At 62.7% G+C, this 229,873-nt stretch carries 214 protein-coding genes, 3 tRNA genes, 1 pseudogene and 2 riboswitches (1 of these 220 cut by a window edge); of the genes and pseudogenes, 108 read left to right on the plus strand and 110 right to left on the minus strand.

Annotated features, from left to right (window positions below; all coding sequences use genetic code 11):
* Positions 1–278, plus strand: a pseudogene (locus tag F561_RS30450) (IS630-like element ISAva6 family transposase); the annotation flags it as partial.
* A 137-nt stretch (positions 279–415) separates the two neighbouring features.
* Here F561_RS30450 and F561_RS0101275 read toward each other — a convergent pair.
* From F561_RS0101275 to F561_RS0101285, 3 genes are all read right to left on the minus strand, one after another.
* A complete protein-coding gene (locus tag F561_RS0101275) occupies positions 416–1,336 on the minus strand; it encodes an NAD-dependent epimerase/dehydratase family protein (protein WP_019008120.1) in 921 nt (306 codons plus the stop codon).
* Entirely contained in the window at positions 1,333–2,367 is a 1,035-nt protein-coding gene (locus F561_RS24490) for a MerR family transcriptional regulator (RefSeq protein ID WP_019008121.1), read from the minus strand. Before F561_RS24490 ends, F561_RS0101275 begins: the two co-directional genes overlap by 4 nt.
* 93 nt (positions 2,368–2,460) lie before the next feature.
* Positions 2,461–2,841: a hypothetical protein gene (locus tag F561_RS0101285; protein ID WP_019008122.1), complete on the minus strand. Its 381-nt coding sequence runs from the start codon at positions 2,839–2,841 to the stop codon at positions 2,461–2,463.
* Positions 2,842–3,028: 187 nt separating this feature from the next.
* On the opposite strand from F561_RS0101285, the gene rlmN reads away from it, so the two are divergent.
* The 6 genes from rlmN (at position 3,029) to F561_RS0101315 (ending at position 14,084) form a co-directional block, all read left to right on the plus strand.
* Positions 3,029–4,069: a dual-specificity RNA methyltransferase RlmN gene (rlmN, locus tag F561_RS0101290; protein ID WP_019008123.1), complete on the plus strand. Its 1,041-nt coding sequence runs from the start codon at positions 3,029–3,031 to the stop codon at positions 4,067–4,069.
* Positions 4,070–4,345: 276 nt separating this feature from the next.
* Positions 4,346–5,974 carry a tetratricopeptide repeat protein gene (locus F561_RS0101295; protein ID WP_157451462.1) on the plus strand — a complete coding sequence of 543 codons (1,629 nt, stop codon included), beginning with the start codon at positions 4,346–4,348 and terminating at the stop codon, positions 5,972–5,974.
* Positions 5,971–7,176 (plus strand): SPOR domain-containing protein, encoded by a 1,206-nt coding sequence (locus tag F561_RS0101300; RefSeq protein WP_026298508.1) that lies wholly within the window; start codon positions 5,971–5,973, stop codon positions 7,174–7,176. Before F561_RS0101295 ends, F561_RS0101300 begins: the two co-directional genes overlap by 4 nt.
* 4 nt (positions 7,177–7,180) lie before the next feature.
* Complete coding sequence (locus tag F561_RS0101305; protein ID WP_019008125.1) at positions 7,181–7,876, plus strand: redox-sensing transcriptional repressor Rex; 696 nt, start codon at positions 7,181–7,183, stop codon at positions 7,874–7,876.
* Positions 7,873–8,547, plus strand: a complete 675-nt coding sequence (locus F561_RS0101310; protein ID WP_019008126.1) for a hypothetical protein — start codon at positions 7,873–7,875, stop codon at positions 8,545–8,547. The genes F561_RS0101305 and F561_RS0101310 overlap by 4 nt, the downstream gene beginning before the upstream one ends.
* Positions 8,548–8,597: 50 nt before the next feature.
* Positions 8,598–14,084 (plus strand): Ig-like domain-containing protein, encoded by a 5,487-nt coding sequence (locus tag F561_RS0101315; RefSeq protein WP_019008127.1) that lies wholly within the window; start codon positions 8,598–8,600, stop codon positions 14,082–14,084.
* Between the two features lie 60 nt (positions 14,085–14,144).
* Here F561_RS0101315 and cpdB read toward each other — a convergent pair whose 3' ends face one another.
* From cpdB to glcF, 4 genes are all read right to left on the minus strand, one after another.
* Entirely contained in the window at positions 14,145–16,073 is a 1,929-nt protein-coding gene (cpdB, locus tag F561_RS0101320; protein ID WP_019008128.1) for a 2',3'-cyclic-nucleotide 2'-phosphodiesterase, read from the minus strand.
* A gap of 63 nt (positions 16,074–16,136) precedes the next feature.
* Entirely contained in the window at positions 16,137–16,808 is a 672-nt protein-coding gene (locus F561_RS0101325; RefSeq protein WP_019008129.1) for an FAD-binding oxidoreductase, read from the minus strand.
* An 81-nt stretch (positions 16,809–16,889) separates the two neighbouring features.
* Positions 16,890–18,335 (minus strand): FAD-binding oxidoreductase, encoded by a 1,446-nt coding sequence (locus F561_RS0101330; protein WP_019008130.1) that lies wholly within the window; start codon positions 18,333–18,335, stop codon positions 16,890–16,892.
* A complete protein-coding gene (glcF, locus tag F561_RS0101335) occupies positions 18,332–19,609 on the minus strand; it encodes a glycolate oxidase subunit GlcF (RefSeq protein ID WP_019008131.1) in 1,278 nt (425 codons plus the stop codon). The genes F561_RS0101330 and glcF overlap by 4 nt, the downstream gene beginning before the upstream one ends.
* Positions 19,610–19,747: 138 nt before the next feature.
* Here glcF and F561_RS0101340 point away from each other — a divergent pair, with 138 nt between their 5' ends.
* Complete coding sequence (locus F561_RS0101340) at positions 19,748–20,170, plus strand: YybH family protein (protein ID WP_019008132.1); 423 nt, start codon at positions 19,748–19,750, stop codon at positions 20,168–20,170.
* 93 nt (positions 20,171–20,263) lie between these two features.
* Here the strand turns inward: F561_RS0101340 and F561_RS0101345 are convergent, their stop codons facing one another.
* The 3 genes from F561_RS0101345 to F561_RS0101355 are packed head-to-tail and all read right to left on the minus strand — an operon-like array spanning position 20,264 to position 21,653.
* Positions 20,264–20,761, minus strand: a complete 498-nt coding sequence (locus tag F561_RS0101345) for a MarR family winged helix-turn-helix transcriptional regulator (RefSeq protein ID WP_019008133.1) — start codon at positions 20,759–20,761, stop codon at positions 20,264–20,266.
* Positions 20,758–21,216: a DMT family transporter gene (locus F561_RS0101350; protein ID WP_019008134.1), complete on the minus strand. Its 459-nt coding sequence runs from the start codon at positions 21,214–21,216 to the stop codon at positions 20,758–20,760. The genes F561_RS0101345 and F561_RS0101350 overlap by 4 nt, the downstream gene beginning before the upstream one ends.
* The gene (locus F561_RS0101355) at positions 21,213–21,653 is read right to left on the minus strand and encodes a DMT family transporter (RefSeq protein ID WP_019008135.1); all 441 of its coding nucleotides are present in this window, start codon (positions 21,651–21,653) and stop codon (positions 21,213–21,215) included. The genes F561_RS0101350 and F561_RS0101355 overlap by 4 nt, the downstream gene beginning before the upstream one ends.
* A gap of 58 nt (positions 21,654–21,711) precedes the next feature.
* Here F561_RS0101355 and F561_RS0101360 point away from each other — a divergent pair, with 58 nt between their 5' ends.
* Entirely contained in the window at positions 21,712–22,098 is a 387-nt protein-coding gene (locus F561_RS0101360) for a hypothetical protein (RefSeq protein ID WP_019008136.1), read from the plus strand.
* Here the strand turns inward: F561_RS0101360 and F561_RS0101365 are convergent.
* The 8 genes from F561_RS0101365 to F561_RS0101395 form a co-directional block, all read right to left on the minus strand.
* The gene (locus tag F561_RS0101365) at positions 22,080–23,300 is read right to left on the minus strand and encodes a 23S rRNA (cytosine(2499)-C(5))-methyltransferase (RefSeq protein WP_019008137.1); all 1,221 of its coding nucleotides are present in this window, start codon (positions 23,298–23,300) and stop codon (positions 22,080–22,082) included. The genes F561_RS0101360 and F561_RS0101365 overlap by 19 nt on opposite strands.
* Positions 23,301–23,408: 108 nt before the next feature.
* Positions 23,409–24,608, minus strand: a complete 1,200-nt coding sequence (locus F561_RS0101370; protein WP_026298510.1) for a thiolase family protein — start codon at positions 24,606–24,608, stop codon at positions 23,409–23,411.
* A gap of 32 nt (positions 24,609–24,640) precedes the next feature.
* Complete coding sequence (locus tag F561_RS28540; RefSeq protein WP_157451464.1) at positions 24,641–25,174, minus strand: hypothetical protein; 534 nt, start codon at positions 25,172–25,174, stop codon at positions 24,641–24,643.
* Entirely contained in the window at positions 25,171–26,352 is a 1,182-nt protein-coding gene (locus F561_RS0101375; RefSeq protein WP_019008139.1) for an alpha/beta hydrolase family protein, read from the minus strand. The genes F561_RS28540 and F561_RS0101375 overlap by 4 nt, the downstream gene beginning before the upstream one ends.
* Positions 26,353–26,401: 49 nt before the next feature.
* Positions 26,402–27,034 carry a dihydrofolate reductase family protein gene (locus tag F561_RS0101380; protein WP_019008140.1) on the minus strand — a complete coding sequence of 211 codons (633 nt, stop codon included), beginning with the start codon at positions 27,032–27,034 and terminating at the stop codon, positions 26,402–26,404.
* 79 nt (positions 27,035–27,113) lie between these two features.
* The gene (locus F561_RS0101385; RefSeq protein WP_019008141.1) at positions 27,114–29,474 is read right to left on the minus strand and encodes a 3-hydroxyacyl-CoA dehydrogenase/enoyl-CoA hydratase family protein; all 2,361 of its coding nucleotides are present in this window, start codon (positions 29,472–29,474) and stop codon (positions 27,114–27,116) included.
* 541 nt (positions 29,475–30,015) lie between these two features.
* Positions 30,016–30,285 (minus strand): hypothetical protein, encoded by a 270-nt coding sequence (locus F561_RS0101390; protein WP_019008142.1) that lies wholly within the window; start codon positions 30,283–30,285, stop codon positions 30,016–30,018.
* Complete coding sequence (locus F561_RS0101395; protein ID WP_019008143.1) at positions 30,282–31,049, minus strand: sulfite exporter TauE/SafE family protein; 768 nt, start codon at positions 31,047–31,049, stop codon at positions 30,282–30,284. The genes F561_RS0101390 and F561_RS0101395 overlap by 4 nt, the downstream gene beginning before the upstream one ends.
* Before the next feature lie 265 nt (positions 31,050–31,314).
* Here F561_RS0101395 and F561_RS0101400 point away from each other — a divergent pair, with 265 nt between their 5' ends.
* Both F561_RS0101400 and F561_RS0101405 read left to right on the plus strand, forming a co-directional pair.
* Positions 31,315–32,544 (plus strand): MFS transporter, encoded by a 1,230-nt coding sequence (locus tag F561_RS0101400; protein WP_019008144.1) that lies wholly within the window; start codon positions 31,315–31,317, stop codon positions 32,542–32,544.
* A gap of 61 nt (positions 32,545–32,605) precedes the next feature.
* Positions 32,606–33,451, plus strand: a complete 846-nt coding sequence (locus F561_RS0101405) for a hypothetical protein (RefSeq protein WP_157451465.1) — start codon at positions 32,606–32,608, stop codon at positions 33,449–33,451.
* A 73-nt stretch (positions 33,452–33,524) separates the two neighbouring features.
* Here the strand turns inward: F561_RS0101405 and F561_RS0101410 are convergent, their stop codons facing one another.
* On the minus strand, positions 33,525–34,424 hold the full coding sequence (locus tag F561_RS0101410; RefSeq protein ID WP_019008146.1) for a LysM peptidoglycan-binding domain-containing protein: 900 nt from the start codon (positions 34,422–34,424) through the stop codon (positions 33,525–33,527).
* 784 nt (positions 34,425–35,208) lie between these two features.
* Here F561_RS0101410 and F561_RS0101415 point away from each other — a divergent pair.
* From F561_RS0101415 to F561_RS0101475, 12 genes are all read left to right on the plus strand, one after another.
* The gene (locus F561_RS0101415; protein WP_019008147.1) at positions 35,209–35,637 is read left to right on the plus strand and encodes a hypothetical protein; all 429 of its coding nucleotides are present in this window, start codon (positions 35,209–35,211) and stop codon (positions 35,635–35,637) included.
* A 360-nt stretch (positions 35,638–35,997) separates the two neighbouring features.
* A complete protein-coding gene (locus F561_RS0101420) occupies positions 35,998–36,396 on the plus strand; it encodes a hypothetical protein (protein WP_019008148.1) in 399 nt (132 codons plus the stop codon).
* Between the two features lie 376 nt (positions 36,397–36,772).
* Positions 36,773–37,270, plus strand: coding sequence for an SMI1/KNR4 family protein (locus F561_RS0101435; protein ID WP_019008151.1), 498 nt, complete (start codon positions 36,773–36,775; stop codon positions 37,268–37,270).
* Positions 37,271–37,401: 131 nt separating this feature from the next.
* Entirely contained in the window at positions 37,402–38,001 is a 600-nt protein-coding gene (locus tag F561_RS24495) for a hypothetical protein (protein WP_211214787.1), read from the plus strand.
* Between the two features lie 87 nt (positions 38,002–38,088).
* On the plus strand, positions 38,089–38,682 hold the full coding sequence (locus F561_RS0101445; RefSeq protein ID WP_157451466.1) for a HEAT repeat domain-containing protein: 594 nt from the start codon (positions 38,089–38,091) through the stop codon (positions 38,680–38,682).
* 284 nt (positions 38,683–38,966) lie between these two features.
* A complete protein-coding gene (locus tag F561_RS0101450; protein WP_157451467.1) occupies positions 38,967–39,428 on the plus strand; it encodes a hypothetical protein in 462 nt (153 codons plus the stop codon).
* Positions 39,428–39,880: a hypothetical protein gene (locus F561_RS0101455; RefSeq protein ID WP_019008155.1), complete on the plus strand. Its 453-nt coding sequence runs from the start codon at positions 39,428–39,430 to the stop codon at positions 39,878–39,880. The genes F561_RS0101450 and F561_RS0101455 overlap by 1 nt, the downstream gene beginning before the upstream one ends.
* A gap of 15 nt (positions 39,881–39,895) precedes the next feature.
* Complete coding sequence (locus tag F561_RS30455; protein WP_425386911.1) at positions 39,896–40,081, plus strand: hypothetical protein; 186 nt, start codon at positions 39,896–39,898, stop codon at positions 40,079–40,081.
* Positions 40,078–40,623: a hypothetical protein gene (locus F561_RS0101460; protein WP_019008156.1), complete on the plus strand. Its 546-nt coding sequence runs from the start codon at positions 40,078–40,080 to the stop codon at positions 40,621–40,623. Before F561_RS30455 ends, F561_RS0101460 begins: the two co-directional genes overlap by 4 nt.
* A gap of 66 nt (positions 40,624–40,689) precedes the next feature.
* Positions 40,690–41,133 (plus strand): hypothetical protein, encoded by a 444-nt coding sequence (locus F561_RS0101465; RefSeq protein ID WP_245556402.1) that lies wholly within the window; start codon positions 40,690–40,692, stop codon positions 41,131–41,133.
* On the plus strand, positions 41,127–41,846 hold the full coding sequence (locus F561_RS0101470) for a GAD-like domain-containing protein (RefSeq protein ID WP_245556403.1): 720 nt from the start codon (positions 41,127–41,129) through the stop codon (positions 41,844–41,846). Before F561_RS0101465 ends, F561_RS0101470 begins: the two co-directional genes overlap by 7 nt.
* A gap of 134 nt (positions 41,847–41,980) precedes the next feature.
* Positions 41,981–42,559, plus strand: a complete 579-nt coding sequence (locus F561_RS0101475; RefSeq protein WP_019008159.1) for a hypothetical protein — start codon at positions 41,981–41,983, stop codon at positions 42,557–42,559.
* A 260-nt stretch (positions 42,560–42,819) separates the two neighbouring features.
* Here F561_RS0101475 and F561_RS0101480 read toward each other — a convergent pair.
* Positions 42,820–42,894 (minus strand) — tRNA-Ala (locus F561_RS0101480).
* Positions 42,895–43,000: 106 nt separating this feature from the next.
* On the opposite strand from F561_RS0101480, the gene F561_RS0101485 reads away from it, so the two are divergent.
* Positions 43,001–44,317, plus strand: a complete 1,317-nt coding sequence (locus tag F561_RS0101485) for an HD domain-containing protein (protein ID WP_019008160.1) — start codon at positions 43,001–43,003, stop codon at positions 44,315–44,317.
* Between the two features lie 69 nt (positions 44,318–44,386).
* A complete protein-coding gene (locus tag F561_RS0101490) occupies positions 44,387–45,871 on the plus strand; it encodes an alpha-amylase family glycosyl hydrolase (RefSeq protein WP_019008161.1) in 1,485 nt (494 codons plus the stop codon).
* A gap of 199 nt (positions 45,872–46,070) precedes the next feature.
* Here F561_RS0101490 and F561_RS0101495 read toward each other — a convergent pair whose 3' ends face one another.
* The gene (locus F561_RS0101495) at positions 46,071–47,033 is read right to left on the minus strand and encodes a homoserine dehydrogenase (RefSeq protein WP_026298512.1); all 963 of its coding nucleotides are present in this window, start codon (positions 47,031–47,033) and stop codon (positions 46,071–46,073) included.
* A 239-nt stretch (positions 47,034–47,272) separates the two neighbouring features.
* Between F561_RS0101495 and prfA the strand changes: the two genes are divergently transcribed.
* Both prfA and F561_RS0101505 read left to right on the plus strand, forming a co-directional pair.
* Positions 47,273–48,391 (plus strand): peptide chain release factor 1, encoded by a 1,119-nt coding sequence (gene prfA, locus F561_RS0101500; RefSeq protein WP_019008163.1) that lies wholly within the window; start codon positions 47,273–47,275, stop codon positions 48,389–48,391.
* Complete coding sequence (locus F561_RS0101505; RefSeq protein ID WP_019008164.1) at positions 48,378–48,872, plus strand: NUDIX hydrolase; 495 nt, start codon at positions 48,378–48,380, stop codon at positions 48,870–48,872. Before prfA ends, F561_RS0101505 begins: the two co-directional genes overlap by 14 nt.
* A 174-nt stretch (positions 48,873–49,046) precedes the next feature.
* Here the strand turns inward: F561_RS0101505 and F561_RS0101510 are convergent, their stop codons facing one another.
* The 5 genes from F561_RS0101510 to F561_RS24505 form a co-directional block, all read right to left on the minus strand.
* Positions 49,047–49,751 carry an anti-sigma factor gene (locus F561_RS0101510; protein ID WP_019008165.1) on the minus strand — a complete coding sequence of 235 codons (705 nt, stop codon included), beginning with the start codon at positions 49,749–49,751 and terminating at the stop codon, positions 49,047–49,049.
* 72 nt (positions 49,752–49,823) lie between these two features.
* Complete coding sequence (locus F561_RS0101515; protein WP_019008166.1) at positions 49,824–50,390, minus strand: RNA polymerase sigma factor; 567 nt, start codon at positions 50,388–50,390, stop codon at positions 49,824–49,826.
* Between the two features lie 90 nt (positions 50,391–50,480).
* The gene (locus tag F561_RS0101520) at positions 50,481–50,738 is read right to left on the minus strand and encodes a Sec-independent protein translocase subunit TatA/TatB (RefSeq protein ID WP_019008167.1); all 258 of its coding nucleotides are present in this window, start codon (positions 50,736–50,738) and stop codon (positions 50,481–50,483) included.
* 112 nt (positions 50,739–50,850) lie between these two features.
* The gene (locus F561_RS26965) at positions 50,851–51,582 is read right to left on the minus strand and encodes a ferritin-like domain-containing protein (RefSeq protein WP_019008168.1); all 732 of its coding nucleotides are present in this window, start codon (positions 51,580–51,582) and stop codon (positions 50,851–50,853) included.
* 94 nt (positions 51,583–51,676) lie between these two features.
* Entirely contained in the window at positions 51,677–52,441 is a 765-nt protein-coding gene (locus tag F561_RS24505; protein WP_019008169.1) for a ferritin-like domain-containing protein, read from the minus strand.
* Between the two features lie 474 nt (positions 52,442–52,915).
* Between F561_RS24505 and F561_RS0101535 the strand changes: the two genes are divergently transcribed.
* The 13 genes from F561_RS0101535 (at position 52,916) to F561_RS0101595 (ending at position 68,927) form a co-directional block, all read left to right on the plus strand.
* Positions 52,916–53,938 (plus strand): RluA family pseudouridine synthase, encoded by a 1,023-nt coding sequence (locus F561_RS0101535; protein WP_019008170.1) that lies wholly within the window; start codon positions 52,916–52,918, stop codon positions 53,936–53,938.
* Positions 53,939–54,180: 242 nt separating this feature from the next.
* Entirely contained in the window at positions 54,181–54,684 is a 504-nt protein-coding gene (locus F561_RS24510; RefSeq protein WP_019008171.1) for a DUF6022 family protein, read from the plus strand.
* A gap of 111 nt (positions 54,685–54,795) precedes the next feature.
* On the plus strand, positions 54,796–57,030 hold the full coding sequence (locus tag F561_RS0101545; RefSeq protein WP_019008172.1) for an ATP-binding cassette domain-containing protein: 2,235 nt from the start codon (positions 54,796–54,798) through the stop codon (positions 57,028–57,030).
* Positions 57,031–57,369: 339 nt separating this feature from the next.
* Positions 57,370–59,205 (plus strand): DEAD/DEAH box helicase, encoded by a 1,836-nt coding sequence (locus tag F561_RS0101550; protein ID WP_019008173.1) that lies wholly within the window; start codon positions 57,370–57,372, stop codon positions 59,203–59,205.
* A gap of 491 nt (positions 59,206–59,696) precedes the next feature.
* Positions 59,697–61,412, plus strand: a complete 1,716-nt coding sequence (gene ilvB / locus F561_RS0101555; protein WP_051096800.1) for a biosynthetic-type acetolactate synthase large subunit — start codon at positions 59,697–59,699, stop codon at positions 61,410–61,412.
* Positions 61,409–62,029, plus strand: coding sequence for an acetolactate synthase small subunit (gene ilvN, locus F561_RS0101560; protein WP_019008175.1), 621 nt, complete (start codon positions 61,409–61,411; stop codon positions 62,027–62,029). The genes ilvB and ilvN overlap by 4 nt, the downstream gene beginning before the upstream one ends.
* 199 nt (positions 62,030–62,228) lie before the next feature.
* A complete protein-coding gene (gene ilvC, locus F561_RS0101565; RefSeq protein ID WP_019008176.1) occupies positions 62,229–63,239 on the plus strand; it encodes a ketol-acid reductoisomerase in 1,011 nt (336 codons plus the stop codon).
* An 88-nt stretch (positions 63,240–63,327) separates the two neighbouring features.
* Positions 63,328–65,100 carry an SWIM zinc finger family protein gene (locus tag F561_RS0101570; protein WP_157451470.1) on the plus strand — a complete coding sequence of 591 codons (1,773 nt, stop codon included), beginning with the start codon at positions 63,328–63,330 and terminating at the stop codon, positions 65,098–65,100.
* A 233-nt stretch (positions 65,101–65,333) separates the two neighbouring features.
* Positions 65,334–66,893 carry a 2-isopropylmalate synthase gene (locus F561_RS0101575; protein WP_019008178.1) on the plus strand — a complete coding sequence of 520 codons (1,560 nt, stop codon included), beginning with the start codon at positions 65,334–65,336 and terminating at the stop codon, positions 66,891–66,893.
* A 63-nt stretch (positions 66,894–66,956) separates the two neighbouring features.
* Positions 66,957–67,268: an antibiotic biosynthesis monooxygenase family protein gene (locus tag F561_RS0101580; RefSeq protein ID WP_019008179.1), complete on the plus strand. Its 312-nt coding sequence runs from the start codon at positions 66,957–66,959 to the stop codon at positions 67,266–67,268.
* A gap of 189 nt (positions 67,269–67,457) precedes the next feature.
* Entirely contained in the window at positions 67,458–67,820 is a 363-nt protein-coding gene (locus F561_RS0101585) for a hypothetical protein (protein WP_019008180.1), read from the plus strand.
* 16 nt (positions 67,821–67,836) lie between these two features.
* A complete protein-coding gene (locus tag F561_RS0101590) occupies positions 67,837–68,541 on the plus strand; it encodes a metallophosphoesterase family protein (protein WP_019008181.1) in 705 nt (234 codons plus the stop codon).
* On the plus strand, positions 68,538–68,927 hold the full coding sequence (locus F561_RS0101595) for a low molecular weight protein tyrosine phosphatase family protein (RefSeq protein ID WP_019008182.1): 390 nt from the start codon (positions 68,538–68,540) through the stop codon (positions 68,925–68,927). The genes F561_RS0101590 and F561_RS0101595 overlap by 4 nt, the downstream gene beginning before the upstream one ends.
* 84 nt (positions 68,928–69,011) lie before the next feature.
* Here the strand turns inward: F561_RS0101595 and F561_RS0101600 are convergent, their stop codons facing one another.
* The 3 genes from F561_RS0101600 to F561_RS0101610 all read right to left on the minus strand — a co-directional run bounded on the left by F561_RS0101600 (position 69,012) and on the right by F561_RS0101610 (position 72,512).
* On the minus strand, positions 69,012–69,449 hold the full coding sequence (locus F561_RS0101600; protein WP_019008183.1) for an META domain-containing protein: 438 nt from the start codon (positions 69,447–69,449) through the stop codon (positions 69,012–69,014).
* 86 nt (positions 69,450–69,535) lie between these two features.
* A complete protein-coding gene (locus F561_RS0101605) occupies positions 69,536–70,672 on the minus strand; it encodes an META domain-containing protein (protein WP_019008184.1) in 1,137 nt (378 codons plus the stop codon).
* 142 nt (positions 70,673–70,814) lie between these two features.
* Positions 70,815–72,512, minus strand: coding sequence for a VanW family protein (locus F561_RS0101610; RefSeq protein ID WP_026298514.1), 1,698 nt, complete (start codon positions 72,510–72,512; stop codon positions 70,815–70,817).
* Positions 72,513–72,655: 143 nt separating this feature from the next.
* Between F561_RS0101610 and F561_RS0101615 the strand changes: the two genes are divergently transcribed.
* Entirely contained in the window at positions 72,656–73,072 is a 417-nt protein-coding gene (locus F561_RS0101615; protein ID WP_026298515.1) for an ACT domain-containing protein, read from the plus strand.
* 90 nt (positions 73,073–73,162) lie between these two features.
* Entirely contained in the window at positions 73,163–73,510 is a 348-nt protein-coding gene (locus tag F561_RS0101620; protein WP_019008187.1) for a hypothetical protein, read from the plus strand.
* Between the two features lie 103 nt (positions 73,511–73,613).
* On the opposite strand, the gene F561_RS0101625 is transcribed toward F561_RS0101620, so the two are convergent.
* From F561_RS0101625 to map, 5 genes are all read right to left on the minus strand, one after another.
* Positions 73,614–74,717, minus strand: coding sequence for a polyamine ABC transporter substrate-binding protein (locus tag F561_RS0101625; RefSeq protein WP_019008188.1), 1,104 nt, complete (start codon positions 74,715–74,717; stop codon positions 73,614–73,616).
* Entirely contained in the window at positions 74,714–75,535 is an 822-nt protein-coding gene (locus F561_RS0101630; protein WP_019008189.1) for an ABC transporter permease, read from the minus strand. The genes F561_RS0101625 and F561_RS0101630 overlap by 4 nt, the downstream gene beginning before the upstream one ends.
* Positions 75,532–76,359 carry an ABC transporter permease gene (locus tag F561_RS0101635; RefSeq protein ID WP_019008190.1) on the minus strand — a complete coding sequence of 276 codons (828 nt, stop codon included), beginning with the start codon at positions 76,357–76,359 and terminating at the stop codon, positions 75,532–75,534. Before F561_RS0101635 ends, F561_RS0101630 begins: the two co-directional genes overlap by 4 nt.
* A gap of 85 nt (positions 76,360–76,444) precedes the next feature.
* On the minus strand, positions 76,445–77,518 hold the full coding sequence (locus tag F561_RS24515; RefSeq protein ID WP_169389477.1) for an ABC transporter ATP-binding protein: 1,074 nt from the start codon (positions 77,516–77,518) through the stop codon (positions 76,445–76,447).
* Between the two features lie 325 nt (positions 77,519–77,843).
* Complete coding sequence (gene map / locus F561_RS0101650; protein WP_026298516.1) at positions 77,844–78,605, minus strand: type I methionyl aminopeptidase; 762 nt, start codon at positions 78,603–78,605, stop codon at positions 77,844–77,846.
* Between the two features lie 88 nt (positions 78,606–78,693).
* Here map and F561_RS0101655 point away from each other — a divergent pair, with 88 nt between their 5' ends.
* Together F561_RS0101655 and F561_RS0101660 are read left to right on the plus strand one after the other, a co-directional pair.
* Positions 78,694–79,551, plus strand: a complete 858-nt coding sequence (locus tag F561_RS0101655) for a M55 family metallopeptidase (RefSeq protein ID WP_019008194.1) — start codon at positions 78,694–78,696, stop codon at positions 79,549–79,551.
* Between the two features lie 321 nt (positions 79,552–79,872).
* On the plus strand, positions 79,873–80,298 hold the full coding sequence (locus tag F561_RS0101660) for a hypothetical protein (RefSeq protein ID WP_019008195.1): 426 nt from the start codon (positions 79,873–79,875) through the stop codon (positions 80,296–80,298).
* 246 nt (positions 80,299–80,544) lie between these two features.
* Here F561_RS0101660 and F561_RS0101665 read toward each other — a convergent pair whose 3' ends face one another.
* Both F561_RS0101665 and F561_RS0101670 read right to left on the minus strand, forming a co-directional pair.
* The gene (locus F561_RS0101665) at positions 80,545–81,048 is read right to left on the minus strand and encodes a hypothetical protein (RefSeq protein WP_019008196.1); all 504 of its coding nucleotides are present in this window, start codon (positions 81,046–81,048) and stop codon (positions 80,545–80,547) included.
* 5 nt (positions 81,049–81,053) lie between these two features.
* Positions 81,054–81,455 carry a DUF4259 domain-containing protein gene (locus F561_RS0101670; RefSeq protein ID WP_019008197.1) on the minus strand — a complete coding sequence of 134 codons (402 nt, stop codon included), beginning with the start codon at positions 81,453–81,455 and terminating at the stop codon, positions 81,054–81,056.
* Between the two features lie 100 nt (positions 81,456–81,555).
* On the opposite strand from F561_RS0101670, the gene F561_RS0101675 reads away from it, so the two are divergent.
* Positions 81,556–82,722, plus strand: coding sequence for a hypothetical protein (locus F561_RS0101675; protein WP_019008198.1), 1,167 nt, complete (start codon positions 81,556–81,558; stop codon positions 82,720–82,722).
* Between the two features lie 175 nt (positions 82,723–82,897).
* Here the strand turns inward: F561_RS0101675 and F561_RS29425 are convergent, their stop codons facing one another.
* The 4 genes from F561_RS29425 to F561_RS0101695 all read right to left on the minus strand — a co-directional run bounded on the left by F561_RS29425 (position 82,898) and on the right by F561_RS0101695 (position 86,750).
* Complete coding sequence (locus F561_RS29425) at positions 82,898–83,047, minus strand: DUF7710 domain-containing protein (protein ID WP_169389478.1); 150 nt, start codon at positions 83,045–83,047, stop codon at positions 82,898–82,900.
* 20 nt (positions 83,048–83,067) lie between these two features.
* Positions 83,068–84,297, minus strand: coding sequence for a flavodoxin-dependent (E)-4-hydroxy-3-methylbut-2-enyl-diphosphate synthase (gene ispG, locus F561_RS0101685; RefSeq protein ID WP_019008200.1), 1,230 nt, complete (start codon positions 84,295–84,297; stop codon positions 83,068–83,070).
* Between the two features lie 140 nt (positions 84,298–84,437).
* A complete protein-coding gene (locus tag F561_RS0101690; protein ID WP_026298517.1) occupies positions 84,438–85,550 on the minus strand; it encodes a BMP family lipoprotein in 1,113 nt (370 codons plus the stop codon).
* 138 nt (positions 85,551–85,688) lie between these two features.
* Positions 85,689–86,750 carry a BMP family lipoprotein gene (locus tag F561_RS0101695; protein ID WP_019008202.1) on the minus strand — a complete coding sequence of 354 codons (1,062 nt, stop codon included), beginning with the start codon at positions 86,748–86,750 and terminating at the stop codon, positions 85,689–85,691.
* 396 nt (positions 86,751–87,146) lie between these two features.
* On the opposite strand from F561_RS0101695, the gene F561_RS0101700 reads away from it, so the two are divergent.
* Positions 87,147–88,979, plus strand: a complete 1,833-nt coding sequence (locus tag F561_RS0101700) for an alpha-amylase family glycosyl hydrolase (RefSeq protein ID WP_051096791.1) — start codon at positions 87,147–87,149, stop codon at positions 88,977–88,979.
* Here the strand turns inward: F561_RS0101700 and F561_RS0101705 are convergent.
* On the minus strand, positions 88,970–89,545 hold the full coding sequence (locus F561_RS0101705; RefSeq protein ID WP_051096801.1) for a P-loop NTPase family protein: 576 nt from the start codon (positions 89,543–89,545) through the stop codon (positions 88,970–88,972). The two genes, F561_RS0101700 and F561_RS0101705, sit on opposite strands and share 10 nt — an antisense overlap.
* A gap of 136 nt (positions 89,546–89,681) precedes the next feature.
* On the opposite strand from F561_RS0101705, the gene F561_RS0101710 reads away from it, so the two are divergent.
* Positions 89,682–90,062, plus strand: a complete 381-nt coding sequence (locus tag F561_RS0101710; protein ID WP_019008205.1) for an NADH-quinone oxidoreductase subunit 15 — start codon at positions 89,682–89,684, stop codon at positions 90,060–90,062.
* 103 nt (positions 90,063–90,165) lie between these two features.
* Here F561_RS0101710 and F561_RS0101715 read toward each other — a convergent pair whose 3' ends face one another.
* From F561_RS0101715 to F561_RS0101730, 4 genes are read right to left on the minus strand one after another with little or no spacing between them, the layout of a single operon-like run.
* A complete protein-coding gene (locus F561_RS0101715) occupies positions 90,166–90,624 on the minus strand; it encodes a divergent PAP2 family protein (RefSeq protein ID WP_019008206.1) in 459 nt (152 codons plus the stop codon).
* A 55-nt stretch (positions 90,625–90,679) separates the two neighbouring features.
* Complete coding sequence (locus F561_RS0101720) at positions 90,680–91,585, minus strand: bifunctional 5,10-methylenetetrahydrofolate dehydrogenase/5,10-methenyltetrahydrofolate cyclohydrolase (protein WP_019008207.1); 906 nt, start codon at positions 91,583–91,585, stop codon at positions 90,680–90,682.
* Positions 91,582–92,094 carry a transcription antitermination factor NusB gene (nusB, locus tag F561_RS0101725; protein ID WP_019008208.1) on the minus strand — a complete coding sequence of 171 codons (513 nt, stop codon included), beginning with the start codon at positions 92,092–92,094 and terminating at the stop codon, positions 91,582–91,584. Before nusB ends, F561_RS0101720 begins: the two co-directional genes overlap by 4 nt.
* Complete coding sequence (locus F561_RS0101730; RefSeq protein WP_019008209.1) at positions 92,091–92,462, minus strand: Asp23/Gls24 family envelope stress response protein; 372 nt, start codon at positions 92,460–92,462, stop codon at positions 92,091–92,093. Before F561_RS0101730 ends, nusB begins: the two co-directional genes overlap by 4 nt.
* Positions 92,463–92,815: 353 nt before the next feature.
* On the opposite strand from F561_RS0101730, the gene F561_RS0101735 reads away from it, so the two are divergent.
* Entirely contained in the window at positions 92,816–94,384 is a 1,569-nt protein-coding gene (locus tag F561_RS0101735; protein WP_026298521.1) for a subtype B tannase, read from the plus strand.
* Positions 94,385–94,443: 59 nt separating this feature from the next.
* On the opposite strand, the gene ligA is transcribed toward F561_RS0101735, so the two are convergent.
* Positions 94,444–96,516 (minus strand): NAD-dependent DNA ligase LigA, encoded by a 2,073-nt coding sequence (ligA, locus tag F561_RS0101740; RefSeq protein WP_019008211.1) that lies wholly within the window; start codon positions 96,514–96,516, stop codon positions 94,444–94,446.
* 266 nt (positions 96,517–96,782) lie between these two features.
* Here ligA and F561_RS0101745 point away from each other — a divergent pair, with 266 nt between their 5' ends.
* Positions 96,783–97,883, plus strand: a complete 1,101-nt coding sequence (locus F561_RS0101745; protein WP_026298522.1) for a BMP family lipoprotein — start codon at positions 96,783–96,785, stop codon at positions 97,881–97,883.
* Between the two features lie 177 nt (positions 97,884–98,060).
* On the opposite strand, the gene F561_RS0101750 is transcribed toward F561_RS0101745, so the two are convergent.
* The 3 genes from F561_RS0101750 to F561_RS0101760 form a co-directional block, all read right to left on the minus strand.
* A complete protein-coding gene (locus F561_RS0101750) occupies positions 98,061–98,855 on the minus strand; it encodes an amino acid ABC transporter permease (protein WP_026298523.1) in 795 nt (264 codons plus the stop codon).
* Between the two features lie 241 nt (positions 98,856–99,096).
* Positions 99,097–99,867 (minus strand): ABC transporter substrate-binding protein, encoded by a 771-nt coding sequence (locus F561_RS0101755; protein WP_019008214.1) that lies wholly within the window; start codon positions 99,865–99,867, stop codon positions 99,097–99,099.
* A gap of 226 nt (positions 99,868–100,093) precedes the next feature.
* On the minus strand, positions 100,094–101,296 hold the full coding sequence (locus F561_RS0101760; RefSeq protein WP_026298524.1) for an ABC transporter ATP-binding protein: 1,203 nt from the start codon (positions 101,294–101,296) through the stop codon (positions 100,094–100,096).
* Between the two features lie 265 nt (positions 101,297–101,561).
* Between F561_RS0101760 and F561_RS0101765 the strand changes: the two genes are divergently transcribed.
* The 4 genes from F561_RS0101765 to F561_RS0101780 all read left to right on the plus strand — a co-directional run bounded on the left by F561_RS0101765 (position 101,562) and on the right by F561_RS0101780 (position 106,462).
* Positions 101,562–101,876, plus strand: coding sequence for a hypothetical protein (locus tag F561_RS0101765; RefSeq protein WP_026298525.1), 315 nt, complete (start codon positions 101,562–101,564; stop codon positions 101,874–101,876).
* A gap of 86 nt (positions 101,877–101,962) precedes the next feature.
* Complete coding sequence (locus tag F561_RS0101770) at positions 101,963–104,050, plus strand: transglycosylase domain-containing protein (RefSeq protein WP_040379502.1); 2,088 nt, start codon at positions 101,963–101,965, stop codon at positions 104,048–104,050.
* 149 nt (positions 104,051–104,199) lie between these two features.
* Positions 104,200–104,901, plus strand: a complete 702-nt coding sequence (locus tag F561_RS0101775) for a VWA domain-containing protein (RefSeq protein WP_019008219.1) — start codon at positions 104,200–104,202, stop codon at positions 104,899–104,901.
* A 1-nt stretch (position 104,902) separates the two neighbouring features.
* Complete coding sequence (locus F561_RS0101780) at positions 104,903–106,462, plus strand: hypothetical protein (protein WP_019008220.1); 1,560 nt, start codon at positions 104,903–104,905, stop codon at positions 106,460–106,462.
* 158 nt (positions 106,463–106,620) lie between these two features.
* On the opposite strand, the gene F561_RS0101785 is transcribed toward F561_RS0101780, so the two are convergent.
* Complete coding sequence (locus F561_RS0101785) at positions 106,621–106,905, minus strand: DUF1905 domain-containing protein (protein ID WP_019008221.1); 285 nt, start codon at positions 106,903–106,905, stop codon at positions 106,621–106,623.
* Between the two features lie 142 nt (positions 106,906–107,047).
* Here F561_RS0101785 and F561_RS0101790 point away from each other — a divergent pair, with 142 nt between their 5' ends.
* Positions 107,048–107,266: a hypothetical protein gene (locus F561_RS0101790; RefSeq protein ID WP_019008222.1), complete on the plus strand. Its 219-nt coding sequence runs from the start codon at positions 107,048–107,050 to the stop codon at positions 107,264–107,266.
* Between the two features lie 974 nt (positions 107,267–108,240).
* Here F561_RS0101790 and secA read toward each other — a convergent pair.
* The gene (gene secA, locus F561_RS0101800; RefSeq protein ID WP_019008224.1) at positions 108,241–110,850 is read right to left on the minus strand and encodes a preprotein translocase subunit SecA; all 2,610 of its coding nucleotides are present in this window, start codon (positions 110,848–110,850) and stop codon (positions 108,241–108,243) included.
* 186 nt (positions 110,851–111,036) lie between these two features.
* Between secA and F561_RS24525 the strand changes: the two genes are divergently transcribed.
* Positions 111,037–111,420 (plus strand): hypothetical protein, encoded by a 384-nt coding sequence (locus tag F561_RS24525; RefSeq protein ID WP_019008225.1) that lies wholly within the window; start codon positions 111,037–111,039, stop codon positions 111,418–111,420.
* Positions 111,421–111,423: 3 nt separating this feature from the next.
* Here the strand turns inward: F561_RS24525 and F561_RS0101810 are convergent, their stop codons facing one another.
* From F561_RS0101810 to F561_RS0101850, 9 genes are all read right to left on the minus strand, one after another.
* Positions 111,424–113,556, minus strand: coding sequence for a S8 family serine peptidase (locus F561_RS0101810; protein WP_019008226.1), 2,133 nt, complete (start codon positions 113,554–113,556; stop codon positions 111,424–111,426).
* Positions 113,557–113,666: 110 nt separating this feature from the next.
* A complete protein-coding gene (locus tag F561_RS0101815) occupies positions 113,667–115,694 on the minus strand; it encodes a carboxypeptidase-like regulatory domain-containing protein (RefSeq protein ID WP_019008227.1) in 2,028 nt (675 codons plus the stop codon).
* A gap of 547 nt (positions 115,695–116,241) precedes the next feature.
* The gene (gene tsaD / locus F561_RS0101820; protein WP_019008228.1) at positions 116,242–117,303 is read right to left on the minus strand and encodes a tRNA (adenosine(37)-N6)-threonylcarbamoyltransferase complex transferase subunit TsaD; all 1,062 of its coding nucleotides are present in this window, start codon (positions 117,301–117,303) and stop codon (positions 116,242–116,244) included.
* A 200-nt stretch (positions 117,304–117,503) separates the two neighbouring features.
* Positions 117,504–117,902, minus strand: a complete 399-nt coding sequence (locus F561_RS0101825; protein WP_019008229.1) for a barstar family protein — start codon at positions 117,900–117,902, stop codon at positions 117,504–117,506.
* Positions 117,899–118,405, minus strand: a complete 507-nt coding sequence (locus F561_RS0101830) for a guanyl-specific ribonuclease (RefSeq protein ID WP_245556404.1) — start codon at positions 118,403–118,405, stop codon at positions 117,899–117,901. Before F561_RS0101830 ends, F561_RS0101825 begins: the two co-directional genes overlap by 4 nt.
* Positions 118,406–118,422: 17 nt before the next feature.
* Positions 118,423–119,454 carry a heme-dependent oxidative N-demethylase subunit alpha family protein gene (locus F561_RS0101835; RefSeq protein WP_019008231.1) on the minus strand — a complete coding sequence of 344 codons (1,032 nt, stop codon included), beginning with the start codon at positions 119,452–119,454 and terminating at the stop codon, positions 118,423–118,425.
* Positions 119,455–119,552: 98 nt separating this feature from the next.
* Positions 119,553–120,380 (minus strand): undecaprenyl-diphosphate phosphatase, encoded by an 828-nt coding sequence (locus tag F561_RS0101840; protein ID WP_019008232.1) that lies wholly within the window; start codon positions 120,378–120,380, stop codon positions 119,553–119,555.
* Between the two features lie 98 nt (positions 120,381–120,478).
* Positions 120,479–121,936 carry a molybdopterin-dependent oxidoreductase gene (locus F561_RS0101845; protein WP_019008233.1) on the minus strand — a complete coding sequence of 486 codons (1,458 nt, stop codon included), beginning with the start codon at positions 121,934–121,936 and terminating at the stop codon, positions 120,479–120,481.
* Between the two features lie 177 nt (positions 121,937–122,113).
* On the minus strand, positions 122,114–122,803 hold the full coding sequence (locus F561_RS0101850) for a DUF4397 domain-containing protein (RefSeq protein WP_040379505.1): 690 nt from the start codon (positions 122,801–122,803) through the stop codon (positions 122,114–122,116).
* 144 nt (positions 122,804–122,947) lie between these two features.
* Between F561_RS0101850 and F561_RS0101855 the strand changes: the two genes are divergently transcribed.
* On the plus strand, positions 122,948–123,754 hold the full coding sequence (locus tag F561_RS0101855; protein ID WP_051096793.1) for an alpha/beta family hydrolase: 807 nt from the start codon (positions 122,948–122,950) through the stop codon (positions 123,752–123,754).
* A gap of 101 nt (positions 123,755–123,855) precedes the next feature.
* Here the strand turns inward: F561_RS0101855 and F561_RS0101860 are convergent, their stop codons facing one another.
* The gene (locus tag F561_RS0101860) at positions 123,856–125,160 is read right to left on the minus strand and encodes a hypothetical protein (protein ID WP_019008236.1); all 1,305 of its coding nucleotides are present in this window, start codon (positions 125,158–125,160) and stop codon (positions 123,856–123,858) included.
* 159 nt (positions 125,161–125,319) lie between these two features.
* Here F561_RS0101860 and F561_RS0101865 point away from each other — a divergent pair, with 159 nt between their 5' ends.
* From F561_RS0101865 to F561_RS26970, 5 genes are all read left to right on the plus strand, one after another.
* On the plus strand, positions 125,320–126,066 hold the full coding sequence (locus F561_RS0101865) for an SDR family oxidoreductase (protein ID WP_019008237.1): 747 nt from the start codon (positions 125,320–125,322) through the stop codon (positions 126,064–126,066).
* Between the two features lie 104 nt (positions 126,067–126,170).
* Positions 126,171–127,835 (plus strand): DNA repair protein RecN, encoded by a 1,665-nt coding sequence (gene recN / locus F561_RS0101870; protein WP_019008238.1) that lies wholly within the window; start codon positions 126,171–126,173, stop codon positions 127,833–127,835.
* A 108-nt stretch (positions 127,836–127,943) separates the two neighbouring features.
* Positions 127,944–129,041, plus strand: a complete 1,098-nt coding sequence (locus F561_RS0101875) for a protease complex subunit PrcB family protein (protein ID WP_019008239.1) — start codon at positions 127,944–127,946, stop codon at positions 129,039–129,041.
* A 253-nt stretch (positions 129,042–129,294) separates the two neighbouring features.
* Entirely contained in the window at positions 129,295–130,959 is a 1,665-nt protein-coding gene (gene pckA, locus F561_RS0101880; protein WP_019008240.1) for a phosphoenolpyruvate carboxykinase (ATP), read from the plus strand.
* Between the two features lie 299 nt (positions 130,960–131,258).
* Positions 131,259–132,023, plus strand: a complete 765-nt coding sequence (locus tag F561_RS26970) for a glycine-rich domain-containing protein (protein ID WP_157451473.1) — start codon at positions 131,259–131,261, stop codon at positions 132,021–132,023.
* A gap of 121 nt (positions 132,024–132,144) precedes the next feature.
* Here F561_RS26970 and tilS read toward each other — a convergent pair whose 3' ends face one another.
* Positions 132,145–133,758 carry a tRNA lysidine(34) synthetase TilS gene (tilS, locus tag F561_RS0101890; RefSeq protein WP_019008242.1) on the minus strand — a complete coding sequence of 538 codons (1,614 nt, stop codon included), beginning with the start codon at positions 133,756–133,758 and terminating at the stop codon, positions 132,145–132,147.
* Between the two features lie 34 nt (positions 133,759–133,792).
* Between tilS and F561_RS0101895 the strand changes: the two genes are divergently transcribed.
* Entirely contained in the window at positions 133,793–134,287 is a 495-nt protein-coding gene (locus F561_RS0101895) for a peroxiredoxin (RefSeq protein ID WP_019008243.1), read from the plus strand.
* Positions 134,288–134,334: 47 nt separating this feature from the next.
* Here F561_RS0101895 and F561_RS0101900 read toward each other — a convergent pair whose 3' ends face one another.
* Complete coding sequence (locus tag F561_RS0101900) at positions 134,335–134,868, minus strand: hypothetical protein (RefSeq protein WP_019008244.1); 534 nt, start codon at positions 134,866–134,868, stop codon at positions 134,335–134,337.
* Between the two features lie 154 nt (positions 134,869–135,022).
* Between F561_RS0101900 and F561_RS0101905 the strand changes: the two genes are divergently transcribed.
* Entirely contained in the window at positions 135,023–136,201 is a 1,179-nt protein-coding gene (locus F561_RS0101905) for a class I SAM-dependent rRNA methyltransferase (RefSeq protein WP_019008245.1), read from the plus strand.
* 124 nt (positions 136,202–136,325) lie between these two features.
* Here the strand turns inward: F561_RS0101905 and F561_RS28555 are convergent, their stop codons facing one another.
* On the minus strand, positions 136,326–136,487 hold the full coding sequence (locus tag F561_RS28555) for a hypothetical protein (RefSeq protein ID WP_157451474.1): 162 nt from the start codon (positions 136,485–136,487) through the stop codon (positions 136,326–136,328).
* 38 nt (positions 136,488–136,525) lie between these two features.
* Positions 136,526–137,218, minus strand: coding sequence for a Crp/Fnr family transcriptional regulator (locus tag F561_RS0101915; RefSeq protein WP_019008247.1), 693 nt, complete (start codon positions 137,216–137,218; stop codon positions 136,526–136,528).
* Between the two features lie 145 nt (positions 137,219–137,363).
* On the opposite strand from F561_RS0101915, the gene F561_RS0101920 reads away from it, so the two are divergent.
* Complete coding sequence (locus F561_RS0101920; RefSeq protein WP_019008248.1) at positions 137,364–138,071, plus strand: ABC transporter ATP-binding protein; 708 nt, start codon at positions 137,364–137,366, stop codon at positions 138,069–138,071.
* A 15-nt stretch (positions 138,072–138,086) separates the two neighbouring features.
* On the opposite strand, the gene F561_RS0101925 is transcribed toward F561_RS0101920, so the two are convergent.
* Positions 138,087–139,166 carry an NADH:flavin oxidoreductase/NADH oxidase gene (locus tag F561_RS0101925; RefSeq protein WP_019008249.1) on the minus strand — a complete coding sequence of 360 codons (1,080 nt, stop codon included), beginning with the start codon at positions 139,164–139,166 and terminating at the stop codon, positions 138,087–138,089.
* Between the two features lie 590 nt (positions 139,167–139,756).
* Between F561_RS0101925 and F561_RS29845 the strand changes: the two genes are divergently transcribed.
* Both F561_RS29845 and F561_RS0101940 read left to right on the plus strand, forming a co-directional pair.
* On the plus strand, positions 139,757–140,746 hold the full coding sequence (locus F561_RS29845; protein ID WP_019008251.1) for an excalibur calcium-binding domain-containing protein: 990 nt from the start codon (positions 139,757–139,759) through the stop codon (positions 140,744–140,746).
* A gap of 7 nt (positions 140,747–140,753) precedes the next feature.
* Positions 140,754–141,053: a hypothetical protein gene (locus F561_RS0101940; protein WP_157451475.1), complete on the plus strand. Its 300-nt coding sequence runs from the start codon at positions 140,754–140,756 to the stop codon at positions 141,051–141,053.
* A 95-nt stretch (positions 141,054–141,148) separates the two neighbouring features.
* Here F561_RS0101940 and F561_RS0101945 read toward each other — a convergent pair whose 3' ends face one another.
* From F561_RS0101945 to F561_RS0101955, 3 genes are all read right to left on the minus strand, one after another.
* A complete protein-coding gene (locus F561_RS0101945) occupies positions 141,149–141,937 on the minus strand; it encodes an ABC transporter permease (protein ID WP_019008253.1) in 789 nt (262 codons plus the stop codon).
* 76 nt (positions 141,938–142,013) lie between these two features.
* Positions 142,014–142,817, minus strand: coding sequence for an ABC transporter permease (locus tag F561_RS0101950; RefSeq protein ID WP_019008254.1), 804 nt, complete (start codon positions 142,815–142,817; stop codon positions 142,014–142,016).
* Positions 142,818–142,913: 96 nt separating this feature from the next.
* Positions 142,914–143,957: an ABC transporter ATP-binding protein gene (locus tag F561_RS0101955; protein ID WP_019008255.1), complete on the minus strand. Its 1,044-nt coding sequence runs from the start codon at positions 143,955–143,957 to the stop codon at positions 142,914–142,916.
* A gap of 169 nt (positions 143,958–144,126) precedes the next feature.
* Here F561_RS0101955 and F561_RS0101960 point away from each other — a divergent pair, with 169 nt between their 5' ends.
* Genes F561_RS0101960 through F561_RS0101970 form a run of 3 tightly spaced genes read left to right on the plus strand, consistent with a single transcriptional unit; the run spans position 144,127 to position 145,987 of the window.
* Positions 144,127–144,771, plus strand: coding sequence for a chromate transporter (locus tag F561_RS0101960; RefSeq protein ID WP_019008256.1), 645 nt, complete (start codon positions 144,127–144,129; stop codon positions 144,769–144,771).
* The gene (locus F561_RS0101965; RefSeq protein WP_019008257.1) at positions 144,758–145,282 is read left to right on the plus strand and encodes a chromate transporter; all 525 of its coding nucleotides are present in this window, start codon (positions 144,758–144,760) and stop codon (positions 145,280–145,282) included. Before F561_RS0101960 ends, F561_RS0101965 begins: the two co-directional genes overlap by 14 nt.
* Positions 145,283–145,309: 27 nt before the next feature.
* Positions 145,310–145,987, plus strand: coding sequence for a spermidine synthase (locus tag F561_RS0101970; protein ID WP_019008258.1), 678 nt, complete (start codon positions 145,310–145,312; stop codon positions 145,985–145,987).
* A gap of 126 nt (positions 145,988–146,113) precedes the next feature.
* On the opposite strand, the gene F561_RS0101975 is transcribed toward F561_RS0101970, so the two are convergent.
* The 5 genes from F561_RS0101975 to F561_RS0101995 form a co-directional block, all read right to left on the minus strand.
* Positions 146,114–146,893, minus strand: a complete 780-nt coding sequence (locus F561_RS0101975) for an alpha/beta hydrolase family protein (protein ID WP_019008259.1) — start codon at positions 146,891–146,893, stop codon at positions 146,114–146,116.
* 131 nt (positions 146,894–147,024) lie between these two features.
* The gene (locus F561_RS26975; protein ID WP_019008260.1) at positions 147,025–147,525 is read right to left on the minus strand and encodes a DUF6630 family protein; all 501 of its coding nucleotides are present in this window, start codon (positions 147,523–147,525) and stop codon (positions 147,025–147,027) included.
* A 33-nt stretch (positions 147,526–147,558) separates the two neighbouring features.
* Positions 147,559–148,749: a GGDEF domain-containing protein gene (locus tag F561_RS0101985; RefSeq protein ID WP_083922247.1), complete on the minus strand. Its 1,191-nt coding sequence runs from the start codon at positions 148,747–148,749 to the stop codon at positions 147,559–147,561.
* Positions 148,750–149,052: 303 nt separating this feature from the next.
* Positions 149,053–150,390: an aspartate--tRNA(Asn) ligase gene (gene aspS / locus F561_RS0101990; protein ID WP_019008262.1), complete on the minus strand. Its 1,338-nt coding sequence runs from the start codon at positions 150,388–150,390 to the stop codon at positions 149,053–149,055.
* Between the two features lie 220 nt (positions 150,391–150,610).
* A complete protein-coding gene (locus F561_RS0101995; protein WP_019008263.1) occupies positions 150,611–151,318 on the minus strand; it encodes a class I SAM-dependent methyltransferase in 708 nt (235 codons plus the stop codon).
* Between the two features lie 92 nt (positions 151,319–151,410).
* On the opposite strand from F561_RS0101995, the gene F561_RS0102000 reads away from it, so the two are divergent.
* The 5 genes from F561_RS0102000 to F561_RS0102020 are packed head-to-tail and all read left to right on the plus strand — an operon-like array spanning position 151,411 to position 155,900.
* Positions 151,411–151,953 carry a TetR/AcrR family transcriptional regulator gene (locus F561_RS0102000; protein ID WP_425386909.1) on the plus strand — a complete coding sequence of 181 codons (543 nt, stop codon included), beginning with the start codon at positions 151,411–151,413 and terminating at the stop codon, positions 151,951–151,953.
* Complete coding sequence (locus tag F561_RS0102005) at positions 151,941–153,251, plus strand: MFS transporter (protein WP_019008265.1); 1,311 nt, start codon at positions 151,941–151,943, stop codon at positions 153,249–153,251. Before F561_RS0102000 ends, F561_RS0102005 begins: the two co-directional genes overlap by 13 nt.
* Before the next feature lie 33 nt (positions 153,252–153,284).
* Positions 153,285–154,337, plus strand: coding sequence for a 3'(2'),5'-bisphosphate nucleotidase CysQ family protein (locus F561_RS0102010; RefSeq protein WP_040379562.1), 1,053 nt, complete (start codon positions 153,285–153,287; stop codon positions 154,335–154,337).
* 10 nt (positions 154,338–154,347) lie between these two features.
* A complete protein-coding gene (locus F561_RS0102015) occupies positions 154,348–154,932 on the plus strand; it encodes a GNAT family N-acetyltransferase (RefSeq protein ID WP_019008267.1) in 585 nt (194 codons plus the stop codon).
* Positions 154,933–154,976: 44 nt separating this feature from the next.
* Complete coding sequence (locus F561_RS0102020; protein ID WP_019008268.1) at positions 154,977–155,900, plus strand: NAD(P)-dependent oxidoreductase; 924 nt, start codon at positions 154,977–154,979, stop codon at positions 155,898–155,900.
* A 265-nt stretch (positions 155,901–156,165) separates the two neighbouring features.
* Here F561_RS0102020 and mnmA read toward each other — a convergent pair whose 3' ends face one another.
* Positions 156,166–157,353: a tRNA 2-thiouridine(34) synthase MnmA gene (gene mnmA, locus F561_RS0102025; protein WP_019008269.1), complete on the minus strand. Its 1,188-nt coding sequence runs from the start codon at positions 157,351–157,353 to the stop codon at positions 156,166–156,168.
* A 107-nt stretch (positions 157,354–157,460) separates the two neighbouring features.
* Positions 157,461–159,053, minus strand: coding sequence for an HD-GYP domain-containing protein (locus F561_RS26980; protein WP_211214788.1), 1,593 nt, complete (start codon positions 159,051–159,053; stop codon positions 157,461–157,463).
* Between the two features lie 518 nt (positions 159,054–159,571).
* Between F561_RS26980 and lysA the strand changes: the two genes are divergently transcribed.
* Together lysA and F561_RS0102040 are read left to right on the plus strand one after the other, a co-directional pair.
* Positions 159,572–160,741: a diaminopimelate decarboxylase gene (gene lysA / locus F561_RS0102035; RefSeq protein WP_019008271.1), complete on the plus strand. Its 1,170-nt coding sequence runs from the start codon at positions 159,572–159,574 to the stop codon at positions 160,739–160,741.
* A 482-nt stretch (positions 160,742–161,223) separates the two neighbouring features.
* A complete protein-coding gene (locus tag F561_RS0102040) occupies positions 161,224–161,793 on the plus strand; it encodes a TetR/AcrR family transcriptional regulator (protein ID WP_019008272.1) in 570 nt (189 codons plus the stop codon).
* A 29-nt stretch (positions 161,794–161,822) separates the two neighbouring features.
* Here the strand turns inward: F561_RS0102040 and F561_RS0102045 are convergent, their stop codons facing one another.
* From F561_RS0102045 to F561_RS0102065, 5 genes are all read right to left on the minus strand, one after another.
* A complete protein-coding gene (locus tag F561_RS0102045; RefSeq protein ID WP_245556405.1) occupies positions 161,823–162,581 on the minus strand; it encodes an endonuclease III domain-containing protein in 759 nt (252 codons plus the stop codon).
* 64 nt (positions 162,582–162,645) lie between these two features.
* Positions 162,646–163,242 (minus strand): DedA family protein, encoded by a 597-nt coding sequence (locus F561_RS0102050; RefSeq protein ID WP_019008274.1) that lies wholly within the window; start codon positions 163,240–163,242, stop codon positions 162,646–162,648.
* 68 nt (positions 163,243–163,310) lie between these two features.
* Positions 163,311–163,901 (minus strand): hypothetical protein, encoded by a 591-nt coding sequence (locus F561_RS0102055; protein ID WP_019008275.1) that lies wholly within the window; start codon positions 163,899–163,901, stop codon positions 163,311–163,313.
* Positions 163,902–164,102: 201 nt separating this feature from the next.
* The gene (locus F561_RS0102060; RefSeq protein ID WP_026298534.1) at positions 164,103–165,338 is read right to left on the minus strand and encodes an MFS transporter; all 1,236 of its coding nucleotides are present in this window, start codon (positions 165,336–165,338) and stop codon (positions 164,103–164,105) included.
* Positions 165,339–165,421: 83 nt separating this feature from the next.
* Positions 165,422–167,560 carry a molybdopterin oxidoreductase family protein gene (locus F561_RS0102065; RefSeq protein WP_019008277.1) on the minus strand — a complete coding sequence of 713 codons (2,139 nt, stop codon included), beginning with the start codon at positions 167,558–167,560 and terminating at the stop codon, positions 165,422–165,424.
* Between the two features lie 297 nt (positions 167,561–167,857).
* Here F561_RS0102065 and nirB point away from each other — a divergent pair, with 297 nt between their 5' ends.
* The 4 genes from nirB to F561_RS0102085 all read left to right on the plus strand — a co-directional run bounded on the left by nirB (position 167,858) and on the right by F561_RS0102085 (position 173,370).
* Positions 167,858–170,452 carry a nitrite reductase large subunit NirB gene (gene nirB / locus F561_RS0102070; protein ID WP_019008278.1) on the plus strand — a complete coding sequence of 865 codons (2,595 nt, stop codon included), beginning with the start codon at positions 167,858–167,860 and terminating at the stop codon, positions 170,450–170,452.
* Between the two features lie 112 nt (positions 170,453–170,564).
* Positions 170,565–170,939, plus strand: a complete 375-nt coding sequence (nirD, locus tag F561_RS0102075; RefSeq protein ID WP_019008279.1) for a nitrite reductase small subunit NirD — start codon at positions 170,565–170,567, stop codon at positions 170,937–170,939.
* On the plus strand, positions 170,918–171,751 hold the full coding sequence (locus F561_RS0102080; protein WP_026298536.1) for a uroporphyrinogen-III synthase: 834 nt from the start codon (positions 170,918–170,920) through the stop codon (positions 171,749–171,751). The genes nirD and F561_RS0102080 overlap by 22 nt, the downstream gene beginning before the upstream one ends.
* A gap of 329 nt (positions 171,752–172,080) precedes the next feature.
* Positions 172,081–173,370 carry a hydroxyacid-oxoacid transhydrogenase gene (locus F561_RS0102085; protein WP_019008281.1) on the plus strand — a complete coding sequence of 430 codons (1,290 nt, stop codon included), beginning with the start codon at positions 172,081–172,083 and terminating at the stop codon, positions 173,368–173,370.
* 183 nt (positions 173,371–173,553) lie between these two features.
* Here F561_RS0102085 and F561_RS0102090 read toward each other — a convergent pair whose 3' ends face one another.
* The 3 genes from F561_RS0102090 to F561_RS0102100 are packed head-to-tail and all read right to left on the minus strand — an operon-like array spanning position 173,554 to position 175,587.
* Complete coding sequence (locus tag F561_RS0102090) at positions 173,554–174,663, minus strand: quinone-dependent dihydroorotate dehydrogenase (protein WP_019008282.1); 1,110 nt, start codon at positions 174,661–174,663, stop codon at positions 173,554–173,556.
* Between the two features lie 46 nt (positions 174,664–174,709).
* Complete coding sequence (locus tag F561_RS24545; RefSeq protein WP_051096795.1) at positions 174,710–175,084, minus strand: DUF952 domain-containing protein; 375 nt, start codon at positions 175,082–175,084, stop codon at positions 174,710–174,712.
* 32 nt (positions 175,085–175,116) lie between these two features.
* Positions 175,117–175,587: an RrF2 family transcriptional regulator gene (locus tag F561_RS0102100; RefSeq protein ID WP_019008284.1), complete on the minus strand. Its 471-nt coding sequence runs from the start codon at positions 175,585–175,587 to the stop codon at positions 175,117–175,119.
* 221 nt (positions 175,588–175,808) lie between these two features.
* Between F561_RS0102100 and F561_RS0102105 the strand changes: the two genes are divergently transcribed.
* Both F561_RS0102105 and F561_RS0102110 read left to right on the plus strand, forming a co-directional pair.
* Positions 175,809–177,668 (plus strand): chorismate-binding protein, encoded by a 1,860-nt coding sequence (locus F561_RS0102105; protein WP_083922253.1) that lies wholly within the window; start codon positions 175,809–175,811, stop codon positions 177,666–177,668.
* Positions 177,665–178,378 carry an aminotransferase class IV gene (locus F561_RS0102110; RefSeq protein ID WP_157451477.1) on the plus strand — a complete coding sequence of 238 codons (714 nt, stop codon included), beginning with the start codon at positions 177,665–177,667 and terminating at the stop codon, positions 178,376–178,378. Before F561_RS0102105 ends, F561_RS0102110 begins: the two co-directional genes overlap by 4 nt.
* A 433-nt stretch (positions 178,379–178,811) precedes the next feature.
* Here the strand turns inward: F561_RS0102110 and F561_RS0102115 are convergent, their stop codons facing one another.
* The gene (locus F561_RS0102115) at positions 178,812–179,330 is read right to left on the minus strand and encodes a DUF6174 domain-containing protein (protein WP_019008287.1); all 519 of its coding nucleotides are present in this window, start codon (positions 179,328–179,330) and stop codon (positions 178,812–178,814) included.
* A gap of 108 nt (positions 179,331–179,438) precedes the next feature.
* On the opposite strand from F561_RS0102115, the gene F561_RS0102120 reads away from it, so the two are divergent.
* From F561_RS0102120 to F561_RS0102140, 5 genes are all read left to right on the plus strand, one after another.
* Positions 179,439–180,317 carry a 1,4-dihydroxy-6-naphtoate synthase gene (locus F561_RS0102120; RefSeq protein ID WP_019008288.1) on the plus strand — a complete coding sequence of 293 codons (879 nt, stop codon included), beginning with the start codon at positions 179,439–179,441 and terminating at the stop codon, positions 180,315–180,317.
* 295 nt (positions 180,318–180,612) lie between these two features.
* Positions 180,613–181,884 carry a PQQ-dependent sugar dehydrogenase gene (locus F561_RS0102125; RefSeq protein WP_019008289.1) on the plus strand — a complete coding sequence of 424 codons (1,272 nt, stop codon included), beginning with the start codon at positions 180,613–180,615 and terminating at the stop codon, positions 181,882–181,884.
* A gap of 1 nt (position 181,885) precedes the next feature.
* Complete coding sequence (locus tag F561_RS0102130) at positions 181,886–183,331, plus strand: superoxide dismutase family protein (RefSeq protein ID WP_245556406.1); 1,446 nt, start codon at positions 181,886–181,888, stop codon at positions 183,329–183,331.
* 366 nt (positions 183,332–183,697) lie between these two features.
* A complete protein-coding gene (locus F561_RS0102135; protein ID WP_019008291.1) occupies positions 183,698–184,636 on the plus strand; it encodes an ABC transporter ATP-binding protein in 939 nt (312 codons plus the stop codon).
* Positions 184,636–185,409, plus strand: coding sequence for an ABC transporter permease (locus F561_RS0102140; RefSeq protein ID WP_019008292.1), 774 nt, complete (start codon positions 184,636–184,638; stop codon positions 185,407–185,409). Before F561_RS0102135 ends, F561_RS0102140 begins: the two co-directional genes overlap by 1 nt.
* Before the next feature lie 192 nt (positions 185,410–185,601).
* Here the strand turns inward: F561_RS0102140 and mglA are convergent, their stop codons facing one another.
* Entirely contained in the window at positions 185,602–186,192 is a 591-nt protein-coding gene (mglA, locus tag F561_RS0102145; RefSeq protein ID WP_019008293.1) for a GTPase MglA, read from the minus strand.
* A 103-nt stretch (positions 186,193–186,295) separates the two neighbouring features.
* Positions 186,296–186,781, minus strand: coding sequence for a GTPase-activating protein MglB (gene mglB / locus F561_RS0102150; protein WP_019008294.1), 486 nt, complete (start codon positions 186,779–186,781; stop codon positions 186,296–186,298).
* A 248-nt stretch (positions 186,782–187,029) separates the two neighbouring features.
* On the opposite strand from mglB, the gene F561_RS0102155 reads away from it, so the two are divergent.
* Positions 187,030–188,946 carry a phosphodiester glycosidase family protein gene (locus F561_RS0102155; RefSeq protein WP_019008295.1) on the plus strand — a complete coding sequence of 639 codons (1,917 nt, stop codon included), beginning with the start codon at positions 187,030–187,032 and terminating at the stop codon, positions 188,944–188,946.
* 191 nt (positions 188,947–189,137) lie between these two features.
* Here F561_RS0102155 and F561_RS0102160 read toward each other — a convergent pair whose 3' ends face one another.
* Complete coding sequence (locus tag F561_RS0102160) at positions 189,138–189,683, minus strand: 3'-5' exonuclease (protein WP_019008296.1); 546 nt, start codon at positions 189,681–189,683, stop codon at positions 189,138–189,140.
* Between the two features lie 92 nt (positions 189,684–189,775).
* Between F561_RS0102160 and F561_RS0102165 the strand changes: the two genes are divergently transcribed.
* The 3 genes from F561_RS0102165 to mqnB all read left to right on the plus strand — a co-directional run bounded on the left by F561_RS0102165 (position 189,776) and on the right by mqnB (position 194,469).
* Positions 189,776–190,735 (plus strand): AAA family ATPase, encoded by a 960-nt coding sequence (locus tag F561_RS0102165; RefSeq protein WP_019008297.1) that lies wholly within the window; start codon positions 189,776–189,778, stop codon positions 190,733–190,735.
* 10 nt (positions 190,736–190,745) lie between these two features.
* Entirely contained in the window at positions 190,746–193,637 is a 2,892-nt protein-coding gene (locus tag F561_RS0102170) for a transglutaminaseTgpA domain-containing protein (RefSeq protein WP_019008298.1), read from the plus strand.
* A gap of 178 nt (positions 193,638–193,815) precedes the next feature.
* Positions 193,816–194,469, plus strand: a complete 654-nt coding sequence (mqnB, locus tag F561_RS0102175; protein ID WP_019008299.1) for a futalosine hydrolase — start codon at positions 193,816–193,818, stop codon at positions 194,467–194,469.
* 77 nt (positions 194,470–194,546) lie between these two features.
* Here the strand turns inward: mqnB and F561_RS0102180 are convergent, their stop codons facing one another.
* Together F561_RS0102180 and F561_RS29435 are read right to left on the minus strand one after the other, a co-directional pair.
* The gene (locus tag F561_RS0102180; protein ID WP_019008300.1) at positions 194,547–194,975 is read right to left on the minus strand and encodes a hypothetical protein; all 429 of its coding nucleotides are present in this window, start codon (positions 194,973–194,975) and stop codon (positions 194,547–194,549) included.
* A gap of 81 nt (positions 194,976–195,056) precedes the next feature.
* Positions 195,057–195,218 carry a hypothetical protein gene (locus F561_RS29435; RefSeq protein WP_019008301.1) on the minus strand — a complete coding sequence of 54 codons (162 nt, stop codon included), beginning with the start codon at positions 195,216–195,218 and terminating at the stop codon, positions 195,057–195,059.
* Positions 195,219–195,437: 219 nt separating this feature from the next.
* Between F561_RS29435 and tdh the strand changes: the two genes are divergently transcribed.
* The 3 genes from tdh (at position 195,438) to F561_RS0102200 (ending at position 199,199) form a co-directional block, all read left to right on the plus strand.
* Complete coding sequence (gene tdh, locus F561_RS0102190) at positions 195,438–196,463, plus strand: L-threonine 3-dehydrogenase (RefSeq protein WP_019008302.1); 1,026 nt, start codon at positions 195,438–195,440, stop codon at positions 196,461–196,463.
* A gap of 402 nt (positions 196,464–196,865) precedes the next feature.
* Positions 196,866–198,002 (plus strand): molecular chaperone DnaJ, encoded by a 1,137-nt coding sequence (gene dnaJ / locus F561_RS0102195; RefSeq protein ID WP_019008303.1) that lies wholly within the window; start codon positions 196,866–196,868, stop codon positions 198,000–198,002.
* Positions 198,003–198,200: 198 nt separating this feature from the next.
* On the plus strand, positions 198,201–199,199 hold the full coding sequence (locus F561_RS0102200) for a ribose-phosphate diphosphokinase (protein ID WP_019008304.1): 999 nt from the start codon (positions 198,201–198,203) through the stop codon (positions 199,197–199,199).
* A 73-nt stretch (positions 199,200–199,272) separates the two neighbouring features.
* Here the strand turns inward: F561_RS0102200 and F561_RS24550 are convergent, their stop codons facing one another.
* The 7 genes from F561_RS24550 to F561_RS0102235 all read right to left on the minus strand — a co-directional run bounded on the left by F561_RS24550 (position 199,273) and on the right by F561_RS0102235 (position 205,173).
* Entirely contained in the window at positions 199,273–199,737 is a 465-nt protein-coding gene (locus tag F561_RS24550; RefSeq protein WP_019008305.1) for an NUDIX domain-containing protein, read from the minus strand.
* A 96-nt stretch (positions 199,738–199,833) separates the two neighbouring features.
* Positions 199,834–200,445: a VOC family protein gene (locus F561_RS0102210; RefSeq protein ID WP_019008306.1), complete on the minus strand. Its 612-nt coding sequence runs from the start codon at positions 200,443–200,445 to the stop codon at positions 199,834–199,836.
* Positions 200,442–200,735 carry a hypothetical protein gene (locus F561_RS0102215; RefSeq protein ID WP_019008307.1) on the minus strand — a complete coding sequence of 98 codons (294 nt, stop codon included), beginning with the start codon at positions 200,733–200,735 and terminating at the stop codon, positions 200,442–200,444. The genes F561_RS0102210 and F561_RS0102215 overlap by 4 nt, the downstream gene beginning before the upstream one ends.
* Before the next feature lie 231 nt (positions 200,736–200,966).
* Entirely contained in the window at positions 200,967–202,232 is a 1,266-nt protein-coding gene (locus F561_RS0102220; protein ID WP_019008308.1) for an NAD(P)/FAD-dependent oxidoreductase, read from the minus strand.
* A gap of 301 nt (positions 202,233–202,533) precedes the next feature.
* Positions 202,534–204,168: an MDR family MFS transporter gene (locus F561_RS0102225; protein WP_019008309.1), complete on the minus strand. Its 1,635-nt coding sequence runs from the start codon at positions 204,166–204,168 to the stop codon at positions 202,534–202,536.
* Positions 204,165–204,653, minus strand: a complete 489-nt coding sequence (locus F561_RS0102230; protein WP_051096803.1) for a MarR family winged helix-turn-helix transcriptional regulator — start codon at positions 204,651–204,653, stop codon at positions 204,165–204,167. The genes F561_RS0102225 and F561_RS0102230 overlap by 4 nt, the downstream gene beginning before the upstream one ends.
* A gap of 49 nt (positions 204,654–204,702) precedes the next feature.
* Positions 204,703–205,173: an NUDIX domain-containing protein gene (locus F561_RS0102235; RefSeq protein ID WP_019008311.1), complete on the minus strand. Its 471-nt coding sequence runs from the start codon at positions 205,171–205,173 to the stop codon at positions 204,703–204,705.
* A 65-nt stretch (positions 205,174–205,238) separates the two neighbouring features.
* Positions 205,239–205,335: riboswitch (TPP riboswitch) on the plus strand.
* Positions 205,336–205,427: 92 nt separating this feature from the next.
* On the opposite strand from F561_RS0102235, the gene F561_RS0102245 reads away from it, so the two are divergent.
* The 6 genes from F561_RS0102245 to F561_RS0102270 all read left to right on the plus strand — a co-directional run bounded on the left by F561_RS0102245 (position 205,428) and on the right by F561_RS0102270 (position 212,199).
* Positions 205,428–206,462, plus strand: coding sequence for a thiamine ABC transporter substrate-binding protein (locus F561_RS0102245; protein WP_019008313.1), 1,035 nt, complete (start codon positions 205,428–205,430; stop codon positions 206,460–206,462).
* Between the two features lie 48 nt (positions 206,463–206,510).
* Positions 206,511–208,016, plus strand: coding sequence for an ABC transporter permease (locus tag F561_RS0102250; RefSeq protein ID WP_051096804.1), 1,506 nt, complete (start codon positions 206,511–206,513; stop codon positions 208,014–208,016).
* Positions 208,017–208,105: 89 nt separating this feature from the next.
* The gene (locus F561_RS0102255; RefSeq protein WP_019008315.1) at positions 208,106–209,221 is read left to right on the plus strand and encodes a serine hydrolase; all 1,116 of its coding nucleotides are present in this window, start codon (positions 208,106–208,108) and stop codon (positions 209,219–209,221) included.
* Positions 209,218–210,231, plus strand: a complete 1,014-nt coding sequence (locus F561_RS0102260; RefSeq protein ID WP_019008316.1) for an ABC transporter ATP-binding protein — start codon at positions 209,218–209,220, stop codon at positions 210,229–210,231. Before F561_RS0102255 ends, F561_RS0102260 begins: the two co-directional genes overlap by 4 nt.
* Positions 210,232–210,431: 200 nt before the next feature.
* Positions 210,432–211,478, plus strand: coding sequence for a hypothetical protein (locus tag F561_RS0102265; RefSeq protein ID WP_157451479.1), 1,047 nt, complete (start codon positions 210,432–210,434; stop codon positions 211,476–211,478).
* An 82-nt stretch (positions 211,479–211,560) separates the two neighbouring features.
* Entirely contained in the window at positions 211,561–212,199 is a 639-nt protein-coding gene (locus F561_RS0102270) for a thiamine diphosphokinase (protein WP_019008318.1), read from the plus strand.
* Between the two features lie 79 nt (positions 212,200–212,278).
* On the opposite strand, the gene F561_RS0102275 is transcribed toward F561_RS0102270, so the two are convergent.
* Complete coding sequence (locus F561_RS0102275) at positions 212,279–213,670, minus strand: alpha/beta hydrolase (protein WP_019008319.1); 1,392 nt, start codon at positions 213,668–213,670, stop codon at positions 212,279–212,281.
* Between the two features lie 127 nt (positions 213,671–213,797).
* On the opposite strand from F561_RS0102275, the gene F561_RS0102280 reads away from it, so the two are divergent.
* The 4 genes from F561_RS0102280 to F561_RS0102295 all read left to right on the plus strand — a co-directional run bounded on the left by F561_RS0102280 (position 213,798) and on the right by F561_RS0102295 (position 217,534).
* Positions 213,798–214,460, plus strand: a complete 663-nt coding sequence (locus tag F561_RS0102280; RefSeq protein ID WP_026298540.1) for a hypothetical protein — start codon at positions 213,798–213,800, stop codon at positions 214,458–214,460.
* A 214-nt stretch (positions 214,461–214,674) separates the two neighbouring features.
* The gene (gene hemL / locus F561_RS0102285) at positions 214,675–216,081 is read left to right on the plus strand and encodes a glutamate-1-semialdehyde 2,1-aminomutase (protein ID WP_019008321.1); all 1,407 of its coding nucleotides are present in this window, start codon (positions 214,675–214,677) and stop codon (positions 216,079–216,081) included.
* Positions 216,078–216,506 carry a CoA-binding protein gene (locus F561_RS0102290; RefSeq protein ID WP_019008322.1) on the plus strand — a complete coding sequence of 143 codons (429 nt, stop codon included), beginning with the start codon at positions 216,078–216,080 and terminating at the stop codon, positions 216,504–216,506. The genes hemL and F561_RS0102290 overlap by 4 nt, the downstream gene beginning before the upstream one ends.
* Entirely contained in the window at positions 216,503–217,534 is a 1,032-nt protein-coding gene (locus F561_RS0102295) for an NAD(P)/FAD-dependent oxidoreductase (protein ID WP_019008323.1), read from the plus strand. Before F561_RS0102290 ends, F561_RS0102295 begins: the two co-directional genes overlap by 4 nt.
* 162 nt (positions 217,535–217,696) lie before the next feature.
* On the opposite strand, the gene F561_RS24555 is transcribed toward F561_RS0102295, so the two are convergent.
* Entirely contained in the window at positions 217,697–218,017 is a 321-nt protein-coding gene (locus tag F561_RS24555; RefSeq protein WP_019008324.1) for a nuclear transport factor 2 family protein, read from the minus strand.
* 296 nt (positions 218,018–218,313) lie between these two features.
* On the opposite strand from F561_RS24555, the gene ilvA reads away from it, so the two are divergent.
* Positions 218,314–219,864 carry a threonine ammonia-lyase, biosynthetic gene (gene ilvA, locus F561_RS0102305; RefSeq protein ID WP_019008325.1) on the plus strand — a complete coding sequence of 517 codons (1,551 nt, stop codon included), beginning with the start codon at positions 218,314–218,316 and terminating at the stop codon, positions 219,862–219,864.
* A 344-nt stretch (positions 219,865–220,208) separates the two neighbouring features.
* Here ilvA and F561_RS0102310 read toward each other — a convergent pair whose 3' ends face one another.
* The 10 genes from F561_RS0102310 to F561_RS0102350 form a co-directional block, all read right to left on the minus strand.
* Positions 220,209–221,186, minus strand: coding sequence for a hypothetical protein (locus tag F561_RS0102310; protein WP_051096806.1), 978 nt, complete (start codon positions 221,184–221,186; stop codon positions 220,209–220,211).
* Positions 221,183–221,905, minus strand: coding sequence for a M23 family metallopeptidase (locus F561_RS0102315; RefSeq protein WP_051096796.1), 723 nt, complete (start codon positions 221,903–221,905; stop codon positions 221,183–221,185). The genes F561_RS0102310 and F561_RS0102315 overlap by 4 nt, the downstream gene beginning before the upstream one ends.
* A gap of 294 nt (positions 221,906–222,199) precedes the next feature.
* Positions 222,200–222,679, minus strand: a complete 480-nt coding sequence (locus F561_RS24560; RefSeq protein ID WP_157451480.1) for a hypothetical protein — start codon at positions 222,677–222,679, stop codon at positions 222,200–222,202.
* A gap of 181 nt (positions 222,680–222,860) precedes the next feature.
* Positions 222,861–222,945: riboswitch (cyclic di-GMP riboswitch) on the minus strand.
* A 337-nt stretch (positions 222,946–223,282) separates the two neighbouring features.
* Entirely contained in the window at positions 223,283–223,612 is a 330-nt protein-coding gene (locus tag F561_RS30460; protein ID WP_425386910.1) for an IS1/IS1595 family N-terminal zinc-binding domain-containing protein, read from the minus strand.
* Between the two features lie 100 nt (positions 223,613–223,712).
* Positions 223,713–223,973, minus strand: coding sequence for a hypothetical protein (locus F561_RS0102330; protein WP_019008330.1), 261 nt, complete (start codon positions 223,971–223,973; stop codon positions 223,713–223,715).
* Positions 223,974–224,092: 119 nt separating this feature from the next.
* Entirely contained in the window at positions 224,093–224,479 is a 387-nt protein-coding gene (locus F561_RS24565) for a response regulator (RefSeq protein ID WP_019008331.1), read from the minus strand.
* Between the two features lie 80 nt (positions 224,480–224,559).
* Positions 224,560–224,979 (minus strand): response regulator, encoded by a 420-nt coding sequence (locus F561_RS0102340; protein ID WP_019008332.1) that lies wholly within the window; start codon positions 224,977–224,979, stop codon positions 224,560–224,562.
* A gap of 723 nt (positions 224,980–225,702) precedes the next feature.
* Positions 225,703–225,837 (minus strand): hypothetical protein, encoded by a 135-nt coding sequence (locus tag F561_RS30270; RefSeq protein ID WP_281166567.1) that lies wholly within the window; start codon positions 225,835–225,837, stop codon positions 225,703–225,705.
* 221 nt (positions 225,838–226,058) lie between these two features.
* A tRNA-Val gene (locus tag F561_RS0102345) sits at positions 226,059–226,133 on the minus strand.
* Between the two features lie 18 nt (positions 226,134–226,151).
* A tRNA-Cys gene (locus tag F561_RS0102350) sits at positions 226,152–226,225 on the minus strand.
* A 157-nt stretch (positions 226,226–226,382) separates the two neighbouring features.
* Here F561_RS0102350 and F561_RS0102355 point away from each other — a divergent pair.
* Positions 226,383–227,510, plus strand: a complete 1,128-nt coding sequence (locus F561_RS0102355; protein ID WP_019008333.1) for an AI-2E family transporter — start codon at positions 226,383–226,385, stop codon at positions 227,508–227,510.
* Positions 227,511–227,525: 15 nt separating this feature from the next.
* Here F561_RS0102355 and F561_RS0102360 read toward each other — a convergent pair whose 3' ends face one another.
* Positions 227,526–227,903, minus strand: coding sequence for a VOC family protein (locus F561_RS0102360; protein WP_019008334.1), 378 nt, complete (start codon positions 227,901–227,903; stop codon positions 227,526–227,528).
* Between the two features lie 22 nt (positions 227,904–227,925).
* On the opposite strand from F561_RS0102360, the gene F561_RS24570 reads away from it, so the two are divergent.
* Both F561_RS24570 and F561_RS0102375 read left to right on the plus strand, forming a co-directional pair.
* A complete protein-coding gene (locus F561_RS24570; protein WP_245556408.1) occupies positions 227,926–228,576 on the plus strand; it encodes a hypothetical protein in 651 nt (216 codons plus the stop codon).
* A 410-nt stretch (positions 228,577–228,986) separates the two neighbouring features.
* Positions 228,987–229,873 carry the 5' portion of an aldo/keto reductase gene (locus F561_RS0102375; RefSeq protein ID WP_026298543.1) on the plus strand. It continues 145 nt past the right edge of the window, so only the first 887 of its 1,032 coding nucleotides appear in the window; the start codon lies at positions 228,987–228,989; its stop codon lies beyond the right edge, outside the window.

The raw sequence follows: 229,873 nt of genomic DNA on the forward strand, positions 1-229,873 counted from the left end.
TTCTCTTGCTCGATCAGGCGGGCTGGCATACCAGCCAGAAACTCCAGGTGCCGCCGAATCTCTTCCTCTTGCCCTTTCCGGCGTATACGCCGGAACTATCCCCCGCTGAACCCATGGTGACCAAGCTGAAGCTGCCCATCGCCAACCAGACGCTCAACACCCTTCAAGAGGTGGAGGATTTGATCGCCGCAGAGTGTGTCCGGCTCCAGCACAACCCTCAGGAAGTTAAATCGCTGACCCTCTTCCCTTGGATCAAACATGTTTTGGACTCATTTTAAGCTCGTATCAATACCTCGGCCCTGACGCCCACCGCATGCAAGACAGGCAACAACGCTCTTTGGGCTGAAATCTCAGTTTTTACAGCTCTGGTCAACAAATAAGGAAGCGCCCCTCTGAACGAGTGGACGCTTCCTTATTACTCTGGACCGCTTACCCCGACGTTCCTGCGGCGCTGGAAGGCTTGCCGCACGATGTCAGGCAGATACTCGCGTAGGTGCAGCATGGGCAGGCCGAAAGTGCTGCGGGCAGGTTCATTGGGCGCGGTGTTTCCTTCCTTGAGCATGGCGTACTGGTCGGAGGTGATGGGCGGCTTGGGCAGAATCTGCATGGCAGGCACGGCCAGATTCATCAGGGCCAGTGGCACGGCCAGGATAGGTTTCTTTTTGCCCAGCGCTGCCAGTTCGAGTTCCAGCAGGGCACGGAAGGTAAATTCATCGGGACCGGTGAGGGCGTAGGTCTGGCCTACACTGGCAGGCAAGTCCAGCGCACCCACGAAAGCCCGCGACACATCCTGCACACTGATGGGCCGGAAGGGAAACTGCCCGTTACCGATCTGGGGCACGATGGGCGCGGCGCTGACCAGCTCGCGCAGAACTCGGCCAAAGAAGTCGTCTCCGATACCGAAAATCAGGCTGGGTTGAAAAATGGTGAAGGCCGTGCCACTGGCCCTGACCAACGCCTCGGCCCGCGCCTTGGAACTGCTGTAGCGGCTGCTGCTGTCCTCACGTGCGCCGAGAGCGCTCATATGCACGTAACGTGCACCGCGTGGCAGGGCGGCCAGTACGTTGCGGGTGCCTTCCACATGCACGCGCTCAAAGGTCTGCGTACCCTGCTGCGTGATGATGCCCACCAGATGAATGACGGCGTCGGGGTTGGCCTGCCCCACGGCCCGCAGAACGCTGCCGGGATCGGATACATCCAGCGGCACACCCACTGCACCTGCGTTGCCCGCTGCGCCGCTGCGACTGCCCGCAAACACCTCGTGGCCCCGGTTCTGCAATTCTTTGACCACTGCTTTGCCCACGAATCCCGTTGCCCCTGTCACCAGTACCCTCATGCTTTTTCCTCCGTCGTGTTGGTCTGGATCTGTCCTGCAAAAGATTCCTGAACTGAAGAGGTCGTCGGCTTCCCGCCTGCTCCAGACAGCCGCTCCAGAATGATCTGCGTGGCCTGCGCCGCATCTGACCCAGCATAGATGCCGCCCAGGGTCGCTGCCAGTTCGGGCCGGGCATTCAGCAACCCGCCGCCCAGAAACAGAGGCAATTCCAGAGCATTCAGGTCAGGCCACTGGCCCTGTGTGGCGTCCAGCGCCCAATCTCCGTTCATTGCCAGCAAAACGCCCTGCGCCCCGACCTGCCGCGCGAAAATGGCAAGGTCGCCCAGAGGTGTATTGGCCCCCAGATAGGTGACCCGCACCCCCCGGCGGCGCAGCACCAGCACCAGCATCATCAGCCCGAGTTCATGCTGCTCGCCAGGAGCGCAGGCGGCCACCAACAGCGGCCCAGTGGTGCTTTCTCCCTCGGAATCCAGCAGGGCCGTGATACGGGAGCGCAGGAAGGCGCTGGCATGATGCTCGTGCGCGATCGTAATTTCTCCGCGTGCCCACAGTTCTCCCACGCTGACCAGTGCAGGAGACATGACGCCCATCAACACGTCTTCTACAGAGAGGTGCAGTTGCGCCTCGGCCAGAATGCGGCTTGCTGCAGCCATATCGGGAGCCATCAGGGCACGCAGCAGCGCCCCCGACCAGGCCTCGCCCGCCCGTTCGCGCTCGGCGGGCGAGGTGGCCGGGTTGTCTGTGGGCTGACCCTCTCCGGGTAAAAAGCCGCGCACCGTCAGTTCGGCAGCGCGGCCAGCAGGCACACCATCTCGCAAAAAGGCCTGCATCACCTCTATACGGGCCAGGTCATGCGGAGAATACAGGCGGTAACCGCTCTCGCTGCGGGCAGGCGACGGAAAGCCGTAACGCCGTTCCCACTGGCGCAATGTCACGGCAAGAACACCCGTGCGGGCCGAGACTTCAGAGGCGGTAAACATGGCCGTCGAGTCCTGTTCCGGCAAAATAGGTTGAGCGCCGGAATCGTTCATTGCTCCCTATCTTGACTGCTCAGCTGTCTCTTGATGGTAAGCGATGCTGAGTTGAGCCGAATTCTGGGTTTGACCAAGTGGTTTGATAAGTGTCTACTTGTCGGTGCCGGGCAAAGGTTTGCTTCTCACGGGGCCGCCGTCTACACCGCCACTACGGGTGGTGCCGAGGCCGCCCTCCGCTGCTCCGCCCAGATCACTGTCGCCATCGTTGTTGGGCGTGCCCTGACGGTCCTCAAAATCGCTTCCGCCGAGGCGTCCATCATCGAAGCCCGGCTGATCGTTGGGATTGCGGCTGTCGTCGTCTACATCGGCCCGCAGAATGCTCTCTACCGCCATCTTGTCCTGCAAAAGTTCTCCTGTCGTGCCTTCATCGACGGGTTCGCCGCGGGTCTCGGCAGACTGGCGGGCTTCTCTGGACATGTCGTCGGTCTGGGCCTGTCGGTCGTTGGTCTGATCGTCGTCGCGCTGCGTCATGGATGCAGGCTAGTCCTGGCGTGTGGGTCGGCGCTGAGTGAGCCTTGATGAAATCTACTTGATGAATGTTCGGCTGGTCTCGGCTGGGCAAATTTCAGGCGGGCAACCTCCGGCTGTCCAGCACCCCTGGCCCCATAACGTGCCCCAACTCCTTCCGCGTTCCGTCTATACCCCGTAGACTGGCCGGATGCGTTTACTGCTTGACCTCCACCCCGATGCTTACCCCCTTGAGGGCTTCCGAAAGCGGCAGCTGCTGGAGTGGGTGTTTGTTCAGGGCGCGGGCAGCTTTGAAGCCATGACCAACCTGCCCGCCGACCTCCGCGCAGAGCTGGCAGGCGAGTTCGCGCTCAACCCTTTCCGGGAAATAGAAACGGTTCGCAGCACCGACGGATCGGTCAAGTACCTGTTCACGCTGCACGACGGACGGCAGATGGAGGCGGTGTACATGCCTTATCTGGATCGCCGCACGATCTGCGTGTCCACGATGGTGGGCTGCCCGGCCAAGTGCGCCTTCTGTGCCACGGGCGCGATGGGCTTTGGCCGCAACCTGACCCCCGGCGAAATCGTGGGGCAGGTGTTGGCCGTTGCAGGCGGCGAGGGCATCGCGCCCCGTGAGCTGCGAAATCTGGTGTTCATGGGCATGGGTGAACCGCTGCTGAACTACGACCACACCATGCTGGCCGCCCGGATTTTGCTGCACCCACAGGCACTGGGCATGAGCAAACGCCGAGTCACCCTCAGCACGGTCGGGCTGCCCAAGGGCATTCGCCGCCTCGCCGCCGAGGATGATCTGGGTATCAAACTTGCCATCAGTCTGCACGCCCCCGACGAAGAAACCCGCCAGCGCATCATCCCCACCGGGCACCGCAACTCGATTGCCGAAATTATGGCCTCGGCGCGGGAATATCAGGCCGTGACCGGTCGGCGCGTTACCTTTGAATATTCCATGCTGCGCGGGGTCAACGACCAGTTGTGGCAGGCCCGCGAACTGGCCTCGCTGCTGCGCGGTCTGGTCAGCCACGTCAACCTGATCCCCATGAACCCCTGGGATGGATCCGGCTTCGAGAGCAGTACCGAAGAAGAGATTCAGGCGTTTTACGACGAGCTGGAGGCGCGTGGCGTGGACGTGAGCGTGCGCCGTTCGCGTGGCAAGGATGCGGGCGCGGCCTGCGGACAACTGGCCCTCAAGCGCCCCGACGCCGTCACCGGGAGTGTAGCAAGCATTTAAAGCCCGACAAAAATTCTGCTCTTACTGGCCGCCCATCTTCATGTAATGGGCGGCCTTCACGCTATCAGGGGGGATTTCTCACGTCCCCGCACCGAGCTGTGAGAAACCCAGCGGCTTTCCCATCACGCTGCCCCGTCAGTCATGAGACAATTTGGTGCGCCCAGCGCAGTTCAGCCCACCTGGCTCCTTCAGGCACTGTACCCTTGAAAAAGTAAGGGTTTGGAAAGAACCCGATGATTAGGCTCAATTCGTTTCCGACTCTCAGGAGGCTCTTAAGTGACGCAATCCACTCGCCCGGCCTTGACATTGTTGCTGCTCGCCCTCACCTCGAGCGCGGCGGGGCAGACACTGATCGACACTTCGACCAGCATCGGCATTCAGAACACTCTCCAGCAGGGAAGCACGGGCAGCATCGGCTCAACCCTGAAAGCGGCACAGAATGTGGCCCAGACAGTGCAGACCGTACAGCAAGCTGAACAGGCTGCTGCCGTGCCTGCTGTGCCTGCACCCACGCCCTTTACAGCGGCCCAGACCACTCAGCTTCTGGCGGCCCAGAGCCTTCTCAAAGAGAACAACTACCCGCAGGCCCGCGCCGGATTCGAGGCGCTGGTTGCTCAGAACTATGCCCAGCCAGAGCCTCATTTCGGCCTCGGGTTGGCATTGTTTGCACTGGGCGATTTCAAGGGGGCAAACTTCGAGTTTACGCAGTTGAGCCTGCTGGCCCCCGACCGCTTCGAGGGGCCGTATAACCTCGGTGTGATCGCCACCCGCGAACGCCGCTACGACGATGCTCTCAGGCTGTACGGCAGCGCGGCAACCCTGGCGCGTGGCCGCGTCTCTCTGACCGTGCAGCGGCAGGTGCTGGACGCCCTGGCTGCCGAGCAGACCCGCGCCGCTGCTTACGCTGCTCTGGTCACGACCCTCACCGAAATCGCGGCGCTGGCCCCCGACGACGCTGCCGTGCAATTCCGGCTGGTACAGGCACAAACGCTGGCTGGACAGAGTGCACAGGCTTTGCCCGGAGCGTACGCTCTCATGCAGCGCGAACCGTCACGGGCCGACGTAGTGCTCCTGATTGCCGATATCTATGTGGCGCAGGGCCTGCCTGACCGCGCTATTCGGGAACTGGACGCCGCCGCGCCGCGCATGGCAACGGGAGCAGACCGCGCCAGCCTGCTGCTGAGAAAGGCCAACCTGCTGAGTGCAGGCGGCGATACTCGCGGAGCAGTGGTGGCTGCCCAGGCTGCCGCCGATGCCGATGGCCGCTCGGCCTCTACATTCGCGGCATTGGGGACATTCCGGGTCGCCCGCAACGACCGCCCCGGCGCACTGACCGCGTACCTGAACGCGGTCAAACTGGCCCCCAAAAATGCCGCCTACCGCACCGATCTCGCCGCCGTACGCCTGACGCTGGGGCAAAATGCCCAGGCTTTTGCCGATGCTGTGGCCGCCATCAGACTCTTTCCTGAAGCCGCAACCCTGGCCCGTGCCCAGTACGTGCAGGGGATCGCCGCCTACCGTCAGGGGAACTTTGCCGATGCCCGCGCCGCCCTCAGGTCCAGTGCCCTGAAGGCCGCAAGTGCCGATACCTACTTCTGGCTGGGTCTGAGCCAGTACGCCCTCAAAGATTACGTGGGCGCGGCAACAGCCCTGAGCGAAAGTGTGAAGCTGGAACCGAGCGTGAATGCCCGCCAGAATCTGGCCTCAGCACTCCTCGCCAGCGCCCGCTACCCTGAAGCCGAAGCCATTTTGCGCGGCCTGGTCAGCGACAATCCCAAAAACGATGAGGGATGGTACCTGCTGGGCGTGACCCAGCGTGCCCAACGCCGCGAAAGTGAGGCGAGACAGGCCCTGAAGACGGCGGCCAACCTAGGCAACGTCCGTGCTGTGGCGGCCCTGAAATGACCTCGCCGCAGACCAATGGCAGAGGCAACGGCAGCAAAAGCAGCGCCGCACGCTGGCCCGACCTTCTGATCGGCCTGCTGGTGCTGCTGCTGCTGGGCGGCTTCGGCTTCTTGCTGTTCGGGCAACGTTCGGGCAATACCGGCACGACCGCCAACACGCCGTCCCCAACAACGCCAGCCGAATCCGTTCCAGCACCCGCAGAAACCGCCGAGATTCCCGCCGCGCCAGGCGCAGTAGTCACGCCTCCGGAAACCACGACTGCTGCACCCACCCAGACGCCCGCCGAGACTCCGGCAGAGATTGCTCCAGTAACCGGACAGACGCCTGAGCAGACACAGACTCCTGCCGTTCCTGAAACGGCTGCACCTGAAACAACCACGACGCCCGCTGCCACAGCACCCACAGCGGCGACCCCGGCCACTCCGGGTGCGGCGGCCACAGAAGCCACCACATCTCTGGGCGATATTCCGACCATCGTAGCCGCGCCTGTAGAAGCGGTGCCCACAGAAACGCCGACCACCGCAACGCCCGCTGCGCCAGCAACCACTGATCCGGTGGCTCCCGCTGCCCGTACAGGCGGAGCGGTCGCCACCAGCGAAACGCGCACGCCCCTGCGTTCCGATTACCGCATCAGCCTCGGCAGCTTTTCTTCAGAAGCTACCGCCACCAGCCGCACGGCAGGCGTGAGCGGCCTCGGCTACCGCGTGTATCCCATCGACCTCGGTTCCGAAGTGGTGGCCCAGATCGGCCCCTTTGCCGACGAAGCCACGGCGCGGCAGGCTCTGGCCGACATCGTGCGGGCGTACCCAGGGGCAATTCTGTACCCGCCCCGCAACCGCACTCTGACCGGAGGCTCGGGCAGTGGCACCAGCCCCACCTCCGGCAGCACCGCACCCAACACCGCCACGGAAAGCGCCGCACCCAACGTCACGGCCCCTGCTGCCACTCCACCCGCCGCCACACCTGCGCCCCAGGCTGCCGCGCCCGATGGCCCGGTGTACCTGCAGGTGGGGGCATTCGACCGGGTAGAAGGCGCTCAGAATCTGGTGGGCACGCTGCGCGATCAGGGCTTCGCACCCACCGTAAATGCCCCCGAAGGCCGCAAGGTGACCGTGTTGGTCGGCCCTTTCAGCGGCGACGCCCTGATCCGTGCCGAAGAACGCCTGTCGAGCAGCGGCCTCGATTCCTTCCGGGTGCGCTGAAGCTATGGCTGATATTCCCACCGCCGCCATCAGCCGCCTCGTGACCTACCTGCGAATTCTGGAGCAGTTGGAAACCCAGGATGTGAGCCGCACCAGCAGCAATGATCTGGCTGAACGCGCCCAGGTGAGTGCCTTTCAGGTTCGTAAAGACCTGGCCTATTTTGGGCGCTTCGGCACACGCGGCATGGGCTACACCGTGCCGATTCTGAAGCGCGAACTGGTGCGGGTGCTGGGTCTGAACCGTACCTGGAGCGTGGTCATCGTGGGTATGGGGCGGCTGGGGCAAGCGATTGCCAACTATCCGGGAGCCAGCGATTACCGCTTTCAGTACGTGGGGCTGTTTGACGTCAATCCCCAGATCGTGGGCCAGAACATCCGCGATTTGCGGGTACAGCACACCGAACAGTTGCCTGACTTCGTGAGTGCCACGCCCGTAGATATGGGTTTCCTGGCCGTTCCCCCCGACCGTGCCCAGGACGCTGCACAGGCGCTCGTAGATGCGGGCGTGCGCGGCATCCTGAATTTTGCTCCAGTCGTCATCCAACCACGCACCACCGAACGCGGCGGCGTCAGCGAACCCGGCGACGAGTGGCGCAACGTGACCATTGAAAACGTCGATTTTTTGGCAGGCATGAAGCGCCTCGCCTTTTACATCCTGAATCCCACCTTGAAAGCTGCCCTGACGGAGGACACCGAATGAATACACGTATGAACGCCCTGATGAACAACCGATCTCTAGCAGCCCTGATTGCCCTGCCACTGCTTTTGGCCTCGTGCGGCAGCGTCACCGGGTCACAATTTTCTTCTCAGGCCAGCGTGTCTGGCGCACGGATTGACGTCACTATCGAGCGGGTGTACGACAAAACAAGCAAGCAGCTCAAGCGGATCGACAGCACCTTTGTCATGACCCAACCACAAGTCAGTTTTATTACGCGGGCAGGCAGCGTGGGCGGACGGATCGTCAGTGCCCAGATCACGGTGAACGATGAAAGCGGCAACCGGTACGCCGAGAACAGCGGGCAATATATACAGAACTTTGGTGACCGCCTGTGGCAAGGGTACGCCTGCAAAGCGACCGATGGCACGGTAAATACCGCCGTCGATCCTGAGACCTGTACCTTCGTCAACCGTGTGGAATACACCCGCCAGCAGACTTTCCCTAACGGCAGCAATGCAGGCACTGTGCAACTGCTCGCTCCACGTATTGGCGAAACAGCGACGGGCGACTGCATTGAGGGCCCCTGCCCAGCCAACCTCTCTATGAACATCACATTCAACATCGTGGACGATCTGGGCCGCAGTCAGACTCTGCCCGTCGTCAAAGCGCCTATTCCAGTTTTCCGTATTAGTGACACCGGAGTTGAAGAATGAATCCAGCACGTACTGTTCTATCCCACACTTTTTCGCCTCAGCGTAGCCCCGTGTTGTGGCTGCTGACTGCCGCCCTCACTGCCTGTGGCGGCGGTAGCACGCCTGCACCCGGCGGCAACACTGCGCCTCAGATCGTTGTCAAAACTGCGGGTGGAACAGTTATCGGTGCAGATACCTATGTCGCCAGCGGTGGGCAATTCATAGTTACAGCTTCCGATCTGGAAGGCAGCATCAAGAAAGTGGTGTACAGCATTGATGGCGGTACCGACACCGATCTGACGCCAGCCAGCCGTATGATCCTGACGCTCCCTGCACTGACGGGCGGCACCCACACAGCTAAAGTGGTCGCCACCGACGATGCGGGGCTGACCACCACGCTCAACGTTCCCTTTCTGGTAGACAACGCCGCGCCCGTGCTGAACAGCGTGACCCTGAACGGTACTGCTGCTGCCACCGCCACGACCTTTACCGTGGGTGACGCCGCAACCCTGGTCGCGCGGGCCAGCGATACGCGGGGCGACGCGGCGAATACGCCAGCAAGCGTCACGGTCAACATTCTGGAAGGCAATACAGTGCGGGCAAGTGGAAGCAACGTCGCCACTGCCGACCTCAGCAAAAATGCAGATGGTACGGCCCGCACCGCTGGAACCGTCACCGTGACTATTCAGGCCGTAGACAGCGTGGGCTTTGCCACCAGCCGCACCGTCAATCTGACCTTCCTGGCAGCAGCTACGGGAGGCGCAGACGGAACGACCACCACGCCTCCAACCCTGACCTGGCTTACGCCCGCCGCCGAGTTCGTGAGCGGGAACGGCAGCGTGAATCTGCGGGCCAGCGCTGTCCGCAACGGCCAAGACGTAACGGGCAGTCTCACCTATTCCGCCACCTGCGGCACAGTCGTAGGCAACATCTGGACGCTGGGGGCCGATTGCGCCGATGGCAGCAAACAGGTTCTGACCGCTACTGTGCTGGACGGCGGCAAACAGTATTCCCTCTCCAAAACGGTGACGGTAGACAGCGCCAATCCCAGCGTGCAGCTCACCAGCCCGCAGCAGGGCCAGAGCGTCACCACCAATCCGGTAACCGTCAAGGTGAATGCCACCGATTCGGGTAGCGGTGTGGAAAAAATTGATGTGATCGCTACCGACGCCAGCGGCACAGTCACCCGCGTGGGCAGCTTGCAGGCTGCGTCGGGCGACGTGATCTGGGCACCTATGAACGGTACCTATACCCTGACCGCCACCGCGACAGACAAGGTAGGCCGCACCAGCAGCAGCACCGTGACGGGTATCCAGGTGCAGCTCAGCAGCACCGACGCCATCAATCCTACGGTGACGGCCGTGACCCTGCCTTCTGGAATTCTGCGCGGCACACAAACTGTCACCGTAGATGCAACCGACGCCGCCCCCACCAGCGGCATCGCCAAAGTGGAGCTGCTGGACGGCAGTACCAGCCTCGGCGCACAGAGCACGGGCGTGAATGGCCGCTATACCTTCAGCCTCGATACCAGCAAGCTGAGTGACGGTACACATACCTTGCGGGCTGTGGTCACCGACAACGTGGGGCGTTCCGGCGAAAAGACTGCCGCTGTAACGGTAGACAACACTGCGCCAGTGGTGACGTGGCAGTCTCCGGCAGCGGGCAGCGTGACCAAAGGCCGCGTGACCCTGAACGCCAGCAGCAACGAAGGCACAGTGAGCTATCTGGTGGACGGCACAGCCACATCAGACGTAGATGCCGCCACCGCTGGTGTGCAGGTCGATCTGGCCGACGGGACGCGTCAACTGACTGCTGTGGCCAGCGACGCCGCAGGCAACAAGAGCAGCGTAGCCATCAGCGTCACCGCCGACGGCACCGTACCTACTACCAGTATCACCAGCCCCGCCACTGGTAGCACGGTGACCCAAAATCCAGTAACCATTCAAGTGACCGGGGCAGACACTGGAAGCGGTATAGAGCGTATTGAAGTGCGGGCCAACAACATCTTGGTCGGAACGGTACAGGGCAATACGGGCAGCGTGACCTGGGTGCCTACCAACGGAACCTACACCCTGATCAGCACAGCTATCGACAAGGCAGGGAACAGCACCGTCAGCACGGCCAACATCGTGACGGTGAGCCTGACGGCCAGCGATACCTCTGCGCCCATAGCGGGCACAGCACCGACCGTTCCCGCTGGCCCGCTGCACGGCACAGTGGTACTGGGCAGCGACTTTACTGACCCAGAAAGTGGTGTCGCAAGCATCGAGTTGTATGACGGCCCTACACTTCTCCCTTTGACTGCTCTGCTGACCCGCACGGCAGGTGGCAAGACAAGCTATGAATTTAGTCTCAACACCAACACGCTGGCCGACGGCGTCCGTAATCTCCGTGTGCGGGCCACCAACGGGGTGGGCCTCACCACGGACCAACTGGTCAACATCACAGTAGACAACACTGCGCCAGTGGTGACGTGGCAGTCTCCGGCAGCGGGCAGCGTGACCAAAGGCCGCGTGACCCTGAACGCCAGCAGCAACGAAGGCACAGTGAGCTATCTGGTGGACGGCACAGCCACATCAGACGTAGATGCCGCCACCGCTGGTGTGCAGGTCGATCTGGCCGACGGGACGCGCCAACTGACTGCCGTGGCCAGCGACGCCGCAGGCAACAAGAGCAGCGTAGCCGTCAGCGTCACCGCCGACAGCACCGCACCTACGGCGCAGATCACCAGCCCTACCATCAATCAGACCTTTACCAGTGGCCCCATCAGCGTGGCAGTGCAGGCGCAGGACATCGGCAGCGGCGTCAGCAACATCGCGGTGTATGCCAAACCCGCTACGGGCAACGAAGAACTGGTGGGTATCCTGACGGCCAGTGGCAGCCTTTCCTGGTATCCACAAAAAACCGATAGCACTGCCTATGAACTTCGTGCCGAAGTGACCGACAAAGCGGGCAATACCAGCCTCAGCACGTTGGTCAGCGGCGTGAAACTGCAGACGGCGAGCAGCATTATTCCGCAGGCCGTGACCGTGACCGTGCCTGCTGCTGCACCTCAGGGGAAAACCGTCAATCAATCGGGGCGCGACTATGTGCGCGGCTACCTGAATGTGAATGCCAGCGCCACCACCAACGCCGTCAGCGGCCTGAAGTCGGCAGAGCTTCTGATAGACAACACTGTCGTTGCCACCGAAACACAGAGCACGGGCAATCCGACTTTCAATTTCAACTTCGATACCCTGAATGATGGCCTGCACGACGTTGCCGTGCGCTTTACCGACAATGTCGGCACAGTCAATGCGCCCAAGATCAGCGTATTCGTGGATAAGACCGCACCTGTTGTGGCCTGGACGGCTCCGGTCAATGGATCAGTCACCAGCAACGCCTCACCCACGCTCACGGCTACCGCTACCGACGCTGTGTTTGGTGCGCTGACACCCACATACACAGTAGACGGCGGCCCAGTACCTGCCAGCTTCAGCGAAGGCGCACATCAATTGGTCGCCACCAGCACCGACCTACTAGGAAATACCGCCCAGAGCAGCATTAGCCTGACCGTAGATCAGACGCCGCCCGACATGAACGTGACCAGCCCGACTGCAGGGCAAGAATTTACTGCCGCACCCATCACGATCAGCGGAACGGCCACCGACAAATTCAGCAGCGTGGTCAGCATCAGCGCCACTGTCACCAACCCAGACAACAGCAAGACCGTTCTGGGCCAACAAGCAGGGGGCACCTACTCCGCGCCGTTCACTCCCAGCACACCCGGTACATACAGCGTGGAATTTACGGCTACAGACGCCGTGGGCAAAACCCAGACTGCTTCACGCACGTTCACTCTGCGCGATGCCGAAGCGCCCACCATTACTCTGAGCAGCCCAATTGAAGGCCAGCTTATTGAGGGCGATAGCTTCACCTTGAGCGCCACTGCCGCTGACAATGTCAAGGTGGATAGCGTCAAGTTCTATGCAGGTGGGGAAGAATTACCAGCTACCTCAACAAGCGGAAGCTTTACAGCCACTTGGAATACCAGCACTGTTCGTAATGGCGCAAACAAAGTCTATGCCGTGGCTATAGATGCTGCTGGAAATCGCACGACCAGTACAGCGGTGAATGTCACAGTGGCCCGTAAACCCACCGTCAGCATTACCTCGCCTACCACTTCGACCGCCCTCCTCAGCAACTTTATCAACGTGAACGTCAGCGCCATTGATAATAATGGCATCTCACAAGTAGAGCTATTCGCCGATAATGTCCGTGTTGGCATGCTGACCAGCGCTCCCTATAGCTTCTCGTTGAATACTGCGAACTATGCGAATGGTGAGATTGTGCTGTTTGCCCGCGGCACAAACACAACAGGGCAAGTGAAAGACAGCGAGAAAGTCAAGATTCAGGTCAAGAACGATGTCGCCCCAACACTGGCTATCTCCGCTCCAGCCAACGGTGCTCTGGTCTTAGCCCCTAACATACCCGTACAACTGACAGTCACACGGCGCAGCAGTGATTTTGATATTCAGCCGATGACCTATCCAGACCCCTCCGATTCAACCAAGACAATTACAGAAGATGCCATCCGTGTCGATATGCTGGATTACCGAGGCAGTTTGGTAGCTTCCCGTTACATCGCGGCCAAGGACAATGTGGACGGTGTGTACACCACTCCAGCGTTTGACCTCGCTGGCTTACCCGCCGATGTCTACACCCTCCGCGCTAGCATGATGGTGAAACTGAACGGCAACCTGAATCCTCAACCCGTTGAACAAACGATTCAGTTCACCACACGCAACCAGAGCAGCAATCCCCCAGCGGCGATTATTCGTCTGCCTGTACGCTTGAATGCAGATCAAACTCAGCTTCCTGTTCTTAACCGCGACTCTGCGATATTTGTTCAAGCCAGCGATGACACCGGCCTGAAATACATCCAGATACGCTTTATTAACGAGGATGGCACTCCTACCAACGCTTACTTGCTGAATGAAACCCTCAACGGCCAGCCGGGACCGTTTGACCGTCTGATTCCCACCCTTGAGATTGACGGCTCGCAGTATGTGAGGGATCAAAACTATGTCTTGCGTATCACGACGGAAGATGTAGATGGCAACCGCAACATTCAGGAAGTGAAGGTCAAGGTAGACCGTGGTCAACGTCTCCCTACATATTCCACCACCACAGATGGCGCGGATGCTGGAGGGGTCAGTGGTGGCGCTTTCAATGATCCCACAAACCTCATTTCTGGACAGCTGAATCACAACAGCGCCAGTTGGGGCTTGGGGTGCAGCACCACGACTTTTACAGCAGCCCCCACAGTTGGCCAACAGCAGTTAGTGCCTTTGACTTGTGCCTCTCTGAGCAGTTCAAGTCGAGTGATCGGCTTGGTGTACAGGAATGGCATTCTGATTGCCAGCGATGTTCGTCCCCAGACCACGGGAGAGCAAAAACTGTCTTACGGCTTTACGGAGCCTGGCGTCTATCAGGTAGACTGGATCGTTCAGGATCTATCCTCGGGCGTAGTACAGCGCTACCGGGGCGAAGCGAAGTCTGTTACCCGGAACGAATAAAGCTATCCACCAAAAGCCCCCCGCCTATTACAGGCGGGGAGCTTTTTTATCTGTTGCAGTTCAGAACTTGATGGTGTATTCCGCAAATCCGTCTTCACGGGTACGCAGCAACGTCGCGCCTGCGGGGAGCGCCTTGCTGGCGTTCGGGCTGGTGGCATACAGCAACGTCGCGCCGGGGATGGGCGTCAGTTTCCAGTTGCCGTCAGCGGTGGGGTTCACAGTTTGTTGCTGCGTAAAGTAGCCGATCAACGCCTGACGGGTTTCATCCGGGGCCTGAAGGATGATGTTTTTGCCGTCTAGGCCGGGGAAAGAGCCGCCCCCTGAGGCACGGTAATTGTTGGTCGCCACGACAAACTGGGCAGCCGGGTCGATGGCCTTGCCGCCAAATTGCAGATTCTTGATGCGGTGGGCATCTGCCTTAGCAAGTTTTCCAGCCGTATCGTAGCGGGCAGGCTGAGACACGTCGATTTCGTAGGTCACGCCATCGATGATGTCGAAGTTGTAGGTGGGGAACGACTCATCGACCAATGCCTGGGGTTCAGTCTTGGTCGGGTCGATCTGCTTGAACTGCCCAGCGGCGCGTTCCAACCATTCCTGCACCTGCGCCCCCGTCACCAGCACGGCCTGCACGGTGTTGGGATAGACGTACAAATCGGCCACGTTCTTGATCGCCAGGGTTCCGGCGGGAATATCGGTGTAGTAGCTGGGGCCGCTGCGTCCACCCGCCTTGAAGGGTGCAGCGGCGCTGAGCACGGGCAGGCTGGCGTACTGGCCGCCCGCCAGAGCGGCTTTCACGTAGGCGATCTGCGCGTTGCTGACCAACTGCACGCTGGCATCGTCCTGGGTCAGTGCCCAGTAGGACGTGATGGGCGCAGTCAGGTCGGCCACCTTGCCACGCACGTAGGCCAGCGTGCCCTCGTGGGCGGCCTTCACTGCGGCGGCGATGCGGGGGTCGGGCTTCACGATGCTGGCTTTGGCGGTCTTATCCCAGATGGGACGAATGCTGCCCACGCCGTCCTGAATCGTCCACTTCTGGGCCTTACGGTCAAAATTCAGCTTCAGATCTACGATGCCCAGGTCGTTGCCCCAGAATCCGGCCATGACCACAGGTTTGCCGTTGATGGTGCCCTTGGTGATGTCGGCACCGGGAATGCTCTTGTACACCGGGCCGGGAAATTCCTGATGGCTGTGGCCCGACAGCACCACGTCGATGCCCGCCACTTTGGTGAGTTCGGTGGCGACGTTTTCCTGTCCGGGCTGGTAGTCGGCAGCAATACCCGAGTGCGCGATGGCGACCACGATGTCGGCTCCCGCCGCCTTCATTTGCGGCACAAACTTACGGGCCGTTTCCACGATGTCGCGGGTCGTGATCTTGCCGTCCAGGTTGGCCTTATCCCACTGCGTAATCTGGGGCGGCAGCAACCCGATGATTCCCACGTTGAGGTAATACGGGCGGCCCGTGGTGTCGTAGACCAGCTTGCGCTGAATCAGGTAGGGCGTAAAGGCGTTGGGGTCGTTGTCGGGGTTGCTGTCTCCATCGGTGGCATACGCGTTGGCATTCACGTAGGGCATGGGCGCAGCCTTCAGCACGCCCTGCAAAAAGGGCAATCCGTAATTGAATTCGTGGTTGCCGAGGTTGCCCGCGTCGTATTTCAGGACGCCCATCGCTGCATGCATGGGGTGCAGTTGGCCGTCTGTCAGGGGCTTGATCTTGGCGACGTAATCGCCCAGCGGATTGCCCTGAATCAGGTCGCCGTTGTCGTAGAGCAGCGTATTGCGCTTCTCGTTGCGGGCGTTCTGAATCAGGGTCGCCGTGTATTCAAAGCCAAATTCCCCGGTGGGCTTGTCCTGGTAATAGTCGTATCCCAGCGCGTTGGTATGCAGGTCGGTCGTTTCGAGGATACGCAGATCCACAGTCTGTGCGCCTGCCGCCGTAAACAGCGCCGCACCCAGAAGGAGCGGGGCCGTAAGTGTGCTGAATTTCTTCATGGCCTGCAGGATACAGCCCCCATTTGGGGGAATGCTAGACAGGTTGCACAGTTAAGGACGAGCCTACAAGTTGGCGGCCAGCCGTGCAAACAGCGCCGGAACGGGCGGCACCTCTCCCCCATTGATCCAGCTCTGGCCCAGGCGATTCATCCGCAGGTCGCGGAGGTGGCCGCCTGTGCCGACGCCTACGCCCTCTGGAAAAAAGTGGCGGAGGTCTACTGATCCGGTCACTTCTGTGCCGCCGAACACCCCGGACAGGGCGCGGTCTACTTCACGGGCAGGGCCAAAATGCATCTGATGAATGCTGGGGCCGTCTTGCCACACGAAACGGGCCGCACCGGGCAGTGTTTCCAGCGTGCCGGGGGAGGCCACATGGCGCATGCTCAGGCCGGGGCGCAGTCTGAGCGTGACCGTTTCTGCCGTGCCCAGCGCCCCGAAGCTGCCCACAAAAGGCCGGGTCAGGTCGTACCCCTGCACATTTTTGACGGTGCGCCCACCTGCCACGATGCGCCGCCCACTCGGAGAAATGAAAGTCAGACCCAGGATTTCGGCGGCAAAAAAGAAATTCTGCCCAAAGCCGCCGCGACTGACCAACCCGCCCACTCCACCGGGCAATTCTACGGGCGGAAAGGGCGGATACAGGCCAGCAGGCAGGGCCGCGTAGACGTCCAGCAAGGGCGTATCGCCGCTGACGGTAACGGTCTGATCGCCGGGAGAAAGCTCAAGAATGGGCATGGGGGGCCTTTGGCGGAAGTGGGAAATGGGAAGTGGGAAAAACGCGGGATTCCGAGCCTGCCTTTTCTTTGGACGATGCGTTCACGCCAACTCCGGTGGCAGAACCTTGCCGGGATTCAGTGCCCCCTGCGGATCAAGGGCGTGTTTGACCCGCCAGAGGGCGGCCAGGGTTTCGGCGTCCACGGCCTCGCGCATAAAGGCCAGTTTCATGGAGCCGATGCCGTGCTCACCGCTGAGAACGCCGCCATGCCGGATGGCGACTCGGGCCACCTCATGGGCCAGCTCATGCACCGCTTCCAGGGATTCGGTACGCGGATCGAACAGGATGTTGGGGTGCAGGTTGCCGTCTCCGATGTGCCCAAACTGCACCAGATGCAGGCCCGAGGCGTCGCCCAGCGCCCGGATTTCGCGCACCACCTCGGGCAGGACGCTGCGGGGCACCACGATGTCTTCGTTCATGCGCTGCGGGCGAATGCGGCCCAGCGCGGGCGATACGCTGCGGCGGGCCTGCCAGAGCTGGGCGGCCTCTGCGTCGCTTTCGGCGCGGCGCACGGTGCCCCCGGCGTTCCGGCAGGCGGCTTCCACCAGCGCCCGTTCTTCTTCCACGGTCTCCAGATCATCGCCGTCGGTATCGACCAGCAGCAGGGCTTCGGCCTCTCTGGGCAGGCCCAGATGCAGATAATCTTCGATGGCATTGGTGCAGGCGCGGTCCATAAATTCCAGTTTGCTGGGTACGGCTCCGGCGGCAATGGCCGCGCTCACGGCTTCGGCGCAGGCCCCCACTTCGGCAAAGTGGGCCATCAGCGTTCGGGTAAATCTGGGCGGCACGGTGAGGCGCAGCGTGGCTTCGGTGATCAGGCCCAGCGTGCCCTCGGAGCCGATCAACAGGCCCGCCAGATCGTAAGTGTCGCGGGTGAGGGTATGCACATCGCCCTCTGCATCCACAAATTCCAGGCCCTGCACGTAATCCCCGGTCACGCCGTACTTGAAGCACAGCGGCCCCCCCGCGTTTTCTCCCAGATTGCCGCCGATGGTGGAGGTGCGGAAACTGGCCGGATCGGGCGGATAGATCAGGCCGTGTGGCCTGGCCGCCTCCGTGACCGCCAGCGTAATGACTCCCGGCTGTGCCCGCGCTTCACGCCGCGCCGCATCGATCTCCAGCCGGGTCATGCGGGTAAACGAGATGACCAATCCCGGTTCCGTGGGGGCCGCGCCGCCCGACAGGCCGGAGGCTGCCCCCCGCCCGACAATGGGCACGCCCGCCGCCCGCGCCGCCTTGACTGCCGCCACCACATCCGCCGTACTTTCAGGCAACACCACTGCCAGCGGCGTGGCTCCGAAGGCGATGGCGTCGTACCGGTAATTCAGGCGCTCGGAGAGATTGGACAGCACCTTGCGCGGGCCGAGAGTGCGGGTCAGGGTGGCAGCCAATGGATGCAACGAGCCTCCCTTGGATCTGGGTAAACCAGTCCCCACCGCTGGAGTCAGCGCCTGTTTTTCGGGCTGGGCCACTTTTCCAGAGGTCACAGCTCCCCCCGGTACGCCAGATCCAGCACTTCGATGGTGTGCATCACCGGAACCGGGCTGCCCTGCCTGCGGGCGTGGCTCTGAATCTGGGTGTGGCAGCCGATGTTGCCGCTGGCGATCAGGTCGGGCTGGGTCGAAAGGATGTTTTTGGCCTTGCGAATGCCGAGCTGGGTGGCAAGTTCCGGCTGCTCCAGGTTGTAGGTTCCGGCGCTGCCGCAGCACAGGTCGCCTTCCGGCACCTCCAACACCGTGACGCCGGGAATGGCCCGCAGCAGCGCACGCGGCGCAGACCGGACGCCCTGCGCGTGGGCGAGGTGGCAGGCGTCGTGGTAGGCCACCGTCAGCGGGCGCGAGGCGGGCAGCACGGGTTCGAGTTCTCCGTCCTCCAGCAACCCCCCGAGGTATTCGCTGATGTCCTGCACCTTGGCCGCAAAAGCCCGCGCCTGTGCCTCGTCGGGAAGGCCGTGCAGGATGGCCGGATATTCCTTCAGACCCGCGCCGCAGCCCGCCGCGTTGCTCAGGATGGCATCAAAATCATCGGGATTGAAGGCCGCGAGATTGGCCCGCACCAGTTTCAGTGCTTCGTCCCGTGCGCCCGTGTGCAGGGCCGCCGCGCCGCAACAACCCTGCCCTTCGGGGATGACCACTTCTATGCCGTTGCGGGCCAACACGCGCAGGGTGGCCGCATTGAAATTGGGGGTCAGGGCCTGCTGGGCGCACCCCACGAGGAATGCCACCCGGCCCCGGCGTTGGCCGCGTGCAGGCGTGAAGGCCGCGCTGGGCTGCATGGCGGGCACGTGTTCGGGCAAGAGATCCAGCGGCGAACGCAGGGCATTGGGCAGCAGCGGGGCCAGCGGCTTGGCAAACTGACCCACCCGCGCCGCCAGACTGAAGACCCTGGGCGCAGGCAAAATCTTGAGGATGGCCGCACGCTTGGCCCGGTCCAGGGGACTCCGCTGGCGCTGAGGTTCGCTCCAGCCGCGAAAACTGGTGATGAGTTCGCCGTAGGGCACGCCGCTGGGGCAGGCCGTGACGCAGGCCTGACAGCCAAGGCAACGGTCTAGGTGCGGCGCGGCGTCGTAGAGCGGGAGCGCTCCTTCCAGCACCTCTTTCATCAGCACGATGCGCCCGCGTGGGCTGTCCATTTCATCGCCCAGCAGGGCATAGGTGGGGCAGGCGGGCAGGCAAAAGCCGCAGTGGACGCAGGCATCTACGGCGTGCGCCATCACTTCGCCCTGTCCGTCCGGGTGGTGGGTCAGAATGTCGTTGTTCACGGGTACCTTGCCCTCATACCCCACAAGATAGGCGTGTGGGCGCGGGACAATTGGGAGTGAGGCGAACTTGTCTGACTGTGTGGGCGCAGAGGGCAGGGGTGGCAGCAAAACCAGGCCAATCGGGTTAAGGTTGGACGTATGGCACAACTTGACCCCCAGCAGGTACTTGACGCCTATATCGCCGCCGTCTATGCCAAAGACGTGGAGGCCTTCGTGGACCTCTACGACGATCAGGTTTCCGTGTTTGACATGTGGGGCGAGTGGACTTATCAGGGTGTGGAGGCCTGGCGCGGCATGGTCACGGGCTGGTTCGGGTCGCTGGGCAATGAGCGCGTGCGGGTAGAAATGCAGGACGTTCAGACCGTACTGACCGATCAGTTGGCCCTGATCCACGCCACCGTGACCTACAGCGGGCTATCGGCAGAGGGTGTCAAGTTGCGCTCCATGCAAAACCGACTGACCCTGGTGTGCCAACCCAAGAACGGGGGCTGGAAAATTATCCACGAGCACTCGTCGGCCCCGGCAGACCTGACGACTTCCAAGGTGATTCTTCAGCGTTGAGTGCTGCCGGAGGGGGCCGATTTAGCAAAGTCCGTCGGCGTGGCAATGAAGCTTGACTCTATCCGCCATGTGGCATCAGGCGAAGTGGGGTTGCTACGACGGACTTAAGGGCAAATCCAACTTGCCCAGCAAAGCCCGCAGTTGCCCACGCTCTGGCTCAGTCAGATTTGCCAGCAGGCGGCGTTCGTTGGCGAGGTGCAGCGGCAAGACCTGATTGACCAAGGCCAGCCCCTCGGCAGTAAGAACGACCAAAGAGGCGCGGCGATCTGTGGGATGGGCCTGACGGCTGACCAGCCCACGCCCTTCCAGCGCGTCTATCCGCTTGGTGACGGCGGGCGGCGTAATCGCCATCAGTGCGCCCAGTTGCGAGAGTGGCAGGCCCTCTGGCGGCGCAGAACGGCGCAGGGTCGCCAGCACATCGAAACTGGACGGCGTGAGGCCATGTCCGGCAAAAAAGGCCTCCAATTCTTCGCCCAGCAGGACACCTGTGCGCTGAATAGCAATAACGGTCAGCATGGGCGTGGGGTCGAGATCGGGCCGGGCCTGACGCCAATCATGCTCTATAAGGGCCAGAAGGTCGGGGGTTTTCATGGCTTCACCGGGCTGGTTTCGCGCTCGCGGGCCAGGATCAACACCGCCGCCACCAACAGGGCCGCCCCCAGAATCGCGGTCAGGCTGACCGGGCGCACGGGCTGGCCCAGCAGTCCAAAGGCGTCGATTATTCGCGCCCCCAGAATCTGGCCCAGCGTGACACCTGCGGTACTGGCCGCCACGCCCAACAGCCGCGCCGTAAAGAGCGTGAGCACCACGTATCCGGCTCCAACTGCGCCGCCCAACCACATCCACGCCTCGGCCCCGACTGGAAAGCTGGCCTGCCCCAGCACGCCCAGCAACGCCAGCGCCAGCGTGACGGTCATGCCCACCAGGAAGTTGATCAGACTGGCAAGCACCGGCTGACCGCTGTGGCCCGCCAGGCGCACATTCAGCACCAACCCCAGCGAGAGGCCCAGGCCCGCGCTGATTGCACCGATCAGAGGAACGATCACCGGAGAACCTGAAGGCCGAGTCCGGCCAGCACGAGAACGAGGACGGCGGCCCGCTGCCTGTTGAACGGGCGTCTAGGCAGCCCCAGCACACCAAAATGATCGAAGGCAAGGCTGGCGATCACCTGTGCCGCGATGACCAACGACACCGCCAGCGCCGCGCCCAATGAACGGGTCAACACCACGCTGGACACCACGTAGGCGCTTCCCACCAGACCGCCCAGAAAGCTCCAGACCGGAGCGCCGCGCAGAGGGGCAAATGACAGGCGGCCCCGCCCCGCGATCAGCAGGCCCACTGTCAGAAAGAGTGCGCCCACGCTGTACGACACGGCAGCCGTTGCCACTGGGGAATGCGTGTATGGCGTCAGGGCACTGTTAAGCGCGAACTGTACAGGCAGCAGCAGGCCCACCGCCACGGCATAGAGGAGGCGCAGATTCATAAGGTAGTGTACCAGTTAAAATTAAACCGGTGAAGTAGTTTGGGACATTTGAGTGGCTATGATCAGCAACATGGCCTTGCCAAAAAAGATGGCAGGATATCGCCCTCTTGTCCATGCGGGTGGGCGCTACCGCTGGCGCTTCTCGCATTTCATTCAAGGATGGATAAGAGGCGACGCCAATGCAGTCACGACGGTCACCGCGATTCACGAACAGTACCCGGCATCCCCCCTACTCATCCAACTGCCGGAATATCGAGACCCCTGGCTGCTCACTGACGCCAAGCAGCTCCTCTCTATGCCCGCGATCACACCCGCATTTGTGGCACAGGCGATTGCTTTTGCACAGGCACAGGGGTGGGAACCTGCACAACAGCGCAAGGCATTTAAGCTCACCTGGCAGGCCGCCAAGTTCCGCACTCTCTCCCCTCAGTTCACTTCCAGATAAATCGCCTTCAGATACTCGGCCTCTGCAAAGGAGGCGTGGTGGTCGGGGGCGTGGCGGGTGGTGCGCTGCTCGCGCCAGCCCCGGCCACTTTCATCGGCGGCCCGGCGCACAGCGTCCCAGAATTCGTCGGCGCTGACGTGGGCGCTGCACGAGGCACTGACCAGAATGCCCCCCGGCGACAGGTGGCGGATGGCGTCGGCGGCCAGCTTGCCGTAAGCGCGGATGGCCCCTTCCCGCTCGGTTTCGCGGCGGGCAAGGCTGGGCGGGTCAAGAATGATCAGGTCGAAGGTGCGGTCTGTATCGGCCAGCCAGTCGAACACATCGGCCTGAATGGTTTCGTGGGTGGCCCCTTCCATGCGCGGATTGCCCGCATTCATGGCAAAGTTGCTTTTGGCACTGGCAAGTGCGTGGGCGCTGAGGTCGAGGCTGACCACATCGGTGGCCCCGCCCCGCGCCGCGTACAGGCTGAATCCACCCGAAAACGAGAAGGCATTCAGCACGCGCCGTCCCCTCGCCAGCGCTTCGACCCGGCGGCGGTTCTCGCGCTGATCGAGAAAAAACCCGGTTTTCTGGCCGCGCACCACATCGGCCTCGAACAGGATGCCCGTTTCAGAAAAGACGACGGTGGATTGGGGCAGGTCGCCCTGCATGAGTTGTCCATCGGCCAGTCCCGCCACCCGTGCCCGGTCCTGAATATTGCGGCTGAGGCGCAGCACCACGGCAAAATCGGGGAAACGCTCGGCCAGCAAGTCCAGCACCCGCGCCAGATGGGGAAACCACGCCGCCGTGTACAGCTTAAGCACCAGCACTGAGCCGTAACGGTCCAGCACCAGCCCCGGCCAGCCATCGGATTCACCGTTGATCAGGCGGTAGCCGTCGGTATCGGGGCCGAACAGCGGCGTGCGGAGATTCAGCGCCTTATCCAGATGGGCGGCCCACCAAGCATCGTTCAGCGTGACCGGAGAACCCGCGTGCAGCACGCGCACCCGCAGCGGCGACTGTGGATCGAACAGCCCGATGGCGAGAAAGCGGTCACGGCGGTCATAGATGACGGCCAGTTCTCCGGCGGCCCCATCGCGGTTTTGCTCACGCACGCTGGATTCGTAGACCCACGGATGGCCCGCCCGCACGTAGCCTTCTGCCGCCGCTGTAATACGGAGGCGCAGGCGCGGCGGAGTGGGGGCAGATTCGGGGGAAGACATCCCTAGAGGGTAGCGCAAGCAGTAGGACAACAACGGCACGGAAGAAACGGCAGAGAAGAATGGGCGGCGGCCCTCACTCTGGCCGTCCGCCCATGTTCAAATTCTTTCTCAGTCAGCCGCTTGCGCCACGTCTGCCGGGTAGACCTCGATAATTCCCGCTGCGCCCATGCCGCCGCCGATGCACATGGTGATCAGGGCTTTGCCGCCGCCGCGCCGCTGAAGTTCGTAGATGGCGCTGGTGGCGAGTTTGGCCCCCGAGCAACCCAGCGGATGCCCCAGCGCAATCGCGCCGCCGTTTACGTTCATGATGTCCTGATTCAGCCCCAGTTCACGGGCCACCGCAAGGCTCTGGGCCGCAAACGCTTCGTTCAGTTCGATCAGGTCAATGTCGGCCAAGGTCAGACCCGTCTGGGCCAGCACTTTGGGCACGGCTTTCACGGGGCCAATGCCCATCAGCTCGGGTTCCACGCCCGCCACCGCAAAGCCGAGGAATTTTGCCAGCGGCTTGATACCCAGTTCCTGCGCCTTCTCGCTGCTCATGATCAGCACGGCTGCCGCGCCGTCTGAAAAGGGGCTGGAATTGGCCGCACTGACGCTGCCGCCCATCTTGAAGGCGGGGCGCACTTTCGCCATATCCGCGAGGTTGGCGTCACGGCGGATCAGTTCGTCTTTGTCGAAGTTGATGGTCGTGGACGTAATTTTGGTGCCCTTCACCTTATCCACGCGCACGGGCACGGCGATGATTTCGGCGTCGAACTTGCCCGCATCCTGCGCGGCGGCGGCCCGCTGGTGGCTGCGGAAGGCAAAGGCGTCCTGATCTTCACGCGATACGCCGTATTTGGCGGCCACGTTTTCGGCGGTCAGGCCCATGCCGATGTACGCGCCGGGGCGCACGTCGACCAGTTCAGGGTTCGGGCTGGGGTTGTGGCCGCTCATGGGCACCATGCTCATGCTTTCCACGCCACCCGCCAGCATCACTTCGGCCTGCCCGGACTGGATGGCCGCCGCCGCCATAGCGATGGTTTGCAGCCCGCTGGAGCAAAAGCGGTTCACGGTCACGCCGCCCACCGTATCGGGCATTCCGGCCCGCAGCGCGGCCATTCGCGCCACGTTCAGGCCCTGTTCGGCTTCGGGAATGGCGCAGCCAAAATACACGTCTTCTACAAGGGAAACGTCTACGCCTGCCCGCCGCACGGCTTCATTCAGCACAAGAGCAGCCAGATCATCGGGGCGAGTGTTGGCGAGCGTGCCTTTGACGCCCCGGCCTACAGGGGTACGAACGGCTGAAACGATAACTGCATCTCTCATGGTGATTCTCCTTTTAAATGTTGTTGATAACATCACGACTTGGACGCGAAAGCTCTGGCATAGATACCAAGAAAGCTATCTAAACTATGGACACCCATCAAATCATCTAAAGTCTTACTGATAAGCACATTTATCGATGGTAGAAACTCCTCGACGCCGTTTTTTCCATTAAAGTAGAATCTAGGCAAACGGCACAGTAGGTAAGATTCACTTTCCTCTTCCCTGACACCTTTCGAATTGAATGGTGCTTTTCTACCGCTAATCACAATTTTTGACCTTATGTGTGGCTGCTTAATATGATTGAGTTCGTCGGTCATCTTTAAAACTTCGAATGTTATACTCCAAATCAACCACTTGCTATATCCCATCCAATCCCTACCATCTGAGCCAACACAGAACGATATTTGCGCGGACACAAGGGCACTCTTCGGCATATAAAAACTTGTGTCCTTATATGAATAGGAATCAATTCCTAAAGAGATTAGATGCTTAGCAAGCTCAACTTCTTGGAGACGAGTCCTTAAGGTTGCGACTCTTTCGAAAACCAAATCTTCGGGAGACGTCATAAAGTATTTTTTTCTCCCAACACCCTCTCCACAAAGCCCTCAACCGCTGCGTCGTACTTGTCCGGGTCTATGTTCCAGACCCGAATATGTTTGCCGCCTTCTACGCGGTGGTATTCCACGATGTCGGGGCGGGCGGCGGCCAACGCATCGGCCTGAGCAATAGGAATGGTACGGTCACGCGTGCCGTGGAACAGCAAAATCGGCACGTTGAAACTGGAAGCGGCCTGAATCTGATCCACAGCGTCGAAGTCCTGCCCACTGCGGCGGGTGACGAGGCGCTGCACCAAACGGGCGGTCTGGCGGGCCATGAAGGGCGGCAGGCCAAAGCGTTGCCCCTGCCAGCGGATCGTATCGCGCCAGTCGAGGGCCGGACAGTCCAGCATCACGCCCAGCACGGGAACGGGCAGGGGGTGAAACTTCTGGCGCAGCACACTCAGGGCCACGTTGCCGCCCATAGAAAAGCCGTACAGCACGGCGCGGCGGTAGCCGTTGGCTTTGGCCCATTCCAGCGCGGCCAGCACGTCTTCGGCCTCAGTGTCGCCCAAGGAGTGATAGCCCCGGCCCACCTTCGGCGCACCAAAGGCATTGCGGAAGGTGACAAACAGCGAACCCGCGCCCGTGCGCCGCAACGCCGGAAGCATCCTGAGCGCCTGAGAACGCTGGCCACCGTGTCCGTGAATCACGACGATCAGGGTGTCGGACTCGCCTTTCCCGGTGGGCGGGATGTGCCACGCGGGCATCTCCCCCACGGGCGTAGACACGGTGGTGTCGGTGTAGTCCACGCCCAACTGAGCAGGCGTACCGTTGTAGACGAACGTGGAGGCCCACGCCAGCGCTCCATGCGGCAGCACCCCGCTTTCGTCCTGCACGCCGCGCCGCACCAGAGTTCCGGCCATCCGGGGCGGCCCCAGCAGCGCATGACCCTTGTTGGGCTTCAGCGGCACCACCCCGATCACGCCACGCGATAGGGTTTCGGGCAGGGCAGGCAGCCAGATGTCGTTGCCCCGCCGCCCCACCGGAACAAACACGCCCTTCACCCGCCGAGTTTTGGAACGCAGGGTAATCTCCGCGCCCGCCAACATGCCGAGGCCGAGAGCGAGGGCATAGGCCGCCGCCGCCCAGCCCAACACGCGCCGCTTGCGAAGCTGGCCCAATTGAGCCAACCTGACCCGATTCATCTGCCTGATTGCCATCCTTTTTTCACCTCCCCGGCCCAGAGTGCCGAACTCATGATTCTTCCGTGCCGCTGACCTGACTGACCGCGTAACAGGCCAGTACATTGCCCGAACCCTGCCAAGTGCGCGTCTGCAAAAGCTTGAACGATACGGGCGGTCGGCCCACGAACAGCGGCGTTCCCTCGCCTGCCAGCACCGGAAAAGTGGTGAGGTGCAGTTGATCTACGAGGCCGTGTGCCAGCAGGTGATTCCACAGCACCCGGCCCGCGAACATGAAAATCTCCCGCCCATCTTGCGCCTTGAGAGCAGCCATTTCCCGAGCGGCGTCGGCCACGCTCACGATCCGGGTGTTGGCGTCCCACGGGGCCAATTCCTGCGGGGTGAGCTGATCGGACACCACGACCTTATCTATCCGGCGCTGTAGGGCAGCCAACTCACGCCGGATGGGGGTAGCGGCAGGGTCGTCCACCACACTTTCCCAGTAACGCATATTGTCCAGAAAGTTCCGGCGGCCACTCAGGATCAGCGTATCGGCGGCCCGCAGTCGCTCGGCGTTGTAGTGGTCGAAGTGCTGATCATTCCGGTACTCAGGATGGAAATACTCGAAAATGGCGTCCAGGCTGCGGCCCTTGCCCTCGTAATATCCGTCCAGAGTGACCAGATTGCTGACGATCAGTGTTCGCATTCACTCCCCCTCCGTGCAACTACTGCTTACCGCCCATCACTGAAGCTTTTCCTACGCCCGACAACCCACGTCCTACACCCTAGTTCCGCAGCGGCTTGCCCGTTTTGAGCATGTGCGCGATCCGGTCCTGAGTGCCTTTCTTGCCCAGCAAGGTCAGGAAGGCGTCGCGCTCCAAGTCCAGCAGGTGCTGCTCGGACACCTTGGCGGTGCGGTTGTTGCCCACGCCGCCTGACAGGATGCGGGCCAGTTGGGTGGCAACCTGAGCGTCGTAGGCGCTGGCATAGCGGCCCTCGGTCATGCCGTACAGAGCGCTCTTGATGGCCCCGATGGCCGCGTCGCCCATCACGGGAATATCGGTGCGGGGGGTGGGCTGGATGTAACCGGGCGCGAGGGCCAGCACATGGCGCTTGGCTTCCATCAGCAGGTGGCCCCGGTTCATGGCAACCGTGTCGGTAGGCCGCAAAAAGCCCAGAGTGCGGGCTTCGAGGGCGCTGGTGCTGACCTTGGCCGTGCCGATCAGCTCAAAGGCACGCTGCACGGCGGGCAGCAGGGTGGCTCCGGTCTGCTGGCTGGGCTGCAACTGGTCGGTAAAACGCAGCAGCATTTCTTTGGTGCCGCCGCCGCCGGGAATCAGGCCCACGCCCACTTCCACGAGGCCCATGTAGGTTTCGGCGCTGGCAACCACATGGTCGGCGTGCAGGGTAAATTCTGCGCCGCCGCCGAGGGTCAGGCCAAAGGGCGCGGCCACCACGGGATGCGGGCTGAAGCGCAGGCTGGTCGTGGTCTGCTGAAACTGCTTGATGGCGTCGTCGAGTTCGTCCCACTCCTCGGCCTGAGCCTGTGCCAGCACCAGCGGCAGGTTGGCCCCGGCGCTGAAGTTCTCGCCCTGATTGCCGATCACGAGGCCCGCGTAGCCCATGCTCTGCACGGCTTTATGGCCTTCCTGCACCATCCGCAGTTGGTCTTCGCCCAGTGCGTTCATCTTGGCGTGCCATTCCACCAGCAGCACGCCGTCGCCCAGATCCACGAGGCTGGCCCCGGCCTTCTTCTTGATGATCTTGGTGGCGTCTTTTTTCAGGTCGGTCAGGATGAAATACGGCGCGGCGTAGGGCGTCGGCTCGCCCGCAGGCGTGACCACCTCGTCTGTGCCGTAAAAGCGCTCCTTCCCGCTGGCTTTCATGGCGGCCAGCAGCGGGGGCAGGGTGCGACCCTCGGCTTCCAGATTAGCGATCACGGTCTGCACGCCCAGAGAATCCATCGTCTCGAAGGGGCCTTCTTCCCAGCCGAAGCCCCATTTCAGGGCGTTGTCGATGTCCTGCAGGCGGTCACTGACGTTTCCGGCCATCTTGGAGGCGTACCAGAATCCGTCGTTCATCACGCCGCGCAGGAAGTCGCCTTCCTTGCCCTCGGCGGTATACAGCGCCTTCACGCGGGCGGCCAGCGGCTGATTTTTTACGGCCTCCACGGCGGCCACACTGACTTTGCCCCGGTCTTCGTATTCCAGCGTGTCCAGATTCAGGCTCAGAATCTTGGTCTTGCCCTTTTCATCCTTGGTCTTCTTATAAAAACCGCTGCCGGTCTTGTCGCCCAGCCACTTTTTCTCTTCGACCAGCTTGCGGAAGGTGTCGGTCAGCGTGAAATCTTCGTCGGCGGGCGTGGCTTTGCCGAGGTCGTTGGCGACGTGATAGATGATGTCCAGCCCGCTCAGGTCGGCGGTGCGGAAGGTGGCACTCTTGGCGCGGCCCAGCGAAGGCCCGGTCAGCACGTCCACCTCATCGGGGGTCAGACCTGTCTTTTCCATGTGCTGCATGGCCCGCACGATGCCGTAAACGCCGATCCGGTTCGCCACGAATCCGGGCACGTCGTTGGCAATCACGATGCCCTTGCCCAGCACGCTCTCGCCAAAATCGCTGAATTCCTGCAACACGGCGGGGTCGGTTTTGGCGGTGGGAATGACTTCCAGCAGGTGCAGGTAGCGCGGCGGATTAAAGAAGTGTGCGCCCACGAAGCGGCGCTGGAACTCCTCGGAGCGGCCCTCGATCTGGAGGTGCATGGGAATGCCGCTGGAGTTGCTGGAAATGATCGCCGTCTTCTTGGCGACGCCTTCCACCCGCGCCCACAGGTCACGCTTGGCGTCCAGCTTTTCGATGATGGCTTCCAGAATCCAGTCGGCGTCCTTGAGTTTTTTCAGGTCGTCTTCGAGGTTGCCGGGGGTAATCAGCGCGGCGCGGGAAGCGTCCATAAACGCCGCCGGACGTGCCTTGAGCGCCCGCGCAATGCCCTGCTTGGCGAGGAAATTCCGGTCAGGATTGTCCGGCAACACGATATCCAGCAGCGTCACGGGAATGCCCGCGTTGGCAAGTTGCGCGGCGATGGCGGCACCCATCACGCCCGCACCGATCACGGCGGCCTGACGAATGTTCACGGGTAATTTCTGCATATGTCCTCCGGTAAAAAGAGAAGGCGGGCCACCAAGGCGATCTATGACTGTGACCCTCAACATGGGCCAACAGTCTGAACCCGGCTGGATTATTGAACTCGGTTCAAAGTTTAGGGCGCGGCGGGGGCATTTGTCTATCGGATGAGGGTAGGGGAAGAGCAGTCTAAGGGCCTGAACAGTTTAGGGGGCCGGGGCGAGGGCAACAATTACGACGCCCATTCCGGTGATCCCCTTGGAGACAGGCGATAAGGGCAACCCCCCCGTTGCTGTGCAACGCCCCCCTTAGAAGGTTAGAAGGGAGGACAAACACACCGCCACCCCACACCGTCCCCGCCCAAATGCGTGTGAGGCCGTCGTCCACGCAGTGGGCGGGCCAATTCCATTTCGGAATGAACTGGCGATTCAGCTTCAGGAGAGCGAGAAAGCCGAGCGAGAACGCAACAAGATCACTCCTGCCCAGTGCAACGTAAGCTCCCCTGACCCCTTTGGGGGCGGGGGCTGGGGGGTGGGGGAAAACGCCGCAGCAACGCAAGAAACCCCCTCAGATAAACCCCTTCACCACCACCACCAACCCCAGCCCCGCCAGCGCCGCCAGAGCCGCCAGGCTGAGGCGGCGGTCAAGTTTCCATGCGCCAAACGCCACCCACACGGCGGCCAACACAGGAACCAGCGCCACACACGCCACCCCCACAAAGGCGTAATCGGGGAAAAACACGCCCACGGCCAGCAGCGCCACTGCCAACCAAAACCCAGCGGGATACAACCATGCGGGCAGGCCTGCCAGTTCAGATTTCTTTCCCTCAGATGTCATCCATTCCCCCAGTACTTCCAGAGCAGTTGCCCCGCTGTAAAAATGAGCAGCAGACTGAAAAACAGCTTGAGTTGCGCGGCGGGAATGCGGCTTTGCAGGCCCGCTCCGGCTCTCGCCCCGATCAGGACGCCCAGCGCGATTCCAGCGGCCAGCCGGACATCCAGCAGCCCGCCTGCCTGATACACCAGCGCGTTGCCCACGGCAGTCAGGCCCATGATGAAGGTACTCGTGGCAATCGCCTGACGGATCGGCACACCTGCCAGCAGATTCAACACTGGCACCTGCACCGTGCCCCCGCCGATGCCCAGCAAGCCGCTCATGATTCCGGCAAAGGTCATGGCAGGTGGCACGAGGCGCGAGGGTTCCCGCTCCACTTCAACCCGTTTCAGGCCGCGCAGCAGGTTGTAGGCGGAATACAGCAGCAGGCACGCGAAAACGGTAGCCACTGCCCGCGCAGGCAGGATCAGCCCCAGAAAACTGCCCGCTGCGCCGCCCACGATGGTATACGGCGACAGCAGATACCCGGTACGCGCCCGCACCAACCCCTGACGCAGATAACTGGCGGCCCCGCTGAGGCCCACCGCCAGCACCCCGATCTGGCTCACGGCCACCGCCTGCCCGATGCTGATGTCGCGGCCAAAGTGGGGCAGCACGAATTCCAGCGCCGGAACGACGATTACGCCTCCGCCGAGGCCGAGAATGGCCCCCAGCACGCCCGCCAGAAGGCCGATGCCAATGACGGCCAGAGTCAGGGCAGAAATCATGGGCGGGTTCTCTGGGAAAAAACAGGAAGGAGTGAGTGGTCGGTGGTCAGTGGGAAAAGCGTGGGGGGCGCAACATCTCCCCTGTCAGCGAGTTCAGTGGTCTGCATCCAAGCTGTCTGCCTCCAAGTTGTCTGCATCCGAGTTGTCTGGGTCACAGGGGCGAGGCTAACACGGTCTGAAGGCCGGGCGCTCCACTTGGCGGGCCGAAAGGAGTCAAATAAGGCGCTATGTTCTTTGCTCTCCTCGCCTGCCGCCCGCCGCGCCCATGACCGCCCCCGCTCTGACCACGCTGCGCCGCCTGCCTGCCGCGCTGCCCATGCTGATCGCCGCCTTCATGATGGGGCTGGCGACGTCTTTTGCCGCGCCGTTCATGCCGCTGTTCGCGGTGGAGGCGGCCCATATGTCGCCGCTGAAATTGGGCCTGTATCTCACGGTCACGGCAGTGTGCAGCATTACCCTGAGTACCTTCATAGGCCGGTGGTCTGACCGTCTGCCCAGCCGCCGCCCTGCCGTGCTGCTGAGTATGGGCAGCGCCGCGCTGGGCTTCGTGATGCTGACCACCACCACCGCCTATCTTCCGCTGCTGCTGATCGGGGGGCTGCTGCTGGGCACGGGCGCGTCGTCGTTTCCGCAACTGTTCGCCTATGCACGGGTACAGTTCGGCTCCGCGGGGGCCGAGGCTGCCCAGAACGGCCTGACCACCCTGCGCTCGGTGTTTTCTCTGGCGTGGGTGGCGGGGCCGCTGCTGGGGTCTGTGCTGGTGGGGGCACTGGGCTTCCGGGGGCTGTTCTTGTGCGCCGCGGCGGCATATGTGGGGGCGGCCCTGCCAGTGGTCCTCAGCCGGGGGCGTTCGCGTTCGGCACTGGCCGCCGCCTCTGCTGCCTCCAACCTCACCGAAACACCCGCACCCGTCGGCCCACGCCAGTTGCAACTGATCTCGCTGAGTTTCGTGCTGTACGGCACGGCTTTGGCCATGGGCGCGGTGGCCCTGCCGCTGTTCATCACGCAGGAACTCGGGGGCAATACCGGACAAGTGGGGCTGCTGGTGGGCCTGTGCGCTCTGCTGGAAATTCCGGTGATGCTGAGTTTCGTGCTGCGCCCCCCGCGCTTCCGAACCGCCACGCTGATGGTGGTGGCGTTCGGGCTGCTGGCCCTCTACAGCCTCCTGACCGGACTGGGCGGGCTGGTGGGCGGCGCTTGGCTGGGGCTGATGCTGGTGGCCCAGATCATCCGCGCCGTGGTGATCGCCATCGCTTCCTGCCTTGGCATGGCCTATTTTCAGGAACTGATGCCGGGAAGGGTGGGGGCGGCCACGACCCTGTTTTCCAACACGAGCAGCGCCGGGAATCTGGTGGCGGGCCTGCTGTCGGGCGCGTGGGCGCAGGCGTTTGGCTACGGCAGTGTGTTCGGGCTGTGCGGTGTGCTGGCCGCCCTCGCATGCAGCCTGATGGTGGTCAGTCGGCGCATGGGAGGCAGGCGGGGGCTGGGGGTGTGATGGATCAGGCGAGGATCTGTTGAACCCCAAGCAGCAAAACACGGTTGCCTATGATGGTTCCATGACGGCGCTGATCCTGAGAAGCAAGGCCATCCGGCAACTGGTTCACCTGATCATCGACGGGCCTGCCGGATACCGGGAATTGCTAGCCCTGGACACCTTTTTCCATCACCTCGGTTACCCGATTGATTACCTTCAGGCCGAATCCAGAAGCAAATACACCACGCGGGTGCTGGCACAGGTGCAGGCAGATGGACAGCTTTCACGCTTGCTACTCCAACTGGTGCAGTCCGGTAGTTCAGAACAGGTGCAGCGGCAGGTGCAAGCAGCCATCAGCGAGATCCTGCTGCCTTACGGCTTTACGCTCGGACAGGACAGAGGAACGGCTGAATTCCGTGTTGCCCCTGCAACGGTTCCTGTGTCCTCGCCCACGACAGAGGAGTTAAGTTTGCCTTCTTTCCAGCATCTTCCCCTTTCTGAAGAAGAGGTGGCTTTGTTGGAAGACCGCTGGAACGAGGCCGTGACCCTGCACAGGGCCGGAGCATTCAGGATGACTCTTCTGGCCCTCAGCCTCATTCTGGAGCATGTGTTGTCGGCCTCTCTCTACTATTTCCCCAAACAAGCCCGGTCTTCCGATCACGCTTCACATTTCTCGCTGCCCTTCGGGGACTGGAAACTGGACGCCATGCTGAACGTAGCTGCCGAGAGAAGTTGGATCAGCCTGAAGAAAGACGATCTGCCCCACCGGGTGCGGTACTACCGGGATTACCTGTCTCCCGGTAGAGAACTCCGGGAAGCGCCGCTGCTAGACGAAGAGATGAGCAACCGGGCATGGCAGCAGGTCAAACGGGCCATTGAAGACTTACAGGCCACCCACGAACGGGCTGGAATCCGGGTTGCAGAATGATCGAGAGACGTGAATCCTCACCTCTGGCCCTCCTTCATGCACTCCTCCCGGGAATGGTCCGCCCCTTGACAACTCAGCCGTCTTTGGCAACCAAGCCGCGCACCAGACTGTCGTAGCCATTGGGATACACCGGGAACATCTGGCGGCCCTGCGTATTCCAGAGGGCGTCGAAACTGGTGTAGGTCAGGTAGGTTAGTGGGCCGACCATGCTGTCGCTGACCCAGAACACCCGCGCCTGATCGTCGTAGCCGCGCACCACCCGGAAATGATCGATGTGGCCGGGGCGGTCGTACCATTGCAGCACGATGACGGGAATGCCCAGTGCCAGCAGACGCTTGACCTGAGACAACTGGCCGCCCCGAATCGCCAGCGTCTTGAGCTTGAAACGGGCCAATTCAGGGGCAATGGCGCTGATCTGCATATAGCCGCCGTTGGGCCGCGCCGTGCGCCGAATCACATCTTGACTGATCTTGACCTGGTAAAACCCCAGCACCGACGAGAGGGCGCTGGGGCCGCAATTGTTGTAGGTCTGATGATCGAAGGCCAGCCCCTGAAGATAGGTACGAACCGGCAACGCATCACCGATAGGTGAATTGGCCGTCAGGGGCAGCCACCCGATAAAACTGGCGACAGTGGCAGCGGGCGGTGTGGACCAGGCCACCGGGCCGGAAATTCTGGACAGATCGGGCCGGGGCAGATGCAGGGCAGACTGGGAGGATACAGATCGGGGTAAAGCAGGGCGGGAGGACGCCACCGACACAGGGCGCACCACCGCCGCTGGGCTGGGCCGGGTGGTCGCAGGCAACCGAATGACCTGACCCAATTTCAGGGCCGGACGAGTCAGACCGTTGAGCTGAAGAACCGCCTGAACACTGCTGCCGGAACGCTGGGCGAGGCTAAACAGCGTGTCGCCTGCCTGCACGGTGTAGGACGTGGACGAACCCACAGCAGCAGCCGTACCAAGCAGGGTCAAGAGCGCCAGAGATTGAAGCCTCAGCGCAGGCAGGAACGTCTTTGAACGCCGCCCAACTCCTCTTTGCCGGTCAGCCTGTTTATGCATCATTCGGGTGCATCCTATGTCACCAATTTTAAAGCCTCCATAAAGAAAACGACACCGCTGGAAAACAGCGACGGAACAGGAGAAAAGGGGCCAGTTTGCCCAGTCAGTATGGCGACGGCCTGATAAGGATTCTGCATTGCCAGTCTTGCCCTCCAGACTGCGCCAGATGTCCAGGGGACGCCTTGGAGAATTACCCTCAGACGCTGTTTTTTCGGGAGGGGCTTGGAGATTCCAATTCCAGACCTCCGGCTGTAGAGGTAAGGCCCGATACGCCAGAGCAGGGAAAACAGGCCAAGCAGGGGCCTTGTCGGATACGAGAACTGATCCGAATTCTGTAGTATCTGGAATTCAATCCGGCCAGCACAGCCCTGGGAGGCAAGGCACTGGGATTCAGGTGGTGGCGGAATGAAGCGGAACCCAGATGAGACAGATTATTTTCTGGCAACTTGTGATATTCGGAAACACCGGCTTTCATTTGAAAGCCCCACCTGAGGGGTGACCCACGTTGCCAAGTGTTGGCACACGACCGGAAACTCTGCATTCTCGCTGCGGCGGCCTCCTTGAGGACGGACGCAGAGCCGAGCATGACCGCTGCATTCTCTTACGCTTCAGCCCCACGCCCCTGCCGTTCAGCCTGCGGCGGCACTCCCTCCCCCCTCCATTGCGGAAGAAAAATGCAGACTTCACACTTCAGGATATGAGCAAAAAATTAGGTCTTCTGATCGCTCTTTCCATCCTGCTGACGCCCTCCGCCCTTGCTACAGATTTCGTCACTGAATCCAACCTCACGGGATTCCAGTTGCCCAAAGGGGCTCTTGAGCTGACCGACGACGACTTCTCTGAAGAAATGGTCGAAATTCTGGATACCACTGCGGCGGAATTGAACGGCAAATGCAAGTACCACGAGTTGCTCTATTGGGAAGGCAATCCCGAGGCCATCGCCAAAGCACTGAACGCAAAGATTCCCAAGGAGTTCAAGTACAAGAACCTTGATGTGGGCGAGATGTCGGACGGCGGCGCATACGAGCAGTTCGTGCTGACGACGCCGAAGATGTGGGTGGCCGGAACCTGGTTTCAGGGCGAGGCCGACGTGATCCTGGCCTGGTGCACCGTCGTCCAAAAATAAGCTCCCGACCCGCCCCCGCCTCAGCCTCCTCCGGCGGGCGGGGGCTGTTCGTTAGAAAACGCCAGAACCTTTCCATTCCGTCTGATGCCGCCGCCTAGTTACGCACGCCAGAGTTATCTACAGCCTCTCCCCTGCCCTGTAGACAAAAAAAGCCCTTACCCACGCATCAGCGCAGGTGAGGGCTTGTCGTTCGTTTACGTCGAAGGGTGCGAATAGACGGCTGGAGGTTGTGGTGGTTTGGGCGGTGGCGGCTTGGATGGCGGGGACATGGTTCAGCCCACACCAGAACCAGGAACCTCACCACGCTCTGTTCCCCATCTTGTCGGGAGCCTGTCAGAGGCGGATCGCTACCCTGCTTCCATGTGGAGAAATGGCCTGATCACCGTAGCCATCTTGTTGTTGCTGCTGTGCAGTCTGGCTATCGTGGTGTTCTGTCTCTTGGCAGGTCAGACGATGGGCGCGGCCCTCACACATCAATCCGGTGACGCGGCCTTCTCCTGGGGAGCGGCAGCTGTCTTCACCGCCCTCAGCCTGTACTCCCTGCTGGCCGTCATCTGCCTGGGCGGCGTGATTGGGGAAGCGTGGCACAGCCGTGACATCCGCCGGGGCCGCACGTGGCCGGTGTTGATCCGCATGACCACGCCGAAATGGATGCTGCTGCGCCCCTGGGTCTGGTTCCTGACGGCGGCCCCGCTCCTGCTCGAAACCCTACAAACTCAGGCGTGGCGCGAAGAGGCCCGGCCTGCCAAAAAGCGCTGAGCCTGCTGGCTCTATGGGAGGGGTAGCGTCAATTCTCCCCACGAATCCAAGCCAATCAGGTCCTTCAGGGCAAGACTCTGACGTTCGATGCCAGTCAAAGCGCCCGAACCGGTGGCGGCGACAAACTCAATAAAATACTGCGTAAACATGGCCTGAACGTGGAAGGCAGCCGGTTCAACGCCGATCACGTTCTGGAGCGACAATTGGGCGGCCCAGACACGGTGGAGAACCTGTGGCCGCTTGACCGAGCGATCAATGGTTCAGGCAACTCCATCCTTTCTCGCGTGACGTTCACCTTGCACAACGGCGCTCAAGCCTAGATTTCCGACTTCGAAAACACAGACAGAACATACTTTCTGAAGGTGGTGTCCACCCCATGACCCTGGAGTCGAGCGTAACAGAAATAGAACGGTGGCTTGAAGGCCAAGGCGTTCCACACAAGGAATTGACCTCACCGATCACTGCAGACCGACTGGCGGCTCTCAGGGCTACCTTTGCCCTGCCCCTGCCGGAAGAGTTCTTGGCACTGTATTCGCGGCATGACGGCTTCCCTGGTTGGTTGATATTGGAGGACACCTGGCATCTGCTGGACAGCGAGATGATCTTGGAGCTGTACCGAGAGAACCAAGATGTTTTTGATGACATCGTCGCCACCGAACCCTGGCGGGCGGAGTGGCTCCCCCTGTTGTCCAACGGTGCAGGAGATTACCTGCTGCTTGACCTGAAAACGCGCGAAGTCAGGAGTTACTTTCATGAGGGCGGGGAATACGAAGTCGTGTATTCGGATCTGACCGCCTATTTCAACCATGTGGTAGAAGGATTCCGAGCGGGCCGCTATCAATTCTCCGAAGATGAGGGCATAACCTTTGTGTGAAGGGCACGGGCAGAACGCAGAATGTCGGCCCACCCTGGCCATGTGGCTCGTATAGATACTGCTTCCCTAGAACAACATCCCTGCACCTTTCAGACAGACATTGTGAGCGTCCTGATGTCATGAGGAGCCTGATGCAAGAAAAAGTGATGGTGCTTCGGTCATCTGCTGGAAAACTCCTCACAGGTGGGCGAGTGACCCAGTTGGCCAGTGCATCTGATGTCCATCAACTGAACTTTCAATACATGGGCGAGAATGAAGTCTCCGAAGACTACGTCCATTACGTCTTTCTTGATCCTGAGCAGGGCGTCCAACTTGTCCTGGTCGACGACTATCTCGAAGATATCGCCTACCTTTCATTTCAACATGTTCCCGAGCAAGCTATAACTGCGATGCAAGCCTGGCTGTCAGAGCACATCGGGCTTTTCACACTGGAAGAAGTCAGGGCAGCGCTGACGGCAGACCTGGAGGGCAACGCTTCTTTTTTGACCCACCTCGGGCTTATGGAACATCGTGAAACGCCTGATGCCGCAACGGCCATTCTTCTAAAAACTGCTCTGAACTCATCGGTGACTGAAACGGTGGAAAGGGCATTAGTGGCCGCTCAACTGCTTGGATGGCCCGAATTGCACAACGCGGTTCAGGCCCTCGCTGTGCACTCGCCTGATGCTCACCTCCGGGATTTTGCCGGGAAGGTGTGGGTACAGTTGGAGAGCTCCAGCATCTTGATATGATTTTGAACCTCAACGCAATGTTCCGATGGTTGGAGTGAATTTCTCCTCTCAAGGCTCGCCATGAACCTACATCCGTACTTTTTCCGCATGCCCATCCGAATGGAATTCAGCCAGGACGAGTTTGAAAGGTTCATCTATTTTGAACGAATCTATGGCGGGATTGGTGGAATCATCCCCGATACCGTTCCATTCATCAATTACGAGGCCACCTATGCCAACGATCCGGAGACGATCGCGATCACCTACCGGGACGATGGACTGATTGGTCTGAATTGGGTTCAGGTCACGTATTTGCAGCCTGACCACCCCCAAGCGGCCTCGGCCTTCGAGACCATCGTGACCCGCCTGAAAGAGAAAGTGCCGACTTACCCGCTTCAGGAACTGCTGGAGCTGTACCGAACTGCACCTGTGGAAGAAGATGGTCAGCGTCTCTTGGCGGTGTACGCCACCGCCGTCGGTGCGCCGTGGACTTACGATCCAGAAGTGTTTCAGGCGATGCAGGAGTACGCCCGCGATCCCAAAGCGACGGTCCGGACCGGGGTGGTCGTGGGCCTTGGCTACCTGGGTCAGATCGAATACGAGCCTGTGCTCCATCAACTGAGTCGAGATTCCAGCCCAGAGGTTCGGCAGCGTGCCCAGGACATGCTCAACCGCTTCGCGCAGTTATCAGCAGTGAGTTAGAGTGCTTGTCCGGGTTCAGGTCAATCATGAAGAAGTCTGAGCTGACAGGAGAGTGGCTTACAGATGCCGAACTTTCTCTGATCCACCGGAACGCCTAGAACCTGATGAAATTCTGTTTTGGCTTTTGAATATGCTTCTCTGGCGCTTACCCGAGTGGTCGTCAAGTCGACTCAGTCAAAGTGGCGCAACAGTACTGAGTCACTTGAGATCTCTGAACTTAACCTGAGGTGAATGTGGATCAGTCAAGTCTGAGCCGAGAACAGCTGGAGCAGCGGGCGTCTGTGATGGAACTGCTGGTCAATGCGGGATGGCAGCTCAAGAATGTCGAGGCGTTTGAAGACGACCTCTGGCTTCCTGCGGAGGTAACAGCTCGAAAACGCGTTCCAGCCTGCATCATGGAACTCGGCTACAGTTTTGAAGACGCCTACGTGAGTTTTGCAGCCGCTCAGTTCCACGAGGGACGTGCCGAATACGTCATTTATGTTGATAGCTTCGAAGAATCTGTGGAGGTGATTCAGACTCTTCTAGCAGCATCTGAGCAAATGACTGTGGCCGGTGCAGCGCGACTCTCTCGACAGCTCGCTGCGTCCTATCCAGGCGAGGTCTTCTTTTTCACAGGCGCTGAGAGTGTTGAATTGACAGCAACCAATGCACTTGATGTGTTCCACAGATCTAACAGTGAAATGGCCTGCTCCACCGGGGTGTGCGTGGCAAACAGAAGAAATCCCGTACGTGAGTTGAACTAATGGCAAATAGAAAACGGGCTGAGTTATCGCTGGATCAGAACGCCGACTTGCTCCTGTTCCAGCGGGAGATGTTGAACCGTAACTGGCAGTCCACAGGAACATTTACGACCCTTTTTGAGCAAGGGTGGGGAGTACCTTACCAAGCAGAATTCATTCAAAGGCAACGCAGATGTTCTGCCATCGTGCGCTATAGCTGCGGCGGTGAAGGCGAGCTGAATCTTTTGAACGTGACGCTCCACAGCCATCAGGACAATCAGATGGTGGCTCTCCAATTTGATCGCTTGCGAGCCGACACCCTCAACACCCTCCTGGATTCCCTAGACCTCTTCCCCGAGCAGGGTGTCCGGGCTACCCTCGAAACCTTGGCAGCGAGTGACCTCCACATCACTGTCAATATCTGTGACGACTACTTTCCATTAGAAGAAGCGAGTCTGAAGCGTTTGTACTCATAGGCCGACCAAGCTGCACTGCACGCCCCAGACCAGATGGCAGGATTGAGGGCGCAAGCTAGTGTTGCTCTTGGAAGGCGGGAAACCAATGCCTTAATCGGCAGAAGTTGGCCGAGTAACATTGACAGTATTGACACCGCCATAGACGGTTTTTGTACCGCTCACGCACCCCTTAACCCCTCCGATGTGAAACTGTCCTCATGACCCACGATGAACAAGTGTTGGCGTACTTTCACAAGCACTTTGGCAACCTCACAGACTCAGTCTTCGCAGAGACAGGCCAGCTCGACGGGTACCCAGCATTCTTGCAGTTGTTTTGGCAACGGTTCGGCTTTGGTGCACGGGCCGACGGCTTTGTGTGGCTCCTTGATCCTGCGGAGCATGTTTGGGTTAACGCTTTGTTCGACTTGGATCGGCGCTTGATCCCCTTCGCCCGAACCTCGTTCGGTGATCTCCACTTCTTGGATCCTGAAGGTGAGGGCTACAGCTTTTCGCCGTCCTATCAAGAACTTCAGCCGATGGCCGTGTCGCTGCACTCCGCCGTGATGTCTTTGGGCGAGCCGGGCTACATCAATGACGATCCGTTCTATGAACGTCACCAAGAATTGTGGGCCGCAGGCGAGCGAATTGACCGCTCCAGTTGTTTTTGCCTGACGCCTGCTCTGCCTTTGGGCGGAGATGAAGTCACCTCAGAGGTGTACAGGGGCGACTTCCAAGCTTATTTGACTCTCCTCAGCCAGGCGTAGGACAGCCGCTTGAACCTTAGCGGTGGCAGCACACCAATTGCCCTCTGCTCACGCAGGCTTTGGTGGGTGGCTCAAGATATGCAGATGCAGGCCTTCATCGAAAATTACTTGGCCGCCGAGTATGCCCTGTGGGTCATGGCGCACACGGAACCCAGCGATGAGCGATTCTTTGCGGCCGCCGAGACGTTTGAAGCGCTGTATTTCGGACCAGACCTTTACAGCGATATTTCCCGTCCTAGACATCTCGATACCGAGCAATTCACACACTTTCGAGGGTTGTTGGCGGCCAAGCAAAAGCGTCTCCTCTACTGCGTTCAAGAAGAGCCGGGGCTAGGGAGAGCAGTAATCGGCTCTGTTGATGCAGGATCGACGCAACGCTTTGAGCTGCTTCGCATCCGCATGTTGCAAGGAAAGCCGAAGATCGTGTCGTCCTACCTGACCAATTTTGACGGAACGTTCAGCTACAGCGGTGGAGAAGATGCGGGCGAGACACTACCAGACCCTTGTTGAGCGGCTTTGCGGCGAGAAGCTCTTCGGCGCACTTCGGAGGATGCTCACAACCCTTTGAAGATGGATTTGATGCTGAGGTGAAGATGTACGAACATGTCGATCTCTTTGATTATGAACGGCTTTGCAATAAGCATGGCAGCCAAAAGTACGCTGATGTGACCCTTGAAACACTGGAAAAGTACCAGGGCAAGGTGCCGGAGCTGCTGTTGGCCATCTGGGAACGGCACGGGTTGACCTCACATGGTCAGGGTGAGCTGTGGTTCACCAACCCCGACGACTTCACCGACATCGTTCAAGCGTTTTTCGGGGATCAATACTCGTTCATCGTGTATGCCCGCACATCTTTCGGTAGGTTGTGGGCCATCCTGGATGACCGTCTCTATACGATTCACCCGCAAATCGCGCGGGCCATCTACGGCCACAAGCTCGAAGTCTTCGACACCCTGATGTCGAGCGGCTTGGTATCAACCAGTTCCGACTTTCACACGGAGCACTTAAAGGCGCTCAAGAAACTTGGCCCCCTGAAGGCCGATCAGATGTACGGGTATGTCCCAGTGCTGGCCCTCGGTGGGAACGGCAGTCTCAAAGAAACAAAGATTGTTCAGATGCGCGAATACCTGTTCATGGTGGCCGACATCACCACCTCAGCGGTGCGTGAAGGCGGGGCGAAGCTCTATAACCCTGATGGGCCTTCGGCAGTCTCCACAGATTGACATGGATACAATCAGAGATGCCAGAACAGTTCTGGCAGAGTTTTCGAAAGCAGGAGATCAGGTGGTCAACACCAGGATGACCAGGGCCGTGGAGTACGCCACGGGAGGGCGGTGAGTCCTCAAGTGAGAAGACCATGACCCTAGACAAGATTGCTCAGGCCTATACCGACTGGGTGGCCTACGAAACCAATCCAAGCCCAGAACTGAAAGACCAGCTGGCCAGGCTTAACGAGCGCCCGACAGCGGAAGCCGATCGCTTCTTCGCCGACCTCGTCAAGAAGTACAGCGAGGCCACTGATGTGTTCTGGATTCAACAGGCCATCGCTTACGCTCAAAGCGCCACAGACAAGGCTGTTGCTCAGCAGTATTTGGAACAGCTCCTGTCAGATTACTCCCGCTATGGCGTGCTGGGACCCGTCCTCAATACAGCGTGCAGCCGCCTGGGGATGATCGCCAAGTACCCAAATCAGGTACTCGCCCAGACGATCGAGGCCGAACATCCAATCTCCTATCCGGGGGAAGAGATCGTCATTTTCGGCCTTCGGACGGCAGCTTACGGCGGGTACATCATGACGGTGGCGGGCTTCCAACCCGGCTTTGACGCAGGTCAGGCCATGAAAGCCAGTCAACGTCGGCCAACGTTGGCCCAGGCGGAAGAGGTGATTGCCAAGTGGCGTGCCGCGCATCCTGGGAGCAAACCCTCCAAAAGCTAAGCGGGTGCGCTTGAGCCGATCGGCAGCTCGCAACCGCCCAATCACGGCCTGGCACACGCACCACAGCGATGCCCTGCTGGCTTTCGCATCCGCCGCTGCCGCCCCTCGTCTTTCCGCTCAAAATTATTGACAGACCTTCTGAGACGGCTCACGAGAGCTACACACGCTCTCCCGTTACACGCCTACTACACGCAAGAAGCGCCTGAGTGGATTTCTCCCTCAGGCGCTTCTTGTTTCTGCCGTCTAGGACGGCTTCAAATTGGTGGAGGCTTGGGGATTCGAACCCCAGACCCTCCGCTTGCAAAGCGGATGCTCTCCCGCTGAGCTAAGCCCCCTCAGCGGGCGTAAGGTTACCAGAGGTGAGGCCGCTTGGCAACCCCCACCCACAGGCATAGGCCAATGCGCCCTCCCAAACTCCAGCCAGAGCCGCTAGCATGGGCCATGTTTCGCCGTTCCCACGCTGCGTTTTCCCGGCTTCCCACAGGGGTCTGGCCTGCGGGTGGTCTGCTGGTGGGCGGCGCGGCGCGGGATACGTTGCGAGGAGTGACACCCGGAGATTACGACTGGGCTGTACCTCATCCGGCAGAGGCAGCCAGTGCCCTGGCCCAGGCTCAGGGCGGCTCGGCCTTCCCGCTGGATCAGGAGCGGGGATATTGGCGGGTTCATCTGCCGGGCAGCGTTCAGCATGACTTTGTGCCACTGCCGGATGACCTGACTAGCGATCTGCTGAGGCGAGATTTCACGGTCAATGCGCTGGCACTGGACGAGGCCGGGCGGTGGCATGACCCCACGGGCGGGCAGGCTGATCTGCGGGCGCGGCGGCTGCGAATGGTCTCGGCGCACAACCTGCACGCCGATCCCCTGCGGGCGTGGCGGGCAGCGCGGTTCGAGGTCACGCTGGGATTCCGGATGGACGCTGCCACAGAGCAGGCCGTGCGGCAGGTGGCCGCCGATCTATCTGCCCGCTGGCTGCCCCTGCCTGCGCCTGAGAGGGTGCGGGAGGAGTTGCACGCCCTTCTGGGCCACCGCGAGGCCGCACGGGGCCTGCTGAGGCTGGAGGAGCTGGGGCTGCTGGCCCTGACCGTACCGGAGCTTCGGGAAGGCATAGGCGTGGTTCAGGGCGGGTTTCATCATCTGGACGTGTTTGAGCACAACGTAGAAGCCCTGCACCAACTGCTGGCACGGTTTGCCGACGCGCCGTTGCCGCTGCGCTGGGCAGCCCTGCTACACGACGTGGGTAAGCCCCGCGCCTACGCTCTCAGTGACGGCCAAAACTTCTATGGGCACGACAAGTTGGGTGCCCAGATCACTCGGGAAGTGCTGGCGCGGCTGAAATTGCCCGCAGACGACACGGCGCGGGCCGCCTCGTTGGTGGGCGCACACATGCTGCCTCTGCCCCAGAACGATACCGAGGCGCGGCGATTTGTGCACCGTCGGCGGGCGCTGTTGCCCGATCTGCTGGCGCTGATGCTGGCCGACCGGGAAGCGGCGCGGGGGCCAAGCAGCAGCCCGGCTTCCCGCCACGCCTATGCCGCCGCCATCGACCGGGTCCTAGCCGCGCTGGAAGATCAGCCCGCCGCACCCAGACCCCTGCTGACAGGCACTGAACTCATGGCCCTGCTGGGCATCCAACCCGGCCCGGAGGTGGGGCAGGCCCTCCGGGCACTGAACGAGGCCGCTGCACTGGGCGACGTAAAAAACCCGGAAGAGGCCCGCGCTTTTGTGCAGAACTGGGCAAACCTTCCCCCCAGCGGATGAAGCTCCCGGAGTCCTCACAAATGAGAAAAACTTCATTTGATGTTGAGCTTTGGGGTATGCTGATTCACCATGCTCGCCGCCATCTCCCCCGAAGCTCGCCTCCGCCAGCCCATCACGCCCGACTGGGTCAAAAACGCCGTGTTCTACCAGATTTTTCCGGACCGATTCGCCCGCAGTGGGCGCGTCACGGGACTGAATCTGCAGACGTGGGGCGACCAACCCCATTTTCATAAATACATGGGCGGCGACCTGTGGGGCGTGATCGATAAGCTGGATCACATCGTGAGTCTGGGCGTCAACGCCATCTACTTCTGCCCAGTGTTCCAGTCGGCCAGCAACCACCGCTACCACACGCACGACTACTACCAGGTCGATCCGATGCTGGGCGGCAACGAGGCGCTGACGGCGCTGATCAAGGCCGCCCACGAACGCGGCCTGAAAGTGGTTCTGGACGGCGTGTTCAACCATGCCAGCCGGGGATTTTTCCAGTTCAACGACCTGCTGGAACAGGGCGACGCCAGCGCCTACCGCGACTGGTTCCACGTGGAAGGCTGGCCCCTATCGGCCTATGACGACGCCCGGCCTGCCGGATACCACGCCTGGTGGGGCAACCGCGCCCTGCCCAAATTCAATACCAGCAACCCCGCCGTGCGCGACTTTCTGTGGGACATCGCCGAATACTGGATCAAGCAGGGCGTGGACGGCTGGCGTCTGGACGTTCCCAACGAGATCGACGACGATTCCTTCTGGCAGGAGTTTCGCCGCCGCGTGAAGGCCATCAACCCCGACGCCTACATCGTGGGCGAGATCTGGGGCGACGCGCACCGCTGGCTTCAGGGCGATCAGTTCGACGCCGTCATGAACTACCATTTCACGCGACCCTGCCTGGCGTTTTTTGGCGCTCACACGCTGGATCACCCCATGAACGAGCGCAGCGGCACCGGCTTTGTGCCGCCCATGAGCGCCCCCGAATTCGGCCAGCGCATGACCGAGGTGACCCAGATGTATCACCCGGATGTGGTGGCTGCACAACTGAACCTGCTGGACTCGCACGACACGGCCCGCTACCTGACCGCCGTCGGAGGAGACGCCACCGCCTACCGCCTCGCCACCATCTTCCAGATGACCTACGTGGGCGCACCCTGCATCTACTACGGCGACGAGATCGGCCTGCCCGGTGGCCCCGACCCCGATTGCCGCCGCGCTTTCCCGTGGGACCGTCAGCAGGAGTGGGACACGGCCACGCTGAATCTGACCCGCCAACTGGTGCAGGCCCGCCATAGCACAGTGGCCCTGCGCCACGGCACGTTCGACGTGACCTATGCCCAGGGCGATCAGATCGCCTATACCCGCGCCCACAACGAAGGGAACGCTTACGTGGCCCTGAACTGCGCCCACCACGCCACCCGCATTCCGCTGACGGGGGTGCAGCCAGGCACCTACACCGATGTGCTCACGGGCCGCACACTGGAACTCGGCGGCAACACCGACATCGAGGTGCCCGCACGGGGCGGCGTGGTGCTGATACCTGCGCGGGCAGAGGGAACTGTCTGAGGGTCAAGCGCTGAGGGTCTGGGGGTCTAAGGAAGGGCAATCGCTGACACTTATCAACCCCCAAAGCGAGAAGGTGTGAAAGGCCCACGAAATACACTGTTTTTTGCAACCAGAGGGGGCGACAAGGTCAACACCAAGTCGCCCCATATCTTTGCCCTATACCCTTCAGCCCTTAGATCAAGCGCCGAGAAAAACCAGATCAGTGCAGGGGCACATGCCCCGGAAAGCCGATCAGCCAGTCGAGCAGGTCGCCCACCATGGCCGACGCCGTGACCATGCCGCCTGCGCCGCCACCCGCGAAAATCAGGGTGCCGCTCTCCTCTCCCTCGTAGACCAGCGCATTTCGGCTGTCTCCGGCGGTGCACAGCGGGTGCGTGTCGGGCAGGCTCTGGGGCGAGACGGTCGCTTGCCACTCGCCGTCCACTTTCACCAGTTCGGCCACCAGCTTGATGCGTTCGCCGCGTTCACGGGCCGCAGCAATATCGGCCAACGTCACGTTCTCGATTCCAGTGACCTGTACGGCACTGAAAGGGTAGTTGCCGTCGGCGCTGAAGCGGGCCAGCACGGTCAGTTTGTGGGCCGTATCGAAGCCGCCCACATCCAGCGTCGGTGGGTCTTCGGCGTAGCCCAACGCCTGAGCTTCGGCCAGGGCAGCGGCGTACTCCCGGCCCGCTTCCATCTGGGTCAGGATGTAATTGCAAGTTCCGTTCAGGACGGCCTGAAGGCCCACAAAGGTGCTGGCCCGCAGTACGGTACTCATCGGGCCGATCACAGGTGTTCCGGCCATCACGCTGGCTTCGTAGTACAGGCGGCCAGCCAGTGCATGGTCACGCAGATCGTCCCAACGTTCGGCCAGGAGCGCCTTGTTGGCCGTAATCACGGGCCGCCCGCTCCTGAGGTAAGGGGCCAGGAGTTGCAGCGGACGGTCGATGCCGCCCAGACATTCCATGACCACCGCACATTCCTGCAAAAAGGCGGGATCGTTGGTCAGGGTGATACCCGCTGGAATATCGCGCACGCGGGCCTGATCGCGCACCAGCACACCCGCAACCACCACTTCTACACCCAGATTGTCAAAGATGTCTTTGCGCTTTTGCAGCAGCCGCAAGACGTTTTCGCCCACGGTTCCACAGCCCAACAAGCCCACGGTCACGGTTCTCATGGCGTGAATGTAACGCAGGCACGGGACGGGGGCCGGGGGGTGGGATAGGTGTGGGGCCAAAAGCTGGGGGCGATATACCCCCCTCTTGTTGCTCCCCATCTTGACTTTGCGCTCAGTCGTCTAGTTGCCCGGACGCTACACTGGGTTCATGTTGCCCGTGTCAAGAACTTGTCTGCCTTTCCGTATTCCGCCGTGGTCATCTGCCGCGCGGCCTGAGTCCATCACGTGAGGTCTGAAGCATGAGTGGCCGTCTGGAAGAACTGGCGGCTGAATTCAGCATGGTGGAGCGGGCATTGGGCGATCCGGCGATGTTGGCTGAACCCCGCGAATACGCCCGCCTGACCCGCCGCCACCGCGAACTGACGCCGCTGGTCACGCTGCTCCGGGAGCGCGACAGCCTGACCACCGACCTCGCGGGCGCCCGCGAATTGCTGGCCGATCCAGATATGCGCGAACTGGCGGCAGGAGAAATCGAGAGTCTTACAGCGCGGCTGGCAGGCATCGAAACCGATCTGGAAGTGTTGTTGCTGCCCACCGACCCGGACGACGGCAAGAATGTGATTCTGGAGCTGCGGGCCGGGGCGGGCGGAGCCGAAGCGGGCCTGTTTGCCACCGACCTGCTGCGGATGTACACCCGCTACGCCGAGGGCGCGAACCTGAAACTGAACGTGCTGGACGCCTCCGAAAGCGATTTGGGCGGCGCGAGCAAGGTGGTGGCCGAAATTACGGGCGACTTCGCCTACCGCGCCTTCAAGTGGGAACGGGGCGTTCACCGCGTTCAGCGCGTGCCCGCCACCGAATCGGCGGGGCGGATTCATACCAGCACCGTGACGGTGGCTGTCTTGCCCGAAGTCCAGCAGGATGAGGTGCATCTCGATCTCTCGGAAGTACGGATTGATGTGTACCGCTCTCAGGGCGCGGGCGGGCAGGGCGTGAACACCACCGACAGCGCGGTGCGGGCCGTGTACCGCGCAGGCACGCCCGACGAGATCATGGTGGTCTGTCAGGATGGCCGCAGCCAGATCAAGAACCGCGAAAAGGCCCTGATCGTGCTGGCATCGCGTCTGGCCGAGCGTGAACGGGCCGCCCGTGAGGAACGCGAACGCTCGGAGCGGGCGTCGCAGGTGGGCAGCGGAGACCGATCCGAAAAAATCCGGACTTACAACTATCCTCAGAACCGCGTGACCGACCACCGGCTGGAGGGCGACACCAAAAACTTTGCGCTGGACAGCGTGATCGAGGGCCAGTTGGCTCCGGTGGTGGCGGCCCTCGCACGGGCCGAGCGCGAGCGGCAACTGGTCGAAATGGGCAGCCGCGATACAGGTAGGCAGCCGGACGGACAGTATGGCGCGGCGTGATCTGCTGGTCGCGGCAGGTATTTTGCGAGATCGGTTCGGAAGGGTGCTGTTGGTCGGCAACGACTGGCAGGGGCATGGGCGTGTGCGCCACACCCTCCCCGGCGGCGTCGTGGAACCCGGCGAAACCCTGCCCGAAGCCCTTTACCGCGAAATCATAGAAGAAACGGGCCTGAAACTGACCGGAATCAAGCACATGGCCTACACCGTGCATATCGAGGATGAGCGCCGGGGAGAACGCGCCATTGCCGTGGCCTTCGAGGCCACCTGGGAGGGGCTGCTGAACCCCGCCGACCCGGACGGCTTCATTGTGGAGGCCAAATTCTGCTCACTGGAGGAGGCGCTGGACAAACTGGATTCACCGCCGATGCGTGAGCCGCTCAGCGATTACCTGAAGACCGGGGAGCCGGGGCGCTTCTACGCCTTCAAAGGTTGGGATGGGCGCGGGGGACTACGGATTCCGGCCCTGAAGGCCAAAGTCTAAGAATCAGACAGAGGCCCGTCTTCGCCCTGTTGTCCTGCAACTGCACAGGACTGCGGGACACAGCGGAGGACGGAACTTAAGGCAGGCAAAAAGCTTGAAGTCTCGACCAGATCGAAGCGCCGCCCCTTCTTCAGGGACGGCGCTTGCCCTTGCCCAGCTTGCTCATTTTCAGCCTCAGAGCTGACGCACCAGAATCGGCGTGGTGGTGGGCTGTTCGCTTCCGCCCGTGGGTTCCACGCTCACGGCGATGGTGGCCCCGGCTTCCAGCCCATTGATCAGGATGCCCTGCCCGTCAAACACTCCCAGCGAGGCGGGTTTGCCCCCCACGATCTGCCACAACTGATAGACGCGGCCCGTGTCGGCGGCACTGGACAGGTAGAGGTAAGCGCGGCCATCCGGCAGGCGCACCAGTTGCCCCAGATTCTGTCCGTCGGCGGCAACCGTTTCGGTCACTGCGCCGGGCGTGCGGGCATATTGGCTGACCGGGTCGGCAGGGCGCAGCAGCAGGACGGCGGTTACGGCGGCGGCCAGTCCCAGCGTGCCCAGCAGCGGCCACAGGGGGCGGCGGGCCGGTGCAGCAGAGGCCTGAGCCTCGGGAGCCTGCCCAGCAACGTCTTCTGTCTTCAGGAGCAGCGGGGAGGCAGCCATGCCGCCAGCACCTCGTTCGGCGTGCAGCCGGGCCATCAGGCGGTCCTCGGCTCCAGCAGGCACGGGAGTATCGGGCAGGGATTCGCTCAGGGCCACCAGCGCCGCAAGGTCAGCGTCCAACTGCGCCCGGAGGGCCGGGTCGGCTTCTATGGCCGCCCGAACGCGCACTTCTTCTTCAGGGGGCAAGATGCCCAGGGCATAGGCGGTCAGTTGATCCTGATCAATGGTCACGCGTGTTCACCTCCTCAAGAGCGCAAACTGAAAGCACATAGGGAAAATGGGGCGGAAGAGGGAGGAGTGGAGTCAAGCTCCCGACTCTGGGTGGGCAGATTGAGCAGGAACGGCCAAAGCGGAGCGCATGCGGTCAAGGGCCAGCCGCAATCTCGATTTTACAGTGCCAATGGGTAACCCTGTCAGTACCGCCAACTCGCTGTGCGAATGTCCCTGATAGTAGGCCAGCTCCACGAGGTGCCGTTGGTTAGCATCGAGGACATTCACAGCGCGGGAGGCCAGAATCCGGTCAGTGGGATCGCTGGCTGCCACGGGGGCATCCCAGTCTTCTATCTCCAGCGGGGTATCGGGGCGGTCTCGCAGCTCCTGCAAAAAGCGGTGGTGGGCGATACTGACCAACCAAGTCTTCACGCTGGCACGGGCAGAATCGAAACGGGCGGCATGCTTCCAGGCATTCATGAAGGCGTCCTGTACGCAGCTTTCCACATCGTCGGGTTGCCGGAGCATCCGGGTTCCCAGCGCATACAGCAGGCGCGAATGCCGGGAGTGCAGTTCTCTGAAAGCGTCCTCGTCACCCTGAGCCATGCGGGCGATCAGGGCCTCGTCGGGCGGATCAGGGATTGGACTGGGGGAGGTCATAGATTCGGAATGCAGCCTAACAGCCCAGCAGCCGAATCCTATGTATGCACTTCTACGCTGATCTTAACCTGTACTGAAGAGCCTGAAAGCTCAGGCCTGGGGAGCGCGGGGCGTCACGGCGCTAGGGGCGACAGCGGCGGCGACAGGTTGAACATCCATCACCACGGGCGCAGGCACAGACTCACGCAGACCGCCGTCCAGTTCGGCCTTCAGGCCAGCCGTACCTTTGCGGAATTCGCGCAGGCCGTTGCCCAGGCTTTTGCCCAGTTCCGGCAGTTTGCGGGGGCCAAAGACCACCAGGGCGACAATCAGAATCAACAGAATTTCAGCGGGGCCGATGTTGGGCATAGGGATGACCTCTTTGGGAAAGCCGCGGAAAACGGCCAGAGAAAGGTATGAAGTTGGAGGCCGCCAGGACTACACGGCCTCCAGACAGTGCCGGACTTCTGAATTCTGGTGCTTAAGCCTTGATCAGTGGCCCGACGATAGCCAACGTTTCTTCCATCGTCAGGGGAGTCCACAGCGCGGTGGGCGTGGGCGAGTAGTTGGCATCGAAGTCGGCAGCGGCGGGGCTGGTGGGCTTGGCGTCACTCTGGGGCGCGATGGCCGTCTGGCGCGTGGGGGCCGAGTTGTAGCCCAGGTACACGCGCAGTTCCTGAATGCCCGAAACGTGGTTGGCTTCGACGGCCAGAATGCTGGCGGCGGCGGTCAACACAGCGCCGTTCTGAACGCTGGCGGCCTGCCCGAGGTATGCACGCACGCCCACAGGCTCGATGCTGGCGGCCAACTGCAAGAACACCTGATCATTCACGCCGCTGCCGTCACCGATCAGGGGGCTGAAATCGAAGGTGGGCTTGGCGACCGGCGTACCGCCCAAAGTGCGGATGGTGGCCGAGAGGCCGTCCACATGTGCCCGCTCATGGCTGGCGAGTTGCTTGGCGTATTCCTTCACGCGCAGGTTGGTCAGCTTGCCTGCCAGCGCACCCGTATCGAAGGCCGTGTAGAACTCGGTCTCCAGATATTCCAGGGTCAGCGCGTAGTTCAGGATGGCGAGGTCCTGGGCCACGCTTTTGGTGGCGGGGCTGGTGGCAGCGAGGGCCGAGAGGTTCAGGCTACCCAGCGTAACTGCGCCCGCAGCGGTCAGGCCAGCGGTTTTCAGAAAGGAACGGCGGGCATTGGGAGTGGTGGTCATGTGGGACTCTCCTTGATGGGGATCAGGTGTGGGTTAAAACGGCGGCCAGACTTCGGGGCCAGTGATCGAATGATGGATTGACTTGATGACTGGGTTACTTGATGACTGGGCCAACGATTGCCAGCACCTGCGCCATCGTCAGAGGAGTCCAGAACGCCGTGGGCGTGGGCGAGTAATCCGCGTTGAAGTCGGCCACATTGGTGCTGCTGGGGTTGGCGTCGCTCTGGGGCGCGATATTGGTCTGACGGGTGGGGTTCTTGTGGTATCCCAGCGCCACACGCAGCTCCTGCACACCCGAAACGTGGTTGGCTTCTACCGCATGAATGGCAGCGGCGGCGGAAATCAGTTCGGGGTTGCTGAGGCGGGCCACTTGGCCGAGGTAGGCACGCACGCCCACGGGTTCGATGGTGGCGGCCAACTGCAAGAAAGTCATGTCGTTCTGGCCGCTGCCGTCTCCGATCAGGGGGCTGAAATCGAAGGTAGGCTTGGCAACCGGCGTGCCGCCCAGCTTGCTGATCGTGGCGGAGAGGGCTTCCACGTGGGCCTGCTCATGGCTGGCGAGTTCTTTGGCGTATTCCTTGGTGCGGGGGTTGGTCAGCTTGGCCGCCAGCGGGCCGCTGCTGAAGGCCGTGTAGAATTCGGCTTCCAGATATTCGAGGGTCAGCGCGTAGTTCAGAATTTCAAGGTCCTGCGCCGCGCCGCCGCCCATCGTGTTGCCCATGCTGCTGCTCATGCCCATGCTCGGGGCGCACGAAACCAGCGCGAGGCCTGCGCCGAACAGTCCAGCGTAGCCGAGGAACGAACGACGTGAGTTGGGGGTTTCAGGGGTAGGGGTGGGCGTGGTGTGCATGTCTTCCATAGGGGTGACCTCCAACAAAGATTCCTGTCTGCGCCTGCCCGGAGCGGCCTCCGGTGAGCAGAGAGGCGGGCGTCGAGCCGCGTAGCCCGCCTAAGCGGGGCCAGATGTGGCGCTCACCCAGTTGTATGCAGGGCGGGGTGAATTGGATCACCTGACCTAAATTGCCGACCCAGCCCGTGAAGAAGTGGTGAAGGACTGGCGACGGCGGTTGAGAGTTGGGTACGGCATACAAAAGTCAGAGGGCTGATCGGCCCAGAAGGGCATGCGCTTCATTCACGTCACCGCAACCCAGCCTCCTTCCTGCGAAGCTGTGACAGACAGGCAACTTCACTCACGGCGACAGGCCGTTCTGACCAGTCCGCTCAACAGGTCCAGAAGCGCGTAGGCCACACATCAGATGCACGGCACCTCGACGGGTCTCGACGCTCTTTTGATCGCCCTATTCGCCTACAACCTCAGGCTTTCCCTGCCTGTATGACCTCAAAGTCACTCCCTGTATCCACCCTCACCGACTGGCGGGGTACACTGCCCGCCGTGTCAGACGCCTCCCCTCCCCTGCTGTTTACCGCCACCCCCGGACGCCTCGATACGGTGCTCTCCGTTCTTGCGGGGGCCAGCCGTTCTCAGGTGGCCGCGTGGATCGGGGGCGGGCACGTACAGGTCGGCGGTCAGACCGCATCCAAAGCCAGCCTGAAACTGCGCGGCGGCGAGAGCCTGAGCGTGAATGTGCCGCCGCCGCCACCCTCGCAAGTCGAGGCCGAACATGTACCGCTGGACGTGCTGTACGAAGACGAATTCATGATTGCCGTCAACAAACCCCCCGGCATGGTCACGCACCCGGCCCCCGGCGTGTACACGGGCACGCTGGTCAATGCGCTGTTGGGCCGCTTTACGCTGCCGCAGCAGGAGGGATTCGACGAGGAGGGTGGTTACCGTCCGGGCATCGTGCACCGGCTGGACCGCGAAACCAGCGGCGTGATCGTGGTCGCCAAAACTGTGCAGGCCCACGCAAAGCTGGCCGCCAGTTTCAAAGACCGCGAAACCCGCAAAGTGTATCTGGCGATTGCCGCCGGAAGCTGGAAGGCCGATCATCCGGTGCAGTTGGACGCCCCGGTTGGCCGCCACCCTATCCAGCGTCAACGCATGACCGTGGGCGGCGCACACCCCCGCGAGGCCCAGACGGTTTTTGCGCCCCTGAGTGCCCACCCGGACGGACACGGTCGCACGCTGGCGCTGGTCCGGGCCGCGCCGCGCACTGGCCGCACACATCAGATTCGGGTGCATCTGGCCCACCTCGGCAGCCCGATTCTGGGCGATACCGTGTATGGCCGCCCCAGCGAACTGATCTCGCGCCACGCCCTGCACGCCCAATTTCTGACCCTGCCGCACCCGGCCACCGGGCAACCCCTGCACCTGCACGCCCCCGCCCCCGACGATATTGTTGGCGCGTGGATCGCCGTGGGCGGAAACCTGCCGATTGGTCTGGAACGGGATTAACCGCAAATCCTGACTACAAACCTATTTGGATTCTAGAAATTACACCAGCCCATTGCCTATAGTCACCGTTGCTATAGGCAATTTCGCGTATTCCCTATAAATCAGACTCTGGTAGGATGAAAGACTGCTGTCAACTCTCTGCTGGTGCGATTGTGCTGAATCTGTACAGTGCTCAATACCTCTAAACACCTGCTCTGGTCTGTTCGAGGAGTGCTACGAACCAAGACACGCCGGTCATTCCTATGCCTGCCGATATTGACAGCCTTGCCGCCTGGGCTGATGCACAGTTGGAGGCACACTGGCAGACCATCCTGACCGAGTACCGCGCCAAATTGGACACGGCTTATGCCAGAGCCGGGGATATGGCCTACGGCACGTATCAGCAACTCCTCTTCCGGCCCATCAAGCGGGCGCTGCGGGAGGCAGGCTTGGGCACTCAGCCGCCTCTGCCCGGCGACTTTTCACAGTCACGCGAGTGGGGCAACGCTGACGAAACCCACCAGGAACGCTGGATGTGGAGCGTGGTCAGAGGGCCGGACGGCACACCGCTGGGAACGCTGGTACACATCGTGCCGCACGACCACAGCCAATTTCGGATTCCCCAACGCCCCAGCATCTTTGGCCTGACCCAGACGGATTTACCCGACATAGAGGCGGCGCTGAGTGAGTTGTCGGCGCACTTTGCAGCGGCCCAACCCTTTCACGAGTGGTACGGCGGGTATCTGGTCGGGCAGAAAAAGTCGTAGAACATTAATAATAATTAAACCTGTTGTGGAACCGTTTTCACATTTTTCTCAAAAAGACTGGGGGGATCGGGTCAGCGTGATCCGGTTCATTTCTGCACATCAAGGAGCGACATGGCGGATCAGCAGTTCATCCAGATTCGGGGCGCACGCGAGAACAACCTCAAAAATGTTTCGCTGGACATTCCCAAGCACCGAATCACGGTGTTCACGGGCGTATCAGGGTCGGGCAAATCGTCGCTGGTCTTCGATACCATCGCTGCCGAGGCCCAGCGCCAGCTCAACGAGACGTTTACGGCCTTCGTACAGGGGTTCATGCCGCATTACGGCCAGCCCGACGTGGATTCCATCGAGTTTCTGAACGCGCCCATCATCATCAACCAGAAGCGCATCGGCGGCGGCTCACGCTCCACGATGGGCACCTATACCGATATTTCTGCATTGCTGAGGCTGCTGTTTTCGCGTGTGGGTCAGCCTTACGCGGGGCCAGCCTTCGCCTTTTCCTTCAATACGCCGCAGGGGATGTGCCCCGAATGCGAGGGCATCGGCAAAACCGTGCAGCTTGACCTGAATGCGTTTCTGGACCGCAGCAGATCGCTGAATGGCGGCGCGATTCTACACCCCGATTTCAAGGTGGGCAAGTTGCTGTGGAAAAGCTACGCCCTCTCCAACCAGTTTGACCTTGATAAACCTGTGCAGGACTACAGCGAGGCTGAATTACACGCCCTGCTGCACGGCGACGGCGCGGGCGTCGATCTGGGCATGGGCTATCTGAAATACGAGGGTCTGGTAGACCGATTTGACCGCATGTACCTCAAGAAGGATGCGGGGGCCATGTCCGAGCGCAACAAGGCGGTGTTCGAGCAGTTCGTGAATACTCAGACCTGCCCGGTCTGCGGGGGCGCACGGCTGAACGAGGCGGCGCTGAACTGCCGCATCGACGGGCGCAACATCGCAGATTGGTCTGATCTGGAAGCCACCGAACTGATCGGCGTGCTGCAAGACCTCAGCGACCCGGTGGCGATCAAGGTGGCCGCCAAACTGCGCGAACGCGTTCAGCACCTCATCGATATCGGCCTCGGCTACCTCAGCCTCAGCCGCGAAACGGCCACGCTTTCGGGCGGCGAATCGCAGCGCATCAAGATGATCCGGCACCTCGGCAACAGCCTGACCGACATGCTGTACATCCTTGACGAACCCAGCGTGGGCCTGCACGCCCGCGATGTGGCCCGCCTGACGGGTCTGCTACGCCAACTGCGCGACAAGGGCAACACGGTACTGGTCGTCGAACACGACCCGGACGTGATCGCGGTGGCCGATCACATCGTGGACATCGGGCCGCACGCAGGCACGCACGGCGGCGAGGTGGTGTTTGAAGGTTCGGTGGAACAGTTGGGGCAGACCGACACTCTTACAGGGCGGTTTTTGCGCCAGCACCTGCCCATCAAGACCGAGGTACGCCGCGCCACCGGACACCTCAGGATCGAGGGGGCGACCCTCAACAACCTGAAAAACGTGTCGGTGAACGTGCCCACGGGCATTCTGACGGTGGTGACAGGCGTGGCAGGCTCGGGCAAAAGCACCCTGATCAACGATGTGTTTCTGGCCCAACATCCCAACGCAGTCGTCATCGATCAGGCCCGCGTGGGAGCCAACAGCCGCTCGGCCCCGGCCACCTATACGGGCATCATGGACGACATCCGGCAGGCGTTTGCCAAAGCCAACGGGGTCAGCGCCTCCCTGTTCAGCTTCAATTCCGAGGGCAGTTGCCCGGAATGCAGCGGGCTGGGCGTCATTTATACCGATCTGGCCTTTATGGAAGGCATGACCACCCGCTGCGAAGCCTGCGGCGGCAAACGCTTTAAGCCCGAGGTGCTGGACTACCACCTGCGCGGCAAAACCATCAGCGACGTGCTGGAAATGACTGCCGAGGAAGCGCTGACCTTTTTTACCGAAAAGAAGGTGCGGGCTGTGGTGCAGGCCATGAACGACGTGGGTCTGGGCTACCTGAAGCTGGGGCAACCGCTGAGCACGGTGTCGGGCGGCGAGGGCCAGCGCCTGAAACTGGCGACCGAACTGCACAAACAGGGCAGCGTCTACGTGATGGACGAGCCGACCACCGGGCTGCACCTCTCGGATATCGGCCTGCTGATGAGCATGATCGACCGCCTCGTAGACGCCGGAAACACCGTCATTCTGATCGAACACCATCTGGACGTGATCCGGCAGGCCGACTGGATCATCGATCTGGGGCCGGAGGGTGGCAGCGCGGGCGGTGAAGTGCTGTTTGAAGGCCCACCTGCCCTGCTGGCCGAATTGGAGCGCAGTATCACGGGGCAGTTTATTTGAGATCAACCTGAACTCACCCCCATCTGGGAGAGGTTGCCTTCCGGGTGACTTCTCCTCTGCCGAACTGCGGGTAGAGAGATCACCGGGGAAACGTTCACACCCGAGAGGAAGAAGTCATTTGATTCCGTCCTGGACGTGCGACCGCCTGAGCCAGAAGCACATAGAGTTCATACCCTTCACCCCCCCCCTTGCGATTTTCCTAAAAGCCGTGTATAGTTTCAATTCGTGCGCCGCTTAGGAAGTGCCTAGCGGCTGGAAGGTGCCCCCACATTCAGGACATGCTGCCGATCAAAGGCATTTGCGAGTCACTGGGGCTGTGCTTTCCCGAAAGGACTACAAATGAACTTTGATCAATTGATCGCGCCCGAACTCGTGGCGCGCCTCGCTGAACGTGGCATTACCGAAGCAAGCCCTATTCAGGCAGAAACCCTGCCCCATACCCTTGCTGGCAAGGACCTGATTGGCCGCGCCCGCACCGGCACCGGCAAGACGCTGGCCTACGCGCTGCCTATCATCATGAAGCTGGACCCCAGCCGTGATCGTGGCCGCGTTCCCCGCGCCATCATCGTGGCCCCCACCCGCGAACTTGCCAAGCAGGTTGCAGAAGAGTTCAGCAAGACGGGCAGCGACCTCGTCACCGTCACCGTGTACGGCGGCGCCGCCTACGCTCCTCAGGAAAATGCACTGCGCCGTGGCGTGGACATCGTGGTGGGCACTCCAGGCCGCCTGATCGACCACCTCGAGCGCGGCAACCTCGACCTGAGCGGCATTGAATTTGCCGTGCTGGACGAAGCCGACGAGATGCTGAGCGTGGGCTTTGCCGACGCCATCGAAACCATTTTGCAGCGCACGCCTCCTACCCGCCTGACCCAGCTGTTCAGCGCCACCCTGACCGACGACATCCGCCGGATTGCCCGTCAGTACCTGCGTGAGCCTGTGCTGGTGGACCTCGTGGGCGAAGGCAAGAGCCAGGCCGCGCAGACCGTGGAGCACCTGAAGGTCAAGGTGGGCCGCAGCCGGACCCGCGTGCTGGCCGACCTGCTGACCGTGTACAACCCCGAAAAAGCCATCGTGTTTACCCGCACCAAGCGCGAAGCCGATGAACTGGCGATGGAACTGATCCACCGTGGATTGGAAGCCGAAGCCCTGCACGGCGACCTGGCCCAGAGCCAGCGTGAACGCGCCCTCGGTTCCTTCCGTAACGGACGGGCTGGCGTGCTGGTAGCAACCGACGTGGCTGCCCGTGGCCTCGACATCCCCGAGGTCGATCTGGTGGTTCAGTACCACCTGCCCCAGGACCCCGACAGCTACATTCACCGTTCGGGCCGTACGGGCCGCGCAGGACGTACCGGCACCGCCATCGTGATGTACGGCGACCGTGACGGACGCGAAATGAACGGTCTGGAGCGCGTGACGGGCGTGCGCTTTATCGAGCGTCCCCTGCCCACCCCCAAGGAAGTGCAGGCTGCGAGCGCCAAGGCTTCTGCCGATATCGTCCGCAAGGTCGATCCCGCCGCAGCCAACACCTTCCAAGCCGAAGCCGAGCGCCTGTTCAGCGAACTGGGCCTTGAAGCACTGGCCCGCGCCCTCGCCAAGATCAGCGGCGTCAGTGAGCCTGTGAAGGCCGCCAGCCTGCTCAGCGGTGAAGAAGGTCTGACCACCATCATCCTGCACGCCGAGCGCATGAGCGTTCCCCGCGCTGTGGCCGTCATTGCTCAGAACTGCGACGCCGATACGCGCCGCCTGGGCCGTGTCCGTCAGTGGCGTGGCGGTGCTGTGGCCGACGTGCCCAGCGAATACGTCGCCAAGCTGCTGGCTGCCAGCCCTCTGGGCGGAGAAGTCGGCGTGGAAGTGGCGCAGGAACTCCCCGAGCTGTTTGAAGCCCCCACCCGTGAAGGACGTCAGGGCGGCTATCAAGGCGGCAACCGTGGCAACCGTGATGAAGGCGGCTACCGTGGACGCGGCCAGAGCAGCGGCGGCTATCAGGGTGGCGGACGCAGCCAGAGCAGCGGCGGCTATCAGGGTGGCGGACGCAGCCAGAGCAGCGGCGGCTACCAGGGCGGCGGACGCAGCCAGAGCGGTGGCGGACAGGGCGGCTACCAGCAGCGCGGCGCACAGGGCGGACGCCCCCGCGAAGACTTCGCAGATCGCGAATTCGTTCCTGCCGGACGCTGAGTCCTAGAATTTCAGACGAGTGCCCCTGCCGAAAGGTGGGGGTATTTTTTGTGCGAGGTGGAGAAAACGCCGCCTCCATTCCACTCCCATCTGACCAACTCGCCGCAATACCCTTGACCCTGACCCCCAACAAACGCCCGTTTGTGTCCCGGCCCGTAACGCCCACGCCCCCGCTGTGATCTAGACGCGCCTTGACCCGTGCCCCCTACAGACCGTAGGGTAAGTCTATGAGTGCGTTCCGTATCGTGGTAGTACTTCTTGGTTTCGGGGGTTGTGTCCGAGGCTGAGCGCTACCGCGTGCCACCACACACCCCCGCCCAAGCGACAGGGCGGGGGATTTTTTGTTCAGCAGCAGGTCGGGACAGCAACCAGAGAAAGGCAGGATCTTCAAGGGAGGCACACAGATGACGCACAGCAGCGGGCAGGACGCAGATCAACACGGTGCAGGGCAGCAGGATCCGGCAGCAGGACACGAGTTGGACCGGGGCAGCATGACGGGGGCAAAAGCTCTGTGGGCCACCCTCGCCAATCACGGCATCAGCACGGTGTTCGGGTATCCGGGCGGGGCAATTATGCCCGTGTACGACGCGCTGACCTTCTATCCTGAGGTGCGCCATGTGCTGGCCCGCCACGAGCAGGGCGCGATTCACGCTGCCGAAGGCTGGGCCAAAGCCACCGGAGAAATCGGCGTGTGTATCGCCACTTCCGGCCCCGGCGCGACCAATCTGGTCACGGGGCTGGCCGACGCCATGCTGGATAGCGTGCCCCTGCTGGCAATCACGGGTAACGTGGCACGGCACCTGATGGGCACCGACGCCTTTCAGGAAGCCGATATCACGGGCATCACGCTGCCGATCACCAAACATAACTACGTGGTACGCGAGGTCGAAGAACTGCCCCGCGTGATTGCCGAGGCCATCCGCATTGCCCGCAGTGGCAGACCCGGCCCGGTGCTGGTGGACATTCCCAAAGATATTCAGTTGGCGGCCTATCACGGCGAGGTGGCCTACCCGCACGCCCGCCCCGAGCATCCCGCCCCCAAGCCCGAAGCGATTGCGCGGGCCAAAGAACTGCTGCTGGCCGCCAAAAAACCCGTGATCATGGCGGGCGGCGGCTCGCTGGATGCCAGCGCCGAAATCACGGCTCTCGCCCGTGCCTGGGATATTCCCGTGATTACCACCCTGATGGGCCTGGGCGCGTTTCCTTCTTCCGACCCGTTGTGGCTGGGCATGCCCGGAATGCACGGCAGCGTGGCCGCCAACCGCGCCATCAGTGAAGCCGACGTGTTGCTGGGCATCGGCCTGCGCTTTGATGACCGCGTGACGGGCCGCGTGAACGGCTTTGCGCCCAACGCCGCCATCATTCATGTGGAACTGGACGCCGCCGAGATCGGCAAGATCGTGCGGGTGGGTGTGCCCGTGCGCGGAGACGCCACCGTGGCCGCCCGGATGCTGACCGAGGGCGCATACAAGCTAGATTTACCCGACTGGCACGCCCAGATTGAGGAATGGAAGACCCGCACCGTGACGCCCACCGAATGGAGCGCCGGATTCGCCGTGAAGTCGGTGGTGGACCGCCTGCGTCCCGACGACATCCTGAGCAGCGATGTGGGCCAACACCAGATGCTGGCCGCGCAACTGGCCCGCTTTGAAAAACCGCGCCGCTGGATCAATTCGGGCGGACTGGGCACGATGGGCTTCGGCTTTCCGGCAGCCATCGGCGCGGGTATGGCCGAACCCGGCGTCACCAGCGTAGTTATTGCGGGCGACGGCGGATTTCAGATGACCTTGCAGGAACTGGCGACCCTCAAGATGTACGACATTCGCAACGTCAAAATCTGCATCATCAACAATTCTTTTCTGGGCATGGTGCGCCAGTGGCAGGAACTGTTCCACGAGAAGCGCTACAGCGAGGTGTGGCTGGGCGACTCCAACCCCGACTTCGTGAAACTGGCCGAAGCCTACGATGTCCCCGGCTACCGCGCCAGCAACGCCGAAGAACTGCCCGGCATGATTGACGCGTGGCTGGCAGATCCCAAATCGGCCCTGCTGGAAATCGTGGTGCCGCACGAACACGGCGTCTTCCCGATGGTTCCGGCAGGCGCAGCCCTCTACGAGATGATCGAAACCGAGCCACCCCGCAAGCAGCCCACGCCTGACCTGTCGGCAGAGATGATGGCGGCAGCCGAGGAGGCCAAGAACGCATGAACGAACATACCCTGACCGATCAACCCAAAGATCACCTCGTCTCGGCACTGGTGCGCGACGAACCCCGCGTGCTGACCCGGATCACGGCCCTGTTCGGGCGGCGCGGTTACAACATCCGCAGCCTGAGCGTGGGGGCCACGGAGCATCCCGGCCTCTCCCGCATGACCTTCGTGGTTACGGGAGACCGGGGCGTGGTGGAACAGGCCATGCGCCAGCTGGAAAAACTGCATGACGTGGTGCGGATCATCGACCACAGCCTCGAAAAATTTGTAGACCGCGAACTGGTGCTGGTCAAGGTCGCCATTTCGCCCGACAGCCGGGTCGAGGTGCGTCAGATTGCCGAAGATTTCCGCAGCCGGATCGTGGATGTGGGCCGCCACGCCCTCACCTTTGAAGTGACGGGCGATGAGGGCAAGATCACCGCCTTTATTGAGCAGATGCGCCCGTTCGGGATTCTGGAAACCATGCGAACGGGCCGCATTGCCCTGACACGCGGCAGCAACGCCGATATTCCCAGCCACGTCTACCACGACGGAGAAACTCAGACGCTGCGCCCAGCAGTAGAGAGTGTGGAACCCAGAGAAGAGCGGGCGCGGGACGTACCGAATCTGTTCTGAGTTTGGCGGATAACCCTCCCCGCTGCTGACGTAAGGTTGAATTTCTGGGTGAACCCCCCCGTTGCTGGCGCAACGCCCCCCCTTGAAGGGGAGGACAAGGGCTTATTGCTTTCCCTCTCTTGGGGGGGTTCTTCCCTTAGCCGCCCCTTACCTAGCCCACACTCCCCCACCCATCGCCTCAATACAGGAGAATCCACAAATGGCTGCAACGATGTTCTATGACCGCGACGTGTCTCTTTCCCCCATCCAAGACAAATTGATCGCCATTATCGGTTACGGCTCTCAGGCGCACGCACATGCGCAGAACCTGCGTGACAGCGGCCTGAACGTGGTCGTGGGCCTGCGCGAAGGCAGTGCGAGCAAGGCCAAGGCCGAGCAGGCGGGCCTGAAAGTGGTCAGCATCGAGGAAGCCACCCAGACCGCCGATGTGGTCATGCTGCTGATTCCCGATGAGAACCAGCCCAAAACCTACGCCGAGAGCATCGAGCCGCACCTGACCGCTGGCAAGGCGCTGGCCTTCGGACACGGCTTCAACGTGCACTTCGGGCGCATCAAGCCGCCCGCCGACGTGGACGTGTATCTGGTGGCCCCCAAAGGCCCCGGCCACATGCTGCGCCGCGTGTACGCTGACGGCGCAGGCATGCCCGGTATTTTTGCCGTGCAGCAGGACGCCACCGGCCACGCCCGCGACATTGCGCTGGCCTACGCACGCGGTATCGGCTGCACCCGCGCGGGCGTGCTGGAAACCACCTTCAAGGAAGAAACCGAAACCGACCTTTTTGGTGAGCAGAGCGTGTTGTGCGGTGGCGTGACCCACCTGATTCAGGCCGGATTCGAAACCCTGGTGGAAGCGGGCTATCAGCCTGAAATCGCCTACTTCGAGACCCTGCACGAAGTCAAACTGATCGTGGACCTGATCTACGAGAAGGGCTTCGAGGGCATGCGCCACAGCATCAGCAACACCGCCGAATTTGGCGACTACGTGACCGGGCCACGCATCATCACCGATGAGACCAAGGCCACCATGAAAGACGTGCTGACCGACATTCAGACCGGAAAATTCGCTGAACGCTTCATTGCCGATGCCGAAAGCGGCTTCCCGTACATGAACGAGCAGCGCGGCAAAATGCGGACGCACACGCTGGAAGTGGTGGGCAAGGAACTGCGCGACATGATGCCCTTCATCAGCAAGAAGGCGCTGGAAGTTTAAGCCTCAACCACAGCGTCATCCTCGGCCCGCCCGGAGCAATCTGAGCGGGCTTTTTGCGGCCTGCGGCCTGATTCGTTAAGCTGGCTCTGTGAAGACGAAGCCTATTCCTTTGGTCCTCCGTCAAGCAGAGGCACTGGCGTGGTGCGGGCAAACCAGCTGGAACCGGGGCCGTGAGTACATGCGGAGTATGACGGGCCTGACGGTCCAACCGAGCACCGCTGGACATGTCGCTGGAGATGCGCCCAGCCTGCGAATCGCGGGGGCCGCCTACGGGCAGGAACGCTATGAACTGTGGGCCACCTTGCAGGGCAGCAAAGTAACCGGCGCAAGGTGTAGCTGCCCGGTGGGAGGAAACGGGCGTTGCAAGCATATGGGAGCGCTGCTGGCACGGGCTGCCGGAGACGCCGCAGCTTTTGCTGTTCTGCCTGCCCTGAGCGAAGTGTTGGGAGCACTGGACGAAACGGCCCTCCGCGACCTGATCGCCGCCCTGGTAGACGCCGAGCCGCAGTTGTTGGCCTTCGTAATCGCCCGCTCGGCACGCCCTCCCACCGCAGAAGCCCCAACCGCTGAATTGGGGGCCGTTCGTATGGCGGTAGAAGCGGCCTTTGCCGCCATTCAGCGCATGTTTGATCCCTACGAGGATCAGGAAGAAGGCCCAGATGACCGCGCCCTTTGGGAAGCGATGCACGGCGCAGACCGCCTGCTCAGGCAATCCGCATCCCTCACGCCCAGTCAGGCGGCCTGGGCGCTGGAAGTCTATATTGCCGTGCTGGACGGAGTGGAAGAAACGTACAGCAACATGGATCTGGACTGGGGACTGGACGATGTGCAGGCCCACGCCTTCAGAGCCGTTCAGCAGTTGGTGAGGGGCGGCCACCTCAGCGACCACGCGAGGGCCGACGCTATCGAAACCATCCTCAGCGAAATTGCTTCTGATCGCGGCCACCTGCACGAGATCCAGCAGCTCCACGCCTTTGTGGAGGCCCTCGATGCGGGCGAACGGCAAGTTCTGCTCACGCTCCTCAGAGACCTGATGACCCGCGCGGCCCACGACTTCCAGCGCAGCCGATACGCCCGTGCCCTCGCTGAACTGACGGCCAACGACAACAACGTGAGCGACAAAGAACGTGAAACCCTGTTGCGGGCCAGCGCAGACATTCCTGCTTTGGCCGACTTTTTGCTGAAGCGTGGGCAACTTCAGGCCGTTCGGGACGCTCTCCAGAATCCCCAGTTGCGCGTCCATCTTCCCAGTCTGTCTCCAACTTTTGCGGCTCACGACCAGTTGCCCCTGCTGGAAGATCTGATGAGCCAGAATCTGGAGGTGGCAGGCATCCGGGAGTGGCTGTTTGAACGCTATGTCCAGACCCAGCGCCGGACCGGGGCGCACGCTCTGGCACTGGCCGCTGTGAAGGGCCGCCCGTCTGCCTTCTGGCTGGCGGCCCTCAAAAGCGTGTCAGCCGACTGGAACAGCGAACGCCCCGACATCATCGCCCGCATCTGGAAATCGGGGCAATACACCTCCACCCTGATGGCCTTCCTGCTGTCCGAGGAGCTGATTCAGGACGCTATTCAGTTGACCGCAGAACGGCAGGATGTTCCCGCCCAACAACTGGTGCTGCTGGCCGACGCACTGGCAAAAGAGGGGCAGACCCAGTGGGCCGCCGCACTGATCGAGCGGGCGGCCCAGCAGGGCATTGACCGCAAAAACCGGGGCGGCTATCAGGAGGCAGCAGAAATCCTCGGGCGGCTGAAGGGTTTGCTGGGCGCAGCCGAAAGCAGGGCACAGGTGCGCGAGATCATGAACCGTCATCCTCGCCTCAGCAGCTTCCGCAAAGCGTTGGAAGAAGCTGGCCTGCTCTGACGGCCCCATCACTCTCCCCTGCCGGGGCTACACCCGTGTAGACGTGTGGGGTTGCCTTCATTGTGTCCGCCCTGTACAGTCTCTCTATGCAAGTATCTGGCCTGCTTCTTCTTAGCGTTCCTCCGGTGGAGTGAGCGGCTAAGAACCGTGTCAGCCCCCGGAGGAACGCCCTCCGGGGGTTTTTCTTTGGCCCATTCCCTTCCTCCCTCTCAAGATCTCAAGGAGCCACCACCATGACGGATCAGACCCCAGCCACGCCCACCATCCAGCCCATCCGAATTTTTGATACGACCCTGCGTGACGGCGAGCAGTCTCCGGGAGTGGCGCTGAACCATACTCAGAAGCTGGAAATTGCCCACCAACTGGCGCGGCTGGGCGTGGACGTGATCGAGGCCGGGTTTCCGATTGCCAGCCCCGGCGATCTGGAGGGTGTGAGCCGCATCGCCCGCGAGGTGCGGGGGCCGATTATTGCCGGGCTGGCGCGTGCGGGCCGGGCCGACATCGAGGCCGCCGCCAAAGCCGTGGAACTGGCCGAGCGGCCCCGCATTCATACCTTTATCGCCACCAGCCCGATTCATATGTCCAAGAAATTGCAGATGGAACCCGACGCGGTGGTCGAGCGGGCCGTCGAAGCAGTTCGGCTGGCCCGCACTTTCGTAGACGACGTGGAATTCAGCGCCGAGGACGCCACCCGCTCCGACTGGCCCTTTCTGGCCCGGATTTTTAAGGCCACCGTGGAAGCGGGCGCAACCACCATCAACGTACCCGATACGGTGGGCTACACCACTCCCGAAGAAATGCGGGCGCTGTTTGCCTTCCTGAAGGGCGAATTGCCCGCACACGTGATCCTGTCGGCCCACTGCCACGACGATCTGGGCATGGCGGTTGCCAACTCCATCGCGGCGGCGCAGGGCGGGGCACGGCAGATCGAATGCACCATCAACGGAATTGGTGAGCGGGCGGGCAACGCGGCACTGGAAGAAATCGTGATGGCCTTCCATACCCGCAAGGATCATTACGGCTTTGAAACCGCCATCCGCACCCGCGAGATTTACCGGGCCAGCCGGATGGTCAGCCGCCTGAGCGGAATGCCGGTGCAGCCCAACAAGGGCGTGGTGGGCGACAATGCCTTTGCCCACGAATCGGGCATTCATCAGGACGGCGTGATCAAGGCCCGCGAAACCTACGAGATCATGAACGCCGAACTGGTGGGCCGTGAAGCCGCCGTCCTGGTGATGGGCAAGCACTCGGGCCGCGCCGCCTTCCGCAAAGCGCTGACCGACCTGGGCTACGACGTGGCCGAGGACCGCATCAAGGAAATGTTCGCCCGGTTCAAGGACCTGGCAGACCGCAAAGGTCAGATCTACGCCGATGATCTGCGTGCCCTAGTAGACAGCCGTACCGACGTTCCTCAGACCTTCGTGTTGGAGAAATTCCAGATTACCAGCGGCACGGATATGCAGCCCCTCGCCTACGTCCGCGTGACCACGCCCGACGGCCCCCGCGAGGCCACCAGCAGCGGTGACGGCGCAGTCGAGGCCATCTTCCACGCGCTGAATACGGTTACTGGCATTGCCCCGGAACTGGAGGTTTACCGCGTGCAGGCCGTGACCAAAGGCACCGAGGCACTGGGAGAGGTCAGCGTGAACACCCGGTACGGCGAGATCAGCATTCACGGCACGGGCGTTGCGCCCGATGTGGTGGAAGCCAGCGCCCGTGCGTGGCTGCGTGTGATCAATCAGATCGTGGCGGGCCTGGGCAAGAGCCGTCAGGTGAGTCAGACGACGGTGTAAGCCAGTCGGGGGGAGTGTAGATCGGGATTGCGCTTTCCCACGTTCCACGATCTACACTCCCCCATGTCAGCACCCATCCTAGAAGTCGCCATCCTCAACGTCATTCCGGGCCAGAACGCCGAATTTGAAGCTGCCTTCCGGGTGGCGCAGGGCATCATTTCGGGCATGGGCGGTTACGTGCGCCATACCCTTCAGCGCTGTATCGAGCGGCCCAGCGAATACGTGTTGCTGGTGTGGTGGGACTCTCTGGAAGCCCATACAGTGGGCTTTCGGGGCAGCCCAGAGTATGCCCAGTGGCGGACGCTGCTGCACCATTTTTACGATCCGTTTCCCACGGTGCTGCATTACGGCGCAGTGGAAGGTATCCCCACCTGATGTGAATTTGGAGCGAAAGCCTTTTCTCACAGCATTTATCTGCGAGGGGTAACCTGCAGTGCTGCGAACGGAACAGCAAAGGACACGGGCTACATCTCCCCTCATGTAGCCCGTGAATTTCTTTTCTGTGCAGGAAAAGCGAAATCAGTCTGACCGTCAGGACGCCCGTTTCATGACAACATAGCGGGCGTGAATTCTTTGTTGCTCCGAACGGTGGTCATCACGGGTGTGGTGATCGGCGTCCTGAATATCGTATTTGCAGGGCTGGAATACGGATTTGATGGCCTGCCCCTGTGGTTTTATCTCTCTCAGCTCCTGCTGATTCCAGCCATGTTTATTCCCATGCGGCTGTTCGCACAGGCCGCCGTCACGCCCGAATTTTTGCGCCGCGCCTCGCTGTACGCGCTGGGTTGGGCGGTGCCTTACGCCATCTACAAATTTGCTGCCGACGCTCTGAACCCCGCCTTCAGCCCCGCCTTTTCACTCGTGAGCTATCTGGGCACGGTGGCCCTGTTCGCGCTGATTTTTTCGGCCATCCGGCGACCCAAATAATCCTCTTGGAGAAACCATGAGACTTGCCATTCTATCGGATGTCCACGGCAACGGGTTTGCGCTGCGGGCCGTGCTGGACGATCTGCGGGCCGCCAGCCCGGACGCGCTGTACAACCTGGGCGATACGGTCTGGGGAGCTTCTGACCCGGCCACTGCCTGGGCTTTGCAGGCCGAATTTGCGCCGCCCACCGTGCGCGGCAACACCGATGAGCGCATGGCCGGAATGCGGGCAGGTAAGGAAACCATGCGCGGCTGGGTGGCCTCGCAACTGCCCGCAGACGTGGCCGCACAACTGGGCCAACTCCCGACTTTTGTGGATGTCGCGGGCGGTGAGGTGCGCCTCGCCCACGGCAGCCCGCGTGACCCGTGGGAAGCCCTGATGCTGTCGGGCGAAGAGGAACGGCCCGCCACACCCGACGAGATGCGCGAACGGCTGGCCGGGTTTGCCGGGGCCGTGTGCGTGGTGGGCCATACTCACCGCGAGATGGTGAGTGTTCAGGACGGCCTGAGCCTGGTGAATGCTGGCCCGGTCAGCCGCCAGAAGGACGGCCTTCCGCTGGCCCGCTGGCTCCTGCTGACCCGGCAGAATGGGCACTGGAACATAGAATTTCGGCGCACCCCCTATGACGTGCAGGCGGCGGCAGCGTGGGCCAGAGCCAATGCCCCCGCCGAGATGGGAGAGGATGAGGCGGCGTGGTTGCTGGCCGGGCAGGAACCTTGACCCGAAACACAGAAACTGAGCAACGCCCGCTGCGCGTCTTGTTCGTCTGTGCCCAGAACAAGCTCAGAAGCCCCACCGCCGAAGCGGTATTCCGCAAGGGCTACGGCTGGGAAGTGGCCTCAGCAGGCACCAACCGCGACGCCGAAACGCCCGTCTCGCGTGATCTGCTGGAGTGGGCCGATGTGGCGGTCTGTATGGAAAAGCGTCACCGCGACATCCTGCGCCAGAAGTTCCGGGGCGCACTGCCCGATGACCGAATCCTCACGCTGGGCATTCCCGACGACTATGACTTTATGGACGCCGATCTGGTGGCACTGCTGGAACGGCTGGTGCCGGGGCGGTTGGCAGGCACGCGGCCAAGAACAGCAGGTTCCCGAAAGGGATAGGAAGAGGAACCGAGCCAGAATCCCTGGCCCCGAACAGATAATTCAGGCTCCCCAACCTCCAGAAGATTGGTGTGACTGCGGTTCTTACTTGGGCTGAACCGTGGAGCGGCGAATATTGAGTTCTGCGCCGCCCTTGGTGGTCAGCGTCAAGCTGTCGGTCACACGCACTGCCTTGAGGGTCTGCCCGGAGAGAGCATTGATCAGTGCCGTTTCCTGCTGGCCCACAGCCACCGAGCAGGCCACGCGGGTGCTGATCAGCACGCCGAAGGTGATCTGATCGCCCTTCAGGGTGGCGGGGCCATTGATGTAGTTGCAGCCCACTTTTCCCGCCACGGTCAGGCTGCTGCCCGTTCCAGCAAACTTGAGCGTCGGCACGTAGCCGCTGACTGGCACGGCGTCTGGGAGTGTCCAGCCCACGATTTTCCAGTTGCCTAGGATGTCCACAGGACCAGAGGGCTGAGCTTGCACCAGCGCAGAGCTTCCAGCGACGAGCATGAGGGCGGCCAGCAGCAAGGGCTTCATCCTATCTGTTCTACTGAATCTCGACTGACTGAATGTGAGATTTTACACAACAGAGCTGAAGAAATGACCGGGTAGTAAGACATCACTCAACGGCCAAAAGTCAGCGTCGTCTCGTCTGTCTTGAGGATCAGGGTCTCCCCCTGCACCGTCAGGGTGGGGCGATTGTCGAGAACAGACCGAAGCGGCGAGTTTGTTTCTTCTGCACAGGCCATCATGGTACTGATCAGCGGAGAAGTCAGCACCAACTGGTTACCTTCCATCCGGTAGGAGCCGCCGTAGGAGTTGCAACCGTCGCTGCCTCCGATCCGGCCTCCATCCAGCATGAGGGTCATGGGTTTGGAAGTTTTGGGAGCCGCTTGACCATTCACCTGTTTGAGTGTGTATGGCGCGGCAGCCACAGAAGATTGAGCTGTACCTGTTGCCACGCCCGCCGTGCGCGACAGCGTGACAGTTCCGGCGGAACCGGTCAGGACCAGCGTGGATCCAGTGAATTGAGCTTTCAGTGTTCCCGACAACGCCTTCAGCAGCGCGGCTTCCTGTGCCATGCGTGGGGCATCACACAGCATCCGGGTGGTTGCCAGCGGCCCGAACGTGACCGCCGTTCCTGTCGTCGTGACCCGGCCCATGGCGCGGTTACATCCTGCTGTGCCGCTGAGCGCAAATCCGGTCGCGTCGGGCGCAAAGCTGAACGATGCCTGTGCAGGCAAGACCATTTCCTGTCCAGCAACCACCAACCGCGTCACGAACCAGTTGCCTTTTAGCGTGCTCATGCTTTGCCCCTTTCCATCCGAGGGAAGGCCCGGCAGCGTCGCCACCCTGCCCGAGGTAAAAACGAGTCGATCTGCTTTGCCCGAAAAGAGCGTCAGCGTATCCCCCTGCACGGTAAAGCGTGAGACTCCGCGCATCAGATTCACAAAGCGTTCCTCCAGGCCGTCGATCCTGTCAGGGCAGGCGAGGCGGGTAGTGGCGAGTGAGGTGAAGCGCAGAATATCGCCCCGTGTAGCAAAGTTGGCGCGGTAGGTGTTACAGGAGGTACTGCCCGACGCCGCCGTACCGTCCAGCCGCAATGTGGGGCGCGGTGCCGCCTGTCCGGGCACCACGAGCTTGCCCTGTTCGGTCAGCCCGGTCAGTGTCCAGTTGGTGCCCACGAGGGGCACGGCTGAGGCAGGGGCAGCCAGAGCAAGAGTTAGGGCGGCGGCAGTCAGAGCAAAGAGGGAACGCATATGACCAGTTGTACCCTCTGGGCCTGACGGGGACGTGAATGAAGGCTGATCGGCACACACAAAGGGAACAGCGTCCGCTCTGCTGTCCCCAAAGTTTCAATAAATCAGTGCCAGAAATGTTGGCCCGACTTGAGCTGTGTGCTTAGCTCCGTGGCCCCATTTCGAAGACAGCCTGCCAGGGCTTGTACACGGTGCTGACCTTATCGCTGCGAATGCCCGCTGCATCCTTGATGGTGCGGCTGATGTAGAGATTGAAGCCGTCGGCAGCCCAATCGACCTGCTGCACCGCGCCGGGGCGCAGATTGGGATTGGTCACGTACTTCGCGGCGGGGTGGGGCGTGCGGGCCGTAATCACGGCGGGGTTGATGGTGACGGTACGCGCAGGCTTGATGCCCCAGACCTGCACTTCCAACATGGACTGGTCGTTGTGATTGATGGTCTTGATGAGCAGCGGGCCGCCCGTATCGTTTTTCATTTTCAGGTCGAGGCCAGGATCGTACACAGCGGCCTCGAAGCCCACCTGCGGCTCGTAGTAGCCCACCCGGTAGGAGTGCTGGTTACGCTCGACGACAGGTAATCCGGCCTGATAGAGCGCCCGGAAGGTGGTCGTACTGACCTGACACACGCCCCCGCCGAGGCCGTCCACGGTACGGCCCCCACTGATGATCAACCCGCCCACGAAGCCGTTGCTGGCGCTGATGCTGCCCAGAGAATTCAGGAAACTGAAATCTTCTCCGGCGGGCACCACAGTGCCGTTGATTTTGGCGGCGGCATTGGCGACGTTGGTGCGCCGGGCGGCACTGGAATGGTAATAGGTGCTGCGGCCAGTGGTGATCAGTTCCAGCTTGGCGGCGTCGGGAAGCTGCGCGAGCGTGAGGGTGGGCAGGCTGACCTTGCCAGGAAGCACCACGTTCTTGACGGCGGCGTCGGTGATGGCTTTGCGGAAGGCGGCCAGCGCCAGTTTGGGATCGGCCACCTTGCCCGCCTGCTCCTTCACACGCACCAACTTGCTGCCCTGTAGGGCATAGCGGGCATTCTGGGCAGGCTGATTCACCAGCCCGGTCAGACGTTTGAAGGCCGAATTGATGGTGGCGTCATCCAGCACGATGCCCGTTTCGCGCACCCAGTACAGGTTGGCGACTTGCAGACCTGTCAGGCCCGCCTTGCGCGTGGTGCCCTGAAGTTGCACGCTCAGAGGACGAATCAGGGCGTTGCCTGTGGTCACGTAAGCCTGCAACTGCTCGGCGGTGTACTTGGCCTTCCACTGGGTGACCGGCACGCTGAGGCTGGTCAGGGTCGGATCGGCCACAAATGCAGTAACAGCAGCATTCACGTCGGCCTTGCGTCCCGGCGTGTCGGTGGTCACAGTGTATTTTTTGGTGGCTTTGTCGAACAAAACCGTGGCGTTTTTGGGCTGGGTATTCAGGCTGGTGGTCAGGGCACTCAGGCCCGCCTTGGCCTGGGCCGCATCTACACCCGCAATCAGCGGAAAATCCTGGGCCGGAGCCTGTCCCAGCGCAGCCTGCACCCGCTGCACGACGCCGCGCTCCTGTGTGGCACGCTCGGCAGCGACAATACTGGCTTTGGCATCAGCCCGCCAGCCCAGGGTGTCGGCCCCCACCGTCCAGCTCTGACCGCCCGCCGTCACCGTCACCTGCGGCGCAGTGCCCGCCCGAGTCCCCAGGGCTTCCAGGGCCTGCTCGGAGGTCATTCCTCCTACATCCACACCTGCAACCCGCAATCCTGCTGCAAGCGTCCCGTTGTTTTGTGTCGCCACGCCCATAGCCAGCGCTCCGCCCAATAGCGCCGCTGCCGAAACTCCAATCACCCAGACCTTCATCGCCTCCCATTGTAAGGAAGTTCACGAGGAAAAGAATGATAAATCTGCACAGTGTGAAAGCCCAGTGATAGGCAAAAAGGCGCACTCAGACGCGTCAGAAAGCTATCAGATTGACGAAAAAAACATAGATGTACACTGATTCAGTGAATGAAACCACATCAGAAACCGCTGTGCTGACCCTGTCCATACTGACCGGACAATTCGTGGTAGTGCAGCTTCCGGCGGCGGCCTCCTTACCGACCTGGGCAGCTTCGGGAACTTTGTGGGCAGTGGTGGGCGCACCCGACGAAGTAAGTGTGGTGACCGCCGAGGAAAATGTGCCCTCGCCCCTACCGGACGGCTTCAAGCTGGAAGGCGGCTGGGCTGCGCTGCGCCTGCATGGCCCCTTTCCCTTCCATCTGACCGGCATTCTCGCGGCGGTACTGAATCCACTGAAAGCCGCAGGCATAGGGATTTTTGCTCTGTCTACCTTCGACACTGACTACGTGCTGGTCAAGGCCGAGCAGGTGGCACAGGCGCAGACGGCTCTGGAGGCGGCAGGCCACATCTTCAAAGACTGATGGCACAGGACTGACCACGAGACGGCCTCACCTGACCCTGCCCTGACCTGCGGCTCAAAGTCGGCTGACACACCCAGCGCAGGCTTGGGCATGACTCATTTTGCGCCCCGGCCTTCTGCTATGCCGCCCCACCCTTCCTCCAAACGGGTGCTGCTCTCCGACGCTGCCGACGCCTTTTTGCATGTGGCCCCGCTGCACAGTCTGGAAGACCGGGCACGGCGGGGGGCGTTACTGGCCGCCTTCGAGTGTTTTCTGGGCACGGGCCTGGGCGAAAACGTGCCTCTGCTGGCCTATACCCACCTGACGAGTGAGGCATGGCTGCGAACCCTGCCGGAACCCGAACGCGCCGAAGCCGCCCTGCTACTGTCGGATTTCCGGGCCTACCTGCGCGATTGGGGTTGGCTGGACAGCGCCCGCCCGGTGAATCTGCCGGACTGAGTTGGAAGAAAAAGGAAGCCCCCGCCTGTGCACAGGCGGGGGCTGTATCTCGGCGGGGGCGGTGTTGGGAAGGCTGCACTTCCCGCGCTGAAGTCGCTGGGGCCTAACGCGCCTTCAGATCCGTCCAGATTCGGTCATAGAGGCGGGTGGTATTGCCGGCCTGAAGTTCGTTGATAAATTCCACCTTGCCACTTTTCAGGTCATCCTGCGAGGGATTGAACGCCTTCTGAGAGCGCAGGAACGGGTCGAGCAGGGGCGCGGCGGCAGTGTTGGGATTGCCGTAATAGGTGTAGTTGCTGATGGCCGCGCTGACTTCGCCTTCCAGCACAAAGTTGACGAATTTGCGGGCCAGCGCGGGGTTGGGACTGCCGCGGAGCAGCACCAGCGTATCGGTGCTGATGGTGGTGCCCTCGCTGGGCAGGTACACCTTCAGGTTGGGGTCTTCGGCTGCGCCTTGCAGCAGGTCTCCCACGTAGATCTGACCCAGATCCAGCGTTCCAGCCAGCAGTTTGTTCCGTACCTCGGGGCCGCCGCTGAACGACTCAAAACCGCGCTTGGATACTGTGCGGCGCAGCAGATCGCGGGCTTCCCGGAGCTGGGCCACATCGCTGGAATTGACCGAATAGCCCAGATATTTCAGGGCCGCGCCGATGACCTCGCGGGGGTCATCCAGCAAGGAAAAGCGCACGGTGTCGGTGTCGCCAAAAATCAGCTTCCAGCTTTCGGAGGACGGCGTAAAGCGCCCCGAGTTGTAGGCCAGCCCCGTGGCGGCGTACTGATAGGGCACGGTGTACACGTTGCTAGGGTCGAAATTGGGGTTCAGGAAACCCGCGCCGATGTTGCCGAAATTGGAGAGTTTCTGGGCTTCCAGCGGTTGCAGCAGCTTGGCCCGCACCATGACCTGAATAAAGTAGTTGCTGGGCGTAGCGAGGTCGTAGCTGGCCCCGCCGCCCTGCAATTTGGCGAGCATATATTCGTTGCTCTCGAAGGTATCCAGAATCACGCGGGCGTTCTCTCGCTTCTCAAACTGCTTAACCACCTCTGGATCGATGTAGTCCGACCACATGATGATCCGCAGCACCCGCCCGCCGTTGCGCTCCACGGGTGCGGGCGTGGTGGCTCCCTGCCCCTCGGCAGCGGTGTCCGAGGTTTCTATGCGGTGGCAGGCGCTCAGGCCCAGCAGCGCCAGCATCAGCAAGCGTTTCACGCTTCTCCTCCCCGGCCTGCACGCGGGCGCATGATGGCATTGGCCGCGATAATGGCAATCACTGTAAACAGCACCAGCAGCGTACTGAGCGCGTTGATGTCAGGGGTCACGCCCTTTTTGACGCTGGTGTAGATCAGCACGGGCAGGGTACGAAAGCCCGACCCACTGGTGAAATACGTAACCACGAAATCATCGAGGCTGAGCGTGAAGGCCAGCAGCGCCCCCGCCAACACCCCCGGCAGCGCCAGCGGCAAAATCACGCGCAGGAAGGACTGCACCGAACTTGCGCCCAGATCGCGGGCGGCTTCCTCCAGAGATCGGTCATAGCCCGCCAGCCGCGAACGCACGGTCAGGGCCACATAGCTGATCTGGAACGTGACGTGGGCGAACATGACCGTCCAGAAACCGTTCTCGAACGTCCAGCCCGTGAGTTCCAGACCGCCGCGTACCAACGAATAGAACATCAGCAGCGATACGCCCATGACCACATCAGGAATGACGATGGGCGTGACCAGCAGGAACGTGAGCGGCAGCCGGAAGCGCGACGAATAGCGCCACAGCCCCAGCCCCACCAGCGTGCCCAACACGGTACTGATCAGCGTGCTGGACAGGGCCACCAGCAGCGTATTGGTCACTGCCTCGCGCACATCTTCGCGGGCCAGCAAGACCCCGTACCACTTGGTCGTAAAGCCCGCCCAGGTCGCGCCGAATTTGGAGTCATTGAAGGAAAAAATAATCAGGACGAGAATAGGCAGATACAGGAAGCCGTACACGAGCCAGGCCCACGCAGACAGGGCGGGGTGGGTGCGGCGGGTCATATCAGTTCCTCCAGACCCTTTTGCCCCGCCGCCCGCGCATACAGCCACAGGCCCACCAATACCGCTCCCATCAATAGAAAACTGAGGGCCGAGCCGTAGGGCCAGTCTCCGGCCTGCCCGAACTGGTTCTGCACGAGGTTGCCGATCAGGGCCGTTTTTGCGCCGCCCAGAATATCGCTGACCACGAAGGTGCCGAGGGCCGGAATAAAGGTGAGCAAGATTCCCGCGATCAGTCCGGGCAGAGTCTGGGGAAAGACGGCGGCCATGAACGCCTTCGCGGGCGGTGCGCCGAGGTCCTGAGCCGCTTCCAGCAAGCGCCAATCCACCTTTTCCACGCTGGAATACACGGGCAGCACGAAGAAGGGCAAGAAGGCATAGACCATGCCCAGAAAGGTGGCCGTGAGGCTGGGCACCAGATCGAAGGGGCGCAGAATCAGAATCCACGCGTACACCCGGATCAGGAAGTTGGTCCAGAACGGAATAATCAGCAGCAGCAGCAAAAAGCTCTTGCGCCGCGCGGGTTGGCGGGCAATGTAGAAGGCCAGCGGGTAGCCCATCAGCACACACAGCAGCGTGGAAAATCCGGCGATCAGGACGCTGCGGCCCAATACGCGCAGGTTATCGGGCACCCATTCGCGGAACAGGGCGTCGTAGCCGAACACGCGGCCCCAGCTTTCCAGCGTCAGCGGGCCACCCACCTGTGCCAGATCGGTACGGGTCAGCAGCGAGTAGCCGAACATGATCGCCACGGGAACGATCAGGAAGACGGCCAGCCACAGCACGCCGGGACCAAGGGTGGCAAAAAAGCGCCTGAGCGTCAGCATGGGGGGAAACCGGGAGTGGGAAGTGGGAAGTGGTCAGTGGAAAAGGCGGGGCCAGCGACAGAAGCTCCAGTCAAACCCGCCCCCCTCACCCTTCCTCCAAGATTACGAGGCTGGCGGGCGGCAGATACAGCGCCACTTCTTCCTCATAGTCGAAATCTTCGTCGGCCCCGATATCCGAATTCAGTTGGAAGGCCACCAGGCGCTGACCGTTGGCCTCCAGCAGATACTGATTTTCGGCCCCGGTGTACACGATGTCGTCCACGCGGGCGCGAACCTCGTTGCCTTCGGTTTCATCGTCTCGCTCCATCCGCAGTTTTTCGGGGCGAATAGAGAGCATGACCTCGCGGCCCACGTTCAGGTCTGCGCCGTACACGGTTCTGAGGGGGCCGTGATCGGTCATGACCACCGCGCCGCCGGGGCCGACTTCCTGCACCTTGCCGGGAATCAGATTGCTCTGGCCCAGAAAGTTGGCGACGAAGGCCGTGCGGGGGCGCTCGTAGAGGTCTTCGGCCTTGCCGAGCTGCTCCACGCGGCCCCGGTTCATCACGGCAATCCGGTCACTCATGACCAGCGCTTCTTCCTGATCGTGCGTGACAAACACGAAGGTCATGCCTAATGTTTCTTGCAGGTTGGAGAGTTCCACCTGCAATTCCTTGCGGAGCTTCAGATCGAGGGCCGAGAGGGGTTCGTCGAGCAGCAGGACTTCCGGCTCATTGACAATGGCGCGGGCCAGGGCCACCCGCTGCCGCTGCCCACCCGACAGGTTATCGGGCTTGCGCGTGCCGAAATCTCCGATCCGCACGGTTTCCATCGCCCGCCCCACCCGGTCACGCAGGGCCGCGCCGCCGATGCCTTTTTGCCGCAGCCCAAACGCCACATTGTCAAACACGCTGAGGTGTGGAAACAGCGCATAACTCTGAAACACGGTATTCACGGGGCGGAGGTTGGGCGGCACACCCGTCATGTCGCGCCCACCGATCAGGACTGCGCCCGCGTCAGGTTGCTCGAAGCCTGCCAGAATTCGCAAGAGGGTTGTTTTGCCGCAGCCACTCGGCCCCAGCAAACTGAAAAATTCACCCTTGCGAATATCGAGGTCGATGTCGTCCAGTACGCGTGTTTCGCCGCCCTGCGCGTTGCGGAAGCTCTTGAACACATCCACGACACTGACCGCCGCGTCTGCCGAGAGTTCGCGGGTACGGCGTCCCTTGAAGGTGGGCGCGGTTATGGGCGTACCCTCACGGCGGGGGGGCGAGTCTGCCGAAGCATCTGCGGAGAAACCTGCATAGAAATACGTCCCATACGCAGCGAATTGTAAGGCTTGGGGGGCAGGGAATGGTCAGGGGGCTGGGCAATCCAACCCCCCGTTGCTGGCGCAACGCCCCCCCTTAAGGGGAGGACAAGGGCACTTTTGCGCTCCCCTTCAGAAGCAGACTGGGGGGTTCACCCACAATCGTCAACGCCAAATCCTCTCCCACCGCCCACGCCTACAGCGTCAGAATCTCATGCCCTTTGGCCGTCACCACCAATGTATGCTCGAATTGGGCACTGGGCGATTTATCGGCGGTGATGACGGTCCAGCCGTCGGGCAGCAGGCGGGTTTCGGGGCGGCCCAGATTGATCATGGGTTCGATGGTGAAAACCATGCCGGGTTGCAGTTTCAGGCCCGTATAACGTGCGCCGTGATGGTAGATGGTGGGTTCTTCGTGCAGGCGCTTGCCGATGCCGTGCCCGGTGTATTCACGCACCACGCCGTAGCCCCGGCCTTCCGCAAGAGTCTGGATGGCGTGGCCGATATCGCCTGTGCGGGCATTGGGGCGCACCACGTCCAGGCCAGCGGCGAGGGCTTCGCGGGTAGTATCGACCAGGCCCTGCACCTCGGCGCTCACGTTGCCCACCGTGTAGGTGTAGCAGGCGTCACCGTACACGCCGTTCATCAGCACGCCGATATCCACACCGATGATGTCGCCTTCTTCCAACACGCGCCCGTCGGGAATGCCGTGACAGATGACCTCATTGACGCTGGCACAGATGGTGCCCGGAAAGGGATTGTTTTTGGGGCCGTAGCCGAGGTAGGCAGGCACCGCGCCGCCCTTGCGGATGTGTTCTTCGGCAATCCGGTCCAGTTCGGCCAACGTGACACCGGGTTTAACAAAGGGATCAAGAACCCGGAACGTATCGGCCACCAGCGCCCCCGCACGGCGCATGGCTTCGATTTCACGGGCAGATTTAAGGGCCACTCGACTCATAACAAATGAGGGTAGCACGCCTGCAAACGCGCCTTGGGAACGGGCACCACAGGAGGGCCACAGCCCCGGCAGGCGCTAGGCTCTGGGCATGAAAGTCGTGATCAGTGTGGACATGGAAGGCGTATGCGGCATTGCCAGTTGGGTGCAGGTCAGCCCCCCGGAATTTGGCGGGTTGGTCAACGCTGGCGAATACCAGACAGCCCGCGAACGGATGACGCGGGAAGCAGTGGCCGCCGCCGAGGGCGCGTTTGCGGGCGGAGCCACCGAAGTCCTGATCAACGACAGCCACGACACGATGCGAAATCTTCTGCCCGAACTGCTGCCTGACCTGCCGGGCCTGAGATTCACGAGCGGCAACGATAAACCCCTGAGCATGGTGCAGGGCGTGCAGGAACCAGGTACGGGCGCACTGCTGTTCGTGGGCTATCACGCCCGCGCAGGCAGTCCACGCGGCCCGCTGGCACACACCTGGAACGGCTTTATCCGGGATGTCAGAATCAATGGCCTTTCTACAGGTGAATACGGCCTGAATGCGCTGCTGGCCGGACAATACGGCGTGCCTGTAGTCTTTGCTGCCGGAGACGACATCGCCATTGCCGAGATTCAGGCGGAACTGGGAGAGCAGGTGGTGGGCGTGGCCGTCAAAGAAGGACTGAGCACCTTTGCCGCCGTGCATCTGCACCCCGCCGAGGCCCAGCGACGCATCCGGGCCGGAGCAGAAGCGGGCGTGCGGGCGGCAGCTCAGGCGACGCCATACACCACGCGCTGGCCCGCGCAGGTGCAACTGAGTTTTGATCATCAGGCCCGCGCTGACCAGTGCGAGCGGGTGCCCGGCGTGATGCGGGTGGATGCCGTCACGGTAGCCTGGCAAAGCCCGGACGCCTATCACCTGTTTCAGACCTTCCGGCTGCTGGCGAAGGTGGCCGAAGTGCGGCTGAACGGCTAAATAGGTCGCATTTATCTTTTAGATAAATCGAGTGAAGCGAGCACCGAAAAAAGTGCGTTGCACTGGGAATGAAGCGGTTTTGGTGCTGTTCTGGAAACGCGCAATGTTAAGTGCAACGTACTTAAGTAGCTCCCTGATCCCCTTTGAGGTATCCGAGCAGAGCGAGAAAGGACAGAAGTACGTCCTGGCGAGAGTGGAGGGATGGAGCGCCGTTTGCAAAATCCCGAAACGGCAGCCAGGACGTACTCAGACGCAGGGCTGGAAAGACCCACCCGCACACCCACCAATCGGCTCTCATGCCGCCCGCTTAAGCTGTGCTTCATGCGCCGTTTCCTGCTTCCCCTCCTGACCTTATCTGCCCTGTCTGCTCCGGCCAGCGCCGCCAGCCTGTGGGCCGGAGCCAATGCCACCACCGCCGGATACGGTGTTCATGCGGGCATAGCGTTGCTGCGCGTGCCCTTTATCGGCACCCTGGGCGTGGAGGGCAGCGCCGAGCAGCAGTGGAGCAGCAGCCCAAGCCGCTACGCAGCGGGCCTGACCCTGCGCGACGTAAATTTGCCTCTGACGCGGGTGGACGCCTTCGGCACGGTGGGCGGCGAACTTCTGAGCACCAACAGTACGGTGGTGGGCTACGCGGAAGCAGGTCTGCGCGGGCCTCTGCTGGGGCCAGCAGGATGGCGGGCCTTCGTACGCGGTAACACTGGCGGGCAAATCGGGGCTGGGGTAGGGCTGGAACTGCGGTTCTGAGCTTTCCCTGCGGGTCATAGGGACTCCGCTTCATTCCGCCACAACCTTGAAGCACCGCTTGGGCTTCCATCGTCGTGAACGGACGCCCATGTCTGGTACAGCTCCGCAGGAGAGGACGCCACTCCTCCATAACGCGTAGCCCGTACTCTTTCCTCCTCGCTCTGCTTCGCACTCGTAGAGCTGCTCCGCAGAGCTTTGCAAGTCCGATGAAACACCGTGCTTTTCGGTGTTTCATCGGAATCCGTATCAATCCCAGCCGTTGAACAGGGCCGCCCCGCGTGAAGTCGGTTTCCAGTAGCGCAGGCTGTAGGCTTCCCAGCTCCCGCCAGACCGCGAAGCCGCCAGACGTTTGCGCTCGGCAGCGGTAAACGGCGCAGCCAGCCAATCGGGTTCAGGCAGGATTAACCGGCCGCCCGAACTCAACGCCTCGGCCAAAGGGCCAAGAGCCTGATAGTGGCGTGTGTCGGTTAGCGGCTCCTCATCCCCCGGCAACACGACAGCGGTCACGCTCTCCCGGTGCAACGTGACGCCCAACGGAGCGCCGTACTGATCTTGCCAATGCCTGACCCAAAAGCTCTGATAGAGCATTGGTGGCACGGATCTAGACTGCCAGCCCCAGCGCCGCGCCAACTGGTTCAGGTATCCTTCCACCCCATCAGGCAGGAGGCAGGACGGGCCATACCGTTCTTTTACCAGCAGGTCAAGCACGCTGTCTGGGTCGATATTGAGAGCGAACCGACCCTGCCCCATCTCCCCTATTCCAGCACACCCTGCAAGCGCTCTATTTCGGCCTGCCATGCTTCGGCATCGGCGCTGTCTTCCCACAGATCGGGCAGTTCGCTGTCTGGGCCGACAATCCGTTCCAGGGCGTCCCGTGCGATGTCCTGCAGGGAAACCAACTCGGATTGATCTGCATTCTGTACCCAGGAGCGCAGGCCTGCGTCGGTTATTCCCGCTGTTTCGCCGCCCAGCACGGCGGCCAGGACTGCGGCGGCAGCATAGGCACGGTGGCCTTCCTCGGCAGCCAGGAACACCGTATCGGGGTCCAGGGCCACCTCGAAGGCTTCGGCCAGGGCAAATTCGCCGTCCTGCACAACTTCCTGCACGAAAGCCGCGCCTGCATCGTTTTCAAAAGGACCAGTTCCCCAGACGTTCATAGGGTCTATATTGCCAGCTTTTGGGAAAGATCTAGACGAGAGTGAGATAAAATTCACATTTCTAGCAGACGCTTAAATGACCAGATGTTAGTTTGTTCGGGTGAAATCTCTCCTGAAACCCCTCGGCCTGCTCCTGCTCTTGCCGTCCAGCGTCGCGCTCGCCGCCACGGGCAGCGAAGAAAACACCATGTTCAATGCGTATATGGACGCCAAAAAAGGCGATCAGTACATGGATCGTTCCCTGATCAACTTTGCCCAGGAACAGTACACCAGTTGCGCCAATGCCCTCGAACCTCTCCTCAAAGCCAATCCAGCGCTCGGCAGCGAGCAGGTGCCGAACTCAAATCCTGTCCGCACTGCAAAGTATGTCTCCGACTACTGCGCGTCTCAGGTCAAAAAGATCGGATCTTCGAGCAGCCCCGAAGCCCAAGCGGTGCAGGCCAGTATTTCTAGCGCGTACAGCAAGGCGAGGGCAGTTGCCCTCAGTGACGCCCACAACGACGCAGCCCGCGCCAAGTTGCTGACAGACTGTGTGAATACGGTTCGCAGCGGTCTGAAGAGTTTTCCCTCTCTGGCCGACGTGATGATTACTCAGGGTGATGACTTTACCAACGCGGAAGTGGGCGAAGACTGTGCAGCACGGCTGGTGGTGGCACAAAAAGTGCTGGCCAAGGCCAACGCCGCTGCGCTGACCGAACTGGGCAAACTCAAATCGACCTATGAGGGCCACCTCAAGACCTTTGCACAGGCTGCTGCCCGTCCGAACAAAACTGATTTAGATGTGCTGCTGAAGTACCGTGATTTGAAGTCTGCTGCTTACTGGTTGGCCGACGTAGCAACGAAGGTCAAGGACACGGCCTCTGACTCCACCTTGCCGGGGACAACCAAGCTGGGCAGCACCAATGTCAAAGCCCTCGTAGACGCAACAGAGACCAGCAGAGCCAAAGCCGAAGCCGCCGTCAAGGCCATCAAGCCTGCCGCCGACCGGGTTTTCGACAAACAATATGCTCAAGTGTTGGCGACGATGCCCAAAGTGGCTGGCGGAGACCGCCTCAATGTCTTCAAGGGTCACGGCATTCCCAGTGATTGGAAGGGCGGCCCCGTGTTCACCAAATACGGAATCTACAGCGCTGACGGCGTGGCTCTGGCAAAGGATATCGCTACCGCGACCCAATGGTTTTACGGCGCAGACAGTTCGGGCTGCACCTATATCTATTCTTTCAACAAGAACATCGTGGTCAGAGTAGAAAAGCCCCTCGGCTGCTAAGCCCACTGGTCAGGATGAAGCTGGCGGACGTTGCTCCCGCTGGCTTCATCTCGTCTTGTATCAGGATTCAACCTGATTCTGTTGGAGGGGCCGAAAAGTGTTGATGTGGCTGAGCGGCTGAGGTGAAACTGGCAAGAACACTTTGAGGCAACGGCTTAGGCTTAAATCGCCCGGTTTACACGGCCCAGTCGTAGGCGCTCACATCCAGCGGAGAGCACGTCAACAGGCCGTCGAAACCCTGCTTTCTGACCCAAGCCTCGCCCAGTTCCAGAGTTGAAAACACGGCGGCGGGTTGCCTTGCGTGAGCACCCAGAAAAACCCACACACCTGGCAACTCCTCCTCGCTCATACCTCTGCCGTTTGCCGCCCATACCGCTGCTCCACGTACTTTTCCATGAGTTCCTGAAAATCTTCGGCAATGCGGGGGCCGCGCAGGGTGGTCAGCAATTTGCCGTCCTGATAGACCGGGGCGCGGGGGTCCTCTCCGGTTCCGGGCAGCGAGATCCCGATATTGGCGTGCTTGCTCTCGCCGGGGCCGTTGACGATGCAGCCCATGACCGCCACCTGCATGTCTTCTACACCCGGATATTTGGCCTTCCAGTCGGGCATGGTGTCGCGGATATAGTCCTGAATCTTCTGGGCCAGCTCCTGAAAAAAGCTGGATGTGGTGCGCCCGCAACCGGGGCAACTCGTCACCTGCGGCAAAAACTGGCGAATGCCGAGGCTTTGCAGAATTTGCTGGGCCACTTCTACTTCCAACTTGCGGCTGGCCCCCGGCTCGGGCGTCAGGCTCACGCGGATGGTATCGCCAATGCCCTCCGTGAGCAGAGGCGCGAGGGCTACACTGCTTGCCACGATGCCTTTCATGCCCATGCCCGCTTCGGTCAGGCCGAGGTGCAGCGGGTAATCGCACAGGCCCGCCAACTGGCGGTAGACCTGCCACAGTTCGGGGGCACTGCTCACTTTCACCGAGATCAGGATTTTATCGTGTGGCAGGCCCAGTTCTTCAGCGTACTGGGCACTTTCCAGCGCAGAGACGACCATCGCATCGATCATCACGTCGGTGGCGGTTTTGGGACTGCCCGCCGCCGCGTTCTGATCCATCAGGCGGGCCAACACCTGCTGATCCAGGCTCCCCCAGTTCACGCCGATTCGCACGGGTTTGCCGAATTCCTTGGCGACTTCGATCATGGTGGCAAAGTTGGCGTCGTGGTGCTGGCCCGCGCCCACGTTGCCGGGGTTGATGCGGTATTTGGCGAGCAGCCGCGCCGTTTCGGGAAACTCGCGCAGCAGGATGTGGCCGTTGTAATGAAAGTCCCCGACGATAGGCACGCTGATGCCGACCTCTGCCAGCCGCGCCACGATCTCGGGAATGGCGGCGGCGGCCTCGCGGGTGTTCACGGTCACGCGCACGAGTTCGGACCCCGCCCGCACCAGCTGAGCAATCTGAATGGCGGTGCCTTCGGCGTCGGCGGTGTCGGTGTTGGTCATGGACTGCACCACCACCGGATGCTGACTGCCCACGGGAACATTGCCCACCCAGGCGGTGACGGTTTGGCGGCGTGCAGGACTCATGCGTACAGTTTACGCGGGCCGGGGCGGGAAGAAAGGGACAGAACAGGAAGTGGGTGGTGGTCAGTGGGAAAAGCGAAAGACAAAAGCAGAAACGGCGCTGAAGCTCCCGCGCCGTTTCCACTGACCACTCACCGTTTTTCTCACTGCACTGGAACCTTAATCACCCCATCCATAATCAGCTTCTGGATTTTTGTCAGGTCTTTTTCCATCTGGGGAGTAATCAGGGAGCGGTTGGTCTTGTCGATAGACAGTTCTATGCCGTCGTTTTGCAGGGCGAAACCGCGCTCGCCGGGTCGCCACGGCCTGCCCGCCGTGATATCGCTCAGGATCGCGTACACGGCATTGTCGGCCCGCTTGATCACGCTGGTCAGGGTGTGATTGAGGGTGGAGGCGTCTACATCGGTATCGCCGTAGCGGTTCATGTTGCTTTCGGTGCCGATGGCGAACACCGGGCGGGTATCACCTTTGCAGGTGCCTTTGTAATCGCTGCTGCGGGAGATGCTCTTGAACACGTCACTCTTGAAAGTCACGCCTTTGGGCAGGGTTTTGACATTCAGACATTCGACGGTGGTGGCCGCAGTGACCACACCCCGGCTACTGCTTCCGGCGGCAGCCAGCACGATGTCTGCACCTTTGGCGAACAGGCCTTTGGTCAGGGTGGTGGCCCCAAACATGTCGTTGGGCTTGGTGACGTTGGCAGTCAGCACGGTGCATTTGCCGCACACGAATTTCACGCCTGCGATAAAGCCTGCACGGTATTTGATGGTCACGGGATCGTTGCCCGCCCCCACCACTGCGACGATCTGGGTGCTGGTCACTTTGCCTGCCAACGCGCCTGCCAGAAATCCGCCTTCATGCTCGCGGAAGCGCAGACCCGCCGTGTTCAGGCCACTGGGCAGGCTGTCTACGCCGATGAATTTGACATTCGGAAACTCTTTGGCCGCTTTGGTCAGTGCGCCGACGCTGACGCCGCCCACAGCAATAACCACCGTGTTGGCTTTGGCCGCGTCCCGAATCTGGGCCAGAGCGTCGTCCGGGCCAGTCACAGCGTTGGAAGCGAATGGAATACCACTGTCCCGTACCACCCGGTCAAGGCCGTCACTGGCGCTCTGGTTGATGGCATTGTCGGCCCGCCCAGCAGGATCGAACAGGAGCATGACGCTGGGGACGGCGGGGGCAGAAACCGCGAGGCTGCTACACAGAAATAGGGAATACATCAGAACAGCATGGCGGCGAGAAGGCAAGGTCTTCATACGCTCCTTTCTCTGGCGCGTATGAGCCGACCCGAACGGTCAAAGCGTCACAGACGACAGAAGTGAGGGATTTGGATTGTGAAGCGAAAACTTGACCTTGAGCCTAGCCGACACACTCGTTCGCCCGTCTTACTGCACTTACTGGGTGGGCACCTTAATGACCCCGTCCGTAATTAACTGCTCGACTTTTTTCAGGCTGGTTTCCAGGCTCGCCGGAATCAGGGCGCGGTTATAGGTATCGATCGCCACACTGACCCCACCGTTGCTGAGGCCGAAAGAACGGTCGCCGCCGCGCCAGGGCCGGTCTTCGGCATATTCCTTGACGATGGTGTAAACGGCATTGTCTACCCGCTTCACCATGCTGGTCAGCCCGTGGTTCAGGGTGGCGGCCTGCTTGTCGAAGTCTCCGAGCGCGTTCTGGTTGGTATCCACGCCAATAAAAAACAGCGGGCGTGAGGCAGTCGTGCACAGTTTTTTGTATGCGGCGCTCTTGGCAACGCCTGCAAACAGGTCGCTCTTGAATTTCACGCCTGCGGGGAGGCTACTGGCCTTCAGGCAGGGCTGCGCCTTGATGAAATTCACCACGCCCTGACCGCTCGCTCCCGCTGCCGGAAAGATGATATCCACGCCCTGTTTGGTCATGCTGGCGGCCAGAACGGCGGCGGCTTTGGGATCGTTGAACCCAGCGCTGGTCTTGGCGACGAACGCGCTCACGACGCGGCAATTGGGGCAGGCGAATTTCACGCCCGCCGCGAATCCGGCCCGGAATTTCTGGATCACGGGCACGTCCACGCCGCCCACGAAGCCCACGATGCCTGTACTGCTCTGCTTGCCTGCCAGGTAGCCCACCAGAAAGCTGCCTTCCTGCTCGCGGAAGCGCAGGCCCACGGCGTTTTTGCCTTTGGGCAGGTCGTCTACCACCGCAAAGCGGTTGCCGCCGAAAGTCGCCGCCGAGGTGGTGATGGCGTCGTTGTTGGCGTAGCCCACCCCGATCACCAGACCCGCTCCGCTCTGCACGAGCGGCGTGACCCCTTTGCCGATCTCGGCAGATTTTTTGGGCTGGGCCGTCTTGATGGTCAGGCCGAGTTCCTTGGCGGCCTTCTGCGCTCCCTCGTAGGCTGCCTGGTTGAATCCGCCGTCCTTGATGCCGCCCACGTCGAATGCCAGGCCGATGGTGTTGGCAGGCGCGGCCTGAGCCATGCCCAACGCCAGCGAGACGGCACACACAGAGAAACGGCGGAAAGAAGCCGAAGCAACTAAGGAGGAAGCCGTCATCAAACGGGGAGTGGCAGTGCGTTTCATCGACCCCATGCTGCCGCGCCCAGCTCCGGCTACACGTATATTTTCTCGCTTATAACAGGCATACTCGTGAAAAAATCAGCAAATCACCCGCTGGGGGTAGTACCTGACAGAGCGGCACGTAAGCAGCGACCTCCGCAGATACCGACCCCTTGACCACACTCCATCTTTCGCGCACACTGAATCCATACAGTTCACAGGCAACGCTTGCCGTCTGGCACGACCTTCCTCTGCACACCGCAGGCGGGCCGTGCCAGACGTCTTTTTTGTGTTTTTCCTTTCCCCCGGAGGCTTTCTATGACTCTCAGTCCCGCTTTTTCTTCCCTTCTGAGCGCCCAACACGACCACACACCCGCTTACACCTCCCGGTTGGGGGCGGCGCGGGGGGGCAGTGTGACCGTACGCATGAGAACCACCCTGCCCGTGACGGCGGTGCGCCTGCGCGTGGTGCAGGTGGGCGAAATCGAGAGTTTTGGGGCGCGGGAAGTGACCGGGGTGGCGGGCGAGGGCCGCTGGTTCGAGGCCGAATTGCCGCTCCACAGTGACCGCGTACGCTACGCCTGGACGCTGGATCTGCCCGGAGATCACCTGAACCTGACCGCGCTGGGCCTGCACCACACCCGCCGGGGCTTTCGCAACTGGTTTCAGTATCTGGCGGGCCACCGCGCCCCCGAATGGGCCTGGCGCAGCGTGTTCTATCAGATCTTCCCAGACCGCTTTCGCAACGGCGACCCCGCCAACGACGTGCAGACGGGCGAATACATCTATGAGGGCCGCCCGGTGGAGCATGTGGAATGGAACACCCCGGTAGACGCCCACGGCGATATTCACGCCCACTACGGCGGCGACCTGAACGGCGTGACTCAGGCCCTCCCCTACCTCACCGATCTCGGCATCAACGCGCTGTGGCTCACGCCCATTTTCGTCTCGCCCAGCAACCACCGCTACGACATCACCGATTACCGCCGGGTAGACCCTCACCTGGGCGGCGACGCGGCGTGGGACGAACTGGCCGGGGCCGCCGAAGCCGCAGGTATCAAGCTGGTGCTGGACGGCGTGTTCAACCATATGGGCAACGAAAACGCGCTGTTTCAGGCGGCGCTGCAAGATGAGGCGGCCCCCGAACGCGGCCTGTTCACCTGGCGCGACGAACCCGGCAAGCCGCCTTACCACGCCTTTTTCGATGTGCCCACCCTGCCCAAGATCGATTACCGCAACGAACTGGCGGTGCAGGAATTTCTGAGCGGTGAAGAAAGTGTGGTGCGCCACTGGCTGCGGCGCGGCGCGGCGGGCTGGCGTTTGGACGTGGCCCACATGATCGGCACGGGCGGCACCGACGAAGACAACTTGCCCCTTCACCGCGCCCTGAAATCGGCGGCACGGCAGGAAAAGGCCGACGCGTTTATTTTCGGAGAACGCTTTTTTGATCCCGAACACGCGCTGGACGGGCAAGGCGAAGACAGCACCATGAACTATCACGGCTTTGGGCTGCCCGTGATGCAGTGGCTGAGCGGGGCCACCTATTTTTCGGAACCCAGCCTGCTGGCAGGGCCAGAAGTGGCCGAAATCCTGTGGGACGCCTACCACGCGCTGCCGCCGCAGGTGGGCCTGAGCATGGTGAACCTGCTGGAATCGCACGACATCGGGCGGGCCATGTACCGGGTCGGCAATGATCGCAGGCTGTTTCTGGCGGCCTTTACGCTGCTGATGGGCTATGCGGGCGTACCCTGCACCTATTACGGCAGTGAGGTGGGCGTGACCCAGAGCCGCGCCGGAAATATGCCGTGGTGCCGCGAGCCGATGCCGTGGGATGAGGCCGACTGGGACACCGAGTTACGCGCCAGAGTGAAAGCCCTGATCGGAGTACGCCGCGCCACACATGCCCTTCAGGAAGGCAACCTGCGGTTCCTGCACGCCGAGGCCGACGCCCTGGCCTATCTGCGCGAATATACCCACGCGGATGGCCGCACCGAACGCGCCGCCATAGTTGCCAGCCGCCGCACCGAAGCCCACTCGGTCACGCTGACGCTGCCCGCCGGAGAGTGGCGCGACGCCTTGACGGGCGAGGCCATACAGGGCGGCGAAGTGACGCTGGAAGCCGTGGGCGGGCGGCTCCTCCTTCAGGGCTGAGGCTCAGGCCGAATTGTGATCTGGCTGGCCGCCGTCTGCATCTCTGGCGTAGCGCTCAGGGAGGCCAGCCACCTCGCCGCTTCCCCCGGCGAACGCAACCGAATCACGCCCAGTTGCGGAAACTGCGCGATCCGCTGCGGCGTTTCCCGTCTGCGTTTCCAGTGGGTGCGGAAAAACCACGGCAAGACGCTCTCCCGCGAGAATTGCCCGCGCAGGCTTTCGCGGTTGCCGTTCCAGAGTTCCTGCTGCGTGACCACCCGCCGCACGGTGCGCCGCAGCAATCTCCAGAACACCAACGGGGCCGGATAATCCAGCCACACCAGCGTATCGGCCCGCGACCAGCCGATGTCCTGCGCCTTGCTGTAATTGCCGTCCATGACCCAGGCACTCTGGGCCGTAAACGCGGTGACCTGCGCCCGAAATTGCTCTGTGGGCGCAGGCTGCCAGCCGGGTTGATGGTTCCATGCATCCTGCTCGCCGTGTGGCAGGCCCAGACGCCCGGCAATAGCCCGCGCCAAGGTGGTTTTGCCGCTGCCCGTTGTTCCGATCACCAAAATGCGCTGCACGGGCACAGAAAAGCATGGGGAGCAGGCTGGGCGCATAGGCTGATTGGCTCATATCGGCAGGGCAGGCGACCCTTCTGTTCAGGGTCAGGCGAGACTGTTCTGGAATCCGGCGCGATCCGTATTACACTTGTGCCACATGGCACATGCAACTGACGGGCAACTGTACTCCGCTTGGATGGACTTGCTGGGCTGGCTGGACGCCGAGGCTACGGCGCGTGGCCTGACCTTCACCAAAATTGCCGATTTTCCCGATTACATCTACCGCATGGAGCGCCCCTACGACCTGCCCACCACCGTCATGAGCGTCAGTGTGGGCACGGGCGGGCAACCGCTGTTGGTGGCCGCTGTCAGCCCGCGCCATGTGGATCTCAAGGGAATCAGCCTGCGCCTGATGGGAGGCAGCAAGCACTGGCATCTGCACGCCGGGCCAGAAGGCGGCCTCTGGGAAGGCAAACGCGCCTTTACGCGGGAACGGCTGGGCCTGCTGCTGGCGGGGGCGGTGCAGGGCGTAGCGTAGAAAAGCGGGTAGTGGTCAGTAGGAAGTGGGAAAAGAGAAGGGCAAAACACCCAAACTCAATGGGGTTTTGCCCTTTCCACTATCCACTGACCACTCCCAAGTTTTAGATCACCGTAAAGGCGAAAAACCCCGCCCCCACCCCCAGCAGCGTTCCAATCCCCACTTCCAGATAAGTGTGGCCCAGCAGCACCCGCAGCGGTAGAGGCGCAAATCCCTCGCGCACCACGGCCCGCAGTTCGTCTACGAGTTCGTTGAGGAGGCGGGCCTGCATGCCGCTGCTGTGGCGTACCCCGGTGGCGTCGTACATGACGATCAGGGCGAAAACGGCGCTGGCGGCAAACAGCGGGCTGCCCACGCCCTGCGTCAGGCCGATGCCCGTGGTCAGGGCCGCCACCATGGCAGAGTGACTGCTGGGCATGCCGCCCGTTTCCATAAAGGCAGCGGGCCGCCAGCGCCGCTCTATCAATAGGATCAGGAGGACTTTGAGAACTTGCGCCCCCGTGGAGGCCAGCACAGCCGTCAGGAGCCAGCGGTTTCCGAGAAGTTCAGCGAACGTATTCACGCGGCGTTCAGTTTAGCGGGTGAAAAGAATTGCACTCTGTTCCAGTTTGCACAGGTCAGCCTGAACTGCGGGCCACCGCCTGCGTTTCTGCCGCTGTGACCGTATTCGCCAGCAGTTGCGCGATGGTCAGCGGCCCCACGCCTCCCGGCACTGGGGTCAGTGCGCCCGCCACCGCCGCCACGTCCGGGTGAACATCGCCCGTCAGGTGGCCTTTGCCGTCCGCGCCGACGATCCGGTTGATCCCCACATCCACGACGGTCGCTCCGGGCCTGACCATCTCGGGCGTGATCAGGTGGGCGCGGCCCACGGCGGCGAACAGCAGATCGGCTTCCCGCGTCACTGCGCCCAGATCAGGCGTGCGGCTGTGGGCAATGGTCACGGTGGCATGGGCATTGAGCAGCATGGCTGCCAGAGGTCGCCCCACGATGTGGCTGCGGCCCACGATCACGGCCCGCGCCCCGGCCACCGGAATGCTGTAGTGGCCCAGCATGTACATGATTCCGGCGGGGGTGCAGGGAGCCAGCACCGGGCGGCCCGCCCACAGCTCGCCCACATTCACCGGATGAAAACCGTCCACGTCTTTACGCGGGTCGATGGCGTGCAGCACAGCCTGTTCGGACACATGGGCAGGCAGGGGCAACTGCACCAGAATGCCGTTGACGGTGTGGTCGGCGTTCAGGCGGGCCACCAGCGCCAGCAGTTCGGCCTGCGAGGTGGTTTCGGGCAGCGCGTACACAGTGCTTTGCAGGCCCACTTCCCGCGCTTTGCGGTCTTTGCCGCGCACATAGCTGACGCTGGCGGGATCGTCACCCAGCCGCACGATAGACAGGTGCGGGGACGACTCCAACCGGGCTGCGCGGGCGGCAGCGTCGGCCAGCAGCGCGGCGGCGGCGGGCGGCCCCGGCAGTGGCCGAGCAACGTTCGGGCCAGCAGCGCTCAGACCCGCTGAGGCGTCGGTCACTCGTCGGCCTCGGCTTCCGCGCCGCCTTCTACGCTGGGCACGGCAGGTGCGGTTTGCAGGGTGCGGCTCAGGCCCGCCAGCACACCGTTCACGAAGCGGCCCGAATCGTCGCCGCCGAATTTGCGGGCAATTCGCACGGCACTTTCAATGACTGGAGGGTGCGCCGTGCCCGTATACATCATCTCGAAGGTGGCGAGGCGCAGCACATTCAGGTCGGTCTGGGCCATCTGATCGAAGCTCCAGCCCCGAATGGTCTGGCGCAGGGTCTGATCGATGGAATCGCGGTGCGTCACGAGACCGTCCACCAGTTCGCGGGCAAACGTGACGGCGTCTGGGGCCAGTTGCGGAAAGGTGTCGTCGCCCTCGCGCATTTCGCCCTCTGCACGGGTAAACACGTCGCTCAGGGGCAGGTCGCCCCGATCCGCCTGAAACAGCGCCCTGAACGCAAATTCACGGGCAGCGCGGCGCGTGCCGACAGGCTGATTGGCCTTCTCACGGCGGCGGGTCAAGCGTGGCCTCCTTTGGGCAAAGTCACGTCTAGCACAGTCACGTTGACGGCTTTCACTTTCAGACCGGTCATCAGTTCTACGTTTTCGCAGACGGCCCGCTGGGCCTGCGCGGCCAGCCCGGTCAGGTTGCGGCCAAATTCGATGTTCAGGCCCACATCGACCGTCACGGCCTGACCTTCACGGGTCACTTTCAGGGCGCGGGGGCGGCGGGGATTGCCCTGATTTCGCAGCACTTCGCCCACATTCAAAGAAGCGTGCGCCACTTCGATGCCTTCGATGCCTTCCAGCGTGGCCTGCGTGATATCGGTCAGGACGTTGCGGCTGATTTCGACTTCGGGTTGAGACGGTTGGGGGGGGTTGTTCGCCATGCTTGATGCCTCCACGCGACCCGCAATCACCGGGGCCGCCAATAGGCACAGTGTATAGGCACAGCGCCGTATAGGCGCAGCGTCAGGGTGGGCACAGATGGGCATGGGTTAGAGCTGGATGCGGGTTGTAGGCCAGAGGGAATGGAAAACGCAGGGCGGATGAAGGGAGAAAGAGTTGCGAATCTTGGAAAGGAAGCTGGAAGCCTGCCAGACCGAGCCGCGTCATTTTAACTGTGAATTAACATACATCCCACATTGTAATCATGTCACTATATCTGCTTGATGCCGGGTGGTGCGCCGTTTTCTTCACCTTAGGCGGTGCTCTGCCTGGCCCATCGACGGGAGGATTTGTTATGTCAAAATTAATGTTTGCCGCCCTCGGTTCCGCCCTGCTGCTGAGTTCCTGCACCATGATGCAAAGCAGCAGCGCCCTGAAATTTGATGACACCAAGTACACTGCCGGTTCCGTTACGGTAGACGGCAAGACCTACAAATACCGCGCTTATACCGTCGTCTACGTGACCAATCCAGTAGACACGAAGTATCAGAGCATGAACATCTATGTGCCCGAGGAGTACTTCGATGGTCAGGGCAGCGGGAAGTACACCGCCCAAACTGCGCCGATCTTTCTGCCCAATCAGGTGGGCGGGTATCTGCCTGCCGAACCCGGCAACATGACCCGCAGCGGCATGGGTGGCGGCCCTGCTCCAACGGGTGGTACGGCTCCAACAGGCGGCACAGCGACCACCGGGGCTACCACCGGAGCAACTGTACCGAGCGGCACCGCCCCAGCCTCCACTTCTGCCATACAGGTGGCGCTGTCACGCGGGTATGTGGTGGCCGCACCCGGCGCACGGGGCCGCACGCTGAAAACCGAAAAGGGCGAGTATTACGGCAAGGCTCCCGCCGCCATTGTGGATTTGAAGGCTGCCGTGGCCTACCTGCACTTCAATGACGCCCGCATGCCGGGGAACGCCGGGAAGATCATCTCGAACGGCACGAGTGCGGGCGGGGCACTGTCGGCCCTGCTGGGGGCCAGCGGAGACAACCCCGACTACCTGCCTTACCTGAAGGCGCTGGGCGCGGCTCCGGCCAGCACCAGCGTATATGCGGTATCGAGTTACTGCCCGATCACCAATCTGGATCATGCCGACGCCGCCTACGAATGGCAATTCAACGGCGTGAACAACTTCCAGACCATGCAGTTTTCACGAGATGCCAGTGGTCAGATGGTACGGAGTATGGTCAACGGCACCCTCCCCAGCGACCAGATTGCCGTCTCAAACACCCTGAAACCACAGTTTACGACTTATCTGAACAGCCTGAATCTGAAAAACAGTGACCAGCCCCTGACCCTGGATGCCAGCGGCAACGGCAGTTTCAAGGCATTTGTGGCGTCCTGGATGGCCCAGTCAGCGCAAAAAGCACTGGACAGTGGAACCGACCTGAGCAAGGCCACATACCTGACGATTCAGAACGGCAAGGTCACTGCCGTAGACTTTGACGCTTATGCCCTCGCAGTGGGACGGCAAAAAACCCCCACCGCCTTCGATGGCCTGAGCCTGAATACGGGTGAAAACCAGCTCTTCGGCACATCCACGGCGGACAACCAACACTTCACCGTGTTCGGGAAGGCCAACAGCAAGGTCAGCGGTACGCTCGCTGATCCGCAAACCGTGAAGCTGATGAACCCCCTCAATTACATCGCCACTTCCGGCACCACCACGGCCCAACACTGGCGTATCCGCCACGGCACGGCAGACAAGGACACGTCTCTGGCTATCCCGACCATCCTTGCCACGAAACTTCAGAACAGCGGCTATGACGTGGATTTCTGGATGCCCTGGAACCAGGGACATGGGGGCGACTACGACCTGAGCAGCCTGTTCGACTGGGCCGACAGTGTCTCAACCAAGTCCTAAACCCTGAGCGACATGAATGAGAGTGCCTCACCTGCTCTGTGATGATGCACTCCCACCACCTACACCCCTTTTTCTTCCAGCAGCGCCGCCAGCCCCGCCTCATCCAGCACCGGAATTTCCAGTTCCTGAGCGCGGGCCAGCTTGCTTCCGGCATCGGCTCCGGCAATCAGGTAACTGGTTTTGCCCGTGACGCTGCCGGTCACGCGGCCCCCGGCGGCTTCCAGCGCGGCCTTGATCGCCTCGCGGGGCTGGTTCAGCGTTCCCGTGATCACAAAATTCAGGCCCTTGAGTTGATCGGTACGCAGCGTGGCTTCTTCCACCGGATTCAGGCCAGAGTCGCGCAGGCGGCGAACCATGTCCTGCATGTTGGGGTCAGAGAGGGCAGCGGTGACGCTCTGCGCCAGCGTATCGCCCATGCCGGAAATCGCGCCGATCTGTTCGGGGGTGGCGGCCAGCACACCATCCAACGTGCCCAGTGCCCGTGCCAACGCCTGAGCATTGCGCTCGCCCACGCCGCTCATGCCCAGCGCGTTGATCAATCGCCACAGCGGGCGGGTTTTGCTGGCGTCCAGTTGCGCCAGAATGTTCTGGGCCTTCTTGTCGCCGCTGCGGTCCAGAGCGCTGATCTGCTCGGCGGTCAGGGTATACAGGTCGGCGGCGTCCCGCACCAGTCCAGTTTCGATCAGTTGGGCCACCAGCTTTTCCCCGATGCCGCGCACATCCATCGCGCCTCTGGATACGAAATAACGGATGCGCTCGAACTGTTGGGCGGGGCAGGCCGGATTGGGGCAGTAGGTATTGGCGTCGCCCTCGGTTCGCACGGCTTCATGGCCGCACTGAGGGCAGTGCGTGGGAAAGGCGTAAGGCTGCGTGCCTTCGGGCCGTTTTTCTACCAGCACGCGCATAATCTGCGGAATCACGCCGCCCGATTTGCGAACCACCACCGTATCCCCGATCCTCAGATCCATATCGCGGATGTAATCCTCGTTGTGCAGCGTGGCGCGGCTGACCGTGCTGCCCTCGATCAGGCGCGGTTGCAGGTAGGCCAGCGGGGCCAGTTTTCCGGTGCGGCCCACGTTCACCACGATCTCTTCCAGAATGGTTTCCACTTCCTCCACCGGAAACTTATAGGCAATGGCCCAGCGCGGCGCACGGCTGGTAAATCCGGCCTCGTTTTGTAGATGCAGAGAATCGAGTTTCAGGACGGTTCCGTCGGCGTCAAACTCGAAATTGGCACGGTTGGCGATCATGCGGCGGTGGTAGTCGGCAGCGGCGTCTATCCCCGTGAGGTGCTCGGAATAGCGGCTAACTGGAAAGCCCCGATCCGCCAGCCACGCCAGCACTTCCCCCTGGGTCTCGGCCTGCACGCCGTCGCGCTTGCCCAGTGCATAGAAGATGGCCTTGAGGTTGCGGGTGCGCGTCACCTCCGGGTCTTTCTGGCGCAAGGCTCCGGCGGCCCCGTTGCGCGGATTTTTGAGCAGAGGCGTGCCCAATTCCTCGGCCTGCGCGTTATAGGCGGCAAAATCGGCGCGGCTCAGGTAGACCTCTCCACGCACTTCCAGCTCTCCACTCAGGCCGGGCAGGGTGGTTGGAATCCCCGGTACCGTCTGCACCTGCGCCGTCACAATTTCGCCGGTGACGCCGTTGCCGCGTGTGGCCGCCCACTGCAATTCCCCGTCTCTGTAATACAGATTCACGCTCAGGCCGTCTATTTTCAGTTCGCCCGTAAAGGTGAAGGTGTCGGTATCGGCGGGCAGGTTGAGTGACCGGGCCAGCTTTTCGCGCCATTCACCCAGTTCGGCGTCATCGAATACGTTGTCCAGACTGGTCATGGGTGTGGGGTGATTCACGGGCTGAAAAGCGCTGCTGGGTGCGCCGCCTACTGCCTGCGCCGGACTGGTTCCCGCCCCGGCAAGGTCGGCAGCCCACTGGGGATGCGCGGCTTCCAGAGCACGAAGCTCGCGGGCCAGCGCGTCATATTCGTTGTCCGGGATCTCAGGTTCATCCTGTTCGTGGTAGGCCCGGTTGTGGTGATCCACCTCGGCCCGCAACGCCAGATAGCGGGCGTGCAGTACGTCGTTCAGGGTGTCGGAAGGGGCAAGGTCGGAACTCCCGGCGGGCACAGCGTCCATGATGGCAGCCTAGCATTCCGGCCCTCGGCGGCCCAGCGCAGAAATGTAAAGCCGCATTGAGCAACACAGAGCCGGGACAGATTGCAAAGCTGACCAACTTAAAGAAATCCTAAAGAACGCCTCAGCAGTCCCTTCCCTTTTTGCTCATCCACGTCAGGCTCACGGTGACCCAGGGCAGGGTCTAGACACAGGGCAGATTGCGTATACTCTATCTAAGCATTCCGTTTAAACCAAACCCCGGAGGATCACCCATGAAAACCAGTTCCATCAAGAAAGGCCTGACTCTTGCCCTTGCCCTCAGCACCACCCTTGCCGCCGCGCAGGGAGCCGTTCGCGTGGGCATGGCCTACGACGCAGGCGGAAAAGCCGACAAGAGCTTTAACCAGAGCGCCTACGAAGGCAGCCAGCGGGCCTCCAAAGCCCTCGGCATTCAGGTCAAAGACTTTGAACCCAGCGATCCCAGCCAGGTCATTCAGGGCATCCGTTCGTTTGCCACTGAAGGCTTCGACCTGACCATCGGCGTGGGCTTTGCCAACAACGCCAGCATTTCTCAGGTCGCCAAAGAGAACCCCGACCTCTACTTCGGACTGATCGACGACGTGAGCGCCGCCAAGAACGTCGCCAGCCTCGTGTTCAAGGAAGAAGAGGGCAGCTACCTCGTGGGCTACCTCGCCGCGATGAACAGCAGCACCGGCGTTCTGGGCTTCGTGGGCGGCATGGACATCCCCCTGATCCACAAGTTCGAAGCGGGCTACACGGCGGGCGCCAAAGCCGCCAACCCCAAGGTCAAGGTCTACGCCCAGTACGTCGGCACCACCCCCGACGCCTGGAACAACCCCGGCAAGGCCAAGGAAATCGCGGCCAGCATGCGTTCTCGCGGCGCTGACATCATCTTCGCGGCAGCAGGCGGCAGCGGCAACGGCGTCATCGACTACATCAAGCAGACCCAGTGCCTCAAGGCAGGCAGCCTGCCCAGCGGCGTAAAGTTTGCGACCAACAACTTTGCCAACGTGGGCAAGAGCGCCAGCTACAAGAACGCCTGCGCTGGCAACACCCGCCCCATGTTCTTTATCGGCGTGGACAGCAACCAGAACTACCTCGGCGACTTCGACAAGAACCCCGCCACGTTGAACCACGGCCTGACCTCCATGCTCAAGCGCGTAGACAACGCCGTCTACGCCCTGATCAAGGACGTGAAGGGCGGCAGCTTCAAGGGCGGAGAGCGCCGCTTCGGTCTGAAGGAAGGCGGCGTGGGCTACGCCGTGGACGCCTACAACAAGGGCCTGATCAGCAGCACGCAGGTCGCCAAGGTCGAAGCCGTCAAGGCCCAGATCGTCAGCGGCAAGATCAAGGTTCCCAACAAGTAAATTTCAGCGCAGTAAGTTTCAGTTTAAACAGGGCGGCCTCTTCGGGGGCCGCTTTTGTTCTGGGGTGTGGGAGGTGGGGTATGGAGAGGAAGTGTAGAGGGCGGAGAGCAGAAAGACCAAAGTGCAAGGCCCGCAAATTTCTCGGCGGGCCTTGATACGCGAAGGTGATGCAGTCGGCTAGCGGCTGCCCACTTTCACCCGTTTTTCCAACTGATCAGTAAACAGCGTCATAACTGTGGTCAGGGCCAGGTAGACAGCGGCCACCGTCGTGAGCACCGGAATCGGCTCAAAGCTTTCGCTGCTGACCCGTGATCCAGCCAACGTCAGTTCCAGTAGCGCAATAGAACTTGCCAGAGAGGAGTCTTTGAGGAGGGCCACGAGGTTATTGACCAACGGCGGCACCACGATTCGCAGTGCCTGAGGCAACACCACCGTAGACATAGTTTGCGCCCCGTTCAGACCAAGGCTGCGGGCGGCCTCGCCCTGTCCGGGGGGAATGGCAAGAATGCCCGCCCGGATCACTTCGGCGTTGTACGCCCCCACGTTCAGAGACAGCGCCACCACCGCAGACCAGAACTCGTTGAGTTCGATGTCGATGCCGATACCTTTGAGAAGTGGCGGCACAGCGTTGTAGACGAACAGAATTTGCACCAGCAGCGGCGTGCCCCGCACCAGCCAGATAAAAATGCTGGCGGGCAGACGTACCCACCACAGCGCACTGGTTCTCTGAATACCTGCGATTACGCCCAAGATCAGCCCAATCAGGCCGCTGACCACGGTGAGTTGCAGGGTCATCCGTGCACCTTCTACAAACAGATCGGCACGCGGGCCAATCGGATCGGGCATCTGGCGCAAGATGACTGTAATCAGTAAGAAGAGCAGCAAGAAGGCGGCGGCGGCTCCCCCGAACCACAGCAGGAGGGTGCCGCCGCCCATAGGCTGCTGACGCGGCGTGGCTTTGGGTGTGGTCATGCGCCCACCCACAGGAGGTCAGGGCAGAAACGTGATCCAGTCAGGTTTTGCATTGGTTGAATGATGTCACATCTGCTACAGATAAGGAGCTGTTTGGCTGAACATCTTCTGGGTTTCCGCTGCATTCAGTGACCTCGACAGGCGAAAGTTAGGAGCAAGAATATTGACGCAGACCAGAGGGCGGCCTTTCCCAGCGCCGCCCTCACAAACCCCCATCGGGATTGTCAACTGTTTTCAGGTCTCAGTTTTTGCAGCGCACATCCTGACCGAAGTATTTGCCGCTGATCTTGGCGTAGGTGCCGTCGCTCAGGGACTTGGTCAGTGCAGCGTTCAGTTCCTTCAGCAGGCTGGAATTGCCCTTCTGCACAGCCATGCCGATCCGCTCATTGAACAGCAGCGCACCCTGCACAACCTTGCCTTTCTGCGCCTTCACCAGTTCGATACCGGTGAATTTGTCGCCTACCCACACATCGGCGCGGCCCGCCATCAACGCAGCCTGCGCGTCGGTGTCTTTGGGGAAGGTCTTCACGTCTTTGACGCCGGAAACTTTCCGCACGTTTTCGAGGTAGGTGGTGCCGACCTGTACGGCCACCGTTTTGCCGCTGAGGGCCGCTGCGGTCATGGGGCCGCCGGGCTTGGTCACGATGGCACCGCCCGTGCAGTAATGAGGACTGGCGAAATCCACCGCTTTGGCCCGCTCAGGCGTGATGCCGTGGCTGGCAATGACGAAGTCGTATCGATCGCTTTTCAGGCCGATCAGCAGGTTATCGAAGGGTTGCGTGACCCACTGCACTTTCAGGCCGAGACCCTTGGCGAGTTCGTTGGCAAGATCGACCTCAAAACCGGTCAGTTCCTTGCCCTTCAATACGTTGAAAGGAGGAAACGCGCCTTCAGTGGCAATCTTGATAGTGCCGCTCTTCTTGATATCGGCCCAGGTGCGGGCCTGTGCAGTGCTGGCAAGCAGGGCAAGGGCGGTGAGGGTCAGGAGGGCGGTCTGTAGAGGTCGCTTCATGGTTCTCCTTAAATGAATCACGTCTTCCCTGTGTGGGAAAGCGGGGTGGTTGAGATGCGGCAGTCTAGCGCCAGATGAAAGCCGGGTAAAGGCAAGCCGGATGAGAAGCCGACGCCGGGCCAGAAACGCTGGATCAGACCCACAGTCTCAGATGCAGCACAACAAAACTGCGCCGCCCTCCGGTGGGGAGGCGGCGCAGATCAGAGCAGTTTCAGAACAACTGAAATCAGACTTTATTGAGGGCGACGGGAACGGCAGCGGCGCTGCTGGACACGCCAGGGTACTCGTAACCGAGGTTCAGCGTGTCGGCCTGACCGCGCTTGCCGGTAGGCGTACCACGGTCGATGGCGTCTTCGCTGGTCATGTCGAACGCGTGCAGGCGGGTCTGGTCGATCAGGAGATCAATGTCGTCGCCGGGCTGAACGATGGCCTGTCCTTCGACCTTACAGGTGAGGTGCTGGCCTGCCACATCGATGATCAAGTCGGTCTGTGCGCCCAGAGGCTCCACGACCACGACTTTACCGCGCAGCACGTTGTTGCCGCGAGGAATATCGGTCATGCCGACCACGCCGATATGCTCGGGGCGAATGCCCATCGCCACGTCCTTGCCTTCGTAGGCTTTCAGCGAGCGGGCAAGCAAGCCCATCGCGGCCACGCGGCTTCCGCCCAGTACGAATTCGCCGTTGGTCACTTTGGCCGTCAGCAGGTTCATGCTGGGGCTGCCGATAAAGCCTGCGACAAACTTGTTCTTGGGGAAATCGTAGAGGTTCATGGGCGTATCGACCTGCATGATCACGCCGTCGCGCATGACGACGATGCGGTTGCCGAGCGTCATGGCTTCGACCTGATCGTGCGTCACGTAGATGATGGTCGCCCCGAGGCGGCGGTGAAGCTGGCTGATCTGCGAGCGCATTTCGACGCGCAGCTTGGCGTCGAGGTTGGACAGCGGCTCGTCCATGAGGAACACTTTGGGTTCACGGACGATGGCACGGCCCATCGCCACGCGCTGACGCTGACCGCCCGAAAGCTCTTTCGGCTTGCGGCCCAACAGGTGCTCGATCTGCAAAATTTTGGCGGCGTCACGGACGCGGCGGTCAATCTCTTCTTTGGGCGTCTTGCGGAGCTTCAGGCCGAAGGCCATGTTCTCGTAGACGTTCATGTGCGGGTACAGAGCGTAGTTTTGGAACACCATCGCGATGTCGCGGTCTTTGGGCGGCACATCGTTCACAATGCGGTCACCGATCTTCAGCACGCCGTCGCTGATGTCTTCCAGGCCAGCCACCATGCGCAGGGTCGTGGACTTACCGCAACCCGAAGGCCCGACGAATACCATGAATTCACGGTCTTCGATGTGCAGGTTGAAATCCTTCACTGCGTGATGCTTGCTGCCGTACCGCTTGTTGATGTGCTCCAGGATGACTTCGGCCATGAGTGTGCCTACCTTTCGCCCCTGCTCTTGTCCGTGAATGGTGCCTCTGCGCGTGGGCAGAAACGGGCCGGACAACCGGGGTACGCTGAACGAGAATCCGGGGTTTACGTTGTTGCCGTGCTGACCCGTGAAGTTTACCACGCCGGGCAGGACTTTGGGTGTGGACTTGGTCTAGATCGGCCTCTGACGGGAGGTGGGACGGAGGCACCCCCGCCTCCGCCTAAAGTCGGTTTCCGCCCTCATCTGCGCCGCCTACACTGGGGATATGAGCTTTGTCCGCAAGCCCCGGCCCTATTCTTCGGGTCTGACTTCTTCTGGATTTCCCTCTGGATTGAATTCTTCTGGTCTGGGGGCCACGCCGACGCCTCCCAAACCCGCGCGGCAGCGGCGACCCCGGCCCGAAAAAACTCCATCTGCGCCCCGCCAGCCGCGCTCTTCCTGGGCCACAGCAGTCACGGCGCTGGCCGTGCTGGGCATGCTGCTCATCTCCATCGTGGGCGTGTCGGGCCTTGCCAATCAGGTGTGGCAGGCCGCGCAGTTCAGGTCGGCGGCGGCGGGCGTATCGGATGTGGTGCGGTGATCCGGGCCGCAACGTTGCCCACCTTCAGGACGTATTAGCACTGTGAACAGAAGTCAGACCCCTCGCCCTGCGTACAGGAACCCCACTTGACCTTCTGGCGACGCCGGACGCCCTGGCCGCGTACCCCGTTCGTGACCCGCCCTCAGCCGTGGACCTTGAGGCGCATGGCAAGAGCGGGTCTGGCTGGAGTCGGCGCAGTGACGCTGGGCGTGATCGGGCTGGGCGTGGGCGGCGCGGCGGCTTCGGGAGCGTTTGGGCGGGCATGGAACCTGCGGGCCGAGTTGCAACCCATTGAGGTGCAAGACCGCCGGGGAGCGCCGCTGGGCGTGATCGACCATTGCCGGGAAGGGGGCGCGGTGGTCAATGCCGTGCCGTGCCGCGAATCGCTGAGCGTGCCCCTGACCGGCGTCTCACGGGCGTTTTTGCTGGCCTACGTCGCCAAAGAGGACGTGCGGTTCTTTTCGCATGTGGGGGTGGATCTGGGCCGCCTGCCGCGTGCACTGCTCAGCGGCGCGGGGGCCAGCACCATCACGCAGCAGTTGCTGAAAAATAGCGTGCTGGCCGGCCACTTCGATTACGACACCGGGCGGCGCACGCTGCCGCTGGTGCTGACGCGCAAGGCCACCGAGTTCGTGCTGGCCCCGCTGGTCACCTGGCGTTACGGACGGCGTGAGGTCTTGGCGATGAGTGTGAACAGCCTGCCGTGGCTGGGCATAGGTCAGCGCAAAGGCATTTACGATGCGTCGCGGGCGGTGTTTGGCGTAGACCCCGCCGACCTCTCGCTGGCGCAGAGTGCTTTTCTGGTGGGGCTGCTGCCTGCGCCGGGCAACTATCTGGTGTCGGAGAGCACGCCGCCCGAAGCCGCCACGTCGCGCTTCCGCTGGATGCGGGCGCAACAACTGATCACGCTCAATATCCTGCGCTCGCGGGGCCTGATTTCGGAGGCCGAACATCTGGACGCCGTGTCCACACCGCTGCAACCCCGGCTGTGGCGGGCGCAATACGCGGGCGGCGGCTCTGATCTGCGGCTGGTCAGTGCGTCGCGCAATCCCGACTACACCAACGAACCCGAACCCGTGTGGGCCATGCAGGAACTGGTACGCCGGGAACTGCGCCTCAGCGGCCTCGATCCGCGCCGGGTGGCCCGCGTGGTCCTGACTATCGATGCGGGCGCACAGTCGGCCCTAAGCCGCAGACTGGCCGATCGGCCCCAGGGGGTCGCGGAGGGCGCAGCCGTGCTGGATGTACGCGGGGGCGGCGTCGTGGCCCTCGCCAGCAGCACGGGCGGCGAGCAGAGCAGTCAACCGGGGCGGCAATGGGCAGCCTCGGCCAGCCGTCCGGTGGCCAGTACCGTCAAACCGCTGCTATACGCCGCCGCGTTTGGTGAGGGCCTGACTCAACTCAGCCTGTTTCCCGACGCGGCCACCTCTTATTCAGGTCAGGCCATCCGCAACAATTCCGGCACCTTTCTGGGGCGCTCCGTCAGTATTCGCGAGGCCAACGCCCGCAGCCTGAACACGGTGGCCGTGCGCGTGGGCACACAGCGGGAAACCACTCTGCGGCGCGTGCTGGACAGCGTGGGCTATACCGAGGACACGGCCAACCGTTCCAGCCCCGCGCTGGGAACCTACCGCTCGTCGCCGCTGAAGGTGGCCGCCGCCTACGCGAGCTTTGCCAATGGCGGGCAACTCTGCACGCCGCACCTGCTGGCCGAGGTGTATGGCCGGAACGGAAAACCGCTGCCGCTGCCCCGCGCTGCCTGCGCTCCACTGTGGAATGCGGCGGTGGCTTACGAAACCTTCGACCTGCTGACGGGCGCGGTGAACGACTCCGCGGGCCATGTGGGATTCCTGCGCCCCAGCTTCGTGCAGCGCCTGACCGGGCGGAACGTACCGCTGGGAGCCAAGTCCGGCACCACCGACGACGTGCGCGATACCTGGTGCGCGGGCGTGACGCCCCAGTACGCCATGAGCGTCTGGATCGGCGACCCGGACGGCCTGCAAAGCGTCCCCGCCGATCTGTACCAGGGTCAGGCCGCCTGCCGCGAATTGGGCCTGCTGCGCGACCTGCCGCATGAGGTCCGGAGTCTGGAAGCCCCCGCCGGAATCACCCGCGTGGGCGGCGTCGCCGTACCCGTGCCCGGCCTGAATCTCAGAAATCCGCCGCCGCCCTGAAGCATTCGAGGCTCTGAGCTACGCGCCATGAACCCCATACAGCTACGTAAATACCTTCAAGCAAACGCTTTTAACCTTCCACCAACGCCCCTGTGTTTTCCTGTTTTTCCCACATCCCACGTCCCACATCCTTCCCAAGGAGTTCCCCCATGCCCCTCTCTCCCCTGCTTTCCCTCCTGCCGCTGCTGACGCCCGCGCCCGCTGCGGCCAGCGCCTCTACCCTGCTGGGCCTCAGCACGCCGCCGCTGCATGTGGTCATTGCCGCCGACATGACAGGCAGTTCTAAAAATCCGGCCTTCGGGTACGCGGCGCAGGCCCGGCTGCTGAGCCAGAGCGTGCTGCTGAATCAGGTGCGTTCTGGCGACACCGTGACGCTGCTGCGGGTGTGCGCGGGCGTGCAGACGGTGGCCGACTTCCGGTTCCAGTCTCAGAACGGAGCAAGGATGGGCAAGGCCGATATTCTGCGCTATACCAACGCCCTGACGCAGCCCTGCACCGGCAAGGGCAGCGCCATTACGGCGGCGCTGGCACAGGCCAGAGCAGCGGCGACCCGAACCGCTGGCGTGGGAGACATCGTGATCATGTTTACCGACGGGGCCACGCTGGACGACCCCAAACGCGCCGCGCTGGGAAGCACCGTCAAGGGCATTCTGAACGCATCTGGCACGCGCCTGCTGTTTTTTGCGGGCCTCAGTCCGGAGCGCGGCACAGACGGAAATTCGGTCCGGGATGCTTTTGCCAAAGCCCTGGGCACGGGCGTGAACGACAAGCGCCTGCTGATGGCCGGAGCCTACGACCTGAACAACGTGTACCCCACCTTTGCCGACGCCGCCAAAAAAGCGAGGCGCTGAAGTGACGACCCAGGACCAGACCAAACAGGACCTGACCAAACAAAACGGTCTGAGTGACGGCAATCCGGCCTTTCAGGCTCCGGCCCCACTGGAAAGCGTGACGCTGAGCGGCCCGGATCTGGGAACGGTCAACATGAGCTTTGCGGGGACGGAAGGTGCAGACGCGGCGGCTTCCGTCCAGAGTGCCGAGCCAGATTCCGGCAGCCTCCTGATTCCCTCACCTGTAAATCCCTATGAGGCCGCCCTCCCCCACCCCGATCCACTCATTGCCGAGCAATTTATGCCCGTACTGCCGCCAGATCATTACAGCGGATTCCTGAATGACCTGACGGATGAGCTGGCCCTCATCGCCGACCCCGCCGCCCGCAGCATGCTAACCAAACGCGCCCGGATTTTGGCGCTGAACGTGGAGCAGTACCGCGTCAATCATGCGCTGGCACGCGGGGCACTGACGCGGGTACTGGCCGAAACGGGCGTGGGCGTGCGCGAATCCTGGACGCGGCAGGATGAACACCTGCGGTTTATGAATGCGGCCAGCAGCGGTGTAGAACATGAATACACCCGCGCCACCGAAGCCATCGAGCAGGCCCGCCAACAACGTTTCGACGCGCTGGCCGAGTACGGTGCACAGCCGGACACCCTCAGCGCCGAGGGCTTTTATCAGCAGCAGGCATTGGCAGAGTTGGCCCGCGAAGGCCACCCGATCCGCCCGCCCGAACAGCAGACCGGGAGCAAGCGTGTATTCAACGGGTTCGCCGTCTTCAGCAAATTCTTTGTGGGCGTGATCAGCGGCGTAAGCATCAATTTGCTGTTCAACCCGGAGAGTCGCCTGTACCTGACCGTGATTGCCCTGACCGCCGGAGTGATGTTCAGCGTGCTGCTGCTGTGGCTGGTCGATGAGCTGGCCTACCGGGCGAAAATGGCCGCCCACGCTGCCGCGAACGGTACGCCGGGAATGGGCCGCCCCAGCGCCTATATTTCAGGAATTCTGGCCGTCAGTGTGCTGTATCTGGGGGTGGAGGGCTACCTGAACTGGGACGGCATTCTGCGCGTAACCCAGCAGATCGCCGCCAATGCCGCGCAGCAGGGCCAGCTCACTGACCTCAGCAGCACCACCGACACCAACGCCGTGCCTCAGCACTGGTCGCTGCTGACCTTTACGATGTCGCTGGTGGCGATGGCCGTGGGAGCCGCGCTGCTACAGGGCCGCGAACGTGCCCGCACCGTGCTGGAGCGCGAGCGCCTGCTGGGGCGGGTGGCCCAGATCAAGCAGACGCGCCAATATGCTGAGGCTGCCCGCGCCACCGACCATGTGGCCTACCTGGAAGCTGCCCGCGACCGCCTCGCCCCCCCGCGTGACGTGACCAGCCCTGACCACGCCCGCCTGAACGAACGCGTGCTGAACCACTGGGAGCAGGAACGGGAGACGCAGGTGCAGACGCTCAGCGCCGGGCTGGTGCGCGACGCGACGCAACTCCAAGAAGCGCTGGAGGACTTTTCCTTGCAGTTGCAGGCTGCCCAGCATCCTCAGCAGAGGCGAGGGCTGTTGCGATTTTTGTAGGAGTTGTTGCCAACTGACTGTTACGTCTTCAGAAGTAAATGCCGATTCCAGAACATGCTCTACACACGGATTGAAATAAAACTGGGCACCGAAATGTATATATACCGTGAAGGCCAAATTAGTTTGGATATGCCTGGATGTACGCAGCCCGCAGACCATCAACCTACTGACAGTTGTACCGTAACTTCTGCCCCTTCTTCTATTGCCTCAGCTTTTCGGACGTTGGCGCGGATAGGCACGACGTAATGATCGTCCTTAAAAAATAACGATGTCTTCCAGGTTGTGCTGCCGATCCGGGCCTGAACGGGAATCATGCCCCAGCCGTAGGTCACGAACCCAGACGCGGCCTTGAGTTCGGCGCTCTGTTCGGTGGGCACCGTGATGAAGTACCACGGAGCTGGTCCTTTCCAGAACCACAGTGGGCCACTGAATTCAAAAGTCATGCTTCAGTATCTACGGGCAGATGCCAGAAGTCGCTCTTTGACGCATCAGGCAAAAGCGGCGTGATGAAGGTCTGACTTGATCGAAACGTTGACATCACGGCGAGACACACTACGGCAAGATGCCGCTCGGTAGCCTGCTGAGATGGAAATGAATATCGCCTTTTTTGGAGGCCTAGCGATCACTGCTGCGCTGATTCTGCTGACCTTTGTGGTCATGACCCTCATGACGGCGGGTCTCTGGCTGCATAGCCGCCTGACACATCGATCTCTGCCCCGCGCACGCCGCCTACAACTTATCTTCGGTGTCACTGCTCTGATCGTCGTGCCGCTGATAATCACTGTGCTGGTAGTGAATTCATAGGCAAATCCTGCACTTGACCGCACAGAAAGAACTTCCGACAGTGTATGAGCCGTCGAATCAAAACGCCCGACTCAATCGGATTCTGGAGGATGGATCGTCAGACGTGAGGCGGGCACATCGTCGGCGTGGCGTCGCCAGGACTGCACCGCAATCAGGATAGCCGACACCATTAGACCCAGAAAACCCATAAGCGCCTGATCCATTCGTGGCCAGTTGAGGATAAAACCTATGGCAACACCCAAGATGAGTGCTCCAACCAACGGGTGCCACCGCTTGAGCAGAGAGACACGAATGCAAGAAATCATATATTTTCTGCGGTCTTGGGCAGACGTGGTTAAGAAAATTAGAATGTTCAAGATTGCCCCCGTACTTCTATCATAATAAATTAATAATCTGTTTACCACTACCTGGCTTACTTAATGAGGATCAGAAACCAATGTACTGGCACACCTCATACAGTCGAAAACCAATGGCAGGACGACTCTTGAGCTCCAATATTTAGAGGTTTTTTACATTGACTCAAGGTTCATTTAAACGCGGTCTGCCTGGATCTCATTCGGTAGCAGGGTGCTAGAGAGCGATTTATCTTACAATCTTAATCTCTGAGTAGCCAGTTTTCAAAAAATATATATTAATGCTCACATCTGCGGTTGATCTCAGATAAGGCTCTTATACGGACTTACTTTGAGTCCTGAACATCCGGGAAAACGCTGGATATTCAGTAAATGTTGCCAGCCCCTGTCGTGAACGGACGCCCAGAAGGACGCTCCTCCTCCCACATCTCTTACCACTTGCTCTGCTGCGCAGCTTTGCGAGTCAGATAGTTATCGCGCAGTCTCGCCATTCGGTATAAGTTCAAGTCCCACTCTGCCTTCGATAGCAGGTCAGTTGCTCACCTGAGTGGAGCGTTGAGAACCAAGTGAAGGCGGCCACGTTGATGTGGCCGCCTTCAAAATATTGTGCTGAACTCTGTCTTATCCCGTCTGACCAAACTGCATTCTGAACACAAATTTGGTTACGTCGTTCTTCAAGTTGTCGATCATCTCGTTGAACATGTTGGTGGCTTCGAACTTGTATTCAGTGAAGGGGTCGCGCTGGCCGTAGCCACGTAGACCGATACCCTGGCGGAGTACATCCATGCCGTGCAGATGCTCTTTCCAGTGTTGATCAACGACTTGCAGCAGCACATAGCGGCTGAGACTGTTGAGCATCGTGGGACTCAGTTCTGCCTTGCGTGCATCGAAGGCGTCGGCCACAGCGGTCAGCAGGCGCTCCTGTGCTTCGGCAGGTGATACCGTTTTCAGGGCCGCAAAATCGAAACCTTCCAGTTGGGGCACAGCATCGATCACCGCTGTCTGTAGACCTTCGATGTCCCATGTCTCGGGGTTCTGATCGACAGGGGCGTAGGTTGCCAACTGCAGATCCACGAAGTCGGCGATCATGCCCTCGGTGCTTTCTTCGACGGCCTCGTCTGGTCCGAGCAATACCTCGCGGCGCTGACCGTAGATGGTGTCGCGCTGCACGCTCATCACGTTGTCAAATTCCAGCAGTTGCTTACGCGTGCTGAAGTTGCGGTCTTCGACGCGGGCCTGCGCCTTTTCGATGGCTCCAGTCACCATTTTGGCCTCAATGGGCTGGCTGTCATCCATGCCGAGGCGGTCCATCATGGCAACCACGCGGTCGTTGGCGAACAGGCGCATAAGGTCGTCTTCAAAGCTGACATAAAAGCGGCTGCTGCCGGGGTCGCCCTGACGGCCCGCCCGTCCACGCAACTGGTTATCGATCCGGCGCGATTCATGGCGCTCGGTGCCGATGATGTGCAGGCCACCAATTTCCTGTACGCGGGCATGGTCGGCGATGGTATCGAGTTCAAGCTGTTGGGCCTGGGCAATAAAGTCAGGCGTCACACCGGGAATCAGCAGGCCGAGTTCGGTGGCGGCAGGATCCTGGCGGCTGATGGCCTTGATGAAGTTCTCGGCCTCGGGCGCGAAACGGCTGATGCCGAAATGCTGCTCGATGGCCTCTCCGAGCAGGAATTCGCTGTCGCCGCCCAGCTTGATGTCGGTGCCGCGTCCGGCCATGTTGGTGGCGATGGTCACGGTGCCGCTGCGTCCGGCCTGAGCCACGATGCTGGCTTCCTGGGCCTCGAATTTGGCGTTCAGAACAGTATGCGGAATGTTGGCAGCCTTGAGCAGATCGCTGAGCTGCTCACTGGTCACGATGCTGGCCGTGCCGATCAGGACGGGGCGGCCCGTGGCGTGCATTTCCACGACTTCCTGCACCACCGCGTTGTATTTGCCGATCCGCGAGCGGTACACCAAATCCTCGGCATCTTTACGCAAGATGGCCTTGTTGGTGGGGATGACCAGCACGTCGCTGCCGTAGATGTCGAGGAATTCCTTTTCCTCGGTTTTGGCCGTGCCTGTCATGCCCGCGAACTTGTTGTACAGACGGAAGAAGTTCTGATAGGTGATGGTCGCCAACGTCTGGTTTTCGTTTTCGATCTTGACGTTTTCCTTGGCTTCGATGGCCTGATGCAGACCTTCTCCGTAGCGGCGTCCGGGCATCGAACGGCCCGTGAATTCGTCCACGATCAGCACTTCACCCTCGGCGTTCACCATGTAGTCTTTTTCGCGGTGATACAGCTCTTTGGCGCGGATGGCCTGCGTGATCATGTGGGCCTTGTCCATGTTCTCGGGGCTGTACAGGTCGGGAATACTCAGCAATCTTTCGATCTTGCCGATACCCGCTTCGGTGATATGCACCTGCTTGCCCTTCTCGTCGATGGTGTAGTCGCCTGTGGCTTCGGCACGTTTGCCGGGTTCGGCGGGTTCACCTTTTTGCAGGCGACGAATCAGCTTGGCGTACACGTAATACAGGTCGGTGGCTTTCTCGGCGGCCCCCGAAATGATCAGCGGCGTGCGGGCCTCGTCGATCAGGATGCTGTCTACCTCGTCCACGATGGCAAAGTGCAGCGGCGTATCGGCACGCAGGGCCAGGGCGTCGCGGCTCTGGGCCATGTTGTCGCGCAGATAGTCGAAGCCCAACTCGGAGTTGGTGACGTAGGTGATATCGCAGCCGTAGGCGGCCTGCTTCTGCGCGGGTTGCAACTCGCGGTTGGCAAGTCCCACGGTGAGACCCAGCGTGCGGTAGAGCAGGCCCATTTCCTCCATGCCCACCCGCGCCAGATAATCGTTGACGGTCACGAGGTGGCAGCCTTTGCCTTCCAGCGCGTTCAGGGCCAGCGCCAGCGTTGCCACCAGCGTTTTGCCTTCTCCGGTACGCATCTCGGCAATGCGGCCCTGGTGCAGCGCTGCGCCGCCGATGAGCTGCACGTCGTAATGGCGCTTCCCGATGGCGCGGCGGCCTGCCTCGCGGATCAGGGCAAAGGCCGGAATCATGACGTCGTCTAGGGACTCCCCACCCTCCTGTACACGCTTCCGAAGGGCCATGAAGGCCTCGGCGAGATTCTCGACTTTCATCGTTTCTTCTTCCAGCGCGTTGACCGGCTGCACCACCGTTTTGATGATGCGCTGTACATCGCGCTGGTTGTTATCGAATACTTTGTTCAGGACACGGAACATGACGCCTCGCAGTATACGCCCCTGCAACCTGACCGGAGTGCCTGATTTCAGTGAGGTGCGCGAAAGCAACCTGAGTCGGGCAGGCTCAGGAATGAGGGTAGGCTGAAGGAGAATAAGGACCGAAGATAGATTGAGCTACATGACAACGGGACAAAAGATTTGACGGGCCTGCTCTGGCCTGCGCGTATGGCGGCCCTGTGCTTTGCGGTGGCTGGCCTGCGGCACGGATTGGACGTGCTGCGCGGTGGGTGGCTGCCCTACCATTTTGCGCCGCTGTCCATCAATGCCTTCTGGACTTCGCTGGTGCTGTGGGACGCTGTGGCTGCCGCGCTGCTGTGGCGTTGGCCCCGGCTGGGCTTGCCCTTTGGAGTGGGGGTCATGCTGGTTGATGTGGGCGTGAACGGCTGGCTGGCAGGCCAGCAGGGAATCGTGGGCCAACTGGGAGTATGGACGCTGGTGGCCCAGGCTGCCTTTCTGGGGCTATTGGTGGGTCTGTGGGCGGCCAGTCCACACGCCCTTACCACAAAGAAAAGCCCCCGCGCAGAGGCAGGGGCCGGGAATGAAGGCTGAGGCTCAGTTGGTCTTGGTCAACTTGAGCTGGTACTTGTTGAAGGGGCTGTCGTCGTTCTGGCCACTGGCAATAGTGTAGCTGGTGGCAACCAGGTAGTACGTGCCAGCAGCGGGCAGCGTGAAGTTCACTTCGGAATCCGAGTCGATACGGGGCGTGCCACGGTCGTCGTTTTCGGCCAGCACCGTCACACCGTCAGGGCCGAGCAAGAACAGGTAGGAATCCAGCGAGCCGCCGAGCTGGGAGGCCGCCAACATTTCAGCCTTGACCTGGTCGCCTGCCGCACCCGTGAACTTGAAGTAGTCCAGGTCCTGCGGCTTGCCGAAGATGTAGGCCGTCTGGCTGGTCTGGCCGTAGGCGATGGTATTGGCATCAGCGGGTGTGTCGTTAGGCTCGTAGGGGTCTACGGGATTGAAGTCCGGGGCATTGGCCGTCAGAGCAACGTCTTTGCGGTCAGGGGTGTAGTAGGTGCTGCCGCTGGTGGCCGTTACAGTGCCGATGAAAGTGCCACGGTCCTCGGAAAGGCCGCCCGTGATGCCCAAGTCGGCTCCGGCCACGTACAGGTCGTAGGTGCCGGGGGCGATTTCCGCGAAGCGGGCGTCGCCGTTGGCATCGGTGGGCGTCAGGTAGAGCGGCGTGGGATCGTCGGTGGCTCCGGCCCGCATGCCCTGACCACGCAGGATCACGTCAACGAGTTCACCGGGCTGGGTACCGTTCCCATTGATGTACTTCACGTTGACCACGACGTTCGATCCCTTGGCAGGCAGGGCGGCGCAGTCGGTGAGGGTCTGGGCAATCTTGCCTGCGTTCAGTGCACCCCAGCCCGTATCACGGTCGAAGCCGGTGGGGTTGCTGCCGATGGTGTTGTTGGCCGTGGTTTCCAGCACGCGGCGCACCTGATAGGGCGTGGCTGCCGGGCATTTTTGCAGCACCAGGGCGGCTACACCTGTGGTGTACGGCGAGGAGAAAGACGTGCCGGAAATCAGTTCATGCGTTTCGGGCTTGGCGGAATCGCCCCACAACCACGTGGGGTTTGCCAGCATGGTGTCCTGGCCGGGAGCACCGCTGGAGATGTGCCGCCCGCTGGTCGAGAAAGTCACCCTGCGGTTGCTGCCGTCCAGAGCGCCCGAGGCGATGATGCCGGGCAGGGCAGCAGGATACTGGAACTCATCGTGGTACGAGTTGCCCATGGAGGCCACGACGGTCGTGCCGTTGCCCATGGCGTAGTCGAAGGCGTCCTTGACAGCCCCGAAAGACACGCCGCCGCCCCAGGAGTTGTTGATGACGCGTGCGCCGTTGTTGGTGGCCCAGACTGCGCCTGCAGCAATGTAGAAGCTCGAATAGAACTCGTTCTCGGTGTTCTTGGCCGGGTTGATGACCACAGGCATCCATTTGGCTTCCGGAGCAACGCCGACAATTCCTTTGCCATCGCGTGCGGCGACGATGCTGGAGGCAACGAAAGTGCCGTGAGAGGCGAAATTGCTGCTGGAATCCGTAACCCAATCTTTGGCCGAGGTATAGACCTTGTTCAGGAAGGGGTTGTACGCCTTGCCTGCCCAGTTGGGGGCCAGATCGGGGTGGGAGACGTCGCCTGGATCGTCCAGTACAGCTACGACCACGCCTTTCCCGGTCAGACCTGCATCCCAGGCGACTTTGGCATTCAGGTGGCGGGGATCAAGAGCGTACTGAGGCAGTTCATCAAAGATCTGGTCGGCGCTGGCAGCCTGTGGGGTCAGGCTGGCAGGTTGCAGGTTCCGCACGGCGGGATCCTGGGTCACCACAGTATTGACGGTGGCGTAGCGAATACCGCTCAGCTTGGTTGCGCCCCTCGACACCTTCAGGGCGTCGCCATCCACGCGGATCAGGGCCGACTTGATTTCGGGAATGGTCGCCACGACGGTGCCTTTCAGGGCGGTGGCAGCAGCCTGAAGGCTGGTCGCGTCGGCGTACCCGATGATAAGTTCGTTCTTGACATATTTCAGGTTGCCGCTCTGAGCCACCTCGCCCATCACAGCGGGCTGCTGGGCGACTGGCGCGACAGTACTCGTTTGGGAGCAGGCTGCCAGCAACCCCGTGAGGGCCAGCACGCCGAGAGTTTTGGGAAGGTTCCGTCGCAGGTTGTGCGGGTTCTTACGCATCGTATGGCCTCTCTGTCAGGAAATCAGGGTCAGGAAGTCAGGTGGGTGGAAATCAGGAAAATACCGGGCGGAGGAGGAAGCGCACCAACAGACCTGCGCTTCCTTCCGCTTTACTTCTCGCCCGTGATGAAATCCCAGTTGATATTGGTGCCGCGGGTCTGGTTGATCGGGGCCACCGTGCTGTCAGGCCACGTGTAGACCGAGTAGGCCGAGATCCGGTTGCCCTCGCTGGGAGCGTACTTGTAGGCAAAGCCGGAGTACATTTCCCACTTGTAGGGCCGCAACGTCTGCAACGACACTCCGGTCAGAATATTGAGGGGAATACTGACCGTGTGGGCCGCAGTATCGACTGGGAACAGATTGGGCCTGTCGGCCAGATATTTGCCAGAGGTATCGGTCAGGATTGATCCGGCGGAGGTGGGGGGCGTCAGGATCGAGCTGGTGCTGAGGAACACCAACGACTGTCCGGTGGGAACTTTGTTGCCCGTGTCGCCCGTGCCTTCTTCCACCCGGATCAGGGCGTTGGCCGCAGCACCCGGCAGGTTGTAGCCGTTGAGGGTCATCAGATCGCGCAGACGCAGGTTGTAGGCTGCGCCGTCGGCACCGATGGCCGTCTGGTTCTGGCCCATCACGAAGGTCGGGTCGATAGAGACTCCGGTGGATTCGTCGGCTGGTGCGATGAACGTGGGCGTGAACTGGGCCAGCGGTGTGGTCTGGGTGGTGTTGCTGGCGACGCTGTTGGCTCCACGCGCAAGCACGCGGTAGGTAAAGGTCTTGCCCGCTGCCAACTCGGAGCTGGTATCGCGGTAGTTGTAGGGACGGGCCTGCTGGTTGGTGGCCGAGCAGGTCGCGACGCTCGCGCCTCCCACCGTGCCGATCTTCGTGAAGGTGGTGCCGTCACTGGAGCGCTCGATATCGAAGGCAAAGGGCTTGGCCGCAGCGGTGACGTTGGTGTAGCACCAGCGCACTTCCACGAATACGCCGGAACCGTTGGGGGCGGCGTTCCCTTCGGGATCAACGGAATAGGGCGTCGTCCACGACCCTTCCTGCCTGAGGGTATAAGCGGTGGCAGCGGCCCGCGTCGGGGCTTCTACCGTGTTACCCGCCGTCGCCGCAGTATTGATCAGCTTGATCGGCACCACGTAGCGCGAGTAGTTGTAGTTGTAATCCACGACAAGAACATTCAGGTACAGGTTTTCGCCTGCTGCGCTACCCAGTCCGGCCACAAAGTTGGGGAAGCTGGCATTGGGCACTGTGACCGCGCCGGAATCGACTTGCCCGACCAGACCGCTTGGGGGAGCAAAATTCCAGTTGTTGGCCGTATTGGAGGCCGTAATGCCGCCGCTGCCCGGAGTGCGGCCGATCTGGGCATACATGATGCGGATCGGGGGCACGTGGTCGGAATCAGGCGCGGTTTTGATCCGGAAATCCACCGTGTTGGTAAAGGTGGCTCCAGCCAGCGGCGAACCATTTTCGCGGGTCAGGATCAGTTTGGCGGGAGTGGGGTTGGCGCTCGTTTCAAACGCGGGGCGCTGCACCAGCGTCAGGGGCGTGGCGGCTCCAGCATTGACGACCAGGCCGTAGATATCGCTGCCTGCCATTCCGTCTTTACGGGCCTTGATGTCGTAGCTGCCCGCTGCGAGGCTGGGCAACACGAAGGAGCCGTCTGCGCCCGTGGTGAAGGTGCCCAGATCCACGCCGCCCTGCATGACCGTAATGGTGCTGCCTGCAACTGGAGCGCCGATGTTCTGGTCTACGACCGTACCCTGCACCGAACCCGTGCCTGCCGCAACATTCACGGTGGTGGTGGCCGAAGCTGTGTTGCCTGCGGCGTCATAGGCGGTGGCGGTGTAGGTGGTCGTACCTGCCACCGTCACGACAGCCGTGTAGGGGGCAGTGGTGTCTTCGGAAAGCTTTGTTGCGCCGTTATAGAACTCCACTTTGGTCACGGCGGTGTCATCGGTAGCGGTAGCCGTCAGGGTGGTGCTTGCACCGGAGGCCACTGCCGTCAGTGCTGCACTCAGACTCACGGTGGGCGGCGTCGTATCGCCAGCAGGCACAGGATCGGTGGGGCTACAGCCCATGAGAAGCGTACCAAGCAGGAGTGCCGAGCCAATAGAGATCGGTTTCAGGGCCATGAGATGAAGTGACTCCTTTATGAGAGCAGCGGGGGAACGGTAAGAATGGCCCAAGTTCCGCAGGCGCGGAAAGGGTCAGCGGATGATCTGGTGCCGTGTGGGGCGAACAGGAACAACTGCCGAATCTTGAATGACTCGTGAAAGGCATATTAGGCGTACATCTGCCGATGGTCAATGTGCCGCGCCGCTTTCTCATAACAGCCCGAGCAGTTAAGTGGGGAACTGCTCTGACTGGACTGAGGATGGCTCCTGTACTTCAGCAGCATGCAGTCGCAGCAGCACAGAAAAAAAGCAGCCTGATCTCAGGGTTACCGAGAGCAAGTGTCGAAATTGCCTGTATTTACGGACACAACTGTGAGGATTCAGGAGGCTTTATCTTGACTTGAGCCTTCACTCATCACATACGCCTCAACTGATCAGTTCAACCTCTCCGTTGAGGCAGGAAACCTTGAATTATGTCACGTCGAAAGAACTTCCAGTTAACGTTTGTAACATAAAGCTCGGAAAAATCAGCAACACGATAGGATTAGAGAGTCTAAGATTTCCGTCAGAGGCTGAAAGCCTGGGCTGACAGTGAGGCCAGCGGTGCGTAGGCTTCGGCTCCGGCGTCTAGGGCGCTGCTGGGGCGGCCCGCATGGAGGGCGGCTGCTCCGGCCAGCGCAATCATCGCGCCGTTATCGGTATTGAGTCCGGCCCCCGGAAAGACGGCGTGAAGGTCGGTAGCCGCAAAAGCAGCGCGAAGGGCACGGTTGGCCGCCACCCCGCCTGAGACGACCACGGTGCCGCGCCCGTATGCCTGTGCCGCCCGCACGGTGGTTTTGACCAGAAAGCGCACGGCGGCCCGCTCGAAACTGGCCGCCAGATCTTCGGGCCTGGCTCCGGCTTTGTGCGCCAGCAGCGCGGCGGTTTTGAGGCCGCTGAAGCTGAATTCAAAGCCTTTTTGCCCCTGTAAAGGTTCCTTGAAGGGCACGGCGTCCGGGTTGCCCCGCGTGGCCGCCTCGCTGATGGCTGGGCCGCCCGGATAACCGAGGCCCGCCAACCGCGCAATCTTGTCGAAGGCTTCCCCGGCGGCGTCGTCGCGGGTGGCCCCCACCAGAACGTACTGGCCTTCCTCCGGCACATCGAACAGGTGGGTATGACCGCCGCTGACCACCAGAGCCAGATAAGGAGCTTGCAACTCCTCTTCCGAGGCCGCCGCGAAAATATGGCCTTCGAGGTGGTGGGCAGCAAAAAAAGGCACGTTCAGCGCCTGAGCGACCCCTTTGCCGTACATCAGGCCCACCAACAAAGCGCCCACCAACCCCGGCCCCGATGTTGCCGCGACTGCGCCGATATCGGCCACGGTCAGGCCCGCTTCCTGCAAGGCCGCGCCCATGATCTCGTCTATGCGCTCCACATGCTCACGGCTGGCAAGTTCGGGCATGACTCCGCCGTACTGGGCATGAACCTGCTGCGACCAGATTCTGTTGGCCCGCACCTGCACGCCCCCGCTACTCAGCAGTTCCACCACGCCCACACCCGTATCGTCGCAGGATGTGTCGATGCCCAGAATGTAGCGGGGCTGGGCAGCAGAATCGGCAGAAGCAGGCAGAGGCGGGACAGCATTCATCGGGGCCAAGTGTAGAGGACGGAGGCCAGGGCAACTGGCCTGCCATTACGGAACCTCCTCCTTGCAGCTCCCTAAGTGGCTGGCGGCTCCAGTGACGCGCCTTCGAAAACACCACTCGAAAGCGCTCCACTTCCGCCCCCAGCCACTGTTGCCTTCTCGCTTCGCTCGGGGTGATTCCCCGGTCATCACCCGGCAGTGACTTACCAGCGGCGCGGATCGCTTTCGGGTTCCTCGGCCAGCACCCACAGTTGGCGGCCCGCTGCGGCCACCTCACGCTGGGCATCCAGCAGCACGGCTTCCAGCTCGGCATTCAGCTTGGTCTGGCGCTTACGAAAATGATCGTAGTCGCACAGCACCAGCGCAAAGCGGGGTGGACGGCTCTCCGGGTCGGTCAGCACATCGTACAGGGCGTCCCAGTTGTGCCCGAAGCTCTGGGTGAGCGCCAGCCCACGCAGGAAGGCCAGCATCAGGCTTTCCTTGTCCCGCACACGGGTCAGGTCCACTTCGCGCACCGCTACCTGATACCCGGCAGCCACGATCCGCATATCGTGCGGCGCTGTCTGGATACCGTCTGGGGCAGCGTTAAATACATTCATCATGGACGAATCCTCTGAAAAGTTGCGTAATGATCGGCGGTGTAATAGCACTCGGCTGTTTTCTGAGTGTTTCGGGCCGTGCCACAGACAATGCGCCGCGCTCCCCGGTCGCCTTCACCCGGAGTTTTGACGGTGTATTCCCGGTAATAGTTGCGGGGCTGATTCGGCAAGATGCCCTCGCGGTTGCCGAAACTCGCGCCGTCTTTGGAATAGGGAAAGGGGCCGCCCACATTGATCAGGCGCAGGGTCTGCTGACCTTCACGCGGCAGAGCAGCGGCAGCGATATACAGCAGGCCGCTGTCTGGGTCGGTGCGGGGCGGGGCAACTCGGGTGGAGTTGGTGGGGGTCTGGGTGCGGCTCGGCGGCGCTTGACTTGTCTGTGTCTGATTCGCCTGCGCCTGATTCGTTTGCGCCTGCGTTCCGCCGTCCTGTGGCGAGCAGGCCATCAGACCCGCTGAGAGCAGCAACGCTCCCCACAGGGCAGAGATTGGAGGCCGGGTATTCACGTCCGGCAGTCTAGCCCTCATCGTGCCCCGGCCCGGCCATCCAGACCCTGATCGTCCAGCCACGCCAGCAGACCGGGCAGCAGCGCCGTCAGCCCCTTATATTCCACCTGATCGGGCGTCATGGAGCGGTGCGCGGCGGCCAGAGCGCGGGCATGGACAGGGTCGGCCACCGCATCGGCCAGCGGATAAATGTAAGGTCGGATGGTAAACAGCGCTCCGTGCGCGGCAGGAAATCCGGTCAGCGTTTGCCGTTCTACGCGCAGAAATGCCCGGTCAGGGTCGAAGGCGGTGGCGCGGGCGCGGTCTGCGTCGGGCGGGGCAGCGGGGTGGTGGTCTAGGCGGTCACTCATGGCGACGCCCCACGCGAAGCGCACGAATGGCCCCCGCGAAATCACGGCGTCGATCAGGCGCGGCGCGGTGGCGTTCAGGGGGCCGCTGCCCGCCACAGGCGCGTGTACAAAGGCAAAATCGCGCCCCAATTTGTCGCGGGGGTCCCAGTGCTGCGGCGACATGACATGCACGGCGGCCAGAAAATCTGCACCAGTGACTGGATGGCGGGCCAACAGCGCGAGGTCTTCGGGGGCATTCAGGGCCAAAAAATCGAAGGCAGAAATGGGCTGGATGTCGGCTACGAGTGCCGAATATGGGCCGGAATCCTGAGTCAGACTGTCCAGCGTTCCGCGTTTCAGGTCCAGCGCCGCCGTCCATCCCAGGGCCGCGTTGCCGAAATGCTGTCCGTCCCAGGTCATGCACCCGCCGCTCTGGGCCGCCAGCGTGTGGGCCAAAAAGGAGAGGGCAGCCTCCCGTAGCGCAGGCGTCAGGCCCGCCTCTCCCGCGTATTCGTGCAAGGCCCGTGCATGGGCGGCGGCTTTGCTGGCAACAAAAGCCGGGTAGGTGTTGTCCAGCGCAAAGGTATGCGTCTCCACCACCTCCGCCGCCTGCGGTCCCACGAACGGCACAGGCTGCACGCCGAGGCGGAACAGGCCCGCCGACACGGTGTATCTGCCGCTCAGAAACGGGCGGTACAGGGTGAGTGAACTGGGGAACACGGGGGCAGTTTAGAGGAAAAGGCAATTCCCCCGCCGCTCTGCCACGCCCCCTGACTGGGGAGGGCAATGCAGGCTACGGGGGAATAGAGGCTTTCTGTTCAGGCCAGCGAGGTATTGCTCAGGACTTTGGTGGCGATCAGGATCAGGATGATGATGCCCACGATGACGCGGTAGACGGCAAATCCCTTGAAGTTGTTGGTGGACACGAAGCGCAGCAGCCAACCGATGGCAAGGTAGGCCACCACGAAACTGGTGACAGCCCCCAGAGCCACGTTCACGAGGCCGATCTGGGCCAGAATGTCGCGGCTCTTGATGAAATCCAGCAGGGCCGCGCCGCCCAGCGTGGGGACACCAAGGTAAAAGCTGAATTTGGTGGCGGTCTGACGGTCCAGCCCCAGCACCATGCCGCCCAGAATAGAACTGGCGCTGCGAGAAAATCCGGGCCACAGCAGCGCGAGGGTCTGCAGCACGCCGATCATCAGCGCCTTCCCAACACCGATGTTTTTGATGTCGTGGACCACGGGCTGCACTTTGCGGCTCTCGATGACCCACATGATCACGCCGCCCACGATCAAGGCCCACGCCACCACGCTGGGCCGGAACAGGTTGGCCTTGATCACGTCGCCAAAGGCAAGGCCCAGAATGACGGCGGGAATGCAGGCCACGATGATGCCCAGCCAAAGCTGTTGCGTGGGCTGGTCGCGCCCGATATCGCGGCCCTGCTGCACGAAATCGCGCCAGTAATAGGCCAGGACCGCCAGAATCGCGCCGCCCTGGATGACCACCTCGAAGGTATCCTTGACGTCTTTGGGCCACGGCACGCCCATCAGGTTTCCAGCGAGAATCAGGTGGCCGGTAGAACTGATGGGAAGAAATTCGGTGATGCCTTCGACGATGCCGTAAATGAGAGCGTAGAACCAATCCATGTCTGGGTGAGCCTAACATCTGGGGGGAACAGGAGGCTCATCCCAAAGGATGGCTGCTTCTCCCTCTTCCATGCCCGCAGCAGGCTCAGCCTCTCGTCTCAGCCCGCGTTGACGATAAAGCGGTGATACCCGGTGGCTCCTTCCGGCAGAGCGTCGCGCTCGGCGGGTTTCTGGGCCACCGAACCGCTGTAGGCCCGCGCCATCAGCATGGCGGCCCCGGCGGTGGGGGTCCACGCAAAGGCCCACAGTGTCCACGCAGAATTGCTGCGCGGCGGCGTCAGTTTGGCCTGTCCCCACGTTTTGCCGCCGTCGGTGCTGACTTCCACACGGGTAATGGGCCTGGTCCCGAAAAACGCCATGCCGCGCACCGTGATGGGCTGGCCCGCCTTCACCTGAGGATTGATCTCCTCGGGAAAATCAATGCGGCTCTGAAGTTCCAGACGCGCGGTGCGGCTCCAGTCTCTCTGCACCCAGTAGCCGGGCTTGTCGGTGGCGCTGAGGGTGATTCTGGTCAGCCAGCGCGGTTGCTTCATGCCGTAGCGGTCGGGAATCAGCACCCGCAGCGGGAAACCGTGTTTGGGCGTCAGGGGCGCACCGTTCAGGCGGGTGACCAGCAGCACGTCGGGGTCAAGGGCGTCTCCGAGCGGCAGGCTTTCGGTGTAGCCGTCCTCGGCTTCCCACAGGACAAAGCGGGCCTCCTTGCCGATTCCCACATCGCGCAGCAGGTCGGCCAGCCGGAAGCCCTCCCAGATGCCGTTGGAGATCAGTGGGCCGCCCACCGGATTGCTGATACAGGCCAGCGTGCGCTCACTGGTCACGGCGGGAAACCGGGTCAGGTCTTCCAGCGTCAGGGTTTTGGGCGTGCCCACCAGTCCATCTACCCGCAAGCGCCACTTCTCGCCGTTGATGCGGGGGTCGAGGGCTTCCAGATTTTTGCTGACGTAGTACCAGTTGGAAACGGGTGTGACGCCAGCGGGCAGACTTCCCGGCGTAACCGGAGTGGACGCAGCCGAGGCCGACGCGCCTGCACCTCCAACCGAAATCAGGCGACCCGCTCTAGTAGCCAGAACCGCCGCGCCCGTGCCCGCCAACGCCAGCGTGACTGTGCGGCGCGTGGCATCGGTGCGAGCCACCGCAGCCGTCGGAACGGGAGCCAGCGGTTCTGAGAGTGTGGAGGCACGCGGGGCCAGCAATCGTTCCAGACCCCACAACAGCAAGCCGAACACGGCCCCGTTGCCCAGCGCCACTTCCAGCGGAGTGAAGGCCAACAGCGCCAGAGCCACCACCGCGCCCGCCTGCCACGGCCTGACCAGCCCACCCAGCAACGTCAGGCCGCCCAGCCAGCCCACCAGCACACCTGCGAAGGCCACGCTTTTGCCCGTGCTGCCCAGACCAAAAATCTGGTGCAGGGCCTGAAAGATGACCGGGACGCCCAACGCCTGCGTGATCCGGCCAAACAGGGACACCACCGGATTGACCCAGCCCAGCACCTCCAACCCGATAAAACCCAGTACGCTCAGCAGAGCAACGGCGATGAACGCCCGTAAAAATTTCATGGTGATTCCTCCTGATGTGGTTGCGGACCATAAGCTGTGAGCCTTGAACGACAACTGCGCTGGAACACCCACCTCTCATGGCTGGTGGCTCAGAGCAAAAAAACAGGCTGGGCGGCCAAATTTCTGCGCCCCCCAGCCCATTCACTTTCGTTCGGAATCCAGGCCCGAACTCTGAACTTACTTCTCGTTCATGCTCCCCATGACCAGTTTGTCTTCGGCCACAACGACATCAAACGTCTTGCCGCCCAGCGTGCCCACGGCAAACAGGCTATAGCTCTTGCCGCCCGCCACGCTGATGCCGCTGATGTTCTTGACGACGGGTTCCATCTTGCCGAAAGGTACGACGTTCAGGTTGACGCCCATCGGGTTGACCAGCAGGCTGGCCTTATTGCCGTAGCTCAGGCCCATGGGCAGCAGCTTGGCGTTGCTCATGTCCACGGCCAGCGCCTGGACGCGGGGGCCGTCGGGCGAGAGGTGATAGACGCTGACGGCGGCCTTGCCCTTGTCCATGTTCATGCTGGTGGCCGTGAAGATCTTGGGCTTGATGTTCTTGAGGTAACCGACGGCGGCGACGGTGTAGTAGGTTCCAGCGGTCAGGTTCACGTCGGCTTCAAACACCACCATGTCTTTCATTCCAGCGGCAGTCACCATCACTTTGTGGGCACCGGCAGGCACTTCACCGAAGGGAGTCACGGCCTTGAAGGGCGCGTTGGCGACCGTACGCATACCGTCTACATACACGTCCACATTGGGCGCGTCACTGACGGCATGAACTACACGGACATACGCCTGACCCATCTGGGCGCTGGCGGCGGAAGCGAGAGAAAGGGCGGCAAGGGCAGTCATTCCAATTTTAAGGTTAGTCATGGTGGTTCTCCTTGTGGGCTATGAGGCTCGGCCTCTTGTTCTGAACAGCTATATGCACGGCAGAGCTGTTTGGATCAGGTGCGCCAAAAAGATGAAGGGGAACTAAAGAACCAGGTGGTTTTAAGAAGCGCATAGGCTGAGGCCATGACCCGGCTTTCCTCCAGAACAAACGTCAGACGTCCCCGACTTTCTCCGCGTGTGCGGGTGTGGCTGTCTATTTTTCTGGCGGGCTTCCTGGGCTACCTGCTGGCCGTGGGTGTGGGTGTGGCGGTGCGCCCGCCGCTGATGGTCGGACAGGACGCCGCCGTACAGGGCGCACAGGCCCGCGCCACGTTGCAGACCACTCCCGGCACATTTCTGGATGTCCAGCCTGTGGGCGGCCAATACGACACGCTGCTGGTGTTCTATTCGGGCGGGTTGGTGCGCCCGCAGGCCTACGAATGGTTGGGCACCGCTCTGGCTGGGCAGGGTGTTCGTACCGTAATTCCCGCCTTTCCGCTGGATCTGGCCGTGACGGGCATTGGCCGCGCCGACGCCCTGATCCGGCAGTTCGGCGCAGGCAAGCGCGTGATTCTGGCCGGACATTCGTTGGGCGGCGCGATGGCGGCCCAGTACGCCCGCGATCACCGGGCACAACTGACGGGCCTGATCCTGATGGGCGCGTACCCGGCAGGCAACGTGAGCCTGCGCGACCTGCCCGGAGCGCCCCTGCCTGTGCTGTCGCTGCTGGCCGAGCAGGACAGGGTGGCTGCCGCCGACGACGTGCGTGATGGCCTGAACCGCTTGCCGACTTCTGCCCGCCTGACTGTGATCAGGGGGGCCGTCCACGCTTTTTTTGGACGCTACGGCCCGCAAAAGGGCGACGGCATTCCCACCGTGACCCGCGCCGAGGCCGAAACGCAGATCGTGTCAGAACTGCGGAGCTTTCTGGACGGATTGCCGGGCCAGTAACCGCAACGGGCTACAAAAAACAGAAGAGAGGCACGCACGCGGCGGCCTCTCTTCTGTTTTTTAGGTCTGTCGTTCAGGACTCAAGCCCCTAACCGAAGCCTTCAGTTCGTCTTGTTGGCTTCTGTACCGCTGGGCTTGCTGGCTGCAGGAGAATTAGGCTCGATGGCTCCGCCCCAGGTGGCCCCGGTGGTGGCGGCCTGCGTGTTGGAGGCGGCTCCGGCAGCGGGAGCCACGGCTGCAGCAGTCGTGGTCGGCGCGGGGGCACTGGCAGCGGGCGGGGTGGCGGGTTTGGGCGCCTCTTCCATGCGCTCCAGCCACATCGTGCCGATCAGGTTGCGGGCGCTCCGGCCTGCATTCTTGAGGCTCTGGGCCGCGCCGGGGTTGATGGACTCCACGGCGTTCAGGATGCCCTGACGCGCCACCGGAACACGGGCCAGCACAATTGCACCCGTGACCAGCAGCACCAGACCAATCACGCCGCTGCCACCGCTCTGCTCGGATTCATTCTGTTTCACCGCTCTGGCGGCCTTCATCTTCACAGCTTTCACGTCTACGTCCTGCTTCATCTTGCCCTCGATCTGGCGGCCAGTACGCGCCGCCTGTTTTGTTTTCTTGGCCCAGTCTTTCTTGAACTCACGCTCGAACTGCGCCACCTCGCGGCCAGCCTGCTTTTGCAGGGGCGCGACACGCTTGGCGACGGCTTTTTCCAGCTTGGCGGGCTTCCACTCTTTGCGGGCCGCACGCAACTCTTTCTCGGCGTCCTTGCGGGCGCGGGCAAGTGCTTTCTCGGCAGCGTGACGGCGGCCTTCTACGGTGTCCTGTGCGTCTCCCAACAGACCCTGTACCCGGTGGCTCACGTCAGAGATCAGGGCGCTGCCCGCAGTCTTCCCGGTTTGCTGGGCCACAGTCAGGGCTTTGGCAGCAGCCTCACGGCGCTCAGCCGTCGCTTCCAACACTTCGCCCGACAGCGTGGTCAGGCGCTTGCCTGCTTCCTCACGGGCCACCTGGGCGGCCTCACCTGCATCGTGGCGCAGTTGTACAGCCTTGGCAGCGGCTCCGGCAGCCAGCACGCCCGCCGCTTCCTGTGCGCTGCCCAGCAGGGCGTGGGCGCGGGGGGGCACTTCTTCACGCAGGGCTTCCAGGGTGTGGGTCGCGGTGTGCAGGGCCGTCTGAACTGCCGATTGTGCAGCGGTCTGGGCCGCGTGTCCGGCGTGTCCTGCCTGAACTGCCGCGCCTGCCAGAGCGGGCTTGATGGTGTCGTCCAACGTGCCCTGCGCCGTGCCCAGTGCATCACGGGTGCCCAGCACCAACTTACGGCGAAGGTCGGGATTCAGGCTCAGGGCCGCCAGTCCACCCAGCAGCAGCAGGCTGCGTTTGCTGACGCCGCCGTTCATGTCGTTGTTCATGGTTCTCCTTTCACGCCTGCCTTGCCATATGGTTTTTCTGTGGGCAAAGCAAACAATGCGGTCATTGTGGGCTACTTCCTACAGATGAGGATGGGGGGAATGTAACGCGGGGTTCATGTTCGGCGGAGTTGCCTGTGTAGGTCGCCTAGATTGACACCCATGAATCAAGTTCTGCTGATTACGGGCGGGAGTCGCGGCATCGGTGCGGCCACAGCGCTGCTGGCTGCACGGCAGGGGTACGTGGTGGCCGTAAATTACAGGCAGGACGTTGCCGCTGCCGGGCAGGTCGTGGCGTCCATCCAGGGCAGTGGAGGTCAGGCCAGAGCCATTCAGGCTGATGTCAGCAGTGAAAGCGATGTGGAACGGATGTTCCGGGAAGTTGGACAGCAGTTGGGCACGCCGACCGCTCTGGTCAACAACGCGGGCATTCTGGAACAGCAGACCCGCGTGGAGCATCTGGACGCCAACCGTCTGAGGCGCATTTTTGAAACCAACGTGATCGGCACTTTCCTGTGTGCCCGCGAGGCCGTGCGCTGCATGTCCACGCGGCACGGCGGACAGGGCGGCTCGATTGTCAACGTGTCTTCTAGGGCAGCGGTGTTGGGTTCGGCTGGCGAGTACGTGGACTACGCCGCTTCCAAAGGGGCCGTGGATACCCTGACCGTCGGGCTGGCCCACGAAGTGGCGGGCGAGGGCATCCGCGTGAACGGCGTGCGCCCCGGCCTGATCACCACCGAAATGCACGCCAGTGGCGGCGAGCCAGAGCGGGTGGCGCGGCTTGCTCCGGGCGTGCCGATGGGCCGGGGCGGAAGGCCCGAAGAGGTGGCGCGGGCCATTCTCTGGCTGCTCTTGGAGGAAGCGTCGTATACCACCGGAGCCATTCTGGATGTGTCGGGCGGGCGCTGAGCGGGGCTGATTTGCCTTCAGCGCACCTTCCTTCTGCGTCATCTCTCTCCAATCGCGGTCCTGCTCTCCATGCCCCGCCCCCCGAAAGCTCTAAACTCCGGGACGTGACCCGCAAGGCCCGCACCCCCCATCCCCCGGCAGCCCCACAGCCCGCGCCTCTTTCTCCATCAGGCGGCGGTCTGGCGCGGCTGGAAGTGCGAAATCTGGCGACCATTCCGGCCCTGAGTCTGGAGCTGCACGGCGGCTTCTCGGCCTTTACGGGCGAAACGGGCGCGGGCAAAAGCATCATCGTGGACGCACTGGGGCTGCTGCTGGGAGCGCGGGCCAACACCGACCTGATCCGCACCGGAGAAGACGCGCTGCTGGTCACGGGCTTTTGGGAAGGGGCGGCAGATGAATTTAGCGCCAGCCGCCGAGTGACCACGCAGGGACGCGGCACGGCCCGGCTGGACGGCGAGGTGGTGAGCGTGCGCGAATTGCAGGAGTGGGCCACCTCTCACCTCACGATTCACTGGCAACACAGCGCCGTGAGTCTGCTGACCCCCGCCAATCAGCGCGACCTGCTTGACCGGCAGGTGGCCGCAGAATCGGGCGCGTACCGTGCCGCCTACCGGGCGTGGCAGGAGGCGGCGGCACGGCTGGAAGCGCTGCGGGCCGGAGAGCGCGAGCGGGCGCGGCAACTGGATCTCCTGACTTTTCAGGCCCGTGAGATTGCCGAAATCGCCCCCCAACCCGGCGAGGAAGAACCCCTCAGCACCGACCTGACCCGGCTGGCGAATCTGGACACCATCGCTCAGGGGGCGGCGGGGGCGCTGGAACTCCTGTCGGACGGGGAAATCAGCGTGGCGGGGCTGATGGCCGAGGCAGTGCGGGCGCTGAATGCCGGAGCCAGATACGACGAAACGAGCGCCGGGTTGCAGCGCGATCTGCGCGAGGCTCTAGACGCGGTGCAGGCCATCGTGGGCGAGCTGCGCGGCACCGCTGAAGACAGCGCCCCCGACCCCGAAGAACTGGCCCGCGTGGAGGCGAGGCTGTCGGCACTGGGCAAACTGCGGGCCAAATACGGGCCGACGCTGGAGGACGTGCTGGCCTTTCAGGAGTCGGTGAATGCGGAACTGGCCGCCCTAGAACAGGACGAACACGATGCCGGAACGCTGGAAGCCGACGTGGAGGCGCTCAGGGCCGCAGCACTGGCCGCAGGCAGGGCGCTGGACGCTGCCCGCACCCACACGGCTGGCCCCCTGGCCGCCTCGCTGCTGGCCGTGATTCGGGAACTGGGGATGCCGCACGCCCGCCTGGAATTCAGGCTCTCGCCGCTGCCCACGCCCGCCTTGTCGGGGATCAGCGACGTGCTGCTGTACTTCACGGCCAACCCCGGCGAAGACCTCGCACCGCTGGCCGATGTCGCTTCCGGCGGCGAATTGTCGCGGGTGATGCTGGCGATCAGCACCGTGCTGGGAGCCGATACCCCCACCGTGATTTTTGACGAGGTAGACGCAGGAATCGGCGGCTCGGCAGCATTGGCCGTGGCCGCGCAACTGTCGGGCCTGGCGGCCTCGCGGCAGGTGTTGGTCGTCACGCACCTCGCGCAGATTGCCGCCCGAGCCGATCAGCATTACAAGGTAGAAAAACAGGTGGAAGGAGGCCGCACCGTAAGCCGGGTGCGCCTGCTGAATCCCCAGGAACGCTTGGAAGAAATTGCCCGCATGATGAGCGGCAACACCTCCGACGCGGCCCTGACGCATGCACGGGAATTGCTGAGCCGCTGAGAACCGGTCTCCAAGCCCTGTCCGGCTGTCGGCAGCCAGCTTCTCTGAGTATGCGTTTGCTCAAGGCCAGTTCAGTCGTTCATCAGGCAGGCCGCCTAAGCTGCGTTCATGAAGTCTTCTAAATTCGTTCTGGGTGGGCTGCTGGCACTCAGCGCAGGCCTCCTCGCGGGGTGCAGCATGACAGGTGCGGGGAATGTCAGGGTTCACGAGGCCACGCTGTACGGCGGCACTCAGGAGCGCATCGTGTGGGTCTACGGCACGCTGGGCAGCAGCACCCAGAGCAGCCTGAAACTGGGCGGCACGGCGGTCACGTTGCAGGCGCAGGTCGGCCAGGACCCGCTGGCATTGCCCGGCACCCTCAGCGTGAATGGCAAGGCCACCTACCGGGTTGCCACCACACCGGGCAGCATCAAGGTGAATGTCACCCGCGATGTCAGCGGGCGCTTCAGCGTGCAGCCCGAGGGCGGCGCGGCCCTGAGCGCCGTGTACTTTACCGACGGCACGCGCTGGCAAAAGCTGAGCACCACCAACGGTGTCGCCACCGGAGTGAGCGTCAACGGGCTGACCGGTGCAGGCGCACTGACCAGCGAAGAAGGCGTGGCACTGGGTCAGGCCCTCTTGGGACAGGGGCCGTTGGCCGTGGCGGTCTTGAATGAACAGAGCGTGGCCGATCCCGCCCTGACCGTAGAACCCGCCCCCCAGGAAAGCCTGAGAACCGCGTTGTACGTGCTGCCGGGTGTGCGCACCGTGGCAGGCACAGGAACCACTGGCACCGTAACGACCACGCCGAGCACCGGAAGCACTGCCGGACGGGTGGGCTTTGTGGAAATCGCCAGCGGCAACAATGCCAGCGCCTCTGCCGGAGCGGTGCAGGTCGCCACGACCCAGGCGGCCCTCGGCACCCTGTATGCCACCGCCTATGGCCGCCAGACCGGAATTCCTGCCGCGCCGCGCCTGAATGCCGGAGAAACTGCCGTGGGTATTTTTATCGGCCAGCGCAATACGGGTGGCTACAGCGTACGCGTGACCAATGCCAGCGCCCAAGACGGCGTGCTGACCCTCACGGTGGCCCTGACCGTTCCCGGTTCAGGCTCGATTACCACGCAGGCCATCACCAGCCCGTGGACGCTGGTCCGCCTCAGCGGAAGCTACAGCCAGGTGCGCGTGGTGGACACGAGCGGAAGGCCACTACAACTGGGCCAGTAAATTGGCACAGTAATTTCTGGCAGATACCAACCTGAAGTTTTGAAAGGCCATTCATGCGGAAGCTCGGTGGCCTTTTTTCTGCGCATATGGCATGCGTCTGACCCTGACCGTCATGTTGACGCACCTGCTTTTGCGTACACATCGAAAGTGTTGTCCCTGCTGCGGTAACGACACTAATGTTGGTCTGGAACCGCTTCCCAGGCCACAATCAGAGGGTAACTGTTCACACTTATTCATCTTGAGGGGAGGACTTATGAGCCTGACCAGCGCACGCCAAGAGGCGACGGGGTTGCCAGACGCACCAAGCACCGTCCTGAGCGATTTGGGAATTCACGACGCTACGCTTCATCTCCAGCCCGGTGTCAGCGAACTGTATGAGGCAGCCCTGCGGCGCGGCGAAGGCCATCTTGCGGCGGGCGGCCCTCTGGCAGTGCGAACCAACAAAACGGGCCGCAGCCCCAAAGACCGCTTTATCGTGGAAGACGACCTGACGCGGGATACCGTGTGGTGGGGCGGATTCAATACGCCGATCAGCCCAGTGGTGTTTGACCGCCTGCTGGACAAGATGACGGCCTATGCCAACGCTGGTGCAGGCAGCGCGGACCGCAGAGAACTGTTCGTGCAGAACCTGTTTGCAGGCACCGACCCGGCCCACCGCCTCGGCGTGCGCTTTGTGCAGGAAATGGCGTACCACTCGCTGTTTGTTCGCAACATGTTCGTGCGGCCCACCGAGACCGAACTGGCCGAGTTTACCCCCGACTGGACGGTGCTGAACCTGCCCAGCTTCCGCGCCGACCCCGCCACCGACGGCGTTCGCAGCGACACGTTTATTCTGGTCAATTTCAGCCGCAAGATGGTCCTCATTGGCGGCACCGAATACGCGGGCGAGAACAAGAAAGCCATCTTCGGCGTGCTGAATTTCTTGCTGCCAGAGCGCGGCGTGATGCCCATGCACTGCTCGGCCAACGTGGGTGCCGATATTGATGGGAAGGGCGGTGACGTGGCACTGTTTTTCGGACTGAGCGGCACGGGCAAGACCACCCTCAGCGCCGACCCCACCCGCGCCCTGATCGGTGACGACGAACACGGCTGGACAGAAGACGGCGTGTTCAACTTCGAGGGCGGCTGCTACGCCAAGGTCATCGGCCTGAACGCCGAGGCCGAGCCGGATATCTACCGCACCACCCACACTTTCGGCACGGTGCTGGAAAACGTGGTGCTGGGCAAAGGCGGCACGCCCGACCTGAACGACGGTTCTCTGACCGAGAACACCCGCAGCGCCTACCCCATCGAGCAGATCGGCAACATCGTGGAAGCGGGCCGCGCCGGACATCCGCGCAACATCGTCTTTCTGACCGCCGACGCTTACGGCGTGCTGCCGCCCATCAGCCGCCTGACGCCCGAACAGACCATGTACTTTTTCCTGAGCGGCTTTACAGCCAAAATTCCCGGCACCGAGGACGGCATCACCGAACCGCAGCCCACCTTCAGTACCTGCTTCGGTGCGCCCTTCATGCCACGGCATCCCGGCGAATATGCGCGGCTGCTGGCCCAGAAAGTGCAGGCCAGCGGTGCGCGGGTCTGGCTGGTGAACACGGGCTGGACGGGCGGAATGTACGGTCAGGGCAAACGCATGAGCATTCGCCACACGCGGGCCATGCTGAACGCGGCGCTGTCTGGCGAGTTGGACGGCATGACCTTTGAGCGAGAACCTCACTTTGGTCTGGAGATTCCGGCGCAGGTTCCCGGCGTGCCCGAAGGCGTGCTGAACCCCCGCCACGCCTGGGCCGATGCCGACGCCTACGATCAGGTCGCCCGCAAACTGGCCCGGATGTTCCGCGAAAACTTCAAGCGATTTGAAAGTGGCGTGGACGCTGGCGTGACCGCGAGTATGCCCGACCCGGACGCACAGAACTGAGGTTGTGGGAAGTGGGTTGTAGGGAGTGGGAAGAGCCGGACATCTCCCCTACAGTCCATACTTTCTAGCCTTAAAGCCCAATCAGTCCACACCACCAAATCAGCGAGGCGAACCCGGATTCTTTCCCAGTTCGCCTCGCAACTTCATCAGTGTAGCAAAGCGCCAAGGGGCACAGTGAAGCCTCGGCTCTGGCCCGCCTTGACCCTGCCGTGACAGAGGGCTGACCGGGCAGGATCAGGCTCAGGGCAGGAAGAAACACCGTCGTAGGCACTCTTTCGAGCATCCACAGGAGACCACAGATGCACACTTTACCTGGCTTTGGTCGTCACGGAACGGTCAGCCCCATGAGTAACCCGGACACCGATTTCAGCCCGCTCACCTCTACCCTGCTGAACTACACCTTTCCCACCGCACTGATAGACCGCCTGCAAGCCGAACACCGCTGGACACCTGCGCTGACCGGGCGGGCGCTGGAGGAATACCGCCGCTTTCTGGTGCTGGCGGCCACGGGCGGCGTTGCGGTCACGCCGTCCAGACTGGTGGATGAGGTCTGGCACCTGCACCTCACCTTTACCCGCGATTACTGGGAGCGCCTGACGCCACTGCTGCCCGCGCCGCTGCACCACGAACCCGCCAGCGGGCAACCCGGCGACGCCGCGCATTACGCCGATCAGTACCTTGCCACGCTGAATCTGTACGCCGAAACCTTTGGAATGCAGCCGCCCGCCGACCTGTGGCCCGATCCCCGCCAGAGCGCTCCGCCCACACGCGCCCCGAGGCACTGGCGCTGGCTGATGCCACTGGCCGCCGCGCTGGTCGCCTGGGCCACCTTCGCCTGGAGCAGCTTCGCCGTACTGATCGCGCTGGCCGTGCTGATCCTGGTCGGGGTGGCACTGGCAGGCAACAGTTCTCCCACTCCGCACAGAAACCGCAACAATGACAGCACTTCGGGCGGCGAAAGCTTTGCAGCGGATACAGGCAGTGATGGTAGCTGTAGCGATTCTGGCGGCAGCGATGGCGGCAGCAGTTGTGGGAGTGGCTGCGGCGGCGGGTGCGGAAGCTAGGGCGGGCCGGACAACGTTTCAGAACTTTCGGTCTCTCCCCAGAAGACCCACTCCACAGCCAGCAAGCTTTTCCAACTCACTCCTGACCACTCACCACTCACGCTTCTCAAGCAGCGACCCTTCAGGCGGGGTCGCGTTCGTGTCTCGGGGGAGAAGTCTTGTTTTGCCGCACCTGCCTGAACGTCTCCCTGAGCAGCCGCGCCGCCTCCGCTGCCCGCACGCCGCCCAGCACCGTGGGCGTATGGCCCCAGTGGGCCGCCAGCAGATCGGTGACGCCGCCCAGCGCCCCGGCTTTGGGATTGGCCGCGCCGTACACGATTGCGCCGATTCGGGCCTCCAGAGCCGCGCCCAGACACATCGGGCAGGGTTCCAGCGTGACCACCAGGGTGCAGCCTGTGAGGTACGGCGTGCCCAGTGTGGCGGCGACCTCTCGCAGGGCGGCCAGTTCCGCGTGCCGGGTCATGTCGCCTGCCTCCCGCGAGGTGTTGCGGCCCCGGCCCACCACCACGCCCCCATGCAGCACCACAGCTCCCACCGGGACTTCTCCGGCCTCGGCTGAGGCGTGGGCCAGCGTCAGGGCCTCCCCCATCGCGGCGTGGTGGGGGTCTTCCGGCGCTCCGGCCACGGCGCGGGCACCCTCGGCCCACACGGGCAGCTGCACGCCCACCCACTGCACACCTTCCGCAGAAACCAGCACAGGCACGGCGTCCCGGCTTTCACGCGGCACCTTGGCATCGGTCAGGAGGTCGCTGAGTTTGCGGGTTCCGGCAGGCAAGCGGATTCGGTCAGCGGGTTGGCGGGGACGCAGCGTCCAACCCGCAGGCAGGGGAAAATCGGGTGCGGGCCACACCTGCGGCGCGGTGTACAGCCGCCCCCCGGTGGCCGTGACCTGCCGCGCCCCCGGCAACGTGAGATGCAGGGTGGCCGACTCGCGCAGGGCCGCCGCCAAATCTTGAAGATGCTCGGCGTGAAAGCTGATCCCCGCATCCTGCAACTGTTCGCGCACCCAGCGGCGCAGCACGGCGGGGGGTTGCGTGGGCAGCGGCGTATGGGGATTCAGGCGGGCCGCCCACCCGGACAGGGCGGCGTCGTCCTCGGCACTCAGGCAGGCAACGCGGGCCAGCGCCGTTTCTATGCCCGGAAAGCGGGCCGTCAGCACGGGCATCACCTCCAGCCGCAGCCACGCCCGTGTATAGGACGGGTCGGCGTTGCTGGGGTCTTCTCGCCACGCCTGCTGCTGGGCCAGCAAAAACGCCTCGATGTCGGCCCGCGCCGCCCCCAGCCAGGGCCGATGCACCCGCCCCCGCACGGCGGGAATGCCCTGCAATACAGCTTCTCCGCGCAGCAGGCCCATCAGCACCGTTTCAGCCTGATCGCGTCGGGTGTGGGCCGTGAGAATGGCCGAGGCCCCGGCTTTCCTGGCAATTCTGGACAGAAATTCGTAGCGCACGCGCCGCGCCGCGTCTTCCAGATTGCGGCCCTGACGGGCGGCCACCGCGCCCACGTCTACCCGCGCCATCTCGCAGGGCACGCCCAGTCCAGCGCATAATTCCTGCACCCAGCGGGCATCCTCGGCAGAATCGGGGCGCAGGGCATGATCGAGGTGAGCCGCCACCACCCGCGCCCCTGCCTGCTGCAGCGCCAGCAACAGCGCCACACTGTCGGCCCCGCCCGACACGCCCACCAGCACGGTCTGAGCAGCGTAGGGAGCCAGCGGAGCAGTCAGCGACAACACCGTTCGATTCTAGTCGCCCCCGTACAATCGGGCCATGACCACCCTCACGCCTTCCATGCCCCACCCGGCCAAGATGGCCCCCGAATTCAGCGCCCGCAGCGACGATGGCCGCACCATGCGCCTGTCGGAATTGCGCGGCAAGTGGGTGATTCTGTTCTTCTATCCGCGTGCCGGATCACCCGGATGCAGCATCGAGGCGCGGCGGTTCGAGGCCAAAATGGATAATTTCAGCGCCCTGAACGCCCAACTGATCGGCGTGAGTCTGGATACCGAAGCCAAGCAGGCCAAATTCCGCGACTCCTGCGGCCTGTCCTATCCCCTGATTCCAGACGGAGACCGCACGCTGTCCAAGGCTTACGGCGTGATCGGCGGGCTGGGGGGCTTGCTGGGCATGGCCGCCCGCGAAACCTTCCTGATCGCCCCAGACGGCAGCATCGCCCGCCACTGGCGCACCGTGAACCCCGCCAATCACGCGGCAGACGTGCTGAAGGAACTGGAAACGCGCAGTTGCGACTGGCCGAAGGTGTAAGAAGGCGTTAACCGCCCAAAGCTTCTCTGCTCAGCGTTTGGCCCGACTCAGAACTTGGCCCGCGCCTGCATCCCCGTCAGCTTGAGTTTGTCGGTCATGACCGTGCTGCCGCCCGTGATCAGCACGCCGATGTAGCCGTGTCCCGCCTTGGCTGCTGCGTCCAGTTCCGGGCCGCTGAGGGTAAAGGCGGTGGCCGTGCCTGCCGTGACGTTCACGTTTCCGATCTGGCGAGCCACTTCTCCGGCGGGGTCGCACAGGATCACCGGGGCGAGGGTGGTGGTGGCGCACCCGGCAGGCATGGGGTCGATACTGCCGCGAATGAAGATGCTTGCGCCGCTGAGGTTGCCGCCGCCGCTGACATAGGTGGCCGTTCCCGTGATGCTGACCTGTTGCAGCACACCGGGCAGGCTCACGCCGCCCAGCACGTCGGTTTTCATGTAGATGACCCGGCCCGCCACTGCGCTGTTGGGCGGCAGATTGATTTCGGCGTCGGGAATCGGAACGGCAGGCGTGGGAATGATGCCGCAGGACGTGAAGGCCAGCGAAGCAACGGCGGCAGCGGCGATCAAAGCTTGTTTCATGATGGTTGATTGTGCGCCTGCGCCGCGCCTCAGCAACAGCGAATTTTTTATGCCGGATGATTCCCGGCGCTCAGACAGTGGGGGGGGTCAGGCGTCTGCGGGAGCCAATCCGACCCGCCTGCGCCCAATCGCCGTTGCCTGCTAGCCTAGTCGCATGAAGAAGAGTCTGTCTGTCACCCTCAGTCCCGGCGCGGTTCGGCGCATCGCGGGGCGCTATCCGTTTGGGCATTCCGGCGACATCGCCGCAGCCGACGCGGGCATTGCCCCCGGCGAAGTGGTGGATGTGCGAGATCCCGGCGGGCCGCTGCTGGGGCGCGGTTACTTTAATGCCGAGGGAGCCACGCCGCTGAGAATGCTGACGTGGCAAAAAGAAGAGATCGACCTGAAGTTCTACCGCGCCCGAATCCGTGCGGCGCTGGCACGGCGGGCTGGAAGAATCCTGAACACCGACGCCATGCGCGTGCTGCACGCCGAGGCCGACGGCATGCCAGGAATCATTGCCGACCAGTTTGGCGGCGTACTCAGTGTGCAGCTCCGCAATGCGGGCGTCGAGCGCCACCGCGACCTGATCCTGCGTGCCCTACGCGAGGAAACGGGGGCCACCAGCGCCTTTGAACGCAGCGATACGGGCGAGCGCCGCCGCGAGGGACTGGGTCTGCAAACGGGCATCCTGTGGGGCGACGTGCCGGAGCGCGTGACCTTTTTCGAGGATGACCTGAAGCTGCACTTTGCACCGATGGACGCCCAGAAAACCGGGTTTTTTCTGGATCAGCGTGACAACCGCCGCATGATGCGCGGCCTGATTAAGCCCGGCGAACACTTTCTGGACGTGTACAGCTACACGGGCGGCTTCTCGCTGCACGCGGCGCGGGCGGGGGCCAAAGCGGTTGCCATCGACAAGGACAATGTGGCGCTGGCCGTGCTGGAGCGCGAAGCAGGGCTGAACGAGGTGCGCGTGGGCGTGCGCTGGGGCGACGCCATAGAGCAACTGACCGGGCTGGAGAAAGACAAACGCACCTTCAGCGCCGCCGTGCTGGACCCGCCGACCCTCGCCAAGCGCAAGGATGACGTGCCCCGCGCCAAGCGGATTTTTACCGATGGAGCCGCCCGCGCCCTGCGAATGCTGACCCCCGGCGGGCACCTGCTGATCAGCACCTGCGCCCATTACATCCGGGTAGACGACCTGCTGGACGCAGCGCGGGTCGCCAGCGGCGAGGCAGGCTGCAACGCCGAAGTGACCGCCATCACCTACCAGCCAGCCGATCATCCCCACCTGCTGAGCGTGCCGGAAAGCCTGTATCTGAAGAGTATTTTGCTGAAAAAAGAGGGGTAGAGAGAGGTTGTGGGAAGTGGGGTGTGGGGTGTAGGAAAGGCGTGGTAGCCGTAGAAACGGCGCTCAGAGAAGCGGCGGCAGGACTTCGGGCGGAATCCGAATGACTCCGCCGTGCCGTGCCAGATCATTGCAGACCAGGAAGTTCCAGCCCCACTACGCGACCCGTGCGCGAATAATCCACGATGAACTCACCGACTTTTCTGGTGGTCTGGACTTTGCCTTGATAGCCATGGAGATCGTCGGTGTGGGCGTCCATGCGGAATTTCAGGCCGTGAGGCGGTATCAAACTGGATCAACCTGGGCAGTGAGCCGTAACCGTCTGCTCTATTCCTCGTCTCCGTCATCAAGCGGCACAGCTCCCAGGCCTTCCAGATTCAGCAGATGCACCGTGCGGGAGGTGGTTTGCAGGAGGCCCTGCCCTTCCAATTTTTTCATCACGCGGGCCACTGTTTCGCGGCTGGCGCTGATGCGCTGCATGATGTCCTGCGTGCCCAGCGGCAACACCTCGGGGTCAGCTACGCCTGCGGCGACGCGCTGCTGATACTGGGTGGTAAACACGTGGGCAAGCGCGGCTTCGGTGTTGAGGCCAAAAGCAATCAGCTCGTCGTTGAGGTTGGTCACGCGCTGCACGAGCATGGCCGCCAGATTCCACAACACCTTGGGATGGCGGTTCAGCAACACTTCAAAATGCTCGCGGTACAGCATCAACGTGGTCACGTCGGTGAGGGCCGTGACGGTGGCGCTGCGCTGCTGATGCGACAGCACCGAGGTTTCTCCGACCAACCCCGGAGCATAGATATCGCCCATGACGCGCTCGCGGTGGCCGAGGCTGACCCGGCTGACGCGTACTGCCCCGCTGGTAATCAGGTGCAGCGCGTCGCCCGACACGTCCTGAGACAACACGACCTCACCGGGACGGAAAGTCCGTGGAGTCAGAATGTTCAGGGCGTCCAGCATGGCTTCTTCGGGCACATTCTGAAAAAGGGGCGAGCGGCGCAAAGCTTCCAAACGAGACATCAGGGGCAGTCTAGCGTGACAACCCGCCATCCTAGAAAAGCAGTGTGTTTGGGTTAAAAACTTCACAACACCCAGTCAATGTCCACGCATCTCAGGAAAATCGGGTGGTCTGGGTCAGCTTCTGCGCGATGCAACATGAGCTACCATGCCCCGCGTGACCTCGCCCGCGCCTACCATCTCTGTTCCCAGTGTTCGGGCCGCCGCCCTCGCTGCCGTGAGCCTGCAGCACAGCTTTGGAGAATTGACCGTGCTGCACGGCGTCTCGCTGAGCGTGGCGGCGGGGGAAGTGGTGGCCGTGACCGGGCCGAGCGGCAGCGGCAAAAGTACCCTGCTGCATCTGCTGGGCGGGCTGGACGTGCCGCAGGCAGGCGAGGTGTGGTGGGCAGGCGAACGCGCCGACACACTGGACACGCAGGCCCGCGCTACACGCCGGGCTGGACGGGTCGGGCTGGTCTTTCAGCACCATTATCTACTGGAAGACCTGAACGTGCTGGACAATGTGCGCGTTCCAGCCCTCTTATCGGGTCAGGATGGAACAGAACGCGCCCGCGCTCTGCTGGCCCGCGTGGGCCTCGGCGGACGCGAAAAGGCTCTCCCCGGCGTGCTGAGCGGCGGCGAACGCCAGCGGGTGGCGGTGGCCCGCGCCCTCGCTTCCCGCCCCGCCGTGGTACTGGCCGACGAACCTACCGGCAGCCTGGACCGGGTCAACGCCGATCTGGTGGCCGCCCTCCTGATCGATCTGGCGCGGGAAAATCAGGCGGGCGTGCTGCTGGTCACGCACGACGAACGCCTCGCCGCCCGCGCGGACCGCACCCTGCACCTGCTGGATGGACGGATGGTAGACGGGGAATAGGGTGAATAGGGTCTATCAACGCCCACTGCGGGCATACTGATTGACCTGTTGTGGAGCCGTGCCCAGCGCCGCCGCCGCCGTTTGAACCCAGTGCGGATCGCGCAGAAAAGGGCGGGCCAGCGCGATCAGGTCGGCTTCTCCAGCCTCCAGGATTCGCTCGGCCAATTCGGGCGTTTCGATCATTCCGACGGTCATGACAGTCAGATCAGGAACCGCCTGCTTGATCCGCGCGGCCAGCGGCGTCTGGTAGGCGGGGCCAACCGGGATTTGCTGCGCGGTGGTCAGGCCGCCGCTGCTGATGTCCAGTACGTCCACCCCTTCTTTGTCCAGCAGGTCGGCCAGGATAGTGCTCTGCTCGGCATCCCAGCCACCTTCGGCCCAATCGGTGGCGCTGATCCGCACAAACAGGGGCAGGTGCATGGGCCACGCCGCCCGCACGCCGCGCACGACTTCCAACAAGAATCGGATGCGGTTTTCAAAGCTGCCGCCGTACTGGTCGCTCCGCGAGTTTGCCAGCGGCGACAGGAATTGATGCAGCAGGTAGCCGTGTGCGGCGTGAACCTCGACGGCATCGAATCCGGCCATCACCGCCCGCTTGGTGGCAGCCACAAAATCGGCAGTCACGCGGTGGATATCGGCTTCGGTCATGGCTGTGGGCACCGGAAAGGTGTCGCTGAAGGGCTGTGTATCCGGCCCGATCACGGTCCAGCCGCCCTGCTCGGGCTGCACGGCTCCGCGTCCCCGCCAGGGCGCATAGGTGCTGGCCTTGCGCCCCGCGTGTGCCAGTTGAAGGCCAATGCGCCCGCCCTGCGCGTGCACAAAATCGGTCACGCGGCCCAGCGGCACGATGTGATGATCAGACCAGAGGCCCAGATCTTCGGGGCTGATGCGGCCTTCGGGCGAAACCGCGCAGGCTTCGGTAAAGATCAGGCCCGCGCCCGCCAGCGCAAACTGACCCAGATGCACGAGATGAAACTCGTTGGCCAAGCCCCCCACCGAGGAATACATGCACATCGGAGACACGACGGCGCGGTTGGGAAGGGTCAGGCTACTGAGCTTGAAGGGTTGCAGGAGAAGGGGCGGGGCAGCAGTCATGCGCCAAATCTAGGATGATGGCGGCGTTTAAGCCAGCAGGCAGATGCTTAAGCTTGGGGTGGGAGCCAGAACAAAGGTCATGACCGCAGGCTGTAAGTGGTGAGTGGGAAGAGAAAAAAAGCGTGGTACACGCAAATTCTAGGCTATGGTGTGGAATAGAAACCTTTGAAACACTGTATCTCAATGGTTATCTATCAATGGTTCGGACAGTTTTCAAATGCCTTTCAGGGATGCCGAAAAACACAGTGTTTATTGATTCTTGGCTAGGGCGACATAACCCCCCCGTTGCTGACGCAACGCCCCCCTTAAAGGGGAGGACAAGGGCGCTTTTGTGCTCCCCTTTAAGGGGGGCTGGCGGCGAAGCCGACTGGGGGGTTCAGACTGGGCGTCCCAGACAACGTTGTTCTCTGGCCTGTTGTTCCAAACCAACAACTGTCCGAACCATTGAGATATGCCCTTTTATGAGCGGCTGGGCCTACAGCGGGGCAACGCCATGATCTGCCGGGACTATGCGCCCCTTTCCCTCAAGGGCCGACAGCAAGCCCCCAGACAGAACTTTGAACAGGTCGATGTTTTAATCTGAAGCCACTGTGAAACGACCCTCCTGGTTCCGCCTGCTCTGCCTCGGCGCAAGCCTGGCCTGTGCAACCGCCGCAACTGCACAGGCCGCCGCCCCCTTCACCGTGGAGCTGCGGTTTCTGGGCAAGACCCTGAACGCCGCGCAGCAGGCCACCGTGCGCGAGGCAGCGGCGCGGGTGTCGGGCCTGATCGCCTCGCCTTTTGTGCCGGTGACGCTGAATTTACCGGCCAATTCCTGCGATTCCAACCTGCCCAGAATCAAGGAGAAGGTGCAGCAGTTTTTTGTGTTCGTACGCGTCAGCGATCTGGGCGAAGAAAAATACGCCGAGGCCGCGCCCTGCGACCTGCACGACGACTCTTACCTGCCCATCTACGGCGTGATAGACATCAATTCCAACGGCCTCAGCGACCTTCCCAGAGTGGACCTGCTGGACACCGTGATTCACGAGATGCTGCACGCGCTGGGTGTGGGCACCCTCTGGGAAGCCGATTACCGGGTTTCGCTGAGCGGCGACTCGGACGATAAAAACCTGATCAAGAAGGTGGGCGGAAAGTATTACTACACCGGAGCCAGAGCGCTGGCGGCCTATAAGGCGTTGGGAGGCAAGGTCAGCGCGGGCATTCCGCTGGACGCCGACGCGGGGCACTGGGCGGGCGGCACAGTCTGTTCTGAAATCCTGTCGGGAGAGGCGGGCGATTACACGGGCCGCGTGAATCCGGTCAGCCCGCTGACGCTGGGGGCACTGGAGGATCTGGGCTACCGCGTGAACCGCGCTGCCGGAAGCCGCTACGCCCTGCCTCTCAAGGGCTGTCCCACCGATGACGAGGAAGAAGAAGCCGCCGCCCCAGCCAATGCGCCTCTGAAATCGGGCACGGCCAAACCCACCTATTTTGCTAGTTGTGCCGCCGCCCGCGCTGCTGGAGCCGCTCCCATCCGGCGTGGGCAACCCGGCTACCGCCCCGAGATGGACGGTGACGGGGACGGCGTGGCGTGCGAGTAGGCGCAGCATGAGCGACCAGACAAACAACCCCGAGACAGCCTATGACGCGGGCTACAGAACATTCATGTCCTTCGCCCAGAACCGCGTGGTCACTGGCCAACAGGCCCTCACCAGCGCCGAAGAACTGCGCGGCCTGATCGAACAGCACGGCGCATGGGGCTGGACCCTGGCCGACTTTCAGGACACGGCGGGCGTGCGCTTCAGCGGCGACACAGCTTACGTGACTCAGTTCTACTGGGCCGGAGGGGAAGGAACGCTGGAAGACGTGTGGGCACAGGTGCAGGCCAGAACGGAAGAGAAGCTCTGAACCATAAACTGTGGGCCATGAGTTGCGGGCCATAAGTCAGGCCGCACCACCATGAAAAGCCTTGGTCATGGCCCAGACTCTCTAGTTCCAGCCCCTCAGCTGCTCGCGCTGGTATAACTGCCCACTGCTTTCTTCCAGAACAGGCGGCTGCCCACGAACAGCACGGCGGCCACCAACGGCGAGGCCAGCGCCAGCAGGGGCGACAGCCCGCCCGTGAGTGCCTGTGCGGGCACCGTGGTAATAAAGGCGATCGGTACCACGAAGGTCAGGAAGGCCCGCACCGGCACAGGAAACGCCGTGACCGGAAAACGGCCCGCGCCGAACACCCCGCTGAACAGTTCGGACATGTTCTGGGTTTTGACGAACCAGAACGCCGTGGTGCTGAGCGCCAGCCAGATGCAGTACACGATGACCAACGCCGACAGATACATGACGGCGGCAGCCACCACACCCCCCGGCGTCACGGTGAGGAACGAGGCGGCGTAGACGATCAGGCCCAGTCCGATCAGGATGTCGGTCAGGCGCAACACGTTGAGGTTGCGGGTGGACACGTTGAACTGGGCGTCAATCGGTTTGAGCAACGTAAAATCCATGCTGCCCGTGCGAACCGCCTCAGCGATCTTGCTCATGTTGGGCTGCACGAACACGCTGATAAACCCCTCGGTGAGCATGAAAAACCCGACCACCAACAGGGCCTGATGAAACGAGTAGCCCCCCACGCTGACCGTTCCGGGCTGCCCGAACAGCACCGCGATGCCCAGCAGCGCCACGCCCACTTCTCCGAGGCTGGCAAGCACCGCGCCCAGAAAGTTGGCCCGGTATTCCAGCTGCGCCGAGATGGTGGCCCCAGTAAAAATGCGGATCAGTCGGAAATAACGGGTCATGCCTGCCCCCAGCGCATAACGTGGGCTGTGGGTTGGGATTTTCCTACGGCCCATAGGTGACTTCCGTCCACCCAGTTCACGCCCCCACCGCCCCGTACTTCTTCAGGCCCACGCGCCAGACCATCAGGCGCACCAATATGAACACGGCCAGCCAGCCCACCAGCACCAATGCACCCTGTCCGGCCTGTTCCAGCGTGGCTTTTCCGGCGATCAGGTTGGCGGGCAGGCCCAGCATGTACGGAAACGGCGTCCAGACGGCGATGTTCTGCACCCACTGGGGATAGAAGGCCAGCGGCGCAAACAGGCCGCCCAGCGCGGCGTACACCAGCCACACCACTTCCTGAAAACTGGTACTGGATTCGGTCCAGAAGGCCAGCAGGCCCAGCGAGTATTCCCACAGGAAACGCACGGTAAAACCCAGCACCACCAGCCCCAACACGGCGGCGTAAACCCGCCAGTCCAGGCTGAACCGCGCCCCGGCCAGCCACGCGAACAGACTCACCAGCACCAGCATGATCGGAAACCGCACGATTTTTTCGGCCACATGCCCGCTGTAATGGCCCCACATCGGATCCAGTGGACGCAGCAGCTTGGGTGACAGCGTACCCTGCCGGACCTCGAAATCCAGTTCCCAGGCCACCCAGACCACCAACAGTTGCCCCACGAACCAGGTGGCCAGGAAATACGACGCGAAATCGGACGCAGAAAAGCCGCGAATCTGGCCCCCCGGCGCGGCGGCGGCCTGCCCCATCCAGACCAGCATCATGATCAGAGACAGCGTGCCCGACAGCATCCAGATCACGATTTCGGCGCGGTATTCGGTCATCAGGGCAAACTGGGTCGAAAAGAGAATGCGGAACTTGCGCAGAAAGGGAGTCATGAGCGCTCCCGGCCTGGGTCGTGGGTGGTGGACTGTGGAGAGTGGGAAGGGCAACTCCACCAAGCCACAGTCCACCGTTCGCCTTCTGCCCGCACGCTACGCCACACTTGCGGCCACACTTCCAGTCACACTTTCGGCTGCCTTTTCCCGGCCAGCCCCAAACAACTCCGCCATCACCGCTTCGATCGGTGGGTCTTCCACGGTCAGGTCAGCCACGTCCAGATCAGCCAGCAGGCGGGCGGCGCGGGCGCTGACTTCCGAACGGGGCACGCTCAGTTCGGCGCTCAGGCCGTCTATTCTGGCGTCGTTGCCGTAGCGCGACAGGTCGGCCAGAGAGATCGGCTGACGCAGTTGCAACCTGACCCTCTTGCCGCCGCTGCTCTGTTCGGCAAGGCTGGCGAGGTCGCCGTCAAAGACCAACTGGCCCGCGTCGATCACCAGAATTCGTCGGGCCAGCGCGGTCACGTCGGCCATGTAATGACTGGTCAGGATCACGGTGGCCTCAAACCGCTGGTTGTAATCGCGCACGAAGGCCCGCACGCTTTCTTGCATATTCACGTCCAGTCCGATGGTGGGTTCATCCAGAAACAGGACTCTGGGGCGGTGCAGCAGCGCGGCGGCCAGTTCGCACTTCATGCGCTCGCCTAAGCTCAGCTTGCGAACCTGCTTTTTCAGAATTCCTTCGAGACCCAGCACCTCGGTAAATTCGCGCATGGTGGCCTGATACTGCGCTTCGGGAATCTCATAGATGGCCTGATTGACCAGGAAGGAATCGAGGGCAGGCAAATCCCAGATCAGTTGCTGCTTCTGGCCCATGACCAGCGTGATCTGCTTTAAAAAAGGCGTTTCGCGTTTGCGAGGCTCGAAGCCTGCGACCCGCGCCGTGCCGCCCGTGGGGTGCAGCAGCCCGGACAGCATTTTGAGGGTGGTGGTCTTCCCTGCCCCGTTCGGCCCCAGAAAGCCCACCACCTCACCCGGCGCGAGATCGAACGACACGCCCTTCACAGCTTCTACCTCATGCGATCTGCGGTTGAAAAACGACCGCACGCTGCCCATCAATCCAGGGTCTTTTTCGTGGACGGTGTAACTTTTGCGGAGGTCGCGCACCTGCACGGCAACATCGGGTGGCGGAGATATCATGTTGTCTGTAGCATAAGGCCGCGCCAGGAGTTATAGATAAGCGAAATGGCGAGCCAGGGCTGACCTCCTGAATCCTGCATGAATTTTGTGCATTGTGTGCGGGCCTGTTCCCTGCACGGTCACGTTAGTTTTGGCCTTCTGGCCTGCCTCACGGGTTTAGGCTGCGGGCATGCCTGCTACGCTGCCCCTGCCCCCGCAACTGGAGGATGACCCACCACAGGCCACGCGGCCTCAAGCTGCACTGCCGCTGCCACCGACGCCCCTGCAACTGGCCCGCGCTTTTGTGGGTGTGGCGCTGGCAGGCATCGGGGGCGGCATCCCGGCCCACACGCGCCGCGCCATGCTGAACCGGGGCTGGCTGGACAACGCCGAATTTGCCGAAGCCTTTACGCTGGCCCAACTGACGCCGGGGCCAAACGGCGTGAATCTGGCGGCGATGGTGGGGGCGCGGCTGGGCGGCAAACGGGGCGCACTTGCCAGCACGCTGGGGGTGCTGACGCCGGGGCTGATTGCCATGACCGCCGTGACGGTACTGCTGCTGGGCCTGCCCGGTGGCCTGCCGCCCGCTCTTCAAAGTGCGCTGCGTGGCGCGGCCTGTGCAGCGTTGGCTGTCATGCTGACGATGGTCGGCCCCATCGTGCGCGTGGGCTGGAACCTGAAAGCCGGACGACTGCCCATCGGGGCGGCGGTCACGCTGCTGACTTTTGTGGCGCTGGGCGTGCTGCGGCTGGATCTGCTGCCCGTGCTGGTGGTGCTGGTCGGGGCAGGTCTGGTGGCCCACCGCCCCGCCAAGAGGACCCATGACAACGCCTGAGCTGGTGCTGGACATCTTCCTGACCTTCGTGCGCCTTGGCCTGACCGGGTTTGGCGGCACCAATCTGGCCGAAATGGAACGTCTGTTGGTGGGGCAACACGGCTGGATAGACGCCCGCACCTTTGCCAATGGCTTTGCGCTGGGCCAACTGATGCCGGGGCCGAACCTGTTGGCGGTCACACATTACGGGTTGGTCATCGCCGGGGGCTGGGGCGCTGCCGCCGCTACGGTGGGCTTTTACGGCCCCACAGCGGTTCTCAGCGCGGCGGCGGCCCTCCTCTGGAAGAGGCACAGCGCCCACCCGTGGAGCCTGACCTTCCGGGATGCCCTGCTGCCCTTTGGCGGAGGCGTGATGCTGGCAGGTGTGCTGGTGCTGGGCCAGACCAGTATTCACTCGTGGGCGGCAGCGGCGTTGGCGGCCCTCGCCTTCGTTATTCTGCGCCGCACCCGCCTGAATTCGGCGCTGGTGGTGGTGGGCGCGGCAGTGGTGGGGGCGCTGATTGGGTTGTAGAGGGCCTGCCCCGTTACACTTGGCCGCGTGAGTGGTTACACCGTCCTCAGCCGCGCCCCGATTCCGGGCAGTTCCGAAGACCTGATCCTGTATCAGCGGGACGACGAATTTACTATCCGAATCAGCGGCTATGTCAGCGAACTGATGAACAGCCGAATGCACGGCTCGGAGGACGCCTTGGCTGAATATGCCTGCCCCCTCATCGCGGCGCGGGCAGGCGTGCGGGTGCTGGTGGGGGGCCTCGGCATGGGCTTTACGCTGGCGGCGGCGCTGCGTTCTACCGGGCCAGATGCCGTGGTCACGGTGGCCGAACTCGTGCCGCAGGTGGTGGAGTGGAACCGGGGACCGCTGGGCGAATGCGCGGGCCGCCCGCTGGACAATCCCCGAACCCGCGTGCATGTGGGCGATGTGGCCGCCCTGATCCGGGCCAGCAGCGCCGCCTGGGACGCCGTGTTGCTGGACGTAGACAACGGCCCGGACGGCATGACCCACAAGGAAAACGACTGGCTCTACAGCATGAAGGGACTGAAGGCCATCGCGGCGGCCCTGACTCCGGGCGGCGTGCTGGCGATCTGGTCGGTAGACCCCGACCCCAAATTTACCGCCCGCCTCATCAAAGCGGGCTACAGCGTGGAAACCCGGATCGCCCGCGAACGCCCCGGAAAAGGCGCGAAGCATACGATCTGGCTGGCGGTGCGGCCCTAGTTCTGTCAGTGGTCAGTGGGTAGTGGTGAGTGGGAAAAGCATGGGGGCCATGAAAGACAACGCTTTATCGCCGCGTTCTGTGGGTTCACGGCTCATAGCTCAAAGTCTCTTCTGACCGCCCCTCCCCTACCCGCCCGTCAGAAAGCGCAGGGTTTCCGTGTACAGCATTTCCGTGCTGGAAAAGTTTTCAAAGGTATGCGTGCCGCCGGGAATGCCCACTGCATCGCAGCCGAGGGCCTGTGCATAGCGCACCCCAAATTCGGGCGGGCAGGTCTGGTCGGCGTCGCCGTGAAAGACACGGGCCACACCGCCGCCCATGCTGGTGGCCCAGGCATTCGCTGCCTCTAGCGGCCTGAGGCGCGTGACTTCCTGCAAAAATTCCCGGCCCACGGGCCAGCCCCCATAATCGCTGACCACCGGCGGCACGAATCCGCCGCGCAGCATGGGCAGCCACAGTTCGGGCAGGGCGGGTGCCCACAGGGCGAGGCGGTGCGGCCTGACCTCGGCAGCGGCGAGTGATACCACCATGCCGCCCATGCTGAAGCCCAGCAGCATCACGCGTTCGGGATCGAGGCCCGGTTGACGGCGCATGTACTCGAAGGCCGCCGCCGTGTCCTGTACCTCGCGGGTCACGGTCATCTCGGAAAAGTCGCCCTGAGAAATGCCGCTGCCCCGGCAATCGAAGTGCAGGCACGCCACGTCCCGCGCCGCCAGATGACGCGCCAGCACAGGAAGTAGGCGGTGGTCGCCGCCCTGATTGCCCGTAAAGCCGTGAACCAGCACCACCGAGGGCCAGCCCTGCGCGGGCCGCTGACTGGAGTCGTCGCTGTTAGGAATATGCAGCAGCCCATAGAGGCGCTGTCCATCGACCGAAAACTGTGCAAACTGCTCTTGGGCGGGAAGCATGGGGCAGATGCTAGAGCATTTGGGTCGGTTTTGAAGGGACGGAGCAACGTGGCGGAACGGGGGAGCAAGAAGATCGAGAGCAAGAAGGGGGAGGACAGGAGCAGCGGCGCTGCTCTGGCGTTGTCCTGCCTTTATCCATCCAACCGCGCACGTTGGGCAGCCTCTTCAAAAGCCTCCGCCTGCGAGTGCGGCACCAGAAATCCGGCGTAAGCATCCTCATCTCGCAGCCAGGGGCGGTAGCAAAAGCCCCGGGGTTCCAGCCAGGCGGCAAAGGCGTCCAATGCCTCCGGTACGCCGTTGCCGGGCGCAGAACTCCAGACGAAGGAAGCAGGCAGACCATATGTCTGGCACATCGACCGGGCCTGCCACTCCACCTCGTCCGCCGCCTTCCAGTCCACCTGCATGAGCAGCCACCACGCCGGAACGTCCTCATCTCCAGCGTGGGCGGTCAGGGCCGTCATCAGGGCGTCGGCCCGTGCCCAGCGCAGTTGGTCAGGAGAATAGGGCAGCGATCCCAGGTCTTGCAGCCGGGTTTCGAGTGCCTGCACGAAGGCCCGCCGCACCTGCAACCCGTGCTGCTCAGAAAGCGGAGCCAACAGGAGCTGCAACAGCGCCGCCCAGTCACTGTTCATGTTGCCTCTGTTCAGGCCAGGGCTGAAACATCCTCAGCCAACTTCTTCGCCCCACAGGGTCAGCGTGGGCGGCGAGAGCAGACCGGGTTCGGCAAAAGCATCTCGGTGTGCCACCACGACGCGGTTGCGGCCCTGCTGCTTGGCCTCGTACATGGCGGCGTCGGCCCGCGCCGTCAGCACCCGCAGGTCGTCGCCGGGTTCGCAGGTCGCCACCCCCAGGCTGGCCGTGACCTGACCCACAGGTGGCTGAGCCGTGTTGTGCATCAGACGGCGCAGGCGCTGGGCCACTCTCGTCGCTCCCAATGTATCGGTATCCGGCAGCGTGATCAGAAATTCTTCGCCTCCCCAGCGGCCCACCGTATCGGAGTCTCGCAGGGCCGAGCGCAGCAGGGCGGCGGTGTAGATCAGTACGTCGTCACCGACGTTGTGGCCGTAGGTGTCGTTGATCCGCTTGAAGTGATCCAGATCCAGCAAGATCACGCTGCCAGCCTTGCCCTGCGGTGTTGCCACCAGCAACCCGTCCACGGCAGGGTACAGGGCGCGGCGGTTGGGTAGCCCGGTCAGTGGGTCAGTATGGGCCAGATGAAAGAGCGTGAGGCGCTCGCTGCGTTCCTGCAAAAATCTTGCCCTGTACCACGCAAGCCCGAACAGCAAGATCAGGATGGCAGCGCAGGTCAGTTGAACGCGCAACAGGCTGGTATTGGCAGCCAGGCTGCCTTCCCCGCGTGCCAGGAGTGCGGCCCACGGGAAGGCCACGCACAACAGGTAATTCACGGCAGTCAGCAGACCGGCGCGGCGCGTGCCGAACATCAAGAAGGCCAGAATCGAGAGCGCCACCAACATCCAATAAGTGCTGCTCGACAGGTCCAGAATCGGCGCACCGGGGGTCAGTGCGGTGAACAATGATTGGGCCAGAACTGCCGTGACGTTGCAGGCAAACACGACCTGTTCGGCTACCCGTAGCGGCCTCCCGCGCAGCAGCCAGCCCACCGCCCAGGCGCACATGATCAGCAGCAGCGGATGGGCGTACAGGACGTATGGATCAGGCCTGGACTCGCCTAATTGCAGGACCCAGACCATCAATAGCACAGGGACACCGAAAGCCAGGGCCGTCAGATAGACCCGGCGCCTCAGCACTTCAGACCAGGGGACGGTGGGGTCTTGAACTTGCTCTGGCACGGCAGGCAAGCGCAAGTTCCGACGACGCTCACGGCGAGTGGTCATCTATACTTCAGCTTACACTCACAAATTTGGGCCTGCTGTATAGAAACCTACCACTTCAGCATTCGATTGAGCCTTCTAAGCCTGAATCCTTCCAGCTCAACAGTGATCCACCCAACAATTGAGCAGGAAGAGAGCCAAAAAGTCTTCTCCCTTCCTGCTCAATGAAAGTGCTATATCTGATTCTTCCTACTCTACTTTCTTCATCTTCTCAGCAGGCGACCAACTTAAGAGCCATTTGAATACTTTATCGCCAGATTTGTTTCAAGTTGTAAGCAGAATCATCGAGATTTGACGCAGTTGTCATCAAGGCGTCAGGCGGTTACGGTCACGGGGGAAGGCGCGGGCATAGCGCACGTTGCTGATGCCCAGCAGTTTGGCGGTCAATCGCTCGGCCCCAATGGCAAAGCCGCCGTGTGGGGGCATGCCGAACTTGAACACTTCCGAATAGCCGGTCATGGCGTCGGGGTTCATTTTGTAGGCGCGAATGGAGTCCATCAGCATGGCGTGGTCGTGAATGCGCTGCCCGCCCGAGGTAATTTCGATGCCCCGGAACAGCAGGTCGAAGCCGCGTGTGATGTCGGGACTCAGGCTGCCGTCGGCGTTGATCTCGGCGTGGGCATAAAAGGGACGGGCGGCGCGGGGGTATTTGGTCACGAACACGAAATCGGTGCCCTCGGTTTCGGCATAGTGCTGGCACAGCAGGCGCTCGGCTTCGGGGTCCAGGTCTTTGCCGCCGACGGCGTGGCCGTACTTCTCGGTGACAAGGGCGCGGGCCTCCATCAGCGGAATACGGGGAATGTGGGCGGGGACTTCGGGGATGGTGGCCCCCAGCAGCGCGAATTCGGCGGCGCAGGTGGTTTTCAGGCGCTCCATCATGGCGGCCAGCACACTGTTTTCCAGATCCATCACGTCTTCTTCGGAATCGATGAAGCCCATCTCGATGTCCAGACTCAGGTACTCGTTGAGGTGGCGGCTCGTGGCATGCTCTTCGGCGCGGTACACCGGGGCCACCTCATACACCCGCTCGAAGACGCCCACCATGATCTGCTTGTAGAGCTGAGGACTCTGGGCCAGATACGCCTGCTCGCCAAAGTAGTCCAGCTTGAAGAGGTTCGCGCCGCCCTCGGCCCCCGCAGACACGATTTTGGGCGTGCTGATCTCGGTAAAGCCCTGTTCGCGCAGGTGGCTGTGAAAGGCGAAGACCAGTTCTGCCTGCACCTTCAGCGCGGCCCGTTCACGCAACCCGCGCACCGACACATAGCGGTAATCCAGCATCGTTTCGGGGTTCACGTTCCATTCCATCTTCGGAATTTCCAGCGGCGAGGCTTCCACGGCAGCCGTGATCACCGTGAATGTTTCCACCTGCACTTCAAAGCCGCCGGGGGCCTTGGGGTGCGCCTTGACCTTGCCCACCACTTCCACCGAACTTTCGGGGAGGGGCAGGCTCAGGCCGCTGCCCACACACTGCGTAATGCCCGAAACGTCGCGCAGCACCACGAATTGCACGCCCCCAAGGTCGCGCCGGGCGTGGACGAATCCTTGCAGGCGCACCGTCTGACCATCGAATTGAGACAGGTCGCGGGTGAGGGTGCGGGGCAGGCGGGCGGGGACGGCGGTAGGTTGGGCTGGTTCGGTGGTCATGGGCGCGGCTCCTTAACTGAGGTGGTTCTAAAGCTGGACGGCTGAATCTAAAGAAAGCCCCCGACTCCGGCGGGGAGTGCGGGGGCGCGGCGTGCGGCGAGGCGTCCCCTACTGGGGATCATCATTCACGTTGTTCTGGGCCACACGTGTCATGCCCGGAAGCATAGCGGGCGCGGGGGCCGGGGGTCAATGCGGGGGCTAGGCAGGCGGGGGCAGGCCATCACACGCGGCGGGCCATCCACAGCAAATAATGCACCCGTTTGGCATAGCCGCCCTCTGGATGGGTCAACGCGGCGGCGTGTTGCCTCAGGAGAGCCTGATGTTCGGGCTGGCGCACGTCTGGCATGCCGGGAGTCCGGTTCAAAAATCCGGCGAGATCGGGCAAAGTTGGAAACCGCAACGTGTCGTCTATTCCCTCAAAGTGCAGGATTTCTAGGGCGCTTTGCTGCAAGCTTTCGGCGTACCGCACAGTCTGCGAAGCGTCCGACAACGGATGCAGGCCCAGAAGCAGCCCCCCTCTGCAAACGAATTCAGGCACGACCAGACCAATATTCGGGCCGCGCCGGGAGTAGGCCAGATCAAAGGTTTCTGGTTGTAGTGGCGTTTCCTGGCGGGCATGACCCAACACAAACGCCACATTGGAAAGGCCCGCCTGAGCCGCATTGTGCCGGGCGTGGGCCAACAATCCCGCCGAGTAATCGAGGCCCGTTATCTGCCGCGCTGTGTGCGCCACATGAACCGTAAACTGACCGTCTCCACAACCACAATCCAATACCCGCTGACCTGCTGCTTTCTCCAACACCAGGGCATCGAATTGTGCCTGAGCATCCGGGCCTTCAATCCACTGGTTCCAAGTTTGCGTATAGCCGTTGGGCCTCCGAGCGAGGTCATCGCTCCAGGCCCGCCCTGCACTCTGGTTGTCGGTCATCTGGCCTCCGGACCTACAGCGTACTCGGCTGAAAAACAGTGTTTACCTCTGAATTACAAACCGTCCAGACGGTATGCTACTTTGGGCCAGAGGTGATCTGCTTGACCCGTACCCGCAACCCGGAACTGACCCGCATTACCCTGCTAGACGCTGCCGCCGCTGTTCTCAGAGACCTGGGGGCGGCCCTGTCGCTGGACGCTGTGGCTAAAGAAGCGGGCGTCAGCAAGGGCGGGTTGCTGCATCATTTTCCCTCGCGGGAGGCGCTGCTGAACGCACTGGCGCTGCGGCTCCTGGAGCAGTTCCGGGGGCGGGTGGCAGCGGCGCTGGACGCCGAGACGACGGTTCACGGCCAGCAGCCAGGAGCGTGGGCACGGGCCTACATTGCCGTCAGCTTTGATCCCAGCGCTGAAGAAGACGCTATTTACGCAGTGATGCAGACGTTGGCCCTACAACCGGATGTGCTGGCCGCATGGAAGGCCACCGAAGCAGAGATGATCGCTGCCGCCGAAGCCGATGGGCTGCCGTTGGGCCGCGCCCACGCGATTCGGCTGGCCTGCGACGGCCTATGCCTGAGCCATATGTCTGCCGCTGACCTGCCTGCCGTGCGCGAGGAGTTGACCCGGTGGACACGCTGAAGCCGGACACGCCGACACCCGGTCCACAGCACCCCGACCCCGGCCCCGGCTGGCAACGGCGCTTCTGGGCCATTTTTGGTGGGCAGGCACTCAGTCTGATCGGCTCGGCCCTGACTCAGTTCGTGCTGCTGTGGTGGATCACCGATACCACTGGCAGCGCCTCGGCTCTGGCAACGGCGGGTATGGCTGCGCTGCTGCCTCAGGCCCTGCTGGGGCCACTGGGCGGCACTTTTGCAGACCGTTACAGCCGCCGCCTGATCATGATCGTGGCCGATACCATCAGCGCCCTGTGCATGTTGGTGCTGATCTTTCTGTTTGCCAGCGGACGCATAGAGCTGTGGCACGTCTACACCATGATGTTTGTTCGCAGCAGTATGCAGGCGTTTCAGGGGCCAGCGTCGGCAGCCAGCAGCTCCATGCTGGTGCCGAGCGATTTTTTACCGCGTGCAGCGGGCCTCAATCAGTCTCTGATGGGCATCATGACGGTGGCCGCTGCCCCGCTGGGCGCACTTGCCATCAGCGTGATGCCGCTTCAGGGCGCACTCCTCATAGATGTCTTCACTGCCCTCCTGGGTATCGTGCCGCTGCTGATCTACCGCATTCCGCAGATTCGCACGCCCAAAGATCAGCGCCTGGGCGTCTGGAAGGAATTCCGCGAGGGCGTATCGCTGGTGTGGGAACATCCGGGATTGCGCCGCCTGTACGCGCTGCTGGCTGTGGTGGTGCTGGCGATCATGCCCACATTTACCCTGACGCCCCTATTGGTCAAGGAATATTTTGGCGGCGGTGCGGGTCAGGTCGCCCTGATGGAAGGACTGTCGGGCGTGGGCATGATCGCGGGCGGGTTACTGGTGGCGGCCCTGAACCCCAAGCGCCGTATTGCCACCGTGCTGATCGCATTTGCCCTGTCTTGCCTTACGGTGGCGCTGACGGCTCTCGCCCCCGCCAACGCCTTCTGGCTGGCTGTGGTGTGGTGGGTGGTCAGCGGCGCAACCTTCGTATACGGCAACGCCCCCATGACTGCCGCCCTGCAAACCATTATTCCCAACCAGTTGCAGGGCCGTGCCCTGTCGCTGCTGTCTACGGTCATGGGTCTCGCCGCGCCTGTGGGCCTCGCGCTGGTGGGGCCGCTCGGAGCCGCTCTCGGGGTGCGCTGGGTCTTTGTGGTGGCGGGCGTGCTGGCAACCCTGGCCAGCCTCGCCGGATTCCTCTCGCCCGCACTGATGCGGCTGGAAAGTACGCCCCCCCAGTCGAGCAGTGGAGCAGGCCGTGGCGAGGTGGTAGGCGGAGATGACTGACCGATGAACCCCGCCCGCCGCTATCCTGCCTCCATGACCATCCACCCGGAGTTTCAACCCGAACTGGACACCGCTGTCAGGCTGGCGCAGGAGGCAGGAGCGCTGTTGATGTCGCACCTCGCACGCGGCGTCACCGTGGAACACAAAACCTCGGCAGAAGACACGGTGACGGCGGCAGACCGCGAAGCCTCCGCCCTGATCGTGGCGGGCCTGAAGGCGGCCTTTCCCGGCGATGGCCTGCTCAGCGAGGAAGAAACCGACAGCCCCGAAAACAGGGCCGAGCGCCTGGGGCGGGCGCGGGTGTGGATCATCGACCCCATAGACGGCACCAACGATTTTATCAAAGGCAGCGCTGATTTCAGCGTCAGCATCGGCCTCGCGGTGGGCGGCGAGCCTATGCTGGGCGTGGTGTTCGCACCTGCATCGGGCGAATTTTTTGCGGGCGTGGTGGGCGCGGGCGTGACCAAAAACGGCGAGGCTTCCAGCTCCAGCCGCATTACGCCCCCGTTCGTCGTGGCGATTTCAGGCACGGAATACAAGCGGGAACTGCACCTGCACGACCTTCCCGGCATGAAACCCAGCGGCAGTATCGCCCTCAAACTGGCCCGGATTGCGGCGGGCGAGGCAGACGCGACCTTTACCATGTCGCCGCGCAGTGAGTGGGACATCGCGGCGGGGCATGCGCTGCTACGGGCATCGGGGGGCGACCTGCTGCGGCGCGACGGCCTGCCCATCCGATACAACCAGGAGCGGCCACACATCGAGCAGGGCATTGTCGGAGGGCAACCCGAAGCCCTGACGTGGCTGACGGCAGAACTGGCGGCCCGCGCCCTGCCCACCGCACATCTGGGCCTCAATGAATCGGCGCTCGCGTGGGCCACCCTGAGCGAAACAGACCAGACAGCGCTGGCCGGACATCCGGGGGTCAGTGTGCGGCACGCAGGCGGGCAGACCCTGGCGCTGCTGGTGGTCGATCCCGTCACGCGCACCGTGGAGCGGGCCGAGGGCGACGCCTTTCACCTCTCGCGCCTGACGCGGGATGTGGTGCGGGCGCTGGGGCCACTGAACGAGCCGCAAGCGGGCTAGACTACCGATCATGCCAGAGCAAGACCGACCGGAGCAGGAAGCTCACGCCAGCAGGCGCGTGACGCTGCGGCCCCTGCTGGACTTTGGCGCGGCGGAATGGCGCACGCTGCACGGCTTTTTTAGAGACCGCGAGCTGGCCGACTGGAACGATGCCAAACCCATCAAAATGCCCGAATGGTTGTTCCGGCGCGTGATGCAGGACGAAGAAAAAACCGGCGAACGCGCAGGCTTCGGCGTGCTGAACGAACGCGGCGAGCTGATCGGCAGCGCGGAACTCTACGATATGAGGCCCCACCCACCCAGCATTCCCACGGTGGCGACTCTGGGCGTGATGATCGGCGTGCAGGCGCTGTGGGGTCAGGGGTACGGGCGGGAAGCCGTGGCGGCCCTGCTGCGCTGGGCTTTCGAGGAACGCCCCCTTCCGCTCTCTCGGGTCCGCCTGACCACCTTCGGGCACAATCGCCGCGCTCAGCGTGCTTTTTTGGCCTGCGGCTTCCGCGAGGTAGGCCGTACCGAGCGTCCGGGCCGTACAGATGTGCATATGGAAATTACCCGAACAGAATGGCTGAATTTTTCGGCAACGTCTCCCCTCTGACCGCTCTCTTCTGAACCGCTCTCTTCTCCTTCCGAGGTTTTCCCATGCGCGTCCTGCTGCCCGACCTGCCCGCCTTCCGCGCCCTTGCCCTTCACGATGAACACGGCGTACCGGGCATAGACCTTGATTTTTATTCCACTGCCCAGGTGCCGGATGGCCCTGCCGACGGCGTGGTGCTGTGGATGACCGGCCCACACACCCGCGCCCGCCTGCTGGCGACACCGGGGCTGAAGTGGGTGCTGACCCTCACGGCAGGCATCGAGCATGTGCAGGCGCATCTGCCGGAAGGGGTGCAGCTCTATAACGCCAACCGCCTGCATGACCGGGCCGTCGCCGTGCACGCGGTGGCCGGAATGTTGGCCGCCGTGCGCGGTTTCCACCGGTTCCGGGATGCTCAGGCCCGCCGCGACTGGGCCTCCCCTGCCCTGCCCGACCACTCTGGCCTGACCACTTTGGATGACCTGAAGGTGGTGATCTGGGGCCACGGCCACATCGGGCGGATTCTGGAAGGCATGTTGGAACCGTTCGGCGCACAGGTCACGGGCATTCGCAGCACCACACCGCCACAAGAGCGGGACGCCGCGCTGGCCGAAGCCGATTGGGTGGTCTTGCTGCTGCCCAGCACCCCCGAAACACGCGGCCTCGTGAATGCCGACCTGCTGGCCCGCCTGAAACCGGGGGCTTGGATCAACAATCTGGGGCGCGGCAACCTGATTGTCACGGATGACCTGCTGGCTGCCCTGCAATCCGGGCCTCTGGGCGGCGCGGTGCTGGACGTGACCGACCCGGAACCGCTGCCCAGAGACCATCCGCTGTGGGGGCAGCCCAACCTGATTCTGACCCCGCACATCGCCAGCACCACCGAAGACCTCGTGCCACGCGGCGCACGCCTGACCCGAGACTTTTTGCTGGACATGCTGAACGGGCGCGAACCGGAAGGCAAAGTCACGGCGGGGCGGCGGTATTAGGGGAAAGGAGAGCAACACCCCCTCAAATCGTCCCCGCCCAAGTCCGTGTGAGGCCGTCGTCCGCGCAGCGGGCGGGCCAATTCCAAAGTCAAGACGACGGGCAATTCCGCTTCAGATGAGCGAGTCAGCCAAGCTTGAAAACGACAAGATCACTCCTGCCGAGTGCAACGGAAACTCCCCTGACCCCTTTGGGGGCGGGGGCTGGGGGGTGGGGGAAAACCGTGGCAGCAACCACACAAGCCCAGTCTCTCCCGCCTAACCCCGCTCAGGCAGGCAGCACCGGCAGCACCCGCGTATGGTCGGCAATCAGACCGCCACCCAGCAACCGGGAACCGTCGTACAGCACGGCGCTCTGGCCCGGAGCAACTGCGAACTGAGGCTCGGCAAAGCGCAACTCGAAGCCATTTTCGTCGGCCCGAAGAACGGTGGCCCGCACAGGCCTGGTGCGGTAGCGCACCTGAACATCGATCTCCGTGGGCAGATCGGCCAAGTCCAGCAAATAATTGGGCGTTTCGGCTTTGAGGTCAGACCACAGGCAGTCCTCGTAATCGCCCACCCACACGGTATTGGTGGCCGGGTCAAGGTGAACGATGTGGCGCACCCGGTGAGACTGGTACAGGCCCATGCCCTTCTTCTGGCCCAGCGTATAAAACTGCGTACCCAGATGATCCCCGACCACCTCGCCGCTGCTGATTTCGCGGATGAATCCGGTGGCCTGCGGAATGTGTTCGGCCACGAAGTCCTGCACCTTGCCGGGCACAAAGCAGATGTTCTGGCTTTCGGGCTTGCGGGCCGTCAGCAGGCCACGTTCCTCGGCAATCTCGCGCACGCGGGGTTTTTCCAGCTCTCCCACCGGAAACAGAATGAACGGCAGGGCGTCGCGGGGCGTGCCCCACAGAAAATAGGTCTGGTCTTTGCGGGGATCGTCGCCCCGGTGAAACTGCACCTCGCCGCTTTCCAGCTCCACACGCTTCACGTAATGCCCCGTTGCCACGTAGCGGCAGCCCAGCATCTTGGCCTTCTTCACCAGTTCGTCAAATTTGACCTTGGTGTTGCAATTCACGCAGGGATTGGGCGTGCGGCCCTGCGCATATTCTTCCAAAAAGGGGCCGACGATGTGGCGCTGGAACTGCTCGCGGTAATCCAGCAGATAAAAGGGCACGCCGACCTGCTCGGCCACCCGCCGCGCTTCGTAGGCCGCATCGGGCGAGCAGCAGGTATCGAAGGTATCGACCCGTTTGTCGTCGGGCCAGAAGCGCATCATCGCGCCGACCACCGAGTATCCGGCGTCTTTGAGAAGGGCCGCCGTCACGCTGCTGTCTACGCCGCCCGACATGGCGCACAGCACGCGCTCGCCCGCAGCCGCGACGCCCGAATTGTTGCCCAGATAATTCTGCACTGGGGGAGCGTCCAGAGAAGAGGTGGGGGGGGTGGAATTTGCCGCTGCCGTCATACCGCCCTGAAGCCTAACAGGGCGCGGCGCATAGAACCGTAAGCCTACCGGGAAAGCTTGTCGCCCGCCGCCCCCCCGGTCCAGGTTTACCCCTCTGCCCCGCTCTCCTACCCACCTTCCGGCACCGTGTCTCGTTGCGGCAGCCGCCCAGCAGCGTGGACAGCCAAAAAAGCTTGCACAATCCTGGGGTCGAACTGAGTAGATGCGCCTGCTTGCAGGTGGTTCAGGGCGGCCTCTTCTGTCCAGGCCTCTTTGTAAGGGCGCACTGCCCGCAGCGCATCGTAGACATCCACGACGCTGACGATGCGCCCAGCCAGCGGAATGGCCTCGGCGCACAGGCCCGCCGGATATCCGCCGCCGTCCCAGCGCTCATGGTGGGTGCGGGCGATTTCGGCAGCCAGGGGCAAAAACGGGTGTTGTGGGCCTTCCAGGATTTCTGCGCCGATCAGGGTATGGGTTTTGATGGTGTCAAATTCTTCGGGAGTCAGGCGGCCAGTTTTGAGCAAGATGGCGTCGGGGATGGCAATTTTGCCGATGTCATGCAGGCGGGCGGCCACCTGTAAAGCCTGCACGAACTCAGGCGCTTCCCCCAGTTCCTGCGCCACACAGGCCGACGCGTCTCCGACCCAGTGGATGTGCTTGGCCGAATCATGATCGCGGTATTCGGCCACCGTCGCCAGGCGCTCCAGCGTATGCATCTGCTCGTCGTACAGGGCGTGTTCGCGCTGCTGCACGAGTTCGCTGAGGGTGTCGGCCCGCAGGCGAGCGCTCTGGCTGACCTGCTGGGCCTGCGCCACCTGAAACCGGACGGTCATTTCTTCCAGCGTCCTTCGGGCCTCGTGTTGCAGCCGGGCAAACAAAAGCTGCGTGTACAACTGCAACTGCTCCAGGGCGGTTTGAAGATCTCCGACCTGACGGGCGGCAAAACTGTATTGACTGTGCAGGCGCAACCAGATGGTGTCCTCAAAGGGAATCTTTTCGCCCAGCTTCAGCGCCTGCCCGAAATACAACTTCACGCCCGCCGCATCGTGGTGCAGCGCCGCCTCCCAACCCAGAGCCGCCAGCCAGGCTTGCTCGGCGCGGGGGCTGGATTTAAATTCAAAAGCGTCTGTCCACGCCCGCCAGTCTTCCAGCGCCTGCCTAAGCTGAAGGCGTTGCTGGAGACTGGGTTCGACCAATTCCAGCAGCCGCACATGGGTATGCAACTGGCGTTGCTGAAAGCCCAGATTATCGGTCACGGGCGCAAAATCAAGGAGGCGGTTTAGAAATTGAATGCCCTGTTCGGCATACTGCCACACCTCTGCTTCGTGCCCGCGCAGCAACGCCTGTTGTGCCAGATACAACGAACCCACCGCGCACGTGAGAACGCCATAGGAGGAAACCTTTTGGCCCTCCAACGGACAGATGCCCGTCAAGTCCAGGGCCAGAATCTCTTTGCCCAATTCCAGCATTCGTTCTGGACGATGAAATTCATTGAAGCTGATGCTGGAGTTATACAGCGCGTAGCCCAGTTCGGCGGCGTCGAGTTGCTGGGCCAGTGCACAGGCCTGAGCGTGCTGATCTGCCGACTGCGCCAGAAAACCCAGGCGCAAAAACGCGATGCCCAAGATGCCGTGAATTCGCCGCAACTCACGAGGCTCGGCAAACTGGCGGCCCAGGCGCACCACTTCTTCGGCGTACTCGACCAGCCAGAGATTCATTCCAAGCAAGCCCGCCGATGGAACCTGCTGAGACAGAGCCGACCACTTTGCTGCTTCGTCCCCTGTTCGCCGCGCCTCGTGATAGGCCAACTGGGCCAATTGAAACGAGCTTTCCGGCTGCCGCTTTCTCAGCTCTACGGCCAGATCAATCAGCGGTGTGGTGAGCCCAACAGCAGAAGCGTACGGAGGCGTGTCTTTGCACATTTGAATCAGATCCCCGATTGACTTTGCCTACCCAGTTGAATGCATCTTCATTAAATATTTATTCTGCTGAACTTACTATTCCACAGTGACTTACTGTTCCGGTATCCCCCATTGGCCGATACTGAGCACAGAATCGAGGTCCCTATACTCTCTGAGGTGAGTGTACTGGGCAGTGGGCTTCACTGACCGATTGGTCACCTATATCCGAGTGAACAGAATGGCAAAGAACACCACGACCTCACCGAAATTCATCAATCTCTGATGGGTCGTTCGGAGCATTGCTTTAGGCAGAGTGCGTATTAGACTGGGGAGCTGTGAGCCTCCTCTCTCCTGCCCCTGCTGCCCCAGCCACCGAGCATCTTGACCGCGCCGCCGCCGAATTTGGAACGCCGCTGTACGTGTACGACGCTGCCGAGCTGGACGCCGCGCTGGGGCGGGTGCGCTCGGCATTTGGCACGGCGCGGGTGTACTACGCCATGAAAGCCAATCCCAACCTGACCCTGCTACGGCGCTTGCACGGGGCGGGCGTGGGCTTTGAATGCGTCAGCGCGGGCGAGATTGCGCGGGCCGAGCGAGTGGGCGCGGGCGGGGAAAGCCTCTTGGTCAACGGCCCCGCCAAAAGTGACGCCGAGTACGCGGCGGGCGCAAGACTGGGAGCCACCTTTATCGTAGACCGGGCCGAGGAGGTGGGCTTACTCCCGCCCCACTCGCGGGCACTGGTGCGGGTGAATCCGGCGTTAGAGATCAGCACGCACGACCACCTTGCCACGGGCGCGGCAAGCAGCAAATTCGGCGTGACCCTGGCGCAGGCCCCGGCGGTGCTGCAAGCCCTGCGGGATGCGGGTCACACGGCACTGGGGCTGCACGTCCATATCGGCAGCGCCATCCGCGACGCGCAGGATTTTACGGCGGCCTTTGCGCGGCTGGCCGACCTGAGGGCCGAAACTGGCCCGCTGGCCGTGCTGGATGCAGGCGGCGGCTGGGGCCTGAATGCCGACCTGCCCGGTATTGCGCGGGAAGCGTGGGCGGTGGCTACCGTTTTTGGCGCGGAACTGTGGGTCGAACCGGGCCGCTACCTGACCGCACAGGCCGGAACGCTGCTGACACGGGTGGTGGGCACCAAGCAAACAGGGCGTAATTTCGTGCTGGTAGACGCGGGCATGACCGAGCTTCTGCGGCCCATGCTGTACGGCGCAGAGCATCCGGTGTCGGCACTATGGGAGGGCGAACACAGCGGCACCTGGGACATCGCTGGGCCAGCCTGCGAAAGCGGCGACCTGCTGGCGCGGGATGTGGCTCTGCCCACCCCAAAACGCGGCGACCTGCTGGCGATCCATGAAGCCGGAGCCTACGGCGCGGGCATGAGCAGCAATTACCTGACCCGTTCACGCCCCGCCGAGGTGCTGTGGGAGGGCGGCGAGTGGAAGCTGATGCGGCGGCGCGAAACGCCCAAAGAGGTCTGGGCAGCGGAGGAACTGGAGTAAAAGGCGTCTGATCGGGGATAAAGATGACTCGTAGGGGCAACCCCCCCATTGCTCTGCAATGCCCCCCTTGAGGAGAGGAGAAAAGACCACACCACCGCCACCCCAAATCGTCCCCGCCCACATCCGTGTGAGGCCGTCATGCGTGCAACGCGCGGGCCAATTCCAGCTTGGAATTTATGGGCGATTCCGCTTCAGGTGAGCAATTTAGTCAGGTCTGAATACGACAAGATCACTCCTGCCGAGCGCAGCGACCACTCCCCTGACCCCTTTGGGGGCGGGGGCTGGGGGGTGGGGGAGAACTTGGAAGCAGGCCAATAAGTCGGCATTATTGATTCTTAACTAGGGTGGCAACACCTTGAAAGCTGGGCATAACCCCCCCGTTGCTAACGCAACGCCCCCCCTTGAGGGGAGGACAAGGGCTGAAGCTGCCCTGCTCGGCCCCACCCCGCTATGATGCCCCTGTGACCGCCCCGCATTCGACGATGCCCCTGCCCGACACCACACGCGCCCGAATTCAGACCGAGGCAGCGCGGCTGTTTGTGGCGAGCGGCTACCACGGCGTCAGCATGCGCGAGGTGGCCGAAGCGGTGGGCGTGACCAAGCCCGCGCTATACCACCACTACGCCGACAAGGAAGCCCTGTTTCTGGCGATGCTGGACGGCACACTGGCAGGTCTGGCGCGGCTGGTGGCCCACGCGGGCGAGCAGGTCGGTATCCGGGCACAACTGGAAGTGTTGGTGGGCGATCTGGTCGCCAGTGCCCCGGCCCAGCGCGTGGGCCTGCAACTGGCCGGGGAGCTGCGGCATGTGTCACCCGAGCGCCGCGCCGCCTTCGAGGGCGAATACCGCCGGGTGTGGATGGGCGGCTTGACCGCGCTGATCGAAACGGCGGCGGCACGCGGCGAACTCCGGGCTGATCTGCCCCCAGCCGTGCTGACGCGGGCGCTGCTGGCGCTGACCTATCCGCTGGTTACGGGTGCGCCGCCCGCCGATCCGCAGGGCACGGCGCGGGCGCTGCTGGCCGTATATCTGGATGGGGCAGCGAGACACTGAGGAGCACCGGCTCTGTACAGGCACTGGGCCTAAACACTGCCTGCCAAAAATATTCCCGCCGAGGGGCACAGGTCGCGCAGCACGCATTCTCCGCACAGGGGGCGCTGTGCGCGGCAGGTTTCGCGCCCATGCCGGATGGCCGACACATGAAAGCCGTAGCGAGAAGGCCAGTCGCGGGGCAGGACTTCATCGAACCAGCGTTCGACCTTGATGGCGTTCCAGCGGGCAGGCACCCACTCCAGCCGCGCCGCGATCCGGCCGATGTGCGTGTCCACGGGCATGGCAGGCCGCGCCATATCGAACAGCAGCACACACGACGCCGTTTTCATGCCCACTCCCGGCAATGATTCCAGCAGGGCGCGGGCTTCGGCATCGTTCAGGTCGTGCGTGTCTTGCAGGCTCAGCGTTCCCCGCGTTTCTTCCAGTCTGTACAGCACGTTGTAGATGTAATCGGCCTTGACCCGCGCCAGCCCGCCGCCCGCGCCGCGCAGTACGCCCTCTATTCCGTCTGGGCCATCGGCCAGCGCTGCTTCCCACTGCGGATAGCTGACCTTGAGGGCCGCGAATTGCCGACGGGAAATGATGCTCGTATTTTGCTGAGACAGGATGGTGCCGATCAGGGCGTCCAGGGGTTCGGGGCTGCGGTTCGGCGCGGGCAGGGTGGGCAGATAACGCTCCCGCAGCCGCGTCGTCACCTCCTGAAGATCGGCGGGCGGGGGCTGCTGCTCGGTGAGGGTGGGTTTGGGCAGGCGAGCGGGGAGCGGCATAGACGGAACGGCGGGCGGCACGGTTCAGGGTAGGAGTCTGTCTCCGCCCAAACTGTGCCGCCCGCCGCCTTCAGCTCAGCGAGATTTAGGCTGCCGTGCCGCGCCGCGCCTGCAACACCTTGATAGCAATCGGGATAATGGAGACCACCAACACCACGCCCACGATCAGCAGAATGTAACGGTCAAGATTGGGAATCAGGCGGCCCAGATAGTAGGCCAGCGCAGGCACGCCGACACCCCACAGCACCGCTCCGATCACGTTATACACGGTAAACACGGCAATCGGCATCCGGCTCACTCCGGCCAGCGTGGGCACGAAGGTTCGCACGATGGGCACGAACCGGGCGACCACCACGGCCAACCGCCCGTACTGATTGAAGTAGCCTTCCGCCTGCTGCACGTATTCGGGCTTAAAAAACTTTGCTCGCTCGTTGCGAAATACGGCGGGGCCGAACCTCTGACCGATGTAATATCCGGCGGTATTGCCCAGAATGGCCCCGGCCACCACCGCCGCCATCACGCCGCCCAAATGCAGATCACCGCTGGCCGCCACCAATCCAGCCGCGATCAGCAGACTGTCGCCGGGCAGGAAAAACCCCAGCAGCAGACCGGTTTCGGCAAAGACGATGGCAAAAATGCCCAGATAGGAGGCAGAGAGAATGGCGGCAGTGAAATCATGCATACGCGCAGGCTATCCCCTCAGGAGGTGAGGCACGTCATCCGGAAGGCAGACCTCCACTTGGTTAAGCCTCAGCGGGCGCGAACCTTGCTGATGTTGCCTGCCGCGTCAATGGCCTGTACATCGGCGTAGATACCGGTGGTTTCGGCATAGAACTGGACGCTGGGGCCGGGCGTGATATTCAGGCGGTTGCCGTCCACGATGACCTGCACCACGCGGGTATTGTCGGTGGCGACCCCCGACACGCGCACGATATTGCCCGACTTTTCTACCTGCGTGACTTTGATGACCGGATTCACGGCATCCACGCTGATCGGCAGCACCAGCGTGCTTTCGTTGCCCGCCGCGTCTGTGGCCTTGATGGTGTACTGGCCTTTGCTGCCCTGCACCAACGTCTTGAACTGGAAGTTGGCAATTTTACGGCTGCTGGACGGAATAGCGATGGCCTTGCCGTCCACGGTGAGCCGGGTCACGCCCACATCGTCGAGAGCGTAGCCCTGCACCGTAAAACTGCGCTGGCGACTGACTCCGCCGCCGTCCGGGCTGCTGATCACGATACGGGGCTTGAAGGTATCCACCGTGCGGGCACAACTGCTCAGTGACATGCCCAGCGCCGCAGGAAGGGCAGAGGCAATCAGCAGGCGGGCGGCAAGGGAACGCATGAACGCGAGTATACCGGGGCGGGGGCAGCTCTGAGGGTCTAAAGGTCTAGGATCTCAGGAAAGGCCAGAGCTGCGCCGACCTCAATGCGAGTGGGCGCAGGACTACGGAACGACGGGTGCCAACCCTTCCCCCAAACAGGCCAAAGGCCCAAGCAAGGGCGGATGTGCCTTTGCTTGGGCCTTTGGACCCTTAGACCCCCTTCAGGCGAAAGTAGGCCGCCGCCCCAGCGCCCGCAGGCGCAACATGCTCGCCACAAACACGGCGGCGCTGAGCAGCGTGACCAACATCAGCGTAATAAAGGGGGCCTGTGCGCCGAGGCTGGGTTTCAGGAAGGCGAAGGTGAGGGGCAGCACGAATCCGCCGAGGCCGCCCAGCAAGCCCACCAAGCCGCCGACGACACCCATATCGCCGGGAAACCACTGGGCCACCAGCGTATAGGTGCTGGCCTTGCCCACGCCCATGCCCACGCCCACCACCGTGGTCAGCAGCAAAAACAGATTCAGGGGCAGTTCGTGCGTGAGGGGCAGCAGGCCCAGCGCCATCACGGCAAAACTGGCGATGGTGATGCCGCGTGGGCCAAAGCGGTCACTGAGATAGCCGCCGAGGGGCCGCAGCAGGCTGGCTGGAAAGATAAACAGCGCCGTGAGCAGGCCCGCCTGCGCCAGTGGCAGATCGTAGTGGTCTACGTAGTATTTGGGCAAGAACAGACTCAGGGCCACGTAGGCTCCGAAAAACACCACGTAATACAGCCCGAACCGCCAGACCTGTGCATTGCCCAGAGGCCGCATCCAGTCAGCGAGGGTGCGAACCGGGCGCACCGCAGCATCGGCGGGCGTAAAGCGGGCCGTGAGGGCGGCAATCAGCACCAGCAACAGGGCGAACACGAACGGGACGAAATGCCAGCCGCCCGGAATCAGCAGGCCCGCCGGAATCAGGGTGATCAGCAGCGGGGCAAGCAGTTTGGTGATGCTGGCCCCCGCATTGCCCGCACCGAAGGTGCCCAGCGCCAGCCCGCGCCGAGAAACCGCCACCCATTGGGCAATCCAGGCGTTGCCCACCGCAAAACTGACCCCCGCGAGGCCCACGCCGAGGGCCAGAGCCAGCAGCGTGTTGTAACTGTTGGCGAAGGCCAGCGCCAGCGCAAACACCGCCGTCAGCAGCGTGACGCCCAGAAAGACCTTCTTGCCGCCGATCCGGTCTGCCATCAGGCCAGCGGGCAGGCGCAGCAGCGAACCCGTCAGCACCGGAATGGCCGTCAGCAGCGTGAACTGCGCGTCGGTGAGGCCCAGCGTTTTGCGGATCGGCAGGCCCACGATGGCGAACATGACCCACACGGCAAACATCAGCGTAAATCCGGCGGTGCTCCACGCCACCACGCGGCGGGCATCAGGGCTGAGGGGCAAGGCTGGGGCAGAAGAGCTGGGAGTGGATGTCATCGCAAACCTCGCAAAAAAGACAGAAGAGGAGGAACACGGCGCGGGGGCGCAGTGTGGGGCGGCCAATGGATTGAAAGCAGCGGTCAGCGCATCACAGGTTGACCCACCCCCCGCACAGTTGAGCTGGCAACAGCAAAAGCCGGATGCAGGGTCACGGACGTGGCCTTGAATGCGGGCATCCCCGAATGTGGGTCAAGCGTATGAGGGTCGGTCAGCAGGTTGGCGGTTTCGGGCCAGTGGAAGGGCAGGAACACCGTATCGGGCCGAATGCCGGGGGTGATGGATACGGGCAGGGTGGTGCTGCCATGCGCGGTCTTGAGGGTCACAGGGTCGCCCGCCTTCAGGCCGTATTCGCGGGCCGTGTCGGGGTGCATCTGGGCGGTGTTTTCGGCCCGCAGGCCAGCGTTCCGGCGGGTCTGGGTGCCGCTCTGGTACTGGTTGCTGAGGCGTCCGGTAGTCAGGGTCAGGGCCAGATGTGGGGTGTGGGGCACGGCCACGAAGGCAGGCAGCGCGGGCACCTGCAGGGTCGCCAGCCCATCGGCGGTGGGGTAGGTGGGCGCGTAGGCGTAGGGCGTATCGGGGCCAGCGGCGTGGGGCACGGGCCACTGGGCACTGGCGCGGTCAAGGCGTTCGGCACTCAGACCGCTGTAATCGGCCTTTCCGCCGCGTGTGGCCCGGAAAAATTCGTCTTGCAGTTCCCGGAAATCGGTGTATTCAAACCCTCTCGGGCGGCCCACGGCGTGCGCGAGGTCGCACAGGATGCGCCAGTCTTCGCGGGCGGCCCCCGGCGCGGTGATGGCTTTGCGGCGGCGCTGCACCCGGCCCTCCAGGTTGGTGGTCGTGCCCTCTTCCTCGCACCACATGGAACCGGGCAGCACCAAGGTTGCCAACTGCGCCGTCTCGCTGGGCAAAAAATCAATGACAATCAGGTGTTTCAGCGCCCGCAGACGCTCGGCCACAAATCCGGCCCCCGCCGCGCTGACCACCGGATTCGACCCCAGCACGATCAGGGCTTCTATCTCGGTGCCGCAGGCGTTCAGAAGTTCCTGTGCGCTTTTTCCGGGTTGGGGCAGATCGGCGGCAGTGCAACCCCACAGCGCAGCGATTTCGGCGCGGTGGCGGGGGTCGCGCAGGCTACGTGCGCCTGGCAACTGGTCGGTTTTCTGGCCGTGTTCGCGCCCGCCCTGACCGTTGCCCTGCCCCGTCAGCGTGCCGTAGCCGCCGCCGGGTTTGCCAAAATGCCCGGTCAGAAAGGCCAGATTCAGCAGCGCGTGTACCGTGTCGGTGCCGTGGGCGTGCTGCTCCGCGCCGCGTCCGGTCAGGATCAGGGGCTTGGTGGCCTGGGCGTAGGCATGGGCCAGCGCCATAAATTCGCTCTCGGGAATACCGCATTCGTGGGCCACGCGGGCGGGCGGGTAATCGTCGGCCTGCCACAGCACCCCGGTCAGGCCGTGTGCGGTGGCGGTGGGCCGGATTCTTCCCCACTGCTTCATCAGGTTCAGCAGGCCCAGCGCCAATACGCCGTCGCTGCCGGGGCGAATCCCCAGATGTTTGCCCGCGACTTTGGCGGTGGTGGTGGCGCGGGGGTCAATGGCGTACACCAACGCTCCCCGGTCTTTGGCAGCCTTGAGGTACTGCATGATCGGCGGCAGCGTCTCGGCGATGTTCGCGCCCACCAGCAGGATCAGGTCGCTGGTACCCAGATCGGATAGAGGAAAGCCCAGCCCCCGGTCATAGCCCACCGTGCGGTTCAGGGCGGTGCTGGCCGACGCCATGCAGTAGCGCCCGTTGTAGTCGATGTTGGCGGTCTTCAGCGCAAGGCGGGCGAATTTGCCCAGCAGATAGGTCTTCTCATTGGTCAGGCTGCCGCTACCGTACACGCCCACCGCGTCCGGGTTGGTCCTCAACAGCGGCGTCAGGGCTTGGCGCACATAGGCCAGCGCCTCGGCCCAGGAAACGGGCACGAGTTGGCCGTTTTTTCGCAGCAGGGGCGTGGTCAGGCGTTCGGGGTGGCGCAGATCGCTGAGGGCCGCCAGCCCTTTTTTACAGACTGTGCCGTGCGCCACCGGACACTCTCTGGTGGGCGTGATTTTGACGGGCAGGTTGTTCTCGATGTGCAGATCGAAGTTGCACTGCACCGCGCAGTAGGGACAGGTAGTACGCACCAGCCGGGGCACGGCGGGCGGCACCAGACCAACGGCAGAGGGAATCGGCGCAGACATCGCCTCACCTTGCGGGCTGCTGGAGAACATGTCAAGGCCAAATTTGCAGAGTGAAATGTTTTTTCGAAACGTAAAACAAGATTCGTCTAAAGTGCGGTGTTACCGACTCAGTAAATTTGCAGTTTGTTCGTAAATCTATTGACAACCGGAATGGAATCGGTCCCAATAGGAAGCAGAGAGGGTTTGGCAGAGCAGTGAGCCTACCCTCACCCGGCCTCGCTTGCTTTTCCCAGTTGTTGAGATCCAGTCCACGCTTTGAGATGCAGTCCCGCTTTGAGATTCAGAAGAGGTTCCTTGATGTTCCAACCCAACCGTTTTGCCGTGTCTCCAGTGTTGCCACAGGTCGTCGTCGTGGGCAGCGGGATGGTCAGCCACCGTTTTGTAGAGCAGCTCCGCGCACAGGCCGACGCCGCTTGCCTGCGCGTCACCGTGGTCAGCGAGGAATCCCGGCTGGCCTATGACCGCGTGCATCTCAGCAGCCACTTTGACCAACCGCGCCCCGATCTGGCGCTGGCGACGCCTGCCGGGTACGCCGAACTGGGCGTGGACGTGGTCTTTGGCCGCGCCACCAGCATCAACCGCACGGCCCGCACGCTGCAAGTGGGCGACACCGAACTGAGTTATGACGTGCTGGTACTGGCAACGGGCAGCTTTCCTTTCGTGCCGCCCCTGCCCGGAAAGGACGCGGCGGGCTGCTTCGTCTACCGCACGCTGGACGATCTGGATGCCATCCGCGCTGCCGCAGAAGCCTTACCGACCTCCGCAACGGGCGTGGTCGTCGGCGGCGGCCTGCTGGGGCTGGAAGCGGCGGGCGCACTGGGCAAACTGGGCCTGAAGACGCATGTGGTGGAATTCGCGCCCCAGCTCATGCCCGCGCAACTGGACGCCGAGGGCGGCGGAGCGCTGCGCCGCAAGATCGAGGGCATGGGCATCGGCGTCCATACGGGCAAGGCCACCTCTGAAGTGCAGGTGGACGGCGCGGGCCGCGTGACCGGGCTGGCCTTTGCCGACGGTTCCAGCCTGCCCGCTGATCTGGTGGTGTTTTCGGCAGGCATCCGCCCCCGCGACGAGCTGGCCCGCAGCAGCGGCCTCAGCGTGGGCGAGCGCGGCGGGATTGCCATCGATGACCGCTGCGTGACTTCCGACCCGGCGGTATACGCGGTGGGCGAATGTGCGCTGCACGATGGGCGCGTGTATGGGCTGGTGGCTCCCGGCTACAGCATGGCGAAGGTGGCCGCCGCCAGCCTCCTGACCGATCTGGGCCTGAATCCGGCCTCTGAAGCCCGCTTCACGGGGGCCGACCTGTCCACCAAACTGAAACTGCTGGGCGTAGAGGTGGGCAGTTTTGGCGACGCCAGGGGCGCGACCCCCGGCGCACGCACGGTCAGCCTGAGCGACAATGTCCGCAACACCTACAGCAAACTGGTGCTCTCGGAAGATGGACTGCGCGTGCTGGGCGGCCTGCTGGTGGGCGATACGGCCCGCTACGGCGATCTGCTGGATCTGTCCCTGAGTGGCACGCCCCTGACCGTGCCGCCCGAAACGCTGATCGTGCCGCCCCTGCCCGGCGCAACCGAGATGCCCGCCACAGCCAACGCCCTGATCTGCTCCTGCGAAAACGTGCGCTCGGAGGCCGTGTGCAGCGCCGTCGCAGGTGGAGCGCGGGACGTGGCGAGCCTGAAAAAATGTACGGGCGCGGGCACCGGCTGCGGCGGCTGCGTGCCCCAACTGCACGGCCTGCTGCAAACCGAACTGCGGCGGCTGGGCGAAACCGTGTCCAACCACCTGTGCGAGCATTACCCGCACTCGCGTCAGGAACTGTTCGGCCTGATCCGGGTCAAGGGCTGGCAGAGTTGGGATGAGGTGCTGGAGGCGCACGGCAGCGGCTCGGGCTGCGAGGTCTGTAAACCTGCCGTCGCCAGCATTCTGGCGAGCCTGCACAACGACTATGTTCTGAAGCCGCAGCATGCACCCCTTCAGGACACCAACGACGCCTTCCTTGCCAACATCCAGAAAAACGGCACCTACTCCGTGATGCCGCGCATTCCCGGCGGCGAGGTGACGCCAGAAGGATTGATCGCCATAGGTGAGGTGGCCCGCAAATTCGGCCTGTACTGCAAGATCACGGGCGGGCAGCGCATCGACCTGCTGGGCGCACAGCGCGACGACCTGCCCGCCATCTGGACAGACCTGATCGCGGCAGGCTTCGAGAGTGGGCACGCCTACGGCAAGAGCCTGAGAACCGTCAAAAGCTGCGTGGGACAGACGTGGTGCCGCTACGGGGTGCAGGATTCCACCAGTCTTGCCATCCGGCTGGAGTTGCGTTACCGAGGCCTGAGGAGTCCGCACAAACTCAAATCGGGCGTGTCGGGCTGCACCCGCGAATGTGCCGAGGCCCGCAGCAAGGACTTTGGACTGATCGCCACCGAGAAGGGCTGGAATCTGTATGTGGGCGGCAACGGCGGAGTCACGCCCAAGCACGCGCTGCTGCTGGCCGAGGGCCTGTCCGAAGACGCGCTGATCACGCTGCTCGACCGCTTTCTGATGTTCTACGTGCGAACCGCTGACCGACTGCAACGCACCAGCACCTGGCTGGAGAACCTCGAAGGCGGGCTGGAATACCTGCGGGCCGTGATCATGGACGACACGCTGGGCATCTGCGCCGATCTGGACGCGGCCATGCAGCACCACATCGGCACCTACGAAGACGAATGGGCCGCCGCCCTCAGCGATACGGCGGGGCTGGCCCGTTTCCGCACCTTTATCAACAGCGACGCCCGCGACAACGCCATCGAGTGGGTGGATGAACGGGGGCAGATCCGGCCCGCACCCCTCCAACCCGCGCTGCTGCATGGGCTGGTGCCGCTGCCGATGGCGGGCGGGGACGACTGAGGGTATGGGGAATAGAAACAGCAAAACCCTGACCTTCGCCACTCAAACTCTGGATGTTCGGCCCTTAGACCTAGAGATCCTTGACCTTACTTTTGCCTCTAAAGGAGCCATCATGACTCTGACCCTTTCTTCTCCATCTACCGCCTGGGTACGCGTGTGCAAACTCGACGACATTTTGCCCGGTGCAGGCGTGTGTGCCCTCGTGGACGGCGCTCAGGTGGCCGTGTTCCGCGTGACCTACCGGGGCGCGGACCGGATTTTTGCGGTGGGCAACCACGACCCCTACACCAGCGCCAACGTGCTGTCGCGGGGGCTGACCGGCAGTTATACGGCGGTAGACGGCCTGCGCTTCAAGGTGGCCTCGCCGCTGCTGAAGCACGCCTTTGACCTCGAAACGGGTGTCAGTCTGGACGACCCGGCCCTGCGCCTGCCTGTCTACGCGGCCCGCGCCAAAGGGGGTGACGTATGGATTGGTTTGGCGGTTTAAGAATTCTGAGCCTGGAATCCCGGCGATCCGAGGAAATGGCAACGCTGATCGGCAAATACGGCGGCGTGGCGATGGTGGCTCCCAGCATGCGCGAGCAGAAGCTGGATCTCAGCGCCCACCTCGCCCAGTTCGAGGCGGGGCTGGCGGCCGGAGATATTCACGCCGTGGCCTGCATGACCGGGGTGGGCAGCAAACTGTTCCTGCGTGACCTAGCCGCCCGTGATCCCAGACATCTGGAGACGTTGCAGGGCGTGCAGATGGTGGCACGCGGCACCAAGCCGATGCAGGCGCTGAAAACCTTTGGCCTCACGGGGGTCGGGGTGCCCAAGCCCTGTACGTGGCACGAGGTTCAGGATCACCTGATCGGTACGCTTGCTCCCGGCCAGCACGCTGTGATTCTGGAATACGGCGATGCCACGCCCCCCGCCATGCTGCATACGCTGAAACATGCGGGCATACGCGTGACCAGCATTCCGGTGTATCGCTGCGCCTTTCCTGCCGATACCGCGCCGCTGGCCCACGCCATCCGCGATACCGTGCTGGGCGGTCAGGACATCCTGCTGCTGTCCAGCGGCACACAGGTCTTGCATCTGATGAAATTTGCGGCCCGCATGAACCTCGAAGCCGAACTCCGCGACGCCATTCACCGGATGGTGGTGGTCAGTATTGGCCCCGCGTGCAGCGAAAGCGCCGCCGAACTGGGGCTGCGAATTGATCTGGAAGCCAACCCCCACAAGATGGGCATTCTGGTTCGCACCGCCGCAGAACACGGCCCCGCACTGCTGCGTGGGCGACTGGGTAAGGTGGGGTAGGACATTGCGGGCAAACCGGAGCAACAAGCCCTTGTCCTCCCCTTGACTGGTACAGCCCGAAGGGAGGGGCATTGCGTCAGCAATGGGGGGTTCGCCTTCCAAGCCAGATCACGCTTCCGCCCAAACCCGCCAGTCTGCTCCGCAGCCAGCCCCCCTTAAAGGGGAGCGTTGCGCCAGCAACGGGGGGTTCACCTCTCACTTCAATATTCCCCGCCCGTCTGCCATGCCCAGACGGGCGTTTTCTTTGCCCACACGGGTGCTAGCCTGCCGGAAACGCGACAATCCAGCTCATACCAATCCAACCACGCCACGCCGGAGGACACCACCCCATGACCGATGCTTCAACTCCTTTTGAATCCGTGTTTACCGTCGAGGCCACTCCCATTAAATTTGGGCCGGGAGCAGCAGCCGAGGCAGGCTGGGAACTGGCGCGGCTGGGCGTGCGGCGGGCCTTCGTGGTGGTCGATCCGGCCCTGCTGGAGCAGGCGTCGGGGCAGGCTGTGCTGGAAAATTTGCGGCAAAGCGGCGCGGAACTGGTGATCTTTTCAGATATTCGGGTCGAACCGGATCGGCAGAGTTTGGAGCGGGCAGCGGCGGCGGCGCGGGAATCCGGGGCCGATGGATTCGTGGCGCTGGGCGGCGGCAGCACCATCGATACGGCCAAAGTTGCCAACCTGCTGGCCTCCTGCGGGGGCGGGGTCATGGACTACGTGAACCCGCCCATCGGCGCGGGCCGCCAGCCCCCACGGGCGCTGATGCCGCTGCTGGCGATTCCGACCACGGCGGGCAGCGGGTCGGAGGCCACCACCGTCGCCATTCTGGATTTGCCCGAATTGGGCGTGAAATCGGGCATCAGTCATAGGCTGCTGCGGCCCTCGCAGGCCATCGTAGACCCGGAGCTGACCCGCACCACGCCCCCACAGGTGATCGCCGCCGCCGGGCTGGATGTGGTCTGTCATGCCGCCGAGAGCTACCTCAGCCGCCCGTATACCTCTCGCCCACGCCCCGCCACCCCCGCACAGCGCCCGCCCTATCAGGGCAGCAATCCGGTGGCCGATCTGTGGTCGGGTCAGGCCCTGCGCTGGGGCGGGGAATTCCTGCGCCGCGCCGTGCAGGACGGCTCTGATACCGAGGCACGCGGCTTCATGATGCTGGGGGCGACGATGGCGGGCGTGGGCTTCGGCTCGGCGGGGGTGCACATTCCGCACGCCTGTGCCTACCCCATCGCGGGCCTGCGCCACAGCTTTCAGTCTCCGGGCTATCCCACAGATCATGCCTTCGTGCCACACGGCTTTTCGGTCATCGTGACTGCGCCCGCTGCCTTCCGCTTTACTTTCGAGGCCAGCCCAGCACGCCACATTCAGGCCGCCACCTTTCTGACCGGGCAATCCTATGCTCCTGATGACCACGATGCCCTGCCCAACGCCCTTTTAGACTTGATGCGCGACGTGGGTGCACCGTCTGGACTGCAAGCTCTGGGCTACGCGCCTGCCGATCTGCCTGCACTGATCGAGGGAGCGCTGAAGCAGCAGCGCTTGCTGGCCGTTGCGCCGCGTGTGCCCACGGCGGACGATCTGGAAGCAATATTTGCGGCCAGTTTCGAGAACTGGTCTTATTGATTCTTGCCGAGGTGGGCCACACCTTGAGGGCTGGGCGGCCCAACGTTGGGCAATACAACCCCCCCGTTGCTGACGCAACGCCCCCCCTTAAAGGGGGCTGGCTGCGAAGCAGACTGGGGGGTTATGCCCGGAACGTTGCTCAGCCCAACAGGGATCAGTCAGCACCCAACCCTCAGGTCAGCCCTATTCCCCCGCCCCCACCGCTTCCGCCACCGTCTTGAAACCGTCGCGCTGCAACAGTTGGGCCAGCGTGCGGTTCAGGCGGGCGGGCAGCAGCGGGCCTTCATAGATCAGACCGGTATACAGTTCGATCAGGCTGGCCCCGGCGCGGATTTTGGCGTAGGCACTTTCTGGGGTCAGAATGCCGCCCACGCCCACAATCGGCAGGCGGCCCCGCGTCTGGCGGTAGGCGTCGGCAATCAGCGCGGTGCTGCGGAGGGCCAGGGGAATCCCGCTGAGGCCGCCCGCCTCGGCAGCGTGGGTGTGGGTCAGTCCGGCGCGGCTGAGGGTGGTGTTGCTGATGATCAGGCCGTCTGCGCCTGCTTCCTGCACGGCGTTCACGCTGGCCTCGAAGTCGGCGGGGTGCAGGTCGGGGGCCAGCTTGACCAGCACAGGCGGGGGGCGTCGGCCTGCGCGAACCCGGCCCGCCTCTCCCCCACTCTGCGCCTCCACTTCCTGCTGCACGGCCCGCACCAGCGCCCCCAAACCCGCCGCTTCCTGTAGGGCACGCAGTCCGGGCGTATTGGGGCTGCTCACATTGATCACGAATCCATCGGCCACCGCGTGCAGCGCCCGCACACACTTCAGGTAATCCTGCACCGCCTCTTCGTTGGGCGTGTCCTTGTTTTTGCCGATGTTGACCCACACAGGCACAGGCCGTTTTCCCGTGCTCAGCCGCCCGCGCAGCGCCTCTGCCCCGGCATTGTTGAACCCCATCCGGTTGATCAGTGCGCCGTCGGACGGCAGCCGGAACAGGCGCGGGCGCGGATTTCCCGGCTGCGCCAGCGGCGTGACCGTGCCCACTTCCAGAAAGCCGAAGCCCATCGCGCCAAAGGCCGGAACCGCCACCCCATTTTTGTCGAGGCCCGCCGCCAGCCCCACCGGAGAAGCAAAAGTGCGCCCCCACAGCGTCTGGCTCAGTTGCGGCTGCACGGCCCCCGGCAGCGTGACCCCGCGTGCCAGCGCAGGCCACAGCGGAAGCCGGGAAGCGGCCTGCAACAGATTCAGGCTCAGATGATGCGCGTCCTCGGCATCCAGACGAAACAGCAGCGGGCGGAGGGCTTGACGGTACACGGGAACAAGGATAGTGCGTGTGAGGGTCAGAACTCTTCTGAGCGCCCTACAGAGTCGGTGACGATGCGGTCAGGCTGGACAGAGAAACTATGCTGGACAAAGAGAACAGTCCATCTGGCGCAGGCAAGAAATCGGATACCCCAACCACGGCCTCAAGATTGATAGGGCCGTATACATGCGGGAAAAATAGTCCGCTGTTTTCGTATTCCTCGTCCCTCAGCTCTGAGGTCAAACGTTCAGGATCGATATGCAGCAAGACCAAATCGGATTGACCCACAAAATAGGCGTTGGCAACGGCAATCACCTGTTCCTCTGTGGGTGTAGAGCAATGAATATAGCCATCCGTGAGAAGACTGGGATGGCTAGAGTGGCCGACTTGCTGAGCCTGCGCCCATGCGGAGCGGGTGGTGAGATGAACCATCACCGAAGTCTGGGTGTCTACAGTCGGGGTGTCTACCCGCCCAATCCCAGCACGTCGGGCCGCATAGGTTCGAGCTGTACCAGACGGGCGTGCTGCTGGCGGTCACTCTGTTCGATCAGGTCGGCCAGCGTGGTGCCGCCCAGTACGTCGCGCAGGGCGGCGTCCACCCGATACCACAAATCCTGCGTGCCACACACGTTCTGACTGTCGCACACATGGTCGTCTTCCACGCACGACACAGGCGCGATACTGCCTTCCATCGCCGTGACCACATCATAGGCATTGATGGCCGAGGCCGCCCGCGCCAGACGGTAGCCGCCGTGTGCGCCGCGAATGCTGCGAATAAATCCAGCGCGGCGCAGGTTGCTGGCGATCTGTTCCAGATAATGCTGGCTGAGGCCCTGGCGCTCGGCGACATCCTTGAGCGGCACCGCTTCCCCGCCCCGGCGACCAATCTCGATCAGGGCACGAAGTCCGTATTGCGCTTTGGTCGAAACCCACATGCAGTTAGTTTACCCGGAAATCCGTACAGGAAATAGGAGATTGGGTGAGGATCGCAGATCGTGGAGTGTAGATCGTGGAAAATGCCCCTGCTTCCGGCTGTGCCTTTGACCTTCCCACTCACCACTGACCACTGACCACTTCCCTTTTCTCTACACTTGCCCCTGTGCCTGACCCTGCCCCCCCCCTCACCCCGGCAGACGTGCTGCTGCGCCTGCGGGCCATGCACGCCCCCGGTATCGCGCTGCTGGAATCGTTGGGGCCACAGGTGGATTACGGGCGATTTTCGTACCTCAGCGCCTGGCCTGTGCAGGTGCAGACCGGGTTGCCCGAACGTCCCGGCGGCGCTGAACTGTTTCCGGCGTGGCTGGGCGGCCTGAAATACGAGGCGGCGCGGGAATTTGGCCTCAGCGCACACGCCCCGGACGGTGCGGCGGGCTGGTGGGGCCTCTATCCCAGTGGGCTGGTGTGGGACAGGCAGGCGGGCACGCTGACGGTGGTGGGTGGGGCGGGGCATGTGGACTGGGCGGCAGTGCTGGCCCCCGCCCCCGCGCCCTTGCCCACGCTGAAGGTGGGGCCATTCGGGGCGGATGACGTGGCCTACCCACACGGCGTACGGGCCGTGCAGGAGCTGATCCGGGCGGGCGAGGTCTATCAGGTGAACCTCTCGCGGGGGGTGCGGGCGGCGGCGGCGGGCGATCCGTTGGCGGCTTACCTGCGCCTGCGCGACGTGAATCCCAGCCCGTTCATGGCCTTCGTGGAGATGGAACAGGAAACGGTGGTGTCGTGCAGCCCCGAAAGGCTCTTTCTGTGGGCAGAGGATCAGCTTTCGGCCCGGCCTATCGCGGGCACGCGGCGGCGCGGCGACACGCCCGCAGAAGACGCGGCCCTTGAAGCCGAACTCCGCTCCAGCGCCAAAGAGCAGGCCGAACACACCATGCTGGTCGATCTGGTGCGGCACGACCTCGGCGCGGTGGCAGCGGCTGGAACGGTGGCCGTGCCCGACCTGATGCTGGTGGAACGCTACAGCCACGTCATGCATCTGGTGTCGGAAGTGACCGCCACCGCCCGCCCCGGCCTGCTGCTGCGCGACGTACTGGCGGCCACTTTTCCAGGCGGCACGATCACGGGCGCTCCCAAACCCCGCGTGATGGAAGCGATTCGGGCGCTGGAGCCGGGGCCGCGAGGCTGGTACACGGGCGGCGTGGGGATCGTCTCGGGGGCGCGGGTAGACCTGAATATTCTGATTCGCACGGCGGCTTTTTTACGTGATGCAAAAGGGTGGACGGTGACGGTGCGGGCAGGCGGAGGCACAGTCATCGACGCCGACGCCGACGCCGAAGCACGGGAAACGGTGCACAAGGCTCAGGCCCTGCTGGGCGTGCTGGCCGACGTGCCGGGGCGGGCGGCGCAGGCTCCGGCCCTGCCTGTGCCGGGGCGGGCGTGGCAGTCTCCCCCCGCGCCCCGCTTTGCCGGAGCGGGAATGACTGTGCTGCTGCTGGACAACCGAGATTCGTTTACGTGGAATCTGGCCCACGATCTGCGGGCGCTGGGCGCACAGGTAGAACTGCGCTCTCAGGATGAACAGGCCGAAACGTTGCTGGCAACGCACTGGGACGCGGTACTGATCGGTCCCGGCCCCGGCACGCCCGACACCAGCGGCTGCACGCTGGCCCTCACGCGGCTGTGTCTGGAACGGCAGATTCCACTGCTGGGCGTGTGTCTCGGGCATCAGGCGCTGGGGCAGGTGCTGGGAGGCACGGTAGAACGGGCCGCGCCAGTACATGGTCGCCCAGAAGCCGTGCAGCACACCGGAACGGGCCTGTTTGCGGGCATCCCAGAGGGTGCGGAATTTGGCCGTTATCACTCGCTGGTGGTGCGGAATCTGCCGCCCGAACTGGTCACGGCCCGCAGCGCCGACGGGTCGGAAATCATGGCCCTGCAAGCCACCAACGCGCCCGCGTGGGGCGTGCAGTTTCATCCCGAAAGCATTCTGAGTCCGTCTGGGCGGGTGCTGCTGGGCAACTGGCTGAGGGAAACCCGTGAGTGGTCAGTGGTCAGTGGTCAGTGGAAAAAACCGTGAACATTCTGCCCGCCCTCTTGGACGACCCGGCCTGGTTACATGGGGCCTCGGCGTTTACCACGGTTCGCACCCGGCACGGCAGGGCGCTGAACTGGGAGGCACACTGGGCGCGGCTGGCAGGCACCTGCGCCTTCCTGGGCCTGCCCGCGCCGGAACCCGACCTGCCCACGCTGGAAGCCTTTGCCTGGGGCCTCCTGCGCGTCACCGTGGCGGCGGGCGGCACCTTTGCCCTGCACCGCCCGCTGACCCCCGGCCCGCGCCCCCAGAGTGGTGTGCATGTCCACCTGACCGACCTCCAACCGCACCCGCAACTGGCCGCCCACAAAACCGGAAACTACCTGCCCTACCGCCTCGCCGCTCAGCAGGCCGCCGCTGCAAACGCCTTCGAGGGCTGGCTGCTGGACGGCTCGGGGCACGTCGTAGACGGCTCGCGCACCTCTCCGCTGCTAGAAATCGGCGGGCGGCTGGTGCTTCCGGCGGGCGGCTTGCCGGGACTGACCCGCGCCGCTTTTCTGGAGGGACAGGACTTCGAGACGCGGTCCGTGTCTGCCGCCGAACTGCCCGAAATCAGCCGCGCATGGATCTGCGGCGCAGGCGTAGGTATCCTGCCCGTGCAGGAAATCACGGGGCCGGGGCTGCGGCTAGAGTTGCCCGTGCAGTGGCCGCAAACAGAGCATGAGGGGCTGGTCTGGCCGGGGAAAGGAGCCTGAGGCAAGACAATCGCTTTGCTCACTCACCCCCTCATCTGGCCCCTTTGGAGATGGACATGTAAGGACGAACCCCCCATTGCTGTGCAATGCCCCCCCTCAAGGGGAGGAGCAACCATCACCCCGACCCCACCACCCCAAATCGTCCCCGCCCAAAGACGTGTGAGGCCTTCGTCCACGCAGTGGGCGGGCCAATTCCAACGTCAAGACGACTGGCAATTCCGCTTCAAGTGAGCAAGAAAGCCGAGTCTGAACACGACAAGGTCACTCCTGCCGAGCGCAGCGCTTCGCTCCCCTGACCCCTCTGGGGGCGGGGGCCGGGGGGTGGGGGAAAATCGTGGGACAAGCCCAAAAAACCCTGACCCCTTTGGAGACGGGCGGCAAGGGCAACCCCCCCATCCCCCTCAAGGGGAGGAGCAAACCCCACACCCACCATTCAGCGCCGCTCAAACCCCGTCACGTTCCATTCCCCTTCCCCATCGGCGCTGTTCGCTTCCTTGATTCCGCTGTACAGGCGGGTCGGGTGGCCGTCCTGTGCGTCGTATTCGACTTCTACGGCTGGGCAAGGCTGCCCCTGCTGATAGGCCAGAGCATCGGCAATGTTCTGGAACAGGTCTTGCACGGTGGCACGGGCCTGTGCCGAAGGTTCGCCTTCCTCGCCCGCCTTGAGAATCACACTCTGCACCGCCCCGCCGCTGACCGTGACGCGCACGGCAGGAAAGCGCACTGGCAGGGAATATTGAGCAAAATCGTAGGCGTAATTGGAAACGGCGGCAGCCTGCCAGCGGGCGCGGGCGGCGCTGAGATCGGCCTGCAATCGGGCAAAATCGGGGCGGGTATAGCCTTCCACGCAGGCCACAGCAGGCTGAGGGTCTGTGCTGCCTGAAGCAGCGGGACGGGTCATGCACGCACTCAGACTCAGGGTCAGGGCCGCCAGCAACACAGAACGGATCATGTGTCCAGCGTACCCAAACCCCCATGACGCGCCGCTGATGAACCCTCCACCCTCTCTTCAGCGAACCTGAAGACCATTGCCCCGCCGCCTCGGGCGTACCCTGACCGCATGACCGACGCCGCCTACGCCTTGCCAACTGTGCTTCAACTGGGCTACTCCTTTTGTCCCAACGACACCTTTATTTTTCACGCGCTGCACGCGGGCCTTACGCCGTCGCCAGTGCCGGTGCGCGAGGTGCTGGAAGACGTACAGACGCTGAATGACTGGGCCGTAGAGGGCCGCCTGCCCATTACCAAGATCAGCTACCGCGCCTATCTTGGCGTGATGGATCAGTATGTGGCGCTGCGGGCGGGAGGCGCACTGGGCCGGGGCGTGGGGCCGTTGGTGGTGGCGCGGAACGGCACGGATTTGAATGGCATGGACTTGAACGGCAAAGTGGTGGCCTCTCCCGGCGCACTGACCACCGCCGAACTGCTGCTGCGGGCCGTGTATCCCGAAGTCAAGGTGCTGAGGATGCGCTACGACGCCGTGATGCCTGCCGTGGAGCGCGGAGAGTGGCAGGGACAGGTGGTAGACGCGGGCCTGATCATTCACGAATCGCGCTTTACCTATCCGCAGCACGGTCTGGGCAAAGTGCTGGATCTGGGCGCGTGGTGGGAAGGAGAAACCGGGCTGCCGCTGCCGCTGGGGGCGATTCTGGTTCGCCGCGACCTGCCCGCCGAATTGCAGAGGGGTCTGAATACCGCTGTGCGTCAGAGCCTCGAATACGCCTACGCCCACCCACAGGCCGCCGCCGCCTATATCCGCGCCCACGCCTCAGAGATGTCTGAGGAAGTCATGCGGGCGCACATTGATCTGTATGTGAACGAATTCAGCCTTGATGTGGGCGATGAGGGAGAACGGGCTGTGCAGGAGTTGCACCGCCGCGCCGTGGCTGTGGGTGCCGTGGCCGGGTCTGACCTGCCGCTCTTTGTGGACATAGACTGAGCCGAGTCTTTGAATAGTCGAGCTTCGTTGCTTAATCCACCTCTTGCATTGATAGTTTCGGCCCAGAAAATCGAGATTCGGCTCTTTCTGGAAAGCAGCCTCACCGACATATAATTTCGGCCTGACACACAGGACTGAACAATAGGTAATAGACAAATGAAGGAGTTTTAAAAAATATCTTGAGCCTGCCTCAATTTAGCTTTGATCTGAGGCTTAAGGAGCGCTCAGAAGGTGTGAAAAGTTGATTTGGGCATTTTAGACGTGTGTGATCCTGCCTCTTAGGAGGCTTCACAACATGCGTACACCTATTTTGACCGCTCTGACGGCGGCCCTTACTTTTGCTTCTTTTGGTTCGATTTCTTCCGGTTCGGCACAGGTCGCCCCTTCGCTTCTTCCAGCAGCCCAACCGCGCCCAATCACACCGCCTGAACCAGCAGTCAGTGCCACGGTCACCCGTAACGAACCGACGGCCCTGGAATTTACACCCGACAAATTGGCCCGCCTGAAAGTGCCCGCTGGCTTTACCCTCAGCGTGATGGCCTCGGGGCTGGGCAATGCCCGAATCATGCATGTGATGCCCGACGGCGGCATCTACCTGACCCGCCGCCAGCAGGGTGACGTGTGGTACCTCAAAGACGTGAACAACGACGGCAAGATCGAGGCCGTCGAGCGTAAGCAGGTGGCCCAGAACATCAAGCTGGCACACGGGCTGGACGTGAAGGAAGGCAAGCTGTACGTGGTGGGCGAAAAAACCATCTGGGTCATGACGATGGCAAAAGACGGCAGCCTGAGCGTGCCCCGCGTGTTTGCCGACGGGTTCCCCGATGCCGGTCAGCACCCCGCCCGCAGCATTCACTGGGGGCCAGACGGCTTCCTGTACGCCACTTTCGGCTCCACCAACAACGACGCCCCCACCCCTAACCCTGAAGAAGCGACCATGTTGCGGATCAGTCCCAACGGCCAGATTCGGGAAGTGTATGCACGCGGCCTGCGCCACACCATCGGCTTCGGCTGGCACCCTGTCACCAAGACGCTCTACGGCTTCGATCAGGGCAGCGACTGGCACGGCGACAACATTCCGCCCGAAGAACTGAATGTGATCCTGCGCGGCAAGAACTACGGCTGGCCCTTTTGCTACGGCGACAAGCAGCCCGACCCCTACGTGAACGTGGGCAATATTCCCGGCAAGATCACCAAGGCCGAGTACTGCGCGGGCACGCAGAGCAGCACACTGAACTACACGGCGCACGCCGCAGCCATCGACGCCAAGTTCTATACGGGCACGCAGTTTCCTGCCGAGTTCCGCAACGACGCTTTTGTGGCCTACCGGGGATCGTGGAACCGCACCGAACCCAGTGGCTATGAAATCGCCCGGGTGAACTTCGATACGGCCAACAAGCCCACTTCCATCACGCCCTTCGTCACGGGCTTCGTGTTCGAGGAAGGCGGCGAGTGGAAGCAGTTTGGCCGGGTAGCAGGCGTGGCCCAGTACACCGACGGCAGCCTGCTGTTTACAGACGACCAGAGCGGCGTCATTTACCGCGTGCGCTACACCGGGGGGAACTGAGATGCGGGCACTGCAAAAGCTGACTGGACGGATGAAATGGACGGCACTGGGTCTCCTGACGCTGGGACTCGCGGCAGCGGGCGGCGCAGAGATGGTGCAGATGATGGCTCCAGCCACCACGCCGCTGACTGCAACTGCGACCATCGTGGACGATCAGGGCCAGCCGCAGGGCACCGCCACCTTCAAGCAGGCAGGAATGGCCGTCGCCGTGACCGTAGAGGCGCGGGGACTGACGCCAGGGCAGCACGGCATGCACATCCACGACACACGCCAGTGCCTCCCCGGCGTCGATCCTGCGGTCAATGAAGTCGTACCCTTCGGCGCGGCTGGCCCTCACTTCGATCCCGGCATGAGCCGCAACCACGACAGCCCGACTGCGGGCAACAAGTACGGGCACGGCGGCGACCTCCCCATGCTGACCGTCGGCGCAGACGGTGTGGGCCGGGCGTCGTTCATGTCCGATAAGATTTCTCTGACGGGCATGGACGGCATTCTGAACCGCACCCTGCTCATCCACGAAAAGCCGGACGACTACAAGAGCGACCCCTCGGGCATGAGCGGCGCACGCGTTCGCTGCGGCACCATTGTGCGCGGCGCGGTCGCCACCCGCGACTACCCGCTGCCGGGCGTTCAGACCTTCCCCGAAGGCGTAACTTACGATGCCAAGAAAGGCCTGATATACACGGGCAGCGCCGCGACTGGCTCCATCTACACGGTCAACCCGACCAACGGCGCAGTGAACCTCTTCAGTGAAGGCGGAGCATTGGGCCGCAGCAGTGCGCTGGGTCTGAAGGTAGACAGCCAGAGCCGCGTCTGGGTGGCAGGCGGCGCGACAGGCACGGTCAGCGTGCTGAATTCCGACGGTTTTCCGGTGGCGATTCTGGAAACGCCCAAGAGTCCCAACCGCTATATCAATGACCTCGCGCCCGCCGCAGACGGCAGCGTGTACGTGACCGACTCCACCCGCCCGGTGATTTTCCGGGTGTCGCCCGACCTGAAACTGAGCGCGTGGCTGGATCTGGGCAACACCCCAATCAAATACGGCCCCGGCATCAATCTGAACGGCATTCTGGCAACCCCCGACGGGCGCTACCTGCTGACCATGCAACTGAACACGGGCGACCTGTGGCGCATTGATCTGCGGACCAAAGCCGTGAAAAAAGTGATGGGCGGCCTGATGCGCGGCGACGGCATCCTGCTGAATCCCGCCGACCCGCGCACGTTGTATGTGGCCCGGAACGCAATGGGCGTGGTCAGCAAGGTGACGCTGAGTGCCGACTCGGGCACAGGCACGCTGGTGGCGGAAGAACCCCTGCAAGGCCTGCGCTTTCCTGCCACTCTCACAGCAGTTGGCACTGACGTGGTGGTTACCCAGAGTCAGCTGGACAAACTGCAGGGCGGTACCCCAGAAACGCCCTTCCGCCTCACTCGCTTCAAGGCGTTCTGAAGTTGATCTGCACCAGCCCTCCTCTCAGCTGAAAGCCTGAGTTACTGGATTGCAGTCAGGGGGAGGCAGCACAGGAGAGAACAAACTCGGTGTTAGGGAGCTTGCCATGTATGTGATGCCGGACTGGGTAGAAGCTGAACCAGCAGGTCAGTAAAGTTAAAGGTTTGATCAGAAAACAGCCGGGGTCACCCTCCCGGCTGTTTTCTGACTGATAGGTTTTTTAGCGCTGGATCAATCTTTTTGCAGAAGCAACCTCAGAACGGCTGCCCCGTGCCCTCTCCCTATCTCCACTCTCGCCTTTATGTTCTAGGCCGCGATGGGGGGAATGTAAGAACTTGGTGGAGTTTCTTGGGTTAGGTTAGGCGAGTGACTAAGCAAGGCGCGCCCGCACTTCCGGCCATCGAGGTGCGCGGATTGATCAAGCGGTACGGCTCAAACACCATCCTCGAAGACGTCCACCTGACCGTGAAGGCGGGCGAAGTGTACGCCCTGACCGGCCCCAACGGTGCAGGCAAGACCACCCTCATTCGCTGCCTGACCGGGCTGGCTTTTCCTACCGACGGTGAGGTACGGCTCCTGGGCCGCGACGTCCACACCGACGGTTCCCGTGCCCGCGCCTACCTCGGCGCAGTTGTGGAGGCTCCCGCCAAATTCTACCCACAGTTCACGGGCACGCAGAACCTGCAAACCCACGCCAACCTTGCAGCGATGGCTCCCGGCGGGCGCAAGGTCAGCCGTGACCGGATTCGGGAAGTTCTGGCCCTGCTGGAACTGACCCGAATGGCTGACCGCAAGGTGCAGGAGTTTTCGCTGGGGCAGCGGCAACGGCTGGGCGTGGCTTCCGCGATTCTGGCCGAACCCAAAGTCCTGATTCTGGACGAACCCACCAGCGGCCTTGACCCTCTCGGCATCGGCCTGATTCACCGCATCGTGACCAGTCTGGCCACCAGCGGGTGCGCCGTCATCCTGAGTACCCACCACCTGCGTGAAATTGCCACCTACGCACACACAGTGGGCATTCTGACGGGCGGGCGCATGGTCGACACAGTGGATCTGCGGGCGCGGCAGGCGGCCTACCGCTTCCGGGTAGACGATCCGGTGGGCGCGGCCTCGGCGCTGGAGCGGCTCCCCTTCGTGCGCCGCGTGACCACCCGCACGCCCTACGCCATCGCGTATCTGGGCGGAGAATCCCGAGTACCCGACGCATTGGCGCACCTCAGCAACGAGGGCATCCGGGTTTTCGAGGCCAGCCCCGACCATTTCGACCTCTACGAGTATTACCGCGAGCGCGTGGAGCAAGCCTGATGCTGACCCTGATCACCCTAGAGTTTCTGAAACTGCTCGGTTCCCGCAGCGCCCGCCTCGCCCTGATCGTGTGCTTTGTCCTGCCGCTGCTGTGGGCCTTTGCCCCGCGCCTGGAAGTCCTGATGAAAGTGGCGGTGGTGAGTGGGTGGCAGATTCCCGCCATCAGCATCGGCATCGCCGTCCAGTTCCTGATTCCGCTGTTTATCGCCGTCACGGTGGCTGAAATGATCGGCACGGAGGTCAGTCAGGGCACCCTGGCCCCGCTGCTGCTGCGTCCGGTGGGCCGCACCACCGTCATTGCCAGCAAACTATTCGTGGCGCTGTCCTATCCGGTGCTGCTGGTGGCCGTCACGGTCATCGGGTCGCTGCTGGCGGGCATTCCCAGAGGCTACGGAGAATTCACGGGCGGCACAGGCATGGGGCCAGGGCTGTTTGTGGGCGTGGGCACCCTGACCAGCAATCAGGCGTTTGCAGAAGTGCTGCGCGGCAGCGTCCTGGCCGCCGTAATGCTGATGCCCATTGCTGCCCTGGCCCTCCTGTACGGCGTGCTGCTGCTGAATACCGCCGCCGCCGCCCTCGCCACCTTCGCCACCCTCAACCTGATGCGCCTGCTGGTGGTCTTCCCCGACACCATCCAGCGTGTGCTGCTCACCAGTCACCTGAATCTGTACGCCCAGCAGACCGACATCACGCAGCCGCTGATCTTGCTGATCATCTATACGGTGGGCTTTGGACTGATGGCCGTATTTGCCTTTGACCGCCGAGATGTGTAGAAGAAGGGTGTAGGACGTGGGTTGTGGGATATAGGAACAGATGAAAGAGAAGAACTCCTGCCTTCGGGTGGGGGTTTTTGCTTTGGGAATAAGGGGGCCGGGTTGCAGCAAAAAGCCCCACCGACTCGGCAGGGCCAACACTTTGGTCTTTGATCTGTTACTACAGTCCGTAACTCAATTTCTACGGCCCGATTACTTGTTCTGCGACAGGCGTTCCAGCACCAGGCGGCTCACCGTTTTCAGCGTCTCGAATACGCCGCCGCCCAGGTGCGCGGTGGCCTCGAACAGTTGCAGTTCCTGGCGGGGGTCGATGACCGAGCGGATCATGTTGGTGGGCAGGGCGTCGGGCAGGTCACGCTTGTTGACCTGCAACACGATCGGTACGTCACGCACGTCGATGCCGTGTTCAGCGAGGTTTTCGCGGAGGTTACGCATGCTTTCGGCGTTGGCCCGCAAGCGGTTGGGGGCGCTGTCGGCCACGAACACGATGCCGTCTACGCCGCGCAAAATCAGTTTGCGGCTGGCGTTGTAGAACACCTGGCCGGGCACGGTGTACAGGTGGAAGCGGGTTTTGAAGCCCTGCACGGTGCCGAGGTCGAGCGGCAGAAAGTCGAAGAACAGGGTGCGCTCGTCTTCGGTGGCGAGACTGACCATTTCGCCGCGCAGGTGGGCCGGAACCTTGCCGAACACGTGCTTGAGGTTGGTGGTCTTGCCGCTCATGCCAGGGCCGTAATACACGATTTTGCAGTTGATTTCGCGGGCAGCAAAGTTGATGGTACTCACGGGTTAGCCTCCAGGTGCGGGCGCAGGTCGGGCAGGTCGCGCGGGTGAGGGGAAAGGAGGCGGGCAGACAACACCGACCGTGCGGAGGGCAGCGGCACAGGCATCATCCGAGAAGATCGTCCAGCAGAGCGTTGGCACCCTTGGAAAAATCCGAATCGAGTTGCACGGGCGGAATGTCTTTGAGTTCTTCCAGAATGGCGGCCAGTTGCACGATGGATTTGCGGGCGTAGACCTTGACCTTGCCCAGCGGCACCGCCACGTCGAAGATCAGGGTCAGCAGGGCCTGGTCGCCCACCGATTCCACATACAGCGTGCCGTTCTCGCCCTGATGGGTCTGCTCGCTGAAGGTGCGCTCGCCCAGCATGTTGGCGAGTGCGCCCGTGGCGGCGGCGTTGCTGGCAACCAGCGTCGCCACACTGTCCAGCGCAGGTGGACGCGGTGCCCACAGCGCCTCCTTGTGAGACAAAACGAAGCCTTTGCGGTCGACCAGCAGTCCGTAACGGACACCAGTCACCTCCAGTAACTCCTCTAATAAACGGTCTACACGTGCAAACGCGTCTCCGTACAGGGCAAGTGAGGGTTCAATCATGACGCTTTGCAGTATAGGAGGCGTCCGGCACAATCTTCTGACGTTTTTGGAAATAACGTGAGAAATCTTGCAGGTTCGCCCCCGTTTTTGCCCTACTCAGCGGATTTTAAATAGGGGTAGTGGGGGGGGTGCAGCCTTCCTCACCCGACAGTCAGCACCCGAACAGTACACTCGCCCGCGTGACGAGGTTTCGTGTGGGCAGAGTGCATAGAGCAGTTGGAGTGCAGAAAGCAGTGGGAATGCGGGGAATGCTGCTGACGCTGGCGGTCTTGGCCGGTGCAGCAGGAAACGCGGCGGCCCGTCCGGTGGCGATTGGGGGCGTGCGGCAGAGTACGGCGCTGGAAACGCGGGTGCTGGGCGGTGTGGAGAGCATCGCGGTATGGACGCTGCCCCGCGTGGGCGTAAGTGTGCGGAATGATCCGCGAGATCTGCGCCTGCTGTACGGCAACCGCGAGCTGCGTTACCGCCCCGCCGAAGCTGGAGGGGGAACGGGCTGGACAGGCCTGGGCTTCACGCTGACCACTCCCCTGCCCGCGCCCGAGGTGGTCAACGGCAGCCTGCATGTCTCGCTGCAAGCCCTCCGGCTGCTGGGTGTGCGCGTGCTGTCGGACGCGCCGGATGTGCTGAATTTTGCTGCGCCTGCTGTGGTGCCTACCAGCACGCTGCCGCCTTCACCTGTCACGACTATTCCTGTTCCGGCAGCGCCCGCCACCTCGTCGCCCACCACGCCCGCCCTGACCGAGCTTCGGCCTCTGCCGACGCTGCCTAGTCCCCCTCAGCCGCCCGCCATTCAGCCGATCCCCACCGCTCCGTTGCCTCCTGCTCTGGCCCTGCCCGCTCTGGCACATCTGGACACCGTGCGGGTCAGCCGCACTCTGCACCGCAGCGTGGAGGTGCAGCGCGTGGTGCTGGAACTGAGCGCTCTGGCCCCCTACAGCGTGCAGCGTGACAAAACAGGCCTGAGCGTGACCCTGCCCCGCGTGAGTGCCACGGCCAGCGCTCAGGACTTGCCCTCGGGCGACCGACTGAGCATCGAGCCGGGCGAGGCCGGAACCACCGTGCGTCTGAATACGGGCGGCGGCACCAGCACGCTGTTTACGCTCGACAACCCAGACCGCGTGGTGATCGACACGACCACCCAGCTCGATACCTCGGTGCCGCCCCCGATTGACCCGAGCAGCCTGCCCGCCGGTGTCACCTACCGCCAGAAGGGAACCCTGCACCTGCTGAGTTTCGACCCGGCCCTGTATCAGCCGCGCGTCATCAGTGCGCCCACGGGCCGCGCCTCGGATGTGGCGGCGTTGGTGCGTGGGGTGGGCGGGGTGGCGGGCGTCAACGGCGGGTACTTTGATCCTGGCAGCGCCCTGCCCGTGGATCTGGTGGTGGCAGGCGGCCTGATGACGGCTCCCAGCCTGGAGCGCCGCGCCACCATCGGCTTCAGCGCACAGGGCAACACTTTTTTTGGGTATCCCAAGCCGCGTTACCTGCTCGGCGGGCCGTTTGGCAGCCTGACCGTGAACAGCGTGAGCAGCAAACCGCGCCCCGACCTGCTGACGGCCTTCGTGGGCAACGGCAACACGCCCGTAGGGGCAGACAACCTGACCACGCTGTATGTGGGACTGGGCGGCAGTACAGTCCTCAATGCCCTGACCGGGCGGGTTACGCCGCCTGCCGGAACCCTGGCCGTTACCTTTGACCCCGCCCGTTTTCCCCAGTTGCCACGTACCGCCGGACAGCCCCTCAAGACCACCCTGGGCTGGCGGGCCGACGACGCCCCCTGGGACACGGCCCTTGACGCCCTGAGTGCGGGGCCGCTGCTGGTGCAGGGCGGTCAGGTCGCGCTGAATCCGGCCCGCGAGATGTTCGATACCGGTACGAACCTGTGGCGGCCTACCCGGCAGGTGGCGCTGGGCATCATGGGTGGGCAGGCCACCATCGCCTACTTCGAACATGGCACGCCCGAAAGTTTTGCGGCAGCCCTGGCCGGAGCAGGAGTGCGTGACGCCGTGCGGCTGGACAGCGGCAGCAGCGCGACGGCCTACCTGACGGGCGGGTACGCCAATCTGGGCGCGTACCTGAATACGGTCTGGAGCCGCCCTGTACCCAACGCCATCGTCTTCGTACCCCGCAGCGCCCCAGCTTCACCGGAGCTATCGCGCCGCTGAGGAGAGCGGGACGCTGATTGAAGGCCTGAACCTGCGGCCTTCAATCAGCGTCCGTAACAGAGCAGTGACGTGGTGGGCAGGGTTCGTTCCCGGCAGTCGCTGGCGGCGTTTGCTGGCATCCCTCCCTTTCCTGTCAGGTCAGGACGTAGAGCCAGCCTGTACCAGACCCCAGCCCAAGACCGATTTACCCCCTACCGGCTGCCCACCTTCAGCCGCTCCATCAGTTGCACGAAGGCCTGGGCCGTCACCTGCACGTCTCCGAACGAGCGGTGGCGGCCTCCCTCGGCAAAGGTGAGGTTCAGGCGCTCGGCCAGCACGCCCAGATTGTGGGCGCGTTCGCGGGGAAAGGCGCGGCGCGAAAGTTGCACGGTGCAGTATTCGGTGGGCGGTGCCCAGGTCAGGCCCGCACGACGCGCCGCCACCCGCACGAAGCCGTTGTCGAAGGGCGCGTTGTGGGCTACCACAGGCAGTCCATCCACGAAGGCCAGAAAGTCGGGCAGGGCCTCTGCAATGCTGGGCGCACTCCGCACCATCGCGTCCGAGATGCCGTGAACCTGCTGTGCCCGCCACGGAATCTGCAAAGTATGGCCGCCTTCGCTGGTGGGCCGCACCAGGGTTTCAAACTTCTGGCTCTCGTCCACACGCCCGTCTACGATCCGCACCGCGCCGATTTCCACGATGCCGTCACGTTCGGGCGACAGGCCCGTGGTTTCAAGGTCAAACACGACGACGTTCATTGAGACGTAGCGTAGCGCGTGGTGGCCCGACAAATGAATCTCCGCTTCATGTCGCAGTTCTGTCAGAGGCGGGCGGCTAGGCTACGGCCTATATGACGCGTGCCCCCACCATTTCTTTTCAGTCCGGGCCAGCCGGGGCACACGCAGCAGCATTGGCCGCCGCCCTCGCTCAACTGGACAACGTGATTCTGGGCAAGAGCCATCAGGTGCGCCTGGCGGTGGCCTGTCTGCTGGCGCGGGGGCATCTGCTGATCGAAGATCAACCGGGGGTGGGCAAAACCACGCTGGCCCACGGCCTGGCCCGCACGATGGGGCTGGCCTTCCGGCGGGTACAGTTCACGGCAGACCTGTTGCCCACCGACCTGCTGGGCGTCAGTGTGTGGGACGCCGCCGCCGCCGAATTCCGCTACCACGCTGGCCCGGTTTTCTCTGAAGTCCTGCTGGCCGACGAGATCAACCGCGCCACGCCCAAAACGCAGGGAGCCTTGCTGGAAGCGATGGAGGAGCGGCAGGTCAGTGAAGGCGGCGTCACGCGCCCGCTGCCCGATCCTTTTTTCGTGATCGCCACCCAGAATCCGGCGGCGTTCGTGGGCACCTCGCCGTTGCCCGAGGCGCAACTTGACCGCTTTTTGCTGACTGTGACGCTGGGTTATCCCGATGCCCGCGCCGAGCGCACCCTGCTGGAAACGGGCGGGCGAGTGCTGACCGTGCGCGACCTGCCGCCCGTGCTGAATGCCGCGCTGCTGACCGCCATGCAGCGCGAGGTAGACGGCGTACACGCAGCGGCCCCCCTTCTGGATTATCTGCAACTGCTGGCCCGCGCCACCCGCGAGCATGGCGCGCTGGCTGCGGGCCTGAGTCCACGCGCACTGCTGGCATTGCTAGCCGCCGCCAGAGCGTGGGCCTACCTCGCTGGCCGCCGGATGGTCCTGCCCGAAGACGTACAGGCCATCTTTCCGGCCCTGGCTGCCCACCGTCTGCCCGTGCGCGACCCCGGCGTGCGGATCGCAGACGTGATGACTCGCCTGCTGGCCGACACACCGGTTCCCTGACGGAGCGGCGTTGCCCTTGCCTCCGCTGTCCAGATCTGCGCTGTCGTACCGCCTGCGCCCCACCCGCATGGGCAGCGGATTTTTGCTGCTGACCCTGCTGACGCTGGTTGGATGCGTCAATTACAGCCTGAGCCTCGGCTACGGCGCAACCTTTTTGCTGGCAGGGATCTGGGCCGTCACGGCGGGCGGGGCGATGCGGGCGGGCCGCGCCCTCAGCGTCAGATTGGAGACACCGGGCGAACTCTTTGCGGGCACGCCGCTGACCCTGACCGGACAGGCCAGCGGGCTGGCGGGCACACCTTTCGAGGTGAGTCTGGGGAAATCTGCCGCAACCGGACGCCTCCCGGCAGGGAACACGGCAGCCCGTTTCTCCCTACAACTTTCGCCTCAGGCACGCGGCCCCCTGACGCTGCCGCCCGTGTGGGTCACCGCCTACGACAGCCTCGGGTTGTGGCGCTGGGTACAGACGTCGCCGCTGGCCGAGCTGGGTCTGGTCACGCTGCCCCCCGTCTTTCCTGCTCCGGAGCAGGGCGCACCCACGCCGCCCACCCGCCGCACCGGGGCCGCTGGCGAGGGCCGCACCCGCACCGCTGGCAACGATGATTTTTCGGGCCTGCGGGCCTATGTGCCGGGAGATTCACCGCGCCTCGTGTCCTGGAAGCACGCTGCCCGCACCGGCACGCTGATGACCCGCGAGTTCGATTCTCCGGCAGGCACGGCGCTGATGTTCGGTTGGGCCGATACCTCGGCGCTGGGCCAGACGGAAGCCCGCCTTTCACGGCTGAGCGCCTGGATCAGTACGGCGCGGGCAGGCGGCCTCCCCTTTGGCCTGACGCTGCCGGGCCTGACGCTCCCGGTAGCGACCGGAGAAGCCCACGCACGGGCGGCCCTCACAGCCCTGGCGCTGCATGGGCCGCTGCCCACACCCCTGCCCGCTGTCAGCGCCCCCCGCGCTCCCCAGATTCTGCCCGCCGCCGCTGTGCGCTTCACAGTGTTCGGGCTGGCCGTGGCCCTGGCACCGGCAGCGCTGCGCCAACCCGTGTGGGTGTCGCTGCTCGCGGCGCTCCTGCTGGGGTATACGGCCCTGCAAACCCGTCCGGTTGCGGCGTCCCGGCAGCAGTTGCGTCCGCTTCCCAGCTGGCTCTTGGGCATCGCAGCGGGCATGGCGGCGGTGGCCCTGAACGCTGAATACGGCACGCTGCTGGGCAGTGAGGCAGGAACGGCGCTCCTGGGCCTCCTGGTGGCCCTCAAAGCTGCCGAATCGCGCACCCTGCGTGACGCCCGGCTGCTGGTGCTGCTGGGCCTGTTCGTCACGTTTACGCACTTTTTGCATGGGCAGGGGCCGCTGGTGGCGCTGCATGCCCTGCTGAGCGTGACCCTGATGCTGGCGGTGGCGGGCGTGTGGGTGGTGCCCCATGTTCAGCCTGACGACCAGGCAGAGGAGGGCGAACCCGGCCCCCTCCGAACAGCGGCCAGAGTCGTGGGGCTGGCCCTGCCGCTGATGCTGGTGCTGTTCGTGCTGTTTCCCCGTCCAGATGGCCCGCTGTGGCAACTGCCACTCCAGGGCCGCAACCAGACCGGACTGTCGGATGAGATCCGCGCCGGAGAATTCAGCGATCTGGCCCGCAGCAATGCCGTGGCCTTCCGCGCCGATTTCAGTACGGGCCTGCCTGAACCCCAGAACCGCTACTGGCGCGGCCCCGTGTTCGAAAACTACGATGGTGTGGCCTGGAGACAGGCACGGCCGCGTGGTGCGTCGCCCAGCATAGAGCCGACTGGCCCGGAAAGTGCCTATACCCTGACGCTGGAACCCAACGGCAAGCCCTGGCTGCTGACGCTGGACGTACCCACCGAACTCCCGCCCGGTACGTTCCTGTCCACGGCGTTTCAGGCGGTGAATCCGCGCCCCACCACTGCCCGCGCCCGCTACACCGTCAGGGGCCGCAGCGCCCGCCTGGGTGTACAGGAAAGCCCCGAGCGCCTGAACTACGACCTGTTGTTGCCAGAAGGCCAGAGCCAACGCGCCCGCGATCTGGCGGCCACCTGGGCACCTCTGGCCCCGGCAGCGCGGGTAGAAGCGGCCCTGAATTACCTGCGAACGGGCGGCTTCACCTATACCCTCAGTCCACCCACCTTGCCCGAACAGAACCGCGTAGACGCCTTCCTGTTTGGCAGCCGTACCGGATTTTGCGAGCATTACGCCAGCGCCTTTGCCTTTCTGATGCGGGCGGCGGGGATTCCGGCCCGGATCGTGGGCGGCTACCTGGGCGGCGAGATCAACCCCGACGGCGGCTACCTGATCGTGCGCCAGCAAGATGCCCATGCCTGGGCGGAAGTCTGGCTGGCGGGGCGCGGCTGGATTCGGGTAGATCCGACCGCCGTGGTGGCTCCTGCCCGCCTGAATACCAACCTGAGTACTGCCCTGACCCGTCCAAACGCCACCGAGGCCACACCGCCCGGCACCTTTGCCCGCCTGCGCCTGCGCCTTGATGCCCTGCAAAACCGCTGGAACGACACGGTGGTGGGCTACGGCGGCGAGCAGCAACGCAGCCTGCTGGGGCGCGTGGGGCTGGGTCAGGTGGGGGCCACGCCGTATCTGCTGGCCCTGCTGGGGCTGGTGGCCCTGGCGCTGGTGCCCGCGCTGCTGGTGGCCCGCCGGGTTTCGCGGCCCCGCGACCCCGCCGCCCGCGCCCTGCACGACCTGACTGTGCGTCTGCGTCTCCCCCGTGCTCCCGGAGAAACGGCCACAGCCTATACGTTGCGTGTGCAGAAGCGCTGGCCGCAATCGGCCGAATCGCTTGCCACTTTTCTGGCCGCCTACCACGAGGCCCGCTATTCGCCGGAAGCCTCGGCAGAACAGGCGAGGAAATTGCGTGCATTGGCGAGGAAGGTGCGGCAGTAGTCCCTCGGGCGCAGAGGCGTTACATGGGCCGTAGGCAGTGAGAACGGCAGCCCGGATGGCCTTCCAGCTTGTTTTCCCGGTGCTGTTCTTCTGCCAGATGCTCTGGCTCCTTTAGACCCCAGACGCTTTGACGCTTTTTTCCCCCGCCCCCGATCCCTGTGCCGCATACTGAATCCAGATGAAAGTCCTGATTATCGTGGCCACGGCAGGCGAGGCGGCGAGGCTGGCAGGCGTGCCTGCACATGTGGTGGTCTCCGGCGTGGGCGCGGTGGCAGCGGCACTGACCACCCAGCAGGAGCTGATGCGGGAGCCATTCGATCTGGTCGTCAGTGCCGGAATCGGGGGCGCGTATCCGGGCAGCGGCCTCCATCCCGGCGATCTGGCCCTTTCCAGTCTGATGGCGCAGGCCGATCTGGGCGCGGTGGACGGTCTGCCAGGTCAGGAAACCTTCTTGCCTCTGGAGGAACTGGGCCTCAGCGTGCAGCCCGATCAGCTCAACACAGGGATTTTTCCGGCCTGGAGCGGCTCACATGCACTGGCTGAACGCCTGAGCAACGCTGGCCTGCGCGTGGGGTACGGCCCCGCCCTCACGCTGTCCACGGTCACGGGCAGCCTGGAAGTGGCCCAGGCCCTCGCCGCCCGTTTTCCCGGTGCAGTCTGCGAGGGGATGGAAGGTGCGGGCGTGGCCCACGCTGCCCTGCGCTGGGGCGTGCCTGCCCTGGAAGTACGCGGGATCAGCAACCCGGTGGGGCCACGTGACCGGGCCGCATGGAAACTGGGTGAGGCTCTGGCCGCAACGAGGCGGGGCGTGGAGGCGTTGCTGGGGTGGTAGGCAAAGCGGGCTGTGGCAAGGGGTTCTCCCCAAAGCCTACAGCCCACTTCCTCGCACCTTAAATTTCTAGTACAGCCTCAGTTGCGGTTCAGGAACAAATTCTGCACGGGCGTGGGCGCAACCGGGAAGTTGACCTGCACATGCACGGTGGTTCCGGGGGGCGTCTGGGGATCTACGTTGATCCAGTGGCTTGCCAACACAGGTGGGTTGGGCTGAGGGTCGATGGCCCGCACCAACACGCGGCCCTGCGCGGGCACGAACACGCACCAGCCTTCAGGAGCGGCGGTAAAGGCCCGCACCGGCAGCACGCTTTGCAGGGTCAGGTCGGTGGGGGTGGCCCAGTACTCGATCAACAGGCTGGCCTGCTCCCTCGTCAGGTCTTTTTCTTCGATGTTCAGCTGAATTTCTACGCTGTCGCTCTGGCCGGGTACCAGATTCATCCAACCGGGAACCACGTAGCGGCCACTGCGGGCGCTCTTGAACTGTTGAGGGGCGGGATTGGTCATAGGGTCAGAGTAGCGCGGCAAGTCTTTCTGGGCCATCACACCAGCCTAGCCGGGGGTAGGCGGACGGGCAGACCGGCAGGCTCATTCGTCAGCGTCTGGTGCAGGAACTGCGGTCTGAACAGTGTGCAGCAGGGCACGCACCGCCACATAACCGACCACGAAAAACAGCAGCGGTACGAGGTTCACGCTCACTTCGGCGTCTTTTTCGGGGGTCAGGGCATTCTGGCGGCGAAACTTGATCATGCCCTATAGCCTACGCGCCGGACATGACCGGAAGGCCACATTCCGGCTTGAGCCAGCATTGACGAATGGAGCGGCTCACCTGCTCAGCGCTCTGTGGCCCGCTATTCCGGCCAAGCGTGAACACCGACATTGCGCGACTTGCCTAGAGGGGATAGAACCGTTGCCGTGACCCTTTCTCCAACCTCTGCTACCAATGAATCTGTTCAGCCGCCGCAGACCATGCGGGCACTGAGCAAACAACATGCCCGCGAAGGCATCTGGATGATCGAAACCGAGGTGCCCACCCCCGGCCCCAACGACCTCCTGATCCGCATCAAGAAGAGCAGCATCTGCGGCACCGACGTGCATATCTACAAGTGGGACGAATGGGCGCAGCACACCATTCCTGTGCCGATGGTGGTGGGCCACGAATATGTGGGTGTGGTGGCGGGCATGGGCAGCGAGGTTCGCGGGTTCGCGCTGGGCGACCGGGTCAGCGGTGAAGGCCACGTCACCTGCGGGCATTGCCGCAACTGCCGCGCAGGACGCCGCCACCTGTGCCGCAATACGCTGGGCGTGGGCGTGAACCGTCCGGGTAGCTTTGCCGAATACCTCGTGCTGCCCGCCTTCAATGCCTTCAAGATTCCCGACGATATTTCGGATGAGGTGGCGGCGATCTTCGATCCATTCGGGAATGCCGTGCATACCGCCCTGAGTTTTGATTTGGTGGGAGAAGACGTGCTGATCACGGGCGCGGGGCCGATAGGCGTGATGGCCGCCGCCGTTGCCAGACACGCCGGAGCGCGGCAGGTGGTCGTGACCGACATCAACGATTACCGTCTGGAGTTGGCACGCCAGATGGGCGCGACAAGGGCCGTGAATGTGGCCCGCGAAGACCTCTGGACCGTGGCGACCACCGAACTCGGCATGACCGAGGGCTTTGATGTGGGTCTGGAGATGAGCGGCAGCAGCCCCGCCTTTGCGCAGATGGTGAGCGTGATGAACAACGGCGGCAAGATTGCTCTGCTCGGGATTCCGGCAGGACGTGTGGACATCGACTGGAACGCCGTGATCTTCAAGATGCTGACCATCAAGGGCATCTATGGGCGCGAGATGTTCGAGACGTGGTACAAGATGGCCGCCCTGATCCAGTCGGGCCTGGACCTGACCCCCATCCTGACGCACCGCTTCGGCATCGACGACTTCCAACAGGGCTTCGATGCCATGCTGGGCGGGCAGAGCGGGAAGGTTATTCTGGACTGGTAAGGCTAGATTGCTGAAGCTGGAGTGATCAGGCTGGACAGGCCGCCGTTCAGATGGAAATGCGCCGCCCAGAACGCGAGGGATGACGCCAACGGCTGCCAGAACAAGCTGAGGCCTGATCAGGGTTTCTGGTGTGGCAAAATACCCTGCCCTGAACGGACTTTGAGCGATGGTGACAGCTCACAAAGATCAGCCTGTAGGAGTTTGAACTCAGACTTCACCTGTGCCTGAGCAAGTAATCACTTCTGCTGGCGATCCATACCCCCGACACCACTTTTTCTGAGTGTGGTCATGTTAACCTATAGGCTAAATGCTGGTGCTGTGGCGCTGGCTGTGACCCCTGATTTCACGGAACTGAGAGTCCACACTGCTTCCGCGCACCCACCAAGAGGCCAAGAGACTGACATGACTGCACAAACAGACTATTACGAACTGCTGGGCGTGGCCCGCACCGCCGCCCCCGACGAGATCAAGAGTGCCTACCGCAAGCTGGCACTCAAATTTCACCCTGACCGCAACAAGGAAGCGGGGGCCGCCGAACAGTTCGCCCGCATCAACGAAGCCTACGCCGTGCTGTCTGACAGCGAAAAACGGGCGCATTACGACCGCTTCGGCAGTGCGCCCAGTAGCGGCATGCCGGGGGGCGACCCCTTCGGCGGCATGGGCGGCGCGGGTTTCGATCCGATGGACATTTTCGAGCAGTTGTTTGGCGGCGCAGTGAGCGGGCGCGGCGGGCGGCGCGGCCCTGCACGCGGCGACGATCTGGAAACCGAAGCCCACGTCACGCTGCTTCAGGCGCGTGCGGGCGATGAGATCGAGGTGGACGTAGACCGCCTGACCACCTGCGAGCATTGCCAGGGCAACCGCAGCGAGCCGGGAGGCAAGCCGCCCAAAACCTGCACCACCTGTAAGGGCGCGGGAGCTGTTCGGGCACAGGCCCGCACCATTTTTGGCGTGGTAGACACCCAGCAGCCCTGCCCTACCTGCCGGGGCGAGGGCGTGCTGATCGAAGACCCCTGCACCGTTTGCCGGGGCCGGGGCCGCACCCTGAAGGCCGAAACCGTGAAGGTGAAACTGCCACGCGGCATCGACGAGGGCTACCGAATCCGCGTGTCGGGCATGGGCAACGAGGGACCGGGCGGCAACGGCGACCTGTATGTTCACATCGAAATGGAGCGCCACCCCGAGCTGCGCCGCGAGCAGGAACACCTGATCTATACCTCGCGCATCGGGTTTGCCAAGGCCGCGCTGGGCGGACAGATTACGGTACCGACCCTTGACGGTCCCCAAACCGTAGAGGTGAAAGCGGGCACGCAGCACGGCGAGCTTCACCGCCTGCGTGGGCAGGGGCTACCCCGCTTGCAGGGTGCAGGCAGCGGCGACCTGATCGTGGAATATGACGTGCAGGTGCCCAAACCCGCCCAGCTGACCCCCGAAGCCCGCGAGGCGCTGCTGGCCTATGCCCGCGCTGTGGGCGACGAAGTGAACGACAAGCCGGAAGGATTTTTCGACAAGGTGGGGAAAATTTTCAGAGGTGAATGAGGCAAATAGCCAGGAGTAGGAACATGCGGATCGTGGTCTGGGCTGTTGTCCTTTCCACGATTCACGTTTTACGATCCGTCCGCTTCCACTGTCACGCAGAGAAGGACGGCCCGGCCCGGCCACTCACGCTATGCTGCCTGCGAAAAGACCAGCGTTTGCCTTTCTCTCCCCCATTCCCCATTTTTGGAGGATTTCACCGTGTCTCTGCTCCGATCCACCCACTCCGACCGAATTGCCAGAAGCCACCGGGCACCGCTCCTCGTCTTTGCAGGCCAGAGCAATCGCCCGCTGGCACAGGCCATCTGCGACAATCTCGGTGTACCGCTGGGCAAAAGCAAAACTGAGAAATTTACCAACGACAACATCATCGTGCATTACGAAGAGTCGCTGCGTGAAGGCGACGTGTTCATTATTCAGACCTTCAGCACACCCGTCAGCGACGCGATCATGGAACTGATGTTGATGATCGACGCCGCCAAGAGCGCCAGCGCGGGCCGCGTGACCGCTGTCATTCCGTATTACAGCTACGCCCGCAGCGACAAAAAGGATAGCCCCCGCATTTCTATCGCGGGCCGACTGGTGGCCGATCTGCTGCAAGAAGCAGGCGCAGACCGGATTCTGATGATGACGCTGCACTCGCCGCAGGTTCACGGGTTCTTCAAGGTGCCCGTCGATCACCTCTCGGCGGATATCGTGCTGACGCAGCACTTTAAAAGCTGCGTGCCCAACGCCCACGAAGGCGTGGTACTGGCCCCCGACGCAGGCAGCATCAAGCGGGCGTCCCAGATTGCCCGCCGCCTCGATTCCGGCCTTGCCATGATCGACAAGGAGCGCATCAGCGACACCGAAGTTCGTCCCCGCGCCCTGATCGGTGAGGTGGAAGGCAAGACCGTGTTTATCGTGGACGACGAGATCAGCACGGCGGGCAGCCTCGTGGAAACCGTGAACATCTGCCGCAACATGGGTGCAAAAGACGTGTATGTGGCCGTCACGCACGGCGTGTACACCGGCCCCGCCATAGAGCGAATCGCCGCGCTGGACGTGACGCAGGTGGCAAGCACCAACACGGTCCTTGTGCCTGAGAGCAAGATTCTGGCCGCAGGCGGCAAACTGGCCGTGCTGGACGTTGCGCCGCTGTTTGCCAGTGCGATTGCCAATATCCATTCTGGGGAGAGTGTCAGCACGCTGTTTGAGTAAGAGTGTGGCTGCTAGATCGTGGACCGTGGTTTGGGGTTTTCCCCTTCCACGGTCCACGTTCTACATTCCAGCCTCACAGCACGTATTCTCCGCGTGCCAGTGCCACTCTGGCTCTCTCTACCAACTGCGTTTGCTCGGGCCAGAATAGGGGCGGGGCGGCGTCCAACGAATGCCATTCCAGCCGGAAGCCGGGTTCGAGGGGCAGTTGGCCGACTTCATCAGTCAGACAGAGGCTATAGCGCGTGACTTGCCAGCGGGTACGGACATAATTCAGACGCTCCAAAGTCCCCAGATCGGCCACCACCCGCACGGCGTACAGTCCGGCTTCCTCGCGCAGTTCCCGCATCAGCGCTTGCACATGCGTTTCATCCGCTTCCACGCCGCCTTTGGGCAGTTGTGGATAGTCGCCGGGTTCGATGACCACGGCCAGAAGCCAGCCGGATTCACTGCGCTTCAGCACGACTGCGCCCACGCTGGCCCGTTCGGGAGTGTTGGGAGGGCGGGTGTAGAAAGAGGCATCGGGTGGGGGAAGTTTCATGCAGGAACAATTTAGCGGTGGAAAGTCTGAGGGGCTGAGCAAGGGCGATTACCGTGCCAATAAACCAAACCACGTTCTACGATCCACACTCCAGATTCACAGCGTCACCAAGCCATGTGGCGTCTCCAGCAGCGCCCCCAATTCCGGCTGAGGCGCTTCATAGACTTCCACTTCACCCGCAAAGTTCAGGGCGTCCAGCGCAGCACGCAGGCGGTCCGGGTCGGGCGTGCCCAGACGCAGCGAGGCCAGCCGCACCCCCACATCCGGCAGGCGCGTGGGCGGGGGCGGCGTGTGCCACACGATCAGACTGGGCTGCACGCCCCCTCCCGGCAAGCTTCCATCTTCCGGCACGGTCAGCGCCCAACGGTTCTCACCGCGCGACAGTTCCAATCCCTCTGAACTTGTGGGGAGGGCAGGCACACTCGCCACCCAGTGGATCAGCGCGGGGCCGTCTTCCAGCCTCTCACGGAGTTCGGGGGTATCCAGCCCAAACCAGCGCGGGCGGGCCGGGGCGGGGGCGTGTGGATTGATGGCGATCACTTCCAGATAAGCCGTTGGCCCCAGCCCCAGCAGCGCGTTGTGGGTGCCGAACAGTGCGTGTTCGCCGCCGGGGGCGAGGGGCACCCCCAACCGTCCTTCCAGCCACGCCCGACCCTCGGCCAGAGTGCGGGCGGCAATGACCAGATGATCCAGTGTGGCGGCTGTCATGCCTGCCTGCCCAGCAACACACTCTCTAGCAGGACACTGCGCGGCGCGGAAATCCGGCGGGCGAGACTGCCCGGTGCGGCCAGTTGGATGCCCACGCCCCCCGGCGCGACCACCTGAAGCGCGGCGGCGTAGGGGGCCACCAGTTGAATACCTACCCCGAACGGCCCGATGGTCTGCACGGCAGCGGCTCCGGGCGCAATGGTCTGTAGGCCCACGCCCAGCGGCGCAACCGCCTGCACGCCCACAGTCAGGGGGGCCGCTGCCGTCAGGCCCGCCGAGGCCACCGCCACGGCCTGAGACCACCACCGACAGCGGCGCGGCCCACAATGCGCCAACTGAAGCCGGGGCCAGGGCCTGCGCTCCGGCTCCGAGGGGGGCCACAGGTAACGCATCAGCCTGTGCCGGGCCAGCGGCAGAAGCGGCGGCGTGCGGTCTGAGTGGAATCATGCCCCTAGCGTAAGCCGTTTCTGCGTGCCTCACCACACCCGAGCGGCAAGCTGCTGACCTGAAAGGTGTTCCCCCTATGCCCCCCTCGGCCTGCTCATTCCTGCCAGATCTCCCAACACAATCGCCGCCGCCTTTTCGCCGCTTTCCATCGCGCCCTGAATGCCGCTCATGGAGGTCAGTTCGGAGGCCAGCAGCACGCCGGGGAGGGTGGTGGCGTGCCCCGGCAGGTGGGCGGCGTATCCGGCAGGCTGCGGGTACTGGGCGTGTTCGATGCGCTCTATGTGCAGGGTACGCAGGGTGCGGGCGTCGGCCTCGCCGTACCAGACGGCCAGTTCTGCCCGCACCTGTGCATCCAGTTCGGTATCTGGGACTTCTGGACGGCCCAGCACCGTGGCAATCAGGAGGTGTTGGCCCTCCGGCGCACGTCCGGGCACGGCCTGACTGATCCAGTGGGCGTTGTTGATCCACCCTGCCTCGGCATTCAGCAGCAGCCGGGATTGCGGGTCTATGGCGTGCGGCATGGCGTAATGCAGATACGCGCTGCTCAGGCTCCCGCGTGCCGTGTCTGCGCCCAGCAGCGTCTGGGCCGTGTTGGGATCGGTGGCAACGATCACCTCGCGGGCCTCCAGATCGCCCGCTGTGGTCGCCACACTGACCATTCCGGGGTGAGAGGTCAGGCGGGTCACACGCACGCCCAGGGTCACGTCCAACCCTTCGGCCAACTGCGCTGAAATCTGGCCCATGCCTGCGCGGGGCACGGCAATGGAGCCGTCCATCAGCATTCGGAAGTAGTAGCGAAACAGCCGGGCCGAGGTGGACAGGTCGCGCCGCAGAAATACCCCGCCGAAGAAGGGACGGAAGAAACGGTCAAGGGAAGCTTCCGAAAAGCCCTGCCGCCGCAGATAATCCTGCGTGGATTCGTCGGGGCCGTTCAGGAGGGTGTGCGGTGGTGGCGTGCGGAGTTGGGCGGCCAGTTTTGCCACGCGCAACTTGTCGGGCAGGGGCAGCACCTGCGTGGTCAGGCTGGACAGCAGGCTGCCGGGGTCGCGGATGGGATCGCCCAGCACATCGGCCCGCGCTCCACGCCGCACCACCGCCGCCGGGGGAATAGGCACCAGATCCAGTGCATCAAGCTTGAGCTGCCGCCGAACTGCCGGATAGGCCGTAAACAACACCTGAAATCCGGCGTCCAGCGTAAAGCCCTCGACCCGGCGCGACCTGACCCGCCCGCCCACCTCTGCGCCCGCTTCCAGCACCCGCACGCGCCGCCCCGCCCGCGTCAGCACCCGCGCCGCCGTGAGGCCCGCCAAGCCCGCTCCAATGACCAGAACATCTTGCATGGGGGCAGCCTAGCAAGGGGAGGGAGGAAGCAGGGCACGTCTGCACCCGGTTGCTGCCCTGCGGAGGCAGAACCCCCCAGTCGGCTTCGCCCATAAAGGGGAGCACCCAGCCCTTGTCCTCCCCTCAAGGGGGGCGTTGCAAAGCAACGGGGGTTTAGCCACCAAGCCTTCAAGGAATGGCCCACCTCGGCAAAATTCACTCAGAACGGTTGGCCCGTCACTCAGAACCAAGCAACCAAAAAGGACCGGAGCTTTCCCCTCGCTCCGGCCCTCTTTGAATATCTTGTTGAAGCTCGGCTGCTCAGTCGGTGGCGGCCATGCCTTCGCGGTCTTGTGGCCCCGATTCGCTGACGACCTTGGTGCCCCGGCCTACCAGCGGGCGCTCGGGCAACAGCCAGGTGATCAGGAAAGCCACGCCCACCAGCACGCCCGCGATCAGGAACACCTCATCTATGGCCCCGGCCATCACGTTTCGCAGGGCAGCCAAGATGGGGGCCAACAGATCGGCGCTGCCCAGTTTGCCGAGGCCCGCACCCAGTTGCGCGGTGGCCTGCGGGCTGGTAAGCAGGCTGGGATTGGCAACGGCGTCTTGCACGCTCTGGGGCAGGTTTTGCGCCGCTGCGGGCAGGGCCGAGCTGAGGTTGGAAGCGAGGTGGGCATTGACCAGCGCCCCAAACAGGCTGACGGCCAGCGTGCCGCCGATCTGCCGGAAGAACTGGTTGCCGCCCGTGGCGCTGCCCATGAGTTGGGGCGGGGTGGCATTCTGGACGGCCAGCGTGAGTTGGCTGTTGACCGGGCCCAGGCCGATGCCCAGCAGCACCATCGTGCCCACGGCCACCCACAGGGGCGTGGTGGTGCCCAGTTGAGTTGCCAACAACAGGGCCACGGTGGCGATCAAGGCTCCGCCCAGAATCAGAACCTTGTAGCGCCCGGTTCGGCTGACCAGTTGGCCCGAGAGCGTGCTGGTGAGGATCATGCCGAACATCAGCGGGGCCAGAGCCAGGCCGCTGCCGCTGGCGCTGCTGGCCTTCACGCCCTGCATGTACAGGGGCAGATACAGGATGGCGGCGTACATGCCCGCGCTGACCAAGAATCCGGCAAGCGAGGCCACGGCGATCCCCCGGTCTTTGAGCAGGCGAAGATTGAGAATCGGGCGGGTCTGGTGGCGGCTATGAACGATGTACCACGCGCCCAGCACCACGGTGGCGGCCAGCAGTCCCAGAATGGGCGCACTGCCCCAGGCGTAGGTGCCGCCGCCCCAGGACAGGGCAAAAGTCAGGGTCGAGACGGTACCTGCCAGCAGCGCCGCTCCCAGCGCGTCGAAATGGCCCCGCACCCCCGGCGCAGGCAAGCGGAAAAAGCGCCAGATGAAATACGCGGCGGCCAGCGCAAAGGGCAGGTTCACAAAAAAGACGCTGCGCCAGCCGAAATGGTCGGTCAGAAAGCCGCCCACCAGTGGCCCCACCACGCTGCTGACGCCCCACACGGCCCCGGTATAGCCCTGATAGCGCCCGCGTTCGATGGGCGTAAACAGGTCGGCAATGGCCGTAAAGCTCATCGCCATCAGGGTGCCGCCGCCAATGCCTTGCAAGGCGCGGTAGGCGATCAGTTGGTTCATATCCTGCGCGGTGCCCAGCAACACGCTGCCCAGCGTAAAAATGCCGATGCCCAGCAGGATCAGCGGGCGGCGGCCATAGCGGTCACTGATGGTTCCCACAATCGGAATGGTGATGGTCGTTGCCAGCGAGTAGGCCGTAAACGCCCAAGCGTACAAATGAAATCCGCCCAGATCGGAGATGACGCGGGGCATGGCGCTGCCCACCACCGTCAGATTCAGGCTGGACAGAAAGAGGACGGTCAGGATGCCCACGAAGGCCAGCATTTTCTCGCGCTGGCTGAGGTTGGCAGAGGGAAGGACGGCGGCAGGAGCGGTCATACGTTTACCTCTGGGTTGCCTTCTGGGGTCTGGGTGATCAGGGCGGCTTCGAGGGCATCCAGCGCCGCCTGAGCCGCCTGAACCCGGTCAACCGGAAGATGTCCGAAATGGGCCTGCACGATGTCTTGCGCGGTGCTGCGGGTGCGGGCGCGGGTGGCCTCGCCCTCAGCGGTCAGGCGCAGGTGTTGGCGGCGCAGGTCTGATGGGTCGGTCACGCGCTCCAGCAGGCCCAGGCCCGCCAGTTTGGTCACCATCCGCGTCACGGTGGGCGCGGGCAGGCGTTGGCGTTCAGCCACCGCGCTCGGCGTATCGGCTCCGTCCATGATGGCGGCCAGCACGACCAGTTCTTTGGTATTCAGACCAAGAGAGCGTTCCAGAGGATCGTCCAGCACCTGATGAAAGCGCCGCGACAACCGCAATACCGCCCGAACGAGCGCGTACACCTCGTCCGGCGGGGAAGTTGAGAGGGAGGAAGAGTCATTCATTTCAAATGGAATTGTTTCATCTGGAAGTAAAACGATCAAGCGAGAATCGTTACCTCCTGCGGGACAGGCTCTGCACACCGTCCAGGCTGTCTAATTGCTCGGTCAGCACTTCATCCCCCAACAGGTGGGCCGCCAGCACGCCCGCCAGCCAGGGCAAACTGTCGGCGGGCAGCTCGGTTGGGGCAAACCAGCTCACCTCCGAGGTCTGTTCCAGCGGCACCGGTTCTCCGCTCCATTCCCGCCCCAGAAACAGAAAATCGGTGCCCCGCACGCCGCCCAGGTCGTAGCGGCTGACCCCGAGAAAGGCCAGCGTTTGCGCGTCTACCCTCAGGCCCACCTCTTCCCAGACTTCGCGGGCGGCGGCATCGGCCAACGCTTCACCGCGTTCGACCCGGCCACCCGGCAGCCCCCACAACCCCGCGCCGTAGCCTGTGCCATCGCGCCGCCCCAGCAGCACCCGGCCCTGAGTGTCCTGCAAGATCAGCCAAACCACGAGATTGAAGGGAGCAGGAAGGGTCATGGGGCCATGATGAAGGATAGGAAAGTCCCCAAACCCCACACCAACTTCTGCGCTATGCTCTCCCCTGTCGTCACCGGGGGTGCCCTTCATTGGAGGGCTGAGACATACCCCAGGAACCTGATCCGGGTCATTCCGGCGGAGGGAGCGTGATGCGCGGAAAAGTTTCCAGCCCCATGTGGCCCAGTTTCCGTGTACCCTGCACCAGCAGGAAAACGCCCCCCTTCCTGACGCGAAGGGGCTTTTTTATGCAAACTATGCAAGCACTGATCATCGCAGGACTGCTCTTGGGCAGCGCGGCTTCGGCCCAGACGACCCTCACCGTGATTTCTCACGATAGCTTCGAGGTGGATAAGGCACTGGTGGCGGCCTTCGAGAAAGCCAACGCCACCCGCGTGCGCTTTGTGAAGGGCGGCGATGCGGGCGAACTGCTGAACCGCCTGATCCTGACCCGCCGTGCGCCGCTGGCCGACGTGGTGTACGGGCTGGACAACAGCCTGTTGCCGCGTGCCCGCGCCGCCGGGGTGCTGGACGCCTACCGCTCGCCCGCGCTGAAAGCCGTGCCCGACGCCTACCGCATGGACGAAGCGAATGGAACGACCCTGCTGAACACGGTGGATTCCGGCTTCGTGGCCCTGAACTATGACCGGGCCTGGTTCCAGAAAACCGGGCTGGCCCTGCCCAAAACGCTGGATGACCTGAAGACTCCGGCCTATGCCAAATTGACGGTGGTGCCGTCTCCGGCGACTTCCAGCCCCGGTCTGGCCTTCCTGCTGGCAAGTGTGAACCACTACGGCGAGGCGGGCGCGTGGAACTGGTGGCGCACGGCCCGCGCAGGGGGCATGAAGGTCACGCGGGGTTGGTCGGATGCGTACTATAAGGAATTTAGCCGCAACGGTGGCAAATTCCCGATTGTGCTGAGCTACGCCAGCAGCCCTGCCGCGGAAGTGTTTTACGCCGAGGGGTTCAATCCGGCCAAGTTGCCCGAGCAGTCGCCCACCGGAAACCTGTTTTTACCGGGCAGCACCTTTTTGCAACTGGAAGGGGTAGGCGTGCTGAAGGGAGCCAGGCAGCCCGCACTGGCCCGTAAATTCGTGGATTTCATGCTGTCGGGGGGCGTGCAGGCCGATATCCCCACCCGGATGTGGATTTACCCGGCGGTGGCCGGAACGGCGCTGAACCCGGTGTTCAAGTTTGCCCAACAACCCGCGCCCACAGCGGTTAAACCCGTCCTGCTAGCCAACCCGCAACGCCTGATCGACGGCTGGGTGACGAACGTATTGCGGCGCTAAGTGGCGCGGCACAGGACATTCCTGCTGGCCCTGCTGCCGCTCAGCTTTATGGCCCTGCTGCTGGCGCTTCCGCTGGGGCGTACGCTGGCCGAAGGCGGGGTGAACCTGAGCATCTGGCGCGACCCGTACTTTGTGGGACGCCTCGGCTGGACGCTGGGGCAGGCGCTGGGCACGGCGGCGGCGGCACTGGCGGTGGGCGGCCCGCTGGCCTACCTGCTTTCTCGCTGGGAGGTGCCGGGGCGGGCGGCGTTCCTGCGCTTTTTGCTGCTGCCGTTTGTGACGCCGACTTTGGTGGCTGTACTGGGCCTGACCGCACTGCTGGGGCCGCAGGGCTGGATCACGCGCCTGCTGGGGCTGGACCTGAGTGACGGCCCCGGCCTGCTGCTGCTGGGCAACCTGTTTTTTAATCTCCCGGTGATGATTCGGCTGGCCCACGCCGGATTTGCGCGGGTGCCGCCCAACCTGATCGGTGCGGCGCGTTCGTTGGGGGCACCGGGCTGGAAGGCGGCGTGGACGGTGGCGCTGCCGCTGGCCCTGCCCGGACTGACCGCCGGATTTATTCTGGTATTCCTGTATTCGGCCCTCAGCTTCGGCCTGCCGCTGACGCTGGGGGGCGAGCGCTACAGCACGCTGGAAGTCGAAATCTATACCCTGACCGCCTACCAACTGCGCCTGCCCGAAGCCTCGGCCCTGATCGTGGGCCAACTGCTGCTGACGGGCGCGGCGACGTGGGCCTATACAGCCCTCACACGCGGCGGCGCGGGCGTGGGGGCTGGACGTGGGCTGCCGCCTGCGCCCCGTCACATCCGGGTCATCCTCTGGGCGCTCATGGGCGGCGTATCGCTGATCTGCTTCGCGCCCCTGCTGGCGGTGGTGGCCCGCAGCGTGCTGACCTCTGGCGGCCCCAGCCTAGGCGCATGGCAAACTGTGCTGGGCAGCGCCGAGACGTGGGCATTGGTGGGCAATACCCTGCGCTTCGGCGTGCTGGCCCTGATCGGGGCGGTACTGCTGGGCGGCCTGCACGCTCTGGCCGCCTGGCGGGCGCGGGGGCCAGCTTCCCGCGTGCTGGACGGCCTGTCGCTGTTGCCGCTGATGGTGTCTCCGGTCAGTCTGGCGGTGGGCTACCTGCTGGCCTATCCAGCGCTGTCGGCCACCCTGCCCATGCTGATCGGCGCGTATACCCTGCTGGGCATGCCGCTGGTCACGCGCAGCCTGCTTCCGGCGCTGCGTGCCCTGCCTCCCCGCACTCTGGAGGCGGCCCGAACCCTCGGCGCAGGCAGTTGGACGGTGTGGCGCACGGTCACGCTACCCCTGACCCTTCCGGCCCTGCGCGGCGGCGCGGCGTTGGCCCTTGCCACCGTACTGGGAGAATTCGGGGCCACGTTGGTCCTGACCCGCCCGGAGTGGGCCACCCTCAGTACGGGCCTGTATGACCGTCTGGGCCGCCCCGGAGAGCGCAACCTCACCGAAGCCTGCGCCCTCGCCACGCTGCTGCTGGTGCTGGCGGTGCTGGCCTTCACGCTGCTGGACGGCGGAGAGGGGGAGGTGACGTGAGAGACGCTGAAAGGCCAACCGCTGCGCCATTTCTCCGAATCTCTACCTGTTTACATCCTCCTGACCACCTCCGGCCCCTGCAAGGCACAATGAGCGGCGTGCGCCCCCTTTTTCCCCTGCTGCTGGCCTGCGCCTTGACTGTTTCCCCTGCACAGGCGGCCATCCAGTGGCCCGAATCGCCCGAATTGCCGCCGACGACCTGCATAGAAGCCGGGGCCGAAGTCGCGCCCGTGCAACTTGCACCCATTTCGCCGCTTCCGGCGGGGGTGGTGGGCCGGGTGGCATTTTCGGCCACTGTATTCGGCCCAGACGGACAACCTCTGCGGGAAATGACGCTTGGAGACGTGGACTCTTTACATCCTCTGGCAAGCACCTTCAAACCGCTGGTGGTCGAAGCCGTACTACGCGACATAGACGCCGGAAAATTGGGGCTGAAGACCCTGCTGGAAACCACACCGGGCCGCCGTTCTATCGAAGCTTATCCGGCGGGTAAAAACAGCGTTTCCACGCTGGCTGGGCGTGCCCTGATCCTCAGCGACAACACCGCCAACGACATCCTCCAGTTGACCGCTGGGGTGACTCGTGTGGCGCAGGAAGTGCATGACCGCAGCCCGTGCACCAGCGTGCTGCACACCACCAAAGCCATCTGGGCGCTGCAATCGGGCCTGCTGCCGGAAGTCCTGCCCAACCCGGCGGCCAATGCCTCCACCTACGCCGCCCTGCCCTTCGGCACCCGGCTGCAACTGGCCCGGCTGGCCGTGACCGGGGCGCAAAAACTGACCGGGCCAGCCGTGGAAGCCGCGCTGGACGTGTATTTCAAGGGGCCGACCTACACCCCTGATATGGAATTGGGCGTACAGAACACCTCCACCGCCCGCGCCTTTGCCCGTTTGCAGGCGCAGATCATGCCCGGAGCGGCCCTGAAGCCCGCGACCCGCGCCCTGTTCCGGGGCTGGCTGGCCGACAAAAAGAGTTGCTGCAAGCCCAAAAATCCGACCTTTCTGCCTACGTTCTGGGGCGTGAAGGCGGGCAGCGGCTGGCGAATGCTGACCATGACAGGCGCGGCGACCTTGAAAGATGGCCGGACCGTCGGGTACGCCCTCCTGATCGATCAGGCCGATCCACGTCTGGCCGAACAGACCGAAAGCTGGTTGCGCCCGCTGGCCGGGTGGATAGACGCGCAACTGCTGAGGCTGACCCAGTGACCATTCACCCAGCAACCATTCACGCCGCACTGGACGCCCAAAACCTCAGCAAACGCTATAGCGGCCCACAGGGAATACAGGCTGCTCAGGAAGTATCTCTGCGGGTGGAGGCGGGCGAAACGGTGGCGCTGCTGGGGCCGAGCGGCTGCGGCAAAAGCACGGTTTTACGGATGATCGCGGGTCTGGAGGTGCCTGATTCCGGCACGGTGCAGGTCGGCGGGCGAGACGTGACGGCCCTGCCCCCCGAGGCGCGGCACATCGGGCTGGTGTTTCAGGATTACGCCCTGTTTCCGCATCTCAGCGTGCTGGACAACGTGGCTTACGGCCCCCGCGTGCGCGGCCTGCCCCGGCCCGCTGCCCGGTCACAGGCGCGGGAAGCCCTGACACTTGTCAATCTGGCCGAATTTGGGAGCCGCCGCGTGACCGAACTCAGTGGCGGGCAGGCGCAGCGGGTGGCGCTGGCACGGGCGCTGGCGACCTCTTCTCCCCTGTTGCTGCTGGATGAACCGCTCAGCAATCTGGATGAGCGCCTGCGGGCCGAGCTGCGGGGCGAATTACGTGCGCTGTTTGCGCGGGTGGGCGCGGGCGTGCTGCTGGTTACGCACGATCAGCGCGAAGCCTTGGCCCTGGCGGGCCGCGTGGCCGTGATGCGGGCGGGCCGGGTCGTACAGCAGGGCGCGGCGCGGGAGGTGTTCGGGCATCCGGCGACGGCGTGGGTGGCGGCATTTTTGGGGCATGCCAACCTCTGGCCGCAACCGGGCGGCGCGTGCCTGCTGGTGCCCGAACAGGCCCTGACGCTGGGCGAGGGCGAAAGCTACCCCATCACGGCGCGGCAGCAGGAAGATTCCGGCGAAACCGTGACGGTGGCGCACCCACGCGGCCCCCTGACGCTGGGCCTCAGCGCCCGCGAAAGCCTGCAAATGGTGGAGGGTCGGTTGCGGGTGCGGGTGGATGAGGAACAGCTTCAGCGCTTGCCAGATGACCGGGAATCCGTAAGCACCCCCATCTGACCACCCTGATTTTATCTAGACAATGCATCTTTTGACGCGCCACAGTGCCACAATTTCGCCTAAATGACAGGGCGTTCACTGTTACACTTCCCCTGAAATCTTTGGTGGCTTTCCTTACTTTTCGGGCCGCTGCCGAATGACTTCAGGGAGAATCTATGACACAGCCACTGTTGGCACAGACACGACCCATGCTCTTTAGAATGCTCTCTTGGTCGTTGGCCTGCTCGGTCATGGCAGCAGCGCAAACGGCCCCGACTCCAGTTCCAGTGGCCTACACTGGGCCTCAGGCTGTGCTGTACCTCGCGCCCATGGCCTGTCAGGCCGGAAGCTGCGGCAATAATGCCGGAGCAGAATTTGAAGCCGCACTGACGCAGGCTTTGCAGAACAGCGGCTATTTTCGGGTGCTGAAGCGGGAAGAGGTCGCCAACCTCAGCGTTTCTGGCGGCGTGACCAACATTGAGGAAACCAGCAGCGGCGGATTCCTCTTTGTTGCCCAGAAGAAAACCAAGGTCAAAGCTGCGCTACAGGTTTCCGATCCAGTCACCGGAGAGCTTGTTTTCACAGAGCAGTGTGAGGGCGACTCTGCAAGTACAGGCTTCGCAATCGGCGGAATCACAATGGGCACCAACAGCGGTTACGGCAAAGCTGCTGCCGATTGCGCCGTCAAGTTGAGTCAGGCCATCACTGCTTCCAAGCGCATTCAACCGTTTCTAAAATACGCTCCCGGCACGGCGCTGCCTGCCCCCCGGAATGCCGTACCTGCCAACGCCGCACCGATGGCCTTTGCCTCTGCACCTGCCACACCCGGCGCAGTGACTGCCGAGCAGGCCGCCGTACCGATCAAGATGCTGGAAGGCGCACTGAAATCGCTGGCCTTTGCCGACATGAACGCGCTGTTTACCGCCGATCCCTACAACCCTGTGAAGATCAAGGAACTGAACGCCGCCGCGACCAACACCACCCTGCAAAACGCTGCCAAAGTGAGCTTCAAGGTGTCCAGCAGTGAAAATGGTGGAATGGGGCAACTGGTGGGCGTTACGTACACGCTGCCCAACGGCACAGAGAAATTTACGCAACTTCTCGTTATGGGGCCGTCTGAACTCAACTCTCGCGGTGGCGTGCGAGTATTTTATATGACCGCCTTCAATCCTATTCGTGCAGGCTTTCCGCAATTCGAGATGGTGAGCAAGAATGTAGAACTGATGTTGGCCGACATTCAGCAAAGTTTGGGTCTGCCCACTCCATAAATCCTAAACACAATGGGGCACAAAGCCGCTGAGCAATTCAATCTCGGCGGCTCTGTCGTCTGTTCTCCTCTACAGTGCAGCCATGATCGCCTGGATTCTGGTCGGGGGCCGCCTGACGCTGACGCCGATGTTGGCCGCCCTGCCCCAGCCCACGCTGGTAGTGGCTGCCGATGGAGGCGCACGGCACGCGGCGGCGCTGGGCGTGCGGGTAGATGTATGGGTGGGTGATTTCGACAGTTCGGCGGGAGTACATCTGGACGCCCCACGCGAGGTTCACCCGGCGGCTAAAGACGAAACCGACGCAGAACTGGCGGTGCGGGTGGCCCTGAAACGCGGCGCAACCGTCCTGGTGTTCATCGGCGCGTTCGGCGGGCGCTTTGACCACACGGCGGCCCTGATGCTGGGCGGCATCCGGCGGGCGCGGGAAGGCTGGCCCGTGATCCTCACCAGCGGCGACGAATGGGGCTGGCCGCTGCTGCCCGCCTCTCCGCTGGCACTGAACCTGCCCCCGCAGTTGACCCTGAGCGTACTGGCTTTCTCGGAGTTGCGCGGCCTGAGCCTCAGCGGGGTGCGCTGGCCCCTTCACCGTGCCGCCGTACCACTGGGCAGCGGGTGGACGGTGAGCAACGAAACCACCGGAGAAGCTGTGACAGCCACTCTGGAAGACGGCTGGGGAATGGTGACGGTGTTGGTTGACGGGGCAGAAATGGCAAAGTTGTGACCTGAGAACGGCACAACAGTTGGCCCCGCCGGATGAACTGGCGGGACCGTTTTCAGTGACTACAGTTGCGGCTTACGGCTCAGTTCACCACGCAGGCGGCCACACCCGCACGGGTGGCGCGGGTGTACTTACAACCGTAGTTGGGGTCAGCCACCACGTTCGGGGTCGCTATATCGTCGCCCGCAGGTTTCACGCCCGTTTTTTCCCAGACCACCAGATCGGTAAAGGCTTCCACGAGTTCGGCGGCATTGAATTCACAGTGCCCAGCGGCGCGGATGGCCCGCTGCACCAGTCGGTCACCGTTTCCGGCAGCGATGGCCGCAACACGGTACTTCTGCTGATGGGCAAACGGCACGTAGAAGTCTCCGAGGGTGTGCATGGTCAGCACGGGTACGCTGAATTCTCCGTTGATACGCGGCAGCCAGCGCACCGCGCCGGGGCGGGCCGGATTGGGGTCGGTGTCGGCCTTCACGCGCAGGATGTTGGCGTTGAAGGCGGCCTCGGCAGCGGTGGGGGTCGCATCCGCCGTCCAGCGGTAGGACACGCCCGAGTTGTCGTAGAGATTGCGGGGCAGGATTCCCGTGACCGTGCCATCTGCGCCGCCCGTAGACAGGACCGCCGTCTGCCAGGTGGCGCTGCGGAAGCCCAACTCGAACACGGGCCGGTCTCCACCGGTCAGGTTACGGGCAATCTCACGGAGCTTCGCGCCCTGTACGCTGTTTTCCTGCCACTGTGCGCCGTCGCTGCTGCTGAAGAGGGCTGCCTTGATATCGGGCAGCAGGGTCTGGTAATCGTTCTGCGGGAAAGTGCGGGGGCCGAAGCCTGCCAGTTGCGCCGCCGCCAACGTGTAATCACCCAACCACTGGAATTCGTATTCTTCGTCCATGACGCCGCACAGGGGCAATGATGCGGCGTAGGTGGTCTTGTTCTTGGCGGTAGCCAGAGTTTCCTTTTCTACGGCGGCTCCGGCCACATGCCCGCCCATGCTGACGCCCATGATCAGCGTCTTGGTGGGGGCGGCGTATTTGCCCGCCGTCAGGCTCACAAAGGCGTTGGCAAGGGCGTTGGTGTCCTCTACTCCGGCCTGCACATCGTAATAGTTGGCGCTGTAACTGCTGGCCGCCCACGCATAGCCCTGAGACAACAAGAAGGGCCGCAGCGACGGAGCCTGCACCCGCAGTTCTGCGCCCGTGCCCGCGTAGCCGTGCGCGTACATCACGAGTTGCCCGTTCCAGTTGGCGGGAACCTCGATGGCGTAGCTGGCCTCGCCCCGAATTCCGGCGTATTTGCCCTGATACAGCTCGGTTCCCGCAGTTGCGGTGAGCGTGGGTACAACGGCGGTAAAGGTGCGTTCGTCCTGGGCGCGGGTTTCGGCCACAGGCACCACAGGCTGAGTGCAGGCAGACAGGGTCAGGGCCGCAAGAAGGAGAGCGGTGCCGGAGCGGGCAGTCAGGAAGACAGAACGGATCATAGAGAACCTCCGCAAGAGTGCAGTAAAATCCGCACATCCAGGTTGTAAAGACCTGCCAAGTCTAGCGTAAGCAGGCCGGGCAAGGCAGCCGGGAACCTTCTTCATGTTCCGCCCGTACTTGAAAGGCATGAGACGAAGAGGCGTAGGATTCGGCTGCCTGGGCTGCGGCGGCGGCACGCTGTTGGTATTGGTGCTGCTGGGCGCGGCAGCGTGGTTTCTGGTGATTCAACCTGCCCGCAGTTTTTTGGCCAGTTGGCAGGGCACTCCGGCACAGACCCAGAGCCAGAATCAACCGGGCACCAGCGTCACGCCGCCGCCTTCATCTGGCACGGCCACCACGGTCAATACCGCCGCGCCGCTCACCAGAGCCGACGTGCAGAAGTTCGTGCGAATCCGGCGCGACGTGCGGGGCGCACTGGGCAGCAGCTTTACGGGCCTACAGACCGTGTGGACACAGGTGCAGAACGGAGGAACCCCCAACATTTTACAGGTGGTGAACATCCTGCGTGAGGTGGGCGGCAGCGTAGGCGCGGCCCGCACCGCCCAGAATGCTGCGCTGGCCCGCGAAGGCATGAGCGCCGAACGCTACGCGGCGGTGCGGAACGATGTAAACCGCGCTCTGGGCGTGCCCAGCATAGACTTTGCACAGGCCGCCGCCGCCTTACAGCAGGGCCGCCTGCCTGACCTGAACACCACCGTGCAGGCCGCGAACCCACAGGCACAGGCGTTGGTCGATCCCTTCAAGGCCGAACTCCTGACGACAGCAGCAGTGGGGCTCTTGGGGCTGTAATCAGGTAAATCACACTCAGTTGAACAATGGGCTGGACGGACCGGAGACCTTCTTCATCCGTCCAGATTCGTTGGCGCTCCATCTGCCAGAACACGGTACTTCCTGTCTTTGGGGAAGCATGGCGCAGGAGTGAGCTTCCACAGCCCATTACTTCCCCTTCAGACTGTCTGCCTGCTCGCCGCACTCCTCATCAGGGTTCGGTAAGGTGGGCCACATGACGGCGAATCCTGAGATTCTTTCCACTCCTTCACTCCGCACGGCACAATTGACAACGCAGTCGGAAGCCCTGTTTGCACGGGCGCAGGCGGTCACTCCGGGCGGCGTGAACAGTCCGGTGCGGGCCTTTCGCAGTGTGGGAGGCACCCCGCGTTTTATCGCACGGGCCGACGGCGCGGTTCTGACTGATGCAGACGGCAACGATTACATCGACCATATTGGCTCCTGGGGTCCGATGATCCTGGGCCACAACCTGCCCGCCGTGCGCGAGGCCGTGATAGAGGCGCTGGCGGGCGGCACCAGCTTCGGCGCTCCCGGCGAGCGTGAGGTCTTGCTGGGCGAGGCCGTGACCCGCATCACGGGCGTAGACCGCGTGCGTTTCGTGAACAGTGGCACCGAGGCCACCATGAGTGCTCTGCGTCTAGCACGCGGCTATACGGGGCGCAAATATATTCTGAAGTTCCGGGGCAACTACCACGGACACGCCGACGGACTGTTGGTCGAAGCGGGCAGCGGCCTGATGACGGATGCCGTGGCCGATGGCGGCCAACTGAACCGCCAGGGTCTGGGCCAGGCCGCGCCCAGCAGTGCGGGCGTGCCGGAAGAATACGCGGCCCTCACTCTGGTCAGCGAATACAACGACCCCGCCGCATTGGACGCGCTGATCACAGCACGCGGCCACGAGATCGCGGCAGTCATTTTTGAGCCGGTGGTGGGCAATGCCGGGGTACTGATTCCAACCCCCGAATTTCTGGATGCCCTGCACCGCGTACAGGCGGCGGGCGTGCTACTGATTGCCGATGAGGTCATGACCGGATTCCGCCTGAGCCTGCGCGGGGCTACTGGACTGCTGGGGCTGCGGCCCGACCTGATCTGCTGGGGCAAAATCATTGGCGGCGGGCTGCCCGTGGGCGCGTACGGCGGGCGGGCAGAGATCATGAATTTCGTGTCTCCGCAGGGGCCGGTGTATCAGGCGGGCACGCTGAGCGGCAATCCGCTGGCAATGGCCGCAGGGCTGGCGATGCTGGGCGCACTGGAAGCCGATCCCAGCGTGTACGAGCGCCTGAACCGCTACACGGCGCAACTGGCCGAAGGGCTGAAGGCCGCCGCACAGGCCGCAGGCGTGCCCATCAGCGTGAACCAGATCGGCTCCATGCTCACGGCCTTTCATATCGACGCGCCACATGGCAGCATCCGCACCTATACCGACGCCGCCCGCAGCGATACCGCCGCCTTTGCCGGGTGGTTTCAGGGCATGTTGGCACGCGGGATTTACTGGGCACCCTCGCAGTTCGAGAGCATTTTTGTCAGTGCCGCCCACACCGACGCGCACCTGAACGCCACCCTGGAAGCCGCTGCACAGGCTTACGCCGCCCTCCATCCGGGGGCGCGAGGAGAACAATGACCCTACTGACTTCCACCTCCGACGTGATCCGCGTGCTGACCGAATACAAAACCATTGCCGTGATCGGCTTTCACCGCGACAGCATCAAGCCTGCCCATTACGTGCCCGAATATATGTACCGCCAGGGCTACACCGTGATTCCCGTGAATCCATCGCTGGCCGCACGGAGCGAGAGCTTTTTTGGGCACAAGGCCGTGTCCACGCTGGCCGAGATTGCCACGCCTGTAGATGTGGTGGAGGTCTTCCGGCGCAGCGACAGGGTGCATGACCATCTGGCCGACATTCTGGCAATGAAGCCTCTGCCCAAGGTGGTCTGGCTGCAACTGGGCATCCGTGACGATGCCACTGCACGGGAACTGGCCGCGCACGGCATAGACGTGATTCAAGACCGCTGCATGCTGGCCGATCACCGGGCGCTGCTTTGACGCTGCCGAAAACCGGTTCACCTCCTGATTTGCTGATCGTCGGGGCGGGCCTCGCGGGGCTGGCCTGTGCGCGGGACGCGATGGGCGCGGGCCTGCGCGTGAAGGTGCTGGACAAATCCAGGGGCATTTCTGGGCGGGCCGCGACCCGGCGCATTGCTCTGGAAGATGGCCGGGAAGCGCGGCTGGACCACGGCGCACGCTTTTTTACGGCCCGCCATGACCGCACCAAGACGCTGGTGGATGCTGGTCTGCGCGAGGGCTGGCTGAACGAATGGACACGCACAGTGAGCGAGTGGCAGGGCGGCGAGATTCACAGCACCCCGGACGGCCACCCCCGCTACGCCCCCGCAGAAGGCTTCAGTGCGATGGGCCGCGCCCTGGCACGCGGGCTGGACGTGCAGACAGGCACAGAAGTGACCAGTCTGGAACGCCGGGGCCACGGCTGGCGCGTGCATACCCGCGACGGTGCCCACTGGGACACCCAGCGCCTGATCCTGAATCTGCCTGCACCGCAGGTGGCCGCCCTGCTGGAAGACCACGAGATAGGCGATGATGCCGAAGCGGTGGCCCACGTACGTTTCGATCCGTGCTGGGCGGCGGGCGTGGTTCTGGAACAGGATTTGGTGGGGCATCATTGGCCCGCCCTGAAACTCTCCGGCCATCCCGTGCTGGACTGGATCGCCCGCGAACACACCAAACGTGCCCCCAGCCACCCGCCCGCGCTGATGCTGCACGCCGGGGCCGACTGGTCACGCGCCAACCTGGAGCGCCGCCCAGATGAGGTGCTGCCCGAATTGCTGGACGCCGCCGCCGAAGTGCTGGGCCAACCCCTGCCCCACCTGCACGCTTTTGCCCACCGCTGGCGCTACGCCACGCCCACGGCCCGCGTGCCTGCCCCCTGCCACTGGGACGAAGAACTGAACCTCGGCTGGTGCGGCGATTGGCTGACCCCCGACCCACATGGCCCGAGGGTGGAGGCAGCGTTGCTGAGTGGCTGGCGGCTGGCAGCGAGGGTGGCAAAACAGTGAGTGGGTAGTGGGTAGTGGTCAGTGGGGAAAGATGAAGCGTTGCCCGTCAGTCCGAGCTTTTGAGGCTTGTCTACGGACTCCGTATCACTCTTCCATTGCCCGCCGGAACAGCACAGTATCCGTGTACTGCACAAAACGGATGACCTTGCCCGCCCGCAGAGTCTAGGCGTGGGCCACGGGGCTGCGAAGGCTCTTGCCCGTGGCCCTATAAGTCCCGGTGTACTCACCAAGCATGACCACCGTATCGCCGCTGGACACCAATTCACGGGGAGTGGCGGTAAACCCTTCCCACTCTGTCCCGAGCTTCATAAAGACGTGTTGCAGAACGGCATCCGGGCCATGAAACGTTCCCCCGTAAGGCCCGCCTTCCGCCTCTGTCCACTCTACCTGTGGGTCAAGGGTTGCCAAGACCGCAGGAATATCGCCACGGCCAAAGGCTTCGTATAGGGCCTGAATGGTTTCGAGGTTCCCAGTTCCAGTCATACTCAGTCCCCCTATTTTGCACCTGAATGCAGCGATTGATCATACCCTTGGATTTGTTATTTCGTTGGTGACGTGGAGGAGTCTTCAGTTGCTGTTAATAAATCTATCCGCTTTGCCACGCCTCTTGTCTACCCTTCCCCCTGCTCTCGCCCCCATCCCCGCCTATGCTGAAGCTATGAAGTACGGGCGAATTATTCAGAGATTCGGGGAGCGACGCTTCCGGCTCTGACGCGCCGTAATGCCCACCCCCCGCCGATCTGGTGGGGGGTTTTTTTGAATCTTAAGGAGACACAGACATGATGCAGGCCAACGAATTCAGACCCGGAACCCTCGACGCGATGGATGTGCTGCGGCTGGCGCTGACCAGCAAGGTGTACGGCGCGGCCATCGAAACGGCGCTCAGCGAGGCTCCGGGCCTCAGCAGGCGCACGGGCAACCGGGTTTTGCTGAAACGGGAAGATCAGCAGCCTATCTTTTCATTCAAGATTCGCGGCGCGTACAACAAGATGAGCCAACTGACGGCGGCAGAAGCGGCACGCGGCGTCATTTGCGCTTCGGCGGGCAACCACGCGCAGGGGGTGGCATTTGCGGCGCAGGCCCTCGGCATCCGCGCCGTGATCGTGATGCCCGCCACCACGCCCGACATCAAGGTGCAGGCGTGCAGGCAGCGAGGGGCAGAAGTCGTGCTTCATGGCGACAGTTTCAGCGACGCGGAGGCCCACGCTTACGGCCTTCAGCAGGGCTCGGGCCTGACGTTTGTGCATCCCTACGATGACCCTCTCGTGCTGGCCGGACAGGGCACGGTGGCGCTGGAACTGCTGCGGCAACTGGACGCCCCACACGGCTTTACGGTGTTCGTTCCGGTGGGCGGCGGCGGATTGATCGCGGGCGTATCCGGCGTGCTGAAGGCATTGCGGCCCGATATCCGCATCGTGGGCGTGGAACCCGACGATTCCGACGCCATGTACCAGAGCCTTCAGGCGGGCGAGCGCGTACGGCTGGACACGGTGGGGATCTTTGTGGACGGCGTGGCGGTCAAGCAGGTGGGCGCGTACACCTTCGACCTCACGCGGCGATATGTAGATGACTGGGTGCGCGTGAACACCGATGAAGTGTGCGCCGCCATCAAGGACGTCTTTGACGACACCCGCGCCGTGATGGAACCCGCCGGGGCTTTGGCTGTGGCTGGCCTCAAAAAATACGCCGCCGAACACGAACTGCAGGATGAAACGCTGGTGGCCCTGACCTGCGGGGCAAACGTGAATTTTGACCGCCTGCGCCATGTGGCCGAGCGTGCCGAAATAGGCGAGCAGCGCGAGGCAATCCTGGCCGTGACCATTCCCGAACGTCCCGGCGCATTCCGCCAATTTATCGAGGTCATCGGCGGGCGGGCCATCACCGAATTCAATTACCGCTACGCACCCCGCAGCGAGGCCCAGATTTTTGTGGGCGTGCAACTGGCGCAGGCTGGGCAGCGGCCCGCACTGGTGCGCCAACTCACCGATCTGGGTTACGCCGTCACCGACTTGACCGAAGACGAACTGGCAAAGGTGCATGTGCGCCACATGGTGGGAGGCCGTGCCCCCGAAGCCACCGACGAGCGCGTGTATTCCTTCACCTTCCCCGAACGCCCCGGCGCACTGCTGGAATTCCTGACCCACCTGCACGCGGGCTGGAATATCAGCCTGTTCCATTACCGCAACCACGGCAGCGCACATGGCCGGGTCTTGGCCGGAATTCAGGTGCCAGACGCCGAAATGAACGCCTTCGCCACCTTTCTGGACGGACTGGGCTACCCGGCAGAAGACGCGACCCAGAACGCGGCATACAGGTTATTTTTGACATAAAAGCGGTGAGTGGTCAGTGGGAAGGGCGAACCCCCCCATTGCTCTGCAATGCCCCCCCCTCAAGGGGATGAACACACAGCCCGACACCGCCACCCCACACCGTCCCCGCCCATATCCGTGTGAGGCCGTCGTCCACGCAGTGGGCGGGCCAATTCCAACTCAGAATGAATGGGCAATTCCGCTTCAGATGAACGAGAAAGCCGAACCGAAACACGACAAGATCACTCCTCCTCAGCGGAGCGACCACTCCCCTGACCCCTCTGGGGGCGGGGGCTGGGGGGTGGGGGAATCCAACGTGGGAGAAGCCAAAAAATCCCCACCGCCAACAAACCAAAAGCCAAAGCTCACTCCGGCAGATTCACCACCCGAACATTCCCATCTCTCGCACTCAGGTAGCTGATGCGTTTTCCGTCTGGGCTGACATTCCAGTCGCCTTGCCGCACCTGATCGCCCAAATCGCCCAGGGTGCGCCAAGCCCCCGTACGGGCGTTGTATTCGCGCAGCAGATGCGGGCTGCCGTCTGGAATAAGGGGGATGACCAGCAACCGGGAAGCGTCGCGCCAACGGTAGGAACCGAAGGAATCGAGCCGCTTGGCCGCGCCCCCAGACGTGTTCTGAACCCACAAGCCGTTGCGGGCGGCGCTGTCGAACGTGACGGTATAGACCACCTGTGAACCGTCGGTGCTGAGGTTGACACCCCGGAATCCCAGAGCCGATTTCAGGGTGCGGCGTGCCCCGGTGCGGGTATCGAGCGTGAACAGGTCGCGGTCACGGCCTGCGGCGTTCAGCTTGCCGTTCAGCAGCAGGGTGCTGTCTCCGATCCAGCCGCTGATGCCCCCGCCGTAGAGGGTAGACACCTGCTTGGGCGCACCAAAGACATCGGCCACGTAGACCCGGCTGGCGCGGCGGTCAAAGTTGCCGCTGGTGTCGCTGCGGGTGTAGGCCAGGCGGGTTTCGGTTGCTGTCCAGGTCACGTCCGAGCCGCGTGTGGGCAGCGTAAATTTGCGCCCATCGCTGAGGCGCTCCAGAGTGGTGTTCTCGCCTGTACCGGGCCGCACCGCCCAGCGCAGTTTGGGCGAGAAGAAGGCCACCGAAGAAAAGCGCCGAGTGACCGCCCCGCCCTCTGACGGAACGGAATAGATTCCGGTCGCGCCCCGAACAGGCGGGCCATCCAGAAACAGCAGCGACCGCGAATCGGGTGCCCAGACTGCGCCGGGGCAACAGGTGCCCGAGAGGACGGCTTTGGAAGGCAGGGAGGCGGCCAGAGCAGAGGCCGACAGCAGCAACAAAGCAGCGGCCCGTTTCCTATCACCTCCAGTCATCTCGCACCCCCCGGCGAGGGCGGCCACGGCTGGGCAAACTCGTTCAGGAGGCGGCCACCCCGGCGCACCTCCGGCTGAGATTCGGGGGTCTGCCATTTGCGCGGGGCGCTGAGGTCGTATTCGTAGCCCCGGCCAAAGCTGCCCGCCAGCGCCAGAGAATCCCAGTCGGCGGCGATGTAGGGAAGCGGATTGAAAAACCGTTGGTGAGAGCGGTCACGCAGTTCGAGGTGAAGATGCGGCGCACTGACACAGGTGCCCTGAGAATCTCCGCTCTCGCCGACTACCTGACCCTTGGTCACGCGCACGCCGACCCGCAGAGACGAACGCACCCGCAGATGCCCGTACAGACTGCTGAGATTCCCGGCATGATCGATCACCACGTTGTGCGGCGGGCTGCCGTGAGTGCCGTCCACTTCAGCCACCACGCCGTCTCCGATGGCCCGCACGGGGGTTCCGCAGGGTGCGCTGAAATCCAGCCCCGCATGCACGCCCTGAAGGTTGCCGTAGGTACTGCGCCGCTGCCGATACGCGCCCGTGGTGTTGCCGTAGCCCTGCCCCAGCAGCCAGGAATTTGGCCCCGGCGCACCCGCGAAGGGCAACCCGAACTGCCTTGAGGGCTTGGCAATCACGCTGTCGGGCAGGGCCGCCGCGTAATGTGCCGCCGCGACTCCAACCCCCAACCCCACGGCCAGAAGCCCTGCTGCTACCCAACCTCTCATGTCCACCGCCGTTTCATGGCCGAATGCTGGCGCACCGTGCCCCGCCAAAGGGTGGGAATGGTCACAGGAAAAGGCAGGATGGCCGGGGACGAGATCGTATCCAAGTAGGTCAAAGTCAACCTAAAGATTAATCAAGCGAAGCGAGTATCGAAGAAATTACGTTGTCGTAGGCATGGACATTGATCCCGCTGTTTGGGATTAAGTGGCTGGAGCAACAACGCTGTGCTTGGTGCTTCCCATTACTCAGCCCTTCCGCATAACGACGCCTTCTTCCTTTCGGCGGCACTTCTTTTCTTACCAACTGATATTGATGCCTACTCCTCCACTCGTCTCTCCAGTTGCCAGATTAAGGCCCAGGCCCACTGGCGCACTGAGGCATAGATCAAAGATGGACTGCGGCACGCTGCTCACGCTGTAGCTCAGGCTGGCCTGATTGCTGCCCGGTACGTAGCCCAGCGAGGTGTTCTGGTTGAGGCACTTGGCCGCAGCGACCTCATAGGGAGCCTCGGCGATCACCTGTCCAAGACTGTTCCGTACCCGGATGATGCCCTGATGGGGTTCCCGCGCAAGAGCAGAAACGCTCTGCAACAGGTTGGGGCTGAGACGCAACTTGCCACTGCTGTCGGCGCGGATAATCAGGCGCGGATCGCTCGACTCGATGGTCACGTCCGCCAGAACCTCACCGATCACGGCGAAGGTCAGGTTGACCACCGAATAGCCCGTGATCATTCGCGCCTCTACCCGGCTGGGTTGAATCAGAGCGCTGGTCGCCACCTGTAGCTGGGGTGCCCTCGGCGCAATAATCGGAGTGATGTTGATTTCGGGAACAGTGAACTGAGCCAGTGATCTTGAGGTTACGCCTTTAGAACTCCCTCGGGGTTTCTGTGATCCCCGTCATTAAGCATGGTCTGCTTACCCTGCAAGGCCGTAAGCCCTGCGGCAGATTTTCCATGTCTGATCGAAAAGCCGGTCGCACCACTCGCTCCCCCCATCCGAGGTGCCCGGATTACAGGATGGGGTTCTTTGTATCTCTTCGCTTAGAGAGTTCCCGAACGAATTGAGGGGAATATGGATGCGGTTTCCTCACAGACTGCTTATTTGAGAGCCCATCAACTGGATTCATGAAGATGGGTTGTAAACCTTCCTGCATAGGGCAGTACATCATCCCCAGGTTGCTTTCAACATGTCAGTGACGGTTTTAAAGTGAACGCTGGGCAAGCTGTTGATCTGCGATTCAACCTGCCACTGAGTTGGGTTCTTTCACCCAGTAGCTTCAGTCTTGGTCTATGCATATGTTGTTGTGGCTTCAACGTAATGATGCGTTGTCAGGGCTGATCTTGGACTGCTCACGTTTTTTCTGCTGCGGGAGATTCAGGCTCAATGGTATGTAGCACAGTCTTTGATGAGGGTCTGGAGATGGCGGCAGAACCAACTCCAACTGAACCCAACTACCCGGCAAATGCCGCAGTGAGAGAGACGTTCGGAGAGGAGCCGATCAACGAGGATCACGGTTTCGGGCGAAATGGGAGTTCGGGTGTGATTCAGGGTGAACCGATGTCGGCAGGCGCGGCACAGGTCCCGCTGTTTGCCGATATGGGCATGACCGTTTTTGACGATATAGACGCCCTCACACGCTGGACATGCCAGACCGTTCATGCTCCATCGAACTGCGATTATTCCTAAGAAGCCACGACCACCCGCCTGCATAGCTTGACGGGGCCTGCATACCGCGCTATGTTAAAGAAATCAAGGCGGCCTCCGGGCCGTCTTTTCCTTTACCTCTGTTCGCAGATCAGTCCCTACCTTCCTACTCTCTCGGGCACGGCCTTACGAATTCCACGTCCAGCCAGAAGGCCGCATCCTCTTCTTCCACCTCATCTTCCAGAGTCAGCAACTCCTGCCAAGTCTCCCAGACTTGAGCCTGCACTTCGGGATGACAGCCCAAGTAATCAGCCAGCTCCAGGCGGGTCACCGGATCGGGGCCAGCGTTTCCTACACCCCGGTCTTCGCGGTAGGCGTCGTCCAGAAGATCAGCCAGCTGGACTGGGGTGAGATCACGCAGGTGCATGGGTTGGAGGGTAAAGGCGTGGTGCTGATGAAGGAGTAGAGGAGGCTTAAGGGCAAACTCAAGGGATCAATCGGTCCTCATCTGAAGCAATCCGTCTGAGCACCTTGATGCCGGGAGGCTTAGAGCGTCAGCAGGGTATGAACCAGTCGCCCAAACCCCGTAATCTCCCGGGGTTTTTCGAGGTAGGCCACCGCGCCGTGCTCCAGCACCGCCTGCACTTCCGCCGGGTGAGCGTGGCTGCTCCAGCACACCACCCGCAGGGGAAGGGGCACCTGCACCCGCAGCTCACTCAAGATCTCCATCCCGGTCTGTCTGGGCAGGTGCAGATCCAACACCACCAGTTGCGGCGGTTCCGACGACTGACAGCAAATCAAGCCACTTTCCGCGTCGGACACGGCTTCAACGTGCACCTCCGGCGCGTGGTCTTCAAAGGCCAGTCCTAACAACAGTGCGTCTTCTACACAGTCCTCAATAATCAAAACCCGGCGCACTGGAACAGAGATCACGGCTGCCCACGCCGCAAAAACATCAACATGCGGTCCAGCTTACTGGAGTACAGGGCGCTCCTACTTCATTGACAGATCATCTATGGCCGAGTGGGCAGGCGAGCCCGCGTCCAGAAGGCAATAAATTTCTCGATCTGTTCCAGAAAGGCCTGGAAGTGCATGGATTTGAGCAGGTAGGCGCTGGCATGGAGGGTATAGGCGCGGGTGATGTCCTCTTCGCTGACCGAAGTCGTGAGCATCACCACCGGAATCATCTGCGATTGTGGATGCTGCTTCAGGGCGGCCAAGACGTCAAAGCCGTTCATTTCCGGCATATTGATGTCCAACAGAATGACGTCCGGCAATGGCGCGTCGGGCGTGTCTAAGAGAGCCAGGGCGGCCTGACCGCTCTCAGCGGTGATCAACGTACAGGGCTGATCCAGCGACTCGAACGCTTCCTCAGCCAGGTAACGATCCGTCATACTGTCGTCAATCAGCAAGATGTTCAGTGGACGGGTCATCTAAGAAAGTCCAAGTTCCCGGTGCCTACACGCCAAGTCAGGTGAATCACAGCTTCACTGTAGCCGATGATCCAGAGCAAAATGACCCAGGTTCTGCTGTGTGTATGGGTTGGGCCTACTCAATAGAGAGAACCGAAACGGTGGCAGTCGGGTCACGCGGGTGCATGAGCCGGAGTAGGAGATCAGGGGAGGGAGAAGTGACCTGTCAGGCTTGGGTCTCCTACGGCCCAAAAGCAAACCGCCCAGCAGCCGAATGTATGGGGCAAAATTGTTGAAAGGAACAGGGCGGTCTATGACTCAACCTGGAGGCGAGGCGGGGTGCTGAAGCGACCGTGGCCCACGCCAGAGCAGATAGATCAATCCCAGACCAAAGAGGACGGACAGGAGAACCTGAGGAAGCACAACCAACATCAGTAGAACTTCTGCGAGAGGCATATTTCACATCCTATATAGAAAACATCACAATTTTCTTGCTTGTTCAATTCAACCCGGTTATCGCTTAAAGAATCGCCCTGGCACCTGGGAACACAGGGATGTTGGCAGGCCATGAGGGATTTGAACCCGATCCGTTACCCAGTCTTGGAGACTGACGCTCTACCAGGCTGAGCCAAAACGGCCCATGCGGCGTCTGCCACCGCTGAGGACGACTGAGGCGGGAGAGGCTCCCACACAGGGCGGGGGTCAGTATGGTTGGATGGGGCTTTCTGTAAACCTACAAAAATGTCACCCGTTTGGGCAGGCCAACCGTTTGCCGCTGGAGATGACCTGTCTCGGATCGTCGGTCAGGCCATAACAGGCTTCAGCAGCGCGGCACAGTTCGGACGGCAACTGGCGGCCTTTTTCCTCACAGTCATTCATTTTTTATCTTTGGGCACAGCAGCGCCCTCAGCTTCGGATGGGTGCCTCTCACTGAAGCGTAGGGCCTCCTCATCCGACTTCTGGGTTTGAGTCCAGCGACAGCTCGCTTGGTGTATTTCACCGTTCTGCCCGTTGCTGTATCAGTTGCCGTAAGGGAGGAAAACCGGAAAATCCGGCAGGAGATACAAAAGAAAAAACGCCCTCCAGGAAGGCGTTTTGGTTGGTAGACCCGAGCAGATTTGAACTGCTGACCCCTACAGTGTCAATGTAGTGCTCTACCCCTGAGCTACGGATCTAAACCGATGGGTGAAACTTGGAGGCGCTGACCGGACTTGAACCGGTGGTGGAGGTTTTGCAGACCTCTGCCTTACCACTTGGCTACAGCGCCGGGGGTCTGCGTATCCCTGACAACTTTGGGCGGGCGGGGCGTTGCTCCTGCCAGCGGAAGGAATCTTAGCACGGGGTCTGAAGGGTGTCTACCCTCCGGCCCGGCCCGGCCAGAGTACGCTTCAAAAGTCGGCAGGTGGTCTTAGAGTAGGTGTACTGTGACGTCACCTATTCCCACCAGAGAAGTTCAAGACAACGCATTTCAGCATGCCTGGCGAAATCCGTGGCTGAGGCTGCTGGTTTTCGGGCTGGTCGCCTACCTGGCCTACCGTTTGCTGGGGCAGATCACCAGTGTGTTGGTGGATTTTCTGGTGGCCTTCCTGATCGCCTACCTTGCCAATCCGCTGCTCAACTGGTTGCAGCGTGGGCGGGTCAAGCGCGGGCTGGGCGTGCTGTTCGTGCTGCTGATGTTCGCGGGCATCTTTGCCATGGCTGGGGCACTGATCGTCACCATCTCTGCCCAATTTATTCAACTGTTCAGGGATCTGCCAGGACAGGTGGAACAACTCAGTGCCGGAATGGATCGGCTGACCGGTTGGCTCACGGGTCTGGGCGTACCGGGCCTGGACAATGCCCGTGAACGCCTGACCGAGGCGGCACAGACCTACCTGCAAAGTCTGGAGAACAACCTCCTCCCCATCCTGCAAAATGCCCTGAGTTCTTCCAGCACGGTCTTTGCTGGCCTGCTGTCTATCGGCGGCGTGATCGGGCAGGTGCTGCTGATTTTGCTGCTCAGCGTGTACCTGATGCTGGATTACGGGCGCGTGAACGTGACCCTGCTCCGCATCTTTCCGCGCCCCTGGCAGCCGCGTGTGCTGGAATTGTCGGGGCTGATCGGCACAGCGGTCGGCGGCTACGTGCGCGGCCAACTCCTGATCGCCCTATTTATCGGCGTGTTCGTGTGGCTGGGCCTGAGTCTGCTGGGGATTCCCAGTGCCGCCGCCATCGGCTTTCTGGCGGGCGCATTCAATATCGTGCCGTATCTGGGGCCGATTATCGGGGCCACGCCCGCACTGCTGCTGGCGATGCCCGGCGGATGGATCAAGATGGTACTGGTGATCGTGGTCTTCGTGGCGGCCAACCAGATCGAAAGTAATTTTCTCAGTCCGTACATCCTCAGCAAAACCACCGACCTGCACCCGATTACTGTGCTGGTGGCGATTCTGGTGGGCGTGGCGCTGCTGGGATTCGTGGGTGCGCTGCTGGCCGTGCCTGCGGTGGCGCTGGGCAAACTGCTGCTGGAGAAGTATTACTACGGCAGCCGCACCTATACCGAAGGGCCATAAGGGGCGCCTCCTGGCTCAGGCGTCGGCCTGCAACAGTTCGACCTGCCGCCCGTCGGGGTCCTGAACGAAGGCCATGTCACGCCCGCTGGGACTGGGTTGCAGATCCCGCGTGACCACCACGCCCGAGGCCCGCAGCACGGGAAGCAGGCCGCGCAGGTCGGGCACGTACAGGGCAATATGTTCGGCCCAGTGCTTTTGAGCGCCATCAGCATTCCCAGCAGGAGACTCGCCCTCTATCTGAAAAAACTGCAACAGGCCCCCGCCCAGGCGCACCACAGCCCGGTGGTAGCCCTCTTCGGTGGTCAGATTTTTTTCGACGACGCCGCCCAGCTGTCCGTAAAAGGCGAGGGTGGCGGGCAGGTCGCGGGTGAGGAACGAAACGTGTTTGAGCATGGCTCTACGGTACCCTGAGTGGGTGCCCACTGCATTTGCCCCGCCTCCCTGGACGCTGTACGGACGCGGCCTGATCGCCCTCTACCGCCCTCAAACTGCTGGAGCCACCTGGGGGGCGCTGATGCTGGTGCGCTACAGGGATTCTCCAGTGGGGCCATACGACGAACTGCTGTGGGCCAGCGCGACTCATCCGTCGCCCGCTGGCCCGCGCCCACAGGTGCAGCAGATCGTGGTCAGCAGTGAGGCCAGCGTGCGTTGGGGCCGCCGCAATTGGGGCATTCCCAAGGGGTTGGCCCGGTTCGAGTGGCAGGAGGGCGAAGGGGGCCAGCAAGTCCGGGTCTATGCACCAGAAGGCAATCTGCTGGCACATCTGGCCTTCAGCACGCATGGGCCGACCCTGCCCGTCTCCACGGCCCCCATACCCGCCGGGTTCCGCACGTTGGCCCAACCTGTACTGGACGCCGCACCGAACGCAGGCTGGCTCCTGACCCCGGTCGGTGCCACAGGAAAAGCGCAACCCGCCCGCCTGACGGTGCTGGATGCAGCCGGATTCCACCCGTCCCTCACGCAGCTTCGGCCCCTGCTGACGCTGGCGATTCCGGACTTTCAGCTTGTTTTCCCGGTGCCAACCAAGGTGGTGGGAGAAAAACATGACGGACAGCCGAGCCTCTAAAACAAAAAATCCGCCCTGCTCGGACGGTGATAAGGTTAATATAGCGTGATATGCAGAGCATGTCAAATCATGCACACGGGTCAGAATTTTGCTGCGCTGGAGGCCGTTTTCAACTCACCTGAAAGTTCAGCACCGCATAGTCGGGCCTCTGCTCACCGAATCTCTCACCACAACTTCGGGGCATAAAAAATCCGTCCTTTTTTGGACGGTAGTGATCTTGCTCGGTCACACTTGCTTGATAGGGAAAAATATAGCGCGTTATGCAGGCTGAGTCAAATCATGCACAGTGGCAAAATTTCTACCGTGCTGGACAACCTTTATCCGGGAATTCCAGCAACGCTGCTGCATACCGCCGCCTGACCTGTCGGTCGGGGTGCATTGTCCCGGCGGCACAGTGGAATAGTGCAGACATGGAATATAGGAAGCTTTTGGGCACCGACCTGACCCTCAGCGCCGTGGGCTTTGGCGTGTGGACGGTAGGAACGACGTGGTGGGGCGTGAAAGACGAGGCCGTCGCCGTGCGTCTGCTGCGCCGCGCCTTTGAATTGGGCATCACTTTTTTTGATAATGCGGATACCTACGCCTCGGGCCGCGCCGAGGAATTGCAGCGTAAGGCGCTGGGAGATGTACGCGATCAACTGATCATCGGCACCAAATTCGGCTACGACATCTACAACAACCCCGAACGCCCCGGCCAGCAGGAGCGCCCGCACGACTGGACGCCCGCCTATTTGCGCAAGGCGCTGGAGGGCAGCCTGACCCGCCTGGGCACAGACCGCATTGATTATTACCAACTACACAACCCGCGCCTGGACGCCATTGCTCCCGGTTCCGCACAGAGCGACGACCTGTTTGCCGAACTGGAAGCCCTGAAATCCGAGGGCCTGATTCGGGCCTACGGCACGGCGCTGGGGCCAGCCCTCAACGAACGTCAGATTGAAGAAGGCATTGCCAGCGTGCGGGATCGCCGCGCCCCCACCCAGATTATTTACAACCTGCTGGAACAGATGCTGGGCGAACAGATTTTGCCCGTGGCCGAGGCCGAGGGCGTGGGCGTGATGGCCCGCGTACCGCACGCATCGGGGCTGCTGGAAGGCTATATGACGCTGGACACCACCTTTGAACCCGGCGACCACCGCAACTGGCGCATGACCACCAACGAGAAGCGCAAGGCGTGGATGGAAGACGGACTGAAGAAGGTGGAGCAGTTGCAGGCCGAATTCCTGAACGGGCGCACGATTGGGCAACTGGCCCTGCAATTCGCGCTGCGTTCCCCGGCGATGGCGTCGGTGATTCC

This window comes from Deinococcus aquatilis DSM 23025 (assembly GCF_000378445.1).
Lineage (GTDB): Bacteria > Deinococcota > Deinococci > Deinococcales > Deinococcaceae > Deinococcus > Deinococcus aquatilis.

Bases quoted from the DNA above. Each gene is read 5' to 3' on its own strand.
- F561_RS0101630 (WP_019008189.1), bottom strand. From the start codon at position 75,535: ATGACCCGCCGCACCCACCCCGCCCTGTCTGCGTGGGCCTGGCTCGTG.
- dnaJ (WP_019008303.1), top strand. From the start codon at position 196,866: ATGACTGCACAAACAGACTATTACGAACTGCTGGGCGTGGCCCGCACC.
- F561_RS0101340 (WP_019008132.1), top strand. From the start codon at position 19,748: ATGGCACAACTTGACCCCCAGCAGGTACTTGACGCCTATATCGCCGCC.
- F561_RS0102270 (WP_019008318.1), top strand. From the start codon at position 211,561: ATGATCGCCTGGATTCTGGTCGGGGGCCGCCTGACGCTGACGCCGATG.
- F561_RS0101655 (WP_019008194.1), top strand. From the start codon at position 78,694: ATGAAAGTCGTGATCAGTGTGGACATGGAAGGCGTATGCGGCATTGCC.
- F561_RS0102125 (WP_019008289.1), top strand. From the start codon at position 180,613: ATGCGTACACCTATTTTGACCGCTCTGACGGCGGCCCTTACTTTTGCT.
- F561_RS0101305 (WP_019008125.1), top strand. From the start codon at position 7,181: ATGGCTGATATTCCCACCGCCGCCATCAGCCGCCTCGTGACCTACCTG.
- F561_RS0101590 (WP_019008181.1), top strand. From the start codon at position 67,837: ATGAGACTTGCCATTCTATCGGATGTCCACGGCAACGGGTTTGCGCTG.
- pckA (WP_019008240.1), top strand. From the start codon at position 129,295: ATGAGCCTGACCAGCGCACGCCAAGAGGCGACGGGGTTGCCAGACGCA.
- F561_RS0101965 (WP_019008257.1), top strand. From the start codon at position 144,758: ATGACAACGCCTGAGCTGGTGCTGGACATCTTCCTGACCTTCGTGCGC.
- F561_RS0102210 (WP_019008306.1), bottom strand. From the start codon at position 200,445: ATGACAGCCGCCACACTGGATCATCTGGTCATTGCCGCCCGCACTCTG.
- F561_RS0101580 (WP_019008179.1), top strand. From the start codon at position 66,957: ATGTCAGCACCCATCCTAGAAGTCGCCATCCTCAACGTCATTCCGGGC.
- F561_RS0101460 (WP_019008156.1), top strand. From the start codon at position 40,078: ATGACCCACGATGAACAAGTGTTGGCGTACTTTCACAAGCACTTTGGC.
- cpdB (WP_019008128.1), bottom strand. From the start codon at position 16,073: ATGAAGAAATTCAGCACACTTACGGCCCCGCTCCTTCTGGGTGCGGCG.
- F561_RS0101755 (WP_019008214.1), bottom strand. From the start codon at position 99,867: ATGAAGCGACCTCTACAGACCGCCCTCCTGACCCTCACCGCCCTTGCC.
- F561_RS0101810 (WP_019008226.1), bottom strand. From the start codon at position 113,556: ATGCGTAAGAACCCGCACAACCTGCGACGGAACCTTCCCAAAACTCTC.
- F561_RS0101855 (WP_051096793.1), top strand. From the start codon at position 122,948: ATGACCCGGCTTTCCTCCAGAACAAACGTCAGACGTCCCCGACTTTCT.
- F561_RS0102340 (WP_019008332.1), bottom strand. From the start codon at position 224,979: ATGACCCGTCCACTGAACATCTTGCTGATTGACGACAGTATGACGGAT.
- F561_RS24545 (WP_051096795.1), bottom strand. From the start codon at position 175,084: ATGGTTCATCTCACCACCCGCTCCGCATGGGCGCAGGCTCAGCAAGTC.
- F561_RS0102225 (WP_019008309.1), bottom strand. From the start codon at position 204,168: ATGACCGCTCCTGCCGCCGTCCTTCCCTCTGCCAACCTCAGCCAGCGC.
- F561_RS0101495 (WP_026298512.1), bottom strand. From the start codon at position 47,033: ATGAGAACCGTGACCGTGGGCTTGTTGGGCTGTGGAACCGTGGGCGAA.
- F561_RS0101485 (WP_019008160.1), top strand. From the start codon at position 43,001: ATGTTTCGCCGTTCCCACGCTGCGTTTTCCCGGCTTCCCACAGGGGTC.
- tsaD (WP_019008228.1), bottom strand. From the start codon at position 117,303: ATGAATGCTGTCCCGCCTCTGCCTGCTTCTGCCGATTCTGCTGCCCAG.
- F561_RS0101400 (WP_019008144.1), top strand. From the start codon at position 31,315: ATGACCGCCCCCGCTCTGACCACGCTGCGCCGCCTGCCTGCCGCGCTG.
- F561_RS0102140 (WP_019008292.1), top strand. From the start codon at position 184,636: ATGCTGACCCTGATCACCCTAGAGTTTCTGAAACTGCTCGGTTCCCGC.
- F561_RS0101345 (WP_019008133.1), bottom strand. From the start codon at position 20,761: ATGAAAACCCCCGACCTTCTGGCCCTTATAGAGCATGATTGGCGTCAG.
- F561_RS0102165 (WP_019008297.1), top strand. From the start codon at position 189,776: ATGACGCGTGCCCCCACCATTTCTTTTCAGTCCGGGCCAGCCGGGGCA.
- F561_RS0102230 (WP_051096803.1), bottom strand. From the start codon at position 204,653: ATGAATGACTCTTCCTCCCTCTCAACTTCCCCGCCGGACGAGGTGTAC.
- rlmN (WP_019008123.1), top strand. From the start codon at position 3,029: ATGCGTTTACTGCTTGACCTCCACCCCGATGCTTACCCCCTTGAGGGC.
- F561_RS26965 (WP_019008168.1), bottom strand. From the start codon at position 51,582: ATGACCACCACTCCCAATGCCCGCCGTTCCTTTCTGAAAACCGCTGGC.
- F561_RS0101325 (WP_019008129.1), bottom strand. From the start codon at position 16,808: ATGCCCATTCTTGAGCTTTCTCCCGGCGATCAGACCGTTACCGTCAGC.
- F561_RS0101355 (WP_019008135.1), bottom strand. From the start codon at position 21,653: ATGAATCTGCGCCTCCTCTATGCCGTGGCGGTGGGCCTGCTGCTGCCT.
- mqnB (WP_019008299.1), top strand. From the start codon at position 193,816: ATGAAAGTCCTGATTATCGTGGCCACGGCAGGCGAGGCGGCGAGGCTG.
- F561_RS0101575 (WP_019008178.1), top strand. From the start codon at position 65,334: ATGACGGATCAGACCCCAGCCACGCCCACCATCCAGCCCATCCGAATT.
- F561_RS0102010 (WP_040379562.1), top strand. From the start codon at position 153,285: ATGACCATCCACCCGGAGTTTCAACCCGAACTGGACACCGCTGTCAGG.
- F561_RS0101370 (WP_026298510.1), bottom strand. From the start codon at position 24,608: ATGAGAGATGCAGTTATCGTTTCAGCCGTTCGTACCCCTGTAGGCCGG.
- F561_RS0101380 (WP_019008140.1), bottom strand. From the start codon at position 27,034: ATGCGAACACTGATCGTCAGCAATCTGGTCACTCTGGACGGATATTAC.
- F561_RS0102360 (WP_019008334.1), bottom strand. From the start codon at position 227,903: ATGCTCAAACACGTTTCGTTCCTCACCCGCGACCTGCCCGCCACCCTC.
- F561_RS0101940 (WP_157451475.1), top strand. From the start codon at position 140,754: ATGAGCGACCAGACAAACAACCCCGAGACAGCCTATGACGCGGGCTAC.
- F561_RS0101960 (WP_019008256.1), top strand. From the start codon at position 144,127: ATGCCTGCTACGCTGCCCCTGCCCCCGCAACTGGAGGATGACCCACCA.
- F561_RS0102100 (WP_019008284.1), bottom strand. From the start codon at position 175,587: ATGTGGGTTTCGACCAAAGCGCAATACGGACTTCGTGCCCTGATCGAG.
- F561_RS0102040 (WP_019008272.1), top strand. From the start codon at position 161,224: ATGCCCCTGCCCGACACCACACGCGCCCGAATTCAGACCGAGGCAGCG.
- F561_RS0101925 (WP_019008249.1), bottom strand. From the start codon at position 139,166: ATGACTGCTGCCCCGCCCCTTCTCCTGCAACCCTTCAAGCTCAGTAGC.
- F561_RS0101710 (WP_019008205.1), top strand. From the start codon at position 89,682: ATGGCACATGCAACTGACGGGCAACTGTACTCCGCTTGGATGGACTTG.
- nirD (WP_019008279.1), top strand. From the start codon at position 170,565: ATGACTCTGACCCTTTCTTCTCCATCTACCGCCTGGGTACGCGTGTGC.
- F561_RS0101905 (WP_019008245.1), top strand. From the start codon at position 135,023: ATGAAGAAGAGTCTGTCTGTCACCCTCAGTCCCGGCGCGGTTCGGCGC.
- F561_RS0101455 (WP_019008155.1), top strand. From the start codon at position 39,428: ATGGCAAATAGAAAACGGGCTGAGTTATCGCTGGATCAGAACGCCGAC.
- F561_RS0101610 (WP_026298514.1), bottom strand. From the start codon at position 72,512: ATGAAGGTCTGGGTGATTGGAGTTTCGGCAGCGGCGCTATTGGGCGGA.
- F561_RS0101475 (WP_019008159.1), top strand. From the start codon at position 41,981: ATGACCCTAGACAAGATTGCTCAGGCCTATACCGACTGGGTGGCCTAC.
- F561_RS0102280 (WP_026298540.1), top strand. From the start codon at position 213,798: ATGAGACGAAGAGGCGTAGGATTCGGCTGCCTGGGCTGCGGCGGCGGC.
- F561_RS0101310 (WP_019008126.1), top strand. From the start codon at position 7,873: ATGAATACACGTATGAACGCCCTGATGAACAACCGATCTCTAGCAGCC.
- F561_RS0101865 (WP_019008237.1), top strand. From the start codon at position 125,320: ATGAATCAAGTTCTGCTGATTACGGGCGGGAGTCGCGGCATCGGTGCG.
- F561_RS0101945 (WP_019008253.1), bottom strand. From the start codon at position 141,937: ATGACCCGTTATTTCCGACTGATCCGCATTTTTACTGGGGCCACCATC.
- map (WP_026298516.1), bottom strand. From the start codon at position 78,605: ATGAGTCGAGTGGCCCTTAAATCTGCCCGTGAAATCGAAGCCATGCGC.
- F561_RS30270 (WP_281166567.1), bottom strand. From the start codon at position 225,837: ATGAATGACTGTGAGGAAAAAGGCCGCCAGTTGCCGTCCGAACTGTGC.
- F561_RS0101875 (WP_019008239.1), top strand. From the start codon at position 127,944: ATGAAGTCTTCTAAATTCGTTCTGGGTGGGCTGCTGGCACTCAGCGCA.
- F561_RS0101515 (WP_019008166.1), bottom strand. From the start codon at position 50,390: ATGACCTCCCCCAGTCCAATCCCTGATCCGCCCGACGAGGCCCTGATC.
- F561_RS0102015 (WP_019008267.1), top strand. From the start codon at position 154,348: ATGCCAGAGCAAGACCGACCGGAGCAGGAAGCTCACGCCAGCAGGCGC.
- F561_RS24550 (WP_019008305.1), bottom strand. From the start codon at position 199,737: ATGAAACTTCCCCCACCCGATGCCTCTTTCTACACCCGCCCTCCCAAC.
- F561_RS0101785 (WP_019008221.1), bottom strand. From the start codon at position 106,905: ATGACTTTTGAATTCAGTGGCCCACTGTGGTTCTGGAAAGGACCAGCT.
- F561_RS30460 (WP_425386910.1), bottom strand. From the start codon at position 223,612: ATGCAGGCGGGTGGTCGTGGCTTCTTAGGAATAATCGCAGTTCGATGG.
- F561_RS26970 (WP_157451473.1), top strand. From the start codon at position 131,259: ATGCACACTTTACCTGGCTTTGGTCGTCACGGAACGGTCAGCCCCATG.
- F561_RS24555 (WP_019008324.1), bottom strand. From the start codon at position 218,017: ATGACTGGAACTGGGAACCTCGAAACCATTCAGGCCCTATACGAAGCC.
- ilvB (WP_051096800.1), top strand. From the start codon at position 59,697: ATGACGGGGGCAAAAGCTCTGTGGGCCACCCTCGCCAATCACGGCATC.
- F561_RS0101790 (WP_019008222.1), top strand. From the start codon at position 107,048: ATGGAAATGAATATCGCCTTTTTTGGAGGCCTAGCGATCACTGCTGCG.
- F561_RS0102290 (WP_019008322.1), top strand. From the start codon at position 216,078: ATGACCCTACTGACTTCCACCTCCGACGTGATCCGCGTGCTGACCGAA.
- F561_RS0101390 (WP_019008142.1), bottom strand. From the start codon at position 30,285: ATGACATCTGAGGGAAAGAAATCTGAACTGGCAGGCCTGCCCGCATGG.
- F561_RS0102020 (WP_019008268.1), top strand. From the start codon at position 154,977: ATGCGCGTCCTGCTGCCCGACCTGCCCGCCTTCCGCGCCCTTGCCCTT.
- F561_RS0101765 (WP_026298525.1), top strand. From the start codon at position 101,562: ATGAGCTTTGTCCGCAAGCCCCGGCCCTATTCTTCGGGTCTGACTTCT.
- F561_RS0101285 (WP_019008122.1), bottom strand. From the start codon at position 2,841: ATGACGCAGCGCGACGACGATCAGACCAACGACCGACAGGCCCAGACC.
- F561_RS0101450 (WP_157451467.1), top strand. From the start codon at position 38,967: ATGGAACTGCTGGTCAATGCGGGATGGCAGCTCAAGAATGTCGAGGCG.
- F561_RS0101620 (WP_019008187.1), top strand. From the start codon at position 73,163: ATGACTCATTTTGCGCCCCGGCCTTCTGCTATGCCGCCCCACCCTTCC.
- F561_RS0102065 (WP_019008277.1), bottom strand. From the start codon at position 167,560: ATGTCTGCGCCGATTCCCTCTGCCGTTGGTCTGGTGCCGCCCGCCGTG.
- F561_RS26980 (WP_211214788.1), bottom strand. From the start codon at position 159,053: ATGAATCTCTGGCTGGTCGAGTACGCCGAAGAAGTGGTGCGCCTGGGC.
- F561_RS0101520 (WP_019008167.1), bottom strand. From the start codon at position 50,738: ATGCCCAACATCGGCCCCGCTGAAATTCTGTTGATTCTGATTGTCGCC.
- mglB (WP_019008294.1), bottom strand. From the start codon at position 186,781: ATGATTGAACCCTCACTTGCCCTGTACGGAGACGCGTTTGCACGTGTA.
- F561_RS0101730 (WP_019008209.1), bottom strand. From the start codon at position 92,462: ATGGCGAACAACCCCCCCCAACCGTCTCAACCCGAAGTCGAAATCAGC.
- F561_RS0101360 (WP_019008136.1), top strand. From the start codon at position 21,712: ATGATCAGCAACATGGCCTTGCCAAAAAAGATGGCAGGATATCGCCCT.
- F561_RS0102115 (WP_019008287.1), bottom strand. From the start codon at position 179,330: ATGATCCGTTCTGTGTTGCTGGCGGCCCTGACCCTGAGTCTGAGTGCG.
- F561_RS0101775 (WP_019008219.1), top strand. From the start codon at position 104,200: ATGCCCCTCTCTCCCCTGCTTTCCCTCCTGCCGCTGCTGACGCCCGCG.
- F561_RS0101920 (WP_019008248.1), top strand. From the start codon at position 137,364: ATGCCCCGCGTGACCTCGCCCGCGCCTACCATCTCTGTTCCCAGTGTT.
- F561_RS0101840 (WP_019008232.1), bottom strand. From the start codon at position 120,380: ATGGATTGGTTCTACGCTCTCATTTACGGCATCGTCGAAGGCATCACC.
- F561_RS0102180 (WP_019008300.1), bottom strand. From the start codon at position 194,975: ATGACCAATCCCGCCCCTCAACAGTTCAAGAGCGCCCGCAGTGGCCGC.
- secA (WP_019008224.1), bottom strand. From the start codon at position 110,850: ATGTTCCGTGTCCTGAACAAAGTATTCGATAACAACCAGCGCGATGTA.
- F561_RS0101420 (WP_019008148.1), top strand. From the start codon at position 35,998: ATGTGGAGAAATGGCCTGATCACCGTAGCCATCTTGTTGTTGCTGCTG.
- F561_RS0101995 (WP_019008263.1), bottom strand. From the start codon at position 151,318: ATGACCGACAACCAGAGTGCAGGGCGGGCCTGGAGCGATGACCTCGCT.
- F561_RS0101850 (WP_040379505.1), bottom strand. From the start codon at position 122,803: ATGACTAACCTTAAAATTGGAATGACTGCCCTTGCCGCCCTTTCTCTC.
- F561_RS0101900 (WP_019008244.1), bottom strand. From the start codon at position 134,868: ATGAAACAAGCTTTGATCGCCGCTGCCGCCGTTGCTTCGCTGGCCTTC.
- F561_RS0101975 (WP_019008259.1), bottom strand. From the start codon at position 146,893: ATGCTTCCCGCCCAAGAGCAGTTTGCACAGTTTTCGGTCGATGGACAG.
- F561_RS0101690 (WP_026298517.1), bottom strand. From the start codon at position 85,550: ATGAAGACCTTGCCTTCTCGCCGCCATGCTGTTCTGATGTATTCCCTA.
- nirB (WP_019008278.1), top strand. From the start codon at position 167,858: ATGTTCCAACCCAACCGTTTTGCCGTGTCTCCAGTGTTGCCACAGGTC.
- F561_RS0101545 (WP_019008172.1), top strand. From the start codon at position 54,796: ATGGCGGATCAGCAGTTCATCCAGATTCGGGGCGCACGCGAGAACAAC.
- F561_RS0101735 (WP_026298521.1), top strand. From the start codon at position 92,816: ATGTCAAAATTAATGTTTGCCGCCCTCGGTTCCGCCCTGCTGCTGAGT.
- F561_RS0101375 (WP_019008139.1), bottom strand. From the start codon at position 26,352: ATGAATCGGGTCAGGTTGGCTCAATTGGGCCAGCTTCGCAAGCGGCGC.
- F561_RS0101300 (WP_026298508.1), top strand. From the start codon at position 5,971: ATGACCTCGCCGCAGACCAATGGCAGAGGCAACGGCAGCAAAAGCAGC.
- F561_RS0101955 (WP_019008255.1), bottom strand. From the start codon at position 143,957: ATGATATCTCCGCCACCCGATGTTGCCGTGCAGGTGCGCGACCTCCGC.
- F561_RS0102265 (WP_157451479.1), top strand. From the start codon at position 210,432: ATGCTCTCTTGGTCGTTGGCCTGCTCGGTCATGGCAGCAGCGCAAACG.
- F561_RS0101395 (WP_019008143.1), bottom strand. From the start codon at position 31,049: ATGATTTCTGCCCTGACTCTGGCCGTCATTGGCATCGGCCTTCTGGCG.
- F561_RS0102085 (WP_019008281.1), top strand. From the start codon at position 172,081: ATGACCGATGCTTCAACTCCTTTTGAATCCGTGTTTACCGTCGAGGCC.
- F561_RS24505 (WP_019008169.1), bottom strand. From the start codon at position 52,441: ATGGAAGACATGCACACCACGCCCACCCCTACCCCTGAAACCCCCAAC.
- F561_RS0101815 (WP_019008227.1), bottom strand. From the start codon at position 115,694: ATGGCCCTGAAACCGATCTCTATTGGCTCGGCACTCCTGCTTGGTACG.
- F561_RS0101915 (WP_019008247.1), bottom strand. From the start codon at position 137,218: ATGTCTCGTTTGGAAGCTTTGCGCCGCTCGCCCCTTTTTCAGAATGTG.
- prfA (WP_019008163.1), top strand. From the start codon at position 47,273: ATGAGTGGCCGTCTGGAAGAACTGGCGGCTGAATTCAGCATGGTGGAG.
- hemL (WP_019008321.1), top strand. From the start codon at position 214,675: ATGACGGCGAATCCTGAGATTCTTTCCACTCCTTCACTCCGCACGGCA.
- F561_RS26975 (WP_019008260.1), bottom strand. From the start codon at position 147,525: ATGAACAGTGACTGGGCGGCGCTGTTGCAGCTCCTGTTGGCTCCGCTT.
- ispG (WP_019008200.1), bottom strand. From the start codon at position 84,297: ATGAGTCCTGCACGCCGCCAAACCGTCACCGCCTGGGTGGGCAATGTT.
- F561_RS0101505 (WP_019008164.1), top strand. From the start codon at position 48,378: ATGGCGCGGCGTGATCTGCTGGTCGCGGCAGGTATTTTGCGAGATCGG.
- F561_RS0101950 (WP_019008254.1), bottom strand. From the start codon at position 142,817: ATGACTCCCTTTCTGCGCAAGTTCCGCATTCTCTTTTCGACCCAGTTT.
- F561_RS0101895 (WP_019008243.1), top strand. From the start codon at position 133,793: ATGACCACCCTCACGCCTTCCATGCCCCACCCGGCCAAGATGGCCCCC.
- F561_RS0101405 (WP_157451465.1), top strand. From the start codon at position 32,606: ATGACGGCGCTGATCCTGAGAAGCAAGGCCATCCGGCAACTGGTTCAC.
- F561_RS0102255 (WP_019008315.1), top strand. From the start codon at position 208,106: ATGAGCGGCGTGCGCCCCCTTTTTCCCCTGCTGCTGGCCTGCGCCTTG.
- ligA (WP_019008211.1), bottom strand. From the start codon at position 96,516: ATGGACGCTGTGCCCGCCGGGAGTTCCGACCTTGCCCCTTCCGACACC.
- F561_RS28540 (WP_157451464.1), bottom strand. From the start codon at position 25,174: ATGACGTCTCCCGAAGATTTGGTTTTCGAAAGAGTCGCAACCTTAAGG.
- F561_RS24490 (WP_019008121.1), bottom strand. From the start codon at position 2,367: ATGAACGATTCCGGCGCTCAACCTATTTTGCCGGAACAGGACTCGACG.
- F561_RS29435 (WP_019008301.1), bottom strand. From the start codon at position 195,218: ATGATCAAGTTTCGCCGCCAGAATGCCCTGACCCCCGAAAAAGACGCC.
- F561_RS0101275 (WP_019008120.1), bottom strand. From the start codon at position 1,336: ATGAGGGTACTGGTGACAGGGGCAACGGGATTCGTGGGCAAAGCAGTG.
- F561_RS0101415 (WP_019008147.1), top strand. From the start codon at position 35,209: ATGAGCAAAAAATTAGGTCTTCTGATCGCTCTTTCCATCCTGCTGACG.
- F561_RS24510 (WP_019008171.1), top strand. From the start codon at position 54,181: ATGCCTGCCGATATTGACAGCCTTGCCGCCTGGGCTGATGCACAGTTG.
- F561_RS0101700 (WP_051096791.1), top strand. From the start codon at position 87,147: ATGACTCTCAGTCCCGCTTTTTCTTCCCTTCTGAGCGCCCAACACGAC.
- aspS (WP_019008262.1), bottom strand. From the start codon at position 150,390: ATGACCACCGAACCAGCCCAACCTACCGCCGTCCCCGCCCGCCTGCCC.
- F561_RS0102235 (WP_019008311.1), bottom strand. From the start codon at position 205,173: ATGACCCTTCCTGCTCCCTTCAATCTCGTGGTTTGGCTGATCTTGCAG.
- F561_RS0102315 (WP_051096796.1), bottom strand. From the start codon at position 221,905: ATGAGAGGTTGGGTAGCAGCAGGGCTTCTGGCCGTGGGGTTGGGGGTT.
- F561_RS0102310 (WP_051096806.1), bottom strand. From the start codon at position 221,186: ATGACTGGAGGTGATAGGAAACGGGCCGCTGCTTTGTTGCTGCTGTCG.
- F561_RS24495 (WP_211214787.1), top strand. From the start codon at position 37,402: ATGCAAGAAAAAGTGATGGTGCTTCGGTCATCTGCTGGAAAACTCCTC.
- F561_RS0101660 (WP_019008195.1), top strand. From the start codon at position 79,873: ATGCGCCGTTTCCTGCTTCCCCTCCTGACCTTATCTGCCCTGTCTGCT.
- F561_RS0101445 (WP_157451466.1), top strand. From the start codon at position 38,089: ATGCCCATCCGAATGGAATTCAGCCAGGACGAGTTTGAAAGGTTCATC.
- F561_RS0102050 (WP_019008274.1), bottom strand. From the start codon at position 163,242: ATGCATGATTTCACTGCCGCCATTCTCTCTGCCTCCTATCTGGGCATT.
- F561_RS0101670 (WP_019008197.1), bottom strand. From the start codon at position 81,455: ATGAACGTCTGGGGAACTGGTCCTTTTGAAAACGATGCAGGCGCGGCT.
- F561_RS0102330 (WP_019008330.1), bottom strand. From the start codon at position 223,973: ATGCACCTGCGTGATCTCACCCCAGTCCAGCTGGCTGATCTTCTGGAC.
- F561_RS0101605 (WP_019008184.1), bottom strand. From the start codon at position 70,672: ATGCGTTCCCTCTTTGCTCTGACTGCCGCCGCCCTAACTCTTGCTCTG.
- F561_RS0101385 (WP_019008141.1), bottom strand. From the start codon at position 29,474: ATGCAGAAATTACCCGTGAACATTCGTCAGGCCGCCGTGATCGGTGCG.
- F561_RS0101860 (WP_019008236.1), bottom strand. From the start codon at position 125,160: ATGAACAACGACATGAACGGCGGCGTCAGCAAACGCAGCCTGCTGCTG.
- F561_RS0102105 (WP_083922253.1), top strand. From the start codon at position 175,809: ATGCACGCCCCCGGTATCGCGCTGCTGGAATCGTTGGGGCCACAGGTG.
- ilvN (WP_019008175.1), top strand. From the start codon at position 61,409: ATGAACGAACATACCCTGACCGATCAACCCAAAGATCACCTCGTCTCG.
- F561_RS0102275 (WP_019008319.1), bottom strand. From the start codon at position 213,670: ATGATCCGTTCTGTCTTCCTGACTGCCCGCTCCGGCACCGCTCTCCTT.
- tdh (WP_019008302.1), top strand. From the start codon at position 195,438: ATGCGGGCACTGAGCAAACAACATGCCCGCGAAGGCATCTGGATGATC.
- ilvA (WP_019008325.1), top strand. From the start codon at position 218,314: ATGATGCAGGCCAACGAATTCAGACCCGGAACCCTCGACGCGATGGAT.
- F561_RS0102120 (WP_019008288.1), top strand. From the start codon at position 179,439: ATGACCGACGCCGCCTACGCCTTGCCAACTGTGCTTCAACTGGGCTAC.
- F561_RS0101985 (WP_083922247.1), bottom strand. From the start codon at position 148,749: ATGACCACTCGCCGTGAGCGTCGTCGGAACTTGCGCTTGCCTGCCGTG.
- F561_RS0101750 (WP_026298523.1), bottom strand. From the start codon at position 98,855: ATGACCACACCCAAAGCCACGCCGCGTCAGCAGCCTATGGGCGGCGGC.
- mnmA (WP_019008269.1), bottom strand. From the start codon at position 157,353: ATGACGGCAGCGGCAAATTCCACCCCCCCCACCTCTTCTCTGGACGCT.
- F561_RS0101635 (WP_019008190.1), bottom strand. From the start codon at position 76,359: ATGCTGACGCTCAGGCGCTTTTTTGCCACCCTTGGTCCCGGCGTGCTG.
- F561_RS0101535 (WP_019008170.1), top strand. From the start codon at position 52,916: ATGACCTCAAAGTCACTCCCTGTATCCACCCTCACCGACTGGCGGGGT.
- F561_RS0102245 (WP_019008313.1), top strand. From the start codon at position 205,428: ATGCAAGCACTGATCATCGCAGGACTGCTCTTGGGCAGCGCGGCTTCG.
- F561_RS0102160 (WP_019008296.1), bottom strand. From the start codon at position 189,683: ATGAACGTCGTCGTGTTTGACCTTGAAACCACGGGCCTGTCGCCCGAA.
- F561_RS0102060 (WP_026298534.1), bottom strand. From the start codon at position 165,338: ATGACATCCACTCCCAGCTCTTCTGCCCCAGCCTTGCCCCTCAGCCCT.
- F561_RS24525 (WP_019008225.1), top strand. From the start codon at position 111,037: ATGGCGGCCCTGTGCTTTGCGGTGGCTGGCCTGCGGCACGGATTGGAC.
- F561_RS0102055 (WP_019008275.1), bottom strand. From the start codon at position 163,901: ATGCGTTCCCTTGCCGCCCGCCTGCTGATTGCCTCTGCCCTTCCTGCG.
- F561_RS0101825 (WP_019008229.1), bottom strand. From the start codon at position 117,902: ATGATGAATGTATTTAACGCTGCCCCAGACGGTATCCAGACAGCGCCG.
- F561_RS0101365 (WP_019008137.1), bottom strand. From the start codon at position 23,300: ATGTCTTCCCCCGAATCTGCCCCCACTCCGCCGCGCCTGCGCCTCCGT.
- F561_RS0102250 (WP_051096804.1), top strand. From the start codon at position 206,511: ATGGCCCTGCTGCTGGCGCTTCCGCTGGGGCGTACGCTGGCCGAAGGC.
- F561_RS0101600 (WP_019008183.1), bottom strand. From the start codon at position 69,449: ATGAAGCCCTTGCTGCTGGCCGCCCTCATGCTCGTCGCTGGAAGCTCT.
- F561_RS0101490 (WP_019008161.1), top strand. From the start codon at position 44,387: ATGCTCGCCGCCATCTCCCCCGAAGCTCGCCTCCGCCAGCCCATCACG.
- F561_RS0102155 (WP_019008295.1), top strand. From the start codon at position 187,030: ATGCTGCTGACGCTGGCGGTCTTGGCCGGTGCAGCAGGAAACGCGGCG.
- F561_RS0102130 (WP_245556406.1), top strand. From the start codon at position 181,886: ATGCGGGCACTGCAAAAGCTGACTGGACGGATGAAATGGACGGCACTG.
- ilvC (WP_019008176.1), top strand. From the start codon at position 62,229: ATGGCTGCAACGATGTTCTATGACCGCGACGTGTCTCTTTCCCCCATC.
- F561_RS0101760 (WP_026298524.1), bottom strand. From the start codon at position 101,296: ATGGCCGAAGTCATCCTGGAGCACATCAACAAGCGGTACGGCAGCAAG.
- F561_RS0101435 (WP_019008151.1), top strand. From the start codon at position 36,773: ATGACCCTGGAGTCGAGCGTAACAGAAATAGAACGGTGGCTTGAAGGC.
- F561_RS0101845 (WP_019008233.1), bottom strand. From the start codon at position 121,936: ATGAAATTTTTACGGGCGTTCATCGCCGTTGCTCTGCTGAGCGTACTG.
- F561_RS0101695 (WP_019008202.1), bottom strand. From the start codon at position 86,750: ATGGCTCAGGCCGCGCCTGCCAACACCATCGGCCTGGCATTCGACGTG.
- F561_RS0101550 (WP_019008173.1), top strand. From the start codon at position 57,370: ATGAACTTTGATCAATTGATCGCGCCCGAACTCGTGGCGCGCCTCGCT.
- F561_RS0101665 (WP_019008196.1), bottom strand. From the start codon at position 81,048: ATGGGGCAGGGTCGGTTCGCTCTCAATATCGACCCAGACAGCGTGCTT.
- F561_RS0102080 (WP_026298536.1), top strand. From the start codon at position 170,918: ATGGATTGGTTTGGCGGTTTAAGAATTCTGAGCCTGGAATCCCGGCGA.
- F561_RS0102220 (WP_019008308.1), bottom strand. From the start codon at position 202,232: ATGCAAGATGTTCTGGTCATTGGAGCGGGCTTGGCGGGCCTCACGGCG.